Annotated in this window: 217 protein-coding genes and 1 tRNA gene (1 of these 218 running past the window's edge); 63 read left to right on the top strand and 155 right to left on the bottom strand. The window is 69.2% G+C overall.

The window, feature by feature from the left end; all coding sequences use genetic code 11:
- Nucleotides 1-1223, bottom strand: partial view of an MFS transporter gene (locus Psi02_RS18135; RefSeq protein ID WP_308442247.1) — the 5' portion only. 94 nt of this gene lie to the left of the window's left edge; the window shows 1223 of its 1317 coding nt (coding positions 1-1223); it begins with the start codon at nucleotides 1221-1223; the stop codon falls past the left edge of the window.
- A 207-nt stretch (nucleotides 1224-1430) separates the two neighbouring features.
- On the opposite strand from Psi02_RS18135, the gene Psi02_RS18130 reads away from it, so the two are divergent.
- Entirely contained in the window at nucleotides 1431-1889 is a 459-nt protein-coding gene (locus Psi02_RS18130) for a MarR family winged helix-turn-helix transcriptional regulator (protein WP_203975532.1), read from the top strand.
- A 9-nt stretch (nucleotides 1890-1898) separates the two neighbouring features.
- Here Psi02_RS18130 and Psi02_RS18125 read toward each other — a convergent pair whose 3' ends face one another.
- From Psi02_RS18125 to Psi02_RS18095, 7 genes are all read right to left on the bottom strand, one after another.
- Nucleotides 1899-3185, bottom strand: coding sequence for a thymidine phosphorylase (locus tag Psi02_RS18125; protein ID WP_203975530.1), 1287 nt, complete (start codon nucleotides 3183-3185; stop codon nucleotides 1899-1901).
- An 8-nt stretch (nucleotides 3186-3193) separates the two neighbouring features.
- Nucleotides 3194-3583, bottom strand: coding sequence for a cytidine deaminase (locus tag Psi02_RS18120; protein ID WP_203885674.1), 390 nt, complete (start codon nucleotides 3581-3583; stop codon nucleotides 3194-3196).
- Nucleotides 3580-4851, bottom strand: coding sequence for an ABC transporter permease (locus Psi02_RS18115; RefSeq protein WP_203975528.1), 1272 nt, complete (start codon nucleotides 4849-4851; stop codon nucleotides 3580-3582). Before Psi02_RS18115 ends, Psi02_RS18120 begins: the two co-directional genes overlap by 4 nt.
- 67 nt (nucleotides 4852-4918) lie before the next feature.
- Nucleotides 4919-6043: an ABC transporter permease gene (locus Psi02_RS18110; RefSeq protein ID WP_203975526.1), complete on the bottom strand. Its 1125-nt coding sequence runs from the start codon at nucleotides 6041-6043 to the stop codon at nucleotides 4919-4921.
- On the bottom strand, nucleotides 6040-7575 hold the full coding sequence (locus tag Psi02_RS18105; protein WP_203975591.1) for an ABC transporter ATP-binding protein: 1536 nt from the start codon (nucleotides 7573-7575) through the stop codon (nucleotides 6040-6042). Before Psi02_RS18105 ends, Psi02_RS18110 begins: the two co-directional genes overlap by 4 nt.
- Nucleotides 7576-7675: 100 nt before the next feature.
- On the bottom strand, nucleotides 7676-8710 hold the full coding sequence (locus tag Psi02_RS18100) for a BMP family lipoprotein (RefSeq protein ID WP_308442246.1): 1035 nt from the start codon (nucleotides 8708-8710) through the stop codon (nucleotides 7676-7678).
- 190 nt (nucleotides 8711-8900) lie between these two features.
- Entirely contained in the window at nucleotides 8901-9923 is a 1023-nt protein-coding gene (locus Psi02_RS18095; protein WP_239094971.1) for a BMP family lipoprotein, read from the bottom strand.
- A gap of 340 nt (nucleotides 9924-10263) precedes the next feature.
- On the opposite strand from Psi02_RS18095, the gene Psi02_RS18090 reads away from it, so the two are divergent.
- Nucleotides 10264-11523 (top strand): AI-2E family transporter, encoded by a 1260-nt coding sequence (locus tag Psi02_RS18090; protein ID WP_203975522.1) that lies wholly within the window; start codon nucleotides 10264-10266, stop codon nucleotides 11521-11523.
- A 10-nt stretch (nucleotides 11524-11533) separates the two neighbouring features.
- On the opposite strand, the gene Psi02_RS18085 is transcribed toward Psi02_RS18090, so the two are convergent.
- The 3 genes from Psi02_RS18085 to Psi02_RS18075 all read right to left on the bottom strand — a co-directional run bounded on the left by Psi02_RS18085 (nucleotide 11534) and on the right by Psi02_RS18075 (nucleotide 14423).
- On the bottom strand, nucleotides 11534-12745 hold the full coding sequence (locus Psi02_RS18085; protein WP_203953597.1) for an amidohydrolase: 1212 nt from the start codon (nucleotides 12743-12745) through the stop codon (nucleotides 11534-11536).
- Between the two features lie 275 nt (nucleotides 12746-13020).
- Nucleotides 13021-14193 carry a glutamate--cysteine ligase gene (locus Psi02_RS18080; RefSeq protein ID WP_203975519.1) on the bottom strand — a complete coding sequence of 391 codons (1173 nt, stop codon included), beginning with the start codon at nucleotides 14191-14193 and terminating at the stop codon, nucleotides 13021-13023.
- Between the two features lie 29 nt (nucleotides 14194-14222).
- A complete protein-coding gene (locus Psi02_RS18075; RefSeq protein WP_239094970.1) occupies nucleotides 14223-14423 on the bottom strand; it encodes an SCO4848 family membrane protein in 201 nt (66 codons plus the stop codon).
- 98 nt (nucleotides 14424-14521) lie between these two features.
- Here Psi02_RS18075 and Psi02_RS18070 point away from each other — a divergent pair, with 98 nt between their 5' ends.
- Nucleotides 14522-15832: a D-alanyl-D-alanine carboxypeptidase family protein gene (locus Psi02_RS18070; RefSeq protein ID WP_203975517.1), complete on the top strand. Its 1311-nt coding sequence runs from the start codon at nucleotides 14522-14524 to the stop codon at nucleotides 15830-15832.
- 22 nt (nucleotides 15833-15854) lie between these two features.
- Here the strand turns inward: Psi02_RS18070 and Psi02_RS18065 are convergent, their stop codons facing one another.
- The 3 genes from Psi02_RS18065 to Psi02_RS18055 form a co-directional block, all read right to left on the bottom strand.
- Nucleotides 15855-16787 (bottom strand): YihY/virulence factor BrkB family protein, encoded by a 933-nt coding sequence (locus tag Psi02_RS18065; RefSeq protein WP_203975516.1) that lies wholly within the window; start codon nucleotides 16785-16787, stop codon nucleotides 15855-15857.
- A gap of 108 nt (nucleotides 16788-16895) precedes the next feature.
- Nucleotides 16896-17900: a tryptophan--tRNA ligase gene (trpS, locus tag Psi02_RS18060; protein WP_203975514.1), complete on the bottom strand. Its 1005-nt coding sequence runs from the start codon at nucleotides 17898-17900 to the stop codon at nucleotides 16896-16898.
- Between the two features lie 43 nt (nucleotides 17901-17943).
- Nucleotides 17944-19266 carry a hemolysin family protein gene (locus Psi02_RS18055; protein WP_203975511.1) on the bottom strand — a complete coding sequence of 441 codons (1323 nt, stop codon included), beginning with the start codon at nucleotides 19264-19266 and terminating at the stop codon, nucleotides 17944-17946.
- 166 nt (nucleotides 19267-19432) lie between these two features.
- On the opposite strand from Psi02_RS18055, the gene galE reads away from it, so the two are divergent.
- Nucleotides 19433-20395 (top strand): UDP-glucose 4-epimerase GalE, encoded by a 963-nt coding sequence (galE, locus tag Psi02_RS18050; protein WP_203975509.1) that lies wholly within the window; start codon nucleotides 19433-19435, stop codon nucleotides 20393-20395.
- A gap of 19 nt (nucleotides 20396-20414) precedes the next feature.
- Here galE and Psi02_RS18045 read toward each other — a convergent pair whose 3' ends face one another.
- Together Psi02_RS18045 and Psi02_RS18040 are read right to left on the bottom strand one after the other, a co-directional pair.
- Nucleotides 20415-21245 (bottom strand): DUF11 domain-containing protein, encoded by an 831-nt coding sequence (locus Psi02_RS18045; RefSeq protein WP_203975507.1) that lies wholly within the window; start codon nucleotides 21243-21245, stop codon nucleotides 20415-20417.
- Between the two features lie 94 nt (nucleotides 21246-21339).
- Nucleotides 21340-22785, bottom strand: coding sequence for an MDR family MFS transporter (locus Psi02_RS18040; RefSeq protein ID WP_239094969.1), 1446 nt, complete (start codon nucleotides 22783-22785; stop codon nucleotides 21340-21342).
- A 56-nt stretch (nucleotides 22786-22841) separates the two neighbouring features.
- Here Psi02_RS18040 and Psi02_RS18035 point away from each other — a divergent pair, with 56 nt between their 5' ends.
- Nucleotides 22842-23384, top strand: coding sequence for a PadR family transcriptional regulator (locus tag Psi02_RS18035; protein ID WP_203975504.1), 543 nt, complete (start codon nucleotides 22842-22844; stop codon nucleotides 23382-23384).
- 10 nt (nucleotides 23385-23394) lie between these two features.
- Here the strand turns inward: Psi02_RS18035 and Psi02_RS18030 are convergent, their stop codons facing one another.
- Nucleotides 23395-25500 carry a protein kinase domain-containing protein gene (locus Psi02_RS18030; protein ID WP_239094968.1) on the bottom strand — a complete coding sequence of 702 codons (2106 nt, stop codon included), beginning with the start codon at nucleotides 25498-25500 and terminating at the stop codon, nucleotides 23395-23397.
- 361 nt (nucleotides 25501-25861) lie between these two features.
- Here Psi02_RS18030 and Psi02_RS18025 point away from each other — a divergent pair, with 361 nt between their 5' ends.
- Both Psi02_RS18025 and Psi02_RS18020 read left to right on the top strand, forming a co-directional pair.
- A complete protein-coding gene (locus Psi02_RS18025) occupies nucleotides 25862-26842 on the top strand; it encodes a threonine ammonia-lyase (protein WP_203975500.1) in 981 nt (326 codons plus the stop codon).
- A gap of 774 nt (nucleotides 26843-27616) precedes the next feature.
- Entirely contained in the window at nucleotides 27617-28462 is an 846-nt protein-coding gene (locus Psi02_RS18020; protein WP_203975498.1) for a class I SAM-dependent methyltransferase, read from the top strand.
- Nucleotides 28463-28578: 116 nt separating this feature from the next.
- Here the strand turns inward: Psi02_RS18020 and Psi02_RS41080 are convergent, their stop codons facing one another.
- The 4 genes from Psi02_RS41080 to Psi02_RS18000 form a co-directional block, all read right to left on the bottom strand.
- Nucleotides 28579-28836, bottom strand: coding sequence for a hypothetical protein (locus Psi02_RS41080; protein WP_203975496.1), 258 nt, complete (start codon nucleotides 28834-28836; stop codon nucleotides 28579-28581).
- A gap of 406 nt (nucleotides 28837-29242) precedes the next feature.
- Nucleotides 29243-30460, bottom strand: coding sequence for an NADP-dependent isocitrate dehydrogenase (locus Psi02_RS18010; protein WP_203975494.1), 1218 nt, complete (start codon nucleotides 30458-30460; stop codon nucleotides 29243-29245).
- A gap of 94 nt (nucleotides 30461-30554) precedes the next feature.
- Nucleotides 30555-30842: a DUF3017 domain-containing protein gene (locus tag Psi02_RS18005; protein ID WP_203975492.1), complete on the bottom strand. Its 288-nt coding sequence runs from the start codon at nucleotides 30840-30842 to the stop codon at nucleotides 30555-30557.
- A 10-nt stretch (nucleotides 30843-30852) separates the two neighbouring features.
- Entirely contained in the window at nucleotides 30853-31974 is a 1122-nt protein-coding gene (locus Psi02_RS18000; RefSeq protein WP_203975490.1) for a citrate/2-methylcitrate synthase, read from the bottom strand.
- Between the two features lie 181 nt (nucleotides 31975-32155).
- On the opposite strand from Psi02_RS18000, the gene Psi02_RS17995 reads away from it, so the two are divergent.
- From Psi02_RS17995 to Psi02_RS17985, 3 genes are all read left to right on the top strand, one after another.
- The gene (locus tag Psi02_RS17995) at nucleotides 32156-32803 is read left to right on the top strand and encodes an FHA domain-containing protein (RefSeq protein WP_203975488.1); all 648 of its coding nucleotides are present in this window, start codon (nucleotides 32156-32158) and stop codon (nucleotides 32801-32803) included.
- Between the two features lie 175 nt (nucleotides 32804-32978).
- Nucleotides 32979-33308 carry a hypothetical protein gene (locus Psi02_RS17990; protein ID WP_203975486.1) on the top strand — a complete coding sequence of 110 codons (330 nt, stop codon included), beginning with the start codon at nucleotides 32979-32981 and terminating at the stop codon, nucleotides 33306-33308.
- Between the two features lie 87 nt (nucleotides 33309-33395).
- Nucleotides 33396-33974 (top strand): Uma2 family endonuclease, encoded by a 579-nt coding sequence (locus Psi02_RS17985; protein ID WP_505859179.1) that lies wholly within the window; start codon nucleotides 33396-33398, stop codon nucleotides 33972-33974.
- An 11-nt stretch (nucleotides 33975-33985) separates the two neighbouring features.
- Here Psi02_RS17985 and Psi02_RS17980 read toward each other — a convergent pair whose 3' ends face one another.
- Genes Psi02_RS17980 through Psi02_RS17965 form a run of 4 tightly spaced genes read right to left on the bottom strand, consistent with a single transcriptional unit; the run spans nucleotide 33986 to nucleotide 37253 of the window.
- Nucleotides 33986-34456, bottom strand: a complete 471-nt coding sequence (locus Psi02_RS17980) for a hypothetical protein (RefSeq protein ID WP_203975482.1) — start codon at nucleotides 34454-34456, stop codon at nucleotides 33986-33988.
- Nucleotides 34449-35021, bottom strand: a complete 573-nt coding sequence (locus Psi02_RS17975; protein WP_203975480.1) for a hypothetical protein — start codon at nucleotides 35019-35021, stop codon at nucleotides 34449-34451. Before Psi02_RS17975 ends, Psi02_RS17980 begins: the two co-directional genes overlap by 8 nt.
- A 6-nt stretch (nucleotides 35022-35027) precedes the next feature.
- On the bottom strand, nucleotides 35028-35855 hold the full coding sequence (locus tag Psi02_RS17970) for a hypothetical protein (protein ID WP_203975478.1): 828 nt from the start codon (nucleotides 35853-35855) through the stop codon (nucleotides 35028-35030).
- Between the two features lie 21 nt (nucleotides 35856-35876).
- Entirely contained in the window at nucleotides 35877-37253 is a 1377-nt protein-coding gene (locus Psi02_RS17965) for a hypothetical protein (RefSeq protein ID WP_203975476.1), read from the bottom strand.
- Between the two features lie 59 nt (nucleotides 37254-37312).
- Here Psi02_RS17965 and Psi02_RS17960 point away from each other — a divergent pair, with 59 nt between their 5' ends.
- A complete protein-coding gene (locus Psi02_RS17960; protein ID WP_203975474.1) occupies nucleotides 37313-37561 on the top strand; it encodes a hypothetical protein in 249 nt (82 codons plus the stop codon).
- A gap of 124 nt (nucleotides 37562-37685) precedes the next feature.
- On the opposite strand, the gene Psi02_RS17955 is transcribed toward Psi02_RS17960, so the two are convergent.
- From Psi02_RS17955 to purN, 3 genes are all read right to left on the bottom strand, one after another.
- Nucleotides 37686-38531 carry a bifunctional methylenetetrahydrofolate dehydrogenase/methenyltetrahydrofolate cyclohydrolase gene (locus Psi02_RS17955; RefSeq protein WP_203953523.1) on the bottom strand — a complete coding sequence of 282 codons (846 nt, stop codon included), beginning with the start codon at nucleotides 38529-38531 and terminating at the stop codon, nucleotides 37686-37688.
- Between the two features lie 62 nt (nucleotides 38532-38593).
- Nucleotides 38594-40138: a bifunctional phosphoribosylaminoimidazolecarboxamide formyltransferase/IMP cyclohydrolase gene (purH, locus tag Psi02_RS17950; protein ID WP_203975472.1), complete on the bottom strand. Its 1545-nt coding sequence runs from the start codon at nucleotides 40136-40138 to the stop codon at nucleotides 38594-38596.
- A gap of 67 nt (nucleotides 40139-40205) precedes the next feature.
- Nucleotides 40206-40823 (bottom strand): phosphoribosylglycinamide formyltransferase, encoded by a 618-nt coding sequence (gene purN / locus Psi02_RS17945; protein WP_203975586.1) that lies wholly within the window; start codon nucleotides 40821-40823, stop codon nucleotides 40206-40208.
- 174 nt (nucleotides 40824-40997) lie between these two features.
- Between purN and Psi02_RS17940 the strand changes: the two genes are divergently transcribed.
- Complete coding sequence (locus Psi02_RS17940) at nucleotides 40998-41402, top strand: hypothetical protein (RefSeq protein ID WP_203975470.1); 405 nt, start codon at nucleotides 40998-41000, stop codon at nucleotides 41400-41402.
- A gap of 98 nt (nucleotides 41403-41500) precedes the next feature.
- Here Psi02_RS17940 and Psi02_RS17935 read toward each other — a convergent pair whose 3' ends face one another.
- The 4 genes from Psi02_RS17935 to icmB all read right to left on the bottom strand — a co-directional run bounded on the left by Psi02_RS17935 (nucleotide 41501) and on the right by icmB (nucleotide 46306).
- Nucleotides 41501-43171, bottom strand: a complete 1671-nt coding sequence (locus tag Psi02_RS17935) for a cell division protein PerM (protein WP_203975469.1) — start codon at nucleotides 43169-43171, stop codon at nucleotides 41501-41503.
- Between the two features lie 518 nt (nucleotides 43172-43689).
- Nucleotides 43690-44565 carry a succinate--CoA ligase subunit alpha gene (sucD, locus tag Psi02_RS17930; RefSeq protein WP_203975466.1) on the bottom strand — a complete coding sequence of 292 codons (876 nt, stop codon included), beginning with the start codon at nucleotides 44563-44565 and terminating at the stop codon, nucleotides 43690-43692.
- Complete coding sequence (gene sucC, locus Psi02_RS17925; RefSeq protein WP_203975464.1) at nucleotides 44565-45746, bottom strand: ADP-forming succinate--CoA ligase subunit beta; 1182 nt, start codon at nucleotides 45744-45746, stop codon at nucleotides 44565-44567. Before sucC ends, sucD begins: the two co-directional genes overlap by 1 nt.
- Before the next feature lie 158 nt (nucleotides 45747-45904).
- On the bottom strand, nucleotides 45905-46306 hold the full coding sequence (icmB, locus tag Psi02_RS17920) for a coenzyme B12-dependent isobutyryl CoA mutase small subunit (protein ID WP_203953517.1): 402 nt from the start codon (nucleotides 46304-46306) through the stop codon (nucleotides 45905-45907).
- Nucleotides 46307-46589: 283 nt separating this feature from the next.
- Here icmB and Psi02_RS17915 point away from each other — a divergent pair, with 283 nt between their 5' ends.
- Complete coding sequence (locus tag Psi02_RS17915; RefSeq protein WP_203975462.1) at nucleotides 46590-47456, top strand: hypothetical protein; 867 nt, start codon at nucleotides 46590-46592, stop codon at nucleotides 47454-47456.
- A 109-nt stretch (nucleotides 47457-47565) separates the two neighbouring features.
- Here the strand turns inward: Psi02_RS17915 and pcrA are convergent, their stop codons facing one another.
- Nucleotides 47566-49809, bottom strand: a complete 2244-nt coding sequence (gene pcrA, locus Psi02_RS17910; RefSeq protein ID WP_373317632.1) for a DNA helicase PcrA — start codon at nucleotides 49807-49809, stop codon at nucleotides 47566-47568.
- 95 nt (nucleotides 49810-49904) lie between these two features.
- On the opposite strand from pcrA, the gene Psi02_RS17905 reads away from it, so the two are divergent.
- The gene (locus Psi02_RS17905) at nucleotides 49905-50624 is read left to right on the top strand and encodes a PIG-L deacetylase family protein (protein ID WP_203975460.1); all 720 of its coding nucleotides are present in this window, start codon (nucleotides 49905-49907) and stop codon (nucleotides 50622-50624) included.
- Nucleotides 50625-50707: 83 nt separating this feature from the next.
- Nucleotides 50708-51445 carry an ABC transporter permease gene (locus Psi02_RS17900; RefSeq protein ID WP_239094967.1) on the top strand — a complete coding sequence of 246 codons (738 nt, stop codon included), beginning with the start codon at nucleotides 50708-50710 and terminating at the stop codon, nucleotides 51443-51445.
- A 105-nt stretch (nucleotides 51446-51550) separates the two neighbouring features.
- Here Psi02_RS17900 and Psi02_RS17895 read toward each other — a convergent pair whose 3' ends face one another.
- From Psi02_RS17895 to Psi02_RS17870, 6 genes are all read right to left on the bottom strand, one after another.
- Nucleotides 51551-52327, bottom strand: coding sequence for a CPBP family intramembrane glutamic endopeptidase (locus tag Psi02_RS17895; RefSeq protein ID WP_239094966.1), 777 nt, complete (start codon nucleotides 52325-52327; stop codon nucleotides 51551-51553).
- 74 nt (nucleotides 52328-52401) lie between these two features.
- Nucleotides 52402-53076 carry a neutral zinc metallopeptidase gene (locus tag Psi02_RS17890; protein WP_239094965.1) on the bottom strand — a complete coding sequence of 225 codons (675 nt, stop codon included), beginning with the start codon at nucleotides 53074-53076 and terminating at the stop codon, nucleotides 52402-52404.
- Nucleotides 53077-53099: 23 nt separating this feature from the next.
- Nucleotides 53100-54560, bottom strand: a complete 1461-nt coding sequence (locus Psi02_RS17885; RefSeq protein ID WP_203975456.1) for a glutamate-cysteine ligase family protein — start codon at nucleotides 54558-54560, stop codon at nucleotides 53100-53102.
- A gap of 113 nt (nucleotides 54561-54673) precedes the next feature.
- Nucleotides 54674-55312: a response regulator gene (locus Psi02_RS17880; RefSeq protein WP_203953512.1), complete on the bottom strand. Its 639-nt coding sequence runs from the start codon at nucleotides 55310-55312 to the stop codon at nucleotides 54674-54676.
- Nucleotides 55312-56487 (bottom strand): ATP-binding protein, encoded by a 1176-nt coding sequence (locus Psi02_RS17875; protein ID WP_239094964.1) that lies wholly within the window; start codon nucleotides 56485-56487, stop codon nucleotides 55312-55314. Before Psi02_RS17875 ends, Psi02_RS17880 begins: the two co-directional genes overlap by 1 nt.
- A 363-nt stretch (nucleotides 56488-56850) precedes the next feature.
- Nucleotides 56851-57117 (bottom strand): hypothetical protein, encoded by a 267-nt coding sequence (locus tag Psi02_RS17870; protein WP_203975452.1) that lies wholly within the window; start codon nucleotides 57115-57117, stop codon nucleotides 56851-56853.
- A 218-nt stretch (nucleotides 57118-57335) separates the two neighbouring features.
- Here Psi02_RS17870 and Psi02_RS17865 point away from each other — a divergent pair, with 218 nt between their 5' ends.
- From Psi02_RS17865 to Psi02_RS17855, 3 genes are all read left to right on the top strand, one after another.
- Entirely contained in the window at nucleotides 57336-58916 is a 1581-nt protein-coding gene (locus Psi02_RS17865; RefSeq protein ID WP_203975450.1) for a PspC domain-containing protein, read from the top strand.
- The gene (locus tag Psi02_RS17860) at nucleotides 58906-59142 is read left to right on the top strand and encodes a hypothetical protein (protein WP_203975595.1); all 237 of its coding nucleotides are present in this window, start codon (nucleotides 58906-58908) and stop codon (nucleotides 59140-59142) included. The genes Psi02_RS17865 and Psi02_RS17860 overlap by 11 nt, the downstream gene beginning before the upstream one ends.
- Nucleotides 59143-59347: 205 nt before the next feature.
- On the top strand, nucleotides 59348-60013 hold the full coding sequence (locus Psi02_RS17855; RefSeq protein ID WP_203975448.1) for an SRPBCC family protein: 666 nt from the start codon (nucleotides 59348-59350) through the stop codon (nucleotides 60011-60013).
- 156 nt (nucleotides 60014-60169) lie between these two features.
- Here the strand turns inward: Psi02_RS17855 and Psi02_RS17850 are convergent, their stop codons facing one another.
- Both Psi02_RS17850 and Psi02_RS17845 read right to left on the bottom strand, forming a co-directional pair.
- Nucleotides 60170-61210 (bottom strand): sulfotransferase family protein, encoded by a 1041-nt coding sequence (locus tag Psi02_RS17850; RefSeq protein ID WP_203975446.1) that lies wholly within the window; start codon nucleotides 61208-61210, stop codon nucleotides 60170-60172.
- Nucleotides 61211-61331: 121 nt separating this feature from the next.
- Nucleotides 61332-62219: a CDP-alcohol phosphatidyltransferase family protein gene (locus Psi02_RS17845; protein ID WP_203975444.1), complete on the bottom strand. Its 888-nt coding sequence runs from the start codon at nucleotides 62217-62219 to the stop codon at nucleotides 61332-61334.
- A 160-nt stretch (nucleotides 62220-62379) separates the two neighbouring features.
- On the opposite strand from Psi02_RS17845, the gene Psi02_RS17840 reads away from it, so the two are divergent.
- A complete protein-coding gene (locus tag Psi02_RS17840) occupies nucleotides 62380-63960 on the top strand; it encodes a stealth family protein (protein ID WP_203975442.1) in 1581 nt (526 codons plus the stop codon).
- On the opposite strand, the gene Psi02_RS17835 is transcribed toward Psi02_RS17840, so the two are convergent.
- From Psi02_RS17835 to Psi02_RS17790, 10 genes are all read right to left on the bottom strand, one after another.
- A complete protein-coding gene (locus Psi02_RS17835; protein WP_203975440.1) occupies nucleotides 63927-65480 on the bottom strand; it encodes a glycosyltransferase family 39 protein in 1554 nt (517 codons plus the stop codon). The genes Psi02_RS17840 and Psi02_RS17835 overlap by 34 nt on opposite strands.
- Nucleotides 65477-68587, bottom strand: coding sequence for a bifunctional glycosyltransferase/CDP-glycerol:glycerophosphate glycerophosphotransferase (locus Psi02_RS17830; protein ID WP_203975438.1), 3111 nt, complete (start codon nucleotides 68585-68587; stop codon nucleotides 65477-65479). The genes Psi02_RS17835 and Psi02_RS17830 overlap by 4 nt, the downstream gene beginning before the upstream one ends.
- Before the next feature lie 21 nt (nucleotides 68588-68608).
- Nucleotides 68609-71962: a bifunctional glycosyltransferase/CDP-glycerol:glycerophosphate glycerophosphotransferase gene (locus tag Psi02_RS17825; RefSeq protein WP_203975436.1), complete on the bottom strand. Its 3354-nt coding sequence runs from the start codon at nucleotides 71960-71962 to the stop codon at nucleotides 68609-68611.
- A gap of 51 nt (nucleotides 71963-72013) precedes the next feature.
- Nucleotides 72014-73483, bottom strand: a complete 1470-nt coding sequence (locus Psi02_RS17820) for a glycosyltransferase family 2 protein (RefSeq protein WP_203975434.1) — start codon at nucleotides 73481-73483, stop codon at nucleotides 72014-72016.
- 83 nt (nucleotides 73484-73566) lie between these two features.
- A complete protein-coding gene (locus tag Psi02_RS17815; RefSeq protein WP_203975432.1) occupies nucleotides 73567-74922 on the bottom strand; it encodes a glycosyltransferase family A protein in 1356 nt (451 codons plus the stop codon).
- A gap of 11 nt (nucleotides 74923-74933) precedes the next feature.
- Nucleotides 74934-76874: a glycosyltransferase family 2 protein gene (locus Psi02_RS17810; RefSeq protein ID WP_203975431.1), complete on the bottom strand. Its 1941-nt coding sequence runs from the start codon at nucleotides 76872-76874 to the stop codon at nucleotides 74934-74936.
- 171 nt (nucleotides 76875-77045) lie between these two features.
- A complete protein-coding gene (locus tag Psi02_RS17805) occupies nucleotides 77046-78251 on the bottom strand; it encodes an acyltransferase family protein (protein ID WP_239094963.1) in 1206 nt (401 codons plus the stop codon).
- Nucleotides 78252-78758: 507 nt separating this feature from the next.
- Nucleotides 78759-80321: a glutamine-hydrolyzing GMP synthase gene (gene guaA / locus Psi02_RS17800; RefSeq protein ID WP_203975427.1), complete on the bottom strand. Its 1563-nt coding sequence runs from the start codon at nucleotides 80319-80321 to the stop codon at nucleotides 78759-78761.
- 123 nt (nucleotides 80322-80444) lie between these two features.
- Nucleotides 80445-82115: an FAD-dependent oxidoreductase gene (locus Psi02_RS17795; protein ID WP_203975425.1), complete on the bottom strand. Its 1671-nt coding sequence runs from the start codon at nucleotides 82113-82115 to the stop codon at nucleotides 80445-80447.
- Nucleotides 82116-82122: 7 nt separating this feature from the next.
- The gene (locus Psi02_RS17790; RefSeq protein ID WP_203975423.1) at nucleotides 82123-83679 is read right to left on the bottom strand and encodes a succinic semialdehyde dehydrogenase; all 1557 of its coding nucleotides are present in this window, start codon (nucleotides 83677-83679) and stop codon (nucleotides 82123-82125) included.
- Between the two features lie 110 nt (nucleotides 83680-83789).
- Between Psi02_RS17790 and Psi02_RS17785 the strand changes: the two genes are divergently transcribed.
- The gene (locus tag Psi02_RS17785; RefSeq protein WP_203975421.1) at nucleotides 83790-85763 is read left to right on the top strand and encodes a beta-propeller domain-containing protein; all 1974 of its coding nucleotides are present in this window, start codon (nucleotides 83790-83792) and stop codon (nucleotides 85761-85763) included.
- 7 nt (nucleotides 85764-85770) lie between these two features.
- Here Psi02_RS17785 and Psi02_RS17780 read toward each other — a convergent pair whose 3' ends face one another.
- The gene (locus Psi02_RS17780) at nucleotides 85771-87501 is read right to left on the bottom strand and encodes a glycerol-3-phosphate dehydrogenase/oxidase (RefSeq protein WP_203975419.1); all 1731 of its coding nucleotides are present in this window, start codon (nucleotides 87499-87501) and stop codon (nucleotides 85771-85773) included.
- Nucleotides 87502-87736: 235 nt separating this feature from the next.
- Here Psi02_RS17780 and nagA point away from each other — a divergent pair, with 235 nt between their 5' ends.
- Entirely contained in the window at nucleotides 87737-88873 is a 1137-nt protein-coding gene (gene nagA / locus Psi02_RS17775; protein ID WP_203975417.1) for an N-acetylglucosamine-6-phosphate deacetylase, read from the top strand.
- Nucleotides 88874-88905: 32 nt separating this feature from the next.
- Here nagA and Psi02_RS17770 read toward each other — a convergent pair whose 3' ends face one another.
- Both Psi02_RS17770 and guaB read right to left on the bottom strand, forming a co-directional pair.
- On the bottom strand, nucleotides 88906-90024 hold the full coding sequence (locus tag Psi02_RS17770) for a GuaB3 family IMP dehydrogenase-related protein (protein WP_203975416.1): 1119 nt from the start codon (nucleotides 90022-90024) through the stop codon (nucleotides 88906-88908).
- A 108-nt stretch (nucleotides 90025-90132) separates the two neighbouring features.
- Nucleotides 90133-91617 carry an IMP dehydrogenase gene (guaB, locus tag Psi02_RS17765; protein WP_275415201.1) on the bottom strand — a complete coding sequence of 495 codons (1485 nt, stop codon included), beginning with the start codon at nucleotides 91615-91617 and terminating at the stop codon, nucleotides 90133-90135.
- Nucleotides 91618-92250: 633 nt separating this feature from the next.
- Between guaB and Psi02_RS17760 the strand changes: the two genes are divergently transcribed.
- Both Psi02_RS17760 and Psi02_RS17755 read left to right on the top strand, forming a co-directional pair.
- Nucleotides 92251-93246 carry a helix-turn-helix transcriptional regulator gene (locus Psi02_RS17760; protein WP_203975412.1) on the top strand — a complete coding sequence of 332 codons (996 nt, stop codon included), beginning with the start codon at nucleotides 92251-92253 and terminating at the stop codon, nucleotides 93244-93246.
- Between the two features lie 108 nt (nucleotides 93247-93354).
- A complete protein-coding gene (locus tag Psi02_RS17755; protein WP_203953484.1) occupies nucleotides 93355-93732 on the top strand; it encodes a DUF5319 domain-containing protein in 378 nt (125 codons plus the stop codon).
- On the opposite strand, the gene Psi02_RS17750 is transcribed toward Psi02_RS17755, so the two are convergent.
- The 4 genes from Psi02_RS17750 to groES form a co-directional block, all read right to left on the bottom strand.
- Nucleotides 93693-93914: a hypothetical protein gene (locus Psi02_RS17750; RefSeq protein ID WP_203975410.1), complete on the bottom strand. Its 222-nt coding sequence runs from the start codon at nucleotides 93912-93914 to the stop codon at nucleotides 93693-93695. The genes Psi02_RS17755 and Psi02_RS17750 overlap by 40 nt on opposite strands.
- A complete protein-coding gene (locus Psi02_RS17745; protein WP_203953589.1) occupies nucleotides 93911-94537 on the bottom strand; it encodes a sigma-70 family RNA polymerase sigma factor in 627 nt (208 codons plus the stop codon). Before Psi02_RS17745 ends, Psi02_RS17750 begins: the two co-directional genes overlap by 4 nt.
- A gap of 246 nt (nucleotides 94538-94783) precedes the next feature.
- Nucleotides 94784-96409 carry a chaperonin GroEL gene (gene groL, locus Psi02_RS17740; RefSeq protein ID WP_203975408.1) on the bottom strand — a complete coding sequence of 542 codons (1626 nt, stop codon included), beginning with the start codon at nucleotides 96407-96409 and terminating at the stop codon, nucleotides 94784-94786.
- A 69-nt stretch (nucleotides 96410-96478) separates the two neighbouring features.
- A complete protein-coding gene (gene groES / locus Psi02_RS17735) occupies nucleotides 96479-96790 on the bottom strand; it encodes a co-chaperone GroES (protein ID WP_425564417.1) in 312 nt (103 codons plus the stop codon).
- 387 nt (nucleotides 96791-97177) lie between these two features.
- Here groES and Psi02_RS17730 point away from each other — a divergent pair, with 387 nt between their 5' ends.
- Nucleotides 97178-98563: a THUMP-like domain-containing protein gene (locus Psi02_RS17730; RefSeq protein WP_239094961.1), complete on the top strand. Its 1386-nt coding sequence runs from the start codon at nucleotides 97178-97180 to the stop codon at nucleotides 98561-98563.
- A gap of 164 nt (nucleotides 98564-98727) precedes the next feature.
- A complete protein-coding gene (locus tag Psi02_RS17725; RefSeq protein WP_203975404.1) occupies nucleotides 98728-99540 on the top strand; it encodes a hypothetical protein in 813 nt (270 codons plus the stop codon).
- A 106-nt stretch (nucleotides 99541-99646) separates the two neighbouring features.
- Here the strand turns inward: Psi02_RS17725 and tsaD are convergent, their stop codons facing one another.
- From tsaD to Psi02_RS17660, 13 genes are all read right to left on the bottom strand, one after another.
- A complete protein-coding gene (gene tsaD, locus Psi02_RS17720) occupies nucleotides 99647-100684 on the bottom strand; it encodes a tRNA (adenosine(37)-N6)-threonylcarbamoyltransferase complex transferase subunit TsaD (RefSeq protein WP_203975402.1) in 1038 nt (345 codons plus the stop codon).
- The gene (rimI, locus tag Psi02_RS17715; protein WP_203975579.1) at nucleotides 100681-101127 is read right to left on the bottom strand and encodes a ribosomal protein S18-alanine N-acetyltransferase; all 447 of its coding nucleotides are present in this window, start codon (nucleotides 101125-101127) and stop codon (nucleotides 100681-100683) included. Before rimI ends, tsaD begins: the two co-directional genes overlap by 4 nt.
- Nucleotides 101128-101183: 56 nt before the next feature.
- Nucleotides 101184-101906, bottom strand: coding sequence for a tRNA (adenosine(37)-N6)-threonylcarbamoyltransferase complex dimerization subunit type 1 TsaB (gene tsaB / locus Psi02_RS17710; RefSeq protein ID WP_203975400.1), 723 nt, complete (start codon nucleotides 101904-101906; stop codon nucleotides 101184-101186).
- A gap of 92 nt (nucleotides 101907-101998) precedes the next feature.
- Nucleotides 101999-102553 (bottom strand): class F sortase, encoded by a 555-nt coding sequence (locus Psi02_RS17705; protein WP_203975398.1) that lies wholly within the window; start codon nucleotides 102551-102553, stop codon nucleotides 101999-102001.
- A 2-nt stretch (nucleotides 102554-102555) separates the two neighbouring features.
- Entirely contained in the window at nucleotides 102556-103191 is a 636-nt protein-coding gene (locus tag Psi02_RS17700) for a hypothetical protein (protein WP_203975396.1), read from the bottom strand.
- A gap of 151 nt (nucleotides 103192-103342) precedes the next feature.
- Nucleotides 103343-105667, bottom strand: a complete 2325-nt coding sequence (locus tag Psi02_RS17695) for an ABC transporter permease (protein ID WP_203975394.1) — start codon at nucleotides 105665-105667, stop codon at nucleotides 103343-103345.
- Nucleotides 105664-106359, bottom strand: a complete 696-nt coding sequence (locus Psi02_RS17690) for an ABC transporter ATP-binding protein (RefSeq protein WP_203975393.1) — start codon at nucleotides 106357-106359, stop codon at nucleotides 105664-105666. Before Psi02_RS17690 ends, Psi02_RS17695 begins: the two co-directional genes overlap by 4 nt.
- Nucleotides 106356-106880 (bottom strand): PadR family transcriptional regulator, encoded by a 525-nt coding sequence (locus Psi02_RS17685; RefSeq protein WP_203975391.1) that lies wholly within the window; start codon nucleotides 106878-106880, stop codon nucleotides 106356-106358. The genes Psi02_RS17690 and Psi02_RS17685 overlap by 4 nt, the downstream gene beginning before the upstream one ends.
- 103 nt (nucleotides 106881-106983) lie before the next feature.
- Nucleotides 106984-107472, bottom strand: a complete 489-nt coding sequence (gene tsaE, locus Psi02_RS17680; RefSeq protein WP_203975388.1) for a tRNA (adenosine(37)-N6)-threonylcarbamoyltransferase complex ATPase subunit type 1 TsaE — start codon at nucleotides 107470-107472, stop codon at nucleotides 106984-106986.
- The gene (locus Psi02_RS17675) at nucleotides 107469-108515 is read right to left on the bottom strand and encodes an alpha/beta fold hydrolase (protein ID WP_203975379.1); all 1047 of its coding nucleotides are present in this window, start codon (nucleotides 108513-108515) and stop codon (nucleotides 107469-107471) included. The genes tsaE and Psi02_RS17675 overlap by 4 nt, the downstream gene beginning before the upstream one ends.
- A 25-nt stretch (nucleotides 108516-108540) precedes the next feature.
- A complete protein-coding gene (gene alr / locus Psi02_RS17670) occupies nucleotides 108541-109686 on the bottom strand; it encodes an alanine racemase (protein ID WP_203975377.1) in 1146 nt (381 codons plus the stop codon).
- Nucleotides 109687-109793: 107 nt separating this feature from the next.
- The gene (locus Psi02_RS17665; RefSeq protein ID WP_203975375.1) at nucleotides 109794-111290 is read right to left on the bottom strand and encodes an NAD(P)H-hydrate dehydratase; all 1497 of its coding nucleotides are present in this window, start codon (nucleotides 111288-111290) and stop codon (nucleotides 109794-109796) included.
- A gap of 63 nt (nucleotides 111291-111353) precedes the next feature.
- Entirely contained in the window at nucleotides 111354-111704 is a 351-nt protein-coding gene (locus Psi02_RS17660; protein WP_203975373.1) for a holo-ACP synthase, read from the bottom strand.
- A 175-nt stretch (nucleotides 111705-111879) separates the two neighbouring features.
- Here Psi02_RS17660 and coaA point away from each other — a divergent pair, with 175 nt between their 5' ends.
- From coaA to Psi02_RS17630, 6 genes are all read left to right on the top strand, one after another.
- The gene (coaA, locus tag Psi02_RS17655) at nucleotides 111880-112803 is read left to right on the top strand and encodes a type I pantothenate kinase (protein WP_203975371.1); all 924 of its coding nucleotides are present in this window, start codon (nucleotides 111880-111882) and stop codon (nucleotides 112801-112803) included.
- A gap of 18 nt (nucleotides 112804-112821) precedes the next feature.
- Complete coding sequence (locus Psi02_RS17650; protein WP_203975369.1) at nucleotides 112822-113784, top strand: DUF389 domain-containing protein; 963 nt, start codon at nucleotides 112822-112824, stop codon at nucleotides 113782-113784.
- 90 nt (nucleotides 113785-113874) lie between these two features.
- The gene (locus Psi02_RS17645; protein ID WP_203975367.1) at nucleotides 113875-114804 is read left to right on the top strand and encodes an ABC transporter ATP-binding protein; all 930 of its coding nucleotides are present in this window, start codon (nucleotides 113875-113877) and stop codon (nucleotides 114802-114804) included.
- The gene (locus tag Psi02_RS17640; RefSeq protein WP_239094960.1) at nucleotides 114801-115670 is read left to right on the top strand and encodes an ABC transporter permease; all 870 of its coding nucleotides are present in this window, start codon (nucleotides 114801-114803) and stop codon (nucleotides 115668-115670) included. The genes Psi02_RS17645 and Psi02_RS17640 overlap by 4 nt, the downstream gene beginning before the upstream one ends.
- Nucleotides 115667-116620 (top strand): ABC transporter ATP-binding protein, encoded by a 954-nt coding sequence (locus Psi02_RS17635; RefSeq protein ID WP_239094959.1) that lies wholly within the window; start codon nucleotides 115667-115669, stop codon nucleotides 116618-116620. The genes Psi02_RS17640 and Psi02_RS17635 overlap by 4 nt, the downstream gene beginning before the upstream one ends.
- A gap of 43 nt (nucleotides 116621-116663) precedes the next feature.
- Complete coding sequence (locus tag Psi02_RS17630) at nucleotides 116664-117380, top strand: ABC transporter permease (RefSeq protein ID WP_203975363.1); 717 nt, start codon at nucleotides 116664-116666, stop codon at nucleotides 117378-117380.
- A gap of 112 nt (nucleotides 117381-117492) precedes the next feature.
- Here the strand turns inward: Psi02_RS17630 and glmM are convergent, their stop codons facing one another.
- From glmM to rplM, 3 genes are read right to left on the bottom strand one after another with little or no spacing between them, the layout of a single operon-like run.
- The gene (gene glmM, locus Psi02_RS17625; protein ID WP_203975361.1) at nucleotides 117493-118848 is read right to left on the bottom strand and encodes a phosphoglucosamine mutase; all 1356 of its coding nucleotides are present in this window, start codon (nucleotides 118846-118848) and stop codon (nucleotides 117493-117495) included.
- Between the two features lies 1 nt (nucleotide 118849).
- Nucleotides 118850-119368, bottom strand: coding sequence for a 30S ribosomal protein S9 (gene rpsI / locus Psi02_RS17620; protein ID WP_203953465.1), 519 nt, complete (start codon nucleotides 119366-119368; stop codon nucleotides 118850-118852).
- A gap of 30 nt (nucleotides 119369-119398) precedes the next feature.
- On the bottom strand, nucleotides 119399-119842 hold the full coding sequence (gene rplM, locus Psi02_RS17615) for a 50S ribosomal protein L13 (protein ID WP_203953464.1): 444 nt from the start codon (nucleotides 119840-119842) through the stop codon (nucleotides 119399-119401).
- Nucleotides 119843-120210: 368 nt separating this feature from the next.
- Between rplM and Psi02_RS17610 the strand changes: the two genes are divergently transcribed.
- The 3 genes from Psi02_RS17610 (at nucleotide 120211) to Psi02_RS17600 (ending at nucleotide 125106) form a co-directional block, all read left to right on the top strand.
- Nucleotides 120211-120909, top strand: a complete 699-nt coding sequence (locus Psi02_RS17610) for a CAP domain-containing protein (protein WP_203975360.1) — start codon at nucleotides 120211-120213, stop codon at nucleotides 120907-120909.
- 41 nt (nucleotides 120910-120950) lie between these two features.
- Nucleotides 120951-122060 carry a hypothetical protein gene (locus tag Psi02_RS17605; protein WP_203975358.1) on the top strand — a complete coding sequence of 370 codons (1110 nt, stop codon included), beginning with the start codon at nucleotides 120951-120953 and terminating at the stop codon, nucleotides 122058-122060.
- Nucleotides 122061-122217: 157 nt separating this feature from the next.
- Nucleotides 122218-125106, top strand: coding sequence for a hypothetical protein (locus Psi02_RS17600; RefSeq protein WP_203975356.1), 2889 nt, complete (start codon nucleotides 122218-122220; stop codon nucleotides 125104-125106).
- Here Psi02_RS17600 and truA read toward each other — a convergent pair.
- From truA to Psi02_RS17355, 49 genes are all read right to left on the bottom strand, one after another.
- Entirely contained in the window at nucleotides 125096-125992 is an 897-nt protein-coding gene (gene truA / locus Psi02_RS17595; protein WP_239094958.1) for a tRNA pseudouridine(38-40) synthase TruA, read from the bottom strand. The two genes, Psi02_RS17600 and truA, sit on opposite strands and share 11 nt — an antisense overlap.
- A gap of 160 nt (nucleotides 125993-126152) precedes the next feature.
- Complete coding sequence (gene rplQ / locus Psi02_RS17590) at nucleotides 126153-126677, bottom strand: 50S ribosomal protein L17 (RefSeq protein WP_203975354.1); 525 nt, start codon at nucleotides 126675-126677, stop codon at nucleotides 126153-126155.
- 98 nt (nucleotides 126678-126775) lie between these two features.
- Entirely contained in the window at nucleotides 126776-127792 is a 1017-nt protein-coding gene (locus Psi02_RS17585) for a DNA-directed RNA polymerase subunit alpha (protein WP_203885769.1), read from the bottom strand.
- A 160-nt stretch (nucleotides 127793-127952) separates the two neighbouring features.
- Nucleotides 127953-128579 carry a 30S ribosomal protein S4 gene (gene rpsD, locus Psi02_RS17580; protein ID WP_203975352.1) on the bottom strand — a complete coding sequence of 209 codons (627 nt, stop codon included), beginning with the start codon at nucleotides 128577-128579 and terminating at the stop codon, nucleotides 127953-127955.
- A gap of 20 nt (nucleotides 128580-128599) precedes the next feature.
- A complete protein-coding gene (rpsK, locus tag Psi02_RS17575; RefSeq protein WP_020542285.1) occupies nucleotides 128600-129004 on the bottom strand; it encodes a 30S ribosomal protein S11 in 405 nt (134 codons plus the stop codon).
- 34 nt (nucleotides 129005-129038) lie between these two features.
- Entirely contained in the window at nucleotides 129039-129419 is a 381-nt protein-coding gene (gene rpsM / locus Psi02_RS17570; protein WP_203953457.1) for a 30S ribosomal protein S13, read from the bottom strand.
- A gap of 246 nt (nucleotides 129420-129665) precedes the next feature.
- Complete coding sequence (rpmJ, locus tag Psi02_RS17565) at nucleotides 129666-129779, bottom strand: 50S ribosomal protein L36 (protein WP_003956441.1); 114 nt, start codon at nucleotides 129777-129779, stop codon at nucleotides 129666-129668.
- A gap of 48 nt (nucleotides 129780-129827) precedes the next feature.
- The gene (infA, locus tag Psi02_RS17560; protein ID WP_012887858.1) at nucleotides 129828-130049 is read right to left on the bottom strand and encodes a translation initiation factor IF-1; all 222 of its coding nucleotides are present in this window, start codon (nucleotides 130047-130049) and stop codon (nucleotides 129828-129830) included.
- 441 nt (nucleotides 130050-130490) lie between these two features.
- Complete coding sequence (locus Psi02_RS17555) at nucleotides 130491-130952, bottom strand: DUF1707 domain-containing protein (protein WP_203975346.1); 462 nt, start codon at nucleotides 130950-130952, stop codon at nucleotides 130491-130493.
- Nucleotides 130953-131021: 69 nt separating this feature from the next.
- Nucleotides 131022-131849: a type I methionyl aminopeptidase gene (map, locus tag Psi02_RS17550; protein WP_203975345.1), complete on the bottom strand. Its 828-nt coding sequence runs from the start codon at nucleotides 131847-131849 to the stop codon at nucleotides 131022-131024.
- Between the two features lie 85 nt (nucleotides 131850-131934).
- The gene (locus Psi02_RS17545) at nucleotides 131935-132588 is read right to left on the bottom strand and encodes an adenylate kinase (RefSeq protein WP_203975344.1); all 654 of its coding nucleotides are present in this window, start codon (nucleotides 132586-132588) and stop codon (nucleotides 131935-131937) included.
- Entirely contained in the window at nucleotides 132588-133895 is a 1308-nt protein-coding gene (gene secY, locus Psi02_RS17540) for a preprotein translocase subunit SecY (protein WP_203975343.1), read from the bottom strand. The genes Psi02_RS17545 and secY overlap by 1 nt, the downstream gene beginning before the upstream one ends.
- Nucleotides 133896-134074: 179 nt before the next feature.
- Entirely contained in the window at nucleotides 134075-134530 is a 456-nt protein-coding gene (gene rplO / locus Psi02_RS17535) for a 50S ribosomal protein L15 (protein WP_203975342.1), read from the bottom strand.
- 2 nt (nucleotides 134531-134532) lie between these two features.
- A complete protein-coding gene (gene rpmD / locus Psi02_RS17530) occupies nucleotides 134533-134715 on the bottom strand; it encodes a 50S ribosomal protein L30 (protein WP_203953451.1) in 183 nt (60 codons plus the stop codon).
- Nucleotides 134716-134718: 3 nt separating this feature from the next.
- On the bottom strand, nucleotides 134719-135348 hold the full coding sequence (rpsE, locus tag Psi02_RS17525) for a 30S ribosomal protein S5 (RefSeq protein ID WP_203975341.1): 630 nt from the start codon (nucleotides 135346-135348) through the stop codon (nucleotides 134719-134721).
- Nucleotides 135349-135388: 40 nt separating this feature from the next.
- Complete coding sequence (gene rplR / locus Psi02_RS17520) at nucleotides 135389-135772, bottom strand: 50S ribosomal protein L18 (protein WP_203975339.1); 384 nt, start codon at nucleotides 135770-135772, stop codon at nucleotides 135389-135391.
- 2 nt (nucleotides 135773-135774) lie between these two features.
- Nucleotides 135775-136317, bottom strand: a complete 543-nt coding sequence (gene rplF / locus Psi02_RS17515) for a 50S ribosomal protein L6 (RefSeq protein ID WP_203975337.1) — start codon at nucleotides 136315-136317, stop codon at nucleotides 135775-135777.
- Between the two features lie 18 nt (nucleotides 136318-136335).
- Nucleotides 136336-136734, bottom strand: a complete 399-nt coding sequence (rpsH, locus tag Psi02_RS17510; protein ID WP_203953447.1) for a 30S ribosomal protein S8 — start codon at nucleotides 136732-136734, stop codon at nucleotides 136336-136338.
- A gap of 121 nt (nucleotides 136735-136855) precedes the next feature.
- On the bottom strand, nucleotides 136856-137041 hold the full coding sequence (locus Psi02_RS17505) for a type Z 30S ribosomal protein S14 (RefSeq protein ID WP_030451489.1): 186 nt from the start codon (nucleotides 137039-137041) through the stop codon (nucleotides 136856-136858).
- Nucleotides 137042-137043: 2 nt separating this feature from the next.
- Nucleotides 137044-137613: a 50S ribosomal protein L5 gene (gene rplE / locus Psi02_RS17500; RefSeq protein ID WP_203953446.1), complete on the bottom strand. Its 570-nt coding sequence runs from the start codon at nucleotides 137611-137613 to the stop codon at nucleotides 137044-137046.
- Nucleotides 137613-137933, bottom strand: a complete 321-nt coding sequence (gene rplX, locus Psi02_RS17495) for a 50S ribosomal protein L24 (protein WP_425564414.1) — start codon at nucleotides 137931-137933, stop codon at nucleotides 137613-137615. The genes rplE and rplX overlap by 1 nt, the downstream gene beginning before the upstream one ends.
- Nucleotides 137934-138302, bottom strand: coding sequence for a 50S ribosomal protein L14 (gene rplN / locus Psi02_RS17490; RefSeq protein WP_036328509.1), 369 nt, complete (start codon nucleotides 138300-138302; stop codon nucleotides 137934-137936).
- A 180-nt stretch (nucleotides 138303-138482) separates the two neighbouring features.
- Nucleotides 138483-138767, bottom strand: a complete 285-nt coding sequence (gene rpsQ / locus Psi02_RS17485; protein WP_203953445.1) for a 30S ribosomal protein S17 — start codon at nucleotides 138765-138767, stop codon at nucleotides 138483-138485.
- Nucleotides 138760-138996: a 50S ribosomal protein L29 gene (gene rpmC, locus Psi02_RS17480; protein WP_203885784.1), complete on the bottom strand. Its 237-nt coding sequence runs from the start codon at nucleotides 138994-138996 to the stop codon at nucleotides 138760-138762. Before rpmC ends, rpsQ begins: the two co-directional genes overlap by 8 nt.
- A complete protein-coding gene (rplP, locus tag Psi02_RS17475; protein ID WP_203953444.1) occupies nucleotides 138996-139415 on the bottom strand; it encodes a 50S ribosomal protein L16 in 420 nt (139 codons plus the stop codon). Before rplP ends, rpmC begins: the two co-directional genes overlap by 1 nt.
- A gap of 2 nt (nucleotides 139416-139417) precedes the next feature.
- On the bottom strand, nucleotides 139418-140290 hold the full coding sequence (rpsC, locus tag Psi02_RS17470; protein ID WP_203975336.1) for a 30S ribosomal protein S3: 873 nt from the start codon (nucleotides 140288-140290) through the stop codon (nucleotides 139418-139420).
- A complete protein-coding gene (gene rplV, locus Psi02_RS17465) occupies nucleotides 140290-140649 on the bottom strand; it encodes a 50S ribosomal protein L22 (RefSeq protein WP_203943336.1) in 360 nt (119 codons plus the stop codon). Before rplV ends, rpsC begins: the two co-directional genes overlap by 1 nt.
- Before the next feature lie 33 nt (nucleotides 140650-140682).
- Nucleotides 140683-140961, bottom strand: coding sequence for a 30S ribosomal protein S19 (gene rpsS, locus Psi02_RS17460; protein ID WP_203975335.1), 279 nt, complete (start codon nucleotides 140959-140961; stop codon nucleotides 140683-140685).
- Nucleotides 140962-140972: 11 nt separating this feature from the next.
- Nucleotides 140973-141809, bottom strand: a complete 837-nt coding sequence (gene rplB, locus Psi02_RS17455; RefSeq protein WP_203953441.1) for a 50S ribosomal protein L2 — start codon at nucleotides 141807-141809, stop codon at nucleotides 140973-140975.
- A gap of 129 nt (nucleotides 141810-141938) precedes the next feature.
- A complete protein-coding gene (rplW, locus tag Psi02_RS17450) occupies nucleotides 141939-142241 on the bottom strand; it encodes a 50S ribosomal protein L23 (protein ID WP_203953440.1) in 303 nt (100 codons plus the stop codon).
- Nucleotides 142241-142891 (bottom strand): 50S ribosomal protein L4, encoded by a 651-nt coding sequence (rplD, locus tag Psi02_RS17445; protein WP_203953439.1) that lies wholly within the window; start codon nucleotides 142889-142891, stop codon nucleotides 142241-142243. Before rplD ends, rplW begins: the two co-directional genes overlap by 1 nt.
- A complete protein-coding gene (rplC, locus tag Psi02_RS17440) occupies nucleotides 142888-143541 on the bottom strand; it encodes a 50S ribosomal protein L3 (protein ID WP_203975334.1) in 654 nt (217 codons plus the stop codon). Before rplC ends, rplD begins: the two co-directional genes overlap by 4 nt.
- A gap of 14 nt (nucleotides 143542-143555) precedes the next feature.
- Nucleotides 143556-143864: a 30S ribosomal protein S10 gene (gene rpsJ, locus Psi02_RS17435; protein WP_012887830.1), complete on the bottom strand. Its 309-nt coding sequence runs from the start codon at nucleotides 143862-143864 to the stop codon at nucleotides 143556-143558.
- A gap of 244 nt (nucleotides 143865-144108) precedes the next feature.
- Complete coding sequence (tuf, locus tag Psi02_RS17430; protein WP_203953437.1) at nucleotides 144109-145302, bottom strand: elongation factor Tu; 1194 nt, start codon at nucleotides 145300-145302, stop codon at nucleotides 144109-144111.
- Between the two features lie 163 nt (nucleotides 145303-145465).
- Complete coding sequence (gene fusA, locus Psi02_RS17425) at nucleotides 145466-147565, bottom strand: elongation factor G (protein WP_203975333.1); 2100 nt, start codon at nucleotides 147563-147565, stop codon at nucleotides 145466-145468.
- 39 nt (nucleotides 147566-147604) lie between these two features.
- A complete protein-coding gene (gene rpsG / locus Psi02_RS17420; protein ID WP_061253214.1) occupies nucleotides 147605-148075 on the bottom strand; it encodes a 30S ribosomal protein S7 in 471 nt (156 codons plus the stop codon).
- A gap of 1 nt (nucleotide 148076) precedes the next feature.
- Nucleotides 148077-148451, bottom strand: a complete 375-nt coding sequence (rpsL, locus tag Psi02_RS17415) for a 30S ribosomal protein S12 (RefSeq protein WP_061253213.1) — start codon at nucleotides 148449-148451, stop codon at nucleotides 148077-148079.
- A gap of 696 nt (nucleotides 148452-149147) precedes the next feature.
- Complete coding sequence (locus tag Psi02_RS17410) at nucleotides 149148-153023, bottom strand: DNA-directed RNA polymerase subunit beta' (RefSeq protein ID WP_203975332.1); 3876 nt, start codon at nucleotides 153021-153023, stop codon at nucleotides 149148-149150.
- Nucleotides 153024-153046: 23 nt separating this feature from the next.
- Nucleotides 153047-156511 carry a DNA-directed RNA polymerase subunit beta gene (gene rpoB / locus Psi02_RS17405; RefSeq protein ID WP_203975331.1) on the bottom strand — a complete coding sequence of 1155 codons (3465 nt, stop codon included), beginning with the start codon at nucleotides 156509-156511 and terminating at the stop codon, nucleotides 153047-153049.
- Nucleotides 156512-156935: 424 nt separating this feature from the next.
- The gene (locus Psi02_RS17400; RefSeq protein ID WP_203975330.1) at nucleotides 156936-157442 is read right to left on the bottom strand and encodes a hypothetical protein; all 507 of its coding nucleotides are present in this window, start codon (nucleotides 157440-157442) and stop codon (nucleotides 156936-156938) included.
- Complete coding sequence (locus Psi02_RS17395) at nucleotides 157439-157930, bottom strand: Rv1363c family protein (RefSeq protein WP_239094957.1); 492 nt, start codon at nucleotides 157928-157930, stop codon at nucleotides 157439-157441. Before Psi02_RS17395 ends, Psi02_RS17400 begins: the two co-directional genes overlap by 4 nt.
- Before the next feature lie 169 nt (nucleotides 157931-158099).
- Complete coding sequence (gene rplL / locus Psi02_RS17390; RefSeq protein WP_203975327.1) at nucleotides 158100-158489, bottom strand: 50S ribosomal protein L7/L12; 390 nt, start codon at nucleotides 158487-158489, stop codon at nucleotides 158100-158102.
- 81 nt (nucleotides 158490-158570) lie between these two features.
- The gene (gene rplJ / locus Psi02_RS17385) at nucleotides 158571-159095 is read right to left on the bottom strand and encodes a 50S ribosomal protein L10 (RefSeq protein WP_203975325.1); all 525 of its coding nucleotides are present in this window, start codon (nucleotides 159093-159095) and stop codon (nucleotides 158571-158573) included.
- A gap of 227 nt (nucleotides 159096-159322) precedes the next feature.
- A complete protein-coding gene (locus Psi02_RS17380; RefSeq protein ID WP_203975323.1) occupies nucleotides 159323-160156 on the bottom strand; it encodes an SCO4651 family lipoprotein in 834 nt (277 codons plus the stop codon).
- A 414-nt stretch (nucleotides 160157-160570) separates the two neighbouring features.
- Nucleotides 160571-161281, bottom strand: coding sequence for a 50S ribosomal protein L1 (gene rplA, locus Psi02_RS17375; RefSeq protein ID WP_203975322.1), 711 nt, complete (start codon nucleotides 161279-161281; stop codon nucleotides 160571-160573).
- Nucleotides 161282-161467: 186 nt separating this feature from the next.
- Nucleotides 161468-161899: a 50S ribosomal protein L11 gene (gene rplK / locus Psi02_RS17370; RefSeq protein WP_203953427.1), complete on the bottom strand. Its 432-nt coding sequence runs from the start codon at nucleotides 161897-161899 to the stop codon at nucleotides 161468-161470.
- Nucleotides 161900-162015: 116 nt separating this feature from the next.
- Nucleotides 162016-162786 (bottom strand): transcription termination/antitermination protein NusG, encoded by a 771-nt coding sequence (nusG, locus tag Psi02_RS17365; RefSeq protein WP_203975321.1) that lies wholly within the window; start codon nucleotides 162784-162786, stop codon nucleotides 162016-162018.
- A 55-nt stretch (nucleotides 162787-162841) separates the two neighbouring features.
- Nucleotides 162842-163099 carry a preprotein translocase subunit SecE gene (gene secE / locus Psi02_RS17360; RefSeq protein WP_239094956.1) on the bottom strand — a complete coding sequence of 86 codons (258 nt, stop codon included), beginning with the start codon at nucleotides 163097-163099 and terminating at the stop codon, nucleotides 162842-162844.
- A 76-nt stretch (nucleotides 163100-163175) separates the two neighbouring features.
- Nucleotides 163176-163248 (bottom strand) — tRNA-Trp (locus tag Psi02_RS17355).
- 203 nt (nucleotides 163249-163451) lie between these two features.
- Between Psi02_RS17355 and Psi02_RS17350 the strand changes: the two genes are divergently transcribed.
- The gene (locus Psi02_RS17350; RefSeq protein ID WP_203975319.1) at nucleotides 163452-164657 is read left to right on the top strand and encodes a pyridoxal phosphate-dependent aminotransferase; all 1206 of its coding nucleotides are present in this window, start codon (nucleotides 163452-163454) and stop codon (nucleotides 164655-164657) included.
- Nucleotides 164658-164948: 291 nt separating this feature from the next.
- Entirely contained in the window at nucleotides 164949-165971 is a 1023-nt protein-coding gene (locus Psi02_RS17345; RefSeq protein WP_203975317.1) for an adenosine deaminase, read from the top strand.
- A gap of 30 nt (nucleotides 165972-166001) precedes the next feature.
- Here Psi02_RS17345 and Psi02_RS17340 read toward each other — a convergent pair whose 3' ends face one another.
- Together Psi02_RS17340 and Psi02_RS17335 are read right to left on the bottom strand one after the other, a co-directional pair.
- Complete coding sequence (locus Psi02_RS17340; RefSeq protein WP_203975315.1) at nucleotides 166002-166772, bottom strand: serine/threonine-protein kinase; 771 nt, start codon at nucleotides 166770-166772, stop codon at nucleotides 166002-166004.
- The gene (locus Psi02_RS17335; protein WP_203975313.1) at nucleotides 166756-167298 is read right to left on the bottom strand and encodes an RNA polymerase sigma factor; all 543 of its coding nucleotides are present in this window, start codon (nucleotides 167296-167298) and stop codon (nucleotides 166756-166758) included. Before Psi02_RS17335 ends, Psi02_RS17340 begins: the two co-directional genes overlap by 17 nt.
- Nucleotides 167299-167411: 113 nt before the next feature.
- Between Psi02_RS17335 and Psi02_RS17330 the strand changes: the two genes are divergently transcribed.
- On the top strand, nucleotides 167412-168143 hold the full coding sequence (locus tag Psi02_RS17330; protein WP_203975311.1) for a class I SAM-dependent methyltransferase: 732 nt from the start codon (nucleotides 167412-167414) through the stop codon (nucleotides 168141-168143).
- A gap of 81 nt (nucleotides 168144-168224) precedes the next feature.
- Complete coding sequence (locus tag Psi02_RS17325) at nucleotides 168225-170099, top strand: acyl-CoA dehydrogenase family protein (protein WP_203975309.1); 1875 nt, start codon at nucleotides 168225-168227, stop codon at nucleotides 170097-170099.
- Between the two features lie 561 nt (nucleotides 170100-170660).
- Here Psi02_RS17325 and Psi02_RS17320 read toward each other — a convergent pair.
- From Psi02_RS17320 to Psi02_RS17305, 4 genes are all read right to left on the bottom strand, one after another.
- Nucleotides 170661-171806: an acetyl-CoA C-acetyltransferase gene (locus tag Psi02_RS17320; RefSeq protein ID WP_203975307.1), complete on the bottom strand. Its 1146-nt coding sequence runs from the start codon at nucleotides 171804-171806 to the stop codon at nucleotides 170661-170663.
- A 129-nt stretch (nucleotides 171807-171935) separates the two neighbouring features.
- On the bottom strand, nucleotides 171936-173123 hold the full coding sequence (locus Psi02_RS17315; RefSeq protein WP_203975305.1) for a hypothetical protein: 1188 nt from the start codon (nucleotides 173121-173123) through the stop codon (nucleotides 171936-171938).
- An 82-nt stretch (nucleotides 173124-173205) separates the two neighbouring features.
- Nucleotides 173206-174096: a class F sortase gene (locus tag Psi02_RS17310; RefSeq protein WP_239094955.1), complete on the bottom strand. Its 891-nt coding sequence runs from the start codon at nucleotides 174094-174096 to the stop codon at nucleotides 173206-173208.
- A gap of 26 nt (nucleotides 174097-174122) precedes the next feature.
- Nucleotides 174123-174923, bottom strand: a complete 801-nt coding sequence (locus Psi02_RS17305; RefSeq protein WP_203975303.1) for a hypothetical protein — start codon at nucleotides 174921-174923, stop codon at nucleotides 174123-174125.
- A gap of 218 nt (nucleotides 174924-175141) precedes the next feature.
- Between Psi02_RS17305 and Psi02_RS17300 the strand changes: the two genes are divergently transcribed.
- Together Psi02_RS17300 and Psi02_RS17295 are read left to right on the top strand one after the other, a co-directional pair.
- The gene (locus Psi02_RS17300; protein WP_203975301.1) at nucleotides 175142-175930 is read left to right on the top strand and encodes a hypothetical protein; all 789 of its coding nucleotides are present in this window, start codon (nucleotides 175142-175144) and stop codon (nucleotides 175928-175930) included.
- A 77-nt stretch (nucleotides 175931-176007) separates the two neighbouring features.
- Nucleotides 176008-177153, top strand: a complete 1146-nt coding sequence (locus Psi02_RS17295) for an acyl-CoA dehydrogenase family protein (protein ID WP_203975299.1) — start codon at nucleotides 176008-176010, stop codon at nucleotides 177151-177153.
- 21 nt (nucleotides 177154-177174) lie between these two features.
- Here the strand turns inward: Psi02_RS17295 and Psi02_RS17290 are convergent, their stop codons facing one another.
- The 4 genes from Psi02_RS17290 to Psi02_RS17275 all read right to left on the bottom strand — a co-directional run bounded on the left by Psi02_RS17290 (nucleotide 177175) and on the right by Psi02_RS17275 (nucleotide 181389).
- A complete protein-coding gene (locus tag Psi02_RS17290) occupies nucleotides 177175-177336 on the bottom strand; it encodes a hypothetical protein (protein WP_203953413.1) in 162 nt (53 codons plus the stop codon).
- A gap of 39 nt (nucleotides 177337-177375) precedes the next feature.
- The gene (locus tag Psi02_RS17285; RefSeq protein WP_203975297.1) at nucleotides 177376-178152 is read right to left on the bottom strand and encodes an alpha/beta fold hydrolase; all 777 of its coding nucleotides are present in this window, start codon (nucleotides 178150-178152) and stop codon (nucleotides 177376-177378) included.
- A 184-nt stretch (nucleotides 178153-178336) separates the two neighbouring features.
- Nucleotides 178337-180562, bottom strand: coding sequence for a SpoIIE family protein phosphatase (locus Psi02_RS17280; RefSeq protein WP_203975295.1), 2226 nt, complete (start codon nucleotides 180560-180562; stop codon nucleotides 178337-178339).
- Between the two features lie 122 nt (nucleotides 180563-180684).
- Nucleotides 180685-181389 carry an iron-dependent transcriptional repressor DtxR gene (locus tag Psi02_RS17275; protein ID WP_203953410.1) on the bottom strand — a complete coding sequence of 235 codons (705 nt, stop codon included), beginning with the start codon at nucleotides 181387-181389 and terminating at the stop codon, nucleotides 180685-180687.
- Here Psi02_RS17275 and Psi02_RS41075 point away from each other — a divergent pair.
- Complete coding sequence (locus Psi02_RS41075; RefSeq protein ID WP_344052173.1) at nucleotides 181380-181769, top strand: uracil-DNA glycosylase family protein; 390 nt, start codon at nucleotides 181380-181382, stop codon at nucleotides 181767-181769. The genes Psi02_RS17275 and Psi02_RS41075 overlap by 10 nt on opposite strands.
- A 44-nt stretch (nucleotides 181770-181813) precedes the next feature.
- Here Psi02_RS41075 and pdxH read toward each other — a convergent pair whose 3' ends face one another.
- Nucleotides 181814-182473: a pyridoxamine 5'-phosphate oxidase gene (gene pdxH / locus Psi02_RS17270; RefSeq protein ID WP_203975293.1), complete on the bottom strand. Its 660-nt coding sequence runs from the start codon at nucleotides 182471-182473 to the stop codon at nucleotides 181814-181816.
- A gap of 168 nt (nucleotides 182474-182641) precedes the next feature.
- On the opposite strand from pdxH, the gene Psi02_RS17265 reads away from it, so the two are divergent.
- Both Psi02_RS17265 and serC read left to right on the top strand, forming a co-directional pair.
- On the top strand, nucleotides 182642-183748 hold the full coding sequence (locus Psi02_RS17265; protein WP_203953408.1) for a citrate synthase 2: 1107 nt from the start codon (nucleotides 182642-182644) through the stop codon (nucleotides 183746-183748).
- A gap of 419 nt (nucleotides 183749-184167) precedes the next feature.
- Nucleotides 184168-185280 (top strand): phosphoserine transaminase, encoded by a 1113-nt coding sequence (serC, locus tag Psi02_RS17260; protein WP_203975291.1) that lies wholly within the window; start codon nucleotides 184168-184170, stop codon nucleotides 185278-185280.
- A gap of 151 nt (nucleotides 185281-185431) precedes the next feature.
- Here serC and Psi02_RS17255 read toward each other — a convergent pair whose 3' ends face one another.
- From Psi02_RS17255 to Psi02_RS17205, 11 genes are all read right to left on the bottom strand, one after another.
- Nucleotides 185432-186514, bottom strand: a complete 1083-nt coding sequence (locus Psi02_RS17255; RefSeq protein ID WP_203975289.1) for a CU044_5270 family protein — start codon at nucleotides 186512-186514, stop codon at nucleotides 185432-185434.
- On the bottom strand, nucleotides 186511-187140 hold the full coding sequence (locus tag Psi02_RS17250; RefSeq protein WP_203975287.1) for an RNA polymerase sigma factor: 630 nt from the start codon (nucleotides 187138-187140) through the stop codon (nucleotides 186511-186513). The genes Psi02_RS17255 and Psi02_RS17250 overlap by 4 nt, the downstream gene beginning before the upstream one ends.
- A 339-nt stretch (nucleotides 187141-187479) precedes the next feature.
- The gene (locus Psi02_RS17245) at nucleotides 187480-188106 is read right to left on the bottom strand and encodes a rhomboid family intramembrane serine protease (RefSeq protein WP_239094954.1); all 627 of its coding nucleotides are present in this window, start codon (nucleotides 188104-188106) and stop codon (nucleotides 187480-187482) included.
- An 85-nt stretch (nucleotides 188107-188191) separates the two neighbouring features.
- A complete protein-coding gene (locus Psi02_RS17240; RefSeq protein WP_203975285.1) occupies nucleotides 188192-188956 on the bottom strand; it encodes a crotonase/enoyl-CoA hydratase family protein in 765 nt (254 codons plus the stop codon).
- A 40-nt stretch (nucleotides 188957-188996) separates the two neighbouring features.
- Nucleotides 188997-189776, bottom strand: a complete 780-nt coding sequence (locus tag Psi02_RS17235; protein ID WP_203975282.1) for an SDR family NAD(P)-dependent oxidoreductase — start codon at nucleotides 189774-189776, stop codon at nucleotides 188997-188999.
- A gap of 33 nt (nucleotides 189777-189809) precedes the next feature.
- The gene (locus tag Psi02_RS17230; RefSeq protein WP_203975280.1) at nucleotides 189810-190154 is read right to left on the bottom strand and encodes an STAS domain-containing protein; all 345 of its coding nucleotides are present in this window, start codon (nucleotides 190152-190154) and stop codon (nucleotides 189810-189812) included.
- Nucleotides 190155-190192: 38 nt separating this feature from the next.
- On the bottom strand, nucleotides 190193-190960 hold the full coding sequence (locus Psi02_RS17225) for an energy-coupling factor ABC transporter ATP-binding protein (RefSeq protein WP_203975278.1): 768 nt from the start codon (nucleotides 190958-190960) through the stop codon (nucleotides 190193-190195).
- Entirely contained in the window at nucleotides 190957-191721 is a 765-nt protein-coding gene (gene cbiQ / locus Psi02_RS17220) for a cobalt ECF transporter T component CbiQ (protein ID WP_203975276.1), read from the bottom strand. Before cbiQ ends, Psi02_RS17225 begins: the two co-directional genes overlap by 4 nt.
- A 52-nt stretch (nucleotides 191722-191773) precedes the next feature.
- A complete protein-coding gene (locus tag Psi02_RS17215) occupies nucleotides 191774-192802 on the bottom strand; it encodes an energy-coupling factor ABC transporter permease (protein WP_203975274.1) in 1029 nt (342 codons plus the stop codon).
- 75 nt (nucleotides 192803-192877) lie between these two features.
- Nucleotides 192878-194698 (bottom strand): glycosyltransferase family 2 protein, encoded by a 1821-nt coding sequence (locus Psi02_RS17210; protein ID WP_203975273.1) that lies wholly within the window; start codon nucleotides 194696-194698, stop codon nucleotides 192878-192880.
- 122 nt (nucleotides 194699-194820) lie between these two features.
- The gene (locus Psi02_RS17205) at nucleotides 194821-195255 is read right to left on the bottom strand and encodes an ester cyclase (protein ID WP_203975271.1); all 435 of its coding nucleotides are present in this window, start codon (nucleotides 195253-195255) and stop codon (nucleotides 194821-194823) included.
- 583 nt (nucleotides 195256-195838) lie between these two features.
- Here Psi02_RS17205 and Psi02_RS17200 point away from each other — a divergent pair.
- The gene (locus tag Psi02_RS17200; RefSeq protein ID WP_203975269.1) at nucleotides 195839-198055 is read left to right on the top strand and encodes a M4 family metallopeptidase; all 2217 of its coding nucleotides are present in this window, start codon (nucleotides 195839-195841) and stop codon (nucleotides 198053-198055) included.
- Nucleotides 198056-198290: 235 nt separating this feature from the next.
- Here the strand turns inward: Psi02_RS17200 and Psi02_RS17195 are convergent, their stop codons facing one another.
- On the bottom strand, nucleotides 198291-201107 hold the full coding sequence (locus Psi02_RS17195; protein ID WP_203975267.1) for an ATP-binding protein: 2817 nt from the start codon (nucleotides 201105-201107) through the stop codon (nucleotides 198291-198293).
- 180 nt (nucleotides 201108-201287) lie between these two features.
- A complete protein-coding gene (locus Psi02_RS17190) occupies nucleotides 201288-202085 on the bottom strand; it encodes an alpha/beta fold hydrolase (protein WP_203975265.1) in 798 nt (265 codons plus the stop codon).
- 247 nt (nucleotides 202086-202332) lie between these two features.
- On the opposite strand from Psi02_RS17190, the gene Psi02_RS17185 reads away from it, so the two are divergent.
- The 7 genes from Psi02_RS17185 (at nucleotide 202333) to Psi02_RS17155 (ending at nucleotide 208451) form a co-directional block, all read left to right on the top strand.
- Nucleotides 202333-203325, top strand: coding sequence for an ABC transporter ATP-binding protein (locus tag Psi02_RS17185; RefSeq protein WP_203975263.1), 993 nt, complete (start codon nucleotides 202333-202335; stop codon nucleotides 203323-203325).
- Between the two features lies 1 nt (nucleotide 203326).
- Nucleotides 203327-204067 (top strand): ABC transporter permease, encoded by a 741-nt coding sequence (locus Psi02_RS17180; RefSeq protein WP_203975261.1) that lies wholly within the window; start codon nucleotides 203327-203329, stop codon nucleotides 204065-204067.
- Between the two features lie 21 nt (nucleotides 204068-204088).
- Nucleotides 204089-205336 carry a sensor histidine kinase gene (locus Psi02_RS17175; protein ID WP_239094953.1) on the top strand — a complete coding sequence of 416 codons (1248 nt, stop codon included), beginning with the start codon at nucleotides 204089-204091 and terminating at the stop codon, nucleotides 205334-205336.
- Entirely contained in the window at nucleotides 205329-205961 is a 633-nt protein-coding gene (locus Psi02_RS17170) for a response regulator (RefSeq protein ID WP_203975258.1), read from the top strand. The genes Psi02_RS17175 and Psi02_RS17170 overlap by 8 nt, the downstream gene beginning before the upstream one ends.
- 294 nt (nucleotides 205962-206255) lie before the next feature.
- The gene (locus Psi02_RS17165; protein WP_203975256.1) at nucleotides 206256-206840 is read left to right on the top strand and encodes an RNA polymerase sigma factor; all 585 of its coding nucleotides are present in this window, start codon (nucleotides 206256-206258) and stop codon (nucleotides 206838-206840) included.
- Nucleotides 206837-207853: a CU044_5270 family protein gene (locus tag Psi02_RS17160; protein ID WP_203975254.1), complete on the top strand. Its 1017-nt coding sequence runs from the start codon at nucleotides 206837-206839 to the stop codon at nucleotides 207851-207853. The genes Psi02_RS17165 and Psi02_RS17160 overlap by 4 nt, the downstream gene beginning before the upstream one ends.
- Before the next feature lie 151 nt (nucleotides 207854-208004).
- Nucleotides 208005-208451 (top strand): protein-tyrosine phosphatase family protein, encoded by a 447-nt coding sequence (locus Psi02_RS17155; protein WP_203975252.1) that lies wholly within the window; start codon nucleotides 208005-208007, stop codon nucleotides 208449-208451.
- A 129-nt stretch (nucleotides 208452-208580) separates the two neighbouring features.
- On the opposite strand, the gene Psi02_RS17150 is transcribed toward Psi02_RS17155, so the two are convergent.
- The 3 genes from Psi02_RS17150 to Psi02_RS17140 all read right to left on the bottom strand — a co-directional run bounded on the left by Psi02_RS17150 (nucleotide 208581) and on the right by Psi02_RS17140 (nucleotide 210744).
- Nucleotides 208581-209495 carry a hypothetical protein gene (locus tag Psi02_RS17150; protein WP_203975245.1) on the bottom strand — a complete coding sequence of 305 codons (915 nt, stop codon included), beginning with the start codon at nucleotides 209493-209495 and terminating at the stop codon, nucleotides 208581-208583.
- Nucleotides 209492-210040 carry an RNA polymerase sigma factor gene (locus tag Psi02_RS17145; RefSeq protein WP_203975243.1) on the bottom strand — a complete coding sequence of 183 codons (549 nt, stop codon included), beginning with the start codon at nucleotides 210038-210040 and terminating at the stop codon, nucleotides 209492-209494. The genes Psi02_RS17150 and Psi02_RS17145 overlap by 4 nt, the downstream gene beginning before the upstream one ends.
- A 212-nt stretch (nucleotides 210041-210252) precedes the next feature.
- A complete protein-coding gene (locus tag Psi02_RS17140) occupies nucleotides 210253-210744 on the bottom strand; it encodes a GyrI-like domain-containing protein (protein WP_203975241.1) in 492 nt (163 codons plus the stop codon).
- 278 nt (nucleotides 210745-211022) lie between these two features.
- Here Psi02_RS17140 and Psi02_RS17135 point away from each other — a divergent pair, with 278 nt between their 5' ends.
- Both Psi02_RS17135 and Psi02_RS17130 read left to right on the top strand, forming a co-directional pair.
- The gene (locus Psi02_RS17135; protein ID WP_203975236.1) at nucleotides 211023-212336 is read left to right on the top strand and encodes a glycosyltransferase; all 1314 of its coding nucleotides are present in this window, start codon (nucleotides 211023-211025) and stop codon (nucleotides 212334-212336) included.
- A gap of 125 nt (nucleotides 212337-212461) precedes the next feature.
- Nucleotides 212462-213280, top strand: a complete 819-nt coding sequence (locus Psi02_RS17130) for a MerR family transcriptional regulator (protein WP_203975234.1) — start codon at nucleotides 212462-212464, stop codon at nucleotides 213278-213280.
- 16 nt (nucleotides 213281-213296) lie between these two features.
- Here Psi02_RS17130 and Psi02_RS17125 read toward each other — a convergent pair whose 3' ends face one another.
- Nucleotides 213297-213755: an NYN domain-containing protein gene (locus Psi02_RS17125; RefSeq protein WP_203975232.1), complete on the bottom strand. Its 459-nt coding sequence runs from the start codon at nucleotides 213753-213755 to the stop codon at nucleotides 213297-213299.
- A gap of 109 nt (nucleotides 213756-213864) precedes the next feature.
- Here Psi02_RS17125 and Psi02_RS17120 point away from each other — a divergent pair, with 109 nt between their 5' ends.
- The 4 genes from Psi02_RS17120 to Psi02_RS17105 are packed head-to-tail and all read left to right on the top strand — an operon-like array spanning nucleotide 213865 to nucleotide 218475.
- Entirely contained in the window at nucleotides 213865-214632 is a 768-nt protein-coding gene (locus Psi02_RS17120) for a hypothetical protein (protein ID WP_203975230.1), read from the top strand.
- Nucleotides 214629-215720, top strand: a complete 1092-nt coding sequence (locus Psi02_RS17115; RefSeq protein WP_203975228.1) for a hypothetical protein — start codon at nucleotides 214629-214631, stop codon at nucleotides 215718-215720. The genes Psi02_RS17120 and Psi02_RS17115 overlap by 4 nt, the downstream gene beginning before the upstream one ends.
- Nucleotides 215717-217177 (top strand): hypothetical protein, encoded by a 1461-nt coding sequence (locus tag Psi02_RS17110; protein WP_203975226.1) that lies wholly within the window; start codon nucleotides 215717-215719, stop codon nucleotides 217175-217177. Before Psi02_RS17115 ends, Psi02_RS17110 begins: the two co-directional genes overlap by 4 nt.
- Nucleotides 217174-218475, top strand: a complete 1302-nt coding sequence (locus Psi02_RS17105) for an AAA family ATPase (protein ID WP_203975224.1) — start codon at nucleotides 217174-217176, stop codon at nucleotides 218473-218475. The genes Psi02_RS17110 and Psi02_RS17105 overlap by 4 nt, the downstream gene beginning before the upstream one ends.
- A gap of 66 nt (nucleotides 218476-218541) precedes the next feature.
- Here the strand turns inward: Psi02_RS17105 and Psi02_RS17100 are convergent, their stop codons facing one another.
- A complete protein-coding gene (locus tag Psi02_RS17100; RefSeq protein ID WP_203975222.1) occupies nucleotides 218542-221619 on the bottom strand; it encodes a DEAD/DEAH box helicase in 3078 nt (1025 codons plus the stop codon).
- A 70-nt stretch (nucleotides 221620-221689) separates the two neighbouring features.
- Nucleotides 221690-221905, bottom strand: coding sequence for a hypothetical protein (locus Psi02_RS17095; RefSeq protein WP_203975220.1), 216 nt, complete (start codon nucleotides 221903-221905; stop codon nucleotides 221690-221692).
- 487 nt (nucleotides 221906-222392) lie between these two features.
- Between Psi02_RS17095 and Psi02_RS17090 the strand changes: the two genes are divergently transcribed.
- The 3 genes from Psi02_RS17090 (at nucleotide 222393) to Psi02_RS17080 (ending at nucleotide 225479) form a co-directional block, all read left to right on the top strand.
- Nucleotides 222393-223568 (top strand): sugar phosphate isomerase/epimerase family protein, encoded by a 1176-nt coding sequence (locus Psi02_RS17090; protein WP_203975218.1) that lies wholly within the window; start codon nucleotides 222393-222395, stop codon nucleotides 223566-223568.
- A gap of 292 nt (nucleotides 223569-223860) precedes the next feature.
- The gene (locus Psi02_RS17085) at nucleotides 223861-224385 is read left to right on the top strand and encodes an RNA polymerase sigma factor (RefSeq protein ID WP_239094952.1); all 525 of its coding nucleotides are present in this window, start codon (nucleotides 223861-223863) and stop codon (nucleotides 224383-224385) included.
- Nucleotides 224382-225479, top strand: a complete 1098-nt coding sequence (locus Psi02_RS17080) for a CU044_5270 family protein (RefSeq protein WP_203975216.1) — start codon at nucleotides 224382-224384, stop codon at nucleotides 225477-225479. Before Psi02_RS17085 ends, Psi02_RS17080 begins: the two co-directional genes overlap by 4 nt.
- Nucleotides 225480-225627: 148 nt before the next feature.
- On the opposite strand, the gene Psi02_RS17075 is transcribed toward Psi02_RS17080, so the two are convergent.
- Nucleotides 225628-226146 carry a hypothetical protein gene (locus tag Psi02_RS17075; protein WP_203975214.1) on the bottom strand — a complete coding sequence of 173 codons (519 nt, stop codon included), beginning with the start codon at nucleotides 226144-226146 and terminating at the stop codon, nucleotides 225628-225630.
- 226 nt (nucleotides 226147-226372) lie between these two features.
- Here Psi02_RS17075 and Psi02_RS17070 point away from each other — a divergent pair, with 226 nt between their 5' ends.
- From Psi02_RS17070 to Psi02_RS17060, 3 genes are read left to right on the top strand one after another with little or no spacing between them, the layout of a single operon-like run.
- Nucleotides 226373-226729 (top strand): ArsR/SmtB family transcription factor, encoded by a 357-nt coding sequence (locus Psi02_RS17070; protein WP_203975212.1) that lies wholly within the window; start codon nucleotides 226373-226375, stop codon nucleotides 226727-226729.
- Nucleotides 226729-227229, top strand: a complete 501-nt coding sequence (locus Psi02_RS17065) for an SRPBCC family protein (RefSeq protein ID WP_203975210.1) — start codon at nucleotides 226729-226731, stop codon at nucleotides 227227-227229. The genes Psi02_RS17070 and Psi02_RS17065 overlap by 1 nt, the downstream gene beginning before the upstream one ends.
- A 13-nt stretch (nucleotides 227230-227242) precedes the next feature.
- Entirely contained in the window at nucleotides 227243-227719 is a 477-nt protein-coding gene (locus Psi02_RS17060; RefSeq protein ID WP_239094951.1) for a VOC family protein, read from the top strand.
- A gap of 40 nt (nucleotides 227720-227759) precedes the next feature.
- Here the strand turns inward: Psi02_RS17060 and Psi02_RS17055 are convergent, their stop codons facing one another.
- Nucleotides 227760-228662 (bottom strand): LysR family transcriptional regulator, encoded by a 903-nt coding sequence (locus Psi02_RS17055; protein WP_203975208.1) that lies wholly within the window; start codon nucleotides 228660-228662, stop codon nucleotides 227760-227762.
- Nucleotides 228663-228908 lie beyond the last annotated feature (246 nt).

Below are 228908 nucleotides of genomic sequence, written 5' to 3'. Positions count from 1 at the left end.
AACACGACCGACACCGTGATCGCCGCCCGGAAACCCGCGATCGGATCGGCCTGCGAGCCCGACGTCAGGACGGCGGTCACGACCGCCAGGACGACGGCGCCGCCGACCTGCCCCGAGGTGTTGAGCAGACCCGAGGCGAGACCCTGCTCCTCGTCGCGGACCCCGTTCGTGGCCTGGATGTTGAGCGACGGGAAGGTCAGCGCGAACGCGATGCCGAGCAGGACCATGCCGGGCAGCACCATCGTGGCCAGGCTGGGGTGCTCGTCGACCCTGAGGAACTGGACGTAACCGGCGATCAGGGAGAGCGTCCCCAGGGCGATCAGCGGCGCCGTGCCGAACCGGTCGGCCAGTTTGCCCATCTTCGTCGAGGTGATCGCCACCAGCAGGCCCGCGGGCAGGAAGGCCAGAGCGGTGTGCAGGGCGCTCCACCCGAGCAGGTTCTGGAAGTACTGCATGGCGACGAACTGGAAGCCGACGTACGAGCCGAACAAGATCACAAGCCCGATGTTCGCCCGGACGAGCGGCGCCGAACGCAGGATGCCGAGGCGGACCAGAGGATGCCTGACCCGGCGCTCCACCACCACGAACAGGGCCACCAGGACGACCACTCCGACGACGGACAGCACCGTACGGAGCACGCTGACCTGCGGCGCCTCCACGACGGTGAAGACCAGGAGCAGCATGGCCGCCGTGATGGTGGCGGCGCCCAGGAGGTCGTGACCGCCTTCGCCGCGCTCCTCGCCACGGCTGAGCAGGCGCAGCCCCGCGATGAGGGCGATGATGGCGATGGGCACGGGCATGAGGAAGGTCCAGCGCCAGCCGATCTCCGTCAGCAGGCCCGACAACACGAGACCCAGCGAGAAGCCGCTGGCGCCGCAGGCGGAGAAGATGCTCAGCGCCCGGTTGCGCGCGGGCCCCTCGGCGAAGGTCGTGGTGATGATGGACAGGGCGGCCGGAGCCGTGAAGGCCGCGCTGATGCCCTTCACGAAGCGTGCGGCGATCAGCAGGGTTCCGTCGTTCATCAGCCCGCCGAGCAGCGACGCGACGGCGAAGACGGCCAGGGCGGCGAGGAACACCCTGCGGCGGCCGAGCAGGTCGGCGGTCCGGCCCCCGAGGAGCAACAGGCCGCCGTAGCCCAGCACGTAGCCGCTCACCACCCATTGCAGCGACGAGGTGGTCATGCCGAGGTCGGACTGGATGGAGGGCAGGGCCACGCCAACCATGGAGACATCAAGAGCATCGAGGAATAGGACGACACAGAGAACCGAGAGGGCACCCCACAGGCGCGCCCCCCAGCGCTCATCCTTAACAGGAGGGGTCATGCGAGAGAAGGTACATGCACATGCATTCAATGCACAAACATTTAATGCGTTTGCATATATTGCACAATCATGGTATGTTCCCGCGCAGAAAGGCGGTCTTGAGGACGCATGGACGACACCGACTTCGTGGTCATGGCATGGCGTGAACTGCTCGCCCGGCACGCGCAGGTCTCGTGCGCGCTGGATCGCGAGCTCGGCGACAAGCACGGGCTCGGGGTGAGCGAGTTCGAGGTGCTCGACCGGATGGCCGAGGCCAGGAGCTGCGGCGACGACACGGCCAAGTTCAAGTTCCGGGTGCAGGAGCTGGCGGACCAGGTTCATCTCAGCCAGAGCGCGATGTCGCGGCTGATCGCCCGCCTGGAACGCGAGGGCCTTGTCGCCCGGGCGATGTGCGCCGACGATCGGCGGGGCGTGTTCGTGCAGATCACCGAGGACGGCCTCCGGCGGCAGGCCGAGGCCGCCCCGACGCACCGGGCCGTCCTCGACTCAGAACTCTCCCCGTACCTCGCGAACATGCGATGCCCGGAGAACGAGCGCAGCGACTCCGCGCCCGTCCTGTCCGCCTGACGGCGACGGCTACGCGGTGATCCGGTCGATGACCAGCGGAAGAAGGTCGTCGCCGCCGTCCTCGCCGATCGCGTAGGCGCCCTCCAGCGCCTCCAGCGCCCGCTCGAACCGCGCGGTCTCGTCCGCGTGCAATGTCATGAGCGGCGTGCCCTTGGTGACGACGTCCCCCGGCTTGGCGTGCAACGTGATGCCCGCTCCCGCCGACACCGGGTCCTCCTTGCGGGCCCGTCCGGCGCCCAGCCGCCAGGCGGCGACACCGACGGCCAGCGCGTCCAGCTTCGCCAGCACGCCCGACTCGGGCGCGGCGATCTCGACGAACTCGGCCGCCCTGGGAAGGACCGCGTCGGGATCGCCCCCCTGCGCGCTGATCATGCGCCGCCAGGCGTCCATCGCCGAGCCGTCCTTCAGCGCCTCCTCGGGGTCCTTCGCACCCCGCACGCCGGCGGCCTCCAGCATCTCCCGTGCCAGCCGTACGGTCAGCTCCACCACGTCGGAGGGGCCGCCTCCCGCGAGGACCTCGACCGACTCCTCGACCTCCAGGGCGTTGCCCACGGCGAACCCCAGGGGCCGGTCCATGGCGGTCAGCAGGGCGACGGTCCGCACGCCCGCGTCCGTGCCGAGCTCCACCATCGTCCGCGCCAGTTCCCTGGCGTCGTCCACGTTCTTCATGAACGCGCCGGATCCCGCCTTCACGTCGAGCACCAGGGACCCGGTGCCTTCGGCGATCTTCTTCGACATGATCGACGAAGCGATCAGCGGGATCGACTCGACGGTGCCGGTGACGTCCCGTAGCGCGTACAACTTCTTGTCCGCGGGCGCCAGCCCGCTGCCGGCCGCGCAGACGACCGCTCCGGCCGCGCGGATGACCCCCAGCATCTCGTCGTTGGACAGGGACGCGCGCCAGCCGGGGATGGACTCCAGCTTGTCCAGCGTGCCCCCGGTGTGGCCGAGCCCGCGGCCGGAGAGCTGCGGGATGTAGGCGCCGCACGCCGCCACGAGCGGGGCCAGCGGCAGGGTGATCTTGTCGCCGACCCCGCCGGTGGAGTGCTTGTCCGCGGTCGGCCGGTCGAGGACGGACCAGTCCATCCGCTCCCCCGACCGGATCATGGCCTGGGTCCAGTCCGCGATCTCCCGGCGGTCCATCCCGTTGAGCAGGATCGCCATCAGCAACGACGACATCTGCTCATCGGCCACCGCGCCACGCGTGTACGCGTCGATCACCCAGTCGATCTGGGCGGTGGACAGCGCGCCACGCTCCCGCTTGGTGATGATGACGTCGATCGCGTCGAAACCCATGCTTACCCCTATCGCGAAAGGTCGTCGGGGCCGAAGGCGAACGGCACCAGGTCCGCGAGCCGCCACGGCCCCTCCGGCGTCTCCACCAGCAACTCCGGTCCGCCGTGCTCGAAGAGCAGCTGACGGCAGCGGCCGCACGGCATCAAAAGCTCGCCGTGGCCGTCCACACAGGTGAACGCCACGAGCCGCCCGCCGCCGGTCGCGTGCAACGCCGAGACGAGCCCGCATTCCGCGCACAGCCCGAGGCCGTACGACGCGTTCTCGACGTTGCACCCGGTGACGACACGTCCGTCGTCGACGAGCGCGGCCGCTCCCACAGGGAACTTGGAGTACGGCGCGTACGCCTTCGCCATGGCCTCTCTGGCCTCGGCGTGGAGTGTCTCCCAGTCGATGGTCATGTCGTCTGCCCCCTCCGGTACGGAATGCCGTCGGCGGCCGGCGGACGCAGCCGTTGGGAGGCCAGCGACAACACCAGCAGCGTGGTCAGATAGGGGGTGAACGAGGTGAACTGCTCGGGCACCGTGTCCGTCACCGCGAACACCACGTAGACCACGACCGCGCCGATCCCCGTGATCAGCGCCGCCTTGTTGCGCCCCTGCCGTACGAGCTGGTAGATCGCCACGGCGGCGAGCAGCAGCGCGACGACGAGCAGCAGCGCGTGGACCGAGGTCCCGCCCTGCCGGAGCTGCAGCGCGTCGGTGTATCCGAACAGCGCCGCGCCTCCGGCGAGGCCGCCGGGCCGCCAGTTGCCGAAGATCATGGCCGCGAGGCCGATGTATCCGCGGCCGCCGGTCTGCCCATCACGGTAGATACCCGCGGCCACGATCGACAGGAACGCGCCGCCCAGTCCGGCGAGGCCGCCGGAGAAGAGCACCGCGATCCACTTGTACAGGTAGACGTTGACGCCGAGGGACTCGGCGGCGACGGGCCGCTCACCGACCGACCGCACGCGCAGGCCGAACGCGGTACGCCACAACACGTAGTACGTCAGCGGCACGAGCAGGATCGCCAGGATCGTGAAGGCGGACACGTTCTGCGTGAGCCCCCGCAGCAACCCGGCGAAGTCGGAGAGCACGAACCAGTGCTTCGCCTCGAGCGTCCGCAGCGGATCTCCGATCCCCGGGATGCTCAGCGTGCTCATCGGGGGGACCGGCGGCGACTGCTTGGCACCGCCGCCCGGCATGCCGTCGAAGACGAGCTTGGACAGGTACTGGGTGAAGCCGACGCCGACGATGTTGATCGCCACACCGGAGATGATGTGGTCCACTCCGAAGGTGACGGTCGCGACGGCGTGGATCGCGCCGCCCAGCGCGCCGCCGATCGCGCCCGCGACGACCCCGGCCCAGGGGTTGTGAAACTGGAGCGCGCCCCAGGCTCCGAACCAGGTGCCGAGGATCATCATGCCTTCGAGGCCGATGTTGACCACGCCGGCCCGTTCGGACCACAGGCCGCCGAGGGCCGCGAGCCCGATCGGCACGGCCAGCCCGAGCGCCGCGCTGACGGTGCCGCCCGAGGTGATGTCGTTCGCCCCCGTGACCACGCGGGCGATGGACAGCAGCACGATGAGGGCCACGACGCCGAGCAGCAACATCGGGAAGGTCAGCTTGAACCGCCGGTTCGGCGATGCCTCCACGGGACGGCCCGCGGCGAGGTCCGTCACGCTCATGCGCTCTCCTCGATGAGCGATCCGGCGGCGCTCACCGGCCGCCGGCAGTGTTGTGTGGGTCGCTGGCTCATGCCGCGGCACCTTCCGCCTGCTGGGGGGTGGCCAGCTCACGGCTGACCCGCCGTTGCTCCGCCACGATGCGGTACCGATGGACCAGCTCGTACGCGATGATCACGGAGAGCACGATCACTCCCTGCATGATCGCCACGATCTCCTTGGAGATGTCGAGCAACTGGAGCGTGTCGGACGAGTTGTCCAGGAAGCTCCACAGCAGCGCGCCGATCGCCATCCCCACCGCGTTGTTGCGGCCGAGCAGGGCGATCGCGATGCCGGTGAATCCGAGGCCCGTGGGGAAGTTGGTGCTGTACTTGTACGACGCGCCCAGAAGCTCCGGCATGCCGATCAGTCCCGCGACCACGCCGGAGACGACCATCGTGACGACGATCATCTTCTTGACGCTGATCCCGCTGGCGATCGCCGCCGACTCCGACTGTCCCGTGGCCCGAAGCTCGAATCCGAACCGGGTCCGGTTCAGCAGGACGTAGTAGGCGATGCCGAGAATGATCGCCACCACGACGAAGCCGGTGACCTGCAACTGGGTGCCGGGGATGAGCGCCATACCCGGCACGCGGGAGTCCTGGGGGATCTCCTTCGTGGCGAGTTCGTTGCCCTTGAGCACACCGAAGTAGTTGGTCACCAGCCATGAGCCGATGCCGGTGGCGATGGAGTTGAGCATGATCGTCGAGATGACCTCGCTCACCCCGCGCGTCACTCTCAGCAGGCCCGCGATCGCGGCCCAGAGCGCGCCCACGACCACCGCGACCACGACGATCAAGATGATGTTGAGCACGCCGGGGAGCAGGGCCGCTCCGCCGACTCCCGCCGCCACCACCGCGGCGAGGCGGTACTGACCGTCCACACCGATGTTGAACAGGTTCATCCGGAAGCCGATGGCGACGGCCAGGGCCGAGATGTAGTACTCGGTGCCCGTGTTGACGATCACGGCCATCGTCCGCGGCTGGGAGCCGTACTGCGCGAGGGCGTTGAACGTCTCCAGCGGGGGCTTGCCCGTCGCGAGAAGCACGATAGAGGTGATCACCACTGCGAACAGGATGGCGAGGAGCGGGGCGACCAAGGCCAGCCAGCCGCCCAGCTTCACCCGTCCGAGTAGCCGGTCGAGAAAGGTGCTCATGCGCCCTCCCCGGCGCCCGTCATGGCCGAGCCGAGACGCTCGGGAGTCACGGAGGTCGGGTCGATGTCCGCGACGATCCTTCCGCGAAGGATCACCTTGAGTGAGTCGGACAGGCCGATGAGCTCGTCGAGGTCGGCCGAGATCAGCAGGACGGCGAGACCGGCGGCACGTGCCGTTCGGAGGTGGTCCCAGATCGCCGCCTGCGCGCCCACGTCGACGCCGCGCGTCGGATGGCTGGCGATCAGCAGCACGGGATCGCCGCTCATCTCCCGGCCCACGATGAGTTTCTGCTGGTTGCCGCCGGACAGCGCGGCCGCGTCCACCTCGATGCCCGGGGTGCGGACGTCGTAGGCGTCGACGATTCTGCGGGTGTCCGCCCGTGCGCCGGCGCGATCGACCCAGACGCCCTTGGAGTTGGGCCGGCGAGTCTGGTGACCGAGGATCCGGTTCTCCCAGAGCGGCGACTCGAGCAGCAGGCCGTGGCGGTGCCGGTCCTCCGGGATGTACCCGATGCCCGCCTCCCGCCTCTTCAGCGTGGACCACTGGCTGATGTCCTCGCCGGCGAGGGTGATGGTTCCGGTCGAGCCGGCGCGCATCCCCATGATCGCTTCGACGAGCTCCGCCTGGCCGTTGCCCTCGACACCCGCGATGCCGAGCACCTCGCCCTTGCGGATCTCGAACGTGGCGCCGTCGACGATCGTCCGGCCCGCGGCCGTCCGGACGGTCAGGTCCCGTACGGCGAGCGCCACCACATCGGTGACGGTCGACTCCCGGGTCTCCGGGCTGGGAAGCTCACTGCCGACCATCAGCTCGGCGAGCCTCCGGGCGGTCACGTCCTTGGGGTCGACCGTGGCGACGGTCGTGCCGCGGCGGATCACGGTGATCGCGTCCGCGACGCGGAGCACCTCGTCGAGCTTGTGGGAGATGAACAGGATCGTGAGACCCTCGCGGACCAGTCCTCGCAGGTTGTCGAAGAGCTCGTCGACCTCCTGGGGCACGAGGACGGCGGTCGGCTCGTCGAGGATGAGGATGCGGGCGCCGCGGTAGAGGACCTTGAGGATCTCCACGCGTTGCCGGGCGCCGACTCCGAGTTCTTCGACGGGGAGGTCGGGCTCGATCGCGAGGCCGTACGCGTCGGAGATCTCCTTGATCTTCTTGCGGGCCGCGCGGAAGTCGACCGCGACGCCGCCCCGGCGGGGCTCGCTGCCGAGGATGACGTTCTCGAGCACGGTGAGGTTGTCGGCCAGCATGAAGTGCTGGTGAACCATGCCGATCCCGTGGGAGATGGCGTCACCGGGCGTGTGGAAGGTGACGGGCGACCCGTCGACCTTGATCTCACCCTCGTCCGGACGCTGCATGCCGTAGAGGATCTTCATGAGCGTGGACTTGCCTGCGCCGTTCTCCCCGACGATGGCGTGGATCCGGCCCTTCGCGACCTGCAGATCGATGTCTCGGTTCGCGACGACTCCGGGGAATCTCTTGGTGATCCCGGCGAGCTCTACAGCAGGTTCTGTGGCGGTCGCGGTGGAAATGGCGGCCTCCTCCTTGCGGAGTGCCTGGTGACGGACATTGTTTTGTGACAGTAGACCAAGGGGCCCGGGGCTATGCCCGCGGGCCCCGCTACAGCGCAGGTCAGGAAGAGGGAACCGTGATCTCGCCGCTGATGATCTTCTGCTTGTACTCGTCGATCTGCGACTTGATGTCGTCGAGCTGGCCACCGGTCGTGGAGTAGTCGACACCGCCGGCCTTGAGGTCGTAGACGGCGGGGCCTTCCTTGACCGTACCGGCCACGAAGTGCTGGAGGAAGTCGAAGACCGCGACGTCGACCTTCTTGATCATGGAGGTCATGATGACGTCCTTGACCCCGCTGTAGGCCGGGAGGGCGGCCTGGTCGGAGTCGACGCCGATCGCGAGGGCGCCCGCGGCCTTGGCCGCGTCGAAGACGCCGCCGCCCGAGCCGCCCGCCGCCTGGTAGACGATGTCCGCACCGGCGTCGTACATTCCCTGGGCCGCGGTCTTGCCCTTGGCCGGGTCACCGAAGCCGCCGAAGTCCGGGGGCTGGGTCAGGTACTTCGACTGGATCTTGATGTCCGGCTTGACCGCCTTGGCGCCGGCCTCGTAGCCCGCCTCGAACTTGTGGATCAGCGGGACGTCGACGCCGCCGACGAAGCCGATGTTGCCCTTCTTCGACTTGATCGCCGCTGCCGCGCCGACCAGGAACGAGCCCTGCTCCTCGGCGAACAGCAGGTTGGTGATGTTCGGGGCCGCGACCGGGTCGTCGACGATGGCGAACTTCGTGTCGGGGAACTCCTTCGCCACCTTCCCGAGCGGCGCGGAGTAGGCGAAGCCCACCGCGATGACGGGGTTGTACCCGCCGGAGGCGAGGAGGCGGAGGCGCTCCTCCTTCTGGGCGTCGGTCTCGCCCTGGGTCGCCTCCAGTTCCTTCTTCTCGACCTTGAGCTCGGTCACGGCCTTGTCCAGGCCGGCCGCGGCGGCGTCGTTGAACGACCCGTCCCCGCGACCGCCGATGTCGTATGCGAGACCCACCTTGACCGCGGAGGCGGCAGGCGCCGAGGCGCCGGGGGTGGCTGCCGATGTCGTGCTGTCACTACCTCCACACGCGGCGGCGGCCATGAGCATGGCTCCCGCGGCAGTGGCGGCGGCCAACTTGCTAACTCGATTGCGGAGCAAGGTGTAACTCCCCTTCCGTGTCCGCGCCGTCAAACTTCCGGTGCACGCACGCAGAACGCACGGCAACCCTGCACGGAAGATAGTTGTTTGACCTGCATAGACCAAACCAGCACACAAGTCCGCAATAGGTCCGTTATGCAGCTCACGCCGCCCCGTGACCAGGAGGTCAGGCCGCACGCACCTTGATCTTGCCGACGATGATCTCCTGCTTGAGCTCCTCGAGCCGTGGCTGGATGTCCCGGATGTGGCCTCCGGTGGTCGAGTAGTCCACCCCGCCCAGCCTCAGATCGTAGACAGTCGGGCCCGCCTTCACCGTGCCGTCCATGATGTTCGCGAGGTAGTCGTAGACGGCCACGTCGACCTTCTTCACCATCGACGTGAGGATGTTTCCGCGCACCTCGGGGTCGGCCGTCATCGCCTGGTCGGAGTCGACGCCGATGGCCCACGCGCGGTGCTCCTTCGCGGCCTCGAACACACCGGCGCCCGATCCGCCCGCGGCCTGGTAGACGACGTCCGCCCCGGCGTCGTACATGCCCTGGGCGGCCATCCGGGCCTTGGCCGGGTCGTCGAACCCGGTGAGGTCGGGCGGCTGGGTCAGGTACTTCACCGCGACGGTGTCGCCCGGCCTGATGTACTTGACCCCCTGGGCGAAGCCGTACTGGAACTTCTTCACCAGCGGCGACTCGACGCCGCCCACGAAGCCCATGTGGCCCGTGCGCGACTTCAGCGCGGCGGCCGCGCCCACCAGGAACGAGCCCTGCTCCTCGGCGAACAGCAGATTCGAGATGTTCGGTCCCCTGGCCATCGTGTCGTCCACGATGGCGAAGCGGATGTCGGGGAAATCGGGGGCGACCTTTTTCATCGGCTCCGAATAGGCGTAGCCCACCGCGATGATCGGGCTGTATCCCGCCTCCGCCAGAACGCGCAGGCGCTCGGCCTTCTGCGCGTCGGTCTCCCCGGGAGTCGCCGTCAGCTCTTTCACCGTTCGGAGGCCGAAGCTCCTTTTGGCGTCATCGAGCCCGGCCGCGGCGGCGTCGTTGAACGACTGGTCCCCGCGACCGCCGATGTCGTACGCCAGCCCCACCTTCATCGAGGAGGCGTCCGACCCGGAGAAGTCGGGCGGTTTGCCACCGCACGCGGCGGCGGCCGCGACCAGAGCTCCGGCCATCAGCACGGCGATCGACCGCAAGAGACCTCCTTCATTGACATTGACCCACTAATGTGGCTTATGCCGGGTAAGAGATAACTAGCGACCAATACAATATTTGTCCAAATTTGTGAACTTTATTCCGAATTTGTGGACGACCTCATGCCGGCGACGCCACCGGCGTCACGCTCTTCACCTGATGGCGCTTTTCATCCGCCGTACGGCGGCGCCGGCCGTGATGAGCCCGTTATCGGCGATTCTCGCGTTTCTCGTCGGTCGTCGCCGTGGAATCCGGCCCACACCCGGACCGCATCGACCACCCCGTCCCCGGTGGAACGCCCGTCTGAGGGTAGGCGAGGCGTCAACGAGAGGAAGTGCCGCCATGGCGGACGACAACGCCACCGGCAAGGGAGCGAACCCGGCCGACAGCACTCCCCCGAAGCACACGGAGAGCGCCCCCGGACAGCCCGTGAAGGACACGACCATCACGGACAGGACCACCACGGACACGACCACCACGGGCAGAACCACGGAGGACAGGACCGTGGAGGCGGCGATCGTCACCGCGGACGCCGTCTCCGACGACGACCGGCCCTTCGGCAGGCTCGGCCGCCCGTTCAACCGCCGGTCGCCGTTCTTCGTCGGGATGGCCGGCGCCGCCGGGGTCGCGGTCACGTACGCCCTGATCCAACTGGTGATCAGCTCCCGCGACGTCCTGGTGCTGATCGGGCTCGCGATGTTCCTCGCGATCGGCCTCAACCCGGCGGTGGAATGGCTGGTGGAAAAGCGCCTGCCCCGCTGGGCGGCGGTGACCGCCATCGTGCTGGCGACGCTGGGACTGGCCGGCGGTTTCCTGGCGCTGGCCATCCCCGCCCTGGTCGACCAGGGCGGCCAGTTCGCCAAACAACTCCCGGGCTACCTGCACAGCCTGCAGGACAGTCACTCGCTGCTGGGGAGCCTCAACCAGCGCTTCCAGGTGGAAAAGCGCCTCACGGAGCTGACGTCGTCCGGGACCGGGCTCTCCCTGGCGGGCGGCCTGCTGGGCGCCGGCCGCATCGTCCTCAGCACCGCGGCGTCCTCGTTCGTCGTCTGCGTGCTGATGATCTACTTCCTGGCGGACCTGCCGCGCATCACCAACACCGTCTACCGGTGCATCCCGCACTCCCGCCGGCCCAGGGCCATCCTCATCACCAACGAGGTGCTGATGAAGGTGGGCGCCTACGTGCTGGGCAACCTGATCACGTCGGTGATCGCCGGCGTGACCACCTTCCTCTGGCTGGTGATCTTCGGGGTGCCCTACCCGGTGCTCCTGGGGCTGTTCGTCGCCCTCATCGACCTCGTGCCGGTGGTGGGGTCCACGATCGGCGGAGTGGTCGTCTGCCTCGTGGCGCTCCTCGTCTCCCTCCCGGTCGCGCTCGCCACGCTGGGCTTCTACATCGCCTACCGCTTCGTGGAGGACTACCTGATCGTCCCCAAGATCATGGGGAGGGCGGTCAACGTGCCCGGAGTCGTCACGGTTCTGGCCGTCCTCATCGGCGGAACCCTGCTCGGCATCGTCGGCGCGCTGATCGCCATCCCCGTCGCGGCCGCCCTCCGGCTGCTGCTCAACGAGATCGCCTTCCCGCGTCTCGACCGGTCGTGACCGCCCGGCGTCAGCGGCTCTCCCCACCCCACAGGGCGGTCAGCGCGGTGGCGGCCATCACCTTCAGGCCGTAGCCGATCGCCCGCTCGTCGACGTCGAACTCCGGCCGGTGGATGTCGACCTCGTCGATCGCGCCGGGCGACCTGGTGCCGAGCCTGGCCAGAGCGCCCGGCACCGACTCGACGTACCACGAGAAGTCCTCACCGCCGAGGCTCTGCGGCGTGGGGACGGCCGCCCCCTCGCCGAGGATCTGGTCGATGGCGTCGTGCAGCATCTGGATGCTCGTCGCCTCGTTGACCGTGGGAGGCGTGCCACGCTTGTAGTTCAGCTCCGCGTCAACGCCGTACGCCCCGGCGACCGAGTCGAGCAGCGCCTTGACGAGGTCGGGCGCCGAGTGCCAGGCGTTCTCGTCCAGCGACCTGATGGTCCCCTGGGCCGTACCGACGTCGGGGATCGTGTTGAAGGCCGAGCCGGCGGTGATCTGACCCCACACCAGGCTGAGGCTGGAACGCGGGTCGACTCGGCGGGACAGGGCCGCGGGGAGCTCAGTGATGATCTTGCTCAGCGCGTAGACCAGGTCGACGGTGAGGTGCGGGCGGGCGGTGTGACCGCCGGGGCCGGACACCTGGATCTGGATGTGGTCGCAGGAGCCGGTGATGGGGCCGGTGCGCAGGCCGATCTGCCCGACGTCGATCCTCGGGTCGCAGTGGAGGGCGAAGATCCGGTCGACCTCGTTGAGGCCGCCGTCGCGCATCACCTCGAGGGCGCCGCCCGCCACCTCCTCGGCGGGCTGGAAGATCAGCCGCACGCGGCCGGGAAGGGCGCCGGCGTCCGCCTGCGTCGCCAGGAACAACCCGGCGCCGAGGACCACCGCGGTGTGCACGTCGTGCCCGCACGCGTGGCAGGCCTCCGGATTCGTCGACCGGTACGGAACGTCCTTCTCGTCCTCCATGGGCAGGGCGTCGATGTCGGCGCGCAGCGCCACCGTCGGCCCGCTGCCCTCACCGAGGTCGACCCACAGACCCGTGCCGCGCGACAGCAGCCGGGGCGTCAGGCCCGCGTCCGTCAGACGCTCAGCGATCTTCTCGGTGGTGCGGTGCTCGCTGAAGGCGATCTCCGGGTGGGCGTGGACGTCGCGCCGGAACTCGATCAGCTCATCGTTGTGCTCGCGAAGGAAGCCCGCCAGCTGCCCAGCCAGGTCGTTTCCCCCGGGCGGAGCCATATCAGGCGGGGCGAGCTTCGATGAGGTGGTCACAGGTCTTCCCTTCTCCGGCGAGCCGCCCAGTCACGGATCGCGGGATCGTCGAAAGCAATCGAGCCGAGGAGGTCGTGTCAAAAGATCGAAAGGGTCGTGCGGGCATCACGCCACCACCGACCCTTCCTTCACAATCTTTCCACGCATCGTCCGTCCTAGGCGGTGGATTGCCCAGTATTTACACCGGCAACTGCGTGATGTCAGAAGTCGGTTTCCTTTGGCCTGCAAATCAGACATACGTGTCAGGCGCTCGAATGTCCGGACCCTCGGTTGGGGTTCGAGGTCACGAACCGGTCTTCGGCGAGCTCGATCAACGTGGCGTCCACGATGTCCTCGAGGGTTCCGCCGTCAGCGAGGATCGCCCGCTGGCGCTCACAGGAACTCCCCTGCTCCAGCACGTCCGTCATGACGGCGAGCTCCTCGGCACAGCCGAGTCTTTCTGCCACCGGTTCCAGTTCGCGCTGGAGTTCATACAATACGTCGCGCATCGGCGCCGTGCTGCCATGGTCGTCGGTGATGACGTCCGCGTCGAGGCCGTAGCGCGTGGCGCGCCACTTGTTGTCGCGCACGACCCACGCCGCGGGATGCGGCAGCTTGTACCCCCGATCGATCTGCTGGTCGAACTGGTGCACCAGGCACTGGCTCAGGGCGACCACCATGCCGACCTCACGCGGCGTGGGGATGCCGTCGAACATCCGCACCTCGATGGTGCCGAAGTCGGGATGCGGCCGGATGTCCCACCACACCTCCTTGATGCTCCTGATCGTCCCCGCGCGGAGCAACGTGCCCATGTACTCCTCGAACTCGGCCCAGTCGGCCAGCAGATGCGGCGGGCCCGCGGTCGGCAGGGCGCCGAAGACGATGGCGCGGCTCGACGCGAGCCCCGTGTCCTGCCCTCCCCAATAGGGGCTGGACGACGTCAGCGCGAGGAAGTGCGGCAGGTGGGCCGCCAGGGCGTTGACGATCGGGATGACCTTCTCCCGATCCGTGACGCCCACGTGGACGTGCACGCCGAACGTCTGGATCCGCCACGCGAGCCACTGCATCTCCTCCACCAGCTCGGCGTAGCGCTGCACCGGCGCGTAGACCGCGTCCCGCCAGTCGCTGATGGCGTGCGTCCCCGTGCAGGCGAGGCCCGTCCCCCGCGGCTCCACCACCTCCTGGAGGCGTTCGAGGCTCCTCTTCAGGTCCTGTACGGCCTCGCCCGCCGTGTTGCAGACGTCCGTGACGATCTCGATCTGCGACTGCATCAGCTCGTGCATCGCCTTCGGACGCCGGCCCTCGCTCAACTCGGGAACGGCGGCGAGCACCTCCTTGGCGTCCTGCCGGAGCTGGCGCGTGTGCCTGTCGACGAGCTGAAGCTCCCACTCCACACCCAGCGTCGCACCGCGCGAAGGATTGAACTCGATCGCCACCGCATGCCTCCGTGACTCGGAATCTCCCTTTATGGCCTACCCCTCTTCCACGCGCGCACGCCGATGGTCCCGAGCACGAGGGCGAGGATGATGTTGACCGCGATCAGGACGCCGTGGACGACATAGAACGCGGTGGGATGCCCGTCCGCGAGGTTGAACCCCAGGTTGATCCATTCAAAGATCATGAAAGCGGCGAGGGCCAACAGAAAGACCGATACACGTCTCGTCATCCTCACAGTATCGGTGGAGCCATCCGACGAGTGCGTCCGCGATCTTTGGGGGACATGTCCCTACATGCGAAAAGACCCGAAGCTAGGCTGATCCCCCTATGGGGACGAACCAGCGAGCCCTCGCGGCCGCGCTCATCACGACAACGCTGATCGGGCTGACGGCCGCACCCGCCGCCGGCGCGACGATCGTGCGCGGAAGCCTGGCCGACGGATCCGGCCTCGAGACCGGCGCCCCCGACACGGCGACCGTTGACGCCGAGAGTTCCGCGAGCGCCAGTCCCGACACCGGGCGGCTGAACGACACTCAGGCCGCTGTGAGCTCGATCGGCGGCCGGCTGCTCGGCGGGCGAGGGCTGATCGCACCCGCGGGGATCGCTCCGCCGCCCAAGACCGAGGCCTCGGCCTTCCTCATCGCGGACGCCGACACCGGCCAGGTCCTCGCCGCGAAGGACCCGCACGGGCACTACCGGCCGGCCAGCACGCTGAAGACCCTCACCGCCGTGACGCTCATCCCCAAGCTCGACAAGGACCGCTGGGTCAAGCCGAGCCAGTGGGCCTGCGACGAGGAGGGCAGCGCCGTCGGCATCGTCCCCGAGCCGATCTACCAGATCGACGACCTGATGCGCGCCATGCTGATCGTCTCCGGCAACGACGCGGCCGACGCCCTCGCCGAGGCCAACGGCAGCCTGGCCAAGACGCTGGCCGACATGAACAAGGAGGCCAGGAAGCTCCAGGCGTACGACACGGTCGCCAAGACGCCGAACGGCCTCGACAAGCCGGGGCAGCGCAGCTCGGCCTACGACCTCGCGCTGATCGCCCGGGCCGGGCTGGCCATGCCCGACTTCCGCAAATACGTCAGCACCCGGACCTCCAAATTCCCCGCGCCGAAGGACTTCGGCAAGAAGAAGGATCGCAACAGGCAGGGCGACGACGACCGCGACACACCCACGCCGACGAAAACCCCCCCTGCCTACTACGAGATCGCCAACCACAACAAGCTGCTCGGCAAGTACAAGGGCATGATCGGGATCAAGAACGGCTACACCACGAAGGCGCTCGGCAGCTTCGTGGGGGCGGCCACCCGCAACGGCCACACGATCATCGTCGTGATCATGCATCACCCCGGCGGGTTCTGGGAGGAGGTCGAGAAGCTGCTCGACTGGGGCTTCGCCGCCGACGGCAAGGTCACCCCGGTGGGCGAGCTGGTCAAGCCCACTCCCCCGCCCTCGCCCAAGCCCTCGTCCCTGGCCGTACGGCACTCGCCCGCGGCGCAGGCGCCCGTCTCCGGCGCCGGGTGGACCGACCACGCCCCGCTGGTGGCCACCGCGGTCCTCGGCGTCGGGCTCGCTGGAGCGTTCGCCCTCGGGTACGGCCTGCGCCGCCGCAGGCGGGCGGCCGATCAGCCCTGATCAGCCCGTGATCAGCCCGTGATCAGCTCTGACCGCCGATGATGGTCGACGGCACGGGGGTGGGCTCGGGAGGCGGGCCCATCGTGGCCGTCGCCGTCCACGCGGCGGAGTAGAGGATCACCCGGGCCGCCAGGTTGATCCACAGCAGCAGGCCCACGATCACGGCGAACGCGCCGTAGACCGGGTTGCGCAGCGTGCCGGCGAGGACCAGCGTGGCGACCTGCTTGAGCAGCCCGAACATCACGGCGCCCAGCAGTCCGCCCTTGACGATCACCCGGAAGGGCTGCGGCGGCTTCGCGAGCCAGCCGAGGATGATCAGGAAGAGCAGCAGATCGGCGGCGAGGCTCACGAGGACGCCGGTGATCCAGACGGACGGCCCGGCGAGGACGGTGTCGTCCAGCCCGATGAACCCGGTCACCGTTCCGGTCGCGCCGGTCGCGAACCCGCCCACGGCCACCGACACGAGCATGGTGACGCCGATGAGCACGAGTGCGACCAGGTCCCTGAGCTTGCCCAGGAAGTAGTTGAGCGGCGGCTCCGCGAGCATCCAAATCTCCCGCAGGGCGGAACGCAGGGCGTCCATCGCGCCCAGGCCGGCGTAGAAGAGGCCGACCAGTCCGAAGACCCCGGCGCTCGTCTGGACGTCCTTGAGTTTGTCGATCTGCAGCTTCGACGCCAGCCCGGGGAGCTGCTCGTTGATCGCCTTGACGAGGGTCTCCACGACTTCGGGCGTACGGAACTGGATCACGGCGAAGGCCAGCGCGATCAGCGGGAAGAACGACAGGAAGGCGAAGTACGTGAACGCCCCGGCCAGCCGGTCGCCGGACTGCACCTGGTACCGCTGGACGGTCCGGATCACATGGTCGAGCCAGTGGAAGCGGATCCGCTCCCGTTCGACGACGTCCCGGCCCCAGGCCCGCGCGGCGTCGACGCGCCGTGTGACCCGTTGCACCATCCCTGTTCCCACGGCCGGTCATTACCCCACGAAACACGGCCGACGCGGGCGCGCCGGCATCGTTTCCGCGTCGCCCACGACGGGGCCCGCGCGTCCGGTACCCACCGCTCAGGGCGTGGGAAGCAGCCCCAGCCGGTCGCGGACCTGCTCCATGGTCTCCCGGGCGACCGCGCGCGCCCGGGCCGCGCCCGCGGCGAGCAGCCGGTCGAGCTCGGGCTCGTCGGCCAGCAGCTTCTCCGTGCGCTCCCGGATCGGCCCGAACGCCTCCACGACGATCTCGGCGATCTCCTTCTTGAGGGCGCCGTAACCCTGGCCGGCGAACCGCGCCTCCAGTTCGGCGATCGCGACACCCGAGATCGCCGAGTGGATCCGCAGCAGGTTGGTGACGCCCGGCTTGTTCTCCTCGTCGGCGACGATCTCGCTGCCGGTGTCGGTCACGGCCCGCATGACCTTCTTGCGCAGCGCCGCCGGCTCCTCCAGCACGTCGAGGATGCCCTGGGGGCTCGACGAGGACTTCGACATCTTGGCCGTCGGGTCCTGGAGGTCGCCGATCTTCTCGACCTCCTTCAGGATGTACGGGTTCGGCACCTTGAACGTCTGGCCGTACCGGCTGTTGAACCGCTGCGCGAGGTCGCGGCTTAGCTCGAGGTGCTGCTTCTGGTCGACGCCCACCGGCACCTGGTCGGCCTGGTAGATCAGGATGTCGGCGGCCTGCAGGATCGGGTAGGTGAACAGGCCCACGCTGGCCGCGTTCTCGCCGTACCTGGCGGACTTGTCCTTGAACTGGGTCATCCGGCCCGCCTCGCCCATGCCCGTCTGGCAGATGAGGTACCACGCCAGTTCGGAGTGCTCACGGACGTGGCTCTGCGCGAAGACGGCGGCGCGCTCGGGGTCGAGTCCCGCCCCGAACAGCTGGGCCGCGGCGATCCTCGTACGGCGGCGCAACTCGTCCGGCTTGGGGGTGACGGTCAGAGCATGGAGGTCGGCGATGAAGTAGAACGCCTCATGCGTCTCCTGGAGCGCGACGTACTGCCGCACCGCACCGAGATAGTTGCCCATGTGGAAGGAGTCGGCGGTGGGCTGAATGCCGGACAGAACGCGAGGTCGAGCCATGGCATCCCATTCTGGCAGGGTTCGGTGGGTATCCGCGACAGGGTCACTCCCCGGGCTCCGGCGCGTCGTCCTCAGCGGGCGGGGACGGGACCGTCGGGGTGACGCGGACACGGGACACCCGGCGGCCGTCCATCTCGGTCACCGTGAGCTTGACGCCGGGCGCCTCGGCGGTCTCGCCGGTCTGCGGCAGATGCCCGAGGGCGGCCATCATGTATCCCCCGAGCGTCTCGTAGGGCCCGTCCGGGAGCCGGACTCCCGTCTGGTCGGCGAACTCGTCGAGGTTGACCAGGCCCTCGACCTCCATGTCCCCCGCGATGACGCGGACGGCCTGCCCGTCGTCGTCGTACTCGTCCCTGATGTCGCCGATGAGCTCCTCGACCAGGTCCTCCAGGGTGACGATGCCGTCGGTGCCGCCGTACTCGTCGACGACGATCGCCAGGTGGTGGCCCTCGTCGCGCATCTCGGCCAGCGTCACGAGCACCCGCTTGCTCGCGGGCACGAGCTTGACCGGCCGGATCGGGACGAGCTCGCTGATCGGCTCGATCCGGCCGGTCAGGACCGGGTCCAGCAGGTCCCGCACGTGGACGAAGCCGATGATGTCATCGTAGGAGTCCCGGTAGACCGGGAAACGGGAGTGCGGCAACCCCGCCGCGAGTATCGCGGCCTCGGCGAGCGGGGTGTCCGCCGCCATGAACTCGACCTCCGTCCGAGGCAGCAGCACCTCCCTGAGCTGGCGCTTGCCCGCGGCGAAGACCTCGGCGATCACATCACGCTCGTCCTGGGTGAGCTCCTTGTGGCCCACCACCATGTCCTTGAGCTCTTCCGTGGTCATGGCGGCGCGATCGGCCAGCGGGTTGCCGCCGAGCAGCCGGACGATCCCGTTCGTGGACTGGGACAACACCCAGATCACCGGCCTCGACAACGTCGCGATGCGGTCGAGCAGCGGGGCGACCAGGAGGGAGATCGACTCGGCGCGCTGCCGCCCGAACCGCTTGGGCGCGAGTTCGCCCAGCACGAGCGTCACGTAGGAGATGCCGAGTGTCACGATCACGAACGCGACCGGGGCGGCGACGCCCTGCTTGAGCCCCCAGCCCACCAGCAGCGGCTGCAACCGGCCGGCCAGCGCGTCCGCGCCGAGCGCGGCGGACAACACCGTGGCGACGGTCACGCCGACCTGGATGGACGACAGGAACCTGTTCGGATCGCGGGTGAGCTTCTGCACCCGGGCGCCACGACGGCCGGTCGCGCTCAGCCGCCGGATCTGGCTCTCCCGGAGCGAGACCAGGGCCATCTCCGCGGCGGCGAAGAACCCGCAGATCAGAATGAATATCAGGACCAGTGTGAGGGTCAACGCGACGTTGTCCACGTCATCAGTCCGTTCAAGGGATTGGTGATCGCGCCGCTGGCTGTTCGCGATCTCGTGCCGACGTCTCAGATCACGGTACTGCCTGGGGTTCCCGCCCACTCGTACTCGAACCGCGTAAGCTAGGGCGCGCCGTACATAATCCAACAAAACCCAACAGGAGTACACAGTGAAGCTGCTGGTTACTGGTGGAGCAGGGTACATCGGCAGCGTCGTGACGGCCCAGCTCGCCGAGGAGGGGCACGACGTCACGGTGCTGGACGACCTGTCGACCGGGCACAGGGACGCGGTGCCGGCCGAAGCCCGGTTCGTGGAGGGCTCGATCACCCGGGCCCACGACCTGCTGGCCGAGGGCTTCGACGCGGTGTTCCACTTCGCGGCCAAGTCCCTCGTGGGCGAGTCGGTCGAAAAGCCCGGGCTGTACTGGTCGCACAACCTGGGCGGCACCCTGACCCTGCTCGACGCCATGCGCCAGGCGGGCGTCGGCCGGATCGTGTTCTCCTCCACCGCGGCGACGTACGGGGATCCCTCCGCCGACGGAACCGCCGCCCGGCCGATCGTGGAGACCGACCCCACCCGGCCGACCAACCCCTATGGCGCGTCGAAGCTGGCGGTCGACACCGCGCTGACCACGTTCGCCGGCCTGTACGGCCTGGCCGCCGTGAGTTTGCGCTACTTCAACGTGGCCGGGGCGTATGGCCGGTTCCGTGAGCGCCACACGGTCGAGACGCATCTGATCCCCAACGTCCTCAAGGTCGCCCTCGGGGAGCGGGAGTCGGTGAACGTGTTCGGCGACGACTACCCGACGCCCGACGGCACCTGCGTCCGCGACTACGTGCACGTCTCCGACCTCGCCCGCGCCCACCTGCTCGCCCTCGGCGCCTGTACGGCCGGCACCCACCGGATCTTCAACCTCGGCAACGGCACGGGGTTCTCCGTGCGGGACGTCATCGACGTGTGCAGGGAGGTCACCCGGCATGAGATCCCCGTGGTGACGGCGCCGAGGCGGCCCGGCGACCCCGCCTTCCTGGTGGCTTCCTCGGACAAGATCCAGCGGGAGCTCGGCTGGAAGCCCGACCACACTTCACTGGAGGGCATCGTCGCCGACGCCTGGGCGGCCTACCGGAGTTGACGGTCCGCGGGCTCGTCAACTAGCCGCGGCGGAGGGCGACCCGCATCCGCGCCTTGTTGTTGTTCGGGCGGCGATCGCCGAGACGGCGGGAGTACACGGTGGCCATCGTGTCCACCGCGTGCGACGCCCGGGACGGCACCCGGAACACCAGTTGCAGCAGGCCGGTGGCCCCCGACCTGATCGGCGGGAGCGAGCACCCGACGAAGGCGGGGCCCCGGCGGCACCTGCCCCCCGTCGCCGACTCGAGCCTGGCCTCCCGTGGCTGCAGGAAGACGTAGGCGTCGCGGACGACCCGGGGCCCGCGGTTGCGCACCTCGGCGCGCACCGCGAACCAGTGGCCCGGCCGGGTGAACCTGGTGGATTCGCCGAATCGCACGGCCAGGTCGGCGCCCCCGTCGACCTTGGTCAGCGTCTCGGCGGTGTTATCCGACTTGTCGGAGTCCACGATCTCGGACGACAGCCTGGCCTCCGCGCGGAGCGGCCCTTCGGCTCCCGGCCTGATGAGACCGGTGATCGTCATGCTTCCCGAGCCTCCGGCCAGGACGTCCTGCGACGCCCGGCAGATCACCTCGTTCATCCCTCTGCCGGGCGTACATTCGGCGACGTCGACGTTGATGATCTGGAAGTCGCGCGGCGTGTGGACCCGCAGGACCGGCAACACCGCGTCTCCGGGGCCGTCGTTGTGCACCTTGATGTGGTAGGTGAGCGGCTGGCCCGGTTGGGCGACCTTCGGCGAGGCGGAGATGCCGACCGAGAGGTCGGCCGCTCCCCACTGCTCCGCCGCGAGCGCCGGTTGCGGCGCTCCGGCGACGAGAACGCACACCAAACCCGTGACGACCCTGCGACCCATACCGCTCCCCCGAACACTCGAGATCAATTCAATCGTGTGCGGGCACGCGCTCAACCGTTCGACACGCAGGGGAAACATTCGTTCTCCGTGATGCTCACACCGGTTCCGGCTGGGCCGCGGCCGGTGTGCGGTCCTGTGCGGCGGGGCCGCGCCGCAGGCCGCCGTCCGGCATCAGCGCCAGCGCCACCAGGGCGACGACGGCGCCCGCGACACCGAGCCAGGGGATGACGGTCGCGGTCGCGGCGGCGTGCGCGGCCTGGAGCCCGTGCACCGGAGCCTCTCGGGCCACCACGGACGTGTAGGCCGTGCCCGCGACGGCCAGCGCCACGGACCCGCCGATCTGGCGGAAGAACGTCAGGTTCGCGCTGGCGGTCCCGATGTGGCTGGGCGGGACCGACGACTGGATCGCCACCGTGAGCCCCGACAACATGGGGCCGATCCCGAGGCCGATCAGGGCCATCCACACGGTGAGCATGAGCGTCGAGGTGTCGACGGCCAGGTTCGCGCACAACAACGTGCCCACGACGAGGAAGATCGGCGCGGTCACGAGCCAGGGCTTGTAGCGGCCGGTCCTGGAGATCAGCGCACCGGTCACCACGCTGCCCACGACCATCGCGAGCATCAGCGGATAGATGTGCAGGCCCGACGACGTGGCGCTGAGCCCGTGGGCCTCCTGGAAGTAGCGGGGCAGGAAGACCACTCCGGCGAACAGGCAGAAGGCCGTGGAGAACGAGGCCACGTTGACCAGGGTGTAGGTGCGGTTGGCGAACAGCCCCAACGGGACGATCGGCTGCCGCGCGCGCCGCTCGACGGCGACGAACACGGCGAGCAGCACGAGGGCCGCCGCGATCGGGCCGATGACCGGGCCGCTCGTCCAGGTGTGACCGTCGAGCCCCTTCTCCGTGAGGCCGACCATCAGCGCGCTGATGGCGGCGGCGAAGACCGCGATGCCCAGATAGTCGGGTCGCGCGCCGTCGCTGTCACCGGCCCGGTGGGGCAGCGTCGTCCAGATGATCGCGATCAGCACGATGCCGATGGGCACGTTGACGTAGAAGGCCCAGCGCCAGCTCGCGTGATCGGTGAACAGCCCGCCGAGGAAGGGCCCGGCGATGTAGCTGAGCGCCATCACGCCGCCGAGCGCGCCCTGCACCCGGCCGCTGCGCTCCGGCGGGAACAGGTCGATGACCAGCGCCAGGGAGAGCGGCAGCAGCGCGCCGGCGCCGAGTCCCTGCAGCCCGCGGAAGGCGATGAGCTGGCCCATGCTCTGTGCCGCCCCGCAGAGGATCGAGCCCACGAGGAAGACCGTCACCCCGATGAGCAGCAGCGGCTTGCGGCCGTGGACGTCGGACAGCCTGCCGTACAGGGGGACGGTGACGGTGGAGGTCAGCAGATAGGCGGTCACGACCCAGGTGTAGAGGTCCGTCCCGTCGAGTTCGGCGGTGATCCGGGGCAGCGCCGTCCCCACGATCGTCTGGTCGAGCATCGCGAGGAACATCCCGCCGAGCACGGCGAGGAGGAGGATTCCGTTCTTGCGTGGCATGTGTCGAAGGTGACATGTAAGGAGTGACATGTCAACCTTGGTATATGCTGCAATGCATGTCCCTGCGTATCGCGCTGCTCGGCCTGCTGACGGTCTCCGGGCCCTCCAGCGGCTACGACCTGGCGAAGAAGTTCGAGAAGTCCGTCGCCCACGTGTGGCAGGCCGGGCACAGCCAGATCTATCCGGAGCTCGCCAAGATGACGGCCGACGGGCTCCTGGCGGTCGGGGCCGAGGGCGCGCGCGGGAGGAAGATCTACAGCGTCACCCCGGACGGCCAAGCCGAGCTGCGGCGGTGGCTCCTCGACCACAGCCCGTCCACGACGACGCGCAGCGAAACGGCCCTCCAGTCCTTCCTGGTGCCGTTGCTCGAGCCCGACGAGGCCGTGACGGTCCTGCGCAGGATGAAGACGAGCGCGCAGGCACATCTCGCGGAACTGGAGGAGTTGCGGGCCGCGCGGAACGCGATCGCGGACCCGGCCGGGAGATGGGGCATGTTCGGGGCCTACGCCCTGGACCTCGGCATCCGCCAGACACGCGGCGTCATGGAGTGGGCCGACGACTCGATCGCCGACGTCGAACGGCGATCGGGCACGGCCTGACCGAGTGCACCTAGTCGCAGGACAACACCGGCGGGGCCTTCTGCTGCAGGTCGAACCGCACGTGCGAGAAATGTTTCTCGGCGAGGGTCTTCATGGTCCCGTCCGCGTACATCTCCGCGATGGCGTCCCGTACGACCGCGCAGGTTCGGGCGTCCTTCGGCGGCAACCCGACGGAGTACCGCTGGTCGGTCAGCTTGACCCCGAGCACCGCCAGGTCCATGCCCTGGGCCCGGTCCGCGAACCCGGCGAGGATCAGGTCGTCCCCGGGAACGCCGTCCACACGGCCCTGCGCGAGCAGGTCCATGCAGACCGCGTAGTTCGCCGCCGGCACCCCCTCGACGCCGCCGGCCTCCGCTCCCCCGACCGTCCGCTCGACGACCCGGTAGGCGTCGGTGCCCTGCGGTGCGCACAGGACATGCCCGGCGAGGTCCTTCAGACCGCGGATCCCGGAGTCCTCGCGCACGAGCACGTCGGCGTGGGCGGTGTAGTACGGGCCGGCGAACGTGACGCCGTCCCCCTTGTTCTCGTCGTAGGAGTAGGTGGCCAGCACCATGTCGGCGTCGCCGTTCTTGAGCGCCCCGGTCCGTTCGCTCCTCGCGACCCTGCGGAAGGTGATCCCGCTCGCCGGGACCCCGAGCTTGCCCGCGATGTACGTGGCGACGTCCACCTCGAAGCCGGTGAAGGCCCCGCCGGTTTCGAGGCCGACCCCGGGCAGGTCGCCCTTTACCGCGATGGTCAGCCGATGCGTGCTCCGCGCCTTGTCGATCACGGGCACGAGCGCGGCGGCCGGAGGACCGCTCGTGGAGATGCCGGTGGGATCGGCGCCGCCGCCTCTCTCCGACGCGATCTTGTTGGAGAGCACCACCGCGCCGGTCGCGGCCAGAGCCACCGCCGCCGTGGCGACGGCGATCCATCGTGCCCTGCCGCCCTTCGAACGCGGCCGGGGCCTGCCGCCGTGGCCCCCCGGCGGCGAGCCCGTACGGAACTCGGTCGGAGCGCGGGAACCGGCGGAGGCCGGAGGCCGGGGCCGATCGACGATCGCCGGGCTCCCCCTGAAGATCGCGATCCAGTCGGGGCTCGTCGTCTCGGCCGGCTCCTCCTCGGCGATCGGCGGGGCGGCGGGCTCAGCTATCGGCAGGGCGACGGGTTCGGCGACGGGCAGGGCTACGGGCTCGGCGGTGAGGTCGCGGGTGGATTCCCGGCCGGGGCCGACGTCCGCCGGGCCCGATGGCCTGTCCTGACCGGATCCGCCGCCTGAGTTCACGGTGGCGCCCGCGCTCGCGGCGACGGCGGTCATGCCGGCGTTCTCGGACGCCTCGGGCTCCACCGCCGACAGGACGCCCGTGGACGGGCCCGGCGATTCGGCGTGACCGAGCAGGCGAAGCAGGAGTTGCTCCGCGGTGGGCCTGGACGCGGCCGACTTGGTGAGACATGAATTCACGACGTCACGGATGCGCTCCGGCAAAACGCTCACGTCGATGTCGTGGTTGAGGATGCGGTTCAGCACGGCCGCGATCGACGAGCCGCCGAACACCGCGGTCCCCGTCGCGGCGAACGCCATGGTCGAGCCCCAGGCGAAGACGTCGGCGGGCGGTCCGACCGGCTCACCCGAGATCTGCTCGGGGGCCATGTAGGCGGGCGTCCCGACCGCCCGGCTGGTGACCGTGCCGGTGGAGTCGACGATGCGGGCGATTCCGAAGTCGACCACCCGGGGCCCGTCCTCGGCGATGAGGACGTTGTCGGGCTTGAAGTCCCTGTGCACGATCCCGGCGCGGTGGATCGCGATCAACGCGGTGGCCGTCCCGACCGCGAGACGCTCCAGCGCCGCCCCGTTCAGCGGGCCGTACGACTCGACGGTCTCCCGCAGGGAGCGCCCGTCGATGTACTCGCTCGCGATGTACGGAGTGTCCCCGTCCAGGTCCGCGGCGATGACGCGCGCGGTGCAGAAGCCGGCGACCCGCTGAGCGGCCTTCAGCTCCCGGGCGAAGCGAGACCTCGCGATCGTGTCCCCGCTGAACTTGATGTGCAGCAGTTTGACCGCGGCGCGATCCCCCGCCTCGTTCTCCCCCAGATAGACCACACCCTGGCCGCCCTCGCCGATGCGTCCGGTCAACACGAACGGACCCAGCTGCGTCGGATCACCCCGACCTAGCGGCTCGACCTCCGGCATCCAGGATCCCCACGATTCAGTGAAACGATGTCGAGAAAAACTTTACGTCCCGCCGGGCTCATACTCAGCCCCTCGAGACCGCGCCGTAACCTTCGGTTTTGTGGTGTTTTATGCGACAGAAACCATTGAGGCAGGCCGGAATCATCGTTTAGTTCCTCAATGAATTTGAGCCCGGAACCCGAAAGAGCCGCCCGCAGGCGACCCAGGTCCAGCCCACAGGTCTCCATGTCGAACGGCGGGCCGGCGGCCGCAACCCGCGTGTGCGCACGATCGGCCGGCTGCCACGGCGGAGCTACGCTGTCGTGTCGTGCAGGAGACGCGACTCGACACTGCTCGGATCCAGGCGGCTCGCCGGGTGATCGACCCGATTTTCCTCGACACTCCGCTGTACCGCTGCGAGGCGCTGGAGCCCGGCCTCGGGTGCTCGGTGAGCATCAAGCTCGAAACGGCGAACCCGGTCCGCAGCTTCAAGGCCCGCGGCACCGAGGTGGTCGCGAGCCTGCTCGCCGGCAACGGCCCGCGAGCCGTGGTGTGCGCCAGCGCGGGAAACCTCGGCCAGGCCCTCGCCTGGTCCGGTCGCGGCCGGGGGCTCGACGTCACCGTCGTGGCATCCCGCTTCGCGCCCGCGGCCAAGCTTGATCGCATCCGCGCGCTGGACGCCAGGTTGGAGCTGGTGGACGGCGACTTCGACATGGCTCGCGAGCGGGCGGCGGCCGTCGCGCGGTACGACGGCATCCGGCTGGTCGAAGACAGCCTGGACATCGAGACCTGCGAGGGCGCGGCGACCATCGGCCTGGAACTGGTGAACACCGCTCCGTCGTTCGACGCCGTCCTGATCGCTCTCGGCGGCGGGGCGCTGGCCACCGGTGTGGGTCATGTGGTGAAGGCCTTGGCGCCCGAAGTCGAGGTGATCTGCGTCCAGCCGCTGGGCGCGCCGGCGATGACGCACTCGTGGCGTCAACGGCGCGTCGTCACCACCGAGTCGACCGACACCATCGCTGACGGCGTCGCCGGCCGGCGTCCCATCCCGGCCGTCCTGGACGACCTGCTCCTGGTCGCCGACGACGCCGTCCTGGTCCAGGAGGCGTCGATCGTCGCCGGTATGCGGATGCTCCTCGACCACGCCGGCCTCGTCGTCGAACCGTCGGCCGCGCTCGGCATCGCGGCGATCCTCGAAGACCGTGACCGCTTCGCCGGCCGGCACGTGGTCACCATCGTGTGCGGCGGCAACGTCGACCTGGACGCCTATCACCGCTGGGTCGGCGCGGCTCCCGTCCACCGGTCCTGACAACCCGGCGGGAGGCGGCGCCTGGGCCCGGTCAGGGCCGTCCTGAAGACGTACGGAGACGGCCCGGAGAGCGGAACTGGCCCCTACCTGCGGCTTCGCCGTCAGGTAGGGGCCAGATTCAACTAGAGAGCCATCTTCTTCTTCAGGGAGTGATCTCCAGGGAACGGGACCTGCGGCATCCTCATGCTCATCGCGTTGACCTCGACTCCAAGCCATCAACTCTGGTCGCCGTCCGTCATCGTTGGTCACCTCGGTCCAGACCAACAACATCGTCCAGGCCTTCTGGCCCCACTTCTTCCGAACAGCCATCACGCCACGCATTCCCTAGTCCCACGGTTTCGGCATCAGGATGCACGACAACGATCAGCCGGGCGGCAGGGCTGAGCCCCTGGGAGGTCACGTCGCAGTAGAGCTCGAACTCCAGCCTGCGACTTCTCCACCTGCGCCGATCACGCCGAGTAGCGCCTGACCAGGCAAAATAGCTCTCAACGTCTCCCGTCGACTTCCGACGTTTTACGGCCTCAAACGGAACTGAAACGGAACTGGGGCGTCAACATGTGCCCTGAATGTGCCGCTGATCTGGCGGCAAGGCTGCGTGGTCTGGTTGGGCCGCTGCGTCCGGCTTCTGGGGCGGATCATGCTCGGCAGAGATCGTCACATAGCCAGACGTCCATCTGCCTATGGCCGTCAGGGCGCTTCAGGCGCATCCTGTGAAGTGCGCGGAGTGGCCGGGCGTGGCCGGCATGCTGGGTTCTGGCCGGCGAGGAGGAACGCATGGAAAGCGCGCCGAGCAGGACGGCGATGTTTGCGGCCGTGTCGCGTGGATTGTTTCGCCTGGAGACGGCGTCGCCGTGGGTACTGGACGATGCGCTGGCCCTGGTGCTTGTCGGCCCGGTATGGCAGCAGCTGCGAGACCAGTTCGATCCGCTGTTCCCCGGCCCGGTCCGCAGCGAGTCCCGTGCGGCTGTCTGCACCCGCAGCCGGTACGCCGAGGACCGGCTGGCTGCTGGTGCCTTCACGCAGTACGTGATTCTTGGCGCGGGGCTTGACTCGTTTGCGTGGCGGCGGCCGGATCTGCTCGGCTCGCTGACGGTGTTCGAGGTTGATCACCCTGCCTCTCAGGCCTGGAAGCTCGAGCGGGTCAGGGAGCTCGGCCTGCCGCTCAGCGACTCGCAGGTATTCGTGTCGGTTGATTTCGAGGCCGGACCGGTTCAGGATGTTCTGAGCCCGGCTGGGTTCGACTGGGCGCAGCCGGCGATGTTCTGCTGGACGGGCGTCGCCCCCTATCTGACGGCACAGGCGATCGAGTCGACGTTGCGCACGATCGCGGCGGCTGCTCCCGGGTCTGAGGTGGTGTTCTCCTACCGGGCCGAGGACTGTGCGCTCGACGACGCGGGGACGGAATTCGCCCGTATCTACACGCCGATCGCGGCTTCTGCCGGCGAGCCTCTTCAGCCTGGCTGGCCGGTATCCGAGATCGAGAGGCTGATCAGCCGGTGCGGGCTAAAGGTCGTGGACCACCCCGCACGTGCAGACCTCCAGCAGCGGTACTTCGCCGGCCGTACCGATGGCCTGCGGCCCTATACCTTCGAGACCCTGGTGGCCGCGCGGGTCACCTGAGCGAGCGCAGGCCACGTCGGCAACTTCACCCTCTGCGAGGGTCAGGCGGTGACGGTACGGCAGAGGAGTACAGCAACCTCCAGGGCCTCGGCGTAGCCGCGTCGTGTCCGCTTTGCTCATGCTGGGCGCAGTCCGAGGGTTTCGAGGGTCCGGGTGGCGTCCCGGGCGTGGTGCCTGCAGGCGGCGGCGACGCTGGCGTGCCCGGCCGTTTTCAAGATGCCGATGGCCAGGTTGCGCAGGGCGGCCATGGCCTGGGGTCCGCTGCCGGTGCGGATCTGGGAGGCGTCTTCGTCGTAGCTGACGTCGCGGAGGTGGTGCAGGGCCTCGATCTGGCAGTGGCCGCGCGGATAAGAACGAGAACCGAAAGCAGCCAAAGGCCGGCAGATGACGGCGCGCAGAAGGCCTGCTGTCCATCCCGTCTGCCATCGACCCACCGCGAAGCGGCAGCGGGCCGGCGACAGAGGTGCAAGCCCGGCTTGACGTGTCCCTTCGCCTGTGCGCCTTCCACGGTGATCGGACGCCAACGGACACAGCCGGGCATGCGGCGGCGGAGACGGACTGCTGGGCTCGCCTGGCTCTGAGCGAGTACCTCGGGCATCATGATCCAGGTTTCACCCTGCGTACTTATACCCACCTCATGCCGAGCAGCCAAGAGCACACCCCGGAAGGCCATCGCGGCTGTCTTTGGAGCCGCCCCAAGGGCCTGACGGCCCAGAGACGGCCCAGAGAGGCGAATTGCCCCTACCTAACGGAGAACCCGCAGGTAGGGGCCAGATTCATTTACAGAGCCATCTTCTTCTTCAGGTTCTCGTCCAGAGCGGCGAGGAAGTCCTGGGTGGTCAGCCACTCGGCGTCGCCGCCGACCAGGAGCGCGAGGTCCTTGGTCATCTGACCGCCCTCGACCGTCTCGATGCAGACCTGCTCGAGCTTCTCGGCGAAGTCGATCACCTCGGGCTGGTTGTCGAGCTTGCCGCGGTGCTGCAGGCCGCGGGTCCACGCGAAGATCGAGGCGATCGGGTTCGTGGAGGTCGGCTTGCCCTGCTGGTGCTGGCGGAAGTGCCGGGTCACCGTGCCGTGGGCGGCCTCGGCCTCGACGGTCTGGCCGTCCGGCGTCATGAGAACGCTGGTCATCAGGCCGAGCGAACCGAAGCCCTGGGCGACCGTGTCGGACTGGACGTCGCCGTCGTAGTTCTTCGCCGCCCAGACGTACCCGCCTTCCCACTTCAGGGACGCGGCGACCATGTCGTCGATCAGGCGGTGCTCGTAGGTGATGCCGGCGGCCTCGAAGTCGGCCTTGAACTCGCTCTCGAAGACCTCGGCGAAGATGTCCTTGAAGCGGCCGTCGTAGGCCTTCAGGATCGTGTTCTTCGTCGACAGGTAGACCGGGTAGTTGCGGGCCAGGCCGTACCGCATCGAGGCGCGGGCGAAGTCGCGGATGGACTCGTCCAGGTTGTACATGGCCAGCGCGACGCCGCTGCCGGGGAAGTCGAAGACGTTGAGCTCGATCGGCTCGTCGCCGTCCTTCGGCGTGAACGTCAGCGTGAGCGTGCCCTCGCCGGGGATCTTCAGGTCGGTGGCGCGGTACTGGTCGCCGAAGGCGTGACGGCCGACGATGATCGGCTTCGTCCAGCCGGGCACGAGCCGAGGCACGTTCGACATGATGATCGGCTCACGGAAGATCACACCACCGAGGATGTTGCGGATGGTCCCGTTCGGGGACTTCCACATCTTCTTGAGGCCGAACTCCTCGACCCGGGCCTCGTCCGGCGTGATCGTCGCACACTTCACGCCGACGCCGTACTTCTTGATCGCGAGAGCGGAGTCGATCGTGACCTGGTCGTCGGTGGCGTCCCGGTGCTCGATGCCGAGGTCGTAGTACTTCAGGTCGACGTCCAGGTAGGGCAGGATCAACTGGTCCTTGATGAACTGCCAGATGATCCGGGTCATCTCGTCGCCGTCAAGCTCGACGACCGGACCCGCTACCTTGATCTTGGGCATGCGTGGGGTTCCCCTTCTGAACTAACTCGGCCATACAGTCCTTATGAGGCTCACTGGCCGTTGAGGCTATCGGACGGGCGTGTTGCGCCCGTGACTAGGTGTTGTGCAGCTTGAGCAGCAGACTGAGCGACCCGCCCACGAGGGCGAGCCCGATGACGGCGAGCACGACCACGTCCGTCTTCTTGGTCCGCACCGCCAATGCCCCGGCCCGCTCCTCGGAGAGGACCAGTCGTACGGCCGAGCCCACCAGCAGGGTGGCTCCCATGATCACACCGCCGACCCAGGGGGCTCCGCCGAAGCCGACCACCCCGAGGCCGGCGGCCGCGCCCACCACCACCAGCAGGTACGACCCCCAGGCCGTGCCGTTGTCTCGCTTCTTCACGTTGTCGCACTCATCGCTCGTCGATCGGAGCCCACTTCTGGTCGCGCTCACCGATGTACTCGCTGTCCGGCCGGATCAGGCGGTTGTCGGCGTGTTGCTCGATCACGTGGGCGGTCCACCCGGACATCCTGCTCACCGAGAACACCGGCGTGAACAGATCCGTCGGGATGCCAAGGTAGTGGTAGACGGTCGCGGCGTAGAAGTCGACGTTGGGATACAGGCCCTTCTCCGCGAAGACGACCTCCTCCATCTCCTTGGACATGCGGTAGAACGTGTCGTCTCCGGACGCCTCGCCGAGTTCCTGCGACATCCGCCGGAGATGCGTCGCCCGCGGGTCCTCGGTCTTGTACACGCGGTGCCCGAATCCCATGATCTTCTCGCCCGCGGCCAGCTTGTCCCGTACCGCCTGGGCCACCCCCTCGGGGTCCAGCCCTTCCAGCGTACGCATGACCTGCTCGTTGGCTCCGCCGTGGAGGGGGCCCTTCAGGGTGCCGATGGCCGCGACGATCGCCGAGTGCATGTCCGACAGGGTGGCGGCGCACACGCGAGCGGCGAACGTGGAGGCGTTCATCGTGTGGTCGGCGTGCAGCACGAGGCAGGCGTCGAAGATCGCCACCTCGCGCGGGGACGGGTCCCGCCCGGTGATCTGCCGCAGGAAGTTGGCGGCGACGCTCAGCTCGGGATCGGGATCGAGTACGGCGCCGCCCGTCCGTGCGGCGTGGTACCTGGCCACCAGGATCGGCTGCTGCGCCGTCAGGCGGGCGGCCTTGCGGCGGTTGGCCTCCGGTGCGTTGGAGTCCTTCTCCGGGTCCTCGGCGCCGCTCAGCGAGACCAGAGTCCGCAGTGCCTCCATGGGCCCCTGCTTCTCGGCGATCTCGGGGATGTTGCTCTCGACGAGCGCCCCCAGCGTCCGGCCCCTGACCAGTTCGGCGCCGTAGTCGGCCAGTTGCGCGCGAGTCGGCAGCGAGCCGTGCTGGAGCAGATGGGCGGTCTCTTCGAAGGTCGTGCGGCCGGTCAGGTCGTGGATGTCGTAGCCACGGTAGAAGAGGCGACCGGCCTTGCCGTCGATGTCGCTGAGCGCTGTGGACGCGGCGACGACGTCGGCGAGGCCTTTGGTGGGCTTGTCCGCCATAACTGTTTCCTCCGCTTATCTTGGCCCGAAGTCTACCCGTGAGCAGGTAAACCGCTTCACAGAGGTCCAGACCAATTTCAAGAAGGATTCTCCTTCTGGCAAAGGCGATTCCCCATCGCCACGTTTGGGTAAGCCGGAGCTGTAGCGAAAGTAACGGCGGGCTACCTGGGGAGGAACTGCCGTGGAGGGGCCGTTCATTCGGATCGAGGACAGCGGTGAGGTCGTCCCGCTCCGTCCCGAGGTCACCACGATCGGCCGAGGCCGCGGCGTGGACATCCGGTTGACCGATCCGAGCGTGTCCCGTCTGCACGCCGAATTCGTCCGCCGAGGGCCCTACCTGTACGTCGTCGACCTGGGCCTGTCCCGCAACGGCACCCGGGTGAACGGCAGGCCGATCGCCAGGAGGGTGCTCGACGACGGCGACGTCGTGTCCTTCGGAGCGGCTCGCGCACGGGTCGGCGGCATCCCGCGCGAGGACTTCGCGCCCGAGGTCGAGCTCCGCAGGGCCGCGGCGCCCGAGCTGACCCGTCGTGAGGTCGACGTCCTGACCTCCCTGTGCCGTCCCGCCCTCTCGGACGAGGCCTTCGTGGCCCCCGCGACGGCACGGGAGATCGCCGACGACCTCGTGGTGACGGAGGCGGCGGTCAAACAGCACCTGTTGCGGCTCTACCAGAAGTTCCGCATCCCGGAGGGCACCAACCGGCGGACGCGGCTGGCCAACGAGGTCGTGGCCCTCGGCCTGGTCCGCCCCACCCCGGTCGTGCCTCCACAGCGGGCGACCGGAACGGCCGAATCGCCCCCGCAGACGGCCAACCGCCGCGCCTCGTAGCCACCGTTCTCGCGCGACCGATCGTCCCGGCGCGATGAGGATGGACTTGAGGCGACAACGGAGGGATGTCAGCGGGTGAGGCACCAGGTGGCGAACTGGCTGGGGCAATCGTCCGAGTTCTCCTTCTGGGAATGTCGAGGCCGGCTACCTGCCCGAGGATCACTCTCGCCACCTGGTGTTCCTCTTCCTCTCCGAGCAGTGGGTCCGCTACGACCAGGCCGATCCGGACGGAAGTCTCCTCCGCGAGTACTGTGCCGGCCGCACGGGGGACCATGGGTCCTGGTACGAGCACAAGCGGATCATGGCGGTGGCGACGCGCAACGACCGCCTTGATCCGTGGCCACGCCCGTCCGCCCCTCCGGCGCGAAGTGGTCCCACACCCGGGCCCTCCATCGGCAGTTGGCCCACAAGCCCGGGAGTCGTCGGACACGACGGGGGCTTCGGGCATGACGGGGGCGGCGGGCACGGCAGCGGCAGCGGGCATGGCGGTTTCGGCCACTTCTGATGGCCGGAGTCCGGGGCAATCTCCCTGGAGAGCAGGGGTGCGGTTGCTAGCGTGGAGAACATGACAGCCGAGGTCCGGAGTGAAGAGATGACAGACCCGCAGATTCCCGGCTGGCTGTTCCCACCGCCTGGAGGGTTCACGGCCGACGACCTCGATCACCTTCCGGATTTGCCTGCACACACAGAGTTGGTGGATGGAAGCTTGGTCTTCGTGAGTCCCCAGGCTTCCTTTCACGGACTGATCATCACTGTGCTCGAAAACGGATTGCGCAGGACCGTGCCCGCCGATCTCCGGGTACGTCGGGAGATGAGTGTGATCCTGGGGCTTCGCCAGCGACCGGAACCGGACGTCGTCGTCATCCGCGCGACCGCAGACCTGGGGCCGGACGTCACCGCCTATCAGGCCGCCGAGGCCGTTCTCACCGTCGAGGTCGTCAGCCCGGATTCAGAGACACGTGACCGGGAGCGAAAGCCTCAGCTCTACGCCGCGGCCGGGATCCGTCACTTCTGGCGGGTCGAGCAGAACGACGGACTGCCGACGGTGTACGTCTACGAACTGGACCCGGCCACCGGCGCCTACGCACTGATGGGGATCCACCACGACAAGTTGCGACTCTCGGTCCCCTTCGAGATCGACATCGATCTCACGGAGATCGACGCGCTCTGAGGGGAGACGCGTCAGCCCTGCGAGGACGGTGAGATCACACGTCCCAGCGCGGCGAGGAACGCGTCAGGATCGAGCACCGCGACCAGGTAGCGTTCCCCTCCACTGCCGCCGAAGACGACCTCGCGCATTCCCATCGGCACGCCCGAGGCCCCACCCAGCAGGCGAGGCGGCCTGCCCGAGTCCGGCGACTCGAGGGTGAGGCCGGCGACCGGTAACGAGTCCCGGCCGACACGGAGAGTCTGCGGCGTCAGGGTGATCGTGTGATAGCGGCGCTTGCTGTACGACACCAGTCCCGGAATGGAGAAGACGGCGAAGAACAACGGGCCGAGGACGAGCAGCGCGTCGAGAGGGACTTCGCCGGTGCGCGACCAGTGATCCCAGAAGCTCCACACCATGACGACGGCCCAGATCGCCCAGGGGATGCCGAACCACAGTTTCAGCTTGCCGGGGCGTTCGCGGTACACCACATCCGTGTCAGACATCAGCCTTGCCGTTGTTGAGGAATGAGAGGACTCCGGAGACGGCCGACTGCGTGATCGTCAATCCGGTCCTGTCCGCCCCCTGCAGGACCAGAGCCAGCGCGAGATCGCTCGCGTCGGCCGCGGGCAGGACGGTGACTCCGACCTTCGACGACACGAAGGGGCTGCTCAGCCGTACCAGCGGGCCGCGTTCCCGGTCACGCAACTCCTCCTCGGCGACGGCGACGCTGAGGTAGGTGTAGTCCCGGTCATCCAGCCTGATGCCGATGCCGCGACCCTTCTTGCCGAGGGAACGCCGGTTCTGGCTGAGGACGGCGGGGAGTCCGCCCACGCTGATCCGCGTGCGCTCGTCCACGGCGATCAGCCCCTGCCTCGTCTCATCGGGATGGGAGACGGACGCCTCGGGCAGCCCCGTCGCGGCGAGTGCCGCCAACCGGGAAACGGTGCCGACCGTGACGGTCACCTCCCCGTACGGCCCCGCCGTACCGGTCAGGACGAGATGGGTGGTCCGCATCTCGGCGGGACGAGTAGGCGTTCGCCGCGCCAGATCGAACGTGAACCCGGACATCTCACGTCACCTTTCGACGGGGACGGGCAGGTCCGCGGTGTCGGGCAGGAGGTCGGTGATCAGCTCCCACACCTGCCGCACATCGGTGTAGACCAACCTGAGGTCGCTGTCGGGGGTGACCGTCCCGGGGCCGATCGGCTCGGCCGGCAGCTCGCGCACCCAGTAGCCGAGAGGGCCGCAGTCGAGGACGGCGATGCCGCGGATGTCGGTGCCCTTGCCCTCCCGGTTGTCCCAGGCGACGGTCATCCGCCAGTTGCCGTTGAGCTGGAGCAGCAGATGTGTGAAGACGGTCAGCTCGGGATCGGCGAGCCCGGCCTCGGAGAACAGCGCGCGCAGCCGCTCGGCCGCCTCCACCACGTCATCGCTGTCCAGCTCGGCCAGGGCGGTGAAGCCGGCGTCCATCACGCCGATCTTCGTGGTGACGACCGGCGCCACGGGCGGCTTGGCCTCCTTGTCGCGCAGTCCGACGATCCGGGCCAGCGACCACACCAGCGTGCTGAGGTCGGTGCGGACGTACTCGGACTCGGTCTCGCCCGGCCACGTCTCGTACGTGTAGCAGGCGTCGTTGCCGATGACCGCGCCGTGGCTGGTCAGCCCATGCGCTCCGGTGATCTCGATCACGACGAGCACGATCGGCTCGGCGAGCGCGCCCGTGAGGCCGGCGAGCTCCGGGAGGACGGCGTCGTCGTCGCTGACGAGCCCGGCTTCACGCAGCTCGTCACGAGCTGCCACGAGGTCGGAGGTGACGCGCTTCCCGTCGTACAGGCAGCCCAGCACGCCCAGGTGGGCCGGGCCGAGCCGGAAACGGTCACGTGCGCTGTCGAAGGACGGCATTGGTTGATCTTCCTGCCTGCGCTAGCCGAACGGATTGAGACTCTTGAAAACCTTCTTGGCGCCGTCGCCGACCTTCTTGGCTCCGTCGCCGATCGCGTCGCCCACCTTCTTCGCGCCCGCCTTGACGTCGTCCCAGTGCTCGACGACCTTCGCGCCGACGTACACGGCTCCGAAGACGACGGTAGCGCCGATGGTGACGGGATTGGGGCAGACCATGGCGGCGGTGAGGGAGGCGTTGAAGCCGAGTTCGGCGACGTCGGCGACATAGCCCGCGCCGTTGCGTTTGAAGGCGGTTACAGGATTGCCCTGCGAGATCACGTTGGCGCCGCTGTAGAGGGTGGAGGCGACGCCGCCCACGACCCCGAGTGTCCGGAAGGCGCCCGCGGTCTTGGCGACCATCCCCAGCCTGCCGACCGTCCCCAGCCGGGCGAGGGCCGCCGGTTCCACCCTGAGAACCTGGGCCGCGGCCTCCAGCTTCGAGGGGTTCGCGGTGGAGGCCCAGACCTTGAGCAGGTTGGCCTGGCCGGAAACGCTCACGACCTGGCCGGAGTGGGTGGTGCCCGCGAGCACGGAAGCGAGCTTGTTGCTGCCGAACGCCAGGTCGAGGAGGCTGTTCACACGAGCGCCGAGAAGGGCCCTGCCCGCGTTCGCCGCCCGGGCGACCTGGTCCATCTCCGTGTATTCGGGAAGCATGGCCGCGAAGTCGCGGTAGAGGCTGCTCTTCATGAACAGCTGGCGGGTGAGGCCGGCGATGCCGGTGCCCGGCGAAACGGCGGATCGGGTCTGCAGAGCCCATCGCCCGCCGGTCAACTTGCTGGTGATCGGCCGCCAGGCATAGTTGTTCAGCAGGAGCCGGCTGAGCGACGTGGCCTGGGCGGTGACGAGCGGCGCCGTCGTGGTCACCCCTCGGACGTCACCGGCGATCTCGAGCACCTGCGCGACCGTCGCCTCGTGCGGCTTGAGATCAGGGATGATCTTGGTGATGGCCCCGGCCTCGAGCCGCTTCAGGTAGTCGTCCAGCGACTCACCGGGCTTGCGCCCGAACATGACGTTGCCGGTCTTGTTCGCCCAGTCCGCGACCGTGTTGATGTAGATCAGCGTGGTCGGGTCCAGCTTGTCGCCACCCGCGGCGATCTCGAGCGGAGAGAATCCCGCCCATGCGAGCCCGGAGAAGGGGTCACCCGTCGTCAGCCGGAGGAGGGCGGCGCGTTTTGTCAGGTCCTTGGCACTGTCGCTTCCCCAACGGGGCATTTCCCGCAACGAATTGAGGAATTGGGATGCCTGCAGGGACGACGCGCGTTTGAACATCTCGTCCGTGGAGGTGTTGAGGTCGGCCATCAGGCCGGCAAGGCGCTCGAGTTGGTCGGGCTTGAAACCGCGCTTGTCATCTCCACCCACGAGCGGCGAGTGTACATGTAACTTATCGGCTAATTGTGTGCTTTAACGGAGGAGGTAGTGTGCCGCCGCCCGAGGTGGAGGAGCTCAAGAGCAGGGCCCTCAAAATCCACAAATTAGCCGATGAAGTGGAGAAACTCGCGAATACGGTGCATACCGAGGCCGCCAAGATGGACTGGTCCGGCCCGTTGACCGACCGGGTGCGCGGCGAGATCAGAACATGGAAGACACGCTGCGGGACCGCGGCGACCCTTCTCCGCGAGGAAGCCGACCGGCTGAACGCCGAGGCGCGCGACATGACGAAACCCTGAGAAGGCCCGGCCAGGCTCTTCGTGCCCTTCCCGCCCGCTCGCCGCGGAAGACCACGGCGAGCGCGTCAGGCACGTCAGGCGTCAGGCACGTCAGGCGTCAGGCGCGTCAGGCGTCAGGCGGCGATCAGAGCCGCTCGGCGGCCTCGACCACGTTGACCAGCAACATCGCCCGCGTCATCGGGCCTACGCCCCCGGGGTTGGGGGCGACGAACCCCGCGACCTCCCTGACGTCCTGCGCCACGTCGCCGGCGAGCTTGCCGTCCACGCGCGAGACGCCCACGTCGAGGACCGCGGCGCCGGGCTTCACCATCTCCGCGCTGACCAGGCCGGGCACGCCCGCGGCGGCCACGACGATGTCGGCGTCGCGCACGTGCGCGGCCAGATCCCGCGTACCGGTGTGGCAGAGGGTCACCGTGGCGTTCTCCGACCGGCGGGTGAGCAGCAGGCCGAGCGGGCGGCCCACCGTGATGCCGCGCCCGACCACCACGACCTCGGCGCCCTTGATCGGCACGCCGTACTCCCGGAGCAGCACCACGATGCCGCGCGGGGTGCACGGGAGGGGGGCGTCGACCATGTGCACGAGCCTGCCCAGGTTGATCGGGTGCAGACCGTCGGCGTCCTTCTCCGGGTCCATCCGCTCGATCAGCGCCTGGGTGTCCAGGTGGCGGGGCAGCGGGAGCTGGACGATGTACCCGGTGCAGGCCGGGTCGGCGTTCAACTCGTCGATCGCGGCCTCGACCTCGGCCTGCGTCGCCGTGGCGGGCAGATCCTTGCGGATCGAGGCGATGCCGACCTCGGCGCAGTCGCGGTGCTTGCCCGCGACGTAGATCTGGCTTCCCGGGTCGTCACCGACGAGGATCGTGCCGAGGCCCGGCGTCACGCCCTTCGCCGCCAGCGACTTGACCCGCTCCGTCAACTCGCCCTTGATCTTGGCCGCCGTGGCCTTGCCGTCCAGAATCTGCGCGCTCATGACTGGTCATCCTTCCATGTGTACGTTTGGGTGCCTTCGCGGCGCTCGTGCCGTTCGGCGCCTCAGTGGAAGAAGTGACGCGTCCCCGTGAAGTAGAGCGTGATGCCCGCGGCCTCGGCCGCGGCGATGACCTCCTCGTCGCGGACGGACCCGCCCGGCTCGACGATCGCCTTCACCCCGGCCTCCGCCAGGACCTCCAGGCCGTCCGCGAACGGGAAGAACGCGTCCGACGCCCCGACCGAGCCGCGGGCGCGCTCACCTGCCCGGCTGACGGCCAGCCTCGCGGAGTCGACCCGGTTGACCTGACCCATCCCGACGCCCACGGTCGCGCCGCCGGACGCCAGCAGGATGGCGTTGGACTTCACCGAACGGCAGGCCCTCCAGGCGAACGCCAGGTCCGCCAGCACCTCGGGTGAGGCCGCCGAGCCCGCCCTGAGCTCCCAGGTCGCGGGGTCGTCGCCCGCGGCGTCCACCCGGTCGACGGTCTGGACGAGCAGGCCGCCGTCGATCCGGCGGAACTCGGCCGCGTTCGCCGGCCCGGACGGGCACACGAGGAGCCTGATGTTCTTCTTCTCCGTCAGGACCGCCACGGCCTCGGGGGCGAACGACGGGGCCACGACGACCTCGGTGAAGATCGGCGCGATCTGCCCGGCCAGCTCACCGGTCACCTCGCGGTTGACGGCGATCACACCGCCGTACGCCGAGACGGGGTCGCACTCGTGCGCCTTCCGGTGCGCCTCTGCCACGTCGGCGCCCACCGCGATGCCGCAGGGGTTGGCGTGCTTGATGATCGCCACGCAGGGGTCCGCGAAGTCCCACGCCGCCCGCCACGCGGCGTCGGCGTCCACGTAGTTGTTGTAGGACATCTCCTTGCCGTGCAACTGCTCGGCGTTGGCGAGGCCGCCGGCCTGCCCGGAGTAGAGGGCGGCCGCCTGGTGCGGGTTCTCCCCGTACCGGAGGGCCGTCTTGCGCTTCCAGGTCGCGCCCATGAACGACGGCCACCGGTCGTCGTCGGCCGCGTAACCGTTGGCGAACCACGAGGCCACGGCCACGTCGTACGAGGCGGTGTGCGCGTAGGCGGCCGCCGCGAGCCGCCGCCGGTCGGCCGTCGTGAAGCCGCCTTCACCGACCGCGGCGAGCACCTCGCCGTAGGCCGAGGGGTCGACGACCACGGCCACCGTGTTGTGGTTCTTGGCGGCCGCCCGGATCATGGCCGGACCGCCGATGTCGATCTGCTCGACGCACTCCGCGTCGGAGGCGCCGGACGCGACCGTCTCAGCGAACGGGTAAAGATTCACCACCGCGAGCTGGAACGGCTCGATCTCGAGCTCTTCGAGCTGCTTGACGTGCGAGGGGTTCTCCCCGTCGGCGAGCAGGCCCGCGTGGACGCGGGGGTGCAGGGTCTTGACCCGGCCGTCCAGGCACTCGGGGAAGCCGGTCAGGGACTCCACCTTCGTCACCGGCACGCCGAACGAGGCGATCGCGGCGGCGGTGCCACCGGTCGAGACGATCTCCACGCCCGCGGCCTCGAGTCCTCGGGCCAGCTCCTCCAGCCCCGTCTTGTCGTATACCGCGATGAGCGCGCGCCGGATGGCGATGCGGGTCACTTCCTGGTCCTCCCTCATTGCTGGGAGTGGCTGGTCTCAGCCGGCTCCCCTACAGCCTTACCTGTCCTCATGAGCGGCTTGCCGCCCGGCCGAGACGGACCGTGCGGCCGGACACCGTCCAGCCGTCTCTGGCCATGCGCCCGACGATCTCGACCAGCAGCCTTCGCTCGACGGTCTTGATCCGCTCGTGGAGCGACTCCTCGTCGTCCCCGTCCTGTACGGCCACGGCCTCCTGGGCGATCACCGGGCCGGTGTCCACTCCCGCGTCCACCAGATGCACGGTGCAGCCGGTGACGCGGACGCCGTACGACAGCGCCTCGCGCACGGCGTGCGCGCCCTGGAAGGCGGGCAGCAGCGCCGGATGCGTGTTCACCACGGAGAACGACCCCAGGACGCGCGGCCCGAGAATCTTCATGAAACCCGCGGAGACGACCAGGTCGGGCTTGAACTCGGCGATCTGCGCGGTGAGCGCCTCGTCCCACTTCTCGCGGGTGGCGTGATCGCCCACCTTCTGGACGAACGTCGGCACGTCCGCCCGCTCAGCCCGCGTGAGTCCCTCGATGCCGTCACGATCGGCGCCGACGGCGACCACGCGTGCACCGAACGCCTCGTCGGCCGAGGCGTCGAGCAGCGCTTGTAGGTTGGTCCCCGAACCGGAGACGAGGACCACGAGCCGGAAGGACAGGATGGAACTCCTTCATGTGCGGGCTTCGTTTTGCGGATGACGCCGAAGAGATGATTGCTTAGACGCGTACGAGCGCGGAGGGTGATGACCCTCGACGCAGGACAAAGGGTATCGGGCCCCGGTCACCACGACCCACGACGGTCGAGGTGCGGCGCAACGTGAGGCGAGGAGACTGTGACAACACCCATCCAGATGTCCATGCCGGAGATGGGCGGCCGGAGGGCACTCGGTCTCGCCCTCATGGCGTTGGTCTTCTCTCTGTACCTGCCCGCGGGCGGGTTGGTCCTGGCCTTGTTCGGTCTCGTCATCGCCATCCGAGATCTGCGCGTCCTGCACCGGAAGAAGCAGCGGACCGGAATGGCGACGAGCGCCGTCGTGATCTCCTCCGTCGCCCTGCTGTTCGGAGGTTTCGCCCTGGCCGGCCAGCTGTACTTCTCCGCGGAGATCTCGGCCTACGGCGAGTGCAGCAAGGGCGCGGGCACCGTCGAGGCTCGGCAGGACTGCTCCAACCAGTTCAAGCGGGCGATCGAGCAGAAGATCGGCGTCGCCTGGCCGTCCGACATCCCGTTCCCGGCATAGCCGCTGATGCAACCGGTGATGTAGCCGCTGATGCAGTCGCTCCAGGCGCGCCCGATCGGGCGCGCCTGGACCTGCGGGGTCGCCGGCGGTGGCGGCCGTCACTCGTCGTCGCGGTCCCAGGCATACGGATCGACGTAGATGACGTGCCCGCCACGATCATCGGACTCGTCCACGATGTCCTTGCGCGGGGGACGCGGCTCGCTCCGTCGCGGAGCCTTACCGCCCTGCGAGGGCTGAGGGGGTCTCGGTTCACCCGGGCGGGTTTCGCCGGGCCCCATCCCGTCGAACGTCTCCGCCGTGGCGGCCGCGTGCTCGTCGGTCCAGTCGTCCTTGATCACCGGAATCGGCTGGGTGTCGGACTCGGTCGCGTCGAGCCAGTGGCCGGGCAGGACACGCGGATTCCGATCGGCCAGCCGTACCCGGCTCGCCGCCTTGGCGATGACCGCGCCCGCCTTGCGGACGGGCTCGGGCGCGGCCGCGGGCCTGCGGGAGATCAGCCACCAGTTCGCTATCCCGGCGGAGATGCCGGCCGCCACGCCGACCTCCAGCGTGACGGACAGCGCCACCTCCCACGGAGACGGCCCGACGGCCGACAGCCTGGCACCGCCCAGCGGTCCGCCTGACAGAGCGGCGAGCAGACCCGCCATGGCCCCGGTGCTCAGCCCGCAGACGAACCCCCACAGAGGCGCCACCTCGATCGTCGGCGTCGGCGCGATGCGCGCCATCACGACGCCCGCCACCGTCCCCGCCGCGAACGGGACCGCGATCACCGCCATCACCCAGGCGGGCGAGGCCCCGGGCGCGGGGAGCGCGCCCAGCAACGGCAGCGAGGGCACGGCGCCGAGTTTGACGCCCGTCGGCGCCACCAGCGTCCCGGCGCCGAGGGCGAATCCCGGCCCGGAGATGTACGCCATGCCCCAGACGACGGCGTTGAACAGGTAGAGGCCCTCGACGAGGAAGAGCAGCAGCCCGCCGACGAACCCCGGGGCGAGGACTCCGGACAGCTCATGGATCTGCCGGAAGTTCACCACGATGGCACCCAGCACCAGCAGGGCCCCTGCGGCGAGCAGTATCGAAACGGCGACGGCGGTGGCGGCGACGACCGAGCGCGGACGCTCCGGCAGCAGGCGCAACATCGACTTCCACGGCCCGATCGTGCGGGCGGTGGCGAGCGACCCGGCGACGAAGGCGAGCACGACGTGGCTGACGAGCGCCTCTCCCAGGAACGGCTGCGTCACCTGGTTGCGCGCGACGAGCGCGATCATCCCCGCGAGCAGCGAGTAGGGCGCGGCGAGCGAGATGCCGGCCTGCGCGATCAGCACGAGTTGCGCACGCCGCCGGGCGTTCTCCGCGTCGCGCGGCGTGCCCTTCGGGAGCCTGGCCGGCATGCGCAGTCGCAGGTCGGCGTCTCGTGCCATCCACAGACCTGCCCGGTAGAGCAGCACCCCGGGAAGGATCATCAGGCCCAGCGGCAGCAGGCCGACCCGTCCCCCGGGGATGGCGAAGCCGGCGTGGTGGGCGGCGAGCCAGAGCTGGCATGCCGTACGGAAGACACCGGGAAGCCCGTCACCGAAGGCGCTGAGCGGCGCGGCGATCCAGCCGACGAGCGTGAGGGTGGTGAGGACGGCGAGGCCGGCCCCGAGCGTCCAGACGGCGGCGAGCATGCCGGAGACGGGCAGGGGACGCCGGGTCTCGTCGTCATCGTTTTGGGGCCCGCGGCCGAGGACGGCACGGGGGGCGGTCCGAAGTTGGTCGAGAAGCGCCGTCACGCTACCCCATGCTCCCAGCCCGCCCCCTCATTTCCCCGCCGCCACGCCGCACCACCCACCAAAACCCCCAACCCGCAGCCCCCCTCCGGCGTGATCATGCACACATTCGCGATCAGCCCTCTTGACCTGCCCAAACACTTCGCGTGATCATGCACAGGCTCGCAAATATGGGCCCCGACCTGCCCATTCACAATTCGTGATCATGCACACATTCGCGGACAGCGTCTTTGATCTGCGCCAGACATGTTCGTGACCATGCACCTCAAAGAGAGATGCATGGTCACGAATGACGAAACCGCAGGCCAGAGGAGCTGCCACAGATTCCGCGCATGATCACGAAGTGGATTCGCGCAGGCCAGGCGGCATGATCCCGAACCTGTGCATGATCACGCACAGCAACGGGGCTGGTCAGGTGATACAGCGCCGAATCTGTGCATGATCACGAACGAGGTTGGGGCCGGTCGGAGGGCCTGATCACGAATGTGTGCATGATCACGGCCGGTGGGGGGTGGGTGGGCTCAGAGGGACTGCATGACCTCGCGCATGAGGCGGGCGGTCTCGCTGGGGGTCTTGCCGACGCGGACGCCGACCTTCTCCAGCGCTTCCTTCTTGGCCTGGGCCGTACCGGCCGAACCGGACACGATCGCGCCCGCGTGACCCATGGTCTTGCCCTCGGGCGCGGTGAACCCCGCCACGTAGGCCACGACCGGCTTGGTCACGTGCTGCTCGATGTAGGCCGCCGCCCGCTCCTCGGCGTCGCCGCCGATCTCACCGATCATCACGATCGCGTCGGTGCCCGGGTCGTCCTGGAACGCCTGCAGCGCATCGATGTGCGTCGTCCCGATGACCGGGTCGCCGCCGATGCCCACCGCCGTCGAGAAACCGATGTCCCGCAGCTCGTACATGAGCTGGTAGGTCAGCGTGCCCGACTTCGACACCAGGCCGATACGGCCGGGCGTGGTGATGTCGGCGGGGATGATGCCCGCGTTCGAGGCGCCGGGCGAGGCGATGCCGGGGCAGTTCGGCCCGATGACGCGGGTCTTGTTGCCCTTGGCCACGGCGTACGCCCAGAACTCGGTGGTGTCGTGGACGGGAACGCCCTCGGTGATCACCACGCAGAGCGGGATCTCGGCGTCGATGGCCTCCTTGACGGCGTCCTTGGTGAAGGCCGGCGGCACGAAGACGACCGAAACGTCGGCACCGGTCGAGGAGACGGCCTCGGCGACCGTGCCGAAGACGGGCAGGCCCTCGTGGACGGTCCCGGCCTTGCGGGCGTTGACGCCGCCCACGACCCGGGCGCCCGAGGCGAGCATGCGGCGGGTGTGCTTGGTGCCCTCCCCGCCGGTCATGCCCTGAACAATGATCTTGCTGTCGGCAGTGAGCCAGATAGCCATTACGCACCTACCGTGGCGAGCTCGGCGGCACGCTGGGCCGCATCGTCCATCGTGTCCACCAGCTCGACGCCGGGCAGGCCGGCGTCGGCCAGAATCTGCCGCCCGAGAGCGGCGTTGTTGCCGTCCAGCCGGACGACCAGCGGGCGGGTCACAGCCTCGCCGCGGCCCTCGAGCAGCTGGAAGGCCGAGACGATGCCGTTGGCGACGGCGTCGCAGGCGGTGATGCCGCCGAAGACGTTGACGAAGACCGACTTGACCGAGGGGTCGGACAGGATGATCTCCAGGCCGTTGGCCATGACCTCGGCCGAGGCGCCACCGCCGATATCGAGGAAGTTGGCGGGCTTGGGCCGGCCGGAGTAGGCCTCGCCTGCGTACGCCACCACGTCGAGCGTGGACATGACCAGGCCGGCTCCGTTGCCGATGATGCCGACCGTGCCGTCGAGCTTGACGTAGTTGAGGTGCTTCTCCTTGGCCTTCGCCTCGAGCGGGTCCTCGGCGGCCTTGTCGACGTAGGCCACGTGCTCGGGCTGGCGGAAGTTCGCGTTGTCGTCCAGGGTGACCTTGCCGTCGAGGGCCTTCACCTGGCCGTCGGCCGACAGGATCATCGGGTTGACCTCGACCAGCGAGGCGTCCTCGTCGACGAACACGGCCCAGAGCTTCTCGATGAGCTCCGCGGCGCCGTCGAGCGACTGCGGCGGCAGGCCGCCGGCCTGAGCGATCTCGCGGGCCGTGGCGCGGTCGATGCCGTCGAGGGAGCTCACCGGCACCTTGGCGACCTTCTCCGGCGCGGTGTGGGCCACCTCCTCGATGTCCATTCCGCCGGACGCGGAGCAGATTGCAAGGAAGGTCCGGTTCGCCCGGTCAAGGAGGAAGGAGAAGTAGTACTCCTCCGCGATCTGGCTGGCCTCCTCGATCAGGACCTTGTGGACCGTGTGGCCCTTGATGTCCATTCCGAGGATCTGGGTCGCCTTCTGGTACGCGTCTTCCGCGTCGTCGGCGACCTTGACGCCGCCCGCCTTGCCGCGCCCGCCGGTCTTGACCTGAGCCTTGACGACGACCTTGCCGGTCAGCTGCTCGGCGGCCGCGCGCGCCTCCTCCACGGTGTGCGCGACGATGCCGCGTGGCACCGGGATGCCGTACTCCGCGAAGAGCTCCTTCGCCTGATGTTCGAACAGGTCCACGAGGGTCCGTCCCTTTTGATGTCGAGGCCAGGCGCCGTCGCTGCCGCCCGGCGATTCCGCCCATGAAGCCTAGCCTTAGCCGGGACCGCGCCACATCATCGGGTCCATGTCGCACCTTGCCCCGGACAGGGAATTACGGCAGTGTTGGGCAAAATATCTCAAACCGATGCAGGCACTGCCGTACGGACCCAGTCGACGATTTCCTGGGTCGTGGCACCGGGTGTGAAGATCTTCGCCACGCCCATCTTGTGAAGCTCGGGCATGTCGGCCTCGGGGATGATGCCGCCGCCGAACACCACGATGTCCTCGGCACCCTTTTCGCGCAGGATCTCGATGAGCCGCGCGAACAACGTCATGTGGGCGCCGGAGAGGATCGACAGGCCGATGGCCGCCGCGTCCTCCTGGATCGCCGCCTGCACGATCTGCTCCGGAGTCTGGTGGAGCCCGGTGTAGACGACCTCCATGCCGGCGTCGCGAAGGGCCCTCGCCACGAGCTTGACCCCGCGGTCGTGCCCGTCGAGTCCCGGCTTGGCGACGACGACGCGGATCCTGGCTTCCATGCAGACCTCCCGAGTGATGCCCGCCAAGCTACGGCGCTGAAGGGCGCGGATCGCGCGCCCGGCCGTACCCGAGGCTACGTCGCCCCGATAGCGTGCCCGCTGCCCGCAGCGTAGTCACCCGTGGCGGCCGATGCCTCTACGTCGTCACGGCCTGCGCGCCCGCACGCCTTGTACACCCTTCCCTCACCGCGAAGACGGACTTCCGTGACCGCGAAGTGATCATCTTTCAGCACCATGTGCGGACTGCCCTCGACAAGGTGGGGGCCTACGGGAGGAATCCTCTATGAGGCGATTTATCGCCACTTTGGCATGTGCCACGACGGCCGCGGTCGCCGCGTCGGCGCTCGCCACACCCGCGCACGCCCAGACCCGCGTCGCGGACCCCGTAGCCGTACTCAAGAAGCAGTTCGTCTCCGGCCACGGCGCCACGTTCGCGGATCGCACCTCCGTGAAGGAGGCCGGGCACTCCAATCTGTTGCTGCAGCGGTCCGGCAAGTTCCAGCTCAACAAGAGCGGGCTGGCCGCGTCGGACCTCACCGCCAAGTTCAACCTCTCGGCTCCCCAGCTCAAGGACGTGCCGAAGGACATGAGGAGCCTTCTCAAGTCGGAGCGGACGATCCGCATCGGCACGACGGCATACATCAAGGGCGGCCTCCTCGGCGAATACCTGCCCAAGGGCAAGACCTGGCTCAAGTACCCCAAGGGCCCTGTGGGAGGAACGAGCAGTGCCCTGGGGCAGCTCATCGGCGTCACCGAGCCGCGCACGCTGAAGGGGTTGCTGTCGCACGGGAAGCGGAAGGGCAGCGCCTACAGCGGCACGACCACCTTCGCGGACCTGTGGAAGGTCTCCAGCTGGTTCCGGTACTCGGTCGGCGAGCGCCCCACCGGCTCTGACGCGAAGACCAAGGTCTCCTGGAAGCTGTACGTCACCAGCAAGGGCGTGATCACGCGCGTGGTGAGCTCGTACAACGGCAGGGCCGTCGGCATGCCGGGGACGACGTTCACCGTCGACTCGCGCTACGCCCATTGGGGTGCCAAGGTGTCGCTGAAGGCTCCGCCGGCCAGTCAGGTCGCCGGGCTGGCAGACCTGACTCCCCCCGACTCGACGACTCCGCCCGAGCCGGCTCTGCCCGGCCCGATCACTCGCTAGTCCGCGCCTCTCGTGGAACAGGGCCGGCCCGCACCTCGATGAGGACCGGCCCGGCCTCGGCCGATCAGGCCAGGCCAGGTCGGATCGGGCCAGGACGGGCCAGATCGGCTCAGAGCTTTTCGACGTTGGCGTAGGCGAGCAGCAGGGTCTTCTCCCCCGAGGCGCCGAAGTCGATCTTCACTCGGGTCTTCTCCGCACTGCCTTCCACGGCGACCACCGTGCCGAGGCCGAACGAGTCGTGGGTGACCCGGTCCCCCGGTGAGAGATTCGGGATCTCCCTGGCGCCCCTCTTCGGGGCGGGAGCCGTACGGGCGGGGCCTCGGGAGACGGCCGCCGACCAGGCGTTCTTGCTCGGATCGCCGCGCCAGTCGATGAGATCGCCCGGCACCTCGGACAGGAAGCGCGAAGCGGGGTTGAACGAGGGGGCGCCCCACGAGGTCCGCACGGCCGCCCGGGACAGGTAGAGCCGCTGCTCGGCCCGGGTGATGCCCACGTAGGCGAGGCGGCGCTCCTCCTCCAGTTCCTTCGCGTCGCTGAGCGAGCGCATGTGCGGGAAGACGCCGTCCTCCAGCGCGGTGAGGAACACCACGGGGAACTCCAGGCCCTTGGCCGTGTGCAGGGTCATCAGCGTGACGACGCCGCCGTGGTCCTCCCCCTCGGGGATCTGGTCGGCGTCGGCGACGAGAGAGACCTGCTCCAGGAAGTCGACCAGCGTGCCGTCCGCATTGGCCTCCTCGAACTCGGCCGCCACCGAGATCAGCTCGTTCAGGTTCTCCAGGCGGCTCTCGTCCTGCGGGTCGCCGGAGGTCTCCAGCTCGGTGCGGTAGCCGGTGCCGTTCAGCACCTCCTCCGCCAGGTCGGACAGCGGCAGCTCCTTGGCGCGGAGATCGTCGAGCAGCGCCGTGAACTCCTTGATCGCGTTGAGCGACCGGGTGGCCAGGCCCGGGGCCTCCTCCGCCCGCCGCAGCCCCTCCCAGAAGCTGATCCGCTCCCGGGTGGCGAACGACTCGATCATCGCCTCGGCCCGGTCGCCGATGCCGCGCTTGGGCACGTTGAGGATGCGCCGCAGCGAGACCGTGTCACTCGGGTTGGCCAGGACCCTCAGGTAGGCCAGGAGATCCTTGACCTCCTTGCGCTCGTAGAACCGCACCCCGCCCACGACCTTGTACGGCAGGCCGGTGCGGATGAAGATCTCCTCGAAGACGCGGGAGGCCGCGTTGGTCCGGTAGAAGACCGCGACCTGGCCGGGGGTGACCCCCTCGTCGTCGGCGAGCCGGTCGACCTCCTGCGCGACGAACATGGCCTCGTCGTGCTCGTTGTCGGCCACATAGGCGACGATCTTCGCCCCGGCGCCCTGCTCGGACCAGAGGTTCTTGGGCTTGCGGCTCTCGTTTCTGGAGATCACGGCGTTCGCCGCGTTGAGGATCGTCTGCGTGGAGCGGTAGTTCTGCTCCAGCAGGATCGTCTTCGCGTCGGGGTAGTCGCGCTCGAACTCCAGGATGTTGCGGATCGACGCACCCCGGAATGCGTAGATCGACTGGTCGGCGTCGCCGACCACGACCAGCTCGGCGGGCTCGACGCCCTCCCTGACCACGTCGCCGTCGGCGGTCCTGACCTCGGGACGGCCGACGAGCTCGCGGATCAGCATGTACTGCGCGTGGTTGGTGTCCTGGTATTCGTCGACCATCACGTGCCGGAACCGCATCCGGTAGTGCTCGGCGACCTCGGGGAAGAGCTGGAACAGGGTGACGGTGAGCATGATGAGGTCGTCGAAGTCCATCGCGCCGGCCTCGGTGAGCCGCTGCTGATAGGTCTTGTACGCCTCGGCGAGCGTGCGCTCCAGGTGGGTCTGGGCGCGCTCGGCGGCCGTCTCGTAGTCGATCAGCTCGTTCTTGAAGTTGCTCACCTGGGCCGAGAACGACCGCGGCGGGTAACGCTTGGGGTCGAGGTCGAGCTCCCGGCACACCAGCGCCATGAGCCGCTGCGAGTCGGCCTGGTCGTAGATCGAGAAGCTGCTGGTGAAGCCCAGCCGCTTGGCCTCCCTGCGCAGGATGCGCACGCAGGCGCTGTGGAACGTCATCACCCACATGGCCTTGGACCGGGGGCCGATGAGCCGGTCCACCCGCTCCTTCATCTCGCGCGCGGCCTTGTTGGTGAAGGTGATCGCGAGGATCTCGGACGGCTGGACGCCCCGCTCGGCCAGCAGGTAGGCGATCCGGTGGGTGAGCACCCGTGTCTTCCCGGAGCCCGCCCCCGCCACGATCAGCAGGGGGCTGCCCTGGTGGACGACGGCCTCCCGCTGCTGGGGGTTCAGACCGTCGAGCAAGGGGTGAGTGGCGGTTCCGATGGACACCTCCTAAGGGTATTGCCGCCCACCGACATCCGGTGCCTCGCCGTCCATACCGCCCCCTTTAAGGTGAGGTGCCAGAAACGAGGAGGCCGTACGAAATGCTCGACGACGCTGAGATCAAGAACGTTCTCGTGGTGACCGCTCACCCCGACGACATCGACTTCGGCGGCGCTGGAACGGTGGCGAAACTCGTCGACGCGGGGGCCGATGTGGTGTATTGCCTGGTCACCGATGGCGACGCCGGCGGCTTCGACCGAAAGCTCGACAACGGCGGGATGGCGGCCGCCCGGCGGGCCGAGCAGATGGCCGCCGCCAGGTGCGTCGGCGTCGAGGACATCCGTTTCCTCGGTTACCGGGACGGCATGGTCGAGCAGTCCCTCGATCTCCGCCGCGACATCGCGCGGGTGATCAGGCAGGTCCGGCCGGATCTCGTGCTGGCGTCCACTCCCGAGCGCAACTACGCCCGCCTCGGCCCGAGCCATCCGGACCACCGGGCCGTCGGCGGCGCCACGCTCGACGCGGTCTACCCGGACGCCCGCAACCCCTACGCCTTCCCCGAACTGCTCGCGGACGAGGGCCTGGAGGCCTGGATCGTCCGCGAGGTGTGGCTGATGGGCACGATGACGCCCGATCGCTACGTCGACGTCACCGCCACGGTGGACCGCAAGATCGAGGCCCTGAGGGCTCACGAGAGCCAAACCGCCCACATGGACAACCTGGACGAATTCGTACGGAGCTGGCTCGCCACGAACGCCGCTGCCGCCGGCCTCCCCGAAGGCAGGTTCGCGGAGGCGTTCCAGGCCGTGGCCACCGCCTGAATCCGCCGTACGGCTGACCGCCTTGCACCGCCGTGGCCGTACCGGTGCGGGTCGGGTGGGCACGGCGGGGCAGGATCGGTCACGTGAACACGCTGCTTCCCGTCACCCCGCAACTCGGCGTGGTGGTGGTCCTGCTCGCCCTCGCGGGCGCGGGCGTCGCCGCGGTCGGGCGGCTGGGGCACTCGACGGCGATCCTGACCGCCTCACTGCGGGCCGCCGTACAGCTTTCCGCGGTCTCCTTGATCATCGTCTGGGCGATCAGCCATCTGCCCGCCGCGACCGGGTTCCTGCTGCTGATGTACGGCGTGGCGGCCTTCACCGCGGGACGGCGGATCGCCCGTGGCCGCACCGCCTGGTGGGCCGCCCTGCCCATCGCCGCGGGAGTGGTCCCTGTGCTGGTCCTGATGCTGGGAGCCCGCGTGATGCCGGTGACGGGAATGGTCCTCATCCCGGTCACCGGCATCCTCCTGGGCGGCTGCCTGACCGCCACGTCCATGGCCGGGCGCCGGGCGCTGGACGCGCTCGAACAGCGGCGCGGCGAAGTGGAGGCGGCGCTGTCACTGGGCTTCTCCCAGCGGGACGCGGCCATGGAGATCTGCAGAAGCTCCGCGGCCCAGGCGCTCATCCCCGCGCTGGACCAGACGAGGACCGTGGGCCTGGTCACGCTTCCCGGCGCGTTCGTCGGCATGATGATCGCCGGCTCCGATCCCGTCCACGCGGGAATCGTCCAGGTCGCCGTGCTCGTCGCCCTGCTCGCCGCGGAGTCCGTGGCCGTCGTCGTGACGATCGAACTGGCGGCCCGTGGCCGCTTCTCGAGGTGAGATATGCCGGAGGCTCCGGCCCGACGCCGCCTCGAAGGAGCGACACGACATCGAAGGCCCCATGCCGTCCGAAGCGCGACGTCCAGTGGGACGCCGCCCGAACCCTCAGCGCGACGCCACGCGGGCGGCGACACGCGCCGCCACGTAGCCGAAGGAGTTCGTGGCGAGGTGGAACAGCGACGGCGCGAGCAGGCCGCCCCGGCGCCGCAACTCGTGGAAGAACACGCCCGCCGCGGCGGTGGACGCGACCGTCCCGGCCACCACGCGCGCCGTGGCCGGGCGACCTTCCGTTGTAAGACCTGCGGATGCCGCAGGTCCCGCCGTAAGACCTGCGGATCCCGCAGGTCCCGCCGTCAGATTTGTGGGATCCGACGTCGTGCCTCCCAGCGCGGGGTTGGCACGGGCCATGTCCATGGACGGCAGCACGTGCCACAGCCCGAACAGAGCGGCCGATCCGGCGAGAGCCGTACGCGAGGAGCATCTGCGCGCCAGAAGGGCGGGCAGGACACCGCGGAAGGCGACCTCCTCCAGCAGCACGGTCCCGACGGGCACCTGGACGAGGATCTCCTCCAGCAGACGGCCCCTGGACAGGGCGAGCGCACGCTCGTCGAGGAACAGCGGCCGGGTCCGCGGCAGGGCGATCCCGGCCGCGTAGACCGCGGCCACCCCCGCCGCGAGGAGACCGCCGATCCGCGCTCCCCGCTCCGCACGTTCGAAGCCCAGCGCCGGCCACGTCAGGCCCTCACGCCGCGCGACGCCGAGGAGGGCCGCTGTGGCGACGGCCGACGTCACCGGCGCCCAGCGCTTGGCGACGCGGTTGTTCAGCACGTTCGCCCCGGCGAGCACGCCGAGTGAGCACACGAGCGGATCGATGCCCTTCACGAATGTCCTCTCGTGTCCTCTCGCCGGCGAGCGCCCACGCCGCCATGGTGCCACCGGCGGCCGCGCCACGAGCGTCAGCAGGCCCCGACGCCCTGGGCGAATCCTTTGGCGAAGGACGCCTGGCGCTGTGCCGCCGTGCCGTGGGCGTCCGGCGTCCACCACGCGTCGGTGGGGTCGCCGGCCGCCTCGAGGTTGGCCAGAAGCTCCGCGTCGTCCCCCGCATCGGCCTGGAGGGCCTGTTCCTGGATCAGCCCGCTGAGGGTGGCCCCGGCGTAGCAGTCCGCCTGCAACTCGCGCTGCACGCTGAAGCGGAAGTCGTTGACGAGCTGCGCCTGTACGGCATGCCCGAACTCGTGCGGGATGACGAGGTAGACGGCCCCGTCACCCATCCGGTCGTACATCCCCTCCAGCCACGCGGCGTCGTAGGCGATGAAATGCCCGCTCGGGCAGTAGAACGCGTTGTTCGGCACCGAAGGCTCCCTGCCGCAGTCGGGGCCGTCCTCGCCGTTGTAGGCGACGAAATCGCTGATGGGCGCGTAAGTGCTCCCGCTCGCCTGGAAGCGCCGCGCCCAGAACCGCTCGGTGAGACACCGGGCCAGCTCGACGTCTCCGGCGAAGTCCACGCCCTTCGCGTCGCATCCGACGGCCGAGCCGCGCGGGGAGGCACCGGTGGGATCCCTCGTGTCACCGCCACAGGCCGCGGCCAGTGTCCCCGCGAGGACGAGTACGAGGAGACGTCGCAGGATCACTCCGTCATAGTGACCCATCTCGGTCAAAGATCCCAGAGGTGGACCGGCTTGTTCTCGTGCATGCGGTCCAGGTACCTCAGGGTCATCCGGCGCAGGGCGTCGTACCCGCCGCCGAGGTCGCGGACGGCGTCCACCTGCCAGGCCGCCCCCGTGCGGCCCGTGAGGCATCGCCGTTCGATGATCCCGAGCAGCCGCTCGCGCTGGACGGCATCCACCCCCCACAGGTCGAGACCCTGGTGGGCCAGCGGCAGCAGCCGGCGCAGAACGAGCTCGGCGGCGGGCACCTCCCCGAGCCCCGGCCAGTACAGGCGCGCGTCGAGGCCGTGGCGTGCCGCGTTGCGCAGGTTCTCCTCCGCGGCGGCGAAGGACATGCGCGTCCACACCGGCCGCTCCTCCATCGGCAACACACGCATGAGCCCGTAGTAGAAGGCGGCGTTGGCGACGATGTCGACCACGGAAGGGCCCGCGGGGAGCACCCGGTTCTCCACCCGCAGATGCGGGACTCCGTCGACGACGGCGTACACGGGCCGGTTCCACCGGTAGACGGTCCCGTTGTGCAGGGTGAGCTCGTGCAGCTCGGGAGTGCCTCCCTGGTCGAGCACCTCCCGCGGGTCCTCCTCCTCGCAGATCGGGAGCAGGGCCGGGAAGTAGAGGACGTTCTCCTCGAAGAGGTCGAAGACCGAGGTGATCCACCGCTCGCCGAACCAGACCCTCGGGCGCACGCCCTGCGCCTTCAGCTCGTCAGGCCGGGTGTCGGTCGCCTGCTCGAACAGGCTGATGCGCGTCTCCCGCCAGAGCTCCCGGCCGAAGAGGTACGGCGAGTTGGCCGCGACGGCGATCTGAGGTCCCGCGATGGCCTGCGCCGCGTTCCAGTGGCCGGCGAACGCCGAAGGGCTCACCTGCAGATGCAGCTGGACGCTCGTGCACGCCGCCTCGGGCGTGATGCTGTCGGCGTAGATGTCGAGGCGCTCGGTCCCCTCGATCTCGAAATGCAGATCCTCTCCGCGCGCGGCGAAGATCTGCTCGTTGAGCAGCTTGTACCGCGGGTTGGCGGACAGGGTCGCCTCGCTGACGTCCGTCTCCTTCAGCGTGGGCAGGATCCCGACGAGCATGAGGTGCCCGCCCACCTCCCGTGCCCGCTCCTCGGCATGGTTGAGGCGGCGCCGTACGGACTCCTCGAGCCTGAGGAATCCGTCCCCGCCGAGCTCCTGAGGCTCGATGTTGATCTCGACGTTGAACTGGCCCAGCTCGGTCGCCCAGTCGGGCTCCGCGATGACCTCCAGGACCTCCGCGTTCTTCATGGCCGGCTCACCGCGCGCGTCGACCAGGTTGAGCTCGATCTCCAGGCCGGCCAGCGGGCGGTCGAGCTCGAAGCGCGACTCGCGCAACATCTGCGCGAGGACGTCGAGCGACCGCCTGACCTTGTCGCGGTAGCGGCGGCGGTCTTCCCTGGTGAACGCGATGGCGGGAACGTCACGGCCCATCTGAACCTCCGAGCGGCGCCTGGACCCCCGATCACATAGGAGGTACCTTCCCCGCATTTGACGCGAGTGCGACTGTTTCGCGGTTCAGTTCAGGCCATGCACGACCGGACCGTTCAGACCAGGCGGCGGGCGGTCGCCCAGCGGGAGAGCTCGTGCCGGTTGGACAGCTGGAGCTTCCTGAGCACGCTCGACACGTGCGTCTCCACCGTCTTGACCGAGATGAACAGCTCCTTGGCGATCTCCTTGTACGCGTAGCCTCTGGCGATGAGCCGCAGCACCTCGCGCTCGCGCTGGGTGAGCGAGTCCAGCTCCGGGTCGATCGGCGGGGCCTCGGTGGACGCGAACGCGTCCAGGACGAACCCGGCGAGCCGGGGCGAGAACACCGCGTCGCCGTCGGACACCCGGTTGATCGCGTCGGTGAGCTCAGCGCCGCTGATGGTCTTGGTGACGTAGCCGCGGGCGCCGCCGCGGATCACGCCGATCACGTCCTCGGCCGCGTCGGACACCGACAGGGCGAGGAACCGCACCTGCGAGCCCGGGCCGAGCACCCGCTTGAGCACTTCCTGGCCGCCGCCGCCCGGCATGTGCACGTCCAGCAGGACGACATCGGGCTGCAGGTCGGCGATGGCGGCGACGGCCGAATCCACGTCGTCGGCCTCGCCGATCACCTGGATCGACGGCCCGAGTTCGGCGCGGACACCCGACCGGAACAGCCGGTGGTCGTCGACGATCAGGACACGCACGGTCTTCATCAAGTGTTCCTCTTCATGGTCAGCATGACCTCCGTACCGTCTCCGGGCTCGGTCCTGACCCGGGCGCCGCCTCCATGGCGTTCCATCCTGCCGATGATCGACTGGCGGATGCCCATCCGGTCCTCCGGGACGTCGTCGAGCACGAATCCCTTCCCGCGGTCGCGGACGAACACCGTCACCTCGTCGGCCTCGACCTCCGCGTAGACGGATATCACCGGCGACTCGGAGTATTTCGCCGCGTTCACCATCGCCTGCCTGGCGGCGTGGAGCAAGGCGACCAGACCGTCGGTCAGCTCGCAGTCGCCCACGCAGACCACCTCGATCGGCACGCCGTGGGCGTCCTCCTCCTCGGCGGCGACCCTCCGCACGGCGGCCGCGAGGGTGGCGTCGGCGTCCTGTTTGGGCTGGTAGAGCCAGTTGCGCAGCTCGCGCTCCTGCGAACGGGCGAGGCGGGTCACCTCGCGCGCGTCGTTCGCGTTGCGTTGGATCAGAGTCAGGGTGTGCAACACGGAGTCGTGGACGTGTGCGGCCACCTCCGCGCGCTCCTCCTGCCTGATGCGCTCGGTGCGCTCCCGCTGGAGTTCCTTGACCAGGGACGCCAGGTACGGCGCCGCGATCATGAGGATGCCGCCGACGACGACGGCGGTGAAGACCAGGCCGGTCCGCGCCTTGGCGAGCTCACCGCTGGCGGCGAGGAACCCGATGGCCCCCACGGCCACGAGCAGGGCGCCGATGATCGTCCGCACCCAGGTCGTGCTGACCTGCTTGACCGCGCCCGTCATCCACCGCTGCCGCCGGCCGGGGTCGGCCTGCTGCCACAGGATCAGCGCGCCGACGCCGCCGACGGCGATCGGCCAGGTCCCGAATCCCCCGCTCGAGGCGCCCGTCATCCAGCCGAAGGCGGCGAGCGCCAGCCAGAGCACGCCGTACGCCGCGAGCTGGCCCCAGTCGCGTCCGGGCTCACGGCCCTTGACCTGCTCCTTCGGGGTGAACATCCACAACGCGGCGTAGGCCACGAACCCGAGCCCGTCGACGACGGTGAGCAGCACGAAGGCCAGCCTCAGCACGACCGGGTCCAGTCGCAACTGGGCGGCGGCGCCCTGGGCGACGCCCGCGACCACGCGGCCCTTCACGGGCCTGACGAGTCTCGGGTACGCCTCAGGAGCGTTGGACACCTCGGTTTCCCGCACTCTGATCCCGACTTCTGACACGACTGACATTTCGGCGACGCATTCCGGTGACGGCGGATATCTTGGCAAGCATCGTCACACGCCGCGGCACGGCGCGCATCAGGCATGCCCCTGGCCCGTCCCCGAGACGGCGTCCTGTGCTTCGGGGTCCCTCCTTCAGTTTCCTCACCTCCGACCATATGGGGCGACCGGCGAGCGTGGCGGCGAGCGCCGGGAAGGCACGCGCGTATCCGTGAGCCACTCGCGCGCCCATGAGGCGGAGCAGGGTTCGTGAGCTCGCGCGATGCCCATGGAGCCGCATGGGGCCACCGGGACCCCCCTTAATCCGACCGGCGGCCCGGGCGACGATCAGGAGCCGGAGGGGGCCTCACCTCCGTCCGGAGGCTCGGGTTCGTCCCGCCCGATCAGCAGCGCGAGCACCTTCAGCGCCCGGTCGCCGTGGGTCTGGGAGAACGTCGCGGCACAGGCGACGACCCCCAAGAGGATCATCGACACGGCCGCCACTCCGACAGCGGTCGCGAGGATCGGGACGGGCGTCGGCTGGCCGGAGGCCAAGATGGCCGACCCGAGGCCGGCCGCCGCGCTCACCATGGGCCCGACCCACTTGCGGCTCACTGGATCACGATCGCGCTCCTCCTGTCTGGCGATCCTCTGTGCGCCACTCGACGGACATCACCCCAGGATCGCCGATCTGATCTCTTTGATACCCCCTTGTACGGCTCTCGCCAACCCCCGGACCCTCAGGCCCATCCGTCACCGGAGTCCCCGGCTCCGGGACGAGTCAGGGGTTCCCCCGATAGTGCGCCGATAGCGCCGAACGACAGGATGGACGTATGACCGAGGCACCACCCACCACCGAAGAACCCGCCACGGGCCCCGAGCCGGAGCGCCCGCTGTGCCGGAGCCGCTCCGGCCGCATGGTCACCGGCGTCTGCGCGGGGCTCGGCAGGTACACGGGGATGGACCCGGTCCTGTTCCGGGTGGGCTTCGCCGTCCTCCTGCTCGCCTCGGGCATCGGGGCCATGTTGTACGTGGCCGCCTTCCTGCTCATGCGGGAGCCCGGTGGGGGCCCCGGCTACCTGGAGCGCTGGACGCACCGCCTGTTCGACGCCGAGACCGTGCTGGCCCTGATGGCGGCCGTCTTCGCGTTCGGCCTGATCATCAACGTGGCGTCGGGCGGCATCAACCGGGGCACGATCGTGGTGGGCACGCTGCTGGCGATCGTGCTGCTCGCCGCCCACTCCCGCGGCGTCGACCTGCTGACGATGGCCAAGTCCGTGCCGGACCGGGCGATCGGGCGGCGCGGCATGACCCGCAATCCCGTCGAGAACCCGTTCGGCTCCGCCTCCTCGGGGGCGCACAACGCCGGCTGGACTCCCTCGTCTCCCTCCGCGCCGTTCACCGCCGCTCCCGCCGGAGCACCGGGCGGCACGGCCTCCGGGCCGGACACCGCGCCCAACCAGGGCACCCCGTCCAGCGAGGAGACCGCGTCCAGCCAGGACACCGCTCCCGGGCGGGACACGGCGGGCGCCGGCGTCGAGGGGGAGGCCGGCGCCCCCGCCGAGACCGCGAACCCGGCCGGGCCCGCGCCACAACCGTCCACCACGGTCCCCCCCACGGGGCCGACGGGCGGCTACCGGCGTCTGTCCGATCTCGCCAGGGAGGCACGCGCCGGCACGTACGGCTACGCCACCGGTGAGCCCTTCGCACCCCATGGTCCCTATTCGGTGCGGGAGCCGTACCGGCCCGTGGAACCACCTACGGCAGCGCCGCCGCCACCGCGGCCGGTCAAGCCGAAGCGTCCCAGATCTTTCATCGGCGGACTCACCCTCTGCCTGGCTCTCATTGTTGGAGGGGTCATGGCTGCGGTTCAGCAGTCGGGCACCGGCTCGGTCAGCCTGCCGATGATCGGCGGGGCGGTTCTCGTCACGATCGGGGCGGGCCTGCTCGTCGCGACGTGGTACGGCCGGGGCGCGGGGCTCATCGTCGCCGGCATGTTCGTGTCACTCGTCCTGGTCGCGGGGTCGACGGTGAACGGAATTCCGAAGAAGGTCGGCAGCTTCGTCTGGCACCCGGTGACGGTCACCCAGGCGACCGAGGATTACGCGCTCGGGATGGGTGAGGGAAGGCTCGACCTGAGCGACGTCCCCCTCACTCCGGGGGCCCGGGTCAGGTTCAACGCGTCGGTGGCGGTCGGGCAGATCACCGTGATCGTCCCCGCGACCGCCAGAGTCGAGGTGTACGGGTACACCCGGCTGGGCGAGGTCAAGATCGACCACAAGGTGGAGGACGGCGCCGACGTGCAGTTCGACCGGATCCTCGAACCCGAGGTCGCGGGCACCGCCGACGCGCCGACGATCGAGTTGCACGTCAAGGCGGGCATCGGGGACGTGGAGGTGCGTCGTGCGGCCTGACGCGAAGCCGGCCTCTCCCGGCGCGGAGCCGCCGGCGCCTTCGCGCCCGCGGCGGGTGCACAGAACCGAGTGGATGGCCCTGCTCTGCGGCCTGCTCTTCACGGGCGTCGGCATCACCTACATCGCCGCGCCCGCGGCCGACGCCGTCGTCATGACCCCCGTGGTCGTCGGGGGCCTCGGCTTCGCGGCCTTCGTCGCGATCATCGCCAAGGCGATCCGCCGGTAAGGCGATCCGCCGGTACGACGATCCGCCGGTGGCAGTCCGATGGTGCGGGCCCCGATCGGTCGCGGACGGCGGAACCGCGACGTCGTGCGTCCCCCGACAAGATGGCGGATCCGGTTTCGCGAGTCGTAGTGTCACAAATAGGGGTTCGCGCGGGATCTCACGCCGGCTGCCGAGATCGCGGGCCCATTCAGAACGGAGTCGAGCCATGGCGATCCGCTTCGAGCATGAGTTCACGGTTCCGGTGCCGGTCGAGCAGGCGTGGTCGGTGCTCATCGACCTCGAGCGGATCGCCCCGTGCCTGCCGGGAGCGACGCTCGAGTCCGTCGAGGACGGCGCCTTCGCGGGCCGCATGCGGGTGAAGGTCGGGCCGACCACTGTCACCTACCGGGGAGAGGCGGCGTTCGAGGACGTCGACAAGGACTCCCGGACGGTCACGCTGAAGGCGTCGGGCAAGGAGGCCCGCGGGGCGGGCACCGCCGACGCCGAGGTCACGGCCCGCCTGTCCCCCGAGGCCGACAGGACCCGGGTCCATGTGGAGACGTCGTTCAACCTCACGGGAAGGCCCGCCCAGATCGGGCGAGGCGCGATGGCCGACGTCGGCGCCCGGCTCATCGACCGCTTCGCCGCCAACCTCGCCGCGCTCCTCGAAGAGGGCCCGGAGGAGTCCCCGGCCCCGTGGCCGGAGGCCGCAGGGAGTGTCGACGCCGAGCCCGAAGGCGTCTCCCGGACCTACCGGTCGGCCGAGGAGGAGGCGCTCGACCTGCTCGAGATCGCCGGGCCGCCGCTGGTGCGACGTCTCGCGCCCGCGCTGGGCGCGCTGGCGGCCGTCGCCGTGCTGGCCTATCTGATGCGCAGGCTGCTGCGCGGGTGAGATGTACGGGCGCCCGATGCCGCCTCATGCGGAGGCGGCATCTGAGCGTCGCCGCGCGGGAGACTCCGAGAAGCCAGGGAATGCTTCAGGGAGACCGGCCCGCCGCTGTGAACGCGGTGTGTTGTCGTGGGCCGGCGTGCTCCCGCGCGGGAGGCGTCAGCGGGCGACGAGCTCGCGGGTCCGCTGCTGCGGCAGCCCGGCCAGCCTGCGCTGGCCGTCGGTCAGCAGCGCCGCGACGGGGCCGGGCTCACGGAGCCGGCTGAACCGGTCGCGGTTGTACTTGCGCAGCCGCGCCGACTTGCGCTTGGACGCGGCGTCCTTGTACGCGGCCACGTGCTGGCGCTCGGCCTTGGGCGCGCCGCTGAGCTCGTACCCGTGGTGGGTCAGCCGCTCGCTCAGAACGTCCTCGCACAGGGCGATCTCCCACGGTTCGAGCCGGGACGCCCAGCTACCCGAGCGGGCCGTGGTCACCTCTCCGTGGGTGTTGTGGTGCCACACCTTGTGCTTGGGCACGGCCACCTCGGCCATGTGCTGGGGCTCGCACATCGCCGGATCGAAGTCCTCCCCGATGAACGTGCACAGCTTCCTGAGCTCGCCCTCCGGGTCGGCCGTCAGGTCTTCGTAGCGGAGCTGGTAGAAGGCGTCTGCCGGCAGCTTGCGCGCGTGGCGGCGGCCGAAGTCGACGGCCTCCGCCCAGTTGGCCATCGCGTGGATGCTGTCCGGCTTGTACCAGGGCATCTCCTTCAGGGAGGCGACGCAGTCGCGCCCGTCCCTGATGATGTGCACGAACTGGGCGTCGGGGAACATGCGCGTGAGGATCTCGACGTGCCGGTAGTAGCTGGGCCGCTTGTCGCCCCAGCGCGGCTTGCCGAACCGCTCGGCGTAGGACTTGAAGACCATGCCGGTGACCGAGCCGAGGCTGCCGGGGCCGAGCATGGCGGCCTGGATGTACTCGGCCGGGTCGAGGCCCAGCTCGCGGAATTTGGTGTTGCGCCCGTTGGCGATCCACTTCGCGAGCTTGCGACGGTTGTCGGCCAGCCGCATGTCGCCGTACATCCTGCGCGAGAAGTACGCGGGCCCCAGGAAGCGGGTCTCCGGCGGTACGGCTATGCGGTGGTGGGAGTGCAGCATGAGCTGCAGCATCGTGGTGCCCGAACGCGGGCAACCGACCACGAATAGCGGTCTGTCGGACTGCATGAGATCAATCCCCCGTGATGTGAGTTAAAAGGCGTGATGGCGGGCCGCCGCCCCCGTGGAGGCGGCCTGCCGCTCGTGTGCCGGGTGTGAGGCTCCGGCACGCGGTGTATCGATCGGCGGGTCAGACGAGGATCTTGGCCTTCTCCTGCACGCGCTTCGGTACCTGGCGCGAGGCCAGCCAGACGCGGTAGATGAGGCTGATCTCGAACGCCAGCAGCAGCGCGCTCGCACCGATCGACGTGGGCACGAACGCCCAGGAGCCGAGCAGCGGGGCGACGACGAACACGGCCGCCTCGAACTCGATCCCGCTGAAGAAATGTGTGCGCACGCGGTACTTGACAAGTGCGAGACGGAAACGGTCGTACCAGGGGAAACGGGCATGGAAGGCCTTCTGCAGGTCGACGACCGCCTGGCCTTCGGTTTGACTCTCCTCGACCTCCCGGACCGCCGTGGTCGCGTCCAGCTCCGGCCGAGCCTTGATCACGTCCTCGACGAAGACGACCTGCGTCTGAGTCCTCGCCTTGGCCAGTGCGCGAGTGGCGTCCTTGACCTTCTTGAGCTGCGGCCCGTTGATGTAGCGGAAGAAATCGAGGAGAACCACGCCCACGCCCGCGACCAGGAAGGCGTGGTCCCCCGTGCGTGAGTACTCGCCGACGCCGAGCCCGAAGGCACAGCAGGCGAACCTGATCCGATCGCCGACGAAGTCGAGCCAGAGGCCGAACGGCGTGCCGGTTCCCTTCAGACGGGCGATCTTCCCGTCCATGCAGTCGACCAGGAAGCTCAGGTAGAACAGCACCGCTCCGAGAACCAGCTCGCCCATGCCGAACGCGGCCACGGAACCGAAGCCGATGAACATCGACAGCGCCGTGAGCGCGTTAGGCGTGAGCGAGGTGTGGTTCGCGACGAGCAGCGCGATCCTGCAAGCGATCGGGTCGACCATGAAAACGGTCCACCATGCGTCCCTCGACTTACGAGTTGCGAGTATGTCGTCCAGCGTGTAGCGCCCCATGCAGGTAAGAATGACTACAGTGAGTAGTGAGTAGCCCGCACTTCGAGAACAGGTAGGGCATCTCATTGCCACTTCTTGACTGTTCCCCCGACCTGGGTAAACCGTCCGCCAACGCGGATGGCCGTCGGTTACAGTCCGTGTCCGGGGGGAGATCATGCCGGTGATTACGTTGTATCGGCAGCTGCAGGAGCGGCTGCCATCGTGGGAGACCACACCGCGGTCGGCTCTGATCCGCGAGGACGCCAGTCCGCTTCAGGCGCAGCGGGAAACCTTGGACATCGTTTGCACGCTGCTTTCCGCCGCCAAGGTGCCCTACTTCTGCGTCCGTCCCATGCCTGGCCACCCGCCGGTCGTCGCCGTCTCGCAGCGTGACCGCAAGCGGGCGCTCACCGCCCTCGCCTCGAGCGGCAGGCCGCTGCTCGCCGCGCGCCTGCCGTACGGCAAGCACGCCAGGGGCCTGGCACCCGATGAGATCGGCCGGCTGCGACCGCTGAAGCGGGCGGCGGCGATGCTGAACGACGCGTGGGCCATACGGGTGGGCATGTTGTTCGCCAGCCCGTCACGGACGTTGACGCTCGGGCCGGAGCACGGCTGCGACCTGGAGTTCTGGGCCAAGCAGAAGAACCTGCTCGTCGCGCCGAGGGCGAACCCCGCGTGCGCGGTGGTGCCGGCCAAGGGCGAGATCGTCGAGGGCGGCGAGGAGCTGTTCAACCCGCTCGTGTCCGCCGGGCAGGGTGTGCGGACCTACCGGACGCGGCGGGAGTTCACCCGGCGCCTGGTCGACGACATCGACTTCCCGATCGACGCGGTCTACACCTGGGTCGACGGCTCGGATCCCGCGTGGCGATCACGCAGGGACCAGGCCCTCGCCGAAGGATCCGACGGCGGCCCGTCCGGCGCCCTCAGCGAGATGGCCACGACCGAGGCCCGTTTCACCAGCAGGGACGAGTTGCGCTACTCGCTGCGCTCGTTGCTCACCTATGCGCCGTGGATCAACCGCGTGTGGATCGTGACCGACGGGCAGACGCCGCCCTGGCTCGACACGTCGCATCCCAGGATCCGGGTGGTGGAACACAAGGAGATCTTCAACGATCCTTCGGTGCTGCCGGTCTTCAACTCGCACGCGATCGAGACCCAGCTGCACCACATCGACGGGCTGGCCGAGCACTTCCTCTACCTGAACGACGACTTCTTCCTGGGCCGGCCGCTCGCGCCGCGGATGTTCTTCGAGGGAAACGGGATCACCCACTTCTTCCCCAGCCTGGCGCACGTGCCGTTCGGCGAGCCCGAGGGCGAGGAGTCTCCGGTGCACGCGGCCGGCATCAACAACCGGCGCATGCTGGAGGACATCTACGGGCGGACGCTGACGCGCAAGCTCAAGCACGTGCCCTACGCCCTGCGCCGCACGGCCATGTTCGAGCTCGAGGAGCGGTTCAGCGACGAGTTCGAGGCGACGGCGTGCAGCAAGTTCAGGAGGACCTCCGACATCTCGGTCACGTCCTCGCTGGCGCACTACTACGGCTACCTGAACGGCAGGGCGGTGCCCGGCACCGTGGAATACACCTACGTGGACCTGTCGCTCCGCAAGACCCCGGCCAAGCTGCGCCGCATGCTGGCCCGGCGCAAGCACGACGCCTTCTGCCTGAACGACACCGCGCCGACCACCCCGGAGCAGGACGCGCTCCTGGGCCGGTTCCTCGAGGCCTACTACCCGATGCCCACGCCCTTCGAGCTCGCCTGAGCCTCCGTTCGGACTCCCGCCGGAGCCGCGGAGGCCACATCGGGCCGCCGTTCATAGCGCACGACGAAGAACCCGCGTGATGCCCACCGGCCCGTCGGCGTGTAGGAGCCGTTCAGGATGTCGATCTGCCAGTTCCGGGTCTTCCCGGTGTGACCGACCACCCAGACGGTGGGGATGGCGGTGAGACGGTCGGCCAGCGCCAGGCGCCCGACGTGGCGGCCGGCGAAGGTGCCGTCTCGGCGCGGCGACCTGGACAGGGCGACGTCGTCCAGGCGCGCGAAGACATCCGGGTACACGAGCTCGTACTTCCTGACCTTGCCGGGGACGAACATCACCCCGTCTCCCGGCCGCGCCGTGGACGCGAGCACCGCCGCGATGGGCTCGGGGTCGTCCTGCCTGCCGTCGGCCCCGCGCGTCGCGATCTGCCCCGGGACCGACAACCCGAACGCCACGCAGACGAGCGCGACGGCGGCCTTCCAGGGAAGCGCGGCCAGCCCCGCTCCGGCGAGGAGCGCGGCGGCGGGCACGCTGGAGAAGACGTACCGGAAGACGTAGACCGGATGCGCCGCCCACGAGGCGGCGAACAACACGAGCGGCGGGATCAGCAGCCAGGGCAACGCCAGCCGGGTCAGCTCGGTCGACCGCGCGCGGGTCGCCACGCCGTGGCGGGCCCGTCTGGTCCGCCGGACCTGGCGGGTGAGTCCGAAGATCGCGAGACCCCAGGCCAGGGGGGCGACTCCCGCCCACGCGGGGGTCAGCGCGCCGAGATCCCCGAAGAGCTGGACGGCGAGCATCCCTACGTCTCCCGCGTCAGGTGCGGAGATCCAGCCGATCTGGGCGCTCTGCTCGGATGCGAGCAACGCGAGTGGAACCGTCGCGGCCAGGGCCAGGAGGGCGGCCGCGGCCCATCTCCCCAGGGGCCCCCGCGACCAGGCGACGTAGACGCCGTGGGCTCCCACCACGAGGAGCGCGAACAGGTTCAGGAAGGCCAGGATCGCGAGGGCCGTGCCGTACAGGAGGAAGGCCATCCTCGACGGTTCCCGGACCGCACGCAGGAGCAGCAGGGTCACGCCGACCGTCGCCGCCATCGTCATCGGGTACGGCCTGGCCTCCTGCACATAACGGGAGAAGACCGGCGTCATGGCCATCAGGGCCCCGCCGTACAGACCGGCTCGCGGGTCGCCGAGCGCCCGCCCGAGCGCCCCCACGCCCGCGGCGGCGAGCACTCCGGCCAGCACGGAGGGCAGGCGCAGCGCCAGCTCGCCGGTCCCGAACACCACGGCGACGACGTGCATGATCGCGTAGTAGAGGCCGTGCACCGCGTCGACGCCGCTCAACAGGTGCGCGAGCTGGGACGGCGTCCTGGTCACCGCGCTGACCGTCGCCGCCTCGTCCCGCCAGACAGGCGGTCCGCCCAGGTCCCACAGCCCGGCGACGAGCGCCAGCACGGCCGGTACGGCGACGCAGGCGCCCGGGCGGGGGACGGACAGGCGCGCCACCCGGGGGAGGACGAGGTTCATGTCAGCATCCTGGAGACCACTCGTTCGGAGGCGTGGCCGTCGTCCCACGGGCAGAAGGCAAATCGGAAATCGTCGTATCTGACCTTGTAGGACGATGGGTCGCCATATTTCAGGGCTTGGATGACCTCGTCGGATGTACGGACGATCGGCCCGGGGGCGTCGGCCTCGAAGTCGAAGTAGAACCCGCGCACCTCGTCGCGGTAGCGCTCGAGGTCGTAGGTGAAGAACACCATCGGCCTGCCCGTGCAGGCGAAGTCGAACATGGCCGACGAGTAGTCGGTGACGAGCACGTCCGCGGCGGCCAGCAGGTCGGCCATATCCGGAAATCTCGAGACATCGATGGCGCCGGGTGGGACGGTCATCCGGTCGGCCACCAGGTAGTGCGCCCGCACCAGCAGCACGTGGTCCTCGCCCAGAGCCGCCATGGCGCGATCGACGTCGAGCCGCAGCCGGAGGTCACCCTCCCCCGCCGGTTCGCCGTCCCGCCACGTGGGCGCGTAGAGGACGATCCGCTTCTCCTCGGGGATGTTGAGGAGGCGGCGCACACGCGGGCCGTGGCCCTGGCGGAAGAGCACGTCGTTGCGGGGGTAACCCGAGTTCACCACCTCCCCCCGGTAGCCGAAGGCGCTTCGCAGGATCGGCGTGGAGAACGGGTTGGGCGAGACCAGCACGTCCCACATCGCGGCGTAGCGCTCCAGATCGCCGTCCAGATCCCGCTGCGCGTACGGCATGGCGCCGATGTCACGGCCCAGGCGTTTGAGCGGTGTGCCGTGCCAGGTCTGCACGAACAACTGGCCCGGACGCTTGCGGTACCAGCTGGGCTGGGTCCTCCTGTTGGCCACGACGAAACGGCTGGTGCGCAGGGCGTGCTCGTGTTCGCGGGAGCCGTACAGGACCGTGCGGACGCCCGCAGGCGCGGTGAACTGCCCGTCCCGGGTGACCCAGATCAGCTCCGTGCCGGGGCTGCGGCGCGCGAGCTCCTCGGAGATCGCCCTCGGGTTGCAGGAGTACTGGCCGCCCCCGTAGCTGTCGAACAGCGCGGCGTCCCCGAGCCGGCGGCCGTCGCGGACGAGGACACCGCCGAGAAGGCCGCCCCTGAGAAGGCCCCCGTTGAACGCGCCGCCGTAGGACGTCCCGCCGTCAGACGCGCCGCGGTGAAACGCGCCGTCGCGGAACACGCCGCGCCCGCGCCGCCGCAGGGTCGCGTAACGGCCGCGCTCGCCGGGCCCCAGCGCGGGCCTGACAGCCAGGCTGAGCTCCCTGGCCAGGTTGGTCCTGAAGGAGATCTCGTGGAGTGGGGTCGTGTGCGGCCCCGGCAGTTCCGCCACCAGATCCGGGGTCAGCCTCAGGCGCCGTCCACCGGTCGACACCCGCCATGTCCCGCTGCGCAGGGGCAGTCCCCCGGACGTCCTGCCGATCGTCGCCGTCCAGCGGTCGCCGTCGCGGCGCAGTGGCCACTCGTGGCGTTCCGGCCCGCAGGTCGTCACGATCCGGTCGCCGTCGCCGTCGCCGTCGCAGTCACCGTCGCCACCCCCCGTTCCGGACAGGACCAGCTCGTGCGCGCCGGTCCACTCGACCACGGTCACCTGATCCCCCACGTACGGTGCGGGAGCCGGCTGAGCGGCCGCCCTGAGGATCAGCCCGTCCTCCCGGGTGAGGGTCACCCGCACTCCGCCGGTCCGGAACGTCCGCTCGCCCGCGTATCGGCCGCCTGCGGCACTGCCGGAGCGGGTCACCCCGCGGGCGGAGACGAGCACGTGCAGCGTCCATCGGCCGGGAGGAAGGACATGCACGGCCACCTCGGTCGCGAAGCCCGACCTGTCATGGCAGGCGGCGGACTGCCGGGAGTCCGCGGTCACGTCCGGTCGCGGGACCCGCCTGACCGGCAGCCCGATCCGCTCGTCCCCACGCTGGAGCCAGAGCTCCACGTGGCTGCGCCGGCTGCCGAGATGGGCGATGTAGGCGTGCCCCTCGACCCGCACCACGCCGTCGCCACCGGTTCGCACGTCGTCGACCCTGGCGTGGAGCTCGAAGTCGTGCTCCGCCGAGTGGACCTCGTCAGGGATCCTGTCGTCGTACAGGAAGGGGTAGTCGAGGAACCAGCGGGGCCGTAACAGGCCCCGCCTGACGACGCCGCGGTCCATGATCTGCTCTGCGGCGAATCGCTGGACCTCCGACAGCTCCTTCGCCATGCCCCGCGTGAGCAGGAAGAACACGAGGCGCCTGAGCGCGGTGAGACCGTCGGCGGCGTGCGGGTGCGCCTCCACGAGGGCGGGAGCGAGGGTCCACAACCCGCCGAGGTCCCTCTGGACGACGGCGGCGTCGAGGACCTCGGTGAGGGCCTCCTCCACCTCCCTGTCCCAGCGTCGTCTCAGCCGGGGATCGCGCCGATCCAGGAGCGCGGAGATCTCCACCATGGCCGCCAGCCGCCGTACGGGGTCGACGGGTTCGTCGTCCGCCGCGCGGCACAGCCGTACGACGTCGCCCAGCACGTCCGTCGACCGGGACAGCACGTGCGCGGGCACGGCGACCGGGAAGTCCACGGGCATGCCGTCGGGGAACCGGAATCGGTGTTCGTCCCAGAACGCGCGGCGGAAGACCTTGTTCGCCACCGATCGGTCATGGATCAGCCGGGGAAGCCTCGTGACGTGCGTGCGCGGGACATCGGCGCCGCCGGTCCCCTCGGCGGCGAGCCAGGCGCATTCCTCGACGGCCGGCGTCCGTCCCTCGGGCAGCGGAGCGGACCTGCCACAGGCCAGATCCGATCCGGTGGCCTCGAGACTCCCCACGAGCGTCCGGTAGGCCCCGGCGGGCACGACGGAATCGACGCCGGCGAAGGCCAGGTAGGCCCCCGTCGCCCGCTCCGCTCCGGCGTTCCGCGCCGTGCCCGCGTCGCGGCCCTCCGGCACGACGACGGACGACCACCGATCCCGTACGGCTCCCGCCGCAGGACCGGCGAGGACGATCTCGATCCCCGTGAGGGTCTGCTCCCTGAGCGAGTCGAGGCACTCCTCGAGGTGCTCCTCCCCGCCCAGGACGGGCACGATCACCGACAGCACGGGGGGCACGCGGGCAGGCAGCGGCCGGCACGCGGGTGCATGGTCCATCGTTTCGATCCCGTCGGCTCGTCAGGCGAACAGCCGGTCGGCCACCCGGGCGGCGGCCCGGCCGTCGTCCAGCGGGCAGTACCGCGCGACGAATGCGTCGCCCAGGCCCGCGTATTTCTCCGCGACCTCGCCGAGGTTCCGGATCGCCTCGGCGACCTCGTCGGCGCCGCGCAGCAACGGGCCCGGCGCCTCGGCCTGGAAGTCGAGGTAGAGGCCGGTGCGCGGAACGTCGACGTGGAAGAGGATCGGACGGCCCGTCACGGCGAAGTCGAACATCACCCTGGAACAGTCCGTGACCAGCGCGTCGGCGGCGAGATAGAGCTCGTGCCCGTCCGGAAACGCCGACACGTCGAGGACGCCGGCGGGAGCCGGCCGCCCCGCGTCCGCGCGCCGGGCCAGCAGCACGCGGTCGTCACGGAGCGCGGCCACGACCCGTTCGAGGTCGAGCGTCTCCTCCCCCTCAGGGGCGTACAGCACGAGCCGCCATCCGTCCGGGACTCCGAGCCTCCTCCGGACACGCGCGGCCACCGCCTCGTGGCCGGGGGCCCGCAGGACGTCGTTGCGCGGCAGGCCCGCCTCCACGATCTCCCCGTGGAATCCGAAGGCCTCCCGCAGCAGTGACGTCCACCAGGGTCCGGCCGAGAGCAGGTGACTCCACTGCCCGACCTGCCTGGACAGCCGTCCGTGCCGTGCGGCCTCGTCGTGGCCGACCTTCTCCAGCGGGGATCCGTGCCAGGTCTGCAGGACGGTCTGACCGGCCCGTCGCTCGAACCACGGCGGCAGATGGTCGTTGGTGACGACGTAACGGCAGCGGGCGAGCGCCTCGTAGTACTCCCGGCCGTGTGTGCGCACCGCCTCCACGTCGCCCGGCAGGGCCACCTGCCCGTCGTGCACGTTCCACAGGACGGTGAGGTCCGTGTCCCGCCGGGCGAGCTCCTGGTAGATGGCGCGAGGGCTGTCGGAGAACGCCGTGCCGTCGTCGCAGTCGAAAAGGACCGCGGGCCACAGCGGCTTGTCGCGCAGCGCCGGATAGGCCTCCTTGCGCAGCGCCCGCTGGGCCCGCACGCCCCTCTCGTCGCCCGACAGGTCGCCACTCACGACGAGGACCGCGTGCCCGGTCGCGCCCCCGTCGAGGGTGAAGGTGCGACGGGCCGTCTCGTGAACCAGCGCGAAGTCGGGCCTGAACTCGACCGGCAACTCCCGGTCCGAGCCCTGGACCCTGACGGCCAGGCCGTACCGGCCGCGCGGCAGCGGAAGCCGGCCCAGCGGAGAGCCGACGGCCTCCGGCGTGAGCCGCGCCCGGAACCGGGCGCCCGTCCCCTCGATCGGCGCCGTCCGCTCGACTCTGCCGTCACGCGAACGGATCACCAGGGCGTCCGTCTCGTACGGCTCGGCGAAGCCGCCCTCGATCAGCAGTTCGCCGCCCGGCAGCCACTCCGCCAGGTCCACGAACGCGGCGGCGGGCTGGTCCCGCAACACGAGACCACCGCTGGGGTCGCGGAACACGACGATCTCCCGTCCGGCGAGGCCGTGCCTCCCCTCGGGCAGGTCCTCGGCGAAGGTCACCGGTGTCACCACGCCGTCGGCCGATCGCACCTCGACCCGCCATTCGGCGGGCGGGTCCGGCAGCCCCCTCTCGGTGACCGCCGCTCCACGCGCCGGAAGGACGTCACGCAGGTCGACGTCTGCCGTGAACACGCGGCCGTCGGTCCTGATCGGGTAGAGCAGCGGCACGCCACCGGGCCTGCGCGTCACCCGGAGCACCGGCTCCGGGCCGAGGCCCGGGGCCGTCACGACCTTGCCCTCCAGGCGCAACCGGCCGCCCCACAGGCTCTGCCTGACGACCCGCGCCCGCTCACTCTCGATCCGCAGGGTCAGGAGCCCTGCCTCCGTGAGCAGCGGCACGACATACCGATCCCGCCCGAGAGGCCGGGCGCCCACCTGCGCCGGCCGACCGGCTCCCGGATCCGCCAGCGGCCCCCGCACGAGCGTGCCCCGGTGGATCAGCCGCATCTCGACGTGCCACAGTCCCTCGTCGGCGGTGCCGAGACGCCTCGGATCGATGGTCAGGCGGAACCCGCCCCAGTCCTCGCGGTCGTCGTGCCCACCCCGGGAGACCTTCGCGCGCCTGACCGACGCGCCGACGCGGACACGCCGTCCCGTCCCCTCCTGGACGAGCGACGCGAAGACCTGCTGGTGGAACCGCCGGGTCGGCCGCAGATGCCGCGGCGTCGTCCGTCCCTCCACGATCAGCCTGCCGTCCCGCCAGCCGATCTCGTCGATCCGGTGGTGGAGGGTGTCGCCGACGCGCGAGAGCGCGGCGGGCAGCCGTTCCAGCAACGGAGTGGCCAGGTAGGACCGCCCGAGCCGTCTCACCAGCCTGTCGCCCGACGCCGCCCGGCGGTCCCAGGTGACGACCTCGAGCAGGTCCGCCGGCCGCCTGTGCCGGACGAGATGCCATTCCAGCCGCCTGATGGCGGGCAACCCGTCGAACACCGCGGGCGAGACGCCGTCCAGATAGCCGCCGGCGAGCTCGAGAAAGCGCCTGCGGTAGTCCTCCGGCGCCTCGTCGAGGACGTCGAGGAAGTTCGTCAGGTCGCTGTCGAGGACGGCGTGGTCCCAGGCGGGGAGGTGAGCCGCGAGGCCCTCGGCCACGAGGAACTCCCGCACCGAACGCACAGCGGAGAAGCGGTCGTCGAGATGCCGTACGCGGGTCTTGTCCTGAGTGATCGACCGGCTCCCCGCGGTGCGCTCGCGCCACAGGTACACCTGGGCCGGCAGCACGTCGACGGAGCCCGCCAGCACGTGGCCCCGCAACGCCACGAGCATGTCCTCGTACAACACGCCGCGAGGAAAGCTGAACCCGTGGGCGTCCCAGAACGACCGGCGCCACAACTTGTTGGTGACCTGCCGATCCCTCATCAGGACACCGGTCCGCGTCACATGCGTGGTGGCCGCCGGGCCGGAGAAGACGACCCGGTGCATCGCCGACTGCCGAACCCGTCGCCCGTCGTACCTGCCGACGTTGCCCGTGGCCAGATCGGAACCGGACTCCAGCAGGCTCGCCAGCATGTACTCGAGCGCATACGGCGGGAGCAGGTCGTCGCCGTCGAGGAAGGCGAGGAAGTCGCCGGTCGCGTGGCGCACTCCCGTGTCCCGCGCCGCGCCCAGCCCGAGGTTGCCCTGGTGGATCAGCCGGAACCGCCCGTCCCGTTCCGCGAACCCCCGCGCGATCTCCGCGCTGGAATCGGGGGACCCGTCGTCGACCATGAGGACCTCGATGTCCTCCCAGGTCTGCGCCGACACCGACTCCAGGCAGGCGGGAAGATAGAGCTCCACGTCGTAGATCGGGACGATGACGCTGATACGAGGCACAGGTGAATCCTTAGAACTCGTCCGTCGGATGGCGGTCTGCCGGCGCGTCGATCAGCGGTGGACGGTCCCCCGCATCGCCGCCCCGAGGACCCGCGCCCTCGCCACGGCACAGCGCAGCGGCCCCGTCCTGGTGGTGACGAGCCCCGCCCCTTCGGTGGTGGCGCGCAACCTGACGCGGCGCCCGTCGAAGTCGGCCACCGCGCGGTCGTCCCGGATGACGCTGAGCGGCAGCGCGGTCTCGGCTCCGAACCGGTCGCGGGCGACGAGCCGCAGTCCCGCCTCGCCGTACGGCAGGGCGCGCTGGGGCAGATCGCAGGACCAGGAGAAGAACCCGGGCTTGGCCCGGGTGACCTGCACGTCCCTGCGGCAGACGGCGTCGCCCACCTCGAGCAGCAGGTCGGAGCGCACCTCTCCCTGCGTCGCGAGGAACCCGGGTGCGAGGACCTGTCCACCCACGCGGAGCAGGGTGGCGTGGCCGGCCGCGCGCAGCCTGCAGACGACGGCGGTGAGCGGCTGGACCCTGAGCAGGTCGCCGAACGTCTCGAGATCGGGCAGGTCCAGGTAGACGCGGCCCGCGAGCACGCGAAGCCGCCCCCGGGACACCGGCCGCCTGATCGTCTCCGGCTCTCCCGTGCAGGTCCCGATCGCGCGCAGCCCGTCGTCCAGACGGGCGCCGCGCCGGGCCAGGACCTCCGTGAGGATCTCGGTCATCACCGGAGGGGAGATCTCCTTGAACATGATCGACGTCCGGTGGGCGAAGTCGGCGAGCCCGGCGTCGTCGAGAGAGGCCGCCGCGGTCTCGGCGTGACGGAGCTGCGTTGCGCCCACCCAGCGCATGAGCGCCCTCCGCACCGCGGGCGGGCGGCCCTCGCAGTGACCGGCGACCTCCTCGGCTTCCGCGAGGAGGGCCATGACCCCGTCGCCTTCCCCTTGAGGTGCGCCCTGTTCGCGGGCCGACCGGCAGCAGACCTGATCGCTCAGCACCAGGCGGCGCGCGTCGAGCATGAGCGCGAGCAGAGCCGCGACCCCGCTGGACAGATCCGCCCGTGTGGTCGCCACCAGCTCACGTGCGAAGAGCTTGTTCGAGGCCGGGCCGCCGCAGACGATGTCCGGCGCCTCGGCGACGGAGCCGATGACCCGCTCCCCGAGCACGAGCTCCTTGCGCCATGCGCACCCGGGAGTCGTGCCGGTCATGTCACCGACCACCACGTCGGCGTCATGCCGCGCGGCCAGCTCCATCAGGCCGTCCAGCCCTCCGGGCACATAGACGTCGCCGGTGTCGAGGAAGGCGAGATGACGCCCCTGTGCGCCGGCCACGGCGGCGGCGACCGTCTCGGCACGGCGCATGGGCTTGCCGAGCACTCGGACCTCGCCGGCGGATTCTCCGCCGGAGCCCTCCTCAACGAGGATCACCTCGACACGGTGACGGAACCTCTGGGCGTCGATGGAGTCGAGAGCGTCCCGCAGCCATCCGCCCGCGTCCCGCATCGGCAGGATCACGCTCACCTCAGGCTTTGCCATTCTTCCCCCCGGGTGTCGCATGCGACAGCGAACTGTAAGGCTAGCGTCACGAATAGTGACGGCCGTTTTGCTTTACCAGCTCTTCACGTGCGCGTCAGAAGCCCGACGAGCACGCGTCGCAGGGGGTTACGGCTCCGCCGTGCCGCCTCCCTCGGCTGCTCGGGCCGGCTCGTCTCCGGGCGCGGGGCCGAGGCGGCGGCGATCCCCCAGGTCTCACCGGCCTCCCAGAGCGTCCCGAACGTCTCATGGACCAGGTCGTCCAGGTCCTCCCCCGGCCGCGCGAGTAGCCGGGCCCTGTTCATGGCGGCCGTGCGCTCCAGCCGAGCGCTGACGACGCCCTCCCGCTCGTCGAGCGCCAGTGACAGGACGCCGAGGGCCTTGCGGTCGGCGAACGCCACGATCGATCCCAGGGTCTGCGGCGAAGGCACCCACCCCGGCGGGCAGTGGAAACGGAACGGGACGCTCTGGGACGCCGGACCGGGGGCGTCCCCCGCGAAAACCACCCGGCTCCGTCCCGCGTAGGCCTCTTGGATCGCCTGTGCGCCGTCGCCGGGCGGCGGGCCTGCCACGATCACCACGATGTCGTGCAGGTCACTCGCGAGCAGGCCGTCGACCGTGGCGCGGACGTCCTCGGCGGCCGCGTCGCCCACGGGCACGACGGCCTCGACGTACGGCACCAGGTGGGTCCGCCGCGGCTGCCTTCTCAGCCGGCGCAGCGTCGGCACATGCTCGGCCAGGTACGACCGGTCCGGCTCGGCGGCGGTACCGATGCGGACGCTCCGCGCGTGCCGTTCGGCCAAGAAGACGGCCCCGGCCTGGGCGAGCCGGTATCCCAGCTCCGTGTACTCCCCCGACGGCTGCCATCCGCCGCTCGCGCGCAGCAGATCCGCCGGGACGGAGGCGGGGACGCCCACCATGGCGGTGAACGCCTTCGGCCCCGCCGCCCGCAGGTCCGACGTCCTGTCCGGCCGTCTCTCCGTTCGCTTCCCCTCGATGCCGGGCGCGTGCCGCGGGCGGCTCAGCACGACGAGGTGGTCCGCGAGATGGTGCCAGCGCATGTGCGCCTCGATGTGCTCCGGCGGGAGAACCAGGTCGGCGTCGAGCAGGTGGACGACATGACCGTCGGCGACCGCGGCTCCCGCATCGGGCGTCCTCGACGTTCCCGGTTCCGGCCGGATCACCCGGGTGCGCTCGGGCACGCGGTCGGGAAGCACGACCGGTGGTCCGTCACCGGCGTCGACGACGATGACCTCCAGCAGGTGAGCGGGATAGCTCTGGGCCGCGAGACCGGCCAGCGTCAGCCGCAGGCTCCGCGCGTGGCCGCGCGCGGAGACGATCACGCTGACCGGCAGGGTGGGGGTCCACGTGCCCGGCTCCGGCGGGTCGCCGAGCACGCCGTAGTCGTTGAGCGGGATCCGGGGGCGCGGCGCGTACCTCATCGCTGGCTGACTCACTTCCGCCTGCCGTACGCCGGGGAGGACGCCGGGGCATCCTCCATCAGGGAGTTGAAGACCAGGCCGCGCCACTGCTCCTCGTAGGACGTGAGGAACGACTGAACGGGCGGCTGCCAGGTGTGCTCACGCGCGTTCCTGCGGCGCAGGACGTAGTTGAAGCCGTGGGTGCGGTAGATCCGGCCACCGGCGGCCTGCACGGCTTCGAGCAACTGCCCGTCGACGGTTCGCGGGATGGGCCGGAATCCGCCGACCGCGTCGAACATCGCCCGGGTGATCAGCATGGTCCCTCCGGCCACGAAAGGGGCGAACCGCTCCGAGCCGACGCGCCGTCTGATCGTCACGTCGACGGGCTCCAGGTAGACGAATTCCGGGGCGGCACCGACCAGGTCCGCACCGGAGTAGAGCCGGGCGAGCAGGAGGTCGGCGAGGTGGTCGGGCCCATACCAGTCGTCGTCGTCGACCTTGGCGAGGAACGTCCCCGAGGCCGCGGCCGCCATCCGGTTGAGCAGCGCCCCGAAGGGCAGGCCGCCGGAGGCCTCGACCACCGTGACCGGCAGGTCCGTGGCGGGCACCGAGCCGGCCGGCAGCCCGTGGAGCCCCACGATGAGCTCCAACCGCACCCCGCGCTGGCGTTCCATCTGCTGGACCGCGAAGGGGATCATCTCCGGCCTGCGGGTGCACAGCAGGACCGACACCATCGGCTCTGGCGGCACGGGCAGACCGGCCGATGAGGCGATGGCTCGCCATCGGGCGACCGCGCCGTGGTTGCGTAGCGCGATCCCGCGTAACCGGATCGCGGTCTCCTCACGGCGGAGGTCGGACGCGAGGTCCTCCTCACCCACCGCGGCGACCGCCTCGGCCAGTTCGGGCCCGAGGACGGCGTCGCGAGCCGCGTCGGGCCGCGTGATCACCGGCACCCCGGCGGCGGCGAGCCCGGCGACGATCCTGGCGACGGTTCCGACCGCGGCCTCGGCGACGGGTCCGGGGGCGAGTCCGGGCGCGGACCCGCTGGCCATCCTGATCGTGGCGGGCCCTGCCCCCTCGGAGGACGGGATCACCACGCCCCTGACGTTCCTGAGGCGGGCCACCTCGACGTCCGTCAGCTCTCCACGCGGCCCGAGCCGTACGAGCACGTCGGAGCCGCTGGTGACGGCGAAGTCCGGGCCGAGCACCGCGAGGGGCCCCGTGGGGTGCCGCTTGAAGCCGATGGGATTGATCACGGCCTCGTCGACCGGCGGCAACGGGCCGGGGTCGGCGTGGTCACGCCCGGATCCGAGGTCGATGTGGGCACCACCGGCGCGCACTTCGTCTCGGTCTCGGTCTCGATCTCGGTCTCGATCTCGGTCTCGGTCTCGGTCGAGGCGGAGGAGCAGGTCGCAGCCGGGGGCGTCACGGCGCTCCGGCGGTGGGAGGGTGAGCTCCGCGGGCGTCGCGTTGGCGTCGCCGGGCCGCCACTCGTCGGCGTGATCGCCCGCGAGTCCGATCACCGGCTGGCTCATGTGACGGCCCGTCCCGAGAAGGCCGCGCGCCACTGAGGTGACCACCTCGCCGGCCGCGACGGGTTCGGTGAACGACGCGTCGAGGTGCCAGCCCGTGGCCGTACGAGTGATCCGCAGGTCGGCGAGGTGCCGCCAGGCGTCCGACTGCCCGGGGGCGGGCATCGGCCCCGTGGCCCATGGGGGCACCTCGGCCAGTGCGACGCGAACCCGTCCGGCGCTGGGGAGAAGCCTGTGCATCGGAACGACCCTGCGCAGGTCGCTGAGTGTCCGGACGGCGACGACCACGCAGTCGTACGGCTCTCGCGGCGCGCCGGCCGCGTTGAGGGCGTGCCACGGGCCGCTGAAGCCGTCGACGACCCGCCGGAGCGACTCCGGGCAGTGGCCGAAACCGGCGCTCGTTCCCCATGTCCGCGGCGCGCGGGAGGCGGAACGGACCACCCCGGCCTCCTCCCTCGAATCGCCCTGCTCCGGGTCGCCGGTTCTCACGGCGGCGACCGGGACAGCATCGCGAAACGGGCGGCGGAGCGGCCGGCATGTGCTCGTCCTTGGCCGAACGTTTACGGCCGTCAACGGTCGTCTACGGCCCGAGGCTTTACGGCTCCTCCGTGGTCACCCCTGGGAGGACGCCTCCTGCGGAGATCTCAGCGAACGGCTGATCCGCTTGCCGAGCCGTTGCGCCGGGGCTTCAACGAAGCGGTACGTCAGCCAACTCAAGGTGAGGAGCACGATCAGATACCCCAGGCTGATGGCCGACGAAAGCGCGGCCGGCAGGCCTCGGAGGTCGCCCATCATGGAGTTCAGCCCCCGCAGCAGGGGGTGGTGCAGCAGGTAGATCGAGTAGCTGATCAGGCCGATCCACGTCAGCACGCCGGGGATGGGGCGGCTCCGCAACGCCATCCCGAGGGCGAACGTGCCGCCCGCGAGCACCATCGTCGTGATCCACACGTCCGGCTGGACCCACCACCAGCCCGCCTGGATCGACCACACGGGAGAGGCGGCCACCAGGGCCGCCGACACCACGACCGGTGTCAGCCCGCCCGTGCCCGCCTCCCAGCGCTGGATGGCCGTCCCGGTGAACATCACCGCGAGGATCGCCGCGCCGAACCAGGGCACGTAGCTGCCGAACATGAGCAGCACGAGCGCCATCAGGCCCAGGGAGTAGGCGGCGGTCGTCCGGAACCGGCCCGAGATCAGGCAGACGAGACCGGCGAGAAAGATCACGCACGTCACGATGGCCGGCCATTCGCCCGGCAGCAGCGGCGCGGACAACACCAGGCCCGCGGCGACCGCCGCACCACCGAACGCGATGGCCAGCAGGCCACTGCGCCTGTGCACGCCGCCGACGAAGAGCGCGGTGACGATCAGGTAGAACACCATCTCGTACGACAGGGTCCACATCGGATCGGCCAACCCGCCCATGTGGACGACGTCGAGCAGCATCGACAGATGGGCCGCGACGGATGACGCATGGCGGGGGACCTCCATGCGCACCGGCACCCAGATCGCCATGACGAGGACGAGCCCGATGACCAGCAGATAGAGCGGGTAGAGGCGGAAGATCCGGCTGATCCAGAAGGACCTGACGTCTCCCCTGTGTTCCAGGGACGCCGGGATGATGTACCCGCTGACCAGGAAGAACACCAGCACGCCGTACATGCCGAGGTTGAACCAGTACGGCCGGAGCGCGGGCATGAGCCAGGGGAGCATGTGCTCGGCCACCACGGCCATCGCACCGATCCCGCGTAACGCGTCCAGCCAGGCGAGGCGGGCGGCCTGCGTACGTGCGGGCGCGATGGCGACCTGTGTGGCAATCACCAACCTCAACTTACCGCTGACGCCTGACCCACACCCATATGTACGGCTTTTTCACTCCCCTCTGCCACGATCATGCATTTCACCCCATTCACGCGATCCCCCCATTCGCGTGATCATGCAATTTGTGACAGCCGGCCCCTCCCGCCACCCGCCCGCACCCACCCCCTCCCCCCTTGGCGTGATCATGCAATTTGTGACAGCCGTCGTCGCATGCGATAAGGAGCAAGCCGGTTGCCGATGGGCCGATGCCGACGGACCTGTGCATGATCACGAAACACGTGACCCCAGGCCAGACGTGACACTGCCGAATCCGTGCATGATCACCAAATGGGAGGTCGCAGCCCAGACACCACATCCACGAATTCGTGCATGATCACGAACCGGGAAGCGGCAGGTCACAGGGGATGCCGCCGAACCTGTGCATGATCACGACGGAGGCATGGGCAGGTCAGGGGGCATTTCCGCGAACATGTGCATGATCACGCGGGAGGGGTGGGTGGGTGGGGGTTATTCCCACTCGATGGTGCCGGGGGGCTTGCTGGTGACGTCGACGACCACCCGGTTGATCTCGCGGACCTCGTTGGTGATCCGGGTCGAGATGCGGGACAGCACGTCGTACGGCACGCGGGCCCAGTCGGCCGTCATCGCGTCCTCCGAGGTGACGGGCCGCAGGACCACCGGGTGGCCGTACGTGCGGCCGTCGCCCTGGACGCCGACCGAGCGGACGTCGGCCAGCAGGACGACCGGGCACTGCCAGATGTCGCGGTCGAGCCCCGCCCGGGACAGCTCCTCGCGCGCGATGGCGTCGGCCTCGCGCAGGATGTCGAGCCGCTCGGCGGTCACCTCGCCGATGATCCGGATGCCCAGCCCCGGGCCGGGGAACGGCTGCCGCCAGACCATCGCCGAGGGAAGGCCCAACTCCTCGCCGGCCCGCCTGACCTCGTCCTTGAACAGCGTCCGCAACGGCTCGACCAGCTGGAACCGCAGATCGTCGGGAAGCCCGCCCACATTGTGGTGGGACTTGATGTTCGCGGTGCCGGTGCCGCCGCCGGACTCGACGACGTCGGGGTAGAGCGTGCCCTGGACCAGGAAGTCCGCCGGGCCGTCCGCGAGGATGGCCCGCTGCTCGTCCTCGAAGACGCGGATGAACTCCCGGCCGATGATCTTGCGCTTCTCCTCGGGGTCGACCACCCCGGACAGAGCCTTCAGGAACCTCTCGGCGGCGTCCACCACCCGGAGCTTCACCCCGGTCGAGGCCACGAAGTCACGCTCGACCTGCTCGGCCTCACCCTTGCGGAGCAGGCCGTGGTCGACGAAGACGCAGGTGAGGCGATCGCCGATGGCCCGCTGGACGATGGCGGCCGCCACGGCGGAGTCCACGCCGCCCGACAGCGCGCAGATCGCCCTGCCGTCGCCGACCTGCTCGCGCACCGCCGCGACCGCGTCCTCGACGATGTTGAGCATGGTCCACGACGGACGGCACCCGGCCGCCTCGAGGAAGTGCTTGAGGACCGTCTGCCCGTGGGCGGTGTGGAGGACCTCGGGATGGAACTGCACGCCGTACAGGCCCTGGTCGGGGTTCTCGATCGCGGCGACCGGCGTGGCCTCGGTGGACGCGGTGACGGCGAACCCGGCCGGGGCTCCGGCCACGGAGTCGCCGTGGGACATCCAGACCGACTGCGTGGACGGCAGCCCGGCGAACAGCACGCCCTCGCCGAGCACCTGCAACGAGGTGCCGCCGAACTCCGCGACGCCCGTCCTGTTCACGGTCCCGCCCAGCGCCTGCGCCATCGCCTGGAAGCCGTAGCAGATGCCGAAGGTGGGCACGCCCGTCGTGAACAGGCCGTCAGGGACCGGCGGGGCGCCCTCGGCGTACACGGACGAGGGGCCGCCCGACAGGATGATCGCCTTGGGCTTCCTGGCCAGCATCTCCGCCACCGGCATCGTCGACGGGACGATCTCGGAGTAGACGTGGCATTCACGCACCCGGCGAGCGATCAGCTGCGCGTACTGCGCGCCGAAGTCGACCACCAGGACCGTGTCGAACTCAGACACCGGAAGGACCCCCAAAAGGAAACGAGCGGTGTCGCCAGTCTATCGGCGCGGTTTCCCCGACCAGCCCCGACGCTTCCCCACCCGACCACGCCGCCATCGAGGACGTCGTCGCCCGGGCCTCCTGAGAGGCCGCCAGGACTAGGTGATCTCCACGATCGGCAGCCGGAGTGCTCCCGGCGCGGCCGCAGGCACGACCGGATGGAGCGGCGCGACCGGCGAGACCCTCGCGTAGGCGGATCCGACGGCCGGGCGAGGGTCGGGCTCGCCCTTGTTCGGCCACAGCGCCATGGCCCGCTCCGCCTGGGCCGTGATGGTGAGCGAGGGGTTGACGCCCAGGTTGGCGGAGATCGCCGACCCGTCGACGATGTGCAGGCCCTCGTACCCGTAGACCCGGTGGTAGGCGTCGATCACACCGCTCTCCGGGGAGTCGCCGATCGCGCAGCCGCCGAGGAAGTGCGCCGTGGCCGGGATGTCGAACAGGTCCAGCCAGGAACCGCCCGGCATGCCGCCGATCTCCTCAGCGGCCAGCCGCGCGGCCCGGTGCCCCGCGGGGATCCAGGTGGGATTGGGCTCGCCGTAGCCGGGATCGGCCCGCAGGCCGCGCCCCTGGAGGGAGACCGTGACCGAGTTGTTCTTGGCCTGCATGACGAGGGCGATGACGGCCCGCTCCGACCATCTCCGGTGATTGAACAGCCGGAGCACCAGATGGGGCCGCCGGAGGGCCGCGCCGAGGAATTTGAGCCAGCGTGGGGTCCTGCCCCCGCCGTCCACGAGCAGCGTGCGGAGCATGCCCATCGCGTTGGAGCCGTCGCCGTACCGGACGGGCTCGATGTGCGTCTCGGCGTCGGGGTGGATCGACGAGGTGATCGCCACCCCCCGGTTGAGCTTGTCCCCCTTGACCGTCAGCCGCTCGAATCCGAGCAGGGCCTCGGAGTTCGTCCGGGTCAGGACGCCGAGCCGCGCGGAGAGCCCGGGCAGGGTCGTCGCCCTCAGGTGGTGCAGCAGTCGCTGCGTGCCGTACGTGCCGGCGGCGAAGACGACCTGCCGCGCGGTGAAGACGCGGGTCCCGCCCAGGGAACCGGTCCTCCTGGCCGTGACCTCGTATCCGCCGTCGACCGGGCGCACGCTCCTGACGGTCGTCTCCGGGTGGACCGTCGCCCCCGCGGTCTCCGCGAGGTGGAGGTAATTCTTGACCAGCGTGTTCTTCGCGCCATGGCGGCAGCCCGTCATGCACTCGCCGCACTCCAGGCATCCCCGCCGCCGCGGGCCGGCCCCGCCGAAGTACGGATCATCGACCTCGATGCCGGGAGCGCCGAAGAACACCCCCACGGGAGCGAGGTGGAAGGTGTCGCCGACCCCCATCCGCTCGGCCACCTTCCGCATGACCTCGTCGGCGGGCGTCACGGTCGGGTTCCGCATCACCCCCAGCATCCGCTTGGCCTGGTCGTAGTAGGGGGCGAGTTCGCTCTTCCAGTCCGTGATGCGGCTCCACTGGGGGTCGTCGAAGAAGGGGTCCAGGGGCTCGTAGAGGGTGTTCGCGTACACGAGCGAGCCGCCGCCCACCCCCGCTCCCGCCAGGACCATGACGCCGCTTCCGCCACGCAGCAGGTGGATCCGCTGGATGCCCTTGAGACCGAGCCGCGGAGCCCACAGGAAGTCCCTGGCCCGCCAGGACGTCTTGGGGAGCGTGCCGTCCTCGAATCGCCTGCCGGCCTCCAGGACGCCGACCGAATAGCCCTTCTCCGTCAGGCGGAGGGCCGTCACGCTCCCGCCGAATCCCGACCCGATGACGACGACGTCGTAGTCCATGGCAGTCCTATTTGAGGTGGAGCCGCTTCATCGTCTTGAGGACGCCGGCGAGGGTGTCGGCGTAGGTGTCGTACGACAGGCCGAGCATCGGCTCGAAGCCGAGCCACGACGCCTGGCTGGCGACGGTCTGGACCTCGGTGTACTTGAGCAGGCCCTCGCTTCCGTGGCGGCGGCCGAGGCCGGAGGCCTTCATGCCGCCCATCGGGGCGTCGTAGGACGCGTAGGCCGAGCCGTACCCCTCGTTGACGTTGACGGTGCCCGCCTTGACTCGGGCGGCGATCCGGCGGGCCCGCCCGAGGTCGCGCGTCCAGACCGAGGCGTTCAGCCCGTACGGAGTGTCGTTCGCGAGAGCGACGGCCTCGTCCTCGGCGGAGAACCGGTAGAGGGCGACGACCGGGCCGAAGGTCTCGTCGCGGCACAGGTCCATGTCCTCGGTGACGCCCTCGACGACCGTCGGCTCGTAGAACAGCGGCCCGAGATCGGGCCGCGCGCGGCCTCCGGTCAGCACCTTCGCGCCCTTGGCGACGGCGTCCGCCACATGGTCGGTCACCGCGTCGAGTTGCCGCCGGTGCGTCAGGGACCCCATCTGGGTGTCCCAGTCGAACCCCGCGGCGATCTTCATGTTCTCCACCGCCCGGACGAACTTGTCCCGGAACGCGTCGGCGACCGATTCCTGCACGTAGAGCCGCTCGATCGAGATGCACAACTGGCCGGCGTTGGTGAAGCACGCCCGGATGGCGCCCTGCGCGGCCAGATCGAGGTCGGCGTCGTCGAGCACGATCATCGGGTTCTTGCCGCCCAGTTCCAATGAGCAGCCGATGAGCCGGCCGGCGGCCTCGGCGGCGATCTTCCTGCCGCCCCTGGTCGATCCGGTGAACGCCACGTAGTCGGCGCCGTCGATCAGCGGCCCGCCGACGTCCTCGGGGTCGCCCAGCACGACCTGCCAGATGTCACGCGGCATGCCGAGTTCCACGAGGAGGTCGATCGTCCAGAGGGTGGAAAGCGCGGTCTGCGTGTCGGGCTTGTGGACGACGGCGTTGCCCGCGATCAGCGCGGGGACCACGTCGGTCACCCCCAGGGACAGGGGGTAGTTCCACGGGCTGATCACGGCCACGGCGCCCTTGGGGTGGCGAAGCTCGGTCACCCGGGTGGCGACCGGGAAGATGCCCCGGCGGCGCTGCGGTTCCAGCAGCCCCGGCGCGCGCCTGGCAAAGTAGAGGCTGCAGCCGGCCACGTCGAGGACCTCTTCGAACGCGTGCCGCCTGGCCTTCCCCGTCTCCGTCTGGACGATGTCGAGGATCTCGTCGCGACGGTCGATCATCGCGTCGTGCAGGCGCAGGAACGGCCTGGTCCGCTCCCGGGCGGGCAGCGCGGCCCACGCCTCCTGTGCGGCTCTGGCCTTGGCGTACGCGGTCCTGACATCGTCGGCCGAGGAGATCGGGATGTCGGCGAGGGGCTCACCCGTGAACGGGACGGCGATCTGCCGGGTCTTGCCCTCCGAGGTGACGTGCGCGAGGACTCGATCGACCATGGCGCTGTCGAGCGTCCGAATCGTGGCGGCCATGGCGGAAGAATATTCCGGGGACCTCACTAAAGCTACTGGTTGGTAAAGCAACCTTCAGGCGGCTCCAAGGAACGCTCGAACCGAAGCCCGGCGCGATACGTCCTAGGGGCATGAGGACATCGATTCGTACGGCGGGCGCCATCGCCCTGGCCGGGCTTCTCGCCACGGCGTGCTCGGAAGGCCGCGCGGACCAGGCTCCCCCGCGTGTCGACCTGTCCGACAAGGTCTCCCTCGTCTCGTACACGAGCTGCGATGACATGCTGAACGACATCCGGCGCAAGACCGCCGAGAACGTGAGCCCCTGGGGCGTCGGCGGCCCCGTGGGCTACGCGATGGCGGAGGACGCGCCCCTCGCGGCGACGGCCACCGCCAAAGGTGCGGCCCCTGACCAGTCGTACTCGACGACCAACGTCCACGAGGCCGGAGTCGACGAGCCCGACCTGGTCAAGACCGACGGCCAGCGGATCATCACGGTCAGCCAGGGCGTCCTCCGCGTCGTGGACATCGAGAGCCGCCGGGTGACCGGCACGTTGCGGCTCGTCCCCAAGGAGCAGGCCTGGGCGCAGGCCGACCTGCTGATCTCCGGCAACCGGGCGCTCGTCCTGTTCGAGGGCGTGGGGGGGATCGTCCCGCTGGGTGCGCTGGCCAAGGTGCGGTCCGGGCCGTCGGGGTCCACGTACATGCTCGTCGACCTGGCCGGCCCGCCGAAGGTGGTGTCCACGCTGATCGCCGACGGCGCGCACGTCGACGCCCGCCAGGTGGGATCGACCGTGCGGATCGTCGTCCGGTCTCAGCCGAACATCACGCTCCCTCCCCCCAAGCCCGACATGCCCGAGTCGGAGTTGCGCGAGCGCAACCGCAGGGCGGTGCTCGCCGCACCGATCAACGCCTGGCTGCCCGGCTTCCAGATCGAGGCCGACGGGGTCACCCGTACCGACGCGGTGAAGTGCGAGCAGATCAGCCACCCGGCCGAGTACACCGGGACGTCGATGCTGACCGTCCACACGATCGACCTGGCCGCCGACCAGACCTTCTCCCCCGACTCCTCCATCAGCGTGGCAGCCGACGGCGACACCGTGTACGGCACGGCGACCAGCCTCTACGTGACCAGCAACCCCCGCTGGTGGACGCGGCCGATGATCATCGATGACATGCCGATGCCGACTCCCCTGGTGTCGGACAGGCCGCGAAAGCCGGCTCCCACGCCGACCACGCCCCCCGAGCGCACCGAGGTGCACCGGTTCGACATCACCGCCGCGGGGTCCCCCCGCTACGTCGACTCGGGCTCGGTGCCCGGGCGTCTGCTGAACCAGTACTCCCTGTCGGAGAGCAAGGGCAATCTCCGCGTGGCCACGACGTCCAACTCGGAGACCTTCGGCGGGGCACGTGAGACGAGCGAGAGCGGCGTCTACGTCCTCGACGCGGCGAGCCTGTCCCCGGTCGGCTCGGTGACGGGACTCGGCAAGGGCGAGCGCATCTACTCCGTCCGGTTCATCGGCGACGTCGGCTACGTGGTCACCTTCAAGCAGACCGACCCGCTCTACGCCCTGGACCTGCGGAATCCGGCCGACCCCAAGGTCACGGGCCAGCTCAAGATCTCCGGCTACTCGGCCTACCTGCACCCGGGCGGCGAGGGACGCCTGCTCGGCGTCGGCCAGGAGGCCACCCAGGCGGGCCAGACGATCGGCACCCAGATCTCCCTGTTCGACGTCAGCGACCCGGCCAGCCCGAAGATCGTCTCCCGGTTCCTCCAGGAGAAGTCCGGCTCGGAGGCCGAGTGGGATCCGCACGCCTTCGTCTACTGGCCGCAGTCGGGCCTGGCGATGTTGCCCCTCCAGAGCTGGGCCGGCGACATGATCGAAGGCAGCAGCGCCCTCGTGCTCAAGGTCGGCGACGCCGGGATCGACAAGGTCGGCACGATCAGCCATCCCAACAAGAACAAGGAGGGCTCGTTCGCACCGGTCGACCAGGGCATCCGCCGTTGCGTGGTCATCGGGGACGCCATCTGGACGGTCTCCGACGGCGGCCTCAAGGTCAGCGACGCGACGAGCCTCGCCGACCGGGCCTGGATCCCCTTCGTGTGATCCGGCCTCAGACGCCGTGACCCTCCGGGAGGGCGACGGGAACGATCTCGGGAGCACCGAGACGGATCGCGTCGGCCTCCTGGTCGGTGTCCTGCTCCTGCGAAGCCCGTTCGGCCTCGACCCTCTTGGTGAAGTACTCCACCTCCCGCTTGACCTGCTCGGTGTCCCAGCCGAGCGGCTTCGCCATGAGCTCCGCGGCCTCCTGCGCGACGGCGGCGCCGCGGTGGAAGGTCTCGATCGAGATGCGGGTCCGGCGGGTCAGCGCGTCGTTGAGGTGGCGGGCGCCTTCGTGGGTGGCCGCGTGCACGATCTCGGCACGCAGGTAGTCGTCGGCCCCCGCGAGCGGCCGTCCCAGCGAGGGATCCCGCTCGATCAGTTCGAGCACCTCGTCGATCATGGAACCGTATCTCTGGAGCAGGTGCTCGATCCGCGCGACGTGCAGGCCGGACGAGCGGGCGAGCCGATGGCGGGAGTTCCACAACGCCCGGTAGCCCTCCGCCCCCGACAGGGGAACCTGGTCGGTGCAGGACGGGGGCACGCGCCGGTCGAGGCCGTGCGCGACGGCGTCGACCGCGTCCGCCGCCATCACCCGGTACGTCGTGAACTTGCCGCCGGCCACCATGACGAGGCCGGGGACGGGGTGGGCCACCACGTGCTCCCGCGAGAGCTTGGACGTCTCCTCCGACTCGCCGGCGAGCAGCGGCCGCAGCCCGGCGTAGACGCCTTCCACGTCGTCCCTGGTCAGCGGCACCGCGAGGACGGAGTTGACGTGGTCGAGCAGGTAGTCGATGTCCGTCCGGGAGGCGGCGGGATGGACCTTGTCGAGCGTCCACTCCGTGTCGGTGGTGCCGATGATCCAGTGCCGGCCCCAGGGGATCACGAACAACACCGACTTCTCGGTGCGCATGATGATCCCCGTCAGGGAGTGGATGCGGTCGCGCGGCACCACGAGGTGGATGCCCTTGGACGCCTTGACGTGGATCTGGCCGCGCCCGCCGACGAGTTCCTGGACGTCGTCGGTCCAGACCCCCGTCGCGTTGACGACCTGGCGGGCCCGGACGTCGAACTCGGTCCCGCTCTCCAGGTCGCGCACGCGGACCCCGGTGACGCGCTCACCCTCGCGCAGGAAGCCGACCGCCTGGACCCGCGACGCCACATCGGCGCCGTATGTCGCGGCGGTCCTGAGCATGGTCATCACGTATCGGGCGTCGTCCACCCCGGCGTCCCAGTACTGCACCGCGCCGGTGAAGGCCGAGCGCTTGAGCGCGGGGGCGATCCGCAGCGCCCGCCGCCGCGACAGGTGCCGGTGGCCCGGCATCCCCCGGCTGAAGCCGAAGGAGAAGCCCAGCGTGTCGTAGAGCGCCAGCCCCGCCCCCACGTACGGCCGCTCCCAGCCCGGGTGGGTCAGGGGGAACAGGAACGGCACCGGTCTGACCAGGTGCGGCGCGATCCGCTGGAGCAGCAGGGCCCGCTCCCTGAGCGCCTCTCTCACCAGGTCGAAGTTGAGTTGCTCCAGGTAGCGCAGACCGCCGTGGATCAGCTTGGACGAGCGCGAGGAGGTCCCGGAGGCGAAGTCCCGCGCCTCGACGAGACCCACCGACAGCCCCCTCGTCACGGCGTCGAGGGCGACACCCGCACCGACGACACCGCCGCCGATCACGACCACGTCGAGTTCCTGCGATTGCATCCGGTCAAGGGCGGCGGAACGCTCTGTGGGGCCGAGCGCTGCGGTGCCCATCCGCGCGGTCATAGGGCTCCCTCTGTACGGCTTTCGCCTGTGCGGACGTTTTCTACCCGTAGGTTCTGACCAGCAAATCCTACTTCCACCCCTCACGCCAAATGATCTTCATCGGCGCGGCCGGCACGAGGAGATCAGGCACGATGCGCCGGATCGATGCTGGTTTTTTGCTATAAACGAGCCGTTCCACCTCCCCCGATCTGTGATCCCTGCCCCCGGGCGGAAAGATGGGCACATGAGCCTCACTGTCTCTGATGTTCGCCTCGTGACGCCGGAAGGGGTCCACGACGGCTGGCTGACCATCGAGGACGGCAAGATCACCCATATCGGCCGTGGCCAGGCGCCCGGCAACGGCCGGTCCCTGGGCGGCCGGACGGTCGTCCCGGGTTTCGTGGACATCCACACGCACGGCGGAGGCGGCGGCTCCTACCAGCAGGACGATCCGGAGAAGGCGGCCGAGGTGGCCGCGTTCCACCTCGGACACGGCACCACCACCACACTGGCCAGTCTGGTCACCGCGGCGCCCGCCACCCTGGCCCGTACGGCGTCCGCCCTGGCCGACCTCTGCGAGCAGGGGCTCATCGCCGGCATCCACTTCGAGGGTCCGTACATCTCGAAGGCCCGCTGCGGCGCCCACGACCCCGCGCTGCTCCGCGAACCCGACCGGGCGGAGTTCCGGGAGTTGGTGCGGGCCGGCCGGGGTCACGTCCGCATGCTGACCATCGCGGCGGAGTTGCCGAACGCGCTCGACGTCATCAGGGACGCCGCGGCCGAGGGCGTGATCGCCGCACTCGGCCACAGTGACGCCACCTACGAGCAGACGATCGCGGGAATCGAGGCGGGCGGCAGCGTCGCCACCCACCTGTACAACGCGATGCCGCCACTGAACCACCGCGATCCCGGCCCGGTCGCGGCCCTCCTCCAAGACGATCGGGTCACCGTGGAACTCGTCAACGACGGAGTCCACGTCCACCCCGCCATGTTGCGCCTCGCCGCGCACGAGTCGGGCCCCGCCAGGACGGCGCTGATCACCGATGCGATGGCCGCGGCCGGCATGGGCGACGGGCGCTACCCGCTCGGCTCGATGACCGTCGACGTCGAGAACGGCGTGGCGCGCCTGTCCGAGGGCGGCACGATCGCCGGAAGCACCCTGACCATGGACGTGGCGTTCCGCCGCACGGTCCGCGAGGTGGGCGCCTCGCTCGTCGACGCGTCCACGATGGCCTCGCTGACCCCGGCGCGGGTGCTCGGCCTCGACGGGGAGATCGGCTCGATCTCCGTCGGCAAGCACGCCGACCTGGTCGTCCTCGACGAGGATCTGCGCCTCGACGGCGTCATGAGGCGCGGCGTGTGGGTGCGGGAGCCCGCATGATCACCCGATCACGCGGGGCCCGCCACCGGTGATCAGGGCTGCGGAGGGGCGACGACGACCTCGACGCGCTGGAACTCCTTGAGGTCGGAGTAGCCCGCGGTCGCCATCGTGCGGCGCAGCGCGCCCATGAGGTTCATCGAGCCGTCGGCCACCGACGACGGGCCGTGCAGGATCTGCTCCAGCGTCCCGATCGTGCCGAACTCGACCCGCCTGCCACGCGGCAGATCCGGGTGGTGCGCCTCCGACCCCCAGTGGAAGCCGCGGCCCGGGGCCTCGGCGGCCCGGGCGAGGGGCGAGCCGACCATGACGGCGTCGGCGCCACAGGCGATCGCCTTGGCGATGTCCCCCGAGCCGCCCATGCCTCCGTCGGCGATGACGTGGACGTAGCGGCCGCCCGACTCGTCCATGTAGTCGCGGCGGGCCGCGGCCACGTCCGAGATCGCGGTCGCCATCGGCACGACCACGCCGAGCACGTTGCGGGTGGTGTGCGAGGCGCCGCCGCCGAAGCCGACCAGCACGCCGGCCGCGCCGGTGCGCATCAGGTGCAGCGCGGCGGTGTAGGTGGCGCAGCCGCCGACGATGACGGGCACGTCCAGTTCGTAGATGAACTGCTTGAGGTTAAGCGGCTCGGCCCGGCCCGACACGTGCTCGGCCGAGACCGTGGTGCCGCGGATGACGAAGATGTCGACACCGGCGTCGATCACGGCCTTGTGGTGCTGCACCGTCCGCTGGGGCGACAGCCGTACCGCCGTGGTCACGCCCGCCTCGCGGATCTCCCCGATGCGCCGGGCGATCAGCTCGTCCTGGATCGGAGCCGTGTAGATCTCCTGGAGGCGGCGGGTGGCGGCCTCCTGGTCGAGGGTGGCGACCTCCTCGAGCAGCGGCGCGGGGTCCTCGTACCGCGTCCACAGACCTTCGAGGTCGAGGGCGGCGAGGCCGCCCAGCCTGCCGATCTCGATCGCGGTCCTGGGCGAGACGACGCTGTCCATCGGGCTCACCACGAGCGGAAGCTCGAACCGGTAGGCGTCGATCTGCCAGGAGATCGAGACCTCCTCGGGGTCACGGGTGCGCCGGGAGGGCACGATGCCGATCTCGTCCAGCGCGTACGCACGACGGCCGCTCTTGCCGCGCCCGATCTCCACCTGAGTCATCTCGCCTGCTCTTTCCATTCATGTGCGTACGGCTCCCGCCGGGCGCGAAAGCCGTACCGAGCCCGTACCGAGTTCGTACCGGGCTCCGTACGGTGCCGGTCGGCTCCCCTAGTGGCGGTGGTAGTTCGGAGCCTCGACCGTCATCTGGATGTCGTGGGGGTGGCTCTCCTTGAGACCCGCCGCCGTGATGGGCATGAGCTGCGCCTTCTCGTGCATCTCGGCGACGGTGCGGGAGCCGGTGTACCACATGCCCTGGCGGAGCCCGCCGACCAACTGGTGGGCCACGGCGGCGAGGGGACCGCGGTAGGGCACCTGGCCCTCGATGCCCTCGGGGATGTACTTGTCCTCGCCGGAGACGTCGGACTGGGCGTAACGGTCCTTGCTGAAGGACTTGCCGCCGCGCTCGCGGTTGCGCACCGCGCCGAGCGACCCCATGCCGCGGTAGGACTTGTACTGCTTGCCGTTGATGAAGATCAGCTCACCGGGTGACTCCTCGCATCCCGCGAGCAGCGAACCCAGCATGACGGTGTCCGCGCCGGCGGCGAGGGCCTTGGCGATGTCCCCCGAGTACTGCAGGCCGCCGTCCCCGATGACCGGGATGCCCGCGGGCCCGCAGGCCAGGCCGGCCTCGTAGATCGCCGTGAGCTGGGGCGCGCCCACGCCCGCGACGACGCGGGTGGTGCAGATGGAGCCCGGGCCCACGCCGACCTTCACCGCGTCGGCGCCGGCCTCGATCAGCGCCTGGGCGCCGGCCCTGGTGGCCACGTTGCCGCCGATCACGTCCACGCCCCGGCTGTTCGCCTTGATCTTGGCGATCATGTCGCACACGCCGTTCGAGTGGCCGTGGGCCGTGTCCACGATGATGACGTCGGCGCCCGCCTCGACCAGGGCCGTCGCCCGCTGCTCCGCGTCGCCCGCGACGCCCACCGCCGCGCCGACCCTCAACCGGCCGCTCGCGTCCTTGGTGGCCAGCGGGTACTGCTCGCTCTTGGTGAAGTCCTTGACGGTGATGAGGCCCTGCAGGCGGCCGGCCGCGTCGACGATCGGCAGCTTCTCGACCTTGTGCTCCCGGAGCAGCCGGAACGCCTCGTCGCGGGCGACGCCCGCGGGGGCGGTCACGAGGGGCATGCGGGTCATGACCTCGTGGACGGCCTTCGTCTGGTCGGTCTCGAACCGCATGTCGCGGTTGGTCACGATGCCGACGAGGACTCCGTCGGGGTCGGTCACCGGCACGCCGGAGATCCGGTAGGTGGCGCACAGCCGTTCGACGTCGGCGAGCGTGTCGTCCGGAGCGCAGGTCACCGGGTGGGTCACCATGCCCGCCTCGGAGCGCTTGACGAGGTCGACCTGACTGGCCTGGTCCTCGATCGAGAGGTTGCGGTGGAGGATGCCGATGCCGCCCTGGCGGGCCATCGCGACGGCCATCCGCGCCTCGGTGACGGTGTCCATGGCGGCGGACACCAGCGGGATGCGCAGCACGACGTTCCGCGACAGGCGCGTCGTCGTGTCGGCTTCTCCCGGCTGCAGATCCGAGTAGGCGGGAACAAGGAGCACGTCATCGAACGTGAGCCCCGGTTCGGTGAACTTGGCCATCTCCAACCCTCCTGCCCGGCGGACCCCTCGCCAGACCCCGAGGTCAGTCTAGTGGGCTCCTCAGCACGCGGTTCCGGGGTTCCCTCCCGGCCCGGTTGAGCGGACGGGATGGGCTCCCTCCCCCGGCCCGGCTGAGCGGACGGGAGACGAACCGGGATGCGAGCCGGCCGAGGCCGGAGACGGGGCCTGCCACGGGGCCCGGCGCGGGCCGGGATCGACTCCGGAGTCGGCCCCCGAGGCGGCTCCGGAGAAGACAAGGTGGGGGGACCGACGAGCGGTCCCCCCACATGTGCGTCACTCAGGCCACGCCATCGAGCCCCCCTCCGCGCTCGAATGACGTACCGTTCGCTAACGCTGAGTCAAGGATGCGTCACGAAGCGTCCAAGCGCAATGTCGCTAGATGCAACTGCACAAAGTTGCATTTTGCCGCCGTTTCGAAAGTGCGGGCGAAGAAAGCTTTGGAACGTGCATATGCACAAAAGTTCTTCGCGCGCTCTTCCGAATATGCGAACGCCCGGCACGGCGCCGGAGGGCGCGGCTATTCTCGCGACGCGAGGGATCGGACTTCCGCGAGTTCCGCCATTGGTGCGACCGCGGATTTGACGCGGAGCGGAACGACCAACGGAGCGACTGATGATCACGACGCGGAACGCGGACCCTCTCGAAGCCCTCGGCCTCACCCAGGAGCACAGGGACCTCTACACCGTGGTGCTGAAGCTCCATCGGGCCACCCTCGCCGAGATCGCCCGCGCCGTCGACGAGCCCGTCGACGACGTGCTCGACCGGCTCACCCGGCTCGTACGGCTGGGCACGGTCGACGAGCAGCAGGGGGAGTACCTCGCCCGCCACCCGGCCGCCGCCATCGGGAGGCTGGTGGCCGAGAGGCTCGACCGGCTGGCCAGGGAGAGCCGCCAGATCGACGCGGCCCTCGCCTCCGTCGCACCCCTCACCCACCACTACGACGCCGGCCGGGACTACCAGAACGGCCAGTTCGCCGTCGACCTCGTGAGCGGGGCGGACGAGCTCTACGAGAGCGTCGTCGGCCTGGCCCTGCAGGCGCCGCCGGCCGACCTGGTCTCCGCGATCCCGGACCGGCGGACGATGTGCGATCTGGTCGAGAAGTACACCGGCCCCTGGACCGCGGCCATGAGGGACGGCCTGCTGTCCTCGCGGGCCGTCATCCCCATCTCGGTGATGGAGGCGCCCGGCATACGGGAGGTCTGCGACCGGCTGATCGAGGCGGGCGCACGCATCCGCACCCTCGACCGGGTGCCGAGCTGGTTCTTCGCCCTGGGTGACGACACCGCGGGCCTGCCTGCCGAATGGGGCGACTCCCTGCCGGAGCACGGCTACAACTGCTACCTCGTCCGGGCGCCGATCGTCGTGGCCGCGCTCCGTACGCTCTTCGAGGAACTGTGGGCCAGGGCCGTCCCCGTGTCGTCGTGCGACAGCGGCACGTCCCAGGTGCTGAGGCTCGCCGCGCAGGGGCTCAGCGACGAGGGAATCGCCCGCCACCTGGGCCTTTCCGTCCGGACGGTCCGGGCCAGGTTCGCCGAGGCGATGGCCGAGCTGGGGGCGCAGTCCCGCTTCCACGCCGGAGTCGAGGCCGCGCGTCGCGGCTGGTTGTGACCCCTGCCGGACGGACATCTGGCACTCTGGTCCCGTTATGACAGCCCAATCAGTAGATGGGTTCCACTTTCACTCACCATGGTGGGTCCTGGTCATAAGGTGGGATGCGTGCTGGAAGACGTCCCCCGCGACCCGTTCGCGGATGACCCGAACGACCCCGCTGCCGAGCTGGGCGAGCCCGACGACCCGGAGCCGCTCAGTGTCGCCGAGCGGGATGAGGCGCTGACCGATCTCGCCGACGTGGAGGTCTTCCGTTCCCTGCTGGAGCCCCAGGGTGTGCTGGGGTTGGTGCTCGACTGCCCCGAGTGCGGTGAGCAGCATTACTTCGACTGGGACCTGCTCCGCGGCAACCTTCGTCAGATGATCGACAACGGCCGGCCCCAGGTCCACGAGCCGGCGTTCCAGCCCGACCCGACCGACTACGTCAGCTGGGAGTACGCCCGGGGCTACGTGGACGGGGTGATCGACACCGAGGAGAGCCGCTGACTCTCCACATCGGCCACGAGCGCGCCCAGCATCCGGATCGCCGCGTCGGCGCCTGAGGCCACCGGCTCACGCCGGGCCAGCCCGTCGAGGATCGCGTCGGTCCGCAGTACGTCGGCCTCCACGTCGGCGTCGTCGTACGACCCGAGGAAGCGTGCCGGACGACGACGACGTTTCGTGGTCACGCAATCGACTCCAGCTCGGCCAGCTGCCTCAGCCTGGCGAGGGCGCGATGCTGGGCGACCCGGACGGCACCTGGTGACATGCCGAGTACATTACCGGTCTCCTCGGCCGAAAGGCCCGACACCACCCGAAGGATGAGGAGCTCGCGCTGGTTGTCCGGAAGGCGCGACAACAGGTCACGAGCGTGCTGCGCCTCGATGTAGCGGACGACGGTCTCCTCCGGCCCCGGCCCCTCGTCCGGCCCGTCCGGCAGGTCCTGTGTCGGCACCGCGGAACGCACAGAACTGCGCAGCGCGTCGGCCACCTTGTGCGAGGCGATTCCGAACACGAACGACGCGAACGGCCGACCCATATCGCGATAACGCGGCAACGCGGAAAGAACGGCGATGCACACTTCCTGCGCGACGTCGTCGGCGATGTGGTAATGACCGGAGACCCTACCCAGCCGGGCTCGGCAATATCGCACCACCATGGGGCGCAGATGCCCCAGAAGCGATTCGATCGCGCTGCGATCTCCTTGTACGGCAAGGCTGGTCAGTTCCCTGAGGTCGGACTCATCCGATCTCGTCGCAAGCCTTACCCCAGTTGCGGCGTCGGCGACGCGTCCCTCGGTCACGTTAGGCATGATGCCCGCCACGATCGTGCATGTCGTCATGGTTGACGGCTACGGATTGGTCACATTGACGCGGCGATAACCAGCTGTAATCAACCGAACACAATACCGTTGGAACATTCCAACCAAATGGCCAAATCGTCGGGAATTGTCAGATGGCCTGACTTCTATAAAGAAGTACGGCTCCCGCCTCACTGAGGCGGGAGCCGAACTGCATTCTCGTGGTGCGTCCCCTTCAACGGGGAAGACGCGCAGGCGTCAGTGGCCGTGCCCGTGACCGTGCCCGTGGCCGCCCGCGGCCGGAGCCTCGTCCTCCTCGGGCTTGTCGACCACGAGGGCCTCGGTCGTCAGCAACATGCCCGCGATGGACGCGGCGTTCTGAACGGCCGAACGGGTCACCTTGACCGGGTCGATGACGCCCTGGGCCACCAGGTCGCCGTACTCACCGGTGGCGGCGTTGAGGCCCTCACCGGCCTTCAGCTCGGCGATCTTGAAGGTGACGACGTACCCCTCGAGCCCGGCGTTCTCGGCGATCCACCGAGCCGGCTCGATCAGCGCCTTGCGCACGATCGAGACACCGGTCGCCTCGTCGCCGACCAGGCCGAGGTCGTCGAGCTCCTTGGACACGTGCACGAGCGCGGAGCCGCCGCCGGAGACGATGCCCTCCTCGATCGCGGCGCGGGTCGCGGAGATCGCGTCCTCGAGACGGTGCTTCTTCTCCTTGAGCTCCACCTCGGTGGCCGCGCCGACCTTGAGCACGGAGACGCCGCCGGAGAGCTTCGCGAGCCGCTCCTGGAGCTTCTCACGGTCCCAGTCGGAGTCGGACTGCTCGACGGCGAGCTTGATCTCGCGGATGCGGTCCTCGATGGCCTGAGCCTCGCCGGCGCCGTCGACGATCGTCGTGGCGTCCTTTCCGACGACGACGCGGCGCGCGGTGCCGAGCACCTCGAGGCCGACGTGCTCCAGCTTGAGGCCGATCTCCTCGCTGACGACCTGGCCGCCGGTGAGGATCGCGATGTCCTGCAGCATGGCCTTGCGGCGGTCACCGAAGCCGGGCGCCTTGACGGCGACGGAGGTGAACGTGCCGCGGATCTTGTTGGTCACCAGAACGGCGAGGGCCTCGCCCTCGACGTCCTCGGCGATGACCAGCAGCTGCTTCTTGGTCTGCGCGATCTTCTCCAGCAGCGGCAGGAAGTCCGCGATGGAGGCGATCTTGCTCTGGGTGATCAGGATGTAGGGGTCCTCGAGCACGGACTCCATACGGTCCGGGTCGGTCACCATGTAGTGCGACAGGTAACCCTTGTCGAACTGGAGACCCTCGGTGAACTCCAGCTCCAGGCCCATGGCGTTGGACTCTTCGACGGTGATGACACCGTCCTTGCCCACCTTGTCGAACGCCTCGGCGATCAGCTCGCCGATCTTGGCGTCCTGCGCGGAGATGGTCGCGACGTTCGCGATCTCCTGCTTGTCCTCGACCGGACGGGCGCTGTCGAGCAGCCTGTCGCTGACGGCCTTGGCCGCCAGGTCGATGCCGCGCTTCAGGGCCAGCGGCTGGGCGCCCGCGGCCACGTTGCGCAGGCCCTCGCGGACCATGGCCTGGGCCAGGACGGTCGCCGTGGTGGTGCCGTCACCGGCCACGTCGTTGGTCTTGGTGGCGACTTCCTTGGCGAGCTGGGCGCCGAGGTTCTCATACGGCTTGTCCAGCTCGACCTCACGGGCGATGGTCACGCCGTCGTTCGTGATGGTCGGTGCGCCGAACTTCTTGTCGATGACCACGTTGCGGCCACGCGGGCCGAGGGTCACCTTCACGGCGTCCGCGAGGGCGTTCACGCCACGCTCAAGAGCGCGCCGCGCGTCCTCCTCGAACTCCAGGATCTTGGGCATTCAAGTCTCCTTATAAGCGCACGGGAGCCCCGGGCGCGTACGTCCCGGGGCTCCTCATGCTTGCGCGGCTTACTTCTCGATGATGGCGAGCACGTCGCGAGCCGAGAGCACCAGGTACTCCTCGCCGCCGTACTTGACCTCGGTGCCGCCGTACTTGCTGTAGAGGACGATGTCGCCCTCCTTGACGTCGAGCGGAATCCGCTTGTCGCCGTCCTCGTCCCAGTTGCCGGGGCCCACAGCGAGGACCCGGCCCTCCTGAGGCTTCTCCTTGGCGGTGTCCGGGATGACCAGACCGGAAGCGGTGGTCTGCTCAGCCTCGAGCGGCTGGACCACGATGCGGTCACCAAGCGGCTTAACGGGAACCTTAGTGGCGGTCGTCACGATCGGACCTCCCCTTCAGATTGCGATGAATGAGCTGAAGAGGCGACCAGCGGCCTGCCGTCGCGGGTGTCAGACCTGCCTCGTCGCATGTTGGCACTCTCGATAGGCGAGTGCCAACACGAAACAGTATGCAAGGGGACCGTGACAGTCAACACGAACCCACGTCGCAGGTCATCTCGCTTTCCGACCACACCCACCGGAACCGGCCCGCGTCCGGGTGGGCGTCGGCAGCGGTCGTCCGTCCGGAACCGCTCAGACGGCGCGCGGGGCGGGGTGCGCGTCCCCGCGGATCGGCGGCGCGGCCGGAGCCGTTCGGGCCGCCGGGATCATGAGGCCGGCTGCTCGCGCGTCCGGCGACCGTACGGCGAGGCGCTAACGTCGGGAGGCGTGGACCTCGTGGCGTTTCGCGACCTGCTCGAACCGGCCGGGCAGAAGGCCCTGGCGCAGGCGGTGGAACTGGCGGCCGCGGGAGCCGATCCGATCGTGGCGGCCACCACGCTCCGCCGGAGTCACCCGGCCGAGCTCACGGCGGCGGCGCTCACCCAGGCGGCCCTCCGGCGACGGGCCGAGGCCAAGTTCGGCGCGGACGCCGCCGTGATGTATTTCACGCCGCACGGGCTCGAGCAGGCCACCCGCACACAGGTCGCCGCTCATCGTGCCCGCCGCGCCCGCCTGCTCGCCGTACCGGCCGGAGGACCGCGCACGGAGCGGGAGACGGAGCCGGACGCACGACCTGGCACAGCGCCGGGGACAGGGCCGGGCACAGGGCCGGGCACAGGGCCGGGCACAGCACCGGGGACAGGGCCGGGCACAGGGCAGGGCACACAGCTGAGCGCAGCGCTGGACACTGGGCAGGGCGCGGCGCTGGACACGGAGCCGGGCACAGGGCCGGCGGCGAGGGTCCTCGACGTGTGTTGCGGCATCGGAGGCGACGTCATCGCGCTCGCCCGGGCGGGGTTCGCCGTCGACGCCGTGGACCTCGATCCGCTGACCGTGGAGGTCGCCCGGGCCAACGCCGCGGCGCTCGGACTGTCCGGCCTCGTCGACGTCCGGACAGCCGACGCCGTCGAGACCGACCCCTCCGGGTACGACCTGCTCTTCGCCGATCCCGCGCGGCGGGGCGTCAGGGGACGGATCTTCGATCCGATGGCCTACTCCCCCACCTGGCCCGAGGTGCTCGACCTGGTCGCGCGAGCGCGCACGGCCTGTCTCAAGGTCGCCCCCGGCATCCCGCACGAACTGGTCCCCGAGGGGGCGGAGGCGGAGTGGGTCTCCCACCGGAGAGAGGTCAAGGAGGCGGCGATCTGGATCGGCACGGAAGCGAGCGGGAGGCGCGCGACGATGTTGCCCTCCGGCGCGACGCTCACGCCCTCCGGCGCCGAAGCCGAGGCGGGGCCGGTGGGCCGTTACCTCTACGAACCCGACGGCGCCGCGATCCGGGCGCATCTCGTCGCCGAGGTGGCCGCGATGGTCGGCGGACACCTGCTCGACCCTCGGATCGCCTACATCACCGGCGACGCTCAGGTGGCCACGGAATGGGCGTCCTGTTACGAGGTCACCGACGTGATGCCCTTCTCACTCAAGCACCTCCGGAGCGCGCTGAGAAACCGGAAAGTCGGGAACGTCACCATCAAGAAACGTGGTTCAGCCGTCGATATCGAGCGATTGCGGAAAGACCTCCGGCTTTCCGGTGGAAATACGGCGGTCGTCGTTCTCACCCGTATTGAGGACCGGCCCTTCGTCCTGCTCTGCGACCCCGCTGACCAGCACTGATCACATCAATCCCGGCAATTCATCGAGAATTGCGATCTTTTACAGTCCACCCGAAAGCCATGCCGTACAGGGCCTACAGTTGGCGGCGCGGTCTGTTCCCCCTGTACGTTCATTTCCGCGAGACCGGGCCGATACCACCGCCTCAGCGAGTGAAGGAGCTTTCGGTGGACCATTCCAGCCACACCCTCCTCCAGGCGGGCAGCCAGACCGCCATCTCCGATCGGATGCGCGAGCTCCTGGCCCGCGCGGCTCAGGACCACGTCTACGAGCAGCGCACGCAGGGGGCCGTGCTCGATGAGATCCGGCAGCGCCTGGAGGGCATGGAGTGGCTGCTGCGCGAGGTGCGCGAGCGCGAGCTCGGCGGCCTGAGCGGCGCCGTCGAGAGTGTGGCGGGACGGCTCGAGGACATGACCGCCCGGCCGCCCGCCTGGGCCGAGGCCCTCGCCCAGCACGTGGAGTCGCTTCGCGAGCACGTGGACGAGGTCAGGGGCCGAACCCAGGACGTCGCGGACCAGATGGCCGCCTTCAGCCAGCGGCTCGGTCAGGTCCACGCGGGGATGGAGGCCGCGGCGGGCCGCTTCACCCGCCTCGACAAGGCCGTCACCGAGGCGGTCCAGCGCGTCGAGCGTCTGGAGGCCGCCGTCCTCGGCCGGCTCGACGCCGTCGACGAACGGCTGGAGGCCGCGAGCGAACGTGTGGGCGGGCTGCCCGCCGAGCTCGAGGTCGGTGAGCTGCGCGCGGCCGTCGCCGAGATGGGCGCCGAGGTCAGCGCCACCGCGAGCTCGCTCGCCCCCCTCCTGGAGGCGATCAGGAACCGGCCCGACCGCGACCAGATCGCCGAGACCGTCTCAGAGGCGACGAGCCGGGTCGTGGAGCCCGTCCACGGTGATGTGGCCCGGCGGCTGGCCGCGCTCGAGGAGACGATGCTGGCGCTCGCCGAGGCCCTGCTGCGGCCGGTGCGGTCCCCCGGCGACTGATCCCTCGGCGCAACCCCCGCACCCACGGCCAGGCCATGCCCGGCCGCGGTCGGTCAGACGTGAAACCCCCGCGCCATACGGCCAGGCCATGGCCGGCCGCAGTCGGTCAGACGTGAATGGTCGTGATCGGGAGCGAGGAATCGGCCGGGATCTCCAGCGTGGAGGGCTCGGCTCCGGCGGCGACCAGTTCCGATCCCAGGGCGGCCACCATCGCGCCGTTGTCGGTGCAGAGCCCCGGCCGCGGGACCCGCAACCGGACCCCCGCGGCGTCGCACCGCTCTTGAGCCAGTGCGCGGAGCCGCGAGTTGGCCGCCACGCCACCGCCGATCAGCAGATCTTCGACACCGTGACGGGCGCACGCCTGGAGGGCCTTGCGGGTGAGCACGTCGACGACGGCCTCCTGGAACGAGGCGGCGACGTCATTCATCGGCACGGACTCGCCTGCCGCCGCCCGGGCCTCCACCCAGCGGGCGACCGCCGTCTTCAGGCCGGAGAAGGAGAAGTCCAGCGTGCCGTCGTCGTACTTGCCCCGGGGGAAGGCGACGGCCGTGCCGGATCCTTCGCGGGCGGCGCGGTCGATGTGGGGGCCGCCGGGGAACGGCAGGCCGAGCACCCGTGCCACCTTGTCGAACGCCTCGCCGGCCGCGTCGTCGACGGTGGAGCCGAGCGAGACGACGTCGCGGGCCACGTCGGGCACGAGCAGCAGCGAGGAGTGCCCGCCCGAGACCAGCAGCGCGATGGCCGGCTTCGGCAACGGGCCGTGCTCGAGTTGGTCGACGGCCACGTGCGCGGCCAGGTGGTTGACACCGTAGAGCGGGACGCCGAGCCCCATGGCGTAGGCCTTGGCGGCGGCGACGCCGACGAGCAGGGCACCCGCGAGGCCGGGGCCGGCCGTGACGGCGACCGCGTCGATGTCCGAGAACCGCAGGCCCGCCTTGGCGAGCGCGCTCTCCACCGTCGGCGTCATGGCCTCCAGGTGGGCGCGTGAGGCCACCTCGGGCACGACGCCGCCGAACCTGGCGTGTTCCTCCATGCTGGAGGCGATCGTGTCCGCGAGCAGCGTGTGGCCGCGGACGATGCCGACGCCCGTCTCGTCGCAGGACGTCTCGATCCCCAGGACGATCGGCTCGTCAGCTCCGCTCATGCCCCGTCACCCCGTCCGTCGAGTTTCTTCACCATCGTGATGGCGTCGGTCCCGTCCTCGTAGTAGCGGCGCCGGACACCGAGCCGCTCGAAGCCGAACCGTTCGTACATGGCCTGCGCGGGCTCGTTGTCCGACCGCACCTCGAGGAAGACCGCCTCGGTGTCGCGACGAGCCGCCTCGGCGAGCAGGGCGTCCATCAGGGCGGCCCCGATGCCGGACCGGCGGTGCCCGGCCAGGACCGCGATCGTCTGGATGTCGGCCTGGTCGGCGGCGGCCGCCAGCCCCCCGTAGCCGACGATCGCGTCGCCGACGCACGCGACGACGTAGTACCGGGTGCGCGGCTGGTCGTTCAGTTCCCCGCGCATCATGGACTCGCTCCACGCGTCGGCGGGGAAGGTGGTCCGCTCGATCTTCATGACCGCCGGGAGGTCGTCCATGGTCATCTGCCGCACCACGGGATCGGGCCCGCTCAGCGCGCCCGATCCGTCGACCGTGGCGCTCACGCCGTCACCTTCTTGGGCGCGCCGGGCACCTGGGCGTCGGGACGGCGCAGGTAGATCGGCCGGGGCGGGCCCAGCACACCGAGCTCGCGCGCCTTCTCCACCGAGTCGACGCGGCCCTCGGGCACGCGGGCGATCTCGGCGGCCTCCTCGTCCGTGAGCGCGGCGAGGTGCCCGGCGGCCAGCGCGGCGAGGGCTCCCGCCGACGGGTGCTCGGGGCCTTCGACGCGGCCGGGACCCACGATGTCCGCGTAGAGCCGGCCCCCCGCTCCCACGACCGGCAGGTCGCCGGGGAGATCGTGCGGCCTGTCGACCCGGGGACCGTCGAGGCGCGTCTCGCGGTCGCCGTACCTCGCCCAGAAGACCTCCTTGCGCCGCGCGTCCGTCGCGACCAGGAACGGGCCGGGTGTCCGCGCGGCGTACGCGAGGGCGTCGAGGGTGCACACCCCGAAGGCGGGGACTCCGGCGGTCGCCGCGAGCGCCGTCGCGGTCATCAGGCCGACCCTCAGGCCGGTGTACGGCCCCGGGCCGGTCCCGGCGACGATCGCGGTGAGATCCCGCAGCGTCGCACCCGCCTCGCGCAGGACACGCTCGATCGCGGGGGCGAGAAGCTCCCCGTGGCGCCGCGCGTCGATCGTCGTCGACTCGGCCAGCACGCGTCCTCCGTCGTGCAGGGCGGCCGTGACGGCGGGTGTGGCGGTGTCGAAGGCCAAGACAAGCACGAACGTCAAGGGTAGTCGGTGCACGGGGACCGGAAGACCGAACGGGGAACGGGCGGGACCGCGTCATGACGACGTCCCGCCGGGCGACGGGCTCAGACGTCTTCCTCCAGGGACGCGTAGACGATGATGTTGTCCCGGTACTGGTGCTCCGACCAGTCGAAGGCGCCGCCACAGGTGATCAGGCGCAGCCCGTTCTCGGCGTAGACGCGCTCGGCGGGGAAGTCGTTCTTGGACACCCGCTCGACCGAGTCGACCAGGTAGTCGGCGGTCTTGCCGTCGCTGCGCACGACCTTGACCAGCGCGCCCTTGCGGAGATCGCGCAGTTTGTAGAACACGGCGGGCGCGGTCTTGGTGTCGACGTGGCCGATGATCACCGAGGCGCCGGGGTTCCCCGGCACCGCGCTGCCGGAGTACCACCCCGCCGTGGACGGCTTGTCGAACGGCGGAAGCTCGACGTCGCCCGCCGAGTCCAGCCCGAGCTTCATGAGCGGCGCCTTCAGGCTCAATGAAGGGATGTCGATGCGCTTCGGCACGACCGGGTCCGGACGGGCGGCGGGGCGCGGCTCCTGCGAACGGCCGTTCGCCGCGAACAACGCGAGCCCGGTGACGACCCCGGCCACCACGACCCACCGGGACGAGACCCCCAAGGTCAGCTCCTCGAGCGCCTGCGGGCCACGCCGATGCCGATGCCGAGGACGGCGAGCAGCGCCACCGCGGTCACACCGACGGGCAGCCCGGAATCGTCGGTCGGGCCGCCTGCGGCGGTGCCTCCGCCGCCCGCGTGCGGCGCCCGGGTGGGTATCCGCGTGTGCGCCGGAGTCGGTGAGACGATCTTGAACGAGGCGCTGCCGATGTCGTTGGTGGCCTCACAGCGCACCTGCACCTTGTAGCCGCCCGCCTTCGCGTCCGCCCGGACCGGGGCGCTGCCCGTCAACTCCGGCACGGCGGGCTCGGCCGTAGGGGAGGCCGAGGGCGTCGTCGCCGGGGGAAGCAGCGTCACCGGGCCCGTGAAGGCGTCCGAGCGGGCGGCGGCCCGATACGCGGGGCCGCCCTGCGGGAGCGGGCAGCGAGCCGTGATGCGGACGCTCCTGGTCGCCCCACCCGTGACCGTCGCCGGCTCCACCACGACGTCGATGTCCTGGCGCGCGATGGTGACCGTCGGCGAGGGAAGCCCGGGGGTCAGCGTGATCCCCGGTGTGGGTGTGTCCGTCTGGGCGGAGGCCGAGCAGCCGAGCGCACCGAACAGCACGACTCCCGCGACGGCGACCTGCGTGACCCTGCTCATCGGCCAACCCCTCCCACGCCCGGTCATTTACCCAGAAAATCTATGCCAATCCATGACTAGAGATCTTCTTTTCGACATGTTCCGCAGCCGTGTCGAGGTGACAAGGGGGTTACCGTCCCGGATCGGACGCGCTCCGTGCGCGTCCCCGGGATCACTCCATGCGCAGGCCCTCCGGCCGGGTGAGCCGCCACAGGGTCGGCAGGCTCAACACGGTCACCAGCAGGACCACGGCCGCGCCGATGCCCGCCGAGACCTCGACCGCCGTCCAGTCGATCGACACGGGCACCGACACCATCCTCAGCAGAGCGACGCCGAGCCCCAGCCCGAAGACGACCGCGAGGACGATACCGATCACGACCGGTATGAACGTCTGCCAGAGCACCGACCAGCTCAGCGCGCTGCGCCGCGTGCCGACCGCGACGAGCATGGCGAGCAGCCGGCGCCGGTCGCGCAGCTGCTCCACGGTTCCCACCAGCATGCTGGCCCCGATCAGCAGGAGCGTCACCATGACGCCCACGTAGAGGCCACGACGGATGCCGTCGAACCTGCCGACGGTCGCACTGGCGGCCAGAGTCGCGACCGTCCCGATGGGATCGATTTGCGCCACCACGTTCCTGACCCGCTCCATCGCGTCGGGATCGCCCGGGTCGACGCTGACGAACGTGTTCGCGATCGATCCCGGCACGGCTTCCCCGTCGACGGCACCCGGCGTGGCGAGGACGACGTCCTGGTAGACCCCGGAGGGGTCCTTTCGCGCGGGGACCTGCCGGGCGTCGCCCGGCACCTTCCACCGTGGCCCGCCCTCTCCGACCGTGAGCGTGGCGCCGGGGCGGATGGCCTCCTGCGCGGCCGGGTCGCCGGGCGTCACCCGGGCGATGAAGACGTCGCCGTCGGCGCATGATCCCAGGTCCGCGTACTCTGCCAGCGCGGCGCAATCCCCCACCTGCAGCACGGCGAAGGCGGGATCCTGCCCGGCCGCTCCGGCGGACGGCTCGGCGGACACGCCGCCGACCAGCGTCTCGGTGGCGCGGGTCACCCCGGGTGTGGCGCGCAGCCGCACCGCGATCCGTCCCGCCGAGGCCGGGTCGTGGGTGCGGATCTGCGCCTGCGCCCGGGAGGGGTCCTGCCGGGTGTGGACGGTCGACTCCTTCTGCGCGGCCGCGAAGAGCATCTGCAGGGCGATGGCGCCCGCGACCGCGACCGCGATCCCGTTGACCAGGCGCGCCGACATGGCGCTGTCGAGCTGTAGCCGCCGGACGGCGAGCTGCCAGCCGACCGGGCCGCCGCGCAGGGGACGCACGACCAGTTCGATCACCCAGGGCAGCACGGTGACCGCGCCGATCAGCAACAGGACGGCCCCCGCCGCGACCTGATACTGGACGACGCCGCCCATGGTCTCGGGTAGACCGCCGGCCAGCGGGACGAGAAGCGCCAGGCCGATCCCGGGCAGGATCAGCCGCCACCAGAGCCTGCGCCGAGGCGGAGTCGCCCGCCGGGTCACTCCCAGCGGCTCGATCGCCACCCCTCGCAGCGCGATCACGCTCACCGCCACCGACATCGCCGGTACGGCCAGCACGATGACGGCGACGAGCGGAAGGCTCGGCCGTACGTCCGACGCGTAGACGCTGATGTCCCAGAGCGAGAGCATCGGCGCGACCTGGCGGCCGACGAGGAACAGCACACCGCCGGCCACGAGCCCGAGGCAGGCGCCGGCCATCGTCTCGCCTGCCGCCATCAGGCGGGTCATCCGGCGATCGGCGCCGATCAGCCGGAGGGCCGCCATCCGCCGGTCACGGCTCTCGCTTCCGAACCGTACGGCCGCGGCCAGGAAGACCGCGATGGGCAGCAACAGCACGACGAGGATGATCACGACGAGGATGGTGAGCAGCGTCCCCAGACCCTCCGAGGAGAAGTCGTCGCCGAAGGTCCGCAGTCTGGTGGCCTCGTCGGGGGGCAGGGCGTCGACGCCGCGGTAGAAGGCCAGCTCACCCGGGCCGGACAGGCCTTCCGGCCGGATCGTCCCGGTCACCCGGGCGCCGCCGAGGCGTGGGGCGAACAGGCGTCCGTCCGGCGAGTCGAGCAGGTCCTTCAGCGCCGGCGACACCACGACCTCGCCGGGCCGGGGAACGGCCGTGAGTCCGGGCGGGATGGGCGCCCGCGCGCCTTCGGGGTGGAGGAGACGCCCGCGCACCGGCGCCTGGCGGAAGGAGGTGTCGACCTGCCCCACCAGCATGGTGTCGGCCGCCGCCGGGATCTGGTCCCCCAGCCGCAGGTCGCTGCGGGCGTCGTTGCGTTCCTGGCGGGCCTGCAAGGCGCCCGGCACCGCGGCGGCGAGCAGGAGCAGCGCGACGCCGATCCCCACCCCCACCGCGGTGAGAACGGTGCGGGTCCATCCGTCGCGGCCACCGGCGAAGGCGAATCGCATGCCCAGCAGCACGTCGCGTGAGGCGGACGCCCGGCCCCGGCCGACGCTCACAGCGCTTCCTCCATTTCCCGCGCGATGTCGCGGGTGCGGCCGTCGCGCACGACGATTTCCCGATCGGAGTATCCGGCCACCCGCGCTTCGTGGGTCACCAGCACCACGGCCGCGCCCGTCTCGCGGGCCGCCTCGGTCAGCAGCCGCATCACCCGTTCACCGTTGAGGGAGTCGAGGGCGCCGGTCGGCTCGTCGGCGAACACCGCCCGTGGCCGCGTGACGAGAGCACGGGCCACGGCGACCCGCTGCCCCTGACCTCCGGAGACCTCTCCCGGCCGTTTCCGCCCCACGTCGGCGAGGTCGAGCCGGTCCAGCCACTCGGCGGCCCGGGCCTCGGCCTCGCGGCGACGGACCCCCTCCATGCGCAGCGGGAGCGCGATGTTCTCCAGGCAGGTCAGCTCCGGCACGAGCTGACCGAACTGGAAGACGAAGCCGAACTGGGTGCGGCGCAGCGCACTGCGTTCCCCGTCGGTCATCGCCGAGATCTCGGCACCCTGATACCGCACGTGACCGGAGTCGGGCCGGACGATGCCGGCGAGGCAGTGCAGCAGGGTCGACTTGCCCGATCCCGACGGCCCCATGATGGCGACGATCTCACCGGCCCTGATGGCGATCGAGGCGCCGTCGAGCGCCTTCGTCGGGCCGAACGCCTTGTGCAGGCCGTCGGCCTCCAGCAACGGCTGCCCGGTCATGCCCGCACCTGCCTGCCGAGGTCGTCGAGCCGGGCCGCGGTCAGCTCCAGCCAGCGCAGGTCGGCATCGAGGTGGAACAGCGCGTGGTCGCAGATGAGGTTGTCCGCGAGGTCGCCGCCGGCCTTGCGCCGGGTGAGCTCCCGCATCAGCCGGAGGTGCTCGGCCCGCTGCACGTCGAGCAGGTCGGCGGCCGACCGGCCGGTGAGCAGCGCCAGGATCACCTTCGTGTAGAGGGTGTTCTGCAGATACGGCTCGGGCTTCTCGGCACTCGCCAGCCACGACTCGACGTCGCTCACTCCGGCGGAGGTGACGGCGTACCGCTTGCGCTCCGGGCCTTCACCCGGCTCGACGCCGTCGAGTTCGACGAGGCCGTCCTTCAGCAGCCGCGAGAGCGTGGCGTAGACCTGGCCGTAGTGCAGGGGGCGCGCGTGGCCGAACCGGTCGTCATACGTCTTCTTCAGGTCGTAGCCATGACGCGGTCCGGACTCGAGGAGACCGAGGAAGGTCTGTCCAATCGACATGCCAGGGACTATACACACGATGTATACATGTCGTGTGTACGATCCGACGTGTGGTTCGTCACCCGCTGAAATGAAACGAACAGAAGCGGTTGGAGCCCGGGAATCAGATGACGGCGCCGGCCCACCGGGCGCCGACGCCGCGGAGCCGGACCAGGCGGCGCTCGTCTTCGTCGCCGCGTTCGATGTGGATCTCGAGCCGGTCGTCGGAGAGCCCCTCGACGAGGCCCTCGCCCCACTCGACGACCGTGACGGACTCCTCCAGTGAGGCGTCCAGGTCGAGGTCGTCCACCTCCAGCGAGCCGCCCAGCCGGTAGGCGTCCGCGTGGACCAGGGCGGGACCGCCGGAGAGCGACGGATGCACCCGGGCGATCACGAAGGTCGGCGAGGTGATGGGACCACGCACCTTGAGACCTTCGGCGATCCCCTGAACCAGGGTGGTCTTGCCCGCTCCCAGGGGTCCGCTGAGGACGACCAGGTCGCCGGGGCCCAGCAGTGTCGCCAGCCGCACTCCCACCGCCCGCGTCTCCTCGGCGGTCTCCGCTCCGATCTCCTGGACGTCCCGGGTCTCCGGACCGGATGGTTTCGTGCTCACGCGTCCTCCTTCTCCGCCCGCTTCAGCAACGCGCGCAGGGCGTCGTTCACCTCGCCCGGCCGTTCGAGCTGGACGAGGTGCGAGGTGCCGGGCACCGTGGTCAGCTCCGCGGTGGGCACGGCCGCCGCGATGGCCCTGCTGTGGTCGAGGGGGGTCAGCCAGTCGCGCTCACCGACGATGATCGCCGTGGGCACCTTGTTGAGCACGTCGAGCGCGGTCAGCTTGTCGTGTGACATCAGGGCGGGATAGAAGTCCGCGATCACCTCGCTGGGCGTGGCCCTGATCATCGAATCCACGAAGTCCACCACGGTCGGGCTCACGCTCTTCGAGTCGCCGAACCCGAGGTGACGCAGGGCGAGGAAGGACAGGTCGGTGCCCGCCTCCCTGCCGCGGTCCACCAGGGCGCCGCTCCTGCGCATGACCGACACCGCGGAGGGGACGGCCCGGTGCACGACCTTCGACAACAGGGCCGGCAGGCCCAGGGTGAGCTCGGCCAGCTTGCCCGCCGACGTGGAGATCAGCGAGACACCGCGGATCTTGTCGCCGAAGAGCTCGGGCCGCCGGTCGGCCAGCGCCATGATCGTCATACCGCCCATGGAATGCCCGACCAGCACGCAGGGGCCGGGGACCAGTTCGTCCAGCACCTGCGCGAGATCCTCGCCGAGGCGGTCGATCGAGCAGTCCTCCGACCGCGCGGACTGGCCATGGGATCGCTGGTCCCACAGCACGAGGCGGTAGGACTCGCGCAGATCCCGCCACTGGTAGTGCCAGGAGTCCAGCGTGAGGCAGTAGCCGTGGCACAACACGATCGTGAGCGGCGCGTCCTCCGGCCCGTCGACCTCGGCGTGGATCAGCACGCCGTCCGACGTCGTGAGCGTCACGGGGCGTCCCCCGAGCTCACCGAAGGGTTCGTTGGCCTCCAGATCCGGGCGCAACCGGATGCGGCCGACCGCATACCTCTTGGCCAGAGCGGCGGCGGCCACGCCGGCCGAGGCCGCACCGACGACCGCTCCGGCGATGCCGACCCTGCGACGTGTGCTCATTCCCGCTTCTCCTCGCAACCGCGGCTCAGCGTCCGTCCACGTGGACGCGCGGCACGCGGGACCCGATCCTCGTCACGATCTCATGAGTGATCGTGCCCAGGGAATCCGCCCATTCCTGACATGTCGGCTCACCATGGTCCCCGGGCCCGAAAAGGATCACTTCGTCGCCCGCCTCCGCGGGATCGTCGCCGAAGTCGAGCATGAACTGGTCCATGCACACCCGCCCGGCGATCGTCCGCCTCTTACCGGCGGCCAGCACCTCGGCCAGGTTCGTCGCGTGCCGCATGATCCCGTCCGCGTACCCGAGCGGAACGAGACCGAGCGTGGTCTCCCGCTCGGTGACGTACAGGTGGCCGTAGGAGACGCCGGAGCCGGCCGGGACGCGCTTGGCCTGGGCCAGCCTGGCCGTGAGGGTCATGGCAGGGCGCAGCCCGAAGTCGCCGAGCTCGGGAACGGGGCTCAGGCCGTAGAGGGCGATGCCCGTCCTGACCATGTCGTATCTGGCCCGTGGCACGGTGAGCGTGGCGGCCGAGTTGGAGATGTGCCGGATGACGGTGCTCGACACGCCTGCCTTGTCCGCCATGGCGAGGGCTTCGTCGAAGGTCGAGATCTGGCGATCGATCGAGGGGTGCCCTGGAATGTCGGCACAGGCGAAGTGTGACCAGATTCCTGTGATCTCGACCGCACCCCCGGCCTGTACGGCCAGCGCCTTCTCCAGGAGCGTGGGCCACTCGGCGATCGGCGCACCACCGCGGGTGATGCCGGTGTCCACCTTCAGATGGACCCGGGCGGTCCGCCCCGTGCGGCCCGCGGCGGCGGCGATCTCGTCGATGACCCACGACGCGCTCGCGGACAGCTCCACGTCCTGGAGCAACGCCTCGTCGAGCGGTTCCTCCGGGGTGATGATCCACGACAGGATCGGCGCGGTGACTCCCGCCTCGCGCAGCGCAAGGGCCTCCCGCACGAACGCCGTGCCGAGCCGGGCGGCGCCCGCCTCCAGGCACGCCCGCGCCACGGGGACCAGGCCGTGGCCGTAGGCGTCGGCCTTGACGGCGGCCATCAGCGCGGCGCCGGGGGCGCTCCCCGCCAGAAGTCCCACGTTGTGCCGGATCGCGGCGAGATCCACACGCGCCTCGGCCGGGGTGGCCTGGTGCGCCGTCGACAAGCTCATCCCCCCAGTCTGTCAGGTGGGTCCCGTGCCCGTGACCACGAGACATCGCGCGTCCGAGCATCTTCTGAGCATCCTCTGAGCGTCCTCGGCGCCTCCTGAGCGCTTCGTCAGAGCGTCCGGAGGGCCTCGGGAAGCGCGTCGGCCACGTCGAGAGCGGCGATCGGCGCCTCGCCCGATCCCGGCACCCCACCCCGGGCCGCGACCCTGGCGGCCAGACCGTGCACGTGCGCCGCGCACGAGGCGGCGTCGTACCCGCTGAGCCCTCCGGCGAGAAAGGCGCCCGCGATGCCCGACAACACGTCGCCGGTGCCCCCGGTGGCCAGCCACGGCGTGCCGGTGGTGATCGCCCGCACCGGGCGGCCGGTCTCGGCGATCAGCGTCGTCGAGCCCTTCAGCAGCACGGTGACGCCCAGTTCGTCCGCGGCCCGCCGTACGTGCTCGAGGCGGCGGGCCTCGATCCGTTCCCTGGGCACCCCCAGCAGGCGGGACAACTCGCCCGCGTGCGGAGTGATCAGGGTCGGGGCCTTCCTGCGCAGCAGGGCACGATCCGCGGCCACGACACTCAGCCCGTCGGCGTCCACGAGCACGGGCACATCGGCCGCCAGGACGGCGCGGGCCAGGGCATGGGCCTCGGGCCCCGTCCCCATCCCGGGGCCGACCACCCACGCCTGCACCCGCCCGATTGCGTCGAGCGACACCTCGGAGGTCGTGTCCAGGATCGTCGTGACGACCTCCGGCCAGCGTGCCCGCACGAGCCGGACCGGCTCCGCCGAGCTCGCGAAGCGCACCATCCCCGCGCCCGCCCGTACGGCGCCGCCGGCCGACAACACGGCCGCCCCGGTGTAGGTGTCGCTGCCCGCCACGATCCCCACGACCCCGCGGCGGTACTTGTCGGACTCCGCCGACGGTCGCGGAAGCAGGGCGGCCACGTCCCCGTCGGCCGGCGCGACGACCTCGGGCTCGGGCAGGTGAGGGCGCAGGCCGATGTCCACCAACTCCACCATGCCCGCGCGCGTCGCGCCCGGATCCACGAACAGTGCGGTCTTGTAGGCGCCGAACGTCACGGTGACGTGGGCCTTCACCGCCGGGCCCTCGACGCATCCCGTGCCCGAGTCGACCCCGCTCGGCACGTCGACCGCCACCACCAGCGCGGGCGTGTCCGCGGTCGCCTTCGCCAGCGTCGCGTACGGCTCCCGCAGCGCGCCGCCACCGCCGATGCCGACGAGGCCGTCCAGGACGAGGTCCGCGTCACCGACCAGCCCGAGGGACTCCTCCTCGGTGAACGCGACGGTTCTTCCCCCCGCCGCCCGCAGCGCCGCCAGGCCGGCCTCGTGGGTCCGTGAGCCGGCGAGGACCGCCACGACGCGGGCGCCCCTGCGGGCCAGCCTGGCACCGGCGTAGAGGGCGTCTCCCCCGTTGTCGCCACTGCCGGTGAGCACGGTGACGCGCGAGCCGTACACCCGGCCGTGCGCCCCCGTGAGCAGGCGGGCGCACACGACGGCCAGCCCCGCCGCCGCCCGCTGCATGAGCGTCCCGGCGGGAAGTCCGGCCATCAGCGCCGACTCGGCGGTCCGGATCTGGTCAGGGCTGTACGCGGTCCGCATGCGTCCGACGGTAACCCCCGGCGTCCCGCGTCGCGATCACCGGGCCGCGGAAGGAGGCGCGCGTCAGGACTCGGCGATCACGTAGGCCATGGCCACCCCGCCGTCATGGGAGAGCGACACGTGCCAGCGGGCGACCCCGAGATCGCGGGCCACGTCGGCGGCCCTGCCGGTGACCCGTACGGCGGGCCTTCCGTTGTCGTCCCTGACGACCTCGGCCTCGAGGTGGCTCATGCCGGCCGGAGCGCCGAGGGCCTTGGCCACCGCCTCCTTGGCGGCGAACCTGGCGGCGAGCGAGGCCGGCGGGAGCGTCCTTTCGGCATCGGTGAACAGGCGTGCCCTGAGCTTGGGCGTGCGGTTCAGCGCCGCCTCGAAGCGAGCCACGTCGACCACGTCGACCCCGATGCCCACGATCACCCGAGCAGCGTACGCCGTACAAGTGGGGAGGAAGGCGACCCGCCACGCCGTTGAATCCAGGCGGTATCGGCGTGTCCTTCCCACTTCCTCACATAAGTAATCCATCGATTTTTGTCCACAGGCTGTGCACGACCCGGGCTCGATCGGCTCCGAAGCGATCGAATACGCTTCCGACGTGGCAGATGGAGACGGGTACGCCGAGCTCAGCCGGGAACAGTGGCGGGATCTTCGCAAGAACACCCCCCTCACCCTGACCGAAGCCGAGTTGGAGGACTTGCGAGGCGTCGACGATCCGATCGACCTGGCCGAGGTGACCGACATCTATCTGCCGCTCACCCGCCTGCTCAACCTGCACTTCACCGGTTCGCGGCAGCGCAGCGCCGCGGTCGGGGCGTTCCTGGGCGAGCGCGAGGAGCGCGTGCCGTACGTGCTCGGGATCGCCGGGAGCGTCGCGGTGGGCAAGTCGACCACCGCCCGCCTGCTGCACACGCTCCTGGCCCGCTGGCCGGAGCATCCCCGGGTCGACCTGGTGACCACCGACAGCTTCCTCTACCCCAACAAGGTGCTGGAAGAGCGCGGGATCATGCACCGCAAGGGCTTCCCCGAGAGCTACGACCGCCGGGCGCTGGTGGCGTTCGTGGCCGACGTCAAGGCCGGCCGCTCCCCGGTGGACGCCCCCGTCTACAGCCACCTGGAGTACGACATCGTGCCCGGCGCCGCGCAGACCGTCCGGCGGCCGGACATCCTGATCGTCGAAGGCCTCAACGTCCTGCAGCCCGCCCCGCCGGACGCGCTGGCGGTCTGCGACTACTTCGACTTCTCGATCTACGTGGACGCCCGCGTCGAGGACATCAGGTCCTGGTACGTGGACCGGTTCCACAAACTGCGCCGCACCGCCTTCTCCGACCCCAAGTCCTACTTCACGCACATCGCCGAACTGTCGGACGACGAGGCCACCGAGTTCGCCAGGAACGTGTGGCGCGACATCAACGAGGTCAACCTCGTCGAGAACATCGCGCCCACCCGGGGCCGCGCGGGCCTGATCCTCAGCAAGGGGTCCGACCACTCCATCCAGCAGGTACGGCTCCGCCGCACATGAGACGGACATAATCGGTCCGTGCTGCATCTACGGGTGATCGCTCCGTCCGACCGCACGGACAAGGTCGTGGAGGTGCTCGAGCGAGCCGCGGGCGTGACGAACATCGTGCTCCTGCCCGGCGCCGCCCGCCGTCCCACCGGCGACGTGGTGCTCGCGGATGTGGCACGAGAGGCCGCGAACGGCCTGATCACCCACCTGAAGGAGCTTGGCCTGACCGAGGACGGCTCGATCACGCTCGAGGACATCGAGGTGTCGATCTCGCGCGGCGCGGTGGAAGCGGAGGCCAGGGCGCCCGGCGAAGGCGACGACGCCGTCATCTGGGACCAGTTCGCCCAGCGCGTCGCCGCCGAGTCGCGAATCACATGGGCGTTCCTCGCCTTCCTCGCGATCGCCACGCAGATCGCGGCGATCGGCGTGCTGATCCCCTCCCAGATCCTCATCGTCGGAGCAATGGTTCTCGGCCCCGAGTTCGGCGCGGTCGCCGCCATCTGCTTCGGACTGCTCCGGCGCAGATGGAGCCTGATCGGTGCGGCCTCGCGGACGTTGGCCGTCGGCTTCGCCACCGCCATCGCCGTCACGCTGGCCTGCGCACTCGTCTCACGCGGCCTCGGGTGGGTCGATCCCGAGATGTTGCGGCACAACGACGACGTCCGCTTCATCGTCACGCCCGACAAGTGGTCGTTCATCGTGGCGGTGCTCGCGGGCGCCGCCGGAGTCCTGTCGATCACGGCGGGCAAGTCGTCGGCCCTGGTCGGCGTCTTCATCTCGGTCACGACCGTGCCCGCGGCCGGCTACATGGCGGTAGCGCTCGCCCTCGGGCGGTGGACCGAGGTGGGCGGGTCACTGGCCCAACTCGTCGTCAACGTCGCCGGCATGGTCGTGGCCGGCACGGCGACCCTGCTCCTACAGCGGTTCCTGTGGCGGCGGTACGGCCCGCGCTTCACCGTGTCCGCACGGTCCGCCCCGCGCGAAGGTGTATGACCGAGCGTCCGACCGCCCACCGGAGGATGACGGCCAACTCGTTCGTTCGAAGGAGGCCCATCACGGACCGGGGCCGATAGTGTGCGGATCATGACAGCGAGCGCTACCACCTGCATCGCGACCGAGGGCCTGACCAAACGATTCCCTCGCGTCACCGCGCTCGAAGACCTGACGGTCACGGCGGGAGCCGGAGTGACCGGCCTGGTCGGCGCCAACGGTGCGGGCAAGTCCACTCTCATCAAGATCCTGCTCGGCCTGCTGCCCGCGACGTCGGGACGCGCCCGCGTCCTCGACATGGACACGGCCACCCAAGGGGTGGAGATCCGCCGCGTCGTGGGATACATGCCCGAGCACGACTGCCTGCCGCCCGACGTGTCGGCCACCGAGTTCGTGGTTCACATGGCCCAGATGTCCGGGCTGCCGCGCACCGCGGCCAGGGAACGGGCCGCCGACACACTGCGGCACGTCGGCCTGTACGAAGAGCGGTATCGCCCGATCGGCGGCTACTCGACCGGCATGCGCCAGCGGGTCAAGCTCGCCCAGGCCCTCGTCCACGATCCCCGTCTGGTCTTCCTCGACGAGCCCACCAACGGTCTCGACCCTGCGGGCCGCGACGAGATGCTGGCGCTGATCCGGCGCATCGGCGCCGAGTTCGGCATCAGCGTGCTCGTCACCTCCCACCTGCTCGGCGAACTGGAACGGGTCTGCGACCACGTCATCGTGATCGACGCGGGCAAGCTGCTGCGATCGTCGTCGATCGGCGAGTTCACCCAGGCCACTCAGGTCATCTCCGTCGAGGTGGAGGACGGGCTCCAGCCGCTGGCCGATCGCCTGGCCCGGGTCGGCGAGGCCGTCGCCGTACAGGGCAGGACGTTGACGCTCCAGGTGCCGGCCGACGCCGACGCCGGGCGGGCCTACGACGCGCTGCGCGACGCCGTCTGCGATCTCAACCTCAACCTCGTACGGCTGGAGCAGCGCCGCGGCCACATCGAGGACGTGTTCAAGGAGCCGGCCGCATGATGCCAGAGCCGACCGGTGTCATCCACGACATCGGATACCGCCATTACGAAGGTGCACGGCTGGGCCGAGGGAGCGCCTTCGGGGCCCTCATGCTCCACAGCCTCAGGGGTGTCTTCGGCCTGGGCCGCGCGGCACGCGCCAAGATCATTCCGTTCATATTGGCGGGGATCCTGCTGCTGCCCGGCGTGGTGTCGATCGCCATCATGGCGCTCGTGAAGCAGCAGGGCATGGGCTATTCGGACTACGCGTCCATCATGCAGCCCGTGCTCGCCATCTTCCTGGCGGCGCAGTCGCCCTATCTCGTCGCGCCCGACCTGCGGTTCCGGGTGCTGCCGCTCTACCTGTCCCGGCCGGTGGCCGTGCTCGACTACCTCGGCGCCAAACTGGCCGCCCTGACGATCGCGATGTTCCTCGTGCTGGCCGTGCCGCTCACCCTCCTGTTCGCGGGCGAACTGCTGGTCGACCTGCCCGGCCCGCCGCACACGGCCGAGTACTTCTCCGCGATGGGCGGTGCCGTCATCCTGGCCGTGCTCCTCGCCGCCCTGGGTCTCGCCCTGGCCTCGTTCACCCCGCGCCGCGGGCTCGGCGTCGCCTCGGTGATCGCGTTCTACCTGTTCACCTCGGTGGTCTCAATCGTGTTCTTCGGCGTGTTCATGTCGATAGGGCGCGACGTCGCGGCCAAGTGGGCGATGCTGATCAATCCGTTCTTCCTGGTCGACTCCGTGCAGGTGGCGCTGTTCGGCACCGATCCGTCCAACGGGGAGGGCTACCCGCCCGGTCTGTGGTCGTGCCTGTTCGTGCTGATGGCGATCGTCGTCGCGCTGGCCGGCCTCTTCCTCCGCTACCGGAAGGCCGCGTCGTCATGACCATGACCACCACCCCGGCGACCACGCGGCACAGCGTCGTGGAGCTCACCCAGGTGTCCCGCTGGTACGGGAACGTCGTCGCCGTCAACGACGTCACGATGACGATCGGACCAGGGGTGACCGGCCTGCTGGGCCCCAACGGCGCGGGCAAGTCCACGCTGCTCCACATGATGGCCGGGTTCCTCGCGCCCTCGGGCGGCACGGCCACGCTCAACGGGCAGCGCATCTGGCGCAACCACGAGATCTACCGGCTCGTCGGCCTGGTCCCGGAGAAAGAGGGGGTCTACGGCTTCCTCACCGGCTGGCAGTTCGTGCTCTCCGCCGCCCGGTTGCACGGCCTGCCGTCCCCGGCGGACGCCGCCGCCCGGGCCCTCGACCTCGTGGAGATGGCGGGGCCGAAGGACCGCCGCATCGAGACCTACTCCAAGGGCATGCGCCAGCGGGTGAAGGTGGCGGCCGCGCTGGTCCACGATCCTCAGGTGTTGCTGCTCGACGAACCGTTCAACGGCATGGACCCGCGCCAGCGGCTCCATCTCATGGACCTCGTCCGGCAACTGGGCGAGCAGGGCCGGACCATCCTGTTCAGCTCGCACATCCTCGAAGAGGTCGAGCGGGTCGCCCAGCAGATCGAGGTCCTCGTCGCCGGACGGCATGCCGCCTCCGGCGACTACCGCGAGATCCGGCGGCGGATGACCGACCGGCCGCACCGTTTCCGCGTCCGGTCGAGCGACGACAGGCGACTGGCCGCCGCGCTGATCGCGGACCCCTCCTCCAGCGCGGTGTCGCTCACCGACCAGGGCATCGAGGTCCAGGCCGTGGACTTCCCCCGGTTCACCTCACTGCTGCCCAAGCTGGCCAGAGACCTCGACGTCCACCTGTGGCAGGTCTCACCCACGGACGAGGACCTGGAGAGCGTCTTCTCCTACCTGATCTCCAGGAGTTCCGTATGAACGCATCAAAGGCGCCGTCGAGCAGTCGAGCGGAGCGAGACCGATGAACGCAGTCGTGGCGGATATCACCTACCGGGCGATGCTGGGGCGCAAGCGCATCTGGCTGCTCGCGCTGCTCCCGGCGGCGCTGATCGGCATGGCGGCGCTGCTGAGGCTGATCGGCGGTCCCGACGAGCACACGGCCGTGATCCTCATGGAGAAGTTCTCCATCGGGACGATGTTGCCCCTCCTCGGGCTCATCGCGGGCACCGGTGTGATCGCCCCGGAGATCGAGGACGGCACGATCATCCATCTGCTGGCCAAGCCGATCTCCCGGCCGGTGATCGCCCTGACGAAGTTCGTCGTGGCGGCGTCGCTCGTGGCGGTGTTCGGGGCGCTGTCCACGTTCATCGCGGCGTTCCTGCTGATCCGCGACGAGTCGGGCGTGGCCTACGGCTTCGCGCTGGGCGCCCTGCTCGGCGGCGTTGCCTACGCGGCGGTCTTCATGCTCGTCGGCGTGATCACCCGGCACGCGGTGACCGTGGGCGTCATCTACGCGCTCGTATGGGAAGGCCTGGTCGGCGGCTACGTGCCCGGCGCCCGGACGTTCTCCATCCAGCAGTGGGCCACGTCGATCGCCGACCGGATCTCCTCCTCGCCGTTCCTCACCTCGGACGTCTCGCTCGGCTTCGCCGTATCAGCGGTGGTCGTCGTGACGGTGGGCTCGCTCGTGTGGGCCGGCCAGCGGCTGCGATCGTTGTCGCTCACCGGCGACGAGTGACGTTCTCGTCGCACGCGACGCCTCGCCTCTCGAGGCAAGCAGACCACTCAAAGCAGAAAGGCACGGTTCACGCCCCTGGGCATGAGCCGTGCCTTTCCTTTTCAGCACTCGTTCAGGCGCAGACCGTACGGACGACGTCCGCCAGGTAGTGGGCCACGGACGAGGCCTGGTCATGCGACTCCGCCTCGACCATGACACGGATCATCGGCTCGGTCCCGCTCGGCCGGATCAGCACCCGGCCGCTGTCACCGAGGTCGGCCTCCGCCTTGGCGACGGCCGCCAGGAGCTCGGGCGCGGACGCCTTCGCCTTGGTGACGTCACGGACGTTGACCAGCACCTGAGGGAGCTTGGTCATCGCGGACGCCAGCTCCGCCAGCGAACGCTTCGACCGCGCCACCTCGGCCATCAGGTGCAACGAGGTGAGGAGACCGTCGCCGGTCGTGGCGTGATCCAGCATGATCACGTGACCGGACTGCTCTCCGCCGAAGTTGTACCCGTGCTCCTTCATCGCCTCCAGGACGTACCGGTCGCCCACGGCGGTCTCCACCATGTTCAGCCCGGCGTTCCGAATGGCGATCTTGAATCCGAGGTTGGACATCACGGTCGCGACCACGGTGTCCTCGGCCAGGCGGCCGTCGGCGTGCATGGCCAGCGCGAGGATCGTCATGATCTGGTCGCCGTCGACCTCGTCGCCGTCGGCGGTCACCGCGAGGCAACGATCGGCGTCGCCGTCATAGGCGACCCCGAGGTCGGCGCCACGTTCGGCGACGGCCTCCTTGAGAGGTCCGAGGTGCGTCGACCCGACGCCTTCGTTGATGTTGAGACCGTCCGGGTTGGCGCCGATGGTCTCCACGACCGCGCCCGAGCGCAACAACGCCTCGGGAGCGACCATGTGCGCCGCGCCGTGCGCGCAGTCGACGACCACGCGGAGCCCGTCCAGACGGTGGGGCAGGGTGGTCAACAGGTGCGAGACGTATCGATCCGCCTCGCCGTACGCCTCCCGGACTCGGCCCACGGACGGGCCTACCGGGCGGTCCCACTTCTCCCCGAGCCGCTGCTCGATCTCGTTCTCCACCGCGTCGGGCAGCTTGAACCCGCCACGAGTGAAGAACTTGACCCCGTTGTCGGGGGCCGGATTGTGGGACGCGGAGAGCATGACCCCGAGGTCAGCTCCCAGTGCGGATGTGAGATACGCGACCGCCGGGGTGGGCAGCACGCCGAGCCGAAGCACATCCACGCCTGACGACGCGAGGCCGGCGACCACGGACGCCTCAAGGAATTCCCCTGAGGCCCGAGGGTCCCGGCCTACGACGGCGATCGGGCGGCCACGCCGCCCGACGCTGGCGTGGAACGCCCCGGCATCGCCGAGGACATGAGCGGCGGCCACGGACAAGTCCATGGCCAGTTCCGCGGTGAGGTCGCGACCAGCGACCCCACGTACCCCGTCGGTGCCGAAGAGGCGCCCCAACTTAACGCTTGCTGTACTGCGGAGCCTTACGGGCCTTCTTCAGACCGTACTTCTTGCGCTCCGTGGCGCGAGCGTCACGGGTGAGGAAGCCTGCCTTCTTCAGCGGCGGGCGGTTCTCGGCGTCCAGGATGGCGAGCGCGCGGGACAGGCCCATGCGCAGCGCACCGGCCTGGCCGGTCACGCCGCCGCCGTCGATGCGGGCGATGATGTCGAACTGGTCCTCAGCGCCGAGCACGACGAACGGCTCGTTAACGATCTGCTGGTGGACCTTGTTCGGGAAGTAGGTGTCCAGCGAGCGGCCGTTGATCGTCCACTTGCCGGTGCCCGGCACGATGCGGACACGGGCGATGGCCTCCTTGCGGCGGCCGGTGCCGTACGAGTTGCCCGTGGTGACGGGCTTGCGCACGGGGGCGTCGCTCTGGGGCGCGGACTCACTGGTGTACTCGGACGGGAACTCCTCCGGGGAGAAGTCTTCCAGCTCGCCCTCGACGAGCGTCTCGGTACCGGTGGGCTCAGCCACGGTTCTCCTCTTACTTTCCTGGCTCGACGTTTACTGGGCGATCTGGGTGATCTCGAAGGTCACCGGCTTCTGGGCCTGGTGCGGGTGCTCGGTTCCGGCGTAGACCTTGAGCTTCTTCGCCATCTTCCGGCCGAGAGCGTTCTTGGGCAGCATGCCCCTGACCGCCTTCTCGACGGCCCGGTCCGGCCGCTTCTCCATGAGCTCGCCATAGGTGACGGCGCGCAGACCGCCGGGGTATCCCGAGTGGCGGTAGGCCTTCTTCTGCTCGAGCTTGTTGCCGGTCAGGGCGATCTTGTCCGCGTTGATGACGATGACGAAGTCACCCGTGTCGACATGCGGGGCGAAGATCGGCTTGTGCTTACCGCGAAGCAGAGTGGCGACGTGGCTGGCCAACCGGCCGAGCACGACGTCGGTGGCGTCGATGACGTACCACTGACGTTCGACGTCGTTGGGCTTCGGTGAGAACGTGCGCACGGCAGTGCCTTCTGTCGGAATGTGAACTCTCGGTAGGTTGCGCAGGCACGGCGACAACCTCCGTCTCCGCATGTACGGGAGAAGACGCCGGACGCGCCGTGCACCGGTCGTCTCGCAGACCGGTCCACACACAACGAACTAGCAGACTAACCGACCTCGTATGGCGTGGTCAAAACGACGCCCGCGCGGCGGCGGGACATCGGGAGATCAGGATGGACATCTGACCCCAAGGTAACATTTGAACGTTCAGCAAATACTTTCCCGTTGTCCTCTTCTTCCACATGCCGCGGATCTCTATATTTGACTGCGCTATGTGGCAGACCCCTCACACCCGGCATACCCGGCGGGCGTCCCGGCGTGGGACTCGCGTGGGGCTACTCGCGTGCGTGCTGGCGATCCTGCTCCTCGGTGTCGTGGTCAACAGGCTGACCGCGAACAGCGGCGGCGTCGACGAGGTCTACCTGCGCAACTCCCAGCCCTCACCCAGCGCGGTCGCCGCCAGTCGCAAGGACCGGCCGCCGCTGGAGGCCGTGCGGCCACAGGCGTCCGCCTCCCGGGCGGCCACCTCGATCACCCGGCCGTCCGCCACGGCGACCACGCCGAGCGCGGGCCCGTCGGACCGGGGGCCGCAGCGCAACCCCGGCTTCACCCGGCCCCCCGGCCGCACCGGCCGCGGCGGAGGCGCCAAGAGTTTCCCCAGCAAGAAGGTCGTCGCGCTGGTCAACATCGAGCGGGCCAAAGCGGGATGCGGGCCGCTGCGCCTGGACCCCCGTCTCGTCAGGTCCGCCCAGCTCCACTCGCTGGAGATGGCCAAGAGCAACGTCTTCGACCACAACTCCCCCGACGGTGAGACCCCCTGGTCGCGCATGGCCAAGGCGGGGTACAAGGACGGCGGCGCGGAGAACATCGCCCGCGGCTACCGGTCGGCGGAGGAGGCCGTCCGCGGCTGGATGAACAACCCGGGGGACCGCCGGAACATGCTCACCTGCCGGCTGGTGGCCACAGGCGTAGGAGTGGCCATCGGACCTGGGGGTCCATGGTGGACAGAGGACTTCGGGTATTCGTGACCCTTCCTCATGTGCTCTGATACCCGGCTAATCTCGGGCGCATGGGTTATCCCGGCGACCAACATCCACATCGCCAGCCGTTGACACCTCCCGACCCGCCGAGCTGGCGGGACGCCCCGCCGCACCAGGGCGAGGAGATCTCCTCGCCGTACGGCGGCCCGCACAGTCGGGAGCCCTCGCCCTACGAGACCGGGCAAATCGCCGCACCGTACGGCGCGGCGGGCGGATACCGGCAGGACACCGCGCCGTACGGTGCGGGGGCCGGGCTGCAGCAGGACTCGCCCTTCGGCGCGACGTCGAACGATCAGTGGCAGGAGAACCCCGGCCAGGGCTACGGCTACCCGGGGACGACCGAATCGTTCGGCGCAGGCCCCGCGGCCCCGCCGCCCGGCCCGCCCCCGCCGCCCGAGCCGAAGTGGGACCCTGACGCGCCGGTGCCCCTGTGGCGCCGGCCACTCGTGTTCGGCGTCGCCCTGGTCGCCCTGATCGTCGCGCTCTTCGCCGGGCTCTGGGTCGCCGCGAAGAACGACAAGCCGCCGGTCCACAAGCAGGTCGTGCCGACGCCGACGATCGTCGTGCCGTCGGGTCCCGGCGGCAAGTACGGCTATGCCGAGTCCCGGGCCACGGACAAGTCGCCGCTGGCCATCAAGGAGCTGTTCGGGAAGAAGAAGATCACCCAGAACAAGCACTCCTATCTGATGACGGTGTGGCGCAAGGAGAAGACGTGCGCCGACGGCATCTCCGGCGCGAAGATCACGAAGGCCCTGAAGGAGGGTGCCTGCACCCAGATGATCCGGGCCAGCTTCCGGGACGCCAAGGGCACGATCATCGGCACCGTCGGCGTGGCGAACCTGAGGACCGCGTCCGGCGCGAAGAAGGTGGCGTCGGCGGGCGGCGGCGGGGAGCGCACCGACTACCTCAAGCCGTTGCCGGGCAAGGACTCGGTCACCAAGCACCTCGGCGCCGGTGAGGCGTACGCCGGAGGCTGGACGCACGGCCACTACACCGTCCTGTTGTGGTTCCAGTTCAAGGACGGGCACAAGCCGAGCAAGACCGGGTTGAAGCAGCTCTACCAGGCCGCCGTGGACATCACCGATGCGACGGTTTTCCCTGCCCTCGAAACCCGTTCGCTCACCGGAGGACATGCCTGACGGGCCTGGTCACCAGTGCGTTCATATGGTGATCTTCTCGGGCGAACGGCCGCCGAGGTCCACGCGGAAACGCCCATAGCGACACGGCGATCTCGTCGACGCCGATACGCTTCCGGCTATGCGTGGCCAGGATTCCGGTTCCGAGCACGAAAACGATATGGCATGGACTCGCCCTCCGGCGGACACCCAGAACTCGGCGGCAGCCGCTACGCCACCGCCGAGCTTCGGCCGGTCGCCCGTCGGCGAGGAGACCGCGTGGGCCCCGGAGGAGGAGCCGGCCTACAGCTGGTTCTCGCCTCCGCAGGCGGAGGCCCATGACGCCGAGGTCTCCGACCGTCTCGAGGACACCAACCAGTTCAGGGCCATCCAGCCGTCCGACTCGTTCCCGCCGTTCCAGGCTCCCGGCACGCCGTTGCCGGCCCCCCACCACGCCGGCCCAGAGGGCATGACCGGCACGCCCGGCAGGGACGGCAGGACCGGCGCGGACAGCACGCCCGGCGCGGAGAGTGCGACCGGCGCGGAGAACGCGCCCGCGCCGGGGAACACGCCGCTCTTCGGCGAGCCCGGACGTCACGCGCTGAGCCGCCCGTCCGGACAGGGCGCCTTCGCTGCGCAGCCCGAGGACCCTCCCCAGCCGGTGGAGCACTCGTGGTCGGACGGCATCGCCGTACAGCCGGAGCCTGTCCGGGAGCCCGACTCCACCGGGCAGCCCTTCCCCACCCCCGGGCCCTACGCCACCCACGAGCCCTACACCGCCCAGGACGCCTACGAGGGCGGGTACGGCGCCGAGACGCCCGGCGGGGATCCACATGCTCCGGCGACGGAGCCGGGCGGTCACGCCGCCTGGCCCCCGCCGTGGACGCCGCCGCCGAACCTGGAGGATCGCTCCCGGCCGTGGAGCCCCGATCCCGGTGTGGGCCCGGCGGACGAAACACTCTCTCGGGACGGATCCTGGCCCGCCCGGCATGCCGCCTGGCCGGCTCCCGAAGCGGAGACGTACGGGACCTCCCAGCCGAATCCGGCCCCTGAGGCGTACACCCCCGCTCCTTCGGAGCAGCCGAATCCGGCCCCCGAGACGTATCCCCCCACGCAGGCGTACAACCCCTCCGTGACCTACGGCCCTGGTCAGGCGTACGAGCCTCTCGATCCTCATGACCCGCTCGGGCCCGCCGGACGCCTCGGCGACGTGCCCGCTCACGGTGTCCCCGTCTCGGGGACTCCCGTCTTCGGGGCACCGGTCTACGACACCCCCCTGTACGACGTCCCGAGTCATGACGTCCCGAGTCACGACGCTCCGGTCCACGGTGCATCCGCCCCTGACAGGTTCGACCACGGGAGCCTCGTCCCGGAAGCCCCGATTCTCGGTGCGCCCGTCTACGACTCACCCGTGCAGGAGACTCCTGGTCACGGGTACGGCACGTCTGACCGCGACCCCCAGAGCCCCGACACCCGGTTCGGCGACGCTTCCACGGGCGCGGGCCTCGGAGAGACCGCCGAAGGCGCCGCCGATCCCGCGCGTACGGATGTTCCCACCCGGCCCGCCGAGCCCGGGGACGTCCCGGTCTGGCCTCCGCGGCTCACCGACGACGAGGCCCCGGCCGCCGAGGGCAGGCACCTCCACCACGAGGCTCCGCCCGTCGAGCACGAGGCCGCGGCCATCGAAGTGGCCGACGCCAGAGCCATATGGCCTCTGGGCACGTCCGCACATCAAGACAGCGGCTCCCCGACCGCCTCCCAGGCCGGCCTGCATGAACCGCTGCCCGGCACCGCCTTTCCCGGTGACGCCGTTTACGGCGACGCCCCCGCGGGACGGGCGGCCATGCGCGACGATGCCCCCTCCGGCGCTCCCGATCAGTGGGGTTCCGGAGGCGGTGAAGGCATCTCAGCCGCACGATCACTGTGGCCGCGCCCCGAGAGCGATCCGTCCGAGCCTGGCCCGGCCGCCGACGAGGCGATCGCGCTGGCGATCACTCCGACGGCCGGTTTCCCTCCGCTGGAGACGGGAATCCACGCGCTGCCGATCGAGGAGCCCTCGGGCTCGCAACCTCCTCAGTCACCGTCCCCCCACATGACTCCTGGACAGATGCCCCCCGCTCCGACACCGCAGAACCCGGCCTCCGCCCCCACGACCCCCTTCGCCTTCACACCGGTGACGCCGCCCAAGGCCGCCACGAAGGCTCTGGCACCGGGATTCGACTCGCTGGGGTCCCCGCCGGATTCCGACTTCGAAGGGCCGGCCACCACCCCGCAGCCCAAGGTCCCCGTCCTGCCGGGACCGCCGCCGGACCTCCCCCCGGTCTCCCAGGACGACCGGGGCAGGCCGGCCACCGGCATGACCAAGAGGGTGCTGCTCACCGCTTGTGGCGCCGTCGTCATCGGCGTCATCGGCGCGGCCGCGTTCTATGCCTACACGGGCCAGTCGCCCACCGGCGCGACCACTGCGGCGACCACCGCGGCGCCTTCCACGGCCGGCACCCCGGACGTGGACGAGGCCCCCGCTCCGAAGCCCACGGCGGCCACGATCCTGGACTCGCAGAAGACCGATCCCCGGAACATGCTGCTGACGGAGGCGTTCCCCGAGTCCCGGGTGTCCGTCGCGGGGCGCACCTTCAGGCGGGTCAAGATCGGCAGCACCGACACGTGTGGCGCGGCGGCCACCGGCACATTCGCGGTCGCGCTCCAGAAGCAGAAGTGCAGCCGGGTTCTCCGGGCGACCTACGTGGACGCCAAGAAGCAGTACGCCGTCACCACCGGGATCGCCGTCCTGCCCACCAAGCAGGCCGCGCTGACGGTCGACCGGAGCAAGAACCTCGGCGGCAACCAGTGGTTCCGGGGCCTCGACGGCACCGCGGAGACGGCGACCGACCGGGTGACGATCTCCGGGGGGTACGCCGCCGGAATGGTCTGGGGGCGCTACATCGTCTTCAGCTACGCGACCTACGCCGACGGCCACACACCTGAGGCCAAGGACAAGAGCCTCGGCCCGGTGAGCGCCGCCTTCCGCGACCACACCGCCGAAGTGCTCGCCAAGCGCATCACGCGTTGAGCGTTCGGACCCGGCGCGTCGAGGCGGCGCGCCGGGCCAGTTCCTCGGCGGCCGGATAGCGGACCTCTTCCAGCGTCAGGCCGTGCGCGGGCGCGACGTGCACGCCGGAGTCCCTGATCGTGGCAGCCAGCACCTGACCAGGCCACTCGGCGGGCCGCCTTCCCTCACCGACCGCCAGGACAGACCCCACGAGAGCCCGGACCATCGAGTGGCAGAAGGCGTCGGCGACGACCGTGGCACGGATGATCGCGTCGTCACCTCTCGCCCAGTCGAGCCGCTGGAGTTCGCGGATCGTCGTCGCCCCCTCCCGGCTCTTGCAGAACGCCGCGAAATCATGCTCACCGAGCAGCGCGGCGGACGCGGCGTTGAGCAGATCGACGTCGAGCGGCCGGTTGTGCCAGACGACCTCTCGCCGCCGCAGGGGATCCACCCCGCCGGGCGCGTCGGAGAGGCGGTACACGTACCGACGGGACAGGGCAGAGAAACGGGCATCGAAGCCCTCAGGAGCCACGCAGACGGCCTTTACCCTGACATCCAGCGGCAGGACACCCGATAGCCGCCTGATGAGCGCAGAGAGCCACTGAGCGCCCTTATCCTCCCAATCTTCCTCCGCGCCACCGGTATGAGCTCCTCGGCGGGCCGAGGCGTCCAGGACCGCGAGCGACGAGATCGCCAGATCGGCATGGGCCACTTGGCCACGGGCGTGGACTCCGGCGTCCGTACGGCCGGCCACGGTCAGCGCCGGAGCGGATTCCAGCCGGAGGACGCGGCCGAGCGCCTCCTCAAGCTCTCCCTGAACGGTCCGCCTGCCGGGCTGGCGCGCCCAGCCGGAGAACTCGGTCCCGTCATACGACAGGTCCATCCGCAGCCGAACGAGCCGATCCACGTCATCCTTCCCGTACGGCCAGGCCCTGCCGGCCCACGCCGTATCCGTGTCGACAGACCCGAGCCTGCCGCATCACTGCCGTATCTCTCCCGTATCAAACGAGAAAGCGGGCCCGGCACCCCCGCGAGGGAAGGCCGGACCCGCTCTCAAAAGCCTGGAATCAGGCCTCGTCCTTCTTGGCGCCGTCCGCCTCGGCGGCCTCCGGCTCCGAGGTGGCCTCGGCGCTCTCCGGAGTGGCGTCGGTCTCGGGAGCCTCGACCTCTTCGGCCTTGGGCTCGGGAGCCGGCGCGGCGGCAGGCGTGGTCCGCGAGACGGTGACCGGGCTGAGCTGCTCGGTGACCAGCTCGATGACCGCCATGGGAGCGTTGTCCCCCTTGCGCGGCCCGATCTTCGTGATCCGGGTGTAGCCACCGGGACGCTCGGCGAACGTCGGCGCGATCTCGGTGAAGAGGTGGTGCAGAACGCTCTTGTCGCGAACGACGGTCAGCACCTGGCGACGGTTGTGGATGTCGCCCTTCTTCGCCTTGGTGATCAGCTTCTCCGCCAGCGGCCGAAGGCGCTTGGCCTTGGCCTCGGTGGTGCGGATCCGGCCGTGCTGGAACAGCTGGGTGGCGAGGTTCGCCAGGATCAGCCGCTCGTGCGCCGGGCTGCCGCCCAGGCGCGCGCCCTTGGTGGGCTTGGGCATGTGATGCTCCTCATGGATAACCCGCCCCGGCCGTATCAGGTACCGGGGTCGGGCCGACCGGCGGACCGGTCGTCACTGTCAGGGCCGTGCAGTACCGATCAGTACTGCTCGGTCTCGATGAAACCGCCGTCCTCGTCGTCGTACCCTCCGCCGGCGACCGCGGTGGGGTCGAATCCGGGCGGGGAGTCCTTCAGAGCGAGGCCCATCTCGTGCAGCTTCTGCTTGACCTCTTCGATCGACTTGGCGCCGAAGTTGCGGATGTCGAGCAGGTCCTGCTCACTGCGGGCGACGAGCTCACCCACGGTGTGGATGCCCTCGCGCTTGAGGCAGTTGTAGGAGCGGACCGTGAGGTTGAGCTCCTCGATCGGCAGCGCCAGGTCGGCGGCCAGGGCCGCGTCCGTCGGCGACGGGCCGATGTCGATGCCCTCGGCCTCGACGTTGAGCTCACGGGCCAGGCCGAAGAGCTCGACGAGGGTCTTGCCCGCCGAGGCCACCGCGTCGCGGGGCTTCATGGAGGGCTTGGTCTCGACGTCGAGGATCAGGCGGTCGAAGTCCGTGCGCTGCTCGACACGGGTGGCCTCGACCTTGTAGGTGACCTTGAGAACCGGGGAGTAGATCGAGTCGATCGGAATCCGGCCGATCTCCTGTCCCGGCTGCTTGTTCTGCGCCGCGGAGACGTAGCCGCGACCACGCTCGACGGTCAGCTCCATCTCGAGCTTCGCCTTGCCGTTCAGCGTGGCGATGTGCAGGTCGGGGTTGTGGACCTCGACGCCCGCGGGGGGCGCGATGTCCGCGGCCGTGACCTCCCCCGGGCCCTGCTTGCGCAGGTACATCACCACGGGCTCGTCGTGCTCGGAGGAGACGACCAGCGCCTTGAGGTTGAGGATAATGTCGGTGACGTCTTCCTTGACCCCGGGCACGGTCGTGAACTCGTGCAGCACGCCCTCGATGCGGATGCTGGTGACCGCCGCCCCCGGAATGGAGGACAGCAGCGTGCGCCGCACGGAATTGCCGATGGTGTAACCGAAGCCCGGCTCCAGCGGCTCGATGACGAACCTGGACCGATGCTCCTCGAGCGACTCCTCCTGGAGGCTCGGGCGCTGGGCGATCAGCATGTGTTACTCCTGAATCCGGGACAGGCCCGCGTCGCTCCGGGTCCACTGCCCCTCTGGGTACGGCGGCGCCCGCTATTTGACGCCACTCGCTAACAACCATGATGCCGCACGACTCGCCATGAGCGAGCCGTACGGCGTCATCGTCTGATCGAGACCGCTCCTACTTGGAGTAGAGCTCGACGATGAGCTGCTCCTGGACCAGCGTGTCGATCTGCTGGCGGACCGGGAGCTGGTGCACGAGGACGCGCATGCTGTCCGGCACGACGCCGAGCCACGCCGGGATCGTCTTGTCCCCGGCGGTGGCGCGGGCCACCTCGTACGGAAGCAGGTTGCGCGACTTCTCGCGGACCTCGACGATGTCGTGCTCACGGACGCGGTACGACGGGATGTCGACCTTCTTCCCGTTCACCAGGATGTGTCCGTGACGCACCTGCTGACGGGCCGCGTCACGCGACTCGGCGAAGCCGGCGCGGTAGACCACGTTGTCGAGACGGCTCTCCAGGATCTGGAGGAGGTTCTCGCCGGTCTTGCCCGACTTGCGGTTGGCTTCCTCGTAGTAGTTCCGGAACTGCTTCTCGAGGATGCCGTAGATGCGGCGGGTCTTCTGCTTCTCACGAAGCTGGAGCTGGTACTCCGACTCCTTGGGACGGCCGCGGCCGTGCTCACCCGGCGGGTAAGGACGGATCTCGATGGGGCACTTCGCGGACTCGCACTTCTTGCCCTTGAGGAAGAGCTTGGTCTTCTCTCGCCGGCACAGCTTGCAGTCCGCACCCGTGTAACGAGCCATTTTCTCTGTATCTCCTGGACTCAGACGCGACGGCGCTTAGGCGGACGGCAGCCGTTGTGCGGGACCGGGGTCACGTCCTGAATGGACCCGACCTCGAGGCCGGTCGCCTGGAGCGAACGGATCGCGGTCTCACGACCGGAACCGGGGCCCTTGACGAACACGTCGACCTTCCGCATGCCGTGCTCCATGGCGCGACGGGCGGCGTTCTCGGCGGCCATCTGAGCGGCGAACGGGGTGGACTTACGAGAGCCCTTGAACCCGACGTGGCCGGCGCTGGCCCAGGAGATCACATTCCCGTTCGGGTCGGTGATCGAAACGATCGTGTTGTTGAACGTGCTCTTGATGTGGGCGTGCCCATGAGCGACGTTCTTCTTTTCCTTACGGCGCACCTTCTTGGGCGCGCCCTGGCGGCTCTTCGGCGGCATTTAAGCGCTGTCTCCTGAAATGTGGCTGCTAGGACTACTTCTTGCCCGGCTTCTTCTTGCCGGCCACGGTCTTCTTCTTGCCCTTGCGGGTGCGCGCGTTCGTCTGCGTCCGCTGACCGTGGACAGGCAGCCCCTTGCGGTGCCGGATGCCCTGGTAGCAACCGATCTCGATCTTGCGCCGGATGTCGGCCTGAACCTCGCGGCGGAGGTCACCCTCGATCTTGTAGTTCGCCTCGATGAAGTCACGCATCGGGACCAACTCAGCGTCGCTGAGCTGGTGGACGCGCAGGTCAGGGCTTACGCCCGTGGCCTCAAGGATCTCGTGGGCGCGGGTGCGGCCGATTCCGAAAATGTAGGTGAGAGCGATCTCCAGCCGCTTTTCGCGGGGGAGGTCGACGCCAACCAGGCGAGCCATGGTCGGGCATTCTCCTTTTTTGTGGCGGAGGTCCTGCGCTCCACTGCCCCTCCCCATGCCCGGGGTGAGGGCCCCGGCCTCCGACCGGGGGTCTCCCGCGCGGTACGGCCTCCACAGGGAAGCCGCCTTCGCGGGTGTGGTACGCGATTACTGTTCCGGCTTCATCCGTCTCACGACGTCCGTACCGGATGCCCTCGCATGATCGAGTCCGCTACGAGAGCGGACTCCACGCGGGGCCGGCTGCGACTAGCCCTGACGCTGCTTGTGGCGCAGGTTGTCGCAGATCACCATGACGCGACCGTGCCGGCGGATCACCTTGCACTTGTCGCAGATCTTCTTGACGCTCGGCTTGACCTTCATAGTCCTTATTCGTTCCGCGTACGGCCCGCCTCCTGGACGGAGGATGGCCTACTTGTACCGATAGACGATCCGCCCACGACTGAGGTCGTAGGGGCTGAGTTCGACGACAACCCTGTCGTCGGGAAGGATTCGGATGTAGTGCATCCGCATCCGCCCACTGATGTGAGCAAGGACCTTATGGCCGTTGTCGAGTTGCACCCGGAACATCGCGTTCGGGAGCGACTCAACCACAGTGCCCTCAATCTCGATGGCGCCGTCTTTCTTGGCCATGGCCCTCGCGTTTCAGTGATCGGTCGTCTGAGGTTTTCCGGAACACTAAGCAGCCGCGACCTTCACACCATTCGGGAGAGCGCGGTCGGCCAAGACCGCCCATGCGCAAAAGGTCATAGTGAACCGACAAAGTAGTGTACGACAGCCCACCCCTAAAAGCGAAACGGAAGCGGGGTGTCCCGACACAACCAGCTCAAAGAGTACCCCAGATTCCGATCGCGCCCGCTGTCGTCGAAATGATCGCACCCACCCGTTCCGGCATCGCCGATATGCCGGTCCGGGTGGGCGCGACTCGATCATCGCGCGACGCGGCACAGCCCAGCCGTACCGCGTCGCGCGATAAAGATCACGTACCCCTCGGAAAACCGGGCGATGGTGGCCGATCGGCAAAGACTGCGTCTCACCGGAGAGCCCGCCACAACGGGCCGAAATCCCCGGGTCTCAGCGGCGGCGTTCCCTGCGCCGGTCTCGTCCATGCCCCGGGCCCGTGCCGAAGACGGTGCCCACCACGAGAGGGATGCCCCAGAAGAGGGTCACCCACAGCGGCCACGGAAAGATCGCGTGGCCGGAGCCCAAGGAAGACACGAGCCAGATGGCCCACAGGACGGCGTTCGTGCCCACGAAGCTCGACCAGGCCGCCCGGGTGGCCGCCTGCTTCCGCCCTGCCCGCGCCGGCGACTCGGCCTCGGGCTTGACCGTGGCCGGGAGCGTGTGCAGGTCGATCTCCGGCAGGTCCGTGGTCAGCTTCGCCAACTCGCCGTAGGTGCGGCTCTGATAGACCGCCTCGAGGCGCTCGTTGAACTCGTCGACGGTGAGCCTGCCCTCCGCCACGTGTTCACGCAGGGCGGCGGCGACCCGATCCCGGTCGCCGTCGGAGGCCCGCATCTCCGGGGTTGCCGCCATCACCATCTCCTGTTTAGCCGCGCAATACCCACATTATGGGCCACCGATCGCCCCGGCATGCCGTACGGATCAGGTGTTGTCGGCCGGGTCGGCGAGAAGTTCCTTGACCCGGGACGCGCCCCCGTCGAGCGCCGTGAGCACCAGCGGCCCGTTCTCCGTCACCGCGACACTGTGCTCGAAGTGGGCGGACGGCTTGCCGTCCACCGAGACGACCGTCCACTCGTCGTCGAGCACCTTCGTACGCTCGGTGCCGATGTTCACCATGGGCTCCACGGCGAAGCACATGCCCACCTCGAAACGCGGCCCGCGGCCGGGCCGGCCGTGGTTGGCCACCCAGGGGTCCATGTGCATCTCGGTGCCGATCCCGTGCCCGCCGTACTCCGGGGGGATGCCGTAGCGGCCCTGCGAGCGCACGTACCGCTCGACGCGGAACCCGATGTCCGACAGGTGGCCGCCGACCGTGAGCGCCGAGATCCCCCGCCACATGGCCTCCTCGGTGACCCGCATCAGCTCGGTGAGCTTCGGGTCGACCTCCCCCACCGGAACGGTGATCGCGGAGTCTCCGTGCCAGCCGTCCAGGATCGCCCCGCAGTCGAGGGAGATGATGTCGCCCTCCCGCAGTTTGCGGCGATCGTTGGGGATGCCGTGAACGACCTCGTCGTTGACGGAGGCGCAGATCGTCGCTGGGAACCCCTGGTAGCCCTTGAACGAAGGGATGGCGCCCTCGCCTCGGATGGCCTCCTCGGCGATCGCGTCGAGTTCGAGGGGGGTGACTCCGGGCTGGACCGACGATCGCAGCAACTCGAGTGTCCTGCCGACGACCAGGCCCGCCGCGCGCATCTTGTCGAGCTGTTCAGGCGACTTGATCTGAATCCCGTGCTTATTCTTCTTGAACACTTGTGCACCCCCTTTCGGGATTGTCCCATAAATGACTGAACGCCACCCCAAGGATAGGGATGGCGTTCGTTGCCACGGTAACGGATCAGTCGGCGAACCGCCGGAGCGCGGACATCGCACGCTGGGTGACCTCTTCGACCGGACCGGTCGCGTCCACCCCGACGAGGATCCCCTCGTCGGCGTAGAACGAGATCAGCGGCGAGGTCTGCTCCTGGTAGACCTCCAGGCGGTGCCGGATCGTCTCCTCGCGGTCGTCGTCACGTTGGAACAACTCCCCCTTGCACGCGTCACAGACGCCGGGGACCGCGGGCGGGTCGAAGTCGACGTGCCACACCTTGCCGCACGAACGGCAGGTACGCCGTCCCGCCAGCCGGCGGACGACCTCCTCATCGTCGACGACCAGTTCCAGGACGAGATCGAGACCCGTGCCGAACTCGGCCAGCATCTTCTTCAGGATCTCCGCCTGCGGCACGTTCCTGGGGAACCCGTCGAGCAGGAAGCCCTCCTGCGCGTCGTCCTCGGACAGCCGGTCACGGACCATGGCGACGGTGACCTCGTCGGGGACGAGATCACCCCGGTCCATGTACCCCTTGGCGAGCTTGCCGAGTTCCGTGCCGCCGGAGACGTTGGCACGGAAGATGTCGCCTGTCGAGATTTTCGGGATCGACAGACGCGATGCGATGAACTGGGCCTGCGTCCCCTTGCCCGCTCCGGGGGGCCCTACCAGGACGACGCGCACTATCTCAGGAAGCCCTCGTAGTTACGCTGCTGAAGCTGGCTCTCGATCTGCTTGACCGTGTCCAGACCAACACCGACCATGATCAGAATACTGGTCCCTCCGAACGGGAAGTTCTGGCTGGCACCGGCCACCGCGAGCGCGATGATCGGGATGAGCGAGATGACACCCAGATACGGAGCGCCCGCGGCCGTGAGCCTGTTGAGCACGAAACTGAGGTACTCAGCGGTCGGCCGGCCCGGACGGATGCCCGGGATGAACCCACCGTACTTCTTCATGTTGTCGGCGACGTCAACGGGGTTGAAGATGATGGACACGTAGAAGTAGGTGAAGAAGATGATGAGGAGGAAGAACGTGGCCATGTAGACCGGGTGGTCGCCCCTCACCAGGTTCTGCGCGAGCCATTCGATGACCGCGTTGGGCTGCTGGCTGTTGCCGAAGATCGTGACGAGCAACTGCGGCAGGTAGAGCAGAGAGGACGCGAAGATCACCGGGATGATGCTGGCCTGGTTGACCTTCAGCGGGATGTAGGTCGAAGTTCCGCCGTACATCCGGCGGCCGACCATTCGCTTGGCGTACTGCACCGGGATGCGGCGCTGCGCCTGCTCGATGAAGACCACCACGGCGATCATCACGACACCGACGACCATCACCACGACGAACTTGAACGGGCTGAGCCGGTAGATGTTCAGCAGCTCGGCCGGGAAGACGGCGATGACCTGAGTGAAGATCAGGATGGACATGCCGTTGCCCACGCCGCGGTCGGTCACGAGCTCGCCCAGCCACATGATCACGGCGGTGCCCGCCGTCATCGTGACCACCATCGTGACGATGGTGAAGACGTCCTGGTTGAGCAGGATCGCCTCGCGGCAACTCGGGAACAGCTGACCACTGCGGGCGAGCGCGACGAACGCGGTCGACTGCAGGACGCCCAGGCCGATGGTGAGGTAACGCGTGTACTGCGTGATCTTCGCGTTGCCCGCCTGGCCCTCCTTCTTCAGGGCCTCGAGCCGCGGGATGACCACGGTCAGCAGCTGCAGGATGATGCTCGCGGTGATGTACGGCATGATGCCGAGCGCGAACACCGACAGCTTCAGCAGCGCACCACCGCTGAACAGCTGCACCATGCCATAGATGTTGTTGGAATCACCCGCCTGCGCCTGGTCCAGGCACAGTCGGACGTTGGTGGCGTTGACACCGGGAGTAGGAAGCACCGAGCCAAGCCGGAAAAGCGCGATGATGCCCAAAGTGAAGAGCAACTTCTTGCGCAGGTCAGGCGTCCGGAATGCCCGGGTAATCGCGGTTAGCACGGTCCCTCCTGCGCGCCAGAGACGCGGTAACGGTCGGCGATGGCCGGGGGACGTCCATCGACATGTCTTGTTGCCAGTGAGCCGGGTGGGACGCAAAACGAGCCCACTGCCCAGCGAACTCTAACGCACTACGGGCGCGGAGGCTCATAACGAACCTCCGCGCCTCGTACAGCATCAGCCTAAAGCTCGGAAACCGAGCCTCCGGCAGCGGCGATCTTCTCCTTGGCGCTGGCGGAGAAGGCGTGCGCCTGCACGTTCAACGCCACGGAGATGTCACCGGTTCCCAGCACCTTGACGAGCTGGTTCTTGCGAACCGCACCCTTGACGACCATGTCGTCGACGGTGACGTGGCCGCCGTCCGGGAAGAGTTCACCGAGCCTGTCCAGGTTGACGACCTGGTAGGTCGTCTTGAACAGGGCGTTGGAGAAGCCCTTCAGCTTGGGCAGCCGCCGCTGAAGCGGAATCTGGCCACCCTCGAAGCCGAGCGGGACGTTCGTGCGGGACTTGGTGCCCTTGGTACCACGGCCGGCCGTCTTGCCCTTGGACGCCTCGCCACGACCCTTACGGATCTTGGACTTGTTGGCGCCGGGGGCCGGACGGAGGTCGTGGATCTTGAGCGGAGCGTTCTCAGTCATGACTAGTCCACCTCTTCGACCTCGACGAGGTGCGTCACCACGGCGACCATGCCCCGGATTTCCGGGCGGTCCTCCTTGACGACGACATCGCCGATTCGCTTCAGGCCCAGCGAGCGAAGCGAGTCACGCTGGTTCTGCTTGCCACCGATCTTCGACCGGAGCTGAGTGATCTTCAGCCGAGCCATCGGCTAGCTCACCGCCTTTGCGGCGGCGGCCTCAGCGAGGCCCTCCGCACGCGCCCTGAGCATCGCCTTGGGGGCGACGTCCTCGATCGGCAGGCCACGGCGGGCGGCGATCTCCTCGGGCCTGCTGAGGCCCTTCAGAGCCGCCACGGTGGCGTGCACGATGTTGATCGGGTTGTCCGAACCGAGCGACTTGGACAGCACGTCGTGGATTCCGGCGCACTCCAGGACGGCGCGCACCGGACCACCCGCGATGACACCGGTACCGGCGGAGGCCGGACGCAGCAGGACGACGCCGGCGGCGTCCTCACCCTGCACGGTGTGCGGGATGGTGCCCTGGATGCGCGGCACCTTGAAGAAGTGCTTCTTGGCCTCCTCGACGCCCTTGGCGATCGCCGCGGGCACCTCCTTGGCCTTGCCGTAGCCGACCCCGACGAGGCCGTTGCCGTCACCGACGATGACCAGCGCGGTGAAGCTGAAGCGCCGACCGCCCTTGACGACCTTGGCGACTCGGTTGATCTTTACGACGCGCTCGATGTACGAGACGCCCTTGTCTGCGGCGCCGCCGCGGCGATCGTCACGACGGTCCCGCCGCTCGCCACCGCCGCTTGCGCCGCGACGCGGAGCTGCAGCCATCAGTGGTTCCTCTTCTCATTGCTCATGGGACGGGCCGACATCAGAACTCCAGCCCGCCTTCCCGGGCGCTGTCCGCGAGAGCGGCCAACCGGCCCGCGTAGCGGTTGCCACCACGGTCGAACACGACAGCGGTGATCCCGGCGGTCTTGGCCCGCTGAGCGAGAAGCTCGCCGACCTTCTTCGCCTTCTCCGTCTTGTCACCCTCGGCACCACGCAGCGCGGCGTCCATCGTGGACACGCTCACCAGCGTGTGCCCCTTGGTGTCATCGACGATCTGCACGAACAGGTGCCGCGTGGACCGGTTGACGACCAGACGCGGGCGCTCCTCCGTGCCGAAGACGTTCTTGCGGACTCGGTGGTGCCGGCGGGCCCGCGAGACAGCGCGGGCGGCCGTGTGCTTGCCGAACGCAGTCTTGCCAGCCATGCCTACTTACCAGCCTTTCCGACCTTGCGGCGGACAACTTCGCCTTGGTAACGCACACCCTTGCCCTTGTACGGGTCGGGCTTGCGCAGCTTCCTGATGTTGGCGGCGACCTCGCCGACCTTCTGCTTGTCGATGCCGTCCACGTGGAACAACGTGGGCCGCTCGACGCGGAAGGTCACGCCCTCGGGCGCGTCGACGATCACCGGGTGGCTGAAGCCCAGAGCGAACTCCAGCTGCGTCGGGCCCTTGGCCTGGACGCGGTAACCGACACCGACGATCTCCAGGGACTTCGTGTAGCCCTGCGTCACGCCCGCCACCATGTTGGCGATCAGAGTGCGCGACAGGCCGTGCAGCGCACGAACCTTGTTCTCGTCGTTGGGGCGGTTGACGGCGATGGTGCCGTCCTCTGCCCGCTCGACCTCGATGGGCTCGGCCACCGTGTGGCTGAGCGTGCCCTTGGGCCCCTTGACCTGGACGTCCCGACCACTGATGGTGACGTCGACACCTGCCGGTACGGGGATGGGCAGCCGTCCGATTCTCGACATGCTGTGGTTCCTCCCCTCTTACCAGACGTAGGCGAGGACTTCCCCGCCCACTCCACGCTTGCCGGCCTGCTTGTCCGTCATCAGGCCACCGGACGTCGAGATGATCGCGACGCCCAGTCCACCCAGGACGCGGGGCAGGTTGTCCTTCTTTGCATAGACCCGCAGGCCGGGCTTGGAGACCCGGCGCAGGCCCGCGAGCGAACGCTCACGGGTGGGGCCGAACTTCAGCTCCACCACGAGGTTCTTACCGACCTTGGCGTCCTCGACGCTCCAGGTCTGGATGTAGCCCTCCTGCTGGAGAATCTCGGCGATGTGCGCCTTGATCTTCGAGTAGGGCATGGTGACGGTGTCGTGATAGGCCGAGTTCGCGTTACGCAGACGCGTCAGCATGTCTGCGATCGGGTCGGTCATCGTCATGGCCGGTGGCCTTCCTCACCGCGGTTTCCATCGAGTGGACCTACGGTGCGGTCATGGGCGCCGGCGGTGCCGGCGCCCGGTTGATATGACTTCTGATGCGGCGGGTGACCCCGGGCGGGGTCTACCAGCTCGACTTGGTGATGCCGGGCAGCTCGCCCCGGTGCGCCATCTCGCGGAAGCACACGCGGCAGAGCCCGAACTTGCGGTAGACAGCGCGCGGGCGGCCACAGCGCGAGCACCGAGTGTACGCCCGGACCTCGAACTTCTGCTTGCGTGCTGCCTTGACCTTGAGCGACGTCTTCGCCATGATCAGGCCTCCTTGAAGGGGAATCCGAGGTGCTTCAGCAGCGCTCGCCCCTGCTCGTCGTTCTTCGCGGTGGTCACGACCGTGATGTCCATGCCCCGCTGCCGGTCGACCTTGTCCTGGTCGACCTCGTGGAACATGACCTGCTCGGTGAGTCCGAAGGTGTAGTTGCCGTTCCCGTCGAACTGCTTCGGCGACAGACCGCGGAAGTCACGGATACGCGGAAGCGCCAGCGACAGCAACCGGTCGAGGAACTCCCACATGCGGTCCCCGCGCAGCGTCACGTGGGCGCCGATCGGCATGCCCTCACGGAGCTTGAACTGCGCGATGGACTTGCGGGCGCGGGCGACGGCCGGCTTCTGACCGGTGATCGCGGTGAGATCGCGGACGGCGCCCTCGATGAGCTTCGAGTCGCGCGCGGCCTCGCCGACACCCATGTTCACCTTGATCTTGGTGATCGAGGGAACCAGCATGATGTTCTCGATGCCGAACTCCTCACGCAGCTTCGCGATGATCTCCTCGCGGTAGCGCTGCTTGAGGCGCGGAAGGGTGCGCTCTTCACTGGTGGCGGTCATCAGTTGTCCTCACCCGTCTCGTCGGCCTTGTCGCTCTTGGCGGCGGCCTTCTTCTCGGGCTTGTCCTTGGGCTTCTCTTCATCCTTGAGCTTCTTGACGTTGCTCACGTGGATGGGGGCCTCCATGGTCTGCACGCCGCCTTCCTTGGCGCCGCGCGGACCCTGGTGGGTCTCCTTCGAGTGCTTCTTGACCATGTTCACGCCCTCGACGACCACGCGCTCCTCGCGCGGGAAGGCGGCGATGATCCGGCCCTCGGCACCCTTGTTCTTGCCGGCGATGACCTTGACGAGGTCACCCTTCTTCACATGCAGCTTCGACATTTACAACACCTCCGGGGCGAGCGAGATGATGCGCATGAACTTCTTGTCACGCAGCTCTCGGCCGACCGGGCCGAAGATGCGCGTGCCCCGAGGGTCACCGCTGTCCTTGATGATGACTGCGGCGTTCTCGTCGAAGCGGATGTAGGAGCCGTCGGGGCGGCGGCGCTCCTTCACGGTGCGCACCACGACAGCCTTGACAACGTCGCCTTTTTTCACGCCGCCGCCGGGAATGGCGTCCTTCACCGTCGCAACGATGACATCGCCGATTCCCGCGTAGCGCCGACCCGAGCCACCGAGAACGCGGATGCAGAGAATCTCCTTGGCACCCGTGTTGTCGGCGACCTTGAGCCGCGACTCCTGCTGGATCACGTCAACTCCTGTGTGTCGCGCCGGTTCTCACCTTCCGGTGAGCCTGGCGGAACTGATGTGGTCTTTTTCCCTCGGCGTCAGCCTTGCGACCGCCGCCGCTGGCGGACCGGGCCAGGTGGCCCGGACCCTTGGACACCGTCATGGGGGATGGTCGCCCATCCCCCACGAGGCGCGTTTTTGTTACTTGGCCTTCTCGAGGATCTCGACGACGCGCCAGCGCTTGCTGGCCGACAGCGGCCGGGTCTCCATCAGGAGGACGCGGTCGCCGACGCCGCACGAGTTCTGCTCGTCGTGGGCCTTGTACTTCGTCGTACGGCGGATGACCTTGCCGTACAGCGGGTGCTTGACGCGGTCTTCGACGGCGACGACGACGGTCTTGTCCATCTTGTCGCTGACCACCAGGCCCTCACGGGTCTTGCGGTAGTTCCGCGCCTGCTTCTCGGTTGTCTCAGCTGTCTCAGCCATCGCTCGTCTCCTTCTCGACCGTGACGATTCCGAGCTCACGCTCACGCATCACGGTGTAGATACGGGCGATCTCGCGCCGGACGGCACGCAGCCGCCCGTGGCTCTCCAACTGTCCGGTCGCCGACTGGAAGCGGAGGTTGAACAGCTCCTCCTTGGCTTCCTTCAGCTTCTGGACCAGGACTTCCTGGTCCTCGGGCCGCAGCTCACCGGCGGTCAGGCCCTTAGCCATCACGCCTCACCCACTTCACGCTTCACAAACCGGCACTTCATGGGGAGCTTGTGCATCGCACGGCGCAGGGCCTCACGGGCCACGGGCTCGGCGACACCGGACAGCTCGAACATGACTCGGCCGGGCTTGACATTGGCGATCCACCACTCCGGAGAACCCTTACCGGAACCCATGCGGGTCTCGGCGGGCTTCTTGGTGAGGGGACGGTCCGGGTAGATGTTGATCCACACCTTGCCACCACGGCGGATGTGCCGGGTCATGGCGATACGCGCGGCCTCGATCTGGCGGTTGGTCACGTAGGAGTGCTCAAGCGCCTGAATGCCGAACTCGCCGAAGACGACCCTGGTACCGCCCTTGGCGGCACCGTGACGGTCGGGCCGGTGCTGCTTACGGTGCTTGACCCTGCGAGGGATCAGCATGGTCAGCTCCCTTCGGCACCCGGCTGCTCCGCCGGGCCGGTCTCGGGGGCAGCCTGCGCGGCGGCCTCGGTTCTGGGTGCGCGGTCCGAACGACCGCCGGCAGCCCCGCCACGACGCGGACGGTCGCCGCCGCCACCACGACGCGGACGGTCGCCGCCGCCCGGGCCGCCACGGCGGTCGTCACGCTCGCGACGCTGGCCGGCGCGGGCGCCTGCCGCCGCGACCGCGGCGGCCTCACGCTCGGCGCGGCTCGTCGGGGCCTCGCCCTTGTAGATCCACACCTTCACGCCGATGCGGCCGAACGTGGTGCGGGCCTCGTAGAAGCCGTAGTCGATGTCGGCGCGGAGCGTGTGCAGGGGCACGCGGCCCTCGCGGTAGAACTCCGAGCGCGACATCTCCGCACCGCCGAGGCGGCCGGCGCACTGGACACGGATGCCCTTGGCGCCGCTCTTCATGGCGGACTGCATGGCCTTACGCATGGCCCGGCGGAACGAGACGCGGCTGGACAGCTGCTCGGCCACGCCCTGCGCGACGAGCTGCGCGTCGATCTCGGGGTTCTTCACCTCGAGGATGTTCAGCTGGACCTGCTTCTTGGTCAGCTTCTCCAGGTCGCCGCGAATGCGGTCGGCCTCCGCGCCGCGGCGGCCGATGACGATGCCCGGCCGGGCGGTGTGGATGTCGACCTGGACGCGGTCGGTCGTACGCTCGATCTCGACCTTGGAGATGCCGGCCCGCTCCATGCCCTTCTGCAGCATGCGACGGATCGCCACGTCCTCGGCGACGTACGACTTGTAGAGTTTGTCGGCGTACCACCGGCTCTTGAAGTCGGTCGTGATGCCGAGGCGGAACCCGTGCGGGTTAACCTTCTGGCCCACTAGCGGGTCCTTCCCTTCGGCTTCGGCTCGCGGGACTCCACGATCACCGTGATGTGGCTCGTCCGCTTGTTGATCCGGTAGGCGCGGCCCTGAGCACGCGGACGGAACCGCTTGAGCGTCGGACCCTCGTCGACCCACGCGCGGCTCACGACGAGCGTGTCACGGTCGAGCTTGAAGTTGTGCTCTGCGTTCGCGATCGCGCTCGAGAGCACCTTGTAGACGGTCTCGCTCGCCGACTGGGGAGCGAACTGCAGCACGGCCTGCGCCTCCGAAGCGGGCAGCCCGCGAATGAGGTCCACCACACGGCGGGCCTTCCGGGGCGTGTGGCGCGCGAACCGCGCCTGTGCCCTGGCTTCCATCGCTGTCTCCTCTGATGCTTACTTTGAAGGCGCTTACCGCCGGCTGCGGCGGTCTTCCTTGACGTGGCTGCGGAACGTCCGCGTAGGCGCGAACTCTCCGAGCTTGTGACCGATCATCGAGTCGGTGATGAACACCGGGACGTGCTTGCGGCCGTCGTGCACGGCGATCGTGTGACCGATCATGTCCGGCACGATCATGGAGCGCCGCGACCACGTCTTGATGACGTTCTTGGTGCCCTTGTCGTTCTGTACGTCCACCTTCTTCTGAAGGTGATCGTCCACGAAGGGGCCCTTCTTTAGGCTACGTGGCATTTTGGCTGCTCCTACCGCTTCTTCCGCTTACTCCGACGACGGATGATCAGCCGGTCGCTCGGCTTGTTCGCCTGCCGGGTGCGGCCCTCGGGCTTGCCCTTGGGGTTCACCGGGTGACGACCACCGGAGGTCTTGCCCTCACCACCACCGTGCGGGTGGTCGACCGGGTTCATGGCGACACCGCGGACCGTGGGGCGCTTGCCCTTCCAACGGTTGCGGCCGGCCTTACCGAGATTGATGTTGGCCTGCTCGGCGTTGCCCACCTGGCCGACAGAGGCCCGGCAGCGCAGGTCGACCTGGCGCATTTCTCCGGAGGGCATACGCAGCGTGGCGTAGGTGCCCTCCTTGGCGAGCAGCTGGATCTGCGCACCGGCGCTACGGCCGAGCTTGGCGCCACCACCCGGACGGAGCTCCACCGCGTGGATGAAGGTACCGGTCGGGATGTTGCGCAGCGGCAGGCAGTTGCCCGGCTTGATGTCGGCCCCGGGGCCGTTCTCGATGCGGTCCCCCTGCTTGAGGCCGGCGGGCGCGAGGATGTAGCGCTTCTCGCCGTCGGCGTAGTGCAGCAGCGCGATGCGGGACGTCCGGTTCGGGTCGTACTCGATGTGAGCGACCTTGGCCGGGATCCCGTCCTTGTCGTGGCGGCGGAAGTCGATGATCCGGTAGGCGCGCTTGTGCCCGCCTCCCTGGTGCCGGGCGGTTACCCGGCCATGAACGTTACGGCCGCCCTTGCTGTGCAGGGGTGCAAGCAGCGACTTCTCCGGGGTGCTGCGCGTGATCTCGGCAAAGTCCGAGACGCTCGCGCCGCGACGACCCGGTGTCGTCGGCTTGTATTTGCGGATGCCCATCTTTTTCGTTCATCCTTCGTCGGTTCATACCGGTAGGGGTCCGCCTCACGGCGGTCCCCCCGGTGCTGACTTTCCAGGACCGGCCGTCCCGCCTCCCGGCGAGGCGGCCCGTCCCTTCGTGTGGCGGAGTTAGCCGATCTGACCGAAGATGTCGATCCGCTCGCCCTCCGCCAGGCTCACGATCGCGCGCTTGGTGTCAGGGCGCTGGCCGAAGCCCGTCCTGGTCCGCTTGCGCTTGCCCTGGCGGTTGATCGTGTTCACGCTGGTGACCTTGACACCGAAGATCTGCTCGATGGCGATCTTCACCTGCGTCTTGTTCACATCCTTGCGCACCAGGAAGGTGTACTTGTTGTGCTCATCGATCAGGCCGTAGCTCTTCTCAGAGACGATCGGCTTGAGGATGATGTCCCGAGGGTCGGCGATCTTCTGCATCAGCCCTCTTCCTTCCCGCTGCTCGTGAGCCGCGCCACGACCTGCTCGTAGGCCTCCTGAGTGAAGACCACGTCGTCATGGCACAGAACGTCGTAGGTGTTCAGCTGCCCGGCGTCCAACAGGTGGACCTCGGGAGCGTTGCGCAGGCTCAGCCAGCTGGCCTCGTCGTTCTCGTCGACCACGACGAGCACGCTGCGAGCCTCAGTGATCTTCCGGAGCGCCTGCAGCGCCGCCTTGGTCTTGGGCGTGTCGCCCGTGACCAGGGTGCTCACCACGTGGACGCGTCCGCCGAGGGCCCGGTCCGACAGGGCGCCGCGCAGAGCGGCGGCCTTCATCTTCTTGGGCGTCCGCTGCTCGTACGAGCGCGGCTGCGGTCCGTGGACGACGCCACCACCGGTGAACTGGGGAGCGCGGGTCGAACCCTGGCGGGCCCGGCCGGTGCCCTTCTGGCGGTAAGGCTTCTTGCCGCCACCGCTGACCTCACCACGGGTCTTGGTCTTGTGCGTGCCCTGCCGGCGAGCGGCGAGCTGCGCGATCACGACCTGGTGGATCAGCGGGATGTTGACCTTGGCGCCGAAGACGGCCTCAGGCAGGTCTACAGAGCCCGCCTTCTTGCCGCTGGCGTCGAGGACGTCAATGGTGGAGCTCACTTGGCAGCCCCCTTCTTGGCAGCGGTGCGGATGAGGACCAGGCTGCCGTTGGCGCCGGGGATCGCACCCTTGATCAGGATGAGGCCCTTCTCGGCGTCGACGGCGTGGACCTTCAGGCTCTGGATGGTCACGCGGACGTTACCCATCCGGCCGGCCATGCGCAGGCCCTTGAACACGCGGCCCGGGGTGGCGCAACCGCCGATGGAGCCCGGGGAGCGGTGCTTGCGCTGGGTACCGTGCGAGGCGCTGAGACCACGGAAGTTGTGGCGCTTCATGACGCCGGCGAAGCCCTTGCCCTTGCTCTTGCCGGTGACGTCGATGTACTGCCCGGCCTCGAAGGTGTCCGCGAGGACTTCCTGGCCGAGGGTGTACTCGGAGGCGTCGTCGGTGCGAACCTCGGTGAAGTAGCGGCGCGGGGTGATGTCGTGCTTGCGCAAGTAGTCGCCCAGCGGCTTGTTGACCTTCCGTGGGTCGACCTGCCCGTAGCCGAGCTGCACGGCGGAGTAGCCGTCCTGCTCAGGCGTGCGGACCCTGGTCACCACACACGGACCGGCCTCGACGACGGTCACCGGAACCAGCCGGTTCCCCTCGTCGAAGACCTGGGTCATGCCGAGCTTCTTGCCCAGGACGCCCTTGATCTGCTTAGCCATGTCAGTGCGTTCCCTCAGAGCTTGATCGAGATGTCGACGCCGGCAGGAAGGTCGAGACGCATGAGCGAGTCGACGGTCTTCGGCGTCGGGTCGATGATGTCAATCAGCCGCTTGTGCGTACGCATCTCAAAGTGCTCGCGGCTGTCCTTGTACTTGTGCGGCGACCGGATGACGCAGTACACGTTCTTCTCGGTCGGCAGCGGCACCGGGCCAGCGACCTTGGCGCCGGTCCGCGTCACCGTCTCGACGATCTTCTTGGCCGAGCTGTCGATGACCTCGTGGTCATACGCCTTGAGCCGGATGCGGATCTTCTGTCCCGCCATAGTGGCCTCGGTGTCCTTCGCTGTCGTCGTATAAAGCTTCATGCGGCCTGTTGCCGCTGCTGTTTTCCCGCGATCGGCGTCCGGATCTCGTCCGGTTCTCCGTGATCTGGCAGTCGTTTCGGTCATCACCTGCCGAAACCACTGCGAGATCACGGTCTCGTCGTCCGTGGGCTGGGGCTTTGCGGGCCCCTCCGTGGTGCGGCGGTCAGGTCCGTGCGGGCCTGACCGCCACTCCGCGGTGGTGCTACTTGATGATCTTCGTCACTCGACCGGCGCCGACGGTGCGGCCACCCTCACGGATCGCGAACTTGAGGCCTTCCTCCATCGCGATCGGCTGGATGAGCTGGACGGTCATCTCGGTGTTGTCACCGGGCATGACCATCTCGGTGCCCTCCGGCAGGGTCACCACGCCCGTAACGTCCGTCGTACGGAAGTAGAACTGCGGGCGGTAGTTGTTGAAGAACGGCGTGTGGCGGCCGCCCTCGTCCTTGGACAGGATGTAGACCTGCGCCTCGAACTCGGTGTGCGGGGTGGTCGTGCCCGGCTTGATGACACACTGGCCGCGCTCGACGTCCTCGCGCTTGATGCCGCGCAGGAGCAGACCCACGTTGTCGCCGGCCTGACCCTCATCGAGGAGCTTGCGGAACATCTCGACACCGGTGACGGTCGTCGTGGTGCTCTTCTCCTTGATGCCGATGATGTCGACGGTCTCGTTGACCTTGACGATGCCGCGCTCGATACGGCCGGTGACGACGGTGCCACGACCGGTGATCGAGAACACGTCCTCGATCGGCATCAGGAACGGCTTCTCGGTCTCACGAACCGGCTCGGGGACGTTGTCGTCCACGGCGGTCATGAGCTCGATGATGCTGTCGGCCCACTTCTCGTCGCCCTCAAGCGCCTTCAGCGCCGAGACGCGCACGACCGGCAGGTCGTCGCCCGGGAACTCCTGGGCGGACAGCAGCTCACGGACCTCGAGCTCGACGAGCTCCAGGATCTCCTCATCGTCGACCATGTCGGCCTTGTTCAGGGCGACGACGATGTAGGGGACGCCGACCTGGCGGGCCAGGAGCACGTGCTCCTTGGTCTGCGGCATCGGGCCGTCGGTGGCGGCGACCACGAGGATCGCGCCGTCCATCTGCGCGGCACCCGTGATCATGTTCTTCACGTAGTCGGCGTGACCGGGGCAGTCCACGTGGGCGTAGTGGCGCTTCTCGGTCTGGTACTCGACGTGCGCGATGGAGATCGTGATTCCGCGAGCCTTCTCCTCGGGCGCCTTGTCGATCTTGTCGAACGGGGTCGCCTCGTTGAGCTGCGGGTAACGGTCGTGGAGCACCTTGGTGATCGCCGCGGTCAGAGTGGTCTTGCCGTGGTCGATGTGCCCAATGGTGCCGATGTTCACGTGCGGCTTGTTCCGCTCGAACTTGGCCTTGGCCACTGCTCTGTCTCCTTAGAGATTCTGACTTGCCTTGCGTTTCCAACTCAGGCTCCGTACGGCCCGGCACAGGGTGCCCTGCCGTACGCGAAGGGACTCACGTCCCGAGCCTCTCCGGAAACGGGGCGTCGATCTGCATCGACGCCCCCTCCGGAGCGGCGCGGAACTATTCGCCCCGAGCCTTCGCGACGATCTCCTTGGCGATGCCCGGGGGCACCTCCGCGTAGGAGTCGAACTGCATGCTGTAGCTCGCCCGTCCCTGCGTCTTGCTACGCAGGTCGCCCACGTAGCCGAACATCTCAGAGAGGGGGACGAGCGCGGTGATGACGCGAGCGCCGGCGCGCTCATCCATCGACTGGATCTGCCCGCGACGACCGTTCAGGTCGCCGATGACGTCACCCATGTAGTCCTCGGGCGTGACGACCTCGACGGCCATCATCGGCTCGAGGAGCACGGCGTCGGCCTTGCGCGCGGCCTCCTTGAAGGCCATCGAGCCGGCGATCTTGAAGGCCATTTCCGACGAGTCGACCTCGTGGAAGGCACCGTCTCGCAGAATGACCTTCACGCCGACCATCGAGTACCCGGCGAGCACGCCGAACTCGGCGGCCTCCTGGGCGCCGGCGTCCACCGACGGGATGTACTCCCGCGGGATGCGGCCACCGGAAACCTTGTTCTCGAACTCGTACCCGTCGTTGCCCTCGCCCAGCGGCTCGAGGTCGATGATCACGCGAGCGAACTGACCGGAACCACCGGTCTGCTTCTTGTGCGTGTACTCGACCTTCTCCACCTTGCGGCGAATGGTCTCGCGGTACGCCACCTGAGGACGGCCGATGTTCGCCTCGACCTTGAACTCACGGCGCATCCGGTCGACGATGATCTCCAGGTGGAGCTCACCCATACCCCAGATGACCGTCTGCCCGGTCTCCTCGTCCCGGCGGACCTGGAAGGACGGGTCCTCCTCGGCCAGCCGCTGGATCGCGGTGCCCAGCTTCTCCTGGTCGCCCTTGGTCTTCGGCTCGATCGCGACGCTGATGACCGGCGCCGGGAACGTCATCGACTCGAGGACGACCGGATTGCTCGGGTCGCAGAGCGTGTCACCGGTGGTGGTGTCCTTCAGGCCCATGACCGCGACGATGGCGCCGGCGGAGGACGAAGGAAGCTCAGCACGCTTGTTGGCGTGCATCTGGTAGATCTTGCCGATCCGCTCCTTCTTGCCCTTCACCGAGTTGATGACACTGGTGCCGGTCTCGAGCGAACCCGAGTAGATGCGGAGGTAGGTGAGCTTGCCCAGGTGCGGGTCGCTCATGATCTTGAACGCCAGCGCGGAGAACGGCTCGTTCGGGTCCGCGTGGCGCTCGACGACCTGGTCCTCGTGCCCGACGGCGTGGCCCTTGAAGGCCGGGATGTCGATGGGCGCGGGGAGGTAGGCCACGACGGCGTCGAGCAGGGGCTGCACGCCCTTGTTCTTGAACGCCGTGCCGCACAGGACAGGGTTGATCGCGCTCTTCAGCGTCGCGCGGCGAAGGGCCGCGACGAGCTGCTCCTCGGTGGGCTCGACGCCCTCGAGGAAGAGCTCCATCAGCTCGTCGTCGTTCTCGGAGACGGTCTCGACCAGCTTGTCGCGCCACTCGCGAGCCGCGTCGGCGTGGTCGGCCGGGATGTCGACGACGTCGTACATCTCGCCCTTGGCCGCCTCGATGGGCCAGATCAGACCCTTCATCCGCACCAGGTCGATGACGCCCTTGAAGTCGGACTCAACGCCCCAGGGGAGCTGGATGACCGCCGGGGTCGCGCCCAGACGGTTGATCATCATGTCGACACAGCGGTGGAACTCCGCGCCGACCCGGTCCATCTTGTTGACGAAGCAGATGCGCGGGACGTCATAGCGGTCGGCCTGACGCCACACGGTCTCGGACTGGGGCTCGACACCCGCGACGCCGTCGAACACGGTGACCGCACCGTCAAGGACACGAAGGTTGCGCTCGACCTCGATGGTGAAGTCGACGTGACCCGGGGTGTCGATGATGTTGATCGTGTGACCGTCCCACTCGCAGGTGGTCGCGGCCGACGTGATCGTGATGCCGCGCTCCTGCTCCTGCTCCATCCAGTCCATGGTGGCAGCGCCATCGTGGACTTCACCGATCTTGTAGTTGATGCCGGTGTAGAACAGGATGCGCTCGGTCGTGGTGGTCTTGCCCGCATCGATATGGGCGATGATCCCAATGTTGCGGACCTTGGCCAGGTCAAGAGCGGTACTTGCGGCCACTTCTCTCGCGTCCTCGTCGTCTCGTCGAAATTCCGCCGACTACCAGCGGTAGTGAGCGAAGGCCTTGTTGGACTCGGCCATCTTGTGGGTGTCCTCGCGCCGCTTCACGCTGGCGCCGAGGCCGTTGCTCGCGTCGAGAAGCTCGTTCATGAGCCGCTCGGTCATGGTCTTCTCACGGCGGGCCCGGGAGTACTGCACGAGCCACCGCAGGGCCAGCGTGGTGCTGCGCGCGGCGCGCACCTCGACCGGCACCTGGTAGGTCGCACCGCCGACGCGCCGGCTGCGGACCTCGAGAGTGGGCTTGACGTTGTCGAGCGCCCGCTTGAGGGTGACGACAGGGTCGTTGCCGGTCTTGTCCTTGCAACCCTCGAGGGCGCCGTACACGATCGACTGGGCGATCGAGCGCTTGCCGTCCAGGAGAACCTTGTTGATCAGCGCCGTGACCAACGGGGAGTTGTGCACCGGGTCAGCGACAAGCTGGCGGCGGCCAGGGGAACCCTTGCGCGGCATGTCAGCTCTTCTCCTTCTTCGCGCCGTAACGGCTACGGGCCTGCTTGCGGTTACGGACACCCTGGGTGTCCAGCGAGCCACGGATGATCTTGTAGCGAACACCCGGCAGGTCCTTCACACGACCGCCACGCACCAGCACGATCGAGTGCTCCTGGAGGTTGTGACCCACTCCAGGGATGTACGCCGTGACCTCGATGCCGTTGGTGAGCCGAACACGGGCCACCTTGCGCAGCGCCGAGTTGGGCTTCTTGGGGGTCGTGGTGTACACGCGCGTGCACACGCCGCGTCGCTGCGGGCTTCCCTTGAGAGCAGGAGTCTTGGTCTTACTGACCTTGTCCTGCCGGCCCTTTCGGACCAACTGCTGAATGGTGGGCACCGCGTCTCCGTTTCGTGCCTTGGCCGGTGATACGTATGTTCCTGGGCCGGGACGCCGTGGCTTCCCGTTCCAGGCCGTGCATTTCGCAGGCGCTGCCGGTGTCATGACCTGCTGGTTTTTCGTCTCCTTCGGCCCACGCGGTCGGGCGTGTCGCGCACTGAGCGCACTCACACCCGGAAAGCCCGGCCGATCTGGAGGAGTCACACGCCGCTCTAGCCTTCCCCATCGGGAACGACCTCCGAGCGCACGCATGCGAGCCCATGGAGTCCATGGGCACGAAGACAAAGATTACCCAGCACGACGCAACGAGTCAAAACAGTTGCCGCCAGGTCGATTGTGATCCGTGCCATGGCCCCCGCGTCCTGCCTTCCTCACAGGCCGCCACTGGGCTCTTAGCGAAGTCTACCGGCACGGGACAGGTCTTCCGGCCATTTCGCGCCCGATTGCCTCACCTCCGGCGCGGCGGGCTCGGGGCGCCTTCGAGGCGATCGGTCGTGCCGAAGGCGCGCCATGAACACGGCCCTCGACGCTCGGGGTCGCTCGTTCCTCGCTCCCCCCTCGCCCCTCAGTCCAGGCACCGCCGCGCCCCTCGCACACCCGGCTGGCCGAATGGGCGACCCCGTCCGAGCGGAGCGAGAACCATGAATATAGAAAACGCCCGGAGGGGGGATCCCCTCCGGGCGTTTCTTCTAGGACTTACCGGCCGTACTGGCCGAAGTCGTACTCCTCCAGCGGGACGGCCTCGCCGCTGCCGGAGCCGAACGTGTAGTCCGCCGCGGAGCCGTCGTAGCCGCCGACCGTGTACATCGCGGCCTTGGCCTCCTCGGTGGGCTCCACCCGGATGTTGCGGTACTGGGGCATACCCGTACCGGCCGGGATGAGCTTACCGATGATGACGTTCTCCTTGAGGCCGAGCAGCGAGTCCGACTTGGCGTGGATCGCCGCGTCGGTCAGGACTCGCGTCGTCTCCTGGAAGGACGCCGCCGACAGCCACGACTCGGTGGCGAGGGACGCCTTCGTGATGCCCATGAGGACCGGACGGCCGGAGGCCGGCTGGCCACCCTCCGCCTTGGTCTCACGGTTGAGCACCTCGAAGCGCGGCCGCTCGACGAGCTCACCGGGCAGCAGCTCGGTGTCGCCCGACTCGAGCACGTTCACGCGCTTGAGCATCTGCCGGACGATGACCTCGATGTGCTTGTCGTGGATCGACACACCCTGCGAGCGGTAGACCTGCTGGACCTCGTCCACCAGGTGCAGCTGCACCGCGCGGGGGCCGAGGATGCGCAGGACCTCGTTCGGGTTGCGCGCACCGGCGATCAGCAGCTGGCCGACCTCGACACGCTGACCATCGGTGACCAGCAGCCTGGACCTCATCGACACCGGGTAGGCGATCTCTTCCGAGCCGTCGTCCGGAGTGATGACGATCTTGCGGGTCTTGTCGGTCTCGTCGATCCGCACCCGGCCCATGACCTCGCTGATCGGAGCGACACCCTTGGGGATGCGCGCCTCGAACAGCTCCTGGACACGCGGCAGACCGTGCGTGATGTCCGCACCCGCCACACCACCGGTGTGGAAGGTACGCATGGTCAGCTGGGTGCCGGGCTCACCGATGGACTGGGCCGCGATGATGCCGACGGCCTCACCGACGTCGACCAGCTTGCCGGTGGCCAGCGAACGGCCGTAGCAGGTGGCACAGACACCGATCTTGGCCTCGCACACCAGGGTGCTACGGGTCCTGACCGTCTCGACCCCGGCCTCGACCAGCGCCGTGACGATCAGGTCGTTGATGTCGGCGCCCGCCGAGGCCACGAGCTTGCCGTCCACCTCGACGTCCTCGGCCAGGATCCGGCCATGCACGTTGCTCTCGGCGTTCTCGGCCTTGACCAGGTTGCCCTGCGAGTCGCGCTCACCGACGTGCAGCGGGACCGCGCGGTCGGTGCCGCAGTCGATCTCGCGGACGATGACGTCCTGGGCCACGTCGACCAGACGACGGGTCAGGTAACCGGAGTCGGCGGTCCGCAGCGCGGTGTCCGCCAGACCCTTCCGCTGGCCGTGGGTGGAGATGAAGTACTCCAGCACCGACAGGCCCTCGCGGAACGAGGACTTGATCGGCCGCGGGATCGTCTCACCCTTGGTGTTGGACACCAGGCCACGGATGCCGGCGATCTGCCGCACCTGCATCTTGTTACCGCGGGCGCCGGAGTTCACCATCATCCAGACCGGGTTCGTCGCGGGGAACGCGTTGACCATGTCGGTCTCGACGTCCGCCGTGGCGTGGGTCCAGATCTCGATGAGCTCCTGACGGCGCTCCTCGTCGGTGATCAGACCACGGTCGTACTCGCGCTGGACCTTGTCGGCCCGCTTCTCGTACGACTCCATGATCGTCGCCTTGTTCGGCGGGGCCACGACGTCCTCGATCGAGATCGTCACACCGGCGCGGGTCGCCCAGTGGAAGCCCGCGTCCTTGAGCGAGTCGAGCGCGTTCGCGACCTCGACCTTCGGGTACCGCTCGGCCAGCTCGTTGACGATTCCCGAGAGCTGCTTCTTGCCGACCTGGTAGTTCACGAAGGGGTAGTTGTCCGGCAGCGTCTGGTTGAACAGACACCGGCCGAGCGTGGTCTCCAGCCGGATCGGCTCGCCGGCCTCCCACCCTTCCGGGGCCTCCCAGCCACGGGGCGGCGGGACGTCCTTGAGCCGGACCTGGATCGTGGCCTGCATGTCCAGCTCGTGCCGGTCGTGGGCCATGAGGGCCTCCGACACGGTGCCGAACACGCGGCCTGTGCCCACGGCGTCGACCTTGTCCGTCGTCAGCCAGTACAGACCGATGACCATGTCCTGGGTGGGCATCGTCACGGGCTTGCCGTCGGCCGGCTTGAGGATGTTGTTGGTCGACAACATCAGGATGCGGGCCTCGGCCTGCGCCTCAGCGGACAGGGGCAGGTGCACGGCCATCTGGTCACCGTCGAAGTCCGCGTTGAACGCGGTGCAGACGAGCGGGTGAATCTGGATCGCCTTGCCCTCGACCAGCTGCGGTTCGAACGCCTGGATGCCCAGACGGTGCAGCGTGGGCGCACGGTTGAGCAGCACCGGGTGCTCGGTGATGACCTCTTCGAGCACGTCCCACACGACGGGACGGGCACGCTCGACCATCCGCTTGGCCGACTTGATGTTCTGCGCGTGGTTCAGATCGACCAGGCGCTTCATCACGAACGGCTTGAACAGCTCCAGCGCCATCTGCTTGGGCAGACCGCACTGGTGCAGCTTGAGCTGCGGGCCGACGACGATGACCGAACGGCCGGAGTAGTCGACACGCTTGCCCAGCAGGTTCTGGCGGAACCGGCCCTGCTTGCCCTTCAGCATGTCGCTGAGGGACTTCAGGGGACGGTTGCCGGGACCGGTGACCGGACGACCGCGGCGGCCGTTGTCGAACAGCGCGTCGACGGCCTCCTGCAGCATGCGCTTCTCGTTGTTCACGATGATCTCGGGAGCACCGAGGTCGAGGAGGCGCTTGAGCCGGTTGTTCCGGTTGATGACCCGGCGGTACAGGTCGTTCAGGTCGGAGGTCGCGAACCGGCCGCCGTCCAGCTGGACCATCGGGCGCAGGTCCGGCGGGATCACCGGGATGCAGTCGAGCACCATGCCGCTCGGCGAGTTCCTCGTGTTGAGGAACGCCGCCACGACCTTGAGCCGCTTGAGGGCGCGGGCCTTCTTCTGGCCCTTGCCGCTGCGGATGGTCTCGCGCAGGTTCTCGGCCTCGGCGTCCAGGTCGAAGCTGTTCAGCCGCTCCTGGATGGCCTGGGCGCCCATTCCGCCGCGGAAGTAGCGGCCGAAACGGTCGCGCATCTCGCGGTAGAGCAGCTCGTCGCCCTCGAGGTCCTGGACCTTGAGGTTCTTGAAGCGGCTCCAGACCTCGTCGAGACGGTCCAGTTCGCGCTGGGCGCGGTCGCGCAGCTGCCGCATCTCGCGGTCGGCGCCCTCACGCACCTTGCGACGCTGGTCGCCCTTGGCGCCGGCGGCCTCCAGCTCGGCCAGGTCGGCCTCGAGCTTCTTCTGGCGGGCCTCGATGTCGGCGTCACGGCGCTGCTCGATGTGCTGCCGCTCGACGGAGATCTTCGCCTCCAGCGACGGCACGTCACGGTCACGCATCTCGTTGTCGACATGCGTGATCATGTAGGCCGCGAAGTAGATGACCTTCTCGAGGTCCTTCGGGGCCAGGTCGAGCAGGTACCCGAGGCGCGAAGGAACGCCCTTGAAGTACCAGATGTGCGTGACGGGCGCGGCCAGCTCGATGTGGCCCATCCGCTCGCGGCGCACCTTGGCGCGCGTGACCTCGACGCCACAACGCTCACAGATGATGCCCTTGAAGCGGACGCGCTTGTACTTGCCGCAGTAGCACTCCCAGTCCCGGGTCGGACCGAAGATCTTCTCGCAGAAGAGCCCGTCCTTTTCCGGCTTGAGAGTCCGGTAGTTGATCGTCTCCGGCTTCTTGACCTCGCCGTGCGACCACTGCCGGATGTCGTCAGCGGTCGCCAGGCCGATTCGCAGTTCGTCGAAGAAGTTGACGTCGAGCACTTTTGATCCCCTCAGCTTCTAGATCAGACCTCTTCGACGCTGCTCGGCTCACGCCGGGACAGGTCGATGCCGAGCTCCTCCGCAGCGCGGAAGACATCCTCGTCCGTGTCCCTCATCTCGATGGACATGCCGTCGCTCGACAGCACCTCGACATTGAGGCAGAGCGACTGCATTTCCTTGATGAGGACCTTGAAGGACTCAGGAATGCCCGGCTCGGGGATGTTCTCGCCCTTGACGATGGCCTCGTAGACCTTCACACGGCCGAGCACGTCGTCGGACTTGATCGTCAGCAGCTCCTGCAGCGCGTAGGCCGCGCCGTACGCCTCGAGGGCCCACACCTCCATCTCGCCGAAGCGCTGGCCACCGAACTGGGCCTTACCACCGAGCGGCTGCTGGGTGATCATGGAGTACGGACCGGTCGAACGAGCGTGGATCTTGTCGTCGACCAGGTGGAGCAGCTTGAGGATGTAGATGTAGCCGACCGAGATCGGGTGCGGGAACGGCTCGCCGGAGCGGCCGTCGAACAGCCGCGCCTTGCCGTTCTCGCCGACCATGCGCGAGCCGTCCCTGTTGGCCAGGGTGTTGCTCAGCAGACCGACGATCTCCTCCTCGTGGGCACCGTCGAACACCGGGGTCGCCACCTTGGTGCGCGGCTCGATGCTGGTCAGGCCCTTGTCGCGCAGGCGTTCCGCCCAGGCCTCCTCGACACCGCTGACGTCCCACCCGCGGGCCGCGATCCAGCCCAGGTGGGTCTCCAGGACCTGGCCGACGTTCATTCGACCGGGAACACCCAGAGGGTTCAGGACGATGTCGACCGGGGTGCCGTCCTCGAGGAACGGCATGTCCTCCACAGGGAGGATCTTGGAGATGACGCCCTTGTTGCCGTGACGGCCGGCGAGCTTGTCACCATCGGTGATCTTGCGCTTCTGGGCCACGTAGACGCGGACCAGCTCGTTCACACCCGGAGGAAGCTCGTCGCCCTCCTCGCGGCTGAACACCCGGACACCGATGACCTTGCCGGACTCACCGTGCGGCACCTTCAGCGAGGTGTCGCGGACCTCCCGCGCCTTCTCACCGAAGATCGCGCGAAGCAGGCGCTCCTCGGGGGTCAGTTCGGTCTCACCCTTGGGCGTGACCTTGCCGACCAGGATGTCACCAGTGGTGACCTCGGCGCCGATGCGGATGATCCCGCGCTCGTCGAGGTCGGCGAGGACCTCCTCCGAGACGTTCGGGATGTCGCGGGTGATCTCCTCAGGACCCAGCTTGGTGTCGCGGGCGTCGACCTCGTGCTCCTCGATGTGGATCGAGGACAGGACGTCGTCCTGCACCAGACGCTGGGAAAGGATGATCGCGTCTTCGTAGTTGTGGCCCTCCCACGGCATGAACGCCACGAGCAGGTTCTTGCCGAGCGCCATCTCACCGTTGTCGGTGCACGGCCCGTCGGCGATGACCTGGTTGACCTCGACCCGGTCGCCCTCGGCGACGATGGGCTTCTGGTTGAACGAGGTGCCCTGGTTGGACCTCTTGAACTTGGCGACACGGTAGGTGGTGCGCGTGCCGTCGTCGTTCATGACGGTGACGTAGTCGGCGGAGACCTCCTCGACCACGCCGGCCTTCTCGGCGCTGATGACGTCGCCGGCGTCGGTCGCGGCACGGTACTCCATGCCGGTGCCGACCAGCGGCGCCTCGCTCTTGAGCAGCGGCACCGACTGGCGCTGCATGTTCGATCCCATGAGCGCGCGGTTGGCGTCGTCGTGCTCGAGGAACGGGATCATGGCGGTCGCGACCGACACCATCTGACGCGGAGACACATCCATGTAGTCCACGTCGGCGGGCTGGACGGCCTCGAACTCCCCGCCCTTGCGGCGGGCCAGCACGCGGGACTCCTCGAAGCTGCCGTCGGCGTTCAGGCCCGTGTTGGCCTGGGCCACCACGTACCTGTCCTCCTCGTCCGCGGTCAGGTAGTCGATGTGCTCGGTGACCAGCCCGTCCACGACCTTGCGGTACGGCGTCTCGACGAACCCGAAGGAGTTGACGCGGCCGAAGGACGACAGCGAGCCGATGAGGCCGATGTTCGGGCCTTCCGGCGTCTCGATCGGACACATCCGGCCGTAGTGCGACGGGTGCACGTCACGGACTTCGAAGCCGGCGCGTTCACGGGACAGACCACCCGGGCCGAGGGCCGAAAGACGCCGCTTGTGCGTCAGGCCCGCCAGCGGGTTGGTCTGGTCCATGAACTGCGACAGCTGGGAGGTGCCGAAGAACTCCTTGATCGACGCCACGACCGGGCGAATGTTGATCAGGGTCTGCGGCGTGATGGCCTCGACGTCCTGCGTGGTCATCCGCTCGCGGACGACGCGCTCCATACGGGCCAGGCCCAGGCGGACCTGGTTCTGGATGAGCTCGCCGACCGTGCGGAGACGGCGGTTGCCGAAGTGGTCGATGTCGTCGGTCTCGACGATGACGGAGCCCTCGGGGCCCATCGACTCCTCGCCGGCGTGCAGCCGGACGATGTACTCGATGGTGGCGACGATGTCCTCGTCGGTCAGCGTGCCCTGGGTGATGTCCGACTGGGCGCCCAGCTTCTTGTTGATCTTGTAGCGGCCGACCTTCGCGAGGTCGTAACGCTTCGGGTTGAAGTAGAGGTTCTCCAACAGCGTCTGGGCGGACTCCTTCGTCGGCGGCTCACCCGGACGCAGCTTGCGGTAGATGTCGAGCAACGCGTCGTCCTGGCCGGAGGTGTGGTCCTTCTCCAGGGTCGCGCGCATCGACTCGTACTGCCCGAAACGCTCCAAGATCTGGTCGGTCGTCCAACCGAGCGCCTTGAGCAGCACCGTGACGGGCTGCTTGCGCTTGCGGTCGATACGAACACCGACGCTGTCACGCTTGTCGATCTCGAACTCGAGCCAGGCGCCACGAGACGGGATCACCTTGGCGCCGAAAAGGTCCTTGTCGGAGGTCTTGTCGACCGAACGGTCGAAGTAGACACCCGGGGACCGGACGAGCTGAGACACCACGACACGCTCGGTGCCGTTGATGATGAAGGTGCCCTTCGAGGTCATGAGCGGGAAGTCACCCATGAACACCGTCTGGCTCTTGATCTCACCGGTGGTGTTATTGATGAACTCCGCCGTCACGAACATCGGGGCGGAGAAGGTCATGTCCTTGTCTTTGCACTCATCGACTGAGTACTTGGGCGGCTCGAACCTGTGGTCCCGGAACGACAGGGACATGGTGCCGGAGAAGTCCTCGATGGGACTGATCTCTTCAAAGATCTCTTCGAGACCTGACTGGGCCGGAACGTCCTTGCGCCCGGCCTGGCGAGCCGCCTCGACCCGCCCCTTCCATTTCTCGTTGCCGAGCAGCCAGTCGAAAGACTCGGTCTGCAAGGCGAGAAGGTCGGGGACTTCGAGCGGCTCCTGGATACGTGCGAATGACACGTTACGGGGACCGGCGGGTACGGCGGAGGCGTTGCGCGAGGCTGCCAACAGATGTCCTTCCGAGGGCTCGCGGACTGACTACACGCACGCCAGACGACCAGAGACTAAGCATTACTCAGAGAGACGGTCGTCAAAGGGCAGCGCAAAGGGGCAGTGTAGCCGATAGGCATACACCTGTCCACTCCGCTCTCGCTCTGCGCTCCACGTTGGTGGCAGCATCACCCGTCTGAGCCGAAACGTCAAGCCCGAGAGCCCACATTTCGCCTAACTGACGGGCACCACGCTGGGTGTTTCCCATCCGGACGACGGACGAACATCATCGGATCCAGTCCCTACCCGGGAGCCGGTCCAGGTAACGTTCCGTCACACAGACGGGCCAACGCTGACCATCGGTCTACGCCGCCGTGCCGAACATCTGCCCGCGATCGAAGTGCCCTAAACGCAACCTTTGCTAACAATTGAATAAAGCGGGTCAGCGAGCGGGCGTGTCACCGAGCAGCGTGGACAGGTCCGCGACCCGCCAGCCGTCGCCGTCCGTCACCAGGAGGAGCCGGGCCCTCCCCTGGCTGACCTGCTGCTCCGGCCCGTCGCCACCCGGCTCGGAACTGCTCCGGGTCATGTTGACGAACACCAGCACCCGCACCTCCTCCGGCGTGGCCGTCTCGACGCCCGCCGCCGCCACCACGGCCTGCTGCACAAGCCGCCGGCGCCGCGCCTCCGCGGGGAGTGTGGCGGCCAGCTCGCGGTAGCGCCCCACCAGCATCCCCGTGGCCCGGCTCTGCGCCCTTCGAAGATCTTGATCGATCGTACGGTAGTCGTACGACAACATGTCGGGGGCCAGCGTCCGGGCGGCGGCCAAGCCCGCCGCGGCGGACCTCTCGCCGTTCTGGATGCGCCGTAGGTCGAGACCGGTCCGAACCACCACGACGGCGAGGATCGCCGCCGAGAGGGTCACCAGAGCGATCAGCAGACGCCTCATTGGACGAGTTCCGCCTTCGATACCAGCCAGACCCCGCCGGTCTTGGTGACCTCCATGCGCCAGCGGTAGAAGCGCTCCTCGGGTGCGGCCTTCCTGCCGTCCTCCCAGTGGATCACCGCGTCGGCGACGATCAGCACCTCGGCCGCACGGCGGTCCCGCGTCATGGACGCCAGCCCGGTCGCCCGGAGCACGCCGGTCTGGACCACCTTGTTGTCGACGGTGGCCTTCTTGAGGGCCGCCTCGTTCCTGGCGTACTCCTCGCGCTCCTCGCCGGTCGACGTCGCGACCACCCGCTTCATGTCGTCGTCGACGGTTCTGTGGTCGACGGAGAGCAGATTGACCGCGTGGACGGCCGCCGCGCGCGCCGCCGACCGACGGTCGTCCTCGGCGGCCTGGGCGGCGTCACGGGCCTCTCCGGCCCATACGGCGGCTCCCCCCAAAGCGGCGGTGACGAGTAGCAGGAGGCTGACGACCAGTGCACGCCGCACCCGGCCCACCCCCGATCATGTCGCCGGACGCCGGATCCCCTCCCGCAACATAGATCAGGGAGCCGTGCCTGCCCATAGGAGTCTCGATCTCCGGTACGGCCCGGCGCCGGGCATGCGAAAGGGCGGGCACCACCCGGCACCGGGGTGGACCCGCCCTTCCGACGAGGTGCTACTTGACCGTGACGGTGGCGCCGGCGCCCTCGAGGGCCGCCTTCGCCTTCTCGGCCTGCTCCTTGTTGACCTTGCCGTCGAAGACGGACTTGGGAGCGCCGTCGACGAGGTCCTTGGCCTCCTTGAGGCCCAGGCTCGTCAGAGCGCGGATCTCCTTGATGACCTGGATCTTCTTGTCGCCGGCGGCCTCGAGGACGACCTCGAACTCGTCCTGCTCCTCAACCTCTTCGGCGGGGGCGGCGGGGCCACCAGCGGCGGCGGCGACCGCGACCGGGGCGGCGGCCTTGACGTCGAAGGTCTCCTCGAAGAGCTTCACGAAGTCGGAGAGCTCAAGGAGGGTCATCTCCTTGAAGGTGTCGAGCAGCTCGTCAGTGCTGAGCTTCGCCATGATGGTGTTCCTCCAGTGGATCTAGCAAAACGTTGATAAGGGACCGCGGTAGCGCGCTTCCTCCGCCCGCCTGTGCGGGACCTACTCGCCGGCCTCATCGCGCTTGACGCGCAGAGCCTCGACGAGCCGAGCCATGTTGGTGGGCAGCGCGGCGAAGGTGGCGGCAGCCTGAGACTGCTTGGCCTTCAGCGCACCGGCCAGCTTCGCGAGAAGCACCTCACGGGACTCGAGGTCGGCAAGCTTGGTGATCTCGGCGGGGCTCATCGACTTGCCGTCGACGACACCACCCTTGATCACCAGGAGGGGGTTGGCCTTGGCGAAATCACGCAGACCCTTGGCCGCCTCCACCACGTCGCCCTTGACGAACGCGATGGCGGTCGGGCCCCGGAGCAGGTCGTCCAGGGCGGTGATCCCGGCGCCATTGGCCGCGATCTTGGTCAGCGTGTTCTTCGCCACGGCGAACTTCGCATGCCCACCGAGAGAAACGCGCAGCTCCTTGAGCTGGGCGACGGTGAGACCGCGGTATTCGGTGAGAACGGCGGCGCTGGAGCCTTCGAACTCGTTCTTGAGTTCAGCAACCGCACCGGTCTTGTCCGTCTTCGCCATGGGCCTCCTTCCAGGATGTGCCGCCGGCGAAGGGCCCCCATCAAACGAACAAGCCCCGGCGCAGGCGCACGGGGCTTGGAAGGACGATGACGTCCCAAGCTCTCTCCACACCTACGCGGGCCGTCCACTCATGTGGATCCTTCGGTCGCCGTGCTACGAAACAGCCCGGCGACGACCGGCGGTCTTTGGCAGGAGACAGAATACGTGTCAATCCCTAGGACGCCAAATCAGGCGCCCAGAGGCATGTTCGTCGGCAGCTCCCCGACCTGGCCGGCCGGCGGTGCCTTGATCGCGAGCTTCTCGTTGAACGACTTGAAGAGCATGGTCATGTCCATGGCGCCCGTCTGGGCCTGGCCGGTCTTCATCGCCATCTTGCGGGGAAGGCCGTCGCCGTCGATCCAGACGTCGAACTTCATGTCCTTCATCCCTGACATCTGGGTCTTGACCTGCTTCTGCGTCTCGGCGGGCAGCTGCTTCAGCGCCTCGGCCATCGGGTAGGTGCCGGCGTAATGCGTGGTGTCGACGCCGCCGACCTTCTCGTCGCCGACCACTTTGATGTCCTTGGATGCGGTCAGCATCTTGGTGTTGGTCTTCAGGTCCATCTGGCTGGCCTGGCCGAGAAGCTCGTCCAGGTTGAGGCCCGCCTGGGCGCCGGCCTTCTTGAGGTCGATCTTGATCCAGGGCTTGTTCCCGCCCATGAGCGCCTGGAGCATCTCCATCTTCATGTACGCGACGTCACCGTCGAGGATCATCCTCATGCCGCCAGGGGCGTTCTGGCCACCGAAACTGATCTTGTCGAACGAGGCGTCGATCGCGACCTTCGGAGCGGTCTGAGCACGCACGGTGCCCTCGATGGTTCCGGACTCGCCCTTGGGGCCGGAGATGTTCATGACGACGTCCGCGGCGTAAGAGGTGACCTTGTCGGTCTTCTGCGCCGTCTGCTGCAGGACCTCGGCCGCCGTGAGCTGGTGCTTTTCGAGTGACGGGGTGGCCGTGGTCGTGCCACATCCCGCTGCCGTGATCGCGACCGCCACTCCGGCGACCACCAGAAACCGGCGCATACCTACATTCCCTTCGTTTTCCCCCAACAGGTGCTCCCCGACCCTATGCGGCGGGGACCCGAGACGCGTGGGTAAGGGGAAAAACGCCACGAGATATACGCGATCCCTACACATTCCGAATGATGGATCTAGTCCGCGAAATACGAAAAAATATAAAAACCGTTCTCATACCGCTCGGAAATGTCGGGAAGAGCCCGCCCAGCCGGGAACGACGCGCGATGCCGTACCGGGCGAGAGCAGGTCACACGGCGAGGGACGGCCTGGCCGTACAGGGCAGCGCATCGGGAAAGACGACCATGTCGACGCATCCGGCGAGTGGTCGCCCCGAAAGGAAGAAACCCCTGCCCGGATGGGCAGGGGTTTCTCACGAAATCCGATTCCGGACCTGAGATCAGGCTCGGATCATGTCGTGGCTCAGGCCTCGACCTCGGTCATCCCACGCGTGACGTTCGGGTCGACCGGGATGCCGGGGCCCATGGACGTGGTGAAGGTGACCTTCTTGAGGTAGCGGCCCTTGGCGGCCGACGGCTTGAGACGCAGCACTTCATCGAGGGCGGCGGCGTAGTTCTCCACGAGCTGGCGCTCGTCGAACGACGACTTGCCGATGATGAAGTGCAGGTTCGAGTGCCGGTCGACCCGGAACTCGATCTTGCCGCCCTTGATGTCGGTGACGGCCTTGGTGACGTCGGGCGTCACGGTCCCGGTCTTCGGGTTCGGCATGAGACCACGCGGACCGAGCACGCGGCCCAGACGGCCGACCTTGCCCATCAGGTCGGGGGTCGCGACGACGGCGTCGAAGTCGAGCCGGCCCTTGGCCACCTCGTCGATCAGTTCGTCGGAGCCCACGATGTCGGCGCCCGCGGCGCGGGCCTCCTCGGCACGGTCACCGGTCGCGAAGACCAGGACCCGGGCGGTCTTGCCGGTGCCGTGCGGGAGGTTGACGGTGCCACGGACCATCTGGTCCGCCTTGCGCGGGTCGACACCCAGACGCAGGGCGACCTCGACGGTGGCGTCGAACTTGGTGGTGGCGGTCTGCTTGGCCAGCCGGACGCCGTCCAGCGGGTTGTACAGAGCGTCGCGGTCGATCTGTGCGGCCGCGTTCTTGTAGCTCTTGCTGCGCTTCACTTTCGGCTCCTCGTGGAGATCGTGGTGCGGGCCGCGCACGGGCCCTTCCACAGTGCTTGATCGCCCCGCCTTCGGCAGGGCGGGCTCCGGGCGCCTTAGAGGCGTCGCCTTCCCTCGTCACGCTTGGTCGCTTCGCTCCCGCGCGTTCCTCGGTCCAGGCACCGCCGCGCCCGTCGCGGCTTGGAACTAGTCGGCGATGGTGATGCCCATCGACCGGGCGGTGCCGGCGATGATCTTCTCGGCCGCCTCGATGTCGTTGGCGTTGAGGTCCTGCATCTTCGTCTCGGCGATCTGACGCAGCTGGTCCTTGGTGAGCTTGCCCACCTTGTCCTTGTGCGGGACCGCACTGCCCTTCTGCAGACCGGCGGCCTTCTTGATCAGCTCAGGCGCCGGGGGCGTCTTCGTGACGAAGGTGAAGCTGCGGTCTTCGAAGATGGTGATCTCGACGGGGATGATGTTGCCCCGCTGGGCCTCCGTCGCAGCGTTGTACTGCTTGACGAAGTCCATGATGTTGACGCCGTGCGGACCGAGCGCGGTACCGACCGGCGGCGCGGGCGTGGCCTGTCCAGCGGGAAGCTGGACCTTCACCAGGGCCGCGACTTTCTTCTTTGGAGGCATCTGTCCTTCTCCGGGTCCTTTGTCCTACAAAACCCTCACACCGCGACGAAAGCCGGTTCTGCGACCGGCTTTCCCTTTGCGCGTGTGAGGACGACTAACGAGTCTATGCGACGTGCTCAGATCTTCGAGACCTGGTTGAACGACAGCTCGACCGGGGTCTCGCGACCGAAGATCGAAACGAGCACCTTCAGCTTCTGCGACTCGGCGCTGATCTCGCTCACCGTCGCCGGCAGCGTCGCGAACGGACCGTCCATGACCGTGACGGACTCGCCGACCTCGAAGTCGACCGTCGCGGCCGCGGCCTTGGAGGTCGCCTTCTTGACTTCCTCGCTCGGCTCGGGCGCGAGCAGCTTGGCGACCTCGTCCAGGTTCAACGGGCTCGGCTTGTTCGACAGGCCCACGAAGCCGGTGACACCGGGCGTGTTGCGGACCGCGGCCCACGACTCGTCGGTCAGGTCCATGCGGACCAGCACGTAACCGGGAAGGACGCGCTCCTTGATCGGAGTCTTCTTTCCGCCCTTGAACTCGGTGATCGTGTGGGTCGGCACCTCGACCTGGAAGATGAAGTCCTCCATGTTGAGGGACCCGGTGCGGCTCTCGATGTTCTGCTTCACGCGGTTCTCGTAACCGGCGTAGGAGTGAATGACGTACCACTCGCCGTACTGGCCGCGGAGCTGGCGCTTGAACTCCTCGATCGGGTCGACGTCGGGCAGGATGTCGCCGTCTTCGTCGACCTCTGCCACGGCCTCGGTCGAGTCGGCTTCACCGTCAACACCGTCCGGGTCGACGACGGCGTCGTCGACCTCTTCCACGGCTTCTACGGCCTCGTCCGGCTCGGACTCCCATTCATCACGGGAGCCATCGACCGGCAGCGGAGACTCGGACACGGGACTCTTCCTTCTTCGATCGGTGAAATGACGTGCTGTCACGCCTCGGACAGGATCAGGATCCGCCGAAGACGGCCAGCACCACCTTCCCCAGCAAGGAGTCGATCCCGAACACGATCCCGACCATGATCACGACAAAGACGAGAACCACGGTCGTGTAGCTGATCAGATCGTTGCGCCGCGGCCAGATGACCTTGCGGAGCTCGGCGACGACCTGACGATAGAAAACAGCGGGAGAGGTGCGCTTGGCCTTCTTCTCACCGCTCGGCTTGCCTGGCTTTCCAGCGGTCTCGCCGCGGGTGTCGATCGCCACAGTCCTCACCTGATCCGTCGTGTCCATCGCATCTTGCGGCGCGCTTCAACGCCAATGGTGCGCGGACCGCACTCCGCAGGGCACGAGGGACTCGAACCCCCAACCGCCGGTTTTGGAGACCGGTGCGCTACCAATTGCGCTAGTGCCCTAAGCCGTGCACCACAATACCCGAGAAACGCTTGAGTTCAGCCGTACGTTCCTCGGTCATGGTCCACTAGACGGTGCAGTCTACGGGGGAAAGCCCCCTTCGTCGAACCACTATGGTCCACGCGGCTCAAAGGTATCGCGTGGAAGTGTCCGAATCCCGGATACGGAGGGGAAACCGCCGGGCGGGTCTGGAACGATGGTGGCCATGACCCGACCACGCATCTCCGCGCGTATCTCCGCGATCTCCGAGTCCGCGACGCTCGCCGTGGACGCCCGGGCCAAGGCCATGAAGGCCGCCGGCCGCCCGGTCATCGGCTTCGGCGCAGGCGAGCCCGACTTCCCGACCCCCGACTACATCGTCGAGGCGGCCGTCGAGGCGTCCAGGAACCCCCGGTTCCACAAGTACACGCCGGCCGGCGGGCTGCCCGAGCTCAAGCAGGCCATCGCGGACAAGACGCTGCGCGACAGCGGGTTCCAGGTCGACGCCTCGCAGGTCCTGGTCACCAACGGCGGCAAGCAGGCCGTCTACGAGGCGTTCGCCACGCTGCTCGACCCGGGCGACGAGGTCATCGTCATCGCCCCCTACTGGACGACGTACCCCGAGGCGATCAGGCTGGCCGGCGGCGTACAGGTCGACGTGGTGACCGACGAGACCACGGGTTACCTCGCCACCGTCGAGCAGCTCGAGGAGAAGCTGACCGACCGCACCAAGGTCCTGCTGTTCGTCTCGCCCTCCAACCCGACCGGCGCGGTGTACACCCCCGCGCAGGTCGAGGAGATCGGCCGCTGGGCGCTGGACAAGGGTCTGTGGGTCGTCACGGACGAGATCTACGAACACCTCGTGTACGGCGACGCCGTCTTCTCCAGCATCGCCACGGCCGTGCCGGAGCTTCGCGAGCGGGTCGTCGTGCTGAACGGCGTGGCCAAGACTTACGCGATGACCGGCTGGCGGGTGGGCTGGCTGATCGGGCCGTCCGATGTCGTCAAGGCCGCGACCAACCTGCAGTCGCACGCGACGTCGAACGTCGCGAACGTCTCGCAGGCCGCCGCTCTCGCCGCCGTCACGGGCGACCTGTCGGCCGTCGCGCAGATGCGTGAGGCGTTCGACCGCCGCCGCCAGACGATCGTCCGGATGCTCAACGAGATCCCCGGCGTCCTGTGCCCCGAGCCGCTGGGCGCGTTCTACGCCTACCCCTCGGTCAAGGCGCTGCTGGGCAAGGAGCTGCGCGGCAGGCGCCCGCAGACGTCGGCCGAGCTCGCCGAGCTCATCCTCGAGGAGGCCGAGGTCGCCCTCGTCCCCGGCGAGGCGTTCGGCACGCCCGGCTACTTCCGCCTGTCCTACGCGCTGGGCGACGACGACCTGGCCGAGGGTGTCAGCCGCGTCGCCAAGCTCCTCGGCGAGGCCCGCTGATCCGCACCGTCTGATCACAGCGTCTGATCGATATGAGAAAGGCCCGGGCGTGGCGCCCGGGCCTTTCCGCTGTCTACGCGACTGTCCGCGAGACCTGGGCCCATCCATGCGCGACCGCTGCCGGGCGCGGAGGCCCCGCCGACCGCCAATCGCGGTGCGGAGCAGGGCTGTCCTTCGCCCGGCCGGGTCGAAAGATCGCCTCGTCTTCCTCGGTCATGAGCTCCCCACTCGCTCGTCTGCAACGCGTGAGGCAGGCACGAGGTGGACAAGCGGATACGGCAGGATGTGGAGATGCCGCGCCCACTCGACAAGCTCCCCAAGGCTCACCTGCACCTGCACTTCACCGGCTCGATGCGGCATTCCACGCTCATCGAGCTCGCGCGCGAGCATGGCGTCCATCTGCCCGACGCCCTCGAGCAGGACTGGCCTCCTCAACTGCGGGCGACCGACGAGCGGGGCTGGTTCCGCTTCCAGCGGCTCTACGACATCGCCAGATCGGTCCTCAGACGGCCGGAGGACGTCTACCGGTTGTTGCGGGAGGCGGCGCAGGACGAGGCCAGAGAGGGCTCACGCTGGCTCGAGATCCAGGTCGACCCGTCCGGATACGCCCATCGGTTCGGCGGGCTGACCTCGACCCTGGAGCTCTTCCTCGACGCCGCCGACAGGGCGGCCGCGACCTCGGATCTCGGCATCGCGGTGATCGTGGCGGCCAACCGCACGCGCCATCCCCTCGACGCCCGCACCCTCGCGCGCCTGGCCTCGCAGTACACGGGGAAGGGCGTGGTGGGCTTCGGGTTGTCCAACGACGAGCGCCGCGGCCGCGCCAGGGATTTCGACGGCGCGTTCCGCATCGCCAAGCGGGCGGGGCTGCTGGCCGTACCGCACGGTGGTGAGCTCCTGGGGGCGGCCAGCGTCGCCGAATGCGTAGACGATCTCGAGGCGGATCGCGTCGGTCACGGCGTGCGCGCGGCGGAGTCGCCGCGCCTGATGGAACGGCTGGCCGACCGTCAGGTCGCCTGTGAGGTCTGCCCACTGTCGAACGTCGGCCTCGGCGTCGCCGAGCGACCGGAGGACGTGCCCGTGCGCCGGCTGTTCGACGCCGGAGTGCCGATCGCCCTGGGCGCCGACGACCCGCTGCTGTTCGGGGCGCGGCTGGTGCCGCAGTACGAGCTCGCCCGCGAGACCTACGGCTTCAGCGACGCGGAGCTCGCGGAGCTGGCACGGCAGTCGATCCGTTCGTCGGCCGCCCCTGAGCCGACGAAGAAGGAGCTCTCCGGCGAGATCGACGCGTGGCTCGCCGCACCGGCGGACTGACCCGCCCGAGCGGGCGGATCGCCCGGGAGGTCACGGGGTGGAGTCCGCGATTCGTATGGCCTCTTCCCTGTCCGCGCCCTCCAGGCGGAACCCGACGGAGCCGCGCTGCCAGATGAGCGTGGGTCCCGCGACCCGCTCCTCGCTGGGCGGGCCGCCTGTCTTGGGCAGATAGGAGACGCCGTGCGGCTGCTGGATCCACCATCCGCGAACGGCCGGGATCTGCTCGGGCCACGGCTCGCCGAGATCCTTGCGGTACACCACGTCCAGCGTCCCGTTGTACTCGTCCAGCCGGATGCCCGGCCACAGCAGCGTCACCACCCTGCCGCCGTCGGACACCCGGACGTCCGCCGGGTCGCCCAGCGCGGCGGGCACGGCGACGGGGAACTCGACCGCCTGCCGGGCCTCGTCGAGCGTGACCCGCCTCTCGGACGGCAGGGGGCTCGCGACGCCGGTCGGCAGCGGTCCGGGCTCGCCGACCCGGATCTCGACCCCGGCGAACCTGAGGACGGACACGACGGCGGCCCGGCCCTGGGGCGTGGCCCCGATCAGCACGGCGAGGAACACCGCCACGGCCGTGACGGCCTTGCGCGGCGACAGCCGTACCCGCGGGAACAGACCCGGCCGGCGTGAGCGGGCGCCCTGCTCTGACGGGGCCTCCAATCGAGCGCGTACGGCACGGGCGACGGCGTCGGGCGGCGGCTCGGGAGCGTGCAGCGTCTCGCCGAGCGCACGAAGGTCGGCCTCCAGCTCGTCGAAACGATCGTCCGAGCTGTCGCCTGGACGGTCAGGGGAGGAGCTCACGGCCCACCTCCTCTCGCAGGCGCCGAAGTCCGCGGAACGTCCGCGACTTCACCGTGCCCAGCCGTACTCCGAGGACCTCGGCGGTCTCCGCCTCGGACAGCTGTAAGAAATACCGGCAGACCACCGCCTCACGTTCCCGATCAGGCAGGTTGCGCACCGCCTCGAGGAGGCGGCCGCCGCCGTCGGCGGTGACCACGATCCCCTCCGGGGTCTGCGGCCCCTCCTGTTCCCGTTCCTGGCCGAGGCGGACCGTCAGGTCGGCCCGGCGGCCGCGGGACCGGGTGAGATTGTGGGTCTCGTTCGCGACGATGCGCAGCAGCCACGGCCGGAAGGCCGCCTCACGCCGGAAACTCCGCAGGTGGCGGAACGCCTTGACGAACGCCTCCTGGACGACGTCCTCGGCCTCGTCCCCCGCGCCGAGCAGGCCCGCCGTACGGTGTGCGGCCGCGCTGTAACGGGCGACCAGCACCTCGTAGGCGTCCAGGTCGCCGGCCAGCGCTCGGGTTACGGCCTCGTCGTCATCCATCGGATCAACGTTCGCGAAATGACGGTGAAGCCTAGTACGACGAATCGAACTATGGCTAATGGGAGGGCACTACACTTTCCAGAACTCCGTCAGACCGCGTAAACGAGGATCGAATGTCTGGGTACGACCGCGTAGTCCAACCCGCCGCCGGAGACGAGGCCCTGGAGAACCACCTGGGTGGGGATGAGGCCAAGAATTACCGGCAGTACGAGTTCGACATGGTCGCCCCCCATGTCGGACGGTCGATGCTGGAGATCGGCTCGGGCCTCGGCCACTTCGCCGAGCAGTTCCTCCCGAGGCTCGACCGGCTCGTCGTGAGCGACTTCGATCCCTACTGCGTCGAGCAGCTCGGAAAGCGATTCGAGGGCCGTGACGACATCTCCGTGCTGCAGTTCGGCCTGCCGACCGAGATTCCGCTGACCGACCCCGTGGACACCGTCGTCATGATGAACGTCCTCGAGCACATCGAGGAGGACGTCGAGGCGCTCAGGTCACTCGCCAAGGTCACCGCGCCCGGCGGCCGGATCATCATCTGGGTGCCCGGATACATGCAGCTGTACGGGGACTTCGACCGCAAGGTCGGCCACGTCCAGCGCTACACGCCCAAGACTCTCGGGGCCACGGTCGCCGGAGCGGGCCTCGAAGCCGAGGTGCTCAAGCCGATCAACTTCCTGGGCGGCATCGCCTGGTGGGCCGCCGTGCGCCGTGGCGGTGTGGGTTACCCGGACCCGCGGCTCGTCAAGATCTACGACCGGACCGTCGTGCCCGCCACGCGTTTCATCGAGCGCCTGATCCGGCCTCCGTTCGGCCAGACCGTCTTCTGCGTCGCCCGCGTCCCGCGGTAATCCGGCCTATACCAGAGTCGGCTACTCACTAGTAGTAACCAGGCGTAACGTCATAGTCATCGACCGCCTCTGGAGGCCGCGATGACCGATTACGCCAAGGCACGGGAAGTCGCCGAGCAGGCCCGTGAGAAGGAATGGGCCAGGCCGAGCTTCGGGAAGCAGCTTTTCCTCGGTGACTTCAGACTCGATCTCGTTCATCCGGCACCCCGGCTGAGCGAGCAGGAGACCGAGAAGGGCGAGGAATTCCTCCGCGCGCTGCGGAGCTTCCTTCAGGACAAGGTCGATCCGGCGCTCATCGAGCGGACCGCCGTCATACCGGACGAGGTGATCAAGGGCCTGGTCGCGCTCGGCACATTCGGGATGACGATCGACGAGGAGTACGGCGGGCTCGGGCTGAGCCACACCTACTACACGCGGGCGCTGCAGCTCACCGCGTCGTACTCCCCCGCGCTCAGCGCACTGCTGTCCGCGCACCAGTCCATCGGCGTGCCCCAGCCGGTGCGCCTGTTCGGGACGCCCGAGCAGAAGCGGCGGTTCCTGCCTCGATGCGCCCGCGGCGAGATCTCCGCGTTCCTGCTGACGGAACCCGACGTGGGCTCCGACCCGGCGCGGCTGGCCACGACCGCGGTGCGCGAGGGCGACACCTACGTCATCGACGGCGTCAAGTTGTGGACGACCAACGGCGTCGTGGCCGACCTGCTCGTCGTGATGGCCAGGACGGGTTCGAAGATCTCCGCATTCGTGGTCGAGGCCGACTCTCCGGGCATCACCGTGGAGCGCCGCAACTCCTTCATGGGCCTGCGCGGCATCGAGAACGGCGTCACGAGGTTCCACCAGGTCCGCGTGCCGGCCGACAATCTCATCGGCCGTGAGGGCCAGGGCCTGAAGATCGCCCTGACCACGCTGAACACCGGCCGCCTCTCACTCCCGGCCACGTGCGCCGGCACCGCGAAGTGGGCCACGAAGATCGCCAGGGAGTGGGCGTCGGAACGCGTGCAGTGGGGCCGCCCGATCGGCGAGCACGAGGCGGTCGCCCACAAGATCTCCTTCATCACGTGTACGGCTTACGCCCTCGAAGCGGTCGTCGAACTGGCTGGGAGGATGGCCGACGACGAGCGCAACGACATCCGCATCGAGGCCGCCCTGGCCAAGCTGTACGGCTCGGAGATGGCCTGGCGGGTCGCCGACGAGCTGGTGCAGATCCGGGGAGGGCGGGGGTACGAGACCGCCGAGTCGCTCCACGCCCGCGGCGAGCGCGGTGTCCCCGCCGAGCAGATGCTGCGTGACCTGCGGATCAACCGCATCTTCGAGGGCTCAACCGAGATCATGCACCTGCTCATCGCCCGGGAGGCCGTGGACGCGCACCTGTCGGTCGCGGGCGGGCTGATCGATCCGAAGGCCGACCTCCGGGCCAAGGGGCGGGCGGCCACCAAGGCGGGCGGCTTCTACGCCAAATGGCTGCCGAGCCTGCTCGCCGGGCCGGGACAGCTGCCGACGTCCTACTCCGAGTTCGGCGCGCTCGCCCACCATCTGCGGTACGTCGAGCGGACCAGCCGCAAGCTGGCGCGGGCCACCTTCTACGGCATGTCCCGCTGGCAGGGGAAGCTCGAGCACAAGCAGGGCTTCCTGTCCCGGATCGTCGACATCGGCGCCGAACTGTTCGCCATGACGGCGGTCTGCGTCCGCGCCCAGGAGGACGCCGCCCGCCTCGGCCGACGGCCGTACGAGATCGCGGACACCTTCTGCGACCAGGCGCGGCTGCGGGCCGAGGGCCTGTTCGCCCGACTGTGGGACAACTCCGACTCCCGGGACGTACGGCTGGCCAGGCTCGTCCTGGACGGGCGCTACACGTTCGTGGAGGACGGCATCCTCGACCCCTCGCTTGACGGCCCCTGGATCGCCCCGGCCACGCCGGGGCCCACCGAGGCCGAGGACGTCCACCGGCACGTCCGCTGACGTCCGGCACCAGATGACCGGGGTGGCCGCCTCATGGTCGCGGGGCGGCCCTGCCGTACGTCGAAAACCTGTTGGTGGGATCCGTCCGCCTTGTTACGGTCGGACCCATGTGGATTCTGTACCGCGACCGCTGATCAGCCCGAGTCGGCTGATCACGCGCGACTCAGCTCTCTGGCCCTGTCCTTCCTGACGCGGCAGCTGAGTGAACGGCACCTCGGTGCCGCGTTCTCGTCGTCCGAGGAGATCCCACATGCGAACCCGACCATCCGGCAAGCAGGACAAGAGCCTGCCCGGCATCCCTCAGCCGCAGCGCAGCCGGCCGGCGATGCCGAGCCGCACAACGCCGCCCCGGCAGCCCGTCCGACCCATGCGACAACCGCGCCGGCTGCCGCGGTCCAAGTGATACGCCACAGGTGACGCACCACAAGTGAAGACGCGGGCACCCGTGGATCGCCACGGGTGCCCGCGACATGGACCGCCCCGGGAAAAAAGTGAAGGGCACCCGCCGACCTGGGTGCCCTTCACGTACTGGGATACGGCCACGCTACAGCCGCACGGAGATCAGAGGCGCTCGATGATGGTGACGTTTGCCTGCCCGCCGCCCTCGCACATCGTCTGCAGGCCGTAACGGCCGCCGGTGCGCTCGAGTTCGTGCAGGAGCTTGGTCATCAGGATCGCGCCGGTTCCGCCGAGCGGGTGTCCGAGGGCGATCGCGCCGCCGTTCGGGTTCGTCCGCTCCGGGTCGGCACCGATCTCCTTGAGCCAGGCGAGAGGCACCGGGGCGAACGCCTCGTTGATCTCGATGACGTCGATGTCGCCGATGCTCAGCCCGGCCTTCCTCAGCGCCTTGTGGGTCGCCGGAATGGGAGCCGTGAGCATGTAGACGGGGTCGTCGCCCGTGAGCGCCAGCGTGACGATCCGGGCGCGCGGGGTCAGGCCGTGGTCGCGCACCGCCTGCTCGGAGGCGATCAGCAGGGCACCCGAGCCGTCCGAGATCTGCGACGACGTCGCCGCGGTGATCTTCCCGTCGGGGCGGAGGGTCTTGAGCTCGGCCATCTTCTCCAGCGTCGTGTCCGGCCGGGGCCCCTCGTCGTCCTCGACCCCGTTGAGAGGGGCGATCTGATCCTTGAAGTAGCCGTTGGCGACAGCCTTGGCGGCCCGCTGGTGGCTCTCGTAGGCGTACTGATCCAGCTGCTCCCGGCTCAGCTCCCACTTGTCGGCCATCAACTCCGCGCCGCGGAACTGGCTGATCTCCTGCTTGCCGTACCGCTCGACCCACTTGTCGCCGAAGGGGAACGGCATGCCCTTCTCCAGCGCCATCGTGATGCTCGCCCCCATCGGGACGATCGACATCGACTCGACGCCGGCGGCCACGACGAGATCCTGGGTGCCGGACAGCACGCCCTGGGCCGCGAAGTGGATCGCCTGCTGGGACGAGCCGCACTGCCTGTCGATGGTGACGCCCGCGACGTTCTCCGGGAGGCCTGCGCTCAGCCAGGCGTTGCGGGCGATGTCCATCGACTGCGGACCCACCTGCATGACACAGCCCATGATCACGTCTTCCACCGCGGAGGGGTCGACGCCGGTGCGCTCGACGAGCGCCGAGAGAGTGTGCGCGGCCAGATCCGTGGGGTGGACGGTGGACAGCCCGCCCTTCTTCTTGCCGACCGGGGTACGGACCGCCCCGACGATGTACGCCTCTGCCACAGTGCCCTCCAGAAGAAACCGAGCATTGTTCGGTTAGTGAGAGATTACCCCAGAACCTCCATCGACGGGTGTCTGGCTACACCACGTTTCGGTCGGATAAGGATGGTTTGGGCGCAGCGCTCGCAGGAGTCACCGCTGCCCGGCGTAGCGCCCAGGGAGGACGTCCTCCGCCTCGACGAGCTGGAAGCCGCCCTGGTCGGTGGCGATTCCCTGGAGGCGGCTCGCCAGGACGAGGGCCACAGCGGCCCGCTCCACCAGTGCCGTGTCGTCGGCACCGTCATCGACACCGCCATCGGCGCCCTCGTCCGTGTCTTCGCCGACCGTCTCGTCAGCTGCTGTGTCATCAGCGGCCGCATCCGCCGCGCCGTCACCGGCCGTGTCACCGGCCACGGTCTCGGCGTCTCCCGTCTCGACGTCTCCCGTCTCGACGTCTGCGCTCACCAGGTCCGCGACCTCGACGTCGGCCTCGGGGGCGCCCGTGGTCGTCGGGTTCTCTGACGGGGTCTCCGCCTCGGGCTCGGCCGCGTTCTCTTCACCGGTCCCGGCTGTGGCGGTCCCCTCGGCGTCTGCGGCTCCGGACGCTCCCTCGGCTGCCGCGGTGGCCTCGTCTGCCGTGGTCGCCTCGACTGTCGAGGTCCGGCCGCCGAATGCGGCCAGAGCCGCCTCGTCGATCGCGGACACCCGCATGATCACGATCTCCGTCAGATACGGCCAGTGCGCCTTGGCGGCCGGCGGGATCCTGTTGCCCTCCTCGACGGTGAGCATCATGTCGGCGCCCGCGTAGACGTCGGTCACCACCCCGCCGTCCACCGTGACGTGGACGATGCCGTCGGCCGGCTCCCCGTCCGGCCGCCCGCCGGTGTCCGCCGCCGGGCGTAGCACCTCGCCGAGGAGCGAGGCGACCTCTTCGGGAGACGGCGCCGCCGGCAGGTAGACGCGCACGGTGCGGAGGTCGCTGTCGGCGAGGTCGGTCGGCTCCCCACGGCACATGGACCATCCGCCGAGGCGATAGGCGATGCCCTCGGCCAGGCTCTTGTCGAAGTAGTCCATCGGCAGCTGGGTCTCGGCGGACAGCCGGCAGGCCCACACCTGCTCCTCGCCCGTCACCCCGAGCTTGCCCGAGGTCTCACCGTCCAGTTCGATCGCGGCAAGAATCCGCGATCCGCCCGCCAGGATGTCGTCGCCGTCGAAACGCGCGTCCGGATCCGCCAGCTGGGCGATCGCCAGCAAGGTCTTGGGATCCGGCTTTTCGGGCAGCAGCGCCGTAGGTCCCGTACGCAACCGGCCCGGCAACAGAAGATTCGTCAACCAGCCCACAGGGCCCTCCTCGTGAAGATTCGAAGAGACGATAGCCCCCGGGAATCATGTCCCACGGGCCCTTACCGGAACCGGCCAGCGCTCAGGGCTTCCCAACAGCAGGGCGCGTGCCGGTCATCAACGCATAAACGATGATGTTATCCACATAGTGACCAGTCGTCTGGTTATACGAGCCGCCGCACGTGATGAGTCGCAACTCCGCGTCGTCCCTCGGCCCGTACACCCGGTCGGTGGGAAAGGTCTGCTTGTTCGCCTGCTCGACGCCGCCCACCGTGAAGATCGCCGTCGTCCCGTCGAGACGGACCACCTCGATCTTGTCGCCGTTGCGGATCTCATGGAGACGGGTGAACACGGCCGCCCGCGTGACGGTGTCCTTGTGCCCGAGCATCACGGCGGGGCCGGCCTCTCCCGCGGTGGGACCACCCCGATACCACCCGACCAGGTTGGAATCGTTGATCGACGGCGTCTCGATGGCACCGCTCTTGTCCGTGCCGACCGATTCGACCGGAGCGTTGACGCCCAATCGGGGAATGATCAGCCGCTTCGGCGTCGACGGCTGCATCGGCGCGGCCGCGGGATCGGCCGGGCGCGGCGGCGGCGCAGTGGGGTCCGCCTGACTCAGCGGTGCCGCACCGCCGGGCCCGACCGTCGGAGCCAGCGCCTGCACCTTCAGTGCCGAGCGCGCCGGGGACTCGTACTCCTCAGGCGACCTCAGGATGAGGACGAGCCCGAAGACGATGATCACCACACCCGCCACGGCGGCGAGGAGAAGCATCCCGCGCAGCACCGTCGAACCGCCGCCCGACGGCCCTTCCGCCCCGGGCCAGGGCTCCTGCTGGGGCAGAATGACGGGCTGGAAGAACTGCGGCGGCGGGCCGTACACAAGGTGTGGATGATCCGCCGTCATCCACGGATCGACCGGCGGTCCCGGCTGCCCGGCCGGGCCCTCGCGTCGTCCTTCCCGCCCGCTCACGGCTCCGTCCCCGACGTCGTCTGCCGCTAGTGCCGTACGGCACGGCGACGGGTGCGGAGCAGGAGCCCCCCACCCGCGGCGGCCAGGACGAGCACCGAGCCGGTGAGGACGAGGACGCGCCCGTCAGGCCCCGCCTCGGCGCCACCGCCCGTGGCGGCCCCGCCTTCCGGCGTCTCACTCACCTGGGCGGTCACCGTCTCGTAGACGGTCCGCGTCGCCTGCGGGGTCACCTTGATCGACAGGGACGCGGGGCTGGTGTTCGCCGTCGCCGTCGTCGATATCGAGCAGTCGTACCAGGTCGCCGGGGTGCCGTCGGCCGGGCCCACCTTCAGCGTGAACGCGTCGGCCTTGACGCCGACCGTGCCGGTCGCGGTCGGCGTGATCACCGCCGTCAGCGTCGGCAAGGGGACGGCAGACCCACTGGGGACGGCCGTGCCCGGAGTTCCCGTCGCGGTCGCCTGAATCGTCTTCTTCGCGCTCGAACCCGGTCCGGAGATCACAAGGTCGCCGACGATGACGATGCGGTCCGTGGTGGCGATCTCCGTGGGCGCCGTGATGATCTCCTCGGTGCCGGACGGCTGCTGGTTCGTCCAGGTCAGCGTGACCGCCTGCGACGGCGTCGCGCCGACCGGCCCGCTCAGCGCGGCGGTGAGACCGGGTGAGGCCGTCGCCGTGGCCGGGGCCGACGGAAGGCAGACATAGGCCACGGTCCTGGTGTCGGCGCTGGCGCCGATCGCGGACAGACCTCCGATGAGGGCGACCGCGCCGGCCATTGCGGCCGCGGACGCTCCGATGACCGTTCGACGTCGTGCCTGCGATCTCCGCACCGACCCGTCTCCCATCCAGTGCCCCGCATCGACAGCCGCACCGAGATTTCACCGTACGGTCATGACCCGGTAGAGATCCTATGTACTGCGACCCCGGATCGCCGCCCCACACGGCAAATCCGGCTCTCATTTCCTCACGATCTGGTCAACTCCGCCCACTTGTGTTCGCGGGGGAACCTTCGCGACGCCCCCGGTGTATCAGGACCGGAGGTGCTCAGATGAGACGACTACTGATGGCACTCGGCGCGATGGCGATGATGTTCGCCCTGACCCTTCCCGCCCACGCGCAGACCCGTGCGGGCGGCTGGGCGACGACCGAGCTCGATCCACTCCCCGACAAGCTCGTGCCCGGCAAGGCCTACACGATCGGATACTGGGTCCTCCAGCACGGGACCCATCCGTTCGACGTCGCCGGAAACGAGCTCGGCTCGACCGGTCTGCGCCTGACCGGCGCCGACGGCAAGACCTTGGACTTCTTGGGCACAGCACTGAGCGAACCCGCCCACTACGCGGTGACGATCAAGGTCCCGGCCGGTGAGTGGCGGGTGCAGGGCGTCCAGGGGATCTTCATGCCGTACGACATCGGAACCATGAACATCCCAGGCGGGCTGACCCTTGCCCCGCCGCAGTTCGTGATAGGCGTCGGCACCGAGGTCGTCGACTACTGGGGATCGATCAAGCCTCCGGGCTTCCCGTGGGACGGCACGGTCACCTCGTCCCAACCGCCCGCTCCTCCCGCCACCGTCGCACAGCCGGCGGACGCGCCCCAGCAGCCCGTCACCGCCCCTGCGGCACCCACGGCTCCGAAGACGGCGGCCACCGCATCCGGCGGCGGGGGCTGGTCCTCGCCGTACCTGCTGGTCGTCACGGCCGTGCTGGCCGTCGGCGCGACGCTCCTCGTCCAGCGTGTGGTCCAGGCACGGGTACAGCCAGGCCAGACGGAAACCGGCTCCCGGGAAGGCGCCGCGGAGGAGGCCGCAGACGCGATCTCCATCGGCAGGGAATGACGACGCGGCAATCGACCCGCCGGTAACAGAATCGTATTCTGGTCACGGAATGACACCCCGAGCCGGAAGGCGTACCGATGCGGCGAGACCTCTTCGACGAGGAGCACCTGCTCTTCCGCGAGACCGTTCGTGAGTTCCTGACGCGCGAAGTGGTCCCCCACCACGACCAGTGGGAGAAGGACGGCATCGTCCCCCGCGAGGTCTGGAAGAAGGCCGGCGAACTGGGGATGTTCGGCTTCTCCGTGCCCGAGGAGTTCGGCGGAGCCGGCATCACCGACTTCCGGTACAACGCGGTCGTCCTGGAGGAGATCACCCGCATCGGCGCGACCGGCCTGGGCTTCTCCCTGCACAACGACGTGATGGCGCCCTATTTCGTGGATCTGACGAACGAGGAGCAGAAGCAGCGCTGGCTGCCCGGGTTCGCGTCCGGAGAACTGATCACGGCCATCGCCATGACCGAGCCGGGGGCCGGGAGCGACCTGCAGGGCATCAGGACCACGGCCCTGCGCGAGGGCGACCACTATGTGGTGAACGGCCAGAAGACGTTCATCACGAACGGCATCAACTCCGACCTCGTGGTGGTCGTGGCCAAGACCGACCCGTCGGCCGGCGCGCGGGGCACGACGCTGCTCGTCGTCGAGCGCGGGATGGCGGGTTTCAGCCGGGGACGGAACCTCGAGAAGATCGGCATGCACGCCCAGGACACCGCCGAGTTGTTCTTCGAGAACGTCCACGTGCCCGTCGCCAACCGGCTCGGCGACGAGGACGGCCAGGGCTTCGTGCAGTTGATGCACAACCTCCCGCAGGAGCGCCTGTCGATCGCGGTCGGTGCGGTGGCCGCCGCCGAGTCCGTCCTCGAGACGACCATCGAGTACTGCAAGAACCGCAAGGCGTTCGGCAAGAGCATCGGCCAGTTCCAGAACACGAGGTTCCTGCTGGCCGAACTGGCCACGGAGGCGGAGATCGCCCGCCACTACGTGGACAGGTGCATCGTCGCGCTGAACGCCGGAGAGCTCACCGCCGTCGACGCCGCCAAGGCGAAGTGGTGGACCACCGAGCTGCAGACGAAGCTGATCGACCGCTGCCTCCAACTGCACGGCGGCTACGGCTACATGCTGGAGTACCCGGTGGCCAAGGCATGGCTGGACAGCCGCGTCCAGACGATCTACGGAGGGACCACAGAGATCATGAAGGAGATCATCGGCAGGTCGTTCGGCTTCTAGACCAGCCGGTACGGCTCCCGCTCAACGGAACTGCTGACCCCAGACGGCCAGCATGACGAGCACGAAGACGATCATCACGCCCGCGTAGGCGACCGGGCTCAGCCGGAAGAACTTGCGGACCTTGTTCAGTAACCACGCGAACAGGAACGCCAGGAAGATCAGAAGGATGAGTCCGGAGTCCATGCTGATCAGTATGCGTTGGTTCCTGCTCGATCGCGGACCCTAGTCGCGACTGCTATCGAGGATGACCCGCGCGACGAGGGCGGGATCGTCGCTCATCGGCAGGTGACCGCACCCCGACAGCAACATGACGCGTTCCTGCGACCACCGCGCCGCCCGCACCGCCTGGCGGCGCGGCAGCAGGCGGTCGTGCTCACCCCAGGCGATGGTGATCGGCACCTTGGGCGGAGGAGGCGGCCCCATCCAGGCACACGCGTCGAGGGTGGCGTCGAAACCCACGCACCCGCGCAGGGCCTCGACCGCCGCGAGCATCGCGTCGGCGGGCACCCGGGACGGTTTGGCCATCAGAAGACCCAGTGCGACCGCCTTACCCGCCTTCGAGGAGACGAGTGCGGCGGCGCCCTGTCCGCGGGTGGCCTCCGCCGTGGTTCGCAACAGCCGCAGGACCGTCCGCGCGTACAGGTGCTCCGTCCGGGACCAGAATCCGGCGGGCGAGAGTGCGGCGGCCGTGCAGACCACCCCGCGCGAGGCCATGTCCAACGCGATGTATCCGCCGAGCGAGTTGCCGGCGACATGTGGATCCTTCACACCGAGCCACGTCCAGAACTCCTCGACCGCCGTGCCGAGCGTCTCCGTGGTGTACGGCAGGCCGGCGGGCAACGGCGGCGACTCCCCGAACCCGGGGAAGTCGACGGCGATGACGTCGTGCCGCTCGGCCAGCAACTCGAGGACGGGCTGCCATCCCTGCCGGTGATGCCCGATGCCGTGCATCAACACCAGCGGAGATCCGCTGCCGCGCCGGTCGTAGGCAAGCTCCATACCTGCGAGTCAAGCACCCGAAGCCGCGCGGAACCAGTAGGCGGGCACATTGATGGGCGCACTGATCAGCCACGATGACCTGCGACGACGGATACGTCCGTGGTCCGGCACCCGCCCCGGCCGCGCTGACGGCGCCCGCGACCCGGCATCACGGACCGCCGTCACGGCCGGTATCCGGACCGGTTCAGCGACCCCCGATGGGGATCTCGAACCAGACGGCCTTGCCCTCCCGGGTGGGACGGGAGCCCCAGCGCTTGGCCAACTGGTCGACCAGGTAGAGACCGCGCCCGCCCTCGTCGTTCTCTCCCGCGCTGCGGATCCGGGGCAGGCGGAGATCCTGGTCGAAGACCTCGACCCAGATCGAATCCTTGCCGCGGCGCAGGCGGAGGGTGAACTCCTTGTCGCCGGCGATCTCCTCCTCGAAGCCCGGAACCTCCCAGGACTCGTCGAACGGCAGCGGCGGCCCGTCGAGCACCAGTTCCCTGCGGGGAATGCTCGCGCTGGCGGCGTGGAGCACCACGTTGGTGACGACCTCGGACACGAGCAGGCAGGCGAGGTCGGCCCGCTCGTCCGGCACCTGCCAGTCGGAGAATGCCTCGGACGCCATCCGGCGCGCCTCGCTCACCATGATCGGCTGCGCGGGGAACGTGCGCTCCTCGACCTCGAGCTCCATCGCGACCGACCGGACGACCAGGATCGCCATGTCGTCGTCGATCTCGCCGGGGACGGCCACGGTCGCCGCGTCGGCGATCCGCTCGACGGGCTCCCCGGAGAGCTTGGCGACCTTCTCGGACAGGATCCGCAGCGCCTCGTCGTCGCTGAGCGACGGGGCCTCGGAGCCGCGGGCCGGCCGCCGGTCGACGAGTCCGTCGGTGTAGAGCAACAGGGTCGCGCCCGGCGGGAGCGTCCGCGTCTCCTCCTTGTAGACCAGGTCGGCGTGCACGCCCTTGGCGCGGACGCCGAGCGGCTGGCCGACCTCGGTGATGTCCAGCTCGGCGACGTTGCCGTCGACGATCAGCAGCGGCGGCGCGTGACCGGCGTTGGCGAACGACAGCTGACGCGACCACGCGTCGTACACGAGGTACTGACAGGTGACCAGCGGAGGGTTGGTGATGTCGGCGCCGAAGTCGTCGCGCTCGGGATGGGCGACGACCCTGGTCCACTCGTCGAGACGGGCGAGGATGTCCGCCGGCGGCTTGTCATCCTGCGCGAAGGCGCGCAACGCGGCCCTGAGCTGGCCCATGACCGCCGCGGCCTTGGCTCCCCTGCCTTCGACGTCGCCTATCACGATGCCGACGCGGCCCGCCGACAGCGGGATCACGTCGTACCAGTCGCCGCCGACCTGCGTCTGGATGCCCTGGCCGTGCGAGGCCAGCGGCGCCGCGGGGAAGTACCGGACGGCGATCTCCAGCCCGTCCAGCCGCGGAAGCTCGCGGGGCAGCAGATGCTTCTGGAACGACTCGGCCGTGTGCCGCTCCTCCTCGAACAGCAGGGCGTTGTCGACGGCCACCGCTACCCGGGTCGCGATCGCGCCCACGAAGTCGCGGTCGAAGGCGTCGTAGTGGGGCGAGCGCCGGTCGGTGAGGTTGGACAGGCCGAGGTACATGAGGCCGAGCATCTCGCCGCGTGCGCACAGCGGCGCCACGATGGCGGAGGTCATTCCGACCTCGCCACAGATCCGGGCCGCCCCCTCGCTGGGAGACGGGTAGCTGACCTGGGAGAAGTCCTCGACCAGGATGGTCTCCTGGCGGCTCTGCGCGGTCTCCGCGTAGTGGCCGGGCGGATACTTGATCTCCTCGCCGACCGGCTTCCACGTGCCGGCGGGCGGCGTCCAGCCGTTGACGTGGGTGGAGACCTTGCGGATGAGCCGGTCGTTCTCCACCAGCTCGATGAAGCAGTGATCGGCGAACTGGGGAACCAGCATCTCTGCGACCCGGTTCAGCGTCTCCTCGACGTACAGCGAGCCCGCGAGCCGTTCGCCGATGCGCTCCAGCAGGCCGAAACGATCTTTTTCCCGCTCGTTGCTCCGCATCGCCTCGCGCGCGGTGATCACGATCCCGGTGACGGACCCGGACTGGTGCCGCAGCGGCACGGCTTGGGCGCGGACGTAGATCATGGTGCCGTCGCCGCGGACGACGTCGAAGGTCCCCTCCCAGACACCGCCCCGCAACACGTGCTTGGCGAGCTCGACGGCGAGCGGGTGGTCCTTCTTCATGATGCCGAGGGACAGGAGGGACTCCCGGCCGGAGGTGGATCCGGGGGTGCCGAACAACTGCTCGGCGAAGGGATTCCAGTAGAGGACGTTGCTGAAACGGTCGGTGACGACCACCGCCATCTCCGCCTGGTCCAGGACGGAGGCCGCGGTCAGATGGTCCGCGGTGTCCTGCGTCAGATCCCCCCAACGTTTCATCCCAGCACCACCCTTGGGAGTGGGACGTTCGTCAAGCCGGCCACGGGCGCTCCTGGGGGGGTGGGGTGTCGCGGGAGAGGAGGGGCTCCCGATGGGGATTCAACCAGTCTCGACTCTTTCCGTCATCGTCTGGTGACGAAAACATGCGACGCGACATCGCGCGGAAGTTCCGCGGAAGTGCTGTCCGCATCGCAGTCCCCTGTCACCCGCACACCGTCGTCGCTAGCCGCGAGCGTCACCTCGCGTCCGGGTTGTATCCCAACTTGCTTGAGTTTAAGCATCAGGGCGGGGTCGCTTTGCACTTGTTCGCTAATTCGGCGAACGACAACCGGAACCATCGCCGGACCTGCGAGATCGGCCATGGGAGACACGACCTCATCCTTGGTCAAACCGGACTGTGATTCGCCCAGCTCGCTGAGACCGGGAATGGGATTGCCGTGCGGGCAGACGGTCGGGTGGTCGAGCAACTGGAGGAGCCGGGTCTCGACGGACTCCGACATGACGTGCTCCCAGCGGCAGGCCTCGACGTGGACCTCTTCCCAGGGGAGCCCGATCACCTGGATCAGCAGGCACTCGGCCAGGCGGTGTTTGCGCATGACCCTGATGGCGAGCTTGCGGCCGAGATCGGTCAGGCTCAGATGGCGATCGCCCTCGACCTTGACCAGGCCGTCACGTTCCATCCTCGCGACCGTCTGGCTCACCGTGGGCCCGCTCTGCGTCAACCGTTCCGCGATGCGCGCGCGCAACGGAACGATTCCCTCTTCTTCCAGCTCGAAGATCGTACGGAGATACATCTCCGTCGTGTCGATCAGGCCATGTGCCGTCACGGTTCCTCCAGTTCTGTATCGATGCTACGACCTCCCGAAGCGTTCGCAGCCGACTGTGTCTGGGAAGCGATCCTAGGGTGACAAACATCGGAGCAGAGCGATTCCTTCCGGCCCGGCCCGGCCTGCCGGCGCCGGCGGCCCGGTCCCGTGAGGGCTGCGATTTGTTCCGGAACGCCACGCAGACGGTCTTCTGGGCGGGCCGGCAAGGCGCCGCGTACATGATCGTGGGTGAGCAGCCCGGTGATCAGAAGGATCGCCGGGCAGCGCCATTCGTCGGACCGGCGGGCCGGATACTCGACAGGGGCCTGGAGGAAGCGGGGACGCCGCCGCGGCGCTCGGGGCGACGGCGCCACCCGAACCCGCGTGACGGCCTGTCATGACCATGGGCATGTCGGGAAAATCATGCTGTGTGGCGGACACTCCCTCAGGGGGCCAGTCGCTCGCGAAGCCAGACGGCGCTCGATCCGGTCCCTCCGGTGAGCCGGTAGCGGATGCGGTCGTGCATGCGGTCGGTCTGACCCTGCCAGAACTCGATCTCCGCGGGCAGCACACGGTAGCCGCCCCAGAACTCCGGCACCGGCGGATCGGTGGGCCAGCGTTCCGCGAGTTCCCGATAGCGGGCGTCGAGTTCCTCTCGCGACGGGACGACGGCCGACTGCCTCGACGCCCACGCGCCGATGCGGGAGCCGTACGGGCGGCTGTTGAAATAGGCGGCGGTCTCCTCGCGCGACAGCCGTACGGCCCGGCCTTCGACGCGAACCTGGCGCCGGATCGGGTGCCAGGGGAAGAGGAGGCAGGCGCGGGGGTTCTCGGCCAGGTCGCGGCCCTTGCGGGATTCGTAGTTGGTGAAGAAGGTGAAGCCCCGCTCGTCGAAGCCCTTGAGGAGGACCGTCCGCGCGGAGGGACGGCCCCCCGCCGACGAGGTGGCGAGGATCATCGCGTTCGGCTCGGGGAGACCCGCGGAGACGGCGTCGGCGAACCACAGGGTGAACTGCACCAGGGGGTCGTCCGCGAGGTCGGCCTCGATCAGCGGCCGGCCCTCATAGCTGCGCCGGAGACCGGGGAGTTGCGATGCGCTGTCCACGGAACGATATTGTTGCGCGCTTGGCTGGTGTCGAACGCAGCACCCCCTACCTGGGACAACGGCGTTTGAGAGGGCCCGGGGCAGACCAGTGACGCCCTGAGGGTTAAATTGACCCGCCGGTATCTCGACATCAAGGCTTTGGACTTCACAAGAGAGAGGGAGCCGAGAATGTCCGACTTCAAACCCGGTCTCGAGGGCGTGGTGGCGTTCGAGACCGAGATCGCGGAACCGGACAAAGAAGGGGGCGCCCTGCGTTATCGGGGCGTCGACATCGAAGAGCTCGTGGGCCATGTCTCTTACGGACATGTCTGGGGCCTGCTCGTCGACAACGAATTCCAGCCGGGTCTCCCCCCGGCGGAGCCGTACCCCGTTCCCGTCCACTCAGGCGACATCCGTGTCGATGTGCAGAGCGCGCTGGCCATGCTCGCTCCCGCCTTCGGATTCCGCCCGCTCCTCGACATCGATGACGATCAGGCCCGCGACGATCTCGCCAGGGCCTCTGTAACCGCCCTTTCCTTCGTGGCCCAGTCCGCTCGCGGTCTGGGCCTTCCCATGGTCCCCCAAAAGCGCGTCGACGAGGCGGAGAGCATCGTCGAGCGGTTCATGATCCGCTGGCGCGGCGAGCCCGATCCCAAGCACGTCAAGGCCATCGACGCCTACTGGACCTCGGCCGCCGAGCACGGGATGAACGCCTCGACGTTCACCGCGCGGGTGATCGCCTCCACCGGCGCGGACGTGGCCGCGGCCTTGTCGGGTGCGGTGGGCGCCATGTCCGGCCCGCTGCACGGTGGCGCTCCCGCCCGGGTGCTCCACATGATCGAAGGCGTCGAGCAGACCGGCGACGCCAAGAAGTACGTCCAGAGCCAGTTGGACAAGGGCGAGCGGCTCATGGGCTTCGGCCACCGGGTCTACCGCGCCGAAGACCCGCGGGCCCGGGTGCTCCGCCGTACCGCCAAGGAACTGGACGCGCCGCGTTACGAGGTGGCGGCCGCGCTGGAGACGGCGGCGCTGGAGGAGTTGCACGCCCGCAAGCCCGACCGGGTCCTCGCGACCAACGTCGAGTTCTGGGCGGCGATCATCCTCGACTTCGCCCAGGTTCCCTCGCACATGTTCACGTCCATGTTCACCTGCGCGCGCACGGCCGGTTGGGCCGCGCACGTCCTGGAGCAGAAGCGCACGGGCAGGCTGGTCCGCCCCAGCGCCACCTACGTGGGTCCGCCGCAGCGTTCGGTCAACGACGTCTCCGGCGCCGCCGACGTGGTCGGCAGAGTCTGACCGCATACATCTGACGCATGATCGATGGCCCGCTCCTCACGAGCGGGCCATCTTCGTGAGGAGCCCCGGCCCCCAGCCGGCGATGACCTCCACCGCCCCGGGCCCGCAGGACTTGCCCTCTAGCGCCCTGAGGAAGTCGAGGAACTCGGCGCCCGTCCCGCGTAGTAGTGGAACGTCGGGTCGCTCCTGACGGGCGTCCAGGGCCGCCTTGGAGATCCCTCCTCCCTGGACGCCGTAGTAGACGGGATCGTGCAGGACACCGTGCGCTGGAACGCCTCTCTCGGAGCGGATCGCGGGGGTGGGTCCCAGCGGAAAGGATCAGAGCCTCATCCGGGCTCCCCTATCGGCTGTAGATCGCGCATTTCTCACATCGCGGACCCGAGGAACGAGCGCGAGGCCGGCTAACTACCCTTGGTTAGGTGGCTGACATCGTGATTCCCGCTGACATCAAACCCGCTGACGGCCGTTTCGGCTGCGGGCCCTCGAAGGTTCGCCCCGAGCAACTGGCGGCGCTCGCCGGAGCCGGTGCGAGCGTGATGGGCACGTCCCACCGCCAAAAGCCCGTCAAGAACCTCGTCGCGCGCGTCCGCTCCGGGCTGTCCGACCTGTTCTCCCTGCCTGAGGGATACGAGGTCGTGCTCGGCAACGGCGGCACCACGGCGTTCTGGGACATCGCCTCCTTCGGCCTCATCCGGGACAGGTCGCAGCACCTCAACTTCGGCGAGTTCTCGTCCAAGTTCGCGACGGTGGCGAAGAAGGCCCCGTGGCTGGGCGAGCCGACCGTGATCAAGGCGGACGCGGGCGCCCACCCGGTCGCCGTGGCCGAGGAGGGCGTGGACGTCTACGCGCTCACGCACAACGAGACCTCGACCGGCGTCGCGATGCCGATCAAGCGGGTCGTCGAGGACGACTCCCTGGTGCTGGTCGACGCCACGAGCGGCGCCGGCGGCCTTCCGGTGTCCGCGGAGGAGTTCGACGTCTACTACTTCGCGCCCCAGAAGAGCTTCGCCTCCGACGGCGGCCTCTGGCTCGCCCTCTTCTCGCCCAAGGCGCTGGCCCGGGTGACGGAGATCGCGGAGAGCGGCCGGTTCGTCCCCGAGTTCTTCAGCCTGCCGACGGCGATCGACAACTCGGTCAAGGACCAGACCTACAACACGCCCGCGGTCGCGACGCTCTTCCTGCTGGCCGACCAGCTCGACTGGATGAACTCCCAGGGCGGCCTGGCCTGGACGACGGCCCGCACGGCCGACTCCGCGTCCCGGCTGTATACCTGGGCGGACAAGACGTCGTACACCACGCCGTTCGTCGCCGACCCGGCGCAGCGCTCCAACGTGGTCGGCACGATCGACTTCGACGACTCGGTGGACGCCGCCGCGGTGGCGAAGATCCTTCGGGCCAACGGCATCGTCGACACCGAGCCCTACCGCAAGCTTGGGCGCAACCAGCTCCGCGTCGCGATGTTCCCGGCCATCGACCCGGCCGACATCGAGGCGCTGACCACCTGCGTCGACTACGTGGTCGAGCGGCTCTAGTCGCACATCCGGCCGTACGGCCCGGCCCAGGCTGGGCCGTACGGCCCTTGAGCCCTTCCTACGGGTTCACGCGCGGGAGGCCGCACCCGGACAGGGTGCGGCCTCCCGCGCTGAGAAGGAGAGCCGCCGGTGGGCGGCTCGTCGTCGCCGGCTACTGCCTGGGAGCGGTGTCGGCTGCGAGGTAGACGGTGTAGGAGATGACCGACGGGATGGGCACGCCCAGCTTGCCCGCGGTCTCGGTGAGCGTCTCCTCGTCGTCGATGATGCGCCCGGTGGCGGGATCGACGATCAAGGTCTTCCGGTTCGGCAGGCCGCCGTGGTCGCTGTCCAGCGAGAACGCCTTGCCGGTACGGCCGGCCCGGTCGGTGGTGGTGCCCTCGTACCTGAGGCCGGGAACCGTGGCCAGCACGCGCAGGACCGCGGCGCGTTCCGGAGCGCTGAGGACCCGTTCCCCGATCAGGTCGGTGATGGCGACCACTGTTTCCGCCGGACCGTTCTCCGCCGGGTGATCCTTTTCGAGCCAGGTCTTCAGGGCCTCGGGGTCGGTGGGGGGCCGGTCCTTCCACATCCGGCCTTCGACTCCGGCCTGCGTGTCCTTCACCTCGGGCTTGCCGGGCTCGGTGGACCAGCCCTGCTTCTTCCAGTAGGCGCGGGCCTTGTCCGTGGGGAACTCCGGCGCGCCGGTGCGCGTGATGGAGTGTGCGGAGCCGTCCGGGTTGATCCACGACTCGCGTTCGGTCGGAACCACCGCGGAGGTGGTCTTGCCGTCGTCGACGCTGCTGTTGAGGTACCAGCCGCGATTCTTGAGGTGCTCGGTGCCGGTGATGACGGTGTCCGGCCGGTGGGCGGCGGTGTCCGCGAGCCGGCCGAGGATCTCGGGGGCGTCCTGGCCGGGAGCGTCCTGGACGTAGGTCAGCAGCTTGGGCGTGGCGACGGCGGCCGCGGCAGGGGTGGGCGCACCGCCGGTCCCGGACACGACCAGGGTCAGGCTGAGGGTGAGTGCTCCGACCGCGGCGACGGTTCCGGCCAACGCCAGTCCCCGTCGGCGGAATATCCGGGCCGGCGCCCCGCGGCCGGCCGGCGCCCCGGCGGCGGTGCTTTCGCCCGCTTGCGACAAGGTGCTCATCAGGTGTTCCTCACGCTGGTGTCGTCGGCCAGGCGGGAAGTCCCGCTCGACGGGCACCGGCAACATCCGACGCAGTACCCGCAGGTCGTCGTCTGGACCTGGCGTCATCGGTGCTTCCTTTCATCCGGCCGGACCGCACTGTCGCGGTCACCTGTTAGCTGCCTGGCCCCGGGCGAGGGTTCCACGTTCTGGCGGAGATTTTTCTCGGCGAGCTTCTCCAGGCGACGGCGGGCCCGTGACAGGCGGGAGCGGACCGTGCCGACGGGGACTCCCAGCGCCTGAGCGGCGGCGGCGTAGTCGAGCCCCGCCCACGCGCACAAGGCCAGCACATCGCGATCGGCCTTGGGCAGGCGCTCCAGGACCTGGCGCACGGCGGCGATCTTCTCCTGGTCCTCCAGGCGACCCACCACCTCATCGGCGAAGTCCGGCAGAAGCTCAGGAGCCGGCATCCGTTCCATCAACGCCTGGTGGCGGCGGGCCACCCGGCGCCGGCGGTGCACCACGTTCGTGGCGATCCCCAGCAGCCACGGCAACAGGCTGGAGCCTTCCGGCTCGACCTTTTCCCGTAGGCGCCAGGCTTCCAGGAACACCAGTGAGGTGCAGTCCTCGGCCACCGACCAATCTCCGGTGAGCCGGAAGCAGTGGTTGTACACCGCCGTCCCGTGCTCCCGGAAAAGGACGACGAACGAGGTCTCGTCACCCGCCCGAACACGGGCGCGGAACCCAGGATCCATATCTAGTTCTGCCAACCGCGCACCGCCGGTTCCTATGACGTCGCTCACAGTCGCTCACACCGGAGCGCGCGCCCCGTCGAGGACCTCACGGCCGATCACACGAGCGGACGATGGCGGCGGGCGCGAGGACCACCCCGCGCCGCTCCAGGAGACGTCCCACACTAACCCTGAGCAGGTCAGGGGCCGTACAGGAGGCGGTGCGCGCCCGCCCGGCGGGCGGCTCAGGGGGCGGCCGCCGGGCTCAGGGGCCCGGTCGGCGGCGCGGGAAGACTCGGTGGGCGGCTCAGGACACTCGGTGACGGCTCAGGACGCTGCGGCTCAGGACACTCTGGGTGCGGCTCAGACGACGCCGCGGCGGCGGCGGCGCAGGAACCAGGCGGCGACGATGCCGCCGATGAGGCCGAAGAGATGGCCCTGCCAGGAGATGCCGGGCTGGCTCGGCAGCGCGCCCCACAGGATCGAGTAGTAGAGGACGGCGACGATCACGCCGAGGACGATGTCCAGGGCCCGGCGATCGAACAACCCGCGGGCCACCACATAGCCGAAATATCCGAAAACGAGGCCGCTCGCGCCGAGCGTCAGCGTGTTCGGCGGGCTGGTGAGCCACACGCCCGAACCGCTGACGAGGATGATCACGAGACTGGCGGTGAGGAAGCGGCTGATCCCCCGGATGGCCGCCAGGAAGCCCAGGATGAGCAGCGGCACCGAGTTGGCCATGAGATGGGCGAAACCGGCGTGCAGGAACGGGGCGAACAGGATGCCCGGCAACCCGTCCGGCTCGTGCGCGATGATCCCGTAGCGGTCGAGGCTGCCGTTCTGGACGTAGTCGACGATCTCCACGGCCCACATGACGGACAGGAGCACGATCATCACGATCGCGCTGCCGAGCGCTCCGGTGAGGAGCCTTGCCGTACGGTCCTTCATCGATCCGCCGGCTGGGGAAAGGCCGCTCCCGGAATCGCTCATGTCTTTACCGTAATTTGTTCTGCCCACGAGTGGGAGAACTGCCCGGTCGCCGCATGATCATTCACGCGGGGACCGGGCAGTTCGCCTATTCGCCCTTCCAGGCCGGCGGCCGCTTCTCGGCGAAGGCGGCGGCGCCCTCCATCGCGTCCTTGGAGCTGAACACGGGGCTGATGATCGCGCCCTGCTTCTTGAACATCTCCTCGCGCGACCAGTCCGCCGACTCGACGATCACCTGCTTCGTCGCGGCCAGGGCCAGCGGCGCGTTGGCCGCGATCTTGGCGGCCAGCTCGCGTGCGCCGGCCAGCGCCTCGCCCGCCGGCGTGAGCCGGTTGACCAGCCCGAGCTCGTAGAGCCGGGACGCCGGATAGTGGTCGCCCGTCAGGGCGATCTCCATGGCGACGTGGTACGGGATGCGACGCGGGAGCCGCATGATCCCGCCCGCGCCCGCCACCAGCCCGCGCTTGGGCTCGGGCAGGCCGAACGTGGCCGCCTCGGAGGCGACGACGATGTCGCACGCCAGAGCCAGCTCGAAACCGCCGGCGAGCGCGTAGCCCTCCACCGCGGCGATGACGGGCTTGCGCGGAGGCGCTTCGGTGAGGCCGCCGAAGCCGCGCCCCTCGACCACGGGGAGGTCGCCGGTCAGGAACCCCTTGAGGTCCATGCCCGCGGAGAACGTGCCGCCGGCGCCCGTGAGGACGATGACGGCGACGTCCTTGCGCTCGTCCAGTTCGTCGACGGCCGACGCGATGCCGCGAGCCACGGCTCCGTTGACCGCGTTCCTGGCCTTCGGCCGGTTGATCGTGATGACGGCGACCCCGCCGTCGACCTCTAGCAGAACCTCGTCAGACATGGAGTCTCCAGAGTCGGGAGTTACGGCGAGCAACGAGAACTTACTTGGGCTGGAAGCGGATGCCGCCGTCGAAGCGGATGACTTCGCCGTTCATGTAGTCGTTCTCGATCAGCGCACGGACGAGGTGCCCGAACTCCGACGCCCGGCCGAGCCGCTTGGGGAAGGCCACCGGCCCGATGAGCTTGGCCTTGAACTCCTCGGCGTTCTTGTCGCCGATCGTGCCGTAGATCGGGGTGTCGATGATGCCGGGAGCGATGGTCAGGACGCGGACGCCGATCGCCGCCAGGTCGCGGGCGGCGGGAAGGGTCATGCCGATGATCCCGCCCTTGGAGGCCGAGTACGCCACCTGACCGGTCTGGCCCTCGATGCCGGCCACCGACGCGGTGTTGATGACGACTCCGCGCGCGCCGTCGGCGTCGACGGGCTCGGTCTTCGCCATGGCGGCCGCGCCGATGCGCATGAGGTTGAAGGTGCCGATCAGGTTGACGTCGATCACCTTGCGGTAGGTGGCGAGGTCGTGGGGGGAGCCGTCACGGCCGACGGTCCTGGACGCCCAGCCGATGCCGGCGCTGCTGACGACGGCGCGCAGCGGCTTGCCGGTGGCGACCGCGACGTCGACGGCGGCCTGCACCGAGGCCTCGTCCGAGACGTCGGTCTGGGCGAACACGCCGCCCAGCTCGTCGGCGAGCGCCTTGCCGCGCTCGGCGTTCAGGTCGGCGATGACCGCGGTCGCGCCGAGGCTCGCCAGCTCGCGGGCCGTGGCCTCACCGAGGCCACTGGCACCGCCCGAAATGATGACTGCTGCTCCGTTCAGGTCCATAGCCGGACCTTAACGCGAGAACCGAATGAAGTTCTACTCGGGATGGCGCAAAATCGCGGTGTCGACATCCGGGTAGACCTTGATGCGCCGGTCAAGGCCGGTGGTCCGCAGGATGCGGGCCACCGGGGCCTGAGGAGCGGCCAGGCAGACGCCGCCGCCCTCGCTCGCGGCCAGGCGGTACGCCTCGATCAGCACGCTGAGCCCGCTCGAGTCCATGAATGACAGGGCGGCGAGGTCGAGCACGAGCGTGGGCCCGTCCTGCTTGATCGCATCACGCACCTCGTCCCGCAGAAACGGAGCCGTGAACAGATCGAGCTCACCTTCCACCGCCACGACGACGGCGCCCGAGGCCGACCGGCGCGCGAGTCGCAGCTTCATCGTTGAACCTCCTCCGCGAGGCCCACTTTACTTGCGCATCACCGTGGGTGAGCAGACGGCGCGAAGCCGTACGGCAACTCGAGCCGGTGGGCGGCCAGCAATTCGTCGTCGGCGAGCAGGGACCGCGTGGCCCCGTCCGCGGCGATCACCCCCCGGGAGAGGATGAGGGAGCGCTCGCACAGTTCCAGCGCGTACGGAAGATCGTGCGTGACCATCAGCACCGTCACATCCAGATTTTTCAGGATCTGGGCGAGCTCGCGACGTGAGGCGGGATCGAGGTTCGACGACGGCTCGTCCAGCACGAGGATCTCCGGCTCCATCGCCAGCACGGTGGCCACCGCCACCCGACGCCGCTGGCCGAACGACAGATGGTGCGGCGGCCGGTCCGCCGCCTCCAGCATGCCGACCCGGTCCAGCGCGTCCGCCACCCTCCGCTCCAGTTCGGCCCCCCGGACGCCCAGGTTGGCCGGCCCGAACGCGACGTCCTCACGCACGGTCGGCATGAACAACTGGTCGTCGGGATCCTGGAAGACCAGCCCGACCCGGCGGCGGATCTCCCGGAGCGTGTCGGCACGGACGAGGAGCCCGGCCACCTCGACCGTCCCGTGGCCCGCGGTGAGGATGCCGTTGAGATGCATGACCAGCGTGGTCTTGCCCGCGCCGTTGGGCCCGAGCAGCGCGACGCGCTCACCTCGCGTGATGGTCAGGTCGACGCCGAACAGCGCCTGGGTTCCGTCCGGATAGGCATACGCGAGACCGCTCACCTGGAGCGATGCGGCGGTTCCCAAGCCGCTTCCCGGTGTCATGCCAGGCTCCGCGCGACCACGGCCGTCGTGAGGGCCAGCGCCGGGAGGACGGCGGCGGCGCTCCACTGCCGCCACGACGCCGGCAGATCATGGATGACGGGCATCTGACCGGTGTAGCCGCGGCTCAGCATGGCGAGGTGCACCCGCTCTCCCCTTTCGTACGACCTGATGAACAGCGCGCCCGCCGACCTGGCCAGGACGGGCGCCTGGCGGATGTCCCTGGCGACGAACCCCCGCGACTCCCTCGCGATCCGCATCCGCCGGGCCTGGTCGAGGATCACGCTCATGTAGCGAAGCATGAACATGGCGATCTGCACGAGCAGCGCCGGCAGCCGGAGCCGCTCCGCCCCGAGAAGCATCATGCGCGGCTCGGTGGTCGCCGCCAGCAGGATCGAGGCGACCACCCCGAGCGTGGCCTTGGCCAGGATGTTCCAGGCCGCCCAGAGGCCCGGCAGGCTCAGGGAGACTCCCAGCACCTCGGTCCGCTCCCCGAGGCCGATGAACGGGATCGCGACGGCGAACAACACGAACGGCACCTCGACGACCATGCGGCGCAGGACGAGGGCGGGGGGAATCCGCGCGACCGCCGCGACCGCCGCCAGCAGCAGCACGTCGACGCCGAACGCCCCCCAGGCCTCGCGGGGAGTCGCCACCACCGCCACGGCGAATCCCACCGCCGCGATCAGCTTGCACTGCGGCGGCAGACGATGCACCGGCGTGTCACCTGGCAGGTAGAGGGCGTGATGATGACCCGCGCTCACCCGCGACTCCCCCGGCCCCGCCTACGGGGAACTCCGCGGCGACGTTCAACGCTCACGCGACGGCCTTGTCCTGACGCCTGCGCCGGACCGTGAAGAAGATCGCACCGCCGACGAGCACGGTGATCCCGACGCCGGCGATCCCGGCGAGGCCGCCGGACAGCCGCTCGTCCTCGACGCCGCTGACGCCGTATCCGGCCAGTGGCCCGTTCTCCAGGTCGTGGGGCCTCTCGTAGGCGTTGAACCCCTTGTCGGCGGCCACCTTGTTCAGGCCGTCGGGTGCGCTCGAGGCGTAGAACGACACGACCCCGGCGAGCAGAAGGGCGACGAGTCCGCCGCCGAGCAGGACCGGCCGGAGGCCACGCTTCGGCGCGGGCAGGGTCGCGGGCTCCTCCACCGCGACCTCGCCGTCGGCCGTGCGGAGCACGAGGGGCGCCGCCAGGCCGCGGGCGCCGTACACCAGGTCGGGCCGCACGGCCAGCACGCTGCTCACTGTGAGGGCGGTGATCAGCGCCTCGCCCAGACCGATCAGCACGTGGACGCCGCCCATCGCGGCGGCGACGGACGACAACTCGATCGGCGCGGTGCCGCCGAGCCAGAACAGGGCGGTGAAGACGAGCGCGGACGTGGGCACGGAGACCAGCGCCGCCAGGAACGACCCCACGATCACCGCGGTACGGCTCCGCGGGGCGCTCCTGCTCACCAGCCGGAAGACGGCCCAGCCCACGACCGAGGTGACGATCGCCATCAGGGTGATGTTGACGCCGAGCGCCGTCAGGCCGCCGTCGGCGAAGAAGAAGCCCTGGACGAGCAGGACCACGGCCACGCACAGGACGGCCGTGGCCGGGCCGACGAGTATGGCGGCCAGCGCCCCTCCCAGCAGATGACCGCTGGTGCCGGCCGCGACGGGGAAGTTGAGCATCTGGACGGCGAAGATGAAGGCGGCCACGAGACCGGCCATCGGGGCGGTGCGGTCGTCCAGTTCCCGGCGGGCCCGCCGCAGGCAGACCGCGACACCGGCGGCCGCGACCACTCCGGCTCCGGCGGACACGGGAACGTCGAAGAACCCATCAGGCACGTGCATCGACAAGCCCCTCCAAGACGGCAGGAATACGCCCTCACCCTAGAGGAGCCAGTCGCAGTTGCAAATAAGTTGCAGTTAACTCGGCCCTAACTTTCGCATCGCGGAACCGAGCAGGGTGAACGGCGTGGAAACGTGCACCGAGGTGCTGAGACGCCGGTTGACCGAGGTGGCGTACGGACGGACGGTCCACCTCATGAGGCCGGACCACCAGCGCATGGTCCCGTCGAGTTCCTCCGGCCTGTCGACCTTGACGGGGAACCGGGCCGGCGGACCGCCCACGTCGAGTTCGAGATAGGCGTCCCACGTCCCGGCGGAGAAGCCTCCCGCGCTCGCCACGAAGGTGTGCGAGCCGGTCGCCACGACAGGCTGGCGCCGCTCCCGTCCCGAGGCCCGCTCACGCCAGACCAGATGCCGTACGGCCACGGCCCCCGGTGTGCTGCCCACGTGCACCTGGCCTTCGACCCGCAGCCGCCGGCCCGCCCATTCGGCGCGCGCCAGCCGTACGGCGCCGGGGACCCGCAGGAGATGGCCGCCGACGTCGAGACCGAGATAGCCCTGCGAACGGGTGAGGAAGGGCACCGCCACGACTCCTGAGGAGAACCGGGCGGCCGGTGCGACCATGACGGGGTCGCGGTCGGCCCGCAGCCGGGCGAGCCTGCGGACCCCCTCACACTCAACGGCCACGTGGACGTCCCATATGCCGGAAGGGAGCGAGGTCACCTCGATCATGGCGCCGAACCTGTCGGCGATCCGGGTCACGGGAACACGCCGCTCCCCCTGTGCGGTCCGCTCACGAAGGACGAGGCACACCTCCCCGTCGAACCCCGCGAGCGAGACGCTCCCCGAGACCTCCAGCCGACCTCCGATCCAGTCCAGCCCCAGGAGCCGGTGTCGCATCGGGGCCGTCTCGACGCGGGCCAGCCGTACGAGCCGGTCGACGTCGTCCAACGACGCGACGCGCAGCCGCTCCAGGTCGCCGAACAGGTCGCGGACGCCGTCGGTCAGCCATTCCGCGCAGATGTCGGCGACCTCCATGACGATCTTCTCGCGCGCCGCCTCGCATGCGGCCAGGAAGGGCGCGCCGAGCTGGGCCAGCACGTCGAGCTTGAAGTGCCGGAGCAGCAGATGGTCGCGGAGCGGGCCGGGGGGGATGTGCCCGGCCATCAGTTCGAGAGGCGTACGGATCATCCGCAGCCAGGCGAGCGGGTCGCGGCCGGCCGTCTCGGCCATGGGGACGCCGCCGTCCCGCCGGCGGACCAGGTGGTAGCAGTCGTGATCGGCGACGACGGAGATGACGCCGGCATGGCAGTACGCGTGGACGGAGAAGGCCAGGTCGTCCCCCGTCGTCAGGGTCTCGTCGAAGCGGATCCTGTGCCGTTCGAGCGACGAACGGCGAAACAGCTTGAAGCAGGACAGGCTCTCGTAGGCGCCGTCGAGCAGGCCGACCACGTCGGCGTCGTCGCGGAAGGCGAACTCGGGGAGGCGGACGAGATGACCGGCGCCCCTTCCCCGGCGGACGATCTTGCCGAGGACGATGTCCGAGGTGTTCGCGTCGGCCGTCGCGACCATCCGGCGGAGGGCGTCGGGCCCGAGATGGTCGCCTCCGTCGCAGAAGAAGACGTACCGTCCCCTGGCCTCGGCCAGGGCGCGGTTGCGTAAGCGGGCGGGCACGCCCCGGCGGTCCCGATGGATCACCCGGATCACACCGGGATGGTGCGCGGCGTAGAGGTCGAGGAGATCCCGGGTGCCGTCGGACGAGCCGTCGTCCACGACGACGATCTCCTTGTCGACCCGCTGGACGAGCAGGGACGTCAGGCACCGGTCGAGATGCGCGCGGCAGTTTCGCGCGAGCACGAGCACGCTGACATCGACCTGGTGGTCACTCTCCGTCTCCATCGGAAACCATTATGTGACCAGCGAGACCATGCCCGAGCCGCTTCCGCCCGCCGGCCGTCCGAGGCCACACCCCTTTACGCCTGGTTCGTACGGCTATCGCCATCGCGCGGCCGAGAGACGGATCAGGACGCCTGAGCGGAGCGGAGGAACAGGCCCAGCTGCGCGTAGTGCTCCAGCTCGTTGAAATAGACGCGGTAGCTGACGATCAGACCGTCCTCGACCATGCTCGCGCTGCATCCATGGAGGGTGACGCGGCGATGGGTCGGCTCGATGGGCTCCCCGTCGGGCGCCAGGAGCATGCCCCTCTGCGTGCCCGTCATCCGCCATTCGGTCATGGCGAGGTCGTCGCCGGTGACCTTGGTCAAGGACGTGAAGCACAGGTCCGGATACGCGGTGAGCAGGTAGTCGTAGTACGAGCGGATCTGCTCATGACCCTCCGCCATGCCGGCGGCGTTGAAGTACACCGCCTCGGGGCCGAAACATCGGACCACGGCGTCCAGGTCGTGAGAGTTCAGGGCAGCCAGCAGACGATCCGTGACCTCACGCACAACAGACACCGGCGGCCCCTTTCCGTACGGTAACGGTCACGCTACCAAGGGCCCGGTCAAGCACCCCTCGATCGTTGACATGCAGGTCAAAGGGGAGGCCAAGGGCGGATCGGCCGACTGTAGATCCACCCCGACCCCGGATCGAGGCACGAAGGCCGGGTGACCGGAACGCCCCGGCCGCTAGAACGGCAGGCGCGGTTCGGGGCGTTCTCGCTGCGCAGGGCGCCGCGTTCACGACAGAGCCGTGCGGTTGACGCTGGTTCAACACTTTTTCCGTATATATACGGATCTCACTACGGATATTCAACTCCTGGCAGTGGACCTAGCGTCGCGCCCAGACCGGTTCGCCCGGCCCCTCCGCAGAAGGAGTGCCGTGACCTCCCCCCGCCTGCCCCCGTAGCCGCCGCTCCCGCCATGGGAGACATGCCCGCCGGATGAGACGGCCGTGCCCGGCACCGGCGAGAACCCCGTCCATTTCTCTCATCACCCCCCGACTCCCACCGTCCGCGGCCGGGTGCCATCCGGCGGCGAGACCCGCCGAGCCCGCTCACAAGCGGAACGCGGCGTGGGAGGCAGAGAAAGGAAGACGCCCATGAGGCGCAGAGTCCTCCTCGCGGTGACCGCGGCCCTGGCCACGGTCGCCGTTGCGGCACCCACCACTCCCGCGGCGGCGAAGGCCCCGGCCGCGAGCACCGCCCGCCTGTCCGATCCCCGGCAACTCGCGACGGCCGCCGCCGACCAGGCCGTGGCGAGCGGCTTCGACAAGCTGCGCAAGAGGTCGGACGAGAGCTACCGCCGCACCGCCGTGACTCCGAGCGGCGGCGGCATGTACTACGTCACCTACGAGCGCTCGTACAAGGGCCTGCCGGTCGTGGGCGGCGACGCGGTCGTCGTCACCGACTCCGGCGGGCACGTCCGCGACACCGCGGCGGCGGCCTCCACCACCAAGGCCGTGACGACCTCTCCGACGATCACCGCCGACCAGGCGCTGGAGGCGGCGAAGACGAAACTGTCCCGGGTCGACGACAGCGCCGCGCCGCGCCTGGTGGTCCTCGCCTGGGGCGCGGGGCCGCGACTGGCGTGGGAGAGCCTCGTGTCCGGCATCTCGGACGGCAAGCCGAGCAAGCAGCACGTCTTCGTCGACGCGAGCACGGGCGAGGTCGCGGACAGCTACGACGAGGTGCGCGCGGGCACCGGCAACGGCTATTACTACGGCCAGGTCACCCTCGACACGAGCGGCTCCGGCACGTCGTACTCGATGACCGATCCCACCCGCAGCGGCCTGCGCTGCGGCGGCCAGAACGGCTCGGCCTACACGGGAACCGACAACGCGTGGGGCAACGGCTCGGGCACCAACCTGGAGACCGCCTGCGTGGACACGCTCTACGCCGTGCAGCGGGAATGGGACATGCTGAGCTCCTGGCTCGGCCGCAACGGCATCAACGGCAACGGCGGCGGCTTCCCCGCCCGCGTGGGCCTGGCCGACGTCAACGCATACTGGAACGGCAGCTACACCAACTTCGGCCACTCGCAGGACAACGCCCGCCAGGCCACGCAGATCGACGTGGTGGCGCACGAGTTCGGCCACGCCATCTTCCAGACCACACCGGGCGGTGCGGGATCGGGCAACGAGAATGGCGGCCTGAACGAGGCAACGGGCGACGTCTTCGGCGCGCTCACCGAGGCCTACGCCAACAACCCGAACGACCCCCCGGACTACCAGGTGGGCGAGGAGGTCGACCTGGTCGGCGACGGGCCGATCCGGTACATGTACAACCCGTCGCTCGCCGGTGACCCCAACTGCTGGTCGACGTCGATCCCCTCCACCGAGGTGCACTCCGCGGCCGGTCCGCTGAACCACTGGTTCTACCTGCTCGCCGAGGGCTCCTCCCCCGGCGGCGGCAAGCCGAACAGCCCGATCTGCTCGGGCGGCCCCTCGTCGGTCACCGGCATCTCCATCCAGAAGGCCGGCAAGATCTACATGGGCGCCCTGCAGCGCAAGACCTCGACCTGGAAGTACGCCAACGTCAGGTCGGCGTCCCTCGCCGCGGCGGTCGAACTGTACGGCGCGAGCAGCCCCGAGTGCGCCGCCACCAAGGCGGCCTGGAACGCGGTCAGCGTCCCGACGCAGTCGGGCGAGCCCACCTGCAGTTCGTCGAGCAACGACTTCTCCCTGTCGCTGAACCCGACGTCCGGCTCCGTGGCGCCCGGCGGGGCGGCCACCGCCACCGTCGGCACGCAGACCACCGCGGGCAGCGCGCAGACGGTCTCCTTCAGCGCCTCCGGCCTCCCCTCGGGAGCCACGGCGACCTTCACCCCCACGTCGGTGACGTCGGGAGCCTCCTCCACCCTGAGGATCAGCACCGGCACGTCGACGCCCGCGGGGACCTACACCGTCACCGTCACGGGTTCCGGATCGACCGGCACTCACACCGCGGCGTTCTCGCTGACCGTGCAGGGCTCCGGCGGCGCCAGGACGTTCACCAACGGAACCGACTTCACGATCAATGACCTCACGACCATCACCAGCCCGGTCACGTCCACGGCGACGGGCACCGCGGTCTCCCCGGTCCGGGTGAGCGTGACCATCTCGCACACCTGCGCCGAGGACCTGCGGATCCGGCTCCGCGGCCCGAACGGCACGTACTACACGCTCGACACCAGCGGCGGCTCCAGCTGCACGCAGTACGGCACCAGGACCTACTCGGCGCCTGTCTCACAGCAGGCGTCCGGACAGTGGGTCCTCGAGGTGACCGACGAGTACCGCCTCGACACCGGTGTCCTCGACACCTGGAGCATCACCGTCTAGCGCGGCCGACAGAACCGCACGGACAGATCGGTATCGGCAGAACCGCGCTGACAGAACGGCGCTGCGAAACGGCGCCGACAGAACGGCGCCAGGCCCCCGGGACCACCCGTCCCGGGGGTTTCGCCATGCCGGGCCGCTTCGACCCGAGGACGGTTCCAGGAGCCGATCAGCAGTTCAAGGCCATTCATGCGCGCCGTTATGTGCACCGTTCAAGCGCGCCGTTCAAGCGCACCGTTCATGCGGGCGGGGCGACCTGCGTCCGCGAACGTAGACCGAGCTTGCGCAGCACGGTGGCCACGTGGCTCTCCACCGTGCGCGTCGACAGGAAGAGCACATCGGCGATCTCCCTGTTGGTACGGCCGAGCGCGACGAGCCTGGCCACTTCCTTCTCCCGCTCGGAGAGGGCGCCGGCGTTCCCCCTCCTGCCGCGCGGGAGCGGGACCTCGGCGCCGATGTCCCTCAGCGCACGCCTGCAGCGGGCGGCGTCATGCGTCGCGCCGAGCCGGGCGAACCGCTCCGCCAACTCCATGATGGCCGCCGCGGCGCCGCCGTCCCCGAGTGCCAGCCTGGCACGCGCCTCGCCTTCGCCCGCGCGCGCCGCCGCGTACGGCTGGGGCAGGACGGCGTAGGCCTGCTGAGCACGCGCGTAGCAGCCGGCGGCGTCGCCGTGCCTGCGTTCCGCGGCGGCGAGCGCGCCACGGGCCATGTGAAGGGCGGCGTGCGCGGCGGGCGCGACCCTGCCCGCGATCCCGTGGGCGTATTCGGCGACCAGATCCGCCGCCGCCTTCACACGTCCGGCGCAGGCGAACGCGGTCACGGCGGAGGGGACCAGGTAGGCGCCCCAGACCCAGACGCCCTTGCGGCGCAACCGCGCGACGGCGGCCTCGGCCTCCGCGAGTGCGGCGTCGAACTCGCCACGGGCGAGGCGCAGGTCGATGAGCCCTCCGGAGGCGGCCGTCACGATCGGCACGTACCGGGCGTCGGGCGCGTCGAGCCCGGCGGTGTGGAAGTGCTCGGTCGCCTCGTCCCATTCGCCCCTCGCCAGGGCGAGCAGGCCCAGCACCAGCCAGACGTCCACCGCGATCAGCGGGGTCTCTGTGGCCAGCTCCCCCAGGGACGCGGCCCGGTCGCGCAGACCGTCCCACCTCCCGGTCAGCCAGTCTCCGCGGATCGCCGACACGTCGAGGAGGTAGGCCGGGTACTGCGCGCCCGTCTCCACGGCGAGCCGCCTGCCCTCCTGCGCGAACCGTGCGGCCTCGGCGTACAGGCCCAGGGTGATCAGCGAGTCGTGGATGTTGCAGTAGGCGCGCGCGACCTGCCGCCGTACGGCCGTGCGGGCGTCGGCGACGGGCAGCGTGGCGGCCACGGCGAACGCGCGGGGCGAACCGATCCGCATCTCGAAGGAGGCACGGTTGGCCAGCACCGCCGCCGCGAGCTCGGGGCTGTCGGCCGTGGCGACGAGCGCCTCCGCGCGTGACATCCACTCCTCGTGCGTCGCGAGCGACTCGGTCCCCCACGCCGGCATGGCGAGCAACGCCCAGCCGCGGGCGGCGAGCGTCGGCCGTTCGCTCAGCTCGTCGAGGGCGACCATGATCTCCGCACGTCCGGCGGCGGTGTCCCCCGCCTGGTTGGACAGCACCACTCCGAGGTTGAGCCGCACCTCGCCGCGGGCGTCGCGGGACAGGAAGTCGTCGCGCAGGACGTGCCGCAGCAGCCGCACCACCCGCTGGTGGGACAGTCCGGTGGCCGCGAAGCGGCTCAGCATCAGCGCGAGGGGCACCCGGTGGGACGCGGGCAGGTCCGGATCGCCGAGCATGCCCTCGATGACCTCGACGGCGAGCGCGGTGTCGCCGAGCGCGGCGGCGTGCCTGGCCGCGGCCGCTCCGTGGCGCAACCAGGCCTCGGTGTCCTCGGCCTGCCGGGCGTGGAACGCGAGCTGCACCAGCGGCGGCGAGTCCATGGCGCCGAGGGCGGTCATCGCGCGCTCGTGCGCCGAACGGCGATCGGGGCCGGGGATGGCGTCGTACACGGCCTGCTGTGCGAGCGCGTGGCGAAAGCCGTACCGGCCGCCGGGATGCTCGTGCAGGACTCCCGCCCGCAGCGCCTCGCCCAGTCCGGCGGAATGACCGGCGACCGCGGTGATCAGCTGCTCGCCCGCGGGGAGCCGGAGGACCGCCGACGCCTGGACGGCACCCGCCGCGGCGGCGGACAGTCCCGCCATCCGCTCGGCCATCGCCTCGCGCAGAAGCAGCGGAACCCCGACGCGGTCGAGGGCGTCGGGCTCCTCCGCGTCGGGCAGGGACCTGACCATCTCCTCGACCACGAACGGGATGCCCGCCGTGCGTTCGTGCAGGCGGGCGACGAACTCGTGCGGCAGGTCGGGGCGGTCCAGCAGTGCGCAGGCGAGGTTCCCGACATCGGTCATGTCCAGAGGGGCGAGCGACACCACCACGCTGGTCGTGTCCGGCTGGTGCCGGTAGGCGCGTCCCAGGGGCGAGCGGGCCGTGCCCTGGCTCTCCCGCCGGTGCGTCGCCACGACCGCCAGCCCCTCGGGCGGCTGCCCGGTCAGGAATCTCAGCAGATCGCGGGTGCCGTCGTCGGCCCAGTGCAGGTCTTCGATGACCAGTACGGCCGCCCCGACGGCGCCCAGCAGCGCCCGTATCGCGCGGAAGAGCCGGTGCCGTTCGGCCCGCGGGTCGTCCAGGGGTTGTGGGGAGGGCGGCAACACGTCGGCCAGTTCGGGAAGGTGGCCGCGGAGCGCCCCGGTCACCGGGTTGAGCGCCTGGGCCGAGGGCAACCGGCCCGCGACGTCGCGCAGCGCCTCGAAGACGGGCCCGTACGGGAAGGGTTCGCGGATCTGATGGCAGTAACCGAGGAGCACGGCTCTGTCACCTGCGGGGAGCCGGCCGAGCGCGGCACGGACGAGCCGGGTCTTCCCGATGCCCGCCTCGCCCTCCACCAGCACGGCCGCCGGAGGGTGGGTCATGGCATCGGTCAGGATCCGCAGCTCGGAGATGCGTCCGACCAGTGCGGGGGAGGGCACGCTGCTCATCGACCGCTCCAAGGATCGGGTGTGCTGGACCCCCCCGGGACAGTTATCTACGCACCTTCGGCCGAGGTCAACCCCCGAGCGTTACAAGCCTGTTGCGAATGCAGTCAAGTCGCCACGTACGCCGACGGCCCCGCACGTCACCCGCGGCGACTCTGCATCCGCCCGGTGGGCAGGTCTTGTTCAGCCGGCGAGGAACTCCCTGATCGCGGCGGCGAATCCGCCGGCCGCCTCCAGCGGGGTGAAATGGCCGACGCCCGGCAGCGACTCGAAGCGATGATCGGTGAAGAAATCGTCGAGCCTGTCCGCCCAGGCGATGGGGAAGATCGGATCGTGTTCCTGCCAGAGAACCTTGATGGGGGTCGCGAGCCGGTCGCTCCTCTCCGGCGTCTCCTCCCGCGCATAGCTCGTGACCGGATTTCCCGATGAGCGATACCACATGATCGACGCGATGAACGCTCCCGGCGCGGAGTAGACGTCCGTCAAATGGTCGATTCGCGAATCGTCCACTGTGTATCCCGGCCCGGACCAATGGTTCCAGAAATGCTCGAGGTAAGAACGCACGGCGGCCGGATCACCGTCGATCAGATTCTCCGCGAGGGGCAGTTGGTGGAATGACGTGTACCAGAATTCCTTGACCGCCGTCAGGCCGAGAACGCGTTCGCCCGCGCCGGGGAGCGGCGGGGACACCACCAGAGCGCGCACCAGGTCAGGGCGATTCCGGGCGGTCGTCTGCGCGATGAAACTGCCGATGTCGTATCCGGCCAGCACCGCGCCGGTGACGCCGAGTTCGTCGAGAAGCGCGCTGACACCCGCCGCCTGGCCCGCACCGGAATAGAAATCCTCGGGATCGGCCGGATGCTTGTCCGATTCCCCGAATCCACGGAGATCCGGGACGATGAGATCGGCGTGATCCGCCAGAAGCGGAATGAGCTCGTCGTAATCCGTCCGGTCTCCCGGCCACCCATGGAGAAGAACCACAGGCCGGCCGGCACCGTACCGGTCGTAGGCCAGCCGAAACCCCTGAAACGGCGAAGAATACGGCATCGAATCGCCCCCGCCAGACTATTTCGAATTCGTTTCTCGTGTTCCCTTTTCGTCCCCGATGAGAACCTTTCGCGGCGGGGCGGTCGGGTTCGGTCGTAGGCCCGTATCAACCGATCGGATGAGGCGGTCTCGACGTGATAGGCGATGTACTCGAGCGCCGCCCGCCGGGATCATCGGGAACATGGCGATTATCGAAGTGAACAGCCTCAGAAAGTTCTACGGGGGCAGACCCGTCGTGGACGGGGTGTCCTTCGCCGTGGAAGAAGGTGAGATCTTCGGAATTCTCGGCCCGAACGGCGCAGGCAAGACGACGACCGTCGAATGCGTCGAGGGGCTGCGGGTCCCTGACGCCGGCACCGTCAAGGTGGCCGGTCTCCACCCGGTCTCCGACCACGCACAGGTGACCAGGATCCTCGGTGCGCAGTTGCAGGAGAGCGACCTGCAGGCGAAGCTCACGGTACGCGAGGCGCTGGAGCTCTACAGCGCCTTCTACCCGAAGCCGGCCGACTGGGGATCCCTGGCCGAACGGCTCGGCCTCACCGACCGTCTCACCACCCGCTTCGGCAAGCTCTCCGGCGGCCAGAAGCAGCGGCTGTTCATCGCGCTGGCCCTCATCGGCAACCCCAGGATCGTGGTGCTCGACGAGCTCACCACCGGTCTCGACCCGCGCGCCCGCCGCGACACCTGGAAGTTGATCGAGGACGTACGAGACTCGGGTGTGACCGTCCTGCTGGTCACCCACTTCATGGAGGAGGCCCAGCACCTGTGCGACCGCGTCGCCGTGATCAACGCGGGCCGGGTCGCCGCCCTGGACACCCCGACGGGTCTCATCAGCCGCACCGCGTCGTCGACCGTCATCTCGTTCACGCCCTCGCGGCCGCTCGACGACGCCGATCTCACCGCGCTGCCCGCGGTCGCGTCCGTGGAGCAGAAGGACGGGCGCCTGGTCATCAACGGGACCGACGAGACCGTCAACGCGGTGATCTCACTGCTCGCCCGGCACCGGATCACCGCCGAGCGGCTGCGCGTCGCCGACGCCACGCTGGACGACGCGTTCCTCGACCTCACGACCGACCCGACGGACCCGACGGACCCGACGGACCCGACGGACCCGACGGACCCGACGGACCCGACGATGGGCCGCGCCGCGGATCTCACCAAGCAGGAGGCCTGACATGTCCGCATCCACCGCAGTGTTGAAGTCCGAGGCACGGCTCTTCAGCCGCGAGCCGGGAAGCCTGTTCTGGATCGGCGCCTTCCCCACGGTGCTGCTGGTGATCCTCGGCCTGATCCCGTCCTTCCGGGACCCCGACCCGGCGATGGCAGGCCTGCGGACCATCGACCTGTACGTCCCCATCGTCGTGCTTCTCTCCCTGATCATGGCCGGGCTGCAGGCCATGCCGCCCGTCCTCGCCGGCTACCGGGAGCGCGGCATCCTGCGCCGCATGTCGACCACTCCGGTACGGCCCGTGTCGTTGCTGACGACGCAGATCGTCCTGCACGCCGCGGCCGCCCTGTGCTCGGCGGTCATCGCGATGGCCGTGGGCCGTCTCGTCTACGACGTGATGCTCCCCAAGCAGCTCTTCGGCTACGCGCTGGCGCTGGTCCTCGCCACGCTCGGCGCGCTCGCGGCGGGCGCGACGATCGCCGCGGTCTCGCGCACCACGAAGATCACTACCGCCGTCGGCACGGCCGTCTTCTTCCCGGCGATGTTCACGGCGGGCGTCTGGTTCCCGGTCCAGGTCATGCCGGACACCTTGCGGCGCATCGTCGAGCTCACCCCGTTCGGTGCCGCCTCGCAGGCGCTGAACGAGGCGGCGGCGGGCGACTGGCCCAGCTGGTCGCACCTCGGCGTCACGGCACTGTGGACTGTGGTGCTGGTCGCCGCCGCGGCACGCTGGTTCCGCTGGGAGTGACGAAAAGGGAGACTGAACGACGTGTCAGGCGACCGAGTGATCGAAGAGTGGTGGGCCAGCTACTCCCGTTGGGGACCGTACGCCCTGCTGAGCCTGGGGGCGCTGATCGCGCTCGCCTCCGGCGACGCGGTGATGACCCGCGGTGAGATGTACCCGACGGCTGTGCTCACCGCGGCGGCCTTCGCTCTGCAGCTGGCCTGGAGCAGGATCAGCCCGGGCCTGCCACTCCGCGGCCTGGCGAGCGGGACCTACTACTGGGTCCGGTTCGCGCTCAGCTTCGCGCTCACCTGGCTGAACCCGTTCTTCGCCGTGTACGCGGTGGTCGGGTACTTCGACGCCGACCGCCTGTTGCCGCGCCGGGCAGTACGCGTCGGGCTGCTCGCCACGGCCGTGACCATGGCGGGTTCCCAGTCCGGCGGGCTGCCTCCTCCCAGTGGCCTGCAGTGGATCGCCTTCGGCGCGCTCTACCTGCTCAACGCCTCGCTCGTCATCCTCTTCGGCAAGCTCGGGGCCAAAGAGCTTGAGAACGCCAACGCCAAGGCGGCCACCATCACGGAGCTGGAGCGCACCAACGCCCGTCTTGAGCAGGCCCTGGAGGAGAACGCCGGGCTGCACGCCCAACTGCTCGTCCAGGCCCGCGAGGCGGGCGTCAACGACGAACGCCGGCGGCTGGCCGCCGAGATCCACGACACCATCGCGCAGGGCCTGGCCGGCATCATCACCCAGCTCCAGGCGGCCACCGACAGCGCCGACCCCGCGGTCGCCCGCGACCACGTCGAGCGCGCCGCGGCCCTCGCACGCCACAGCCTGGGAGAGGCCCGCCGCTCGGTCCAGGACCTCGGCCCGGAAGCACTGGAGCACGACACGCTCCCCGAGGCACTGAAGAACATCGTCGCGACATGGTCGGCCTCGACGGGCGTACGGGCCGAGTTCACCGTCACCGGCACCGTCGAGGCGCTGCACGACGAGGTCGAGGCCACCGTGCTCCGCATCGCCCAGGAGACACTCGCCAACGCCGGCAGGCACGCCGACGCCACACGGGTCGGCGTCACCCTGTCGTACATGGACGACGAGGTCAGCCTGGACGTCCGCGACGACGGGCGCGGCTTCGACCCGCACGCGCTGCCCCGGCGTGAGACCGCCCGCGGCTTCGGCCTCGGCGGCATGCGCGCCCGCGCGGAACGCATCGCCGGGACCGTCGACATCGAGTCCGAGCCGGGGCATGGCACGGCCATCTCGGCTCGCGTACCGTTGGTGCGCCATGGCTGAGCGCACCATCACCCTCCTGATCGTCGACGACCATCCCGTCGTGCGTAACGGGCTGCGCGGCATGTTCGCCGCATCTCCCGACTTCGAGGTCCTCGGCGAGGCCTCCGACGGAGCCGAAGCGGTCGCGCTCGCCGCGATGCTCGACCCCGACGTGGTCCTGATGGACCTGCGGATGCCGGGCGGCGGCGGTGTCGACGCCATCGCCGAGCTGACCCGCCGCGGCCTGCGCTGCGAGGTGCTCGTGCTCACCACGTACGACACGGACTCCGACACTCTTCCCGCGATCGAGGCGGGCGCCACCGGCTACCTGCTCAAGGACGCGCCGCGCGACGAGCTGTTCACCGCCGTGCGGGCGGCCGCGGAAGGCAAGACGGTGTTGTCGCCGGCCATCGCCTCACGCCTGGTCTCGCGCGTGAGAGCCCCGGGCAACGAGCCCCTGAGCACCCGCGAACGTGAGGTGCTCATCCTCGTCGCCAAGGGCACGTCCAACCGTGAGATCGCCGCTGTGCTGTTCATCAGCGAGGCGACCGTCAAGACCCATCTCACCCATCTCTACGGGAAGCTGGGGGTCAAGGACCGGGCCGCGGCCGTCGCGGTCGCCTACGAGCGGGGCATCCTCGGCTGAGCCCGCCTGGACGGCTGGCCCCGGGCCGTACGGCTGAGCCTGCCCGAACTCCCCCGTGCCATGCGGGACGACCGTGGACCGGGTCATCTCCACGAATCCACGCCCACGGCACGCTCACGTCCGGCCCGGTCGTCGTCCTTCCTCGCGCCGCGACGCGGATCTCCGGCCCGCTGCCGAGCAGACGATCCGCGTGAACTCGAAACCGCCCTGCCGCAGAGACATGGGTGTCCGATGTCGCGACGACGGGAGGAAGTCAATGAACCGGTTACATCAGGCCGCTCCGCTGTGGTGACGATGGCGGTGACGCGGGACGCGGATGACGCCGCCGTCATCGAGGCGTCCTGGCGGGACACCGAGAAGTTCGCCGTGCTGTACGACCGGTATTCGGCCCAGCTCTACCGGTACGCCTATCGCCGGGTCGGCCCTGAGCATGCCGAGGACGTCGTCGCCGAGACCTTCCTCGCGGCGTTCCGGCAACGCCGGAAGTACGACCTCAGCAGGCCGGACGCCCGGCCGTGGCTGTTCGGCATCGTCACCAGGGAGATCGCCCGGCGGCGGCGGGCCGAGGAGGCCCGTTACCGGACGCTGGCCCGGTCCGGCTCCGGCGAGGTCGTGGACGGATTCGCCGACCAGGTCGCCGCCGCCGTGACCGCCCAGGCGCTGCGCGGCCCGCTGGCCCAGGCCGTGGGACGGCTGTCCCCCGCCGACCGCGACGTGCTGCTGCTCGTCGCCTGGAGTCAGTTCACGTACGAGGAGGTCGCCGAGACGTTGCAGATCAAGATCGGCACGGTCCGCTCACGACTGCACCGGGCGCGGCGGCGGGTCCGGGAAGCACTCGGCGGAAGCAACCCCACCACAGCGATCGAGGAGGTTCGATGAACGAGCTGAAGACTCTGGACGACCTGGGCACGGCACTGGATCCGGCCTCCGCCTCCCCGCCCGAGCGGCTCAGGCGGCGGGTGCTGGCCGAGACGGCCCGGGAGACGGGCCGCGCCGGGTTCCGGCTGCCGCGGTTGACGATGCCCACGATGGGCTGGCGGATCGCCGCGGCGGGTGGCCTGGCCGCTGCACTGACGGCCGGTGTGCTGACGACCCAGGTGGTGAACGTCGGCGGGAACCCGCCGGCGTCGACCGCCTCGGCGGCGGTGCGGATCCTGCAGGGCGCCGCGTCGGAGGCGCGGAACCGGCCGGCGGTGGCGGTCCGGGGCGACCAGTTCGTCTACGCGGAGTCGATCACCACGGCGATCGGGATGTCCCAGGGGCAGGGCAGCGGCCCGGGAGACATGACCGTCATCTCCCAGCGGCGCCAGGCCTGGTTGTCGGTCGACGGCACGCAGGACGGAATGATCCGTGAGCGGCCGGGGTCCGGCGGCGGCACGGCGAAGGTCATGGAGATGCCGGGTTGCCGCGACGGGATCCGCGTCTGGGACAAGGGCGGGAAGGTGGGCACCCAGCCCTGCGAGCCGGAGGCCCACTACAGGAGGGATCTGCCGACGGACGCGGACGGCATGCTGGCCGAACTCCGCCGGGCCGGCGGCGACACCAGGAATCCCCGGGACCAGGACGCGTTCAACGCGGCAGGCGACCTGATCCGCGAGGCGTACATCGCTCCCGCCTCGCTGGCCGCGGTGTTCGACGCGGTGGCGAGGATTCCGGGGGTGACGGTGGTCGGCGAGGTGACGGACGAGGCGGGCCGTACCGGGGTCGCGGTGGCGCTGACCCAGGTGCAGGGATCCAGGACCGAGCTGATCTTCGACGCGCGCACCCACGCCTTCCTCGGCGAGCGCTCGACCCAGGTTCGGAACCAGGACGGGCTCAAGGCCGGTCAGGTGCTCGACTCCACCGCGGTCCTCAAGATCGCGATCGTGGACCGGGCAGGCCAGACCTCCTGAGGATCCGGATCCGGCACTGCGACGGATCCGTGCCTCCCCGTCGCGTGGACGCGGGCTGAGACGATCGGGATACTTGCGGGTCTCGGCGGACGACGGCGCCGGGGACGACCGGACGTCGCGAACGACCGTAGAAGGACGGAGCCGTAAGCGCATGGCATCGCTCCCAGGTTCGGTCCAGTTGCCCGACGGCGTCTGGATCCGCGGTCGCGGACTACGCGATCCCCAGCCCGACGGCCCCGTACCCGACTTCGGCCTCTACCTCGGCGCCGCCATCCTCCGGCGGCGCCACGAGGCGGCCTTGACCTGGCCGCACGAGTGGGTCTCCTGGCCGGACTTCCTGCTCCCCCTGGACCGGGACGCCGCCGCCCGTTCCATCATCGGGCTGCACGACCGCGCACGATCCGGCCTCGGCGTCGAAGTCGCCTGCAACGGAGGCATCGGCCGGACCGGCACCGCCATCGCCTGCCTGGCCACCCGCACAGGTCTTTCACCCCGTGATGCGGTCAGGTGGACCCGGGCGAACTACCACCACCGGGCGGTCGAAACGCCCTGGCAACGTCGCTGGGTGGCGTGGTTCTCCACCTCCGCCGCGTCCTGACCTGAACCGGCCGCCGACGCCGGACGGTCCACCACCGACCTGTCGTGGCAACGGCGCTGACACCCGCGACCTCGCCGTGTCCCGTACGGCCTGCCGTACGGGACACGGCGAGATGTGAGGCCCCCGGCGTCAGGATTCCGGCTGGACGTCCGTGCCATAGATCGGGTTGTAGTTCAGATGTTCGCGGGTGACCAGCAACCGCACCGCCCCCGCGCTGAACGACTCGGCCTCCCAGACGGTCCAGTCATCTCCCACCTGGTCGGCCGCCAGGGGCGCCAGCGAGTAGCCCTTGCCGGGTCCGACAGGTTCCACGAGAGCGAACGCGACGGTCAGACCCCGCTTACGCACCTCGGTCATGACCTGGCCGACCGGGCGTCCGTGCACCTCGGCTCCGGCGAGATCCTCCCCCGCGGCTGTGGCACGCCCCGGGTTGTCGTAGGTCTCACCCGGCCGAGCCTGGCGTCCCAGCTTGAACCATGACCTCCCCGTCAGGTCGGCCGGAAGCCGGAGCAGCAGATAGCAGCCCTTCTCCCCTGCCTTGCACACCTGCTCGTCCCGGTCCACCATCGCCGAGGTCGTCTTCGTCGTCACCCCGGCTTCGGTCTCGAAGCCCGCCGAGACGACCAACCCCACCTGGCTTGGGGGGACGGGGACGATGAGCAGTTCCACATCCAGGCCGACCGCCTGGAACGCCTTGCTGAACTTCTGGTGGTCGGCGAAGGGATCCTTGATGCGGGCGACGTACTCGTCCCCCTCCCGCTGGATCTCGATCTCCGAGCTGGCGTAGGAACTCGCAGCCCCGCCGCCGTCCTGCAACAGGCTCGGACCGACGACGATGCCCGTGGCGAGCAGTGCGGCGGCGGCCAGGCTCACGGCCAGGCGGCGGAAGCCGTACCGGCGCCGCGGCTCCACGACGGCCGCGACGGGCTCCTCCTCCATGATCGAGGCCAGCAACGTCCGCGCCCCCGCGTCGGACGGGCGGCCTCCCGGCCTTCCGGGCTGAACCCGGGGCAGCGATCTCATCAGGATTTCGATGTCTGTCACAGTGGCCTCTCCGCCGGGACCAGCCGGCTCTCGGAGGTGACGCACACGCCCGCCTCGGTGAGCGCGCGTGAGAAGCGCCCGCGGGCGCGATGGAGCCTGATGCGTACGGCGTTGCGGGACAGCCCGAGAGCCGTGGCGATCTCCTGACGGTCCAGGCCCTCCCACGCGACCAGTGACAGCAGCTCACGGTCGTCATCAGGCAGGGTGCGGAACACCTGGGCGATCGCCGCCAGCTCTAGTCCGCTGTCCGGGGAGTTCCCGTAGAGGTCGGCCATCTCGGCGTCGAGTTCGGCACTGCGCGCCTGGCGGCGCACCTCACCGCGCCGGTGGTTGGACAGCACGTTTCGAGCGACGCCGTACAGCCAGAGTGTGGCCTCTTGTCCCCGCGGCATTTCGTCGATCCGCCGCCAGGCGATGGCGAAGGTCTCCGCCACCACGTCCGCCGCGTCCTGCGGCGAATCGCAGCGGCGCGCGGCGTAGGCCGTGATCTGGCCGTACGCCCCTTTGTAAACGGCCTCGAATCTGGCCGGCCGTTCGTCATCCATGGGCGGTTCCCACGAGAGGTCTCCCTTGTGTCAGCGCGAAATGCGGACACCCTCCCTATGTGCGGACCGAACCCATCATTTCTCGCAGACCCCGCAGAATCTCGGCACGCCGAAAGCCCGCATGGCCTGAACCGGCGTCTGGACCGACGCCTGGACCGATGTCTGGACTGACGCCTGAACCGGCGTCTGGACCGGCACGGCGGAAGACGCGGTCAGTCGTCCAGCCGGAAGGCGAGCTCGGTCTCCCACTTGCCCATGTCGGGCTCCACCGCGGGATCGGTCTTGTACAGCTCGAGCCTGCACCCCCACCGCTCGCCCTCGGAGGTCGGCGCCATGTCCCACCGCAGGTCGCGCTCCGCGGCCCATCGCAGTAGTTCCGCGGTGACGTCCATCAGGTCGTCGGGGTGGCCGACATGGGTGACGCTGACATAACGTCCCGCGGGCAGCACCCCCGAAAGGATCACGCCGTCGCCCGGCACGACGTCCGTCACGGGCACGCCCGCCTCCATCTCCAGGATCCCGTCCATGTCGATGACGTTGAACCTGAAGAAGGGAGCTCCTGCCGGCGCGAGCCCGCGTGCGGCCATCCAGCCGAAGATCTCAGGAAAACGGTCGGCGATCTCGGCGATGGTGTCCATGGTGACCTGGCGCCTGATCGCCACGTACGGCTGCTCGGCACGGGCAACGAGTGTGGGTTGCGACATCCGCGTCCTCCCGGCTCACGCCCGAAGGATCTCCGGGGCTTCGGTCAGAATGCCACCGATGCCCCGGATCCGGCCGGGAAACTCCCGATGCCGTCAGCCGGCCCCGCGGGAAAACTCCTGATGCCGTCAGCCGTCCCCGCGGGAAAACTCTTGATGCCGTCAGCGAACCCCGGACGACGCCGCGGCCGCCTTCGTGGCGACGGGCGAACGGCTACGATCCCAGGGAGTTGATCGTTCGATCTGACAACATCCGCCCCCGATCGAGGGATGTAGTCACCGTGACCGACGGCGATGACCATTTGGCCGATTCCAGGCGCCGCGTTCTCGTGGTGACGGATTCCGTCGCCCCCCGCGCCGACGGGATAGCCTCCTCGACCGACTCGATGATCCGTGGCCTCGTCGAGGAGAAATGCGCCGTCGCACTCATCGCACCTGGCCGGCGCAACACCAGCGGAACGGACACACGCGGTGTCGTCCGTTGGGATGTGCGATCGTTTCCGACCCCAGTGGACGGCTACCCGCTGTCCCTGGTCTCCGTGGCGTGGATCGCCCGGAGGATCCGGGAGTTCCGCCCTGATGTGCTCTCCATTCAGACCATCGGCCCTCTGGGAGTCGCGGCACTCCGCGCAGCTCGCCGGACCCGGATCCCCGCCGCTCTGTCCTGGCACACCGATTTCGAGGCCTACGTCGAGAAGTATCCGCTCGGGTGGCTGTTCGCCCTGCCGGCCGCTCTCAGCGTGGACAACGACCAGGACCGCCCGTCGCGGCGGGAGATCCTGTCCGCGAGCGCCCGGCGGGAACCTCATGCGTTCCGGAAGATCCTCGCGAGAGGGGCCGGCGCGGCCGATCTGCTGATCGTCCCGTCGGCGAAGACGGCCCAGTACACCGACCTGCTGGGCATCGAATCCCCGGTGTTCATCCTGCCGACGGGCGTCGAGGCGTCGGAGATCAGCGGGGAGACGCTGCCGGAGGACGTCCGGTCGTCCGTCGAAGGTCGTCCACAGGGATCGCGCATCGTCTATGTCGGACGCATGAGCCGGGAGAAGGGGCTCGACTTCCTCCTGGACGCGTTTCACCACGTGGTGGCCCGGCGTGGCGACGCGACGCTGATCCTCATCGGCCCCTGCAAGGATCGCGCCACCGGAATCCGGCTGGACGCCGCCAAGGAACGCCTCGGCTCCAACCTCGTCATCACGGGCGGCGTGAGCCGCAGGGCCCTGATGGACCTCTATCGCCGGGTGAACGTGTTCGCGACCGCTTCGGTGACGGAGACCCAGGGGATCGCGGCGTGGGAGGCGTCCCTCGCGGGGCTTCCCGTCGTCGCGAGAGACGGCTCTCTGCGCGGCGAGACACCCGGTGTCTTCGAAGACATGGAGGCGGGGTTCCGTGAGCCCGCGGAGTTCGGCGACGGAATACTGCGATTCCTCGACGACCCTCCCCCCGTGAGAACACGTGATCACGTCGGGCTTCCCGCCGCGGAACGCGCACGCCTGTTCCTGGAGGCGGTCGCCCTCAGGTCGTCTCCCGGCTCGGACGTCGCCGCGTCCTGGACCTGCCCCGACGGGGTCTGGAAGCCTGATCACAGCGGCTGAGACATGAAGTCGGGGCGACGCTCGAACCGATCCCGGTACCGACCGGTCGCGGTGGACCGCGGCGGGAGGTCGCTCCTGGCGTGGTTGACCCTGACACAGTGTGAGGCCATAGACCGGGAGGCGTCATGTTCAGTATCGGAGACTTCGCCCGCCTCGGCCGCGTGTCCGTGCGCATGTTGCGGCACTACGACGCGCTCGGACTGCTGCGGCCCGCCCGGGTCGACCAGGCCACCGGCTACCGCTACTACGAGGCGGGGCAGCTGTCCCGGCTCAACCGGCTGCTCGCGCTCAAGGACCTCGGCCTCAGCCTCCATGAGGTGGGGCAGATCCTCGAGGAGAAGGTCGGCTTGGACGAGTTGCGCGGCATGTTGCGGCTCCGCCAGGCGGAACTGGAGGCTCAGGTGGCCGACGACACGGCGCGGCTGGCCAGGGTCGAGGCGAGGCTCCGGATGATCGAAACGGAGGGCGTCATGCCCGCAGACGTCGTGATCAAGAGTGTCCCCGCGATCCGCCTCGCCGAGCTCAGCGATACGGCGGAGAGCTACGAGTCCAGCAAGATCGGCCCCGTGGTCCAGGCTCTGTACGCGGACCTGACCAAACGGCTGGGGGAAGCCGGACTCGTCATCACTGGCCCGGCGGTCGCCCACTATGAGCCGGTCCCCGAAGGCGTGCGGGTGCATGCCGGAGCCCCGGTGAACATGGAGCCGGGCAAGTCCTATGACTTCGACGTCGTCGACCTGCCCGCCATCGAGCAGGCGGCCACGATCATCCACCACGGGCCGATGGACGATGTGAGCAGCACTTACGGGCAGCTCGCCAGGTGGATGGAGGACAACGGCCATCGCAGCTCCGGCGTCGCCCGCGAGGTCTACCTCAAGTACGGCGACGGCGACCCCGCGACCTGGGTGACCGAACTGCAGGAAGCCGTCACCCGCCCCGCATAGCGGCCGCGGGGATGGGTCAGGCGGCCTGATCGGTGACGGGGTCGAGGTAGGCGACGTCGCTGACGGCCACGTACAGGCGCCAGCTGATGCTGCGGGTCCTGGCGACCACGGTCACCCGCACACCGTGGTCAGCGAGCCACCGCGCCAGGTCCGTGAAGTAGCCGTCACCCGATCCGATGACGACGCGTTCGAACCGCAGATCCACCCGGTCGGCCCGTGCCGCCTCGGACAGCGCACTGTCGGCCCCGTCGGGGCCGGAACGCATCAGCAACTGCACGCCGTGGAACGCGAGGCCGACCCCGACGACCGCGTTGTGATTGACCGCCACGACGAACTGGTCCATCTCCCCGATCGGCACCAGCCGCCGATAGGCGGCCATGACCTGCTCGGCCTCGGCCGTGCCGGGACGGGCGGAGCCCGCCAGGTTCTCGATGTCCAAAAGATGGATGGCACGTCCCTGTCGCAGAGATCGCATCGCTCACTCCCATCACCAGCGTTGTGCCATGAAACAGTAATGCTGGAAATCCGTGGAAGCAAGTGGAATCTCTAGGTTTCCCGTGGGACCTCTGATACTCTGCGGGACCGTGGAACTAGACGCTCTGGAAAAACGCATCGCCGGGCTTCGCTCGGAGATACGGGCCGCCAAGGCGGCCGGGGATCACGCGACCGTCCGGTCGTTGCGTGCCGAGCTCCGCAAGACCGAGCGGGCCTGGGACGACGCGCTGGAGCCCGAGCCTGAGCCGGCCAAGGCCCCGCTGCTCCCCGTACGCGAGCAGGTCCATCAGGCGCTCACACTGCTCGGCGTGCCGACGGCCGCCAAAATGATCGTGACGGTCAACGAGGCGTTCTTCGCCGGTCACATCACCACCAGCCAGCTGACCAGCCTGCGCAGGGACGAGGAGAAGTCCTTCCGCACCTCGCCGTATGCCCGGCCGTACTATCTGTGCGCCGCGCTGACCTCCGAGTTGCTGTCCCCGGCACGGGGGCTGCTGGCCGTCAGCACGTGGCCCCTGCCGAGCCGCATCATCGGGCCGCTCAGCCCTCGTGCGGACTTCCTGACCTCGGCCACCCGCATCGCGGAGCACATCATGCGGCTCACCGGTGCGGGCGAGGACGCCTCACCGTCGGCCTACCGCCTGCTGACCCGGATGGCACAGAACATCCCGGGAGCCGTGGACGGCTTCGACCAGGCCGATCCCGCCCAAGTGATCGCCGCCGCGGGCGCCGAACTCGCCGTCCACGAGGAGAGCGACACCGACGAGCGCGGCGAGGCCGCCCGACGCGCCGAACAACAGCTCAACGAGGTCACCCGGCTGTTCGGCGCGGGACTGAAGACAGCGAGGACCGCGTGACCCGTCTCGACACGCTCCGCGGTCCCGCCGCGCCCCTCGACCACAACGCCCGCACCATCGCCGCCCTCGCCGTCAACCCCGGCTGCGACCGGCGTGCCCTCCTGGACGCCGCGGGGATCGACAAGCAGAGAACGGCGACCCACCTCGGCTACCCCGCTCCATTCGGGCAGTCTCCGTTCGCCATCACCCGGGCCGCGTCCTTCGACGCCCTGGTCAAGGCGAACGGGTGCGCCCACCTGCTGCGTCTGCTGCGCGACACGCTCGACCTGTCGATCTCCGAAGCGTCCTACTCCGACATCTCCGACGTGGGCGGCAGCGACAACCATCAGGTACGGCACACCCGCACGCGCGCGCTGCTCAAGCGTGCCGCCTCCGACGGCGAGGGAGCCGGCACCCTCTTCGACCACCCGCTGCTGAAACTCGGTGTCGCGGGCCATCAGGTCTACCTCGAGCCGGCCATCATCGCCTTCCAGATCGAAGGCCGCTTCCACGTCGTGGAGATCAAATCCTTCGCCGTCATCGACGACCAGGCCGACGCCGGACAGGTCGCGGCGGCGGCCCGCCAATCCGCGGTCTACGTGTACGCGCTGCGTGCGTTGTTCGCGTCCGAGGGCCTCGATCCCGACCGCGTCTCCCACGATGTCGTGCTGGTCTGCCCCAAGGACTTCGCCAACCATCCGACCGCGACGCTGCTCGACGTCCGCCAGCAACTGGCCGCGCTCGACCGGCAGCTGTCCCGCCTGACCCGCATCGACCGGATCCTCGACGAACTGCCCGTCGGGATCACCTTCGACATCGAGGCGCAGTCCCCGGACGAGGCCGCCAAGGCGGTCAGCACCGTCGACGCGCGGTTCGCGCCCGAATGTCTCTCCAGTTGCGAGATGGCGCTGTTCTGCCGTGCCGAGGCTCGGGACAGCGGGTCGACGGACATGCTGGGGCGGACCGCACGGGACGAGTTGGGCGGCGTCGAGTCCATCCCCACCGCGCTCGGTCTCGCCGACGACAGTCGGCTGCCCTCTCCCGAGCAGACCGAGATCGCCGAACAGTTGCGGTACGTCCGGCGGATCTACATCGAGGCCGTCGCATGAGCGTCATCAGCTCCTACGCGCGCGCGTTAGCCGTACAAACCGGACGGGCTCAGCCCGTCGCGACCGTCCGGCACGTGCATCTGTCGGCCACACCCATGGTGTTCATTCCGTTGAAGCTCGCCGGTGAGGCCGCGGCGCCGCTGGCGGCGCTGGTCGGCACGGACCCGGCGAACCCGCGGCTCCTGGTCGTCCCCCAACCTCGCAACCGCGACCTGCGCTTCGCCTTCATGGCCGAACTCGCCGACGTCATGCTGCCCTACATCGAAGGCTTCGCCGCGGTCACCGAGACCGTCGAGGCGAAGACTCCGTACGAACGGTCCTCCGACGCCCCGCAACTTCTGGTGCCCAACCGCGGCGGGGTCGCCTTCACCAAACTGCTCGGCCGCTCCACCCGCTTCCGTCGCGCCGACGGCCCCTACCCGGTGCACCCTTCCGTACCGGTCCTCGGCCAATGGCTGACCTTCCTCGCCGAACGAGCCGAATACGCGGGATCGTCGGCGTTGGTCGCCCTGACCGAGGCACTCGCCCTCCACTGGGCCACCGGGCAGAGCCCGATGGAGGACGCCAACCTCGCCACACAGCTCGCCTGGATCGCTCCACCTGAAGGGCAGAACGGCCCAGAGGCGGCCCTGGCGGCGGAAGACCCACTCACCTCACCGCCCGCCGGACCTGAGACACATCCCGACTTCGACGGTCAGGTCCTGGACCACGCGATCCGCGCCTACGAGAGCTCGGGCTCCCCGGCTCAGGTCCGCGAAGCTCTACGCACCCAGCTGGAACCGACCTGGGCGCTGATGTGGCAGGCCGTCCGACTGCTCCGCGGACTTCCCGAAGCGGCGACCGTCGACGCCCGGTGGGCCAAGGATCGTGATCAGTTCACCCGTGAGACCGCTCGCCTCGCCGACGGCGGCTTCCCCCGTGGACGCGTCGACGGCGCCGTCAGCGCGGCCATCCGCCTGGCCGACCTGGAATCGGCCCTGCAGACCTATGAAGCGCAGCGGGCCTTCGACGACCCGCTCGTCATGACCGAGCACCGCGTGGCCGGAAAGGCCTTCTCCGGCGAGGTCGTCGCCGTGGACGCGACCAGGCGGATCGTCCCTCCCGGCAAGACGCGGCCCGCCCCTCGCCCGCTCGTCACGATCCGCACCAGCGATCCCGTACGGCTCTCGCCCGGCAAGAGGCTCTTCTCCAGCCGTAATCGCAAGCAGAAGACCGAGATCGTCAGCATCGCCGGCGACCTCGTCGTCATCCAGATCAACGACCAGATGGGGCGTGGTTCCACCCCGGCCCCCGGCAGCGTTCCCGAGGTCGGCGAGATCGTCTGCTACGCCGAACTCGACCCCGGCGGCGGACAACGCCCACGCCTGCCCAGCGGAGAAGACACCCCCTGGACCCACGGCGGGCCTCCGGCCCCCTATGTCCCCACAGACGAAGACGCCCAGGAGGCCTGGTCTTGATCACACTGACTCCTGAGCAGGCGGCCGCCGAGGCCACCGAAGCCATCCTGGCCGACTTCACCGGCGGCCCGCACCGGGGCGTCATCGTGGACTCCCCGCCCGGAGCGGGCAAGACGACCCTGGTCGTCACCGCGGCCATGACGCTCGCAGGCTCGGGTGAACGGCTCATGATCGTGGCGCAGACCAACGAGCAGGTCGACGACCTGACGGACAAACTCGCCGCCAAAGCCCCCACGCTCTCCATCGGCCGCCTGCACAGCGACGGATTCTCCGTCCCGTCCCGCGTGACGCGACACCCCGGCGTCACAGCCTCCAACAAGATCGACCAGGTCGAAGCCTGCGCGGTCGTGGTCGCCACAGCCGACAAGTGGGCCTACGTGTCCGGCCACACCTGGACGTGGGCGATCGTCGACGAGGCCTACCAGATGCGCTCCGACAAGCTGCTGGCCATCGCCGCCCTGTTCGACCGGGCCCTGTTCGTCGGCGACCCCGGACAGCTCGACCCCTTCTCCGTCGTGGACACCGAACGCTGGGCCGGCCTCGCCTGGGACCCGATGCAGAGCGCGGTCGCCGTCATCGGGCGTCTCAACAACCTGCCCGTACACCGGCTGCCCGTCTCCTGGCGGCTGCCCGCGAGTGCGGCCCCGCTCGTCTCCGAGGCGTTCTATCCCTTCGCGCCGTTCCGATCCGGTACGGCAGCAGCCGACCGCGAACTTCAGCTCACCACCGCCGGATTCCCCGTTGCCTGGGACCGCACGCTCAACGAGGCCGCCGCCACCGGGTGGGCGCTCCACGAACTGCCCAATCGGCACACGATCCGCACCGACGCCGACGCCGTGCAGGCCTGCGCCGGTCTGGCCGTCCGCCTGCTCCAACGGGGAGCCGTCGCCCACGACGAGAACGGCTCCCATGATGTGGGCCCCGATCGCATCGCCATCGGCTGCGCCCACAACGACCAGGTCGCCGCCATCCGCGCCGCCGGTGTGCCGGCCGGGATCACCGTCGACACCGCCAACCGGCTCCAGGGCCGCGAATACGACGTCACGATCGTCCTGCACCCGCTGTCCGGACGGCGCGACGCCACCGCGTTCCACCTCGAATCCGGCCGCCTCTGCGTGCTCACCTCACGCCACCGCCATGCCTGCATCGTCGTCGCCCGCGCGGGAATCGCCGAACTGCTCGACAACCAACCGTCCACGGGACGCGTCCAGCTCAACGTGCCCGTCAAATTTCCCGATGGCTGGGAGGCCAACCACGCCGTCCTCGCCCACCTGTCCGACCACCGTGTTCAGGCCTGAGCGGCATCGGCATGACTGACGCCATCCCGAGCGTCCCGCTACACCTTGATCACGTAACAGAACTTTTTAGCCTGCGGTGGCCTTGGCGTAGTGGAAGACCGCTGGTGGAGGCGGGTGGTCCAGGCGCCACACGAAACGGATCGGTTGTTCGTTCTCGTGTCTGACGTAGCGCATCGGCCCGGCGTAAATATAAGCGGGAGCGCCCAGGCCTTCATCGCGTTTGGTTTGGCGAATCATCAGGTGAACAGTGGACTCGCCGGATATGTAGCGACGAGCAGTGGCCGTGCTGGAGCGTAGCCCGCTCTGGGATTCCCACTGAAACAGTTCTTCGGTGATGGCGCGGTCGTGGTACAGCGTCGTTGGGGAAAAGTGGTCCTCCGACTTGTCGATGGTCACGAAGAACAGGTCGGCCTTATGTTCTTCTACGTACTTCACGCCTTCGCGCATATGGGCAGGCTTGTCGACGCCGAACGCCGCAAGCGCCTCGTTCTTGGTATAGCGGGCGTGGACGTGGAGGGGCACCAGGTCGTCAACTGGTGGAGCCACACGATGGATCCCAGAGTGCAGCACGCCGGCTAGGGCCTTCAGTTCGGCACCACGTGCGCCGTGCAACTGCTGCAGCCGCGACTCCATCTCGGCGAAGGAGGCGGTGCCGCCCCACACCGCAGCGTCCAGCATGGCAAGCAGTCGCCGTTCGCGTGGTGATTCGGGCAGATGACCGTCCAGCACCTTGAGCATGTAGCTCAGCCGTTCAACGTCGTCGATGTGCAGCATGCGTCCGAAGGCCCGTCCCAGTTGCTTGTCGATCCGCTGATCAGACGCCTCGCCCTCCAGGCCGGCGCTTCGGCGCAGTGCGGTCCAGCCTTCGCGACGCCGGTAGAGGTCCTCCAAGTCGAGGCCGGTCTCTTCCAAGAACTGCGGCAGAGCCAGATCTCCCAGCTCGCGCAGTTCGCGGGCCAGGTCCTTCCAGTTGAGGCTGAGTGCCTGCCGTACGTTGTCCAGCACCAGTCGGCGCACGTCGCGGTCGAGATCGATGACGCAGCCGGCCGGCAAGGTGGGGAAGCCCTCGTCGACCTCGCGGGCGATGCCGGTGCGGCTGGCGCCGGTCAGGGCGCGATACTTGCGGTCGAAGCGGAACTGCTTGTGCTGGTGACCGACGAAGTCCAGCACAGTCAGGCATGGCTTGTCGTCTGCAAGACGCAGGCCACGACCAAGCTGCTGAAGGAAGATCGTGGCGCTGTCAGTGGGACGCAGGAACAGGACAGTGTCGATCTCTGGGACGTCGACACCCTCGTTGAACAAGTCGACAGTGAAGATCGTATTGATCTTCCGGGCTCGCAGGTCCTTCAAAGCCTGCGAGCGCTCAGCGGGCGGGCTGCTCGCCGTGATCGCAATCGAGGGGATCCCGGCACGAGTGAATCGGTCGGCCATGAATCGAGCGTGCTCAATGCCCACACAGAAGCCGATGGCGCGCATACCGCCGACATCGCCGATCTTGCGGTTGAGAGTCTCCAACACGACAGCGACGCGACGGTCATTGCCGGTGTAGACACCCGAGAGCTGGTTCACGTCATAGCCCTGACCGCGTCGCCAGCCGACCTCTTGCAGGTCCACCCCGTCGTGGACGCCGAAATACTGGAATGGAGCGAGCAGGCCTCGTTCGAGGGCCTCCCACAGACGCAGTTCGGCCGCGATGCGGCCACCGAACCAATGCTTGATGTCCTGTCCATCCGCCCGTTCAGGGGTGGCGGTCAGTCCGAGGAGGACCTTCGGCCTCACCTCCGACAACAGCCGCCGGTACGTCGAAGCTTCGGCATGGTGGAACTCGTCCACGATGACCATGTCGAATGCCTCGGGCGATGGAAGCGGCCGCGTGTGAAGTGACTGGATCGAGGCGAACACATGCCGCCACCGCTCAGGCCGGGCACCACCGACGAACAGCTCACCGAACGTCTCATCGCGCAGAACCTGGCGGAAAGTCATGAGGCTCTGCCGCAGAATCTCCTCCCTGTGCGCGACGAACAACAGTGATTCGGCCTCCCCGGCACTACGCAGTCGCCGGTAGTCCAGGCCGGCGACCACCGTCTTTCCGGTACCGGTCGCCATGACCACCAGATTGCTCCACCGGTCGTGTACCTGCCGCTCAGCCGCGAGCTCATCCAAGATTTCGCGCTGGTATGAGTAGGGCCGTACATCGACATGAGCGAAGTCGATGACGATGTCCGATGAACCGCCCCGCTCATTCGCCAGCGCTAGGTCCAGCCGCTCCGCGTCCCGTGCTGAGTCGTACGACTCGAAAGCCGGATCGCTCCAATAATCGTCGAAGGTCGCCGCGAAGGTGTCGATCAGGTGCGGTTGCTCAGCCTCGGCGAGCCGGACGTTCCATTCAAGGCCGTGGCTGAGTGCGGTCTTGGAGAGGTTGGAGGAGCCCACATACGCGGTGGACAGCTTCGATGCGCGATGGAAGAGCCATGCCTTGGCGTGCAGGCGGGTCGTCCGGGTGTCATAGGAGACCTTGATCTCTGCGCCCATCGCGGCGAGCCGGTCCAACGCCAAACGATCGGTGGCACCGATATACGTCGTGGTGATGACTCGCAGTTTCCCACCACGGGCGATGAACTCCTCGATGGCCTCGGCCAGCACCCGTACGCCGTTCCACTTCACGAACGCACACAGCAGATCCACATGATCGGCAGAGGCCAGCTCGCGCTTGAGTTCGTGGCCGATCTCCGGTTGCCCGCGGCCGGCGACGAGCAACGCGCTACTGGTCAACGGGATCACCGGGCGCGGCGGGAACCTCACCAGCCCTGCCGCATCTCGGCCTCGGGCGACGCCCAGCAACTCCTGCGCCGCCTCCACCAGCTCATCCGGCGCCGCGGCGTCAGGAACCAGACTCCCGACCAACTCGGCGACCTTGTTGGCGATCTCGACCTGTTGCGCCAGCTGCGCCGCATCCGTCTCGCCTCGAACGGCGCGTAACGCACGTCTGGTCAGCGCGGCAAGGTGCCGGGCCAACGCCTCATGCGCATCCGCCGGATCGAGGGAACGCCGGTCGATCAGGCCATCGTCGGGCAATGCCCGAATCAACGCGCCGAGTTCACGAGTGACCAGGTGCTCATAGACGCCAGGCTGAAGATCGCTCACAGGCCGGCACTATAGGACCCTGCGGCGACAATTCCCGCGAATTTCTAGCATCTGTTCGAGCAGGCGCGCATCAAGCAAGATCGCGGATATTGATAAATCCCGCTAGAGCATCAAATCTGTTCACTTGGGGCATGGCGACCGCCCGCTCGCGGCTGCGGCCACAGGCGACGCCGTACAGATGATCCGTGACGGAGGCCGACGGGTCGGTGCGGTGCTCGCCGGCCTCGTGAGCTTCTTCAACCCAGGGCTCGTGATCATCGCTGGTGGCCTGGCCGGGCTCGATCACACTTCGCTCGGGGGGATCCGCAGCGTCGTCTACCAGCAGTCACTGCCACTTGTGACGGAACCTGCCCATCTCCACGTCCGAGCTGAGTGGAACCGCAGGAGTCGTCGGAGCCGCGGGCCTGATCAGCGACCACCGGTTCTCCGCGTCCGTCTGGCACCACCGTACCCACGCATCGACCAGCTGGAAGATCAAATACGGGACGCACAGGTGGACGTCGACATCAGGCCGACACTTTGTCCTCGATCGATCCAAAGTTCCAGCAATATGGACAGAACTTGTTCCAATTGCGCGAAAAGTGACGTAACTTCCAGGTCAAGATCTTCACACAGGACCAGTAAGAGCGGTGTGAGTCGACGGCGAGCCGGCTGCGGCGGCCGTCGGAACAGCCGCTGCACGAGCCCGGTCCGACGCCGGAAAGGAGCAATGGCGGCTCGGCCGAGTCATCGGGGGATCAAGAGATTCGTCCACCCAATGGAGTCGAAAGACGATGACTGCACACGAAGAAGAGTTCCAGTCCGGTGCGCTGCACCGCAGGTTAGGCCTCAACCGGCGTCAATTCCTCGCAGCCACCACAGGACTCACAGCGGCGGCGACCGTGGCGGGCGTCGGTCCGCTCGCGTCGGCGGCCCAGGCCGCCTCCGGTCACGACCACGGTCACGGTCACGACCACGGCCCCAAGGGCGCGCTGGTGGCGCCGAGCAAGCGCGGCATCATCCTCTACACCGTCCGCGACGCGATTTCGCGGGACCCTCTGTCAACCACCCTGGCGTCCGGTTTCCGGCCAGTGCTCGAGGAACTTTCCCGGATCGGCTACAGGCAGGTGGAGTTCGCCGGCTACGGCCAGCACGCGAACAGCGAGGGCGGCGCCAACCTGGAGACCGTCGAGGGCGCCCGGCTGCTGCGCCGTTGGCTCGACGACAACGGTCTCGAGGCCGAGGGCAACCACGGCTTCATTCCTGGTTCGTGGCCGTTCACCCAGCCCGACCTCGACCGGTTCAAGCAGCACCTGGAGATCGCCAACATCCTCGGCTTCGGTCACGTGGGCACCGGCAACGACCCGACCGGCAGCGCCTACAAGGCCGACTGGGACGTGGCGGCCGACAAGTGGAACGCGCTCGGCAGGATCGCCTCGGCGGCCGGGCTCAAGCTGTACACGCACAACCACGACGTCGCCTACAGCTTCCTTCTCGACGAGGGTCCGCTCGACGAGCAGGGCCGGCCCACCCGGTCGTCCGGCACGCGCCGGCTGGAGTACTTCCTGAAGATCACCGACCCCAGGCATGTCTGGCTGGAGATGGACATCTTCTGGGCGCATGTGGCCCAGTTCAAGTACCGCACCTTCACCGCGCCGGACGGCTCGACGCGGACCGACGTCTTCAACCCGCTCCGCGTCGTGCAGAAGCAGACCAAGCGGTTCCCTCTTTTCCACGCCAAGGACGGGAAGTCCAACCCGACGACCGGCAACGGCTACGACATGGTGCCGTTCGGCACCGGCGACATCGACTACGCCACCTTCTTCTCCCAGATGGGGGCGAGGGGCTACCACAACCCGATGTACGAGCAGGACAACGCGCCCGGAGGCACGGCCAACCCGAACCAGTCGCTCGAGTTCTCCGAGGTGAGCTACGACAACCTGGCCGCGCTGCGCGCCCCCAGGCACTGAGCCCACGAAACGCCCAGGCCCCTCCGAAACGGCTGACGAGCAGCACACGAGCGGCTGAGAAAGCCCCCTGAGGATTCCAGCGGACCGCCACGTTCTCCTACCGGTACACCGGTACGCGTGGCGGTCCGCCTCTCTGCCACCTCTCGGAACAAGAGGTGCAGTAAGTGAGCGTACGCGCATGATGCTCGACGTCCTCGTGGCATGTATGCCGAATCGGGACTCGAGGTAAGAACACCGGCCCCCCGCGCATTACCTGGTGACACCGAACCTTCCCTACGAAGGAGCAGGAGCAGTGACAGAACCAGATGCGGGCGCCCGGTTCACCGAGATGTACGCGGCACACCACGAGCAGGTGTACGCGTACGCGGTGAGCCGGGCGGGCCGGCAGCTCGCTGACGACGTGGTCAGCGAAACCTTTCTCGTCGCGTGGCGGCGACTGTCCGCGGTCCCCGAGACACCGTTGCCGTGGCTGCTCGTGACGGCCAGGAACGTGGTGCACGGACGGTACCGGGACGAGGTGCGCCAGGCATCCTTGGCGGCCGAGTTGCGCGCCTGGGTCGACGAAGCGGACGTGGATGTGGCCGACGGAGTGGCCGAACGCTCCGCCGTCCTCGCCGCTCTGGCCAGGTTGAGCGAAAACGACCGCGAACTGCTGACGCTGGTGGCGTGGCAGGGCCTGTCCAACCGGGAGGCCGCGCACGTGGTCGGCTGCTCGGTCGCCACGTTCTTCGTCCGCCTGCACCGAGCTCGAAAACGCCTGGAAGAGGCCATGGGAGAAGCACCGTCCACATTCGATCTGAAGGAGTTCAGCAGATGAGCCGGCATCGCGACGTGGTGCGGTTGTTGTCCGAGGCCCGGCCGGCGCAGCTCGACCGCGGCCCGTCGATCGACCTGGCCACGATCACCGCCTTCCCGCAGGACGCCCCCGCCCGTAAGACGAACACGCGCCGGCTGGTGCTGGCCGCCGGACTCGTCCCCACGGCGGCGGCCGCCGCGGCCGTGACCGTGATGATCGCCCAGAATCCGGCCACCCCGGCGCCTCGGCCCACTGTCTCGCAGCGGCCCGCCTCGACGGACAAGCCCGCGACGGCGCAGCAGTTCCTGCTGGTCGCCGCCGAGCAGGTCGCCGCCGGCGAGGCCACCACCGGTCGCTACTGGACCGTCACGACCGAGCATGGGGAAACCCGCCAGGTCGGCCCGAAGGCCGGGCCGTATGACATCGTCCTCAAGATGACCGCGGAGAGGTGGACGGCGTCCAGCCCGAAGGACAAGAGCTGGGAGTTCTACCAGAGCCTCGGCGCCGCGCCGGCCACCACCGCCGACAAGGAGGCATGGGAGCGGGACGGGTCGCCGGCCCAGTGGACCGAGCCGGCGCCGAAGGGCATGAAACCGGTCGTCATCGCGGCGGCGGGCGGACCCCGCCGGCTCAGGACTCCGGGTGGCATGGGCCCCAGGGACTACCTTCTGGGCGGACAGCCGATCTCCCCGGCCGCGTTGTCCGCCCTCCCGGACGACCCGGCGGCCCTGAAGGCCTACTTGGTGAACAGGCACAAGGACACCGGCGGCCTCGAAGGCAGGAACGACTACCTGTTCAACAGCGCCGACGCGCTCGTGCTCGAGCTACCGGTGACGCCGGGGGTGCGTGCGGCGGCGTACAAGCTGATCGCGGGTCTGAAAGGCATCACCACGTTGGATACGGTCACCGACCAGCATGGCCGTAAAGGTGTGGCCGTGGCGTACACCCGGCGCGGAGACGCGGGCACCCGCAGCCAGACCCGGCTGATCATCGACCCGCGGACCGGGCACGCGCTCGCCGAAGAGTCCTGGTACCTCGGGGCTCGGGACAAGCTCATGAGCTACTCCCTCCTCGTCAGCGCCGCCTGGAGCGACGACGCGCCCCCGGCGAAGTAGGCGTGCACAATCGAGAGCCGCTCACGAGGTCTTCACCTCTGAGCGGCTCTCGCCGTACGGGCCGGGTCACGCCTGGGAGCTGGTTGAAGTAGCCGCCTGCCGACGGAGCCGGCGGACTCGCGACGGGCCGAAGAAGGGATCTGCGACGTCAGACGGCGAACGGCACTGCCAGGGCGAGGATCGAGGCGCCGAACACCACCGCGTGGCGGACGTTCTGCAGGATCCACGTCCAGGCGGGGAAGCCGTCCTCGGCCGCCTTGAGCAGGGCGCGGACGTCGACGCGGGCCAGCATCGGGTCCCCCTTGCGCCGGAAGGCGGCCTGCACGGACTTCGCGGCGGTGAGGTTGCTGTACAGGATCAGGCAGTTGCCGAGGATCACGATCGTCTGGAAGACCCAGGTCAAGGGTCGGGCCAGGTCGCCGCCGTACAGGTTGAGCCCGGCGAGCGCCGCCATGACCGCGGCGACCGTCACGGGGACCGCCGTCTCATGGCCTCCGGCGTCGAACCTCATCCCGTTCTCGGCCAGGACGGTGGGCCGCACGCCCTGACGCTCCAGCTCCGCCTCCGCGCTCGCCGTCGCGGCGGCTCCGTAACGGTGGCGGCCGATCGGGATGCTCAGGAAGGCCGCGGCGACCAGTAGCTGCATGACGGCGACGAAAACGTTCACGGGAGGTCTCCTTTCATCGGCGCCCTCCGGCGCCCCATTCACTTGCACTAAGTTCAAGTGAAGCGTAAACCTACTCTTGAACTAAGTGCAAGAGCTGTCTTGAACTTCGTGCAAGTCGCCGCCCGAGCCCTATGCCCGACAGGCACCCGCGTGTGCACGGCCCTTGACACGGACGGAGCCACGCACGTATAAAACCATCTAGTTATAGAACTGGAAGGTAATCAGCGTGGCTTCCGACACTCTCGACGCGACGTTCGCCGCACTGGCCGACCCGACCAGACGGGCGATCCTGGCCCGGCTGGCTCAAGGCGAGGCCACGGTGATGGAGTTGGCCGCGCCGTTCGCGATGAGCCAGCCGGGCGTTTCCAAGCACCTGCGCGTGCTGGAGCGCGCCGGCTTGATCTCCCGAGGTCGCGACGCCCAGCGGAGGCCGTGCCGGCTGGAGGCCACCCGGCTCAAGACCGCGATGGACTGGCTGGCGGACTACCGCTCCTACTGGGAGGAGAGCTACCAGCGGCTCGACGACCTGCTCGGCGAACTCGAGGCCGGCACGTCCGGCGCCGGCGAGCGGGAGGTCCGGTGATGTCGCGGCCGGAGCCTGACGAGGGCCTGTCCGTGACGACCCCGTCCGACACCGAGCTGGTTCTGACCAGGACGTTCGCCGCGTCCCGCCCGCTCGTGTTCGACGCGTTCACCCGGCCGGAACTGCTCCGGCGATGGCACGGGGCGCGCGGCTGGCATCTCGTCGTCTGCGAGATCGACCTGCGTCCGGGCGGCGCGTGGCGCTTCGTGTCGCGCGGGCCGGACGGCGCCGAGATGGGCCTCAGCGGGGTGTACCACGAGGTCGAACCGCCGTACCGGCTGGTCCACACCGAGTCGCACACCGGCTGGGAAGAGGGTGCGGCACTCGTCACCACCGTCTTCGACGAATCGCACGGCCGGACCACGATGAACACCACCGTGCGCTACTCCTCGCGGGAGATCCGCGACAGCGTGCTCCGTACCCCCATGAAACGCGGCGCGGGCGAGGCCTACGACCGGCTCGCCGAGGTGCTCAGCGAAACGACCCTGAAACGACCCTGAAGGGCGATCACCGATGACCGACTCCCAGCCCGTCGACCTGCATCCCACGCAGACCGAGATTCCGGCCGACGTCGCCGACATCCCGGCCGACCCCACCATGCCGCCCGTACGTCCCGGGATGTTCCTGCTCGAACTCGTCCCGGTCCCCGTCGAGGACATCGACCGGGCCAAGGCCTTCTATGTGGCGCTCGGTTTCCACCCGGACGTGGACGTGCGACCGGCGGACGGGGTGCGGATCGTCCAGCTCACCCCGCCGGGCTCGGCCTGCTCGATCGTCCTGAGCGAGGGCGTCCCGTCCCTCGACATGCCCGTCGGGACACTGCGCGGCCTGCACCTGGTGGTGAGCGACATCGAACAGGCCCGGGCGGCGTTCATCGAGCGCGGCGCGGACATGGGGCCGGTCGAGGACCTGGGCGGTGTCTTCTACGCCGCCTTCGCCGACCCCGACGGCAACACCTGGACCCTCCAGCACATGCCCTGGCGCCTCTGAGCGTCACGGTGCACGACAATTCCCGCCCGCGGAAACCGGCTCACGCCGGCGCACCCGCACGCCGTACGTGATCCAGGAAGCGGCGGGCGGCGGGACTGGCCGCGTGCCCCTTGGGCAGGACGAGGTCGACGCGGCGCTCCAGGCGGACGCCCGCGAGCGGGACGAGCCGGAGCGAACCGGTGGGCCGCGGGTGGAGGGAGAAGTCCAGCCCCTGGGGCACGAGCGCGATGCCCACACCCGCCGCGACGAGATCGAGCACCATCGTCCATTCGTTGACCTCGCACACGATGCGGCGGGTCAGGCCCGCGTCCCGGAAGGCCGAGTCGGTCAGCACCCGGATCGCCCACTCGGGATGGGTCTCCACGAACTGCTCGCCGTCCAGCCGGTCGAGCGTGAGGACCTCGGCCGACGCGAGCGGGTGATCGGGGGCGCAGGCCACCACGAGGGGCTCCGCGACGAGAGGCACGATGTCGAGGCCCTCCGTGTGGTCGGGCACCACGGTGACGAGCGCGCAGTCGAGTTCGCCGGCCGTGACCATCGCGAGCATCCGCAGGGCGGGCAACTGCCGTACGGCGATGTCGACACCGGGATGCGCCCGCGAGAACTCCGCGAGCCACGTGGTGAAGGGCAGCGTGTGCCCGATCGTCTGCAGGGCGCCGATGCGCAGCCGCCCGGAGAGCACTCCGTGGACCTCCTGGACGGCCTGGTGGGCGGCCGCCGCCGCGTCCAGCGTGTGACGCGCGGCGGGCAGCAGTGCCTCCCCTTCGGCCGTCAGCCGGACCGGACGGGTCCCCCGGATGAACAACAACGCGCCGACCTCCTTCTCCAGAGCCCGGACGGAGGACGACAGACCGGACTGCACGATCAGCTCGCGAGCGGCGGCGCGGGTGAAGCTGCGCTCCTCGGCGAGGGCGATGAAGTGGCGCAAGTGGCGGAGCTCCATCGGCCGAGTATCTCAACAGGAGATGGAACTCATCTCCACCAGGTACAGCAGAGCTGGTAAGAGCTCTCGCGCGGAGCTCGTTGTCCCGATGCGGCCGCCGGATTGTCCCGGCCGGGCGATCACCGGATTCAGTTCTGAAAGGCGACAGATGAGCACCACCGCGCGGGTCCCCCGCCCTGCCCCCTCGCCCGCTCGCGAGGCACCCGGCGGGCGCATGCGCGTCTCGCACACCTCCGGGTTCTGGGC

It is taken from the genome of Planotetraspora silvatica, assembly GCF_016863315.1.
Lineage (GTDB): Bacteria > Actinomycetota > Actinomycetes > Streptosporangiales > Streptosporangiaceae > Planotetraspora > Planotetraspora silvatica.
This window is presented reverse-complemented; position numbering and strand designations above follow the sequence as displayed.

Excerpts from the sequence above, each read along its gene's own strand:
- Psi02_RS18130 (WP_203975532.1), top strand. The coding sequence starts at position 1,431 with ATGGACGACACCGACTTCGTGGTCATGGCATGGCGTGAACTGCTCGCC.
- Psi02_RS18125 (WP_203975530.1), bottom strand. The coding sequence starts at position 3,185 with ATGGGTTTCGACGCGATCGACGTCATCATCACCAAGCGGGAGCGTGGC.
- Psi02_RS18120 (WP_203885674.1), bottom strand. The coding sequence starts at position 3,583 with ATGACCATCGACTGGGAGACACTCCACGCCGAGGCCAGAGAGGCCATG.
- Psi02_RS18115 (WP_203975528.1), bottom strand. The coding sequence starts at position 4,851 with ATGAGCGTGACGGACCTCGCCGCGGGCCGTCCCGTGGAGGCATCGCCG.
- Psi02_RS18110 (WP_203975526.1), bottom strand. The coding sequence starts at position 6,043 with ATGAGCACCTTTCTCGACCGGCTACTCGGACGGGTGAAGCTGGGCGGC.
- Psi02_RS18090 (WP_203975522.1), top strand. The coding sequence starts at position 10,264 with ATGGCGGACGACAACGCCACCGGCAAGGGAGCGAACCCGGCCGACAGC.
- Psi02_RS18085 (WP_203953597.1), bottom strand. The coding sequence starts at position 12,745 with ATGGCTCCGCCCGGGGGAAACGACCTGGCTGGGCAGCTGGCGGGCTTC.
- Psi02_RS18075 (WP_239094970.1), bottom strand. The coding sequence starts at position 14,423 with ATGACGAGACGTGTATCGGTCTTTCTGTTGGCCCTCGCCGCTTTCATG.
- Psi02_RS18070 (WP_203975517.1), top strand. The coding sequence starts at position 14,522 with ATGGGGACGAACCAGCGAGCCCTCGCGGCCGCGCTCATCACGACAACG.
- Psi02_RS18065 (WP_203975516.1), bottom strand. The coding sequence starts at position 16,787 with ATGGTGCAACGGGTCACACGGCGCGTCGACGCCGCGCGGGCCTGGGGC.
- trpS (WP_203975514.1), bottom strand. The coding sequence starts at position 17,900 with ATGGCTCGACCTCGCGTTCTGTCCGGCATTCAGCCCACCGCCGACTCC.
- Psi02_RS18045 (WP_203975507.1), bottom strand. The coding sequence starts at position 21,245 with ATGGGTCGCAGGGTCGTCACGGGTTTGGTGTGCGTTCTCGTCGCCGGA.
- Psi02_RS18040 (WP_239094969.1), bottom strand. The coding sequence starts at position 22,785 with ATGCCACGCAAGAACGGAATCCTCCTCCTCGCCGTGCTCGGCGGGATG.
- Psi02_RS18035 (WP_203975504.1), top strand. The coding sequence starts at position 22,842 with ATGTCCCTGCGTATCGCGCTGCTCGGCCTGCTGACGGTCTCCGGGCCC.
- Psi02_RS18020 (WP_203975498.1), top strand. The coding sequence starts at position 27,617 with ATGGAAAGCGCGCCGAGCAGGACGGCGATGTTTGCGGCCGTGTCGCGT.
- Psi02_RS18010 (WP_203975494.1), bottom strand. The coding sequence starts at position 30,460 with ATGCCCAAGATCAAGGTAGCGGGTCCGGTCGTCGAGCTTGACGGCGAC.
- Psi02_RS18000 (WP_203975490.1), bottom strand. The coding sequence starts at position 31,974 with ATGGCGGACAAGCCCACCAAAGGCCTCGCCGACGTCGTCGCCGCGTCC.
- Psi02_RS17985 (WP_505859179.1), top strand. The coding sequence starts at position 33,396 with ATGACAGACCCGCAGATTCCCGGCTGGCTGTTCCCACCGCCTGGAGGG.
- Psi02_RS17980 (WP_203975482.1), bottom strand. The coding sequence starts at position 34,456 with ATGTCTGACACGGATGTGGTGTACCGCGAACGCCCCGGCAAGCTGAAA.
- Psi02_RS17975 (WP_203975480.1), bottom strand. The coding sequence starts at position 35,021 with ATGTCCGGGTTCACGTTCGATCTGGCGCGGCGAACGCCTACTCGTCCC.
- Psi02_RS17970 (WP_203975478.1), bottom strand. The coding sequence starts at position 35,855 with ATGCCGTCCTTCGACAGCGCACGTGACCGTTTCCGGCTCGGCCCGGCC.
- Psi02_RS17955 (WP_203953523.1), bottom strand. The coding sequence starts at position 38,531 with ATGAGCGCGCAGATTCTGGACGGCAAGGCCACGGCGGCCAAGATCAAG.
- sucD (WP_203975466.1), bottom strand. The coding sequence starts at position 44,565 with ATGGCTATCTGGCTCACTGCCGACAGCAAGATCATTGTTCAGGGCATG.
- icmB (WP_203953517.1), bottom strand. The coding sequence starts at position 46,306 with ATGGAAGCCAGGATCCGCGTCGTCGTCGCCAAGCCGGGACTCGACGGG.
- Psi02_RS17915 (WP_203975462.1), top strand. The coding sequence starts at position 46,590 with ATGAGGCGATTTATCGCCACTTTGGCATGTGCCACGACGGCCGCGGTC.
- Psi02_RS17905 (WP_203975460.1), top strand. The coding sequence starts at position 49,905 with ATGCTCGACGACGCTGAGATCAAGAACGTTCTCGTGGTGACCGCTCAC.
- Psi02_RS17885 (WP_203975456.1), bottom strand. The coding sequence starts at position 54,560 with ATGGGCCGTGACGTTCCCGCCATCGCGTTCACCAGGGAAGACCGCCGC.
- Psi02_RS17880 (WP_203953512.1), bottom strand. The coding sequence starts at position 55,312 with ATGAAGACCGTGCGTGTCCTGATCGTCGACGACCACCGGCTGTTCCGG.
- Psi02_RS17865 (WP_203975450.1), top strand. The coding sequence starts at position 57,336 with ATGACCGAGGCACCACCCACCACCGAAGAACCCGCCACGGGCCCCGAG.
- Psi02_RS17855 (WP_203975448.1), top strand. The coding sequence starts at position 59,348 with ATGGCGATCCGCTTCGAGCATGAGTTCACGGTTCCGGTGCCGGTCGAG.
- Psi02_RS17850 (WP_203975446.1), bottom strand. The coding sequence starts at position 61,210 with ATGCAGTCCGACAGACCGCTATTCGTGGTCGGTTGCCCGCGTTCGGGC.
- Psi02_RS17845 (WP_203975444.1), bottom strand. The coding sequence starts at position 62,219 with ATGGGGCGCTACACGCTGGACGACATACTCGCAACTCGTAAGTCGAGG.
- Psi02_RS17835 (WP_203975440.1), bottom strand. The coding sequence starts at position 65,480 with ATGAACCTCGTCCTCCCCCGGGTGGCGCGCCTGTCCGTCCCCCGCCCG.
- Psi02_RS17830 (WP_203975438.1), bottom strand. The coding sequence starts at position 68,587 with ATGGACCATGCACCCGCGTGCCGGCCGCTGCCTGCCCGCGTGCCCCCC.
- Psi02_RS17820 (WP_203975434.1), bottom strand. The coding sequence starts at position 73,483 with ATGGCAAAGCCTGAGGTGAGCGTGATCCTGCCGATGCGGGACGCGGGC.
- Psi02_RS17815 (WP_203975432.1), bottom strand. The coding sequence starts at position 74,922 with ATGAGGTACGCGCCGCGCCCCCGGATCCCGCTCAACGACTACGGCGTG.
- Psi02_RS17795 (WP_203975425.1), bottom strand. The coding sequence starts at position 82,115 with ATGGACTACGACGTCGTCGTCATCGGGTCGGGATTCGGCGGGAGCGTG.
- Psi02_RS17790 (WP_203975423.1), bottom strand. The coding sequence starts at position 83,679 with ATGGCCGCCACGATTCGGACGCTCGACAGCGCCATGGTCGATCGAGTC.
- Psi02_RS17785 (WP_203975421.1), top strand. The coding sequence starts at position 83,790 with ATGAGGACATCGATTCGTACGGCGGGCGCCATCGCCCTGGCCGGGCTT.
- Psi02_RS17780 (WP_203975419.1), bottom strand. The coding sequence starts at position 87,501 with ATGGGCACCGCAGCGCTCGGCCCCACAGAGCGTTCCGCCGCCCTTGAC.
- nagA (WP_203975417.1), top strand. The coding sequence starts at position 87,737 with ATGAGCCTCACTGTCTCTGATGTTCGCCTCGTGACGCCGGAAGGGGTC.
- Psi02_RS17770 (WP_203975416.1), bottom strand. The coding sequence starts at position 90,024 with ATGACTCAGGTGGAGATCGGGCGCGGCAAGAGCGGCCGTCGTGCGTAC.
- guaB (WP_275415201.1), bottom strand. The coding sequence starts at position 91,617 with ATGGCCAAGTTCACCGAACCGGGGCTCACGTTCGATGACGTGCTCCTT.
- Psi02_RS17760 (WP_203975412.1), top strand. The coding sequence starts at position 92,251 with ATGATCACGACGCGGAACGCGGACCCTCTCGAAGCCCTCGGCCTCACC.
- Psi02_RS17745 (WP_203953589.1), bottom strand. The coding sequence starts at position 94,537 with ATGCCTAACGTGACCGAGGGACGCGTCGCCGACGCCGCAACTGGGGTA.
- groL (WP_203975408.1), bottom strand. The coding sequence starts at position 96,409 with ATGCCCAAGATCCTGGAGTTCGAGGAGGACGCGCGGCGCGCTCTTGAG.
- tsaD (WP_203975402.1), bottom strand. The coding sequence starts at position 100,684 with ATGAGCGGAGCTGACGAGCCGATCGTCCTGGGGATCGAGACGTCCTGC.
- rimI (WP_203975579.1), bottom strand. The coding sequence starts at position 101,127 with ATGACCATGGACGACCTCCCGGCGGTCATGAAGATCGAGCGGACCACC.
- Psi02_RS17700 (WP_203975396.1), bottom strand. The coding sequence starts at position 103,191 with ATGAGCAGGGTCACGCAGGTCGCCGTCGCGGGAGTCGTGCTGTTCGGT.
- Psi02_RS17690 (WP_203975393.1), bottom strand. The coding sequence starts at position 106,359 with ATGACCGGGCAGCCGTTGCTGGAGGCCGACGGCCTGCACAAGGCGTTC.
- Psi02_RS17685 (WP_203975391.1), bottom strand. The coding sequence starts at position 106,880 with ATGTCGATTGGACAGACCTTCCTCGGTCTCCTCGAGTCCGGACCGCGT.
- Psi02_RS17675 (WP_203975379.1), bottom strand. The coding sequence starts at position 108,515 with ATGAGCACACGTCGCAGGGTCGGCATCGCCGGAGCGGTCGTCGGTGCG.
- alr (WP_203975377.1), bottom strand. The coding sequence starts at position 109,686 with ATGAGCTTGTCGACGGCGCACCAGGCCACCCCGGCCGAGGCGCGTGTG.
- Psi02_RS17665 (WP_203975375.1), bottom strand. The coding sequence starts at position 111,290 with ATGCGGACCGCGTACAGCCCTGACCAGATCCGGACCGCCGAGTCGGCG.
- Psi02_RS17645 (WP_203975367.1), top strand. The coding sequence starts at position 113,875 with ATGACAGCGAGCGCTACCACCTGCATCGCGACCGAGGGCCTGACCAAA.
- Psi02_RS17640 (WP_239094960.1), top strand. The coding sequence starts at position 114,801 with ATGATGCCAGAGCCGACCGGTGTCATCCACGACATCGGATACCGCCAT.
- Psi02_RS17635 (WP_239094959.1), top strand. The coding sequence starts at position 115,667 with ATGACCATGACCACCACCCCGGCGACCACGCGGCACAGCGTCGTGGAG.
- Psi02_RS17630 (WP_203975363.1), top strand. The coding sequence starts at position 116,664 with ATGAACGCAGTCGTGGCGGATATCACCTACCGGGCGATGCTGGGGCGC.
- Psi02_RS17605 (WP_203975358.1), top strand. The coding sequence starts at position 120,951 with ATGGGTTATCCCGGCGACCAACATCCACATCGCCAGCCGTTGACACCT.
- Psi02_RS17600 (WP_203975356.1), top strand. The coding sequence starts at position 122,218 with ATGGCATGGACTCGCCCTCCGGCGGACACCCAGAACTCGGCGGCAGCC.
- rplQ (WP_203975354.1), bottom strand. The coding sequence starts at position 126,677 with ATGCCCAAGCCCACCAAGGGCGCGCGCCTGGGCGGCAGCCCGGCGCAC.
- Psi02_RS17585 (WP_203885769.1), bottom strand. The coding sequence starts at position 127,792 with ATGCTGATCGCCCAGCGCCCGAGCCTCCAGGAGGAGTCGCTCGAGGAG.
- rpsD (WP_203975352.1), bottom strand. The coding sequence starts at position 128,579 with ATGGCTCGTTACACGGGTGCGGACTGCAAGCTGTGCCGGCGAGAGAAG.
- rpsK (WP_020542285.1), bottom strand. The coding sequence starts at position 129,004 with ATGCCGCCGAAGAGCCGCCAGGGCGCGCCCAAGAAGGTGCGCCGTAAG.
- rpsM (WP_203953457.1), bottom strand. The coding sequence starts at position 129,419 with ATGGCTCGCCTGGTTGGCGTCGACCTCCCCCGCGAAAAGCGGCTGGAG.
- rpmJ (WP_003956441.1), bottom strand. The coding sequence starts at position 129,779 with ATGAAGGTCAAGCCGAGCGTCAAGAAGATCTGCGACAAGTGCAAGGTG.
- infA (WP_012887858.1), bottom strand. The coding sequence starts at position 130,049 with ATGGCCAAGAAAGACGGCGCCATCGAGATTGAGGGCACTGTGGTTGAG.
- Psi02_RS17555 (WP_203975346.1), bottom strand. The coding sequence starts at position 130,952 with ATGGCGGCAACCCCGGAGATGCGGGCCTCCGACGGCGACCGGGATCGG.
- rplO (WP_203975342.1), bottom strand. The coding sequence starts at position 134,530 with ATGACTGAGAACGCTCCGCTCAAGATCCACGACCTCCGTCCGGCCCCC.
- rpmD (WP_203953451.1), bottom strand. The coding sequence starts at position 134,715 with ATGGCTCGGCTGAAGATCACTCAGCTCCGGTCGAAGATCGGTGGCAAG.
- rpsE (WP_203975341.1), bottom strand. The coding sequence starts at position 135,348 with ATGGCTGCAGCTCCGCGTCGCGGCGCAAGCGGCGGTGGCGAGCGGCGG.
- rplR (WP_203975339.1), bottom strand. The coding sequence starts at position 135,772 with ATGGCTGGCAAGACTGCGTTCGGCAAGCACACGGCCGCCCGCGCTGTC.
- rplF (WP_203975337.1), bottom strand. The coding sequence starts at position 136,317 with ATGTCGAGAATCGGACGGCTGCCCATCCCCGTACCGGCAGGTGTCGAC.
- rpsH (WP_203953447.1), bottom strand. The coding sequence starts at position 136,734 with ATGACGATGACCGACCCGATCGCAGACATGCTGACGCGTCTGCGTAAC.
- Psi02_RS17505 (WP_030451489.1), bottom strand. The coding sequence starts at position 137,041 with ATGGCGAAGACGTCGCTCAAGGTCAAGGCAGCACGCAAGCAGAAGTTC.
- rplE (WP_203953446.1), bottom strand. The coding sequence starts at position 137,613 with ATGACCGCCACCAGTGAAGAGCGCACCCTTCCGCGCCTCAAGCAGCGC.
- rplX (WP_425564414.1), bottom strand. The coding sequence starts at position 137,933 with ATGTCGAAGCTGCATGTGAAGAAGGGTGACCTCGTCAAGGTCATCGCC.
- rpsQ (WP_203953445.1), bottom strand. The coding sequence starts at position 138,767 with ATGGCTGAGACAGCTGAGACAACCGAGAAGCAGGCGCGGAACTACCGC.
- rpmC (WP_203885784.1), bottom strand. The coding sequence starts at position 138,996 with ATGGCTAAGGGCCTGACCGCCGGTGAGCTGCGGCCCGAGGACCAGGAA.
- rplP (WP_203953444.1), bottom strand. The coding sequence starts at position 139,415 with ATGCTGATCCCTCGCAGGGTCAAGCACCGTAAGCAGCACCGGCCCGAC.
- rplV (WP_203943336.1), bottom strand. The coding sequence starts at position 140,649 with ATGGAAGCCAGGGCACAGGCGCGGTTCGCGCGCCACACGCCCCGGAAG.
- rpsS (WP_203975335.1), bottom strand. The coding sequence starts at position 140,961 with ATGCCACGTAGCCTAAAGAAGGGCCCCTTCGTGGACGATCACCTTCAG.
- rplB (WP_203953441.1), bottom strand. The coding sequence starts at position 141,809 with ATGGGCATCCGCAAATACAAGCCGACGACACCGGGTCGTCGCGGCGCG.
- rplW (WP_203953440.1), bottom strand. The coding sequence starts at position 142,241 with ATGCAGAAGATCGCCGACCCTCGGGACATCATCCTCAAGCCGATCGTC.
- rplC (WP_203975334.1), bottom strand. The coding sequence starts at position 143,541 with ATGGCTAAGCAGATCAAGGGCGTCCTGGGCAAGAAGCTCGGCATGACC.
- rpsJ (WP_012887830.1), bottom strand. The coding sequence starts at position 143,864 with ATGGCGGGACAGAAGATCCGCATCCGGCTCAAGGCGTATGACCACGAG.
- rpsG (WP_061253214.1), bottom strand. The coding sequence starts at position 148,075 with ATGCCGCGCAAGGGTTCCCCTGGCCGCCGCCAGCTTGTCGCTGACCCG.
- Psi02_RS17400 (WP_203975330.1), bottom strand. The coding sequence starts at position 157,442 with ATGAGGCGTCTGCTGATCGCTCTGGTGACCCTCTCGGCGGCGATCCTC.
- rplL (WP_203975327.1), bottom strand. The coding sequence starts at position 158,489 with ATGGCGAAGCTCAGCACTGACGAGCTGCTCGACACCTTCAAGGAGATG.
- rplJ (WP_203975325.1), bottom strand. The coding sequence starts at position 159,095 with ATGGCGAAGACGGACAAGACCGGTGCGGTTGCTGAACTCAAGAACGAG.
- Psi02_RS17380 (WP_203975323.1), bottom strand. The coding sequence starts at position 160,156 with ATGCGCCGGTTTCTGGTGGTCGCCGGAGTGGCGGTCGCGATCACGGCA.
- rplK (WP_203953427.1), bottom strand. The coding sequence starts at position 161,899 with ATGCCTCCAAAGAAGAAAGTCGCGGCCCTGGTGAAGGTCCAGCTTCCC.
- Psi02_RS17350 (WP_203975319.1), top strand. The coding sequence starts at position 163,452 with ATGACCCGACCACGCATCTCCGCGCGTATCTCCGCGATCTCCGAGTCC.
- Psi02_RS17345 (WP_203975317.1), top strand. The coding sequence starts at position 164,949 with ATGCCGCGCCCACTCGACAAGCTCCCCAAGGCTCACCTGCACCTGCAC.
- Psi02_RS17335 (WP_203975313.1), bottom strand. The coding sequence starts at position 167,298 with ATGGATGACGACGAGGCCGTAACCCGAGCGCTGGCCGGCGACCTGGAC.
- Psi02_RS17330 (WP_203975311.1), top strand. The coding sequence starts at position 167,412 with ATGTCTGGGTACGACCGCGTAGTCCAACCCGCCGCCGGAGACGAGGCC.
- Psi02_RS17325 (WP_203975309.1), top strand. The coding sequence starts at position 168,225 with ATGACCGATTACGCCAAGGCACGGGAAGTCGCCGAGCAGGCCCGTGAG.
- Psi02_RS17300 (WP_203975301.1), top strand. The coding sequence starts at position 175,142 with ATGAGACGACTACTGATGGCACTCGGCGCGATGGCGATGATGTTCGCC.
- Psi02_RS17295 (WP_203975299.1), top strand. The coding sequence starts at position 176,008 with ATGCGGCGAGACCTCTTCGACGAGGAGCACCTGCTCTTCCGCGAGACC.
- Psi02_RS17290 (WP_203953413.1), bottom strand. The coding sequence starts at position 177,336 with ATGGACTCCGGACTCATCCTTCTGATCTTCCTGGCGTTCCTGTTCGCG.
- Psi02_RS17285 (WP_203975297.1), bottom strand. The coding sequence starts at position 178,152 with ATGGAGCTTGCCTACGACCGGCGCGGCAGCGGATCTCCGCTGGTGTTG.
- Psi02_RS17280 (WP_203975295.1), bottom strand. The coding sequence starts at position 180,562 with ATGAAACGTTGGGGGGATCTGACGCAGGACACCGCGGACCATCTGACC.
- Psi02_RS17265 (WP_203953408.1), top strand. The coding sequence starts at position 182,642 with ATGTCCGACTTCAAACCCGGTCTCGAGGGCGTGGTGGCGTTCGAGACC.
- Psi02_RS17255 (WP_203975289.1), bottom strand. The coding sequence starts at position 186,514 with ATGACGCCAGGTCCAGACGACGACCTGCGGGTACTGCGTCGGATGTTG.
- Psi02_RS17250 (WP_203975287.1), bottom strand. The coding sequence starts at position 187,140 with ATGGATCCTGGGTTCCGCGCCCGTGTTCGGGCGGGTGACGAGACCTCG.
- Psi02_RS17245 (WP_239094954.1), bottom strand. The coding sequence starts at position 188,106 with ATGAGCGATTCCGGGAGCGGCCTTTCCCCAGCCGGCGGATCGATGAAG.
- Psi02_RS17240 (WP_203975285.1), bottom strand. The coding sequence starts at position 188,956 with ATGTCTGACGAGGTTCTGCTAGAGGTCGACGGCGGGGTCGCCGTCATC.
- Psi02_RS17235 (WP_203975282.1), bottom strand. The coding sequence starts at position 189,776 with ATGGACCTGAACGGAGCAGCAGTCATCATTTCGGGCGGTGCCAGTGGC.
- Psi02_RS17230 (WP_203975280.1), bottom strand. The coding sequence starts at position 190,154 with ATGAAGCTGCGACTCGCGCGCCGGTCGGCCTCGGGCGCCGTCGTCGTG.
- Psi02_RS17225 (WP_203975278.1), bottom strand. The coding sequence starts at position 190,960 with ATGACACCGGGAAGCGGCTTGGGAACCGCCGCATCGCTCCAGGTGAGC.
- Psi02_RS17215 (WP_203975274.1), bottom strand. The coding sequence starts at position 192,802 with ATGCACGTGCCTGATGGGTTCTTCGACGTTCCCGTGTCCGCCGGAGCC.
- Psi02_RS17210 (WP_203975273.1), bottom strand. The coding sequence starts at position 194,698 with ATGGAGACGGAGAGTGACCACCAGGTCGATGTCAGCGTGCTCGTGCTC.
- Psi02_RS17200 (WP_203975269.1), top strand. The coding sequence starts at position 195,839 with ATGAGGCGCAGAGTCCTCCTCGCGGTGACCGCGGCCCTGGCCACGGTC.
- Psi02_RS17195 (WP_203975267.1), bottom strand. The coding sequence starts at position 201,107 with ATGAGCAGCGTGCCCTCCCCCGCACTGGTCGGACGCATCTCCGAGCTG.
- Psi02_RS17185 (WP_203975263.1), top strand. The coding sequence starts at position 202,333 with ATGGCGATTATCGAAGTGAACAGCCTCAGAAAGTTCTACGGGGGCAGA.
- Psi02_RS17180 (WP_203975261.1), top strand. The coding sequence starts at position 203,327 with ATGTCCGCATCCACCGCAGTGTTGAAGTCCGAGGCACGGCTCTTCAGC.
- Psi02_RS17170 (WP_203975258.1), top strand. The coding sequence starts at position 205,329 with ATGGCTGAGCGCACCATCACCCTCCTGATCGTCGACGACCATCCCGTC.
- Psi02_RS17165 (WP_203975256.1), top strand. The coding sequence starts at position 206,256 with ATGGCGGTGACGCGGGACGCGGATGACGCCGCCGTCATCGAGGCGTCC.
- Psi02_RS17160 (WP_203975254.1), top strand. The coding sequence starts at position 206,837 with ATGAACGAGCTGAAGACTCTGGACGACCTGGGCACGGCACTGGATCCG.
- Psi02_RS17155 (WP_203975252.1), top strand. The coding sequence starts at position 208,005 with ATGGCATCGCTCCCAGGTTCGGTCCAGTTGCCCGACGGCGTCTGGATC.
- Psi02_RS17145 (WP_203975243.1), bottom strand. The coding sequence starts at position 210,040 with ATGGATGACGAACGGCCGGCCAGATTCGAGGCCGTTTACAAAGGGGCG.
- Psi02_RS17140 (WP_203975241.1), bottom strand. The coding sequence starts at position 210,744 with ATGTCGCAACCCACACTCGTTGCCCGTGCCGAGCAGCCGTACGTGGCG.
- Psi02_RS17130 (WP_203975234.1), top strand. The coding sequence starts at position 212,462 with ATGTTCAGTATCGGAGACTTCGCCCGCCTCGGCCGCGTGTCCGTGCGC.
- Psi02_RS17125 (WP_203975232.1), bottom strand. The coding sequence starts at position 213,755 with ATGCGATCTCTGCGACAGGGACGTGCCATCCATCTTTTGGACATCGAG.
- Psi02_RS17110 (WP_203975226.1), top strand. The coding sequence starts at position 215,717 with ATGAGCGTCATCAGCTCCTACGCGCGCGCGTTAGCCGTACAAACCGGA.
- Psi02_RS17090 (WP_203975218.1), top strand. The coding sequence starts at position 222,393 with ATGACTGCACACGAAGAAGAGTTCCAGTCCGGTGCGCTGCACCGCAGG.
- Psi02_RS17080 (WP_203975216.1), top strand. The coding sequence starts at position 224,382 with ATGAGCCGGCATCGCGACGTGGTGCGGTTGTTGTCCGAGGCCCGGCCG.
- Psi02_RS17065 (WP_203975210.1), top strand. The coding sequence starts at position 226,729 with ATGTCGCGGCCGGAGCCTGACGAGGGCCTGTCCGTGACGACCCCGTCC.
- Psi02_RS17060 (WP_239094951.1), top strand. The coding sequence starts at position 227,243 with ATGACCGACTCCCAGCCCGTCGACCTGCATCCCACGCAGACCGAGATT.
- Psi02_RS17055 (WP_203975208.1), bottom strand. The coding sequence starts at position 228,662 with ATGGAGCTCCGCCACTTGCGCCACTTCATCGCCCTCGCCGAGGAGCGC.